This is a genomic window from Pararoseomonas sp. SCSIO 73927, assembly GCF_037040815.1.
Taxonomy (GTDB): Bacteria; Pseudomonadota; Alphaproteobacteria; order Acetobacterales; family Acetobacteraceae; genus Roseomonas.
Genome location: NZ_CP146232.1, coordinates 4,675,728 through 4,899,522, shown reverse-complemented (window position 1 = coordinate 4,899,522; position 223,795 = coordinate 4,675,728). Strand labels below are relative to the sequence as shown.

At 73.1% G+C, this 223,795-nt stretch carries 203 protein-coding genes, 2 tRNA genes and 1 pseudogene (1 of these 206 running past the window's edge); 123 read left to right on the top strand and 83 right to left on the bottom strand.

All coding sequences use genetic code 11. The features are described from left to right. Window positions 1–442, top strand: the 3' portion of a protein-coding gene (gene smpB, locus VQH23_RS23145; protein WP_338663023.1) for an SsrA-binding protein SmpB. The gene continues 44 nt to the left of window position 1, outside the view; 442 of the gene's 486 nt are visible here — the last part of the coding sequence; the start codon falls outside the window, past its left edge; it ends in the stop codon at window positions 440–442. Between the two features lie 33 nt (window positions 443–475). Here smpB and VQH23_RS23140 read toward each other — a convergent pair whose 3' ends face one another. Further along, window positions 476–2,056: an FAD-dependent monooxygenase gene (locus VQH23_RS23140; RefSeq protein ID WP_338663022.1), complete on the bottom strand. Its 1,581-nt coding sequence runs from the start codon at window positions 2,054–2,056 to the stop codon at window positions 476–478. A 175-nt stretch (window positions 2,057–2,231) separates the two neighbouring features. Here VQH23_RS23140 and VQH23_RS23135 point away from each other — a divergent pair, with 175 nt between their 5' ends. Both VQH23_RS23135 and VQH23_RS23130 read left to right on the top strand, forming a co-directional pair. Further along, window positions 2,232–3,233: a tripartite tricarboxylate transporter substrate binding protein gene (locus VQH23_RS23135; protein ID WP_338663021.1), complete on the top strand. Its 1,002-nt coding sequence runs from the start codon at window positions 2,232–2,234 to the stop codon at window positions 3,231–3,233. Between the two features lie 128 nt (window positions 3,234–3,361). After that, window positions 3,362–3,979 carry a MarR family winged helix-turn-helix transcriptional regulator gene (locus tag VQH23_RS23130; protein ID WP_338663020.1) on the top strand — a complete coding sequence of 206 codons (618 nt, stop codon included), beginning with the start codon at window positions 3,362–3,364 and terminating at the stop codon, window positions 3,977–3,979. Here VQH23_RS23130 and VQH23_RS23125 read toward each other — a convergent pair. The 5 genes and pseudogenes from VQH23_RS23125 to VQH23_RS23105 all read right to left on the bottom strand — a co-directional run bounded on the left by VQH23_RS23125 (window position 3,919) and on the right by VQH23_RS23105 (window position 13,762). Next, window positions 3,919–4,683, bottom strand: coding sequence for a hypothetical protein (locus VQH23_RS23125; protein ID WP_338663019.1), 765 nt, complete (start codon window positions 4,681–4,683; stop codon window positions 3,919–3,921). The two genes, VQH23_RS23130 and VQH23_RS23125, sit on opposite strands and share 61 nt — an antisense overlap. Window positions 4,684–4,757: 74 nt before the next feature. Further along, window positions 4,758–7,850, bottom strand: a pseudogene (locus tag VQH23_RS23120) (efflux RND transporter permease subunit); the annotation flags it as partial. A gap of 10 nt (window positions 7,851–7,860) precedes the next feature. Further along, on the bottom strand, window positions 7,861–10,989 hold the full coding sequence (locus tag VQH23_RS23115; protein WP_338663017.1) for an efflux RND transporter permease subunit: 3,129 nt from the start codon (window positions 10,987–10,989) through the stop codon (window positions 7,861–7,863). Beyond that, on the bottom strand, window positions 10,986–12,308 hold the full coding sequence (locus VQH23_RS23110) for an efflux RND transporter periplasmic adaptor subunit (RefSeq protein WP_338663016.1): 1,323 nt from the start codon (window positions 12,306–12,308) through the stop codon (window positions 10,986–10,988). Before VQH23_RS23110 ends, VQH23_RS23115 begins: the two co-directional genes overlap by 4 nt. Next, the gene (locus VQH23_RS23105; protein ID WP_338663015.1) at window positions 12,305–13,762 is read right to left on the bottom strand and encodes an efflux transporter outer membrane subunit; all 1,458 of its coding nucleotides are present in this window, start codon (window positions 13,760–13,762) and stop codon (window positions 12,305–12,307) included. The genes VQH23_RS23110 and VQH23_RS23105 overlap by 4 nt, the downstream gene beginning before the upstream one ends. Before the next feature lie 190 nt (window positions 13,763–13,952). On the opposite strand from VQH23_RS23105, the gene VQH23_RS23100 reads away from it, so the two are divergent. The 6 genes from VQH23_RS23100 (at window position 13,953) to acpS (ending at window position 19,284) form a co-directional block, all read left to right on the top strand. Next, window positions 13,953–14,762 carry a hypothetical protein gene (locus VQH23_RS23100; RefSeq protein ID WP_338663014.1) on the top strand — a complete coding sequence of 270 codons (810 nt, stop codon included), beginning with the start codon at window positions 13,953–13,955 and terminating at the stop codon, window positions 14,760–14,762. A 44-nt stretch (window positions 14,763–14,806) separates the two neighbouring features. Then, window positions 14,807–15,481 (top strand): sulfite oxidase-like oxidoreductase, encoded by a 675-nt coding sequence (locus tag VQH23_RS23095; protein ID WP_338663013.1) that lies wholly within the window; start codon window positions 14,807–14,809, stop codon window positions 15,479–15,481. Window position 15,482: 1 nt separating this feature from the next. Further along, window positions 15,483–16,004, top strand: a complete 522-nt coding sequence (folK, locus tag VQH23_RS23090) for a 2-amino-4-hydroxy-6-hydroxymethyldihydropteridine diphosphokinase (RefSeq protein WP_338663012.1) — start codon at window positions 15,483–15,485, stop codon at window positions 16,002–16,004. 77 nt (window positions 16,005–16,081) lie between these two features. After that, on the top strand, window positions 16,082–16,480 hold the full coding sequence (gene rpoZ / locus VQH23_RS23085; RefSeq protein WP_257714155.1) for a DNA-directed RNA polymerase subunit omega: 399 nt from the start codon (window positions 16,082–16,084) through the stop codon (window positions 16,478–16,480). Between the two features lie 25 nt (window positions 16,481–16,505). Beyond that, window positions 16,506–18,863, top strand: coding sequence for a bifunctional (p)ppGpp synthetase/guanosine-3',5'-bis(diphosphate) 3'-pyrophosphohydrolase (locus VQH23_RS23080; protein WP_338663011.1), 2,358 nt, complete (start codon window positions 16,506–16,508; stop codon window positions 18,861–18,863). 10 nt (window positions 18,864–18,873) lie between these two features. Further along, entirely contained in the window at window positions 18,874–19,284 is a 411-nt protein-coding gene (gene acpS, locus VQH23_RS23075) for a holo-ACP synthase (RefSeq protein WP_338663010.1), read from the top strand. Here acpS and VQH23_RS23070 read toward each other — a convergent pair. Beyond that, entirely contained in the window at window positions 19,270–20,190 is a 921-nt protein-coding gene (locus VQH23_RS23070) for a hypothetical protein (protein ID WP_338663009.1), read from the bottom strand. The genes acpS and VQH23_RS23070 overlap by 15 nt on opposite strands. A gap of 74 nt (window positions 20,191–20,264) precedes the next feature. Beyond that, window positions 20,265–20,882 (bottom strand): hypothetical protein, encoded by a 618-nt coding sequence (locus VQH23_RS23065; protein ID WP_338663008.1) that lies wholly within the window; start codon window positions 20,880–20,882, stop codon window positions 20,265–20,267. A 192-nt stretch (window positions 20,883–21,074) separates the two neighbouring features. On the opposite strand from VQH23_RS23065, the gene lepB reads away from it, so the two are divergent. The 4 genes from lepB to recO all read left to right on the top strand — a co-directional run bounded on the left by lepB (window position 21,075) and on the right by recO (window position 24,350). After that, complete coding sequence (gene lepB / locus VQH23_RS23060; RefSeq protein WP_338663007.1) at window positions 21,075–21,827, top strand: signal peptidase I; 753 nt, start codon at window positions 21,075–21,077, stop codon at window positions 21,825–21,827. 19 nt (window positions 21,828–21,846) lie between these two features. Then, window positions 21,847–22,530 carry a ribonuclease III gene (rnc, locus tag VQH23_RS23055; RefSeq protein ID WP_338663006.1) on the top strand — a complete coding sequence of 228 codons (684 nt, stop codon included), beginning with the start codon at window positions 21,847–21,849 and terminating at the stop codon, window positions 22,528–22,530. A gap of 64 nt (window positions 22,531–22,594) precedes the next feature. Next, window positions 22,595–23,497, top strand: coding sequence for a GTPase Era (era, locus tag VQH23_RS23050; RefSeq protein ID WP_338666149.1), 903 nt, complete (start codon window positions 22,595–22,597; stop codon window positions 23,495–23,497). A 91-nt stretch (window positions 23,498–23,588) separates the two neighbouring features. Further along, complete coding sequence (gene recO, locus VQH23_RS23045; RefSeq protein ID WP_338663005.1) at window positions 23,589–24,350, top strand: DNA repair protein RecO; 762 nt, start codon at window positions 23,589–23,591, stop codon at window positions 24,348–24,350. 27 nt (window positions 24,351–24,377) lie between these two features. Here the strand turns inward: recO and VQH23_RS23040 are convergent, their stop codons facing one another. Next, the gene (locus VQH23_RS23040) at window positions 24,378–25,994 is read right to left on the bottom strand and encodes a hypothetical protein (RefSeq protein ID WP_338663004.1); all 1,617 of its coding nucleotides are present in this window, start codon (window positions 25,992–25,994) and stop codon (window positions 24,378–24,380) included. A gap of 164 nt (window positions 25,995–26,158) precedes the next feature. Between VQH23_RS23040 and parC the strand changes: the two genes are divergently transcribed. Further along, window positions 26,159–28,393 (top strand): DNA topoisomerase IV subunit A, encoded by a 2,235-nt coding sequence (parC, locus tag VQH23_RS23035; protein WP_338663003.1) that lies wholly within the window; start codon window positions 26,159–26,161, stop codon window positions 28,391–28,393. Window positions 28,394–28,403: 10 nt separating this feature from the next. Further along, window positions 28,404–29,231, top strand: a complete 828-nt coding sequence (locus VQH23_RS23030) for a hypothetical protein (RefSeq protein ID WP_338663002.1) — start codon at window positions 28,404–28,406, stop codon at window positions 29,229–29,231. Between the two features lie 35 nt (window positions 29,232–29,266). Here VQH23_RS23030 and VQH23_RS23025 read toward each other — a convergent pair whose 3' ends face one another. From VQH23_RS23025 to VQH23_RS23005, 5 genes are all read right to left on the bottom strand, one after another. Then, on the bottom strand, window positions 29,267–30,859 hold the full coding sequence (locus VQH23_RS23025; protein WP_338663001.1) for an ABC transporter substrate-binding protein: 1,593 nt from the start codon (window positions 30,857–30,859) through the stop codon (window positions 29,267–29,269). Window positions 30,860–30,956: 97 nt separating this feature from the next. Then, window positions 30,957–31,721, bottom strand: coding sequence for an arginyltransferase (locus tag VQH23_RS23020; protein WP_338666148.1), 765 nt, complete (start codon window positions 31,719–31,721; stop codon window positions 30,957–30,959). 117 nt (window positions 31,722–31,838) lie between these two features. Further along, complete coding sequence (locus tag VQH23_RS23015) at window positions 31,839–34,190, bottom strand: penicillin acylase family protein (RefSeq protein WP_338663000.1); 2,352 nt, start codon at window positions 34,188–34,190, stop codon at window positions 31,839–31,841. 102 nt (window positions 34,191–34,292) lie between these two features. Further along, window positions 34,293–36,215: an ATP-binding protein gene (locus tag VQH23_RS23010; protein WP_338662999.1), complete on the bottom strand. Its 1,923-nt coding sequence runs from the start codon at window positions 36,213–36,215 to the stop codon at window positions 34,293–34,295. A 70-nt stretch (window positions 36,216–36,285) separates the two neighbouring features. Continuing rightward, entirely contained in the window at window positions 36,286–37,086 is an 801-nt protein-coding gene (locus tag VQH23_RS23005; protein ID WP_338662998.1) for an IclR family transcriptional regulator C-terminal domain-containing protein, read from the bottom strand. Window positions 37,087–37,184: 98 nt separating this feature from the next. Here VQH23_RS23005 and VQH23_RS23000 point away from each other — a divergent pair, with 98 nt between their 5' ends. The 6 genes from VQH23_RS23000 to VQH23_RS22975 are packed head-to-tail and all read left to right on the top strand — an operon-like array spanning window position 37,185 to window position 43,327. Then, complete coding sequence (locus VQH23_RS23000) at window positions 37,185–38,501, top strand: aromatic ring-hydroxylating dioxygenase subunit alpha (protein ID WP_338662997.1); 1,317 nt, start codon at window positions 37,185–37,187, stop codon at window positions 38,499–38,501. A gap of 4 nt (window positions 38,502–38,505) precedes the next feature. After that, window positions 38,506–39,930 carry a glutamine synthetase family protein gene (locus VQH23_RS22995; protein ID WP_338662996.1) on the top strand — a complete coding sequence of 475 codons (1,425 nt, stop codon included), beginning with the start codon at window positions 38,506–38,508 and terminating at the stop codon, window positions 39,928–39,930. Between the two features lie 43 nt (window positions 39,931–39,973). After that, on the top strand, window positions 39,974–40,768 hold the full coding sequence (locus VQH23_RS22990; protein WP_338662995.1) for an ABC transporter ATP-binding protein: 795 nt from the start codon (window positions 39,974–39,976) through the stop codon (window positions 40,766–40,768). Then, window positions 40,761–41,522 carry an ABC transporter permease gene (locus tag VQH23_RS22985; RefSeq protein WP_338662994.1) on the top strand — a complete coding sequence of 254 codons (762 nt, stop codon included), beginning with the start codon at window positions 40,761–40,763 and terminating at the stop codon, window positions 41,520–41,522. Before VQH23_RS22990 ends, VQH23_RS22985 begins: the two co-directional genes overlap by 8 nt. A gap of 13 nt (window positions 41,523–41,535) precedes the next feature. Next, the gene (locus VQH23_RS22980) at window positions 41,536–42,504 is read left to right on the top strand and encodes an ABC transporter substrate-binding protein (protein WP_338662993.1); all 969 of its coding nucleotides are present in this window, start codon (window positions 41,536–41,538) and stop codon (window positions 42,502–42,504) included. A 1-nt stretch (window position 42,505) separates the two neighbouring features. Further along, a complete protein-coding gene (locus tag VQH23_RS22975; RefSeq protein ID WP_338662992.1) occupies window positions 42,506–43,327 on the top strand; it encodes an ABC transporter permease in 822 nt (273 codons plus the stop codon). Between the two features lie 49 nt (window positions 43,328–43,376). Here the strand turns inward: VQH23_RS22975 and VQH23_RS22970 are convergent, their stop codons facing one another. After that, window positions 43,377–44,888, bottom strand: coding sequence for an aldehyde dehydrogenase family protein (locus VQH23_RS22970; protein WP_338662991.1), 1,512 nt, complete (start codon window positions 44,886–44,888; stop codon window positions 43,377–43,379). A 175-nt stretch (window positions 44,889–45,063) separates the two neighbouring features. Here VQH23_RS22970 and VQH23_RS22965 point away from each other — a divergent pair, with 175 nt between their 5' ends. From VQH23_RS22965 to VQH23_RS22950, 4 genes are all read left to right on the top strand, one after another. Further along, a complete protein-coding gene (locus tag VQH23_RS22965; RefSeq protein ID WP_338662989.1) occupies window positions 45,064–46,467 on the top strand; it encodes a malonyl-CoA decarboxylase in 1,404 nt (467 codons plus the stop codon). 2 nt (window positions 46,468–46,469) lie between these two features. Beyond that, the gene (locus VQH23_RS22960; protein ID WP_338662988.1) at window positions 46,470–47,675 is read left to right on the top strand and encodes a CaiB/BaiF CoA-transferase family protein; all 1,206 of its coding nucleotides are present in this window, start codon (window positions 46,470–46,472) and stop codon (window positions 47,673–47,675) included. After that, on the top strand, window positions 47,662–48,528 hold the full coding sequence (locus VQH23_RS22955) for an alpha/beta hydrolase (RefSeq protein ID WP_338662987.1): 867 nt from the start codon (window positions 47,662–47,664) through the stop codon (window positions 48,526–48,528). Before VQH23_RS22960 ends, VQH23_RS22955 begins: the two co-directional genes overlap by 14 nt. Window positions 48,529–48,600: 72 nt before the next feature. Continuing rightward, window positions 48,601–49,737 carry an alpha/beta hydrolase gene (locus VQH23_RS22950; RefSeq protein ID WP_338662986.1) on the top strand — a complete coding sequence of 379 codons (1,137 nt, stop codon included), beginning with the start codon at window positions 48,601–48,603 and terminating at the stop codon, window positions 49,735–49,737. A gap of 36 nt (window positions 49,738–49,773) precedes the next feature. Here VQH23_RS22950 and hemB read toward each other — a convergent pair whose 3' ends face one another. After that, window positions 49,774–50,769: a porphobilinogen synthase gene (hemB, locus tag VQH23_RS22945; protein WP_338662985.1), complete on the bottom strand. Its 996-nt coding sequence runs from the start codon at window positions 50,767–50,769 to the stop codon at window positions 49,774–49,776. Window positions 50,770–50,924: 155 nt separating this feature from the next. Here hemB and VQH23_RS22940 point away from each other — a divergent pair, with 155 nt between their 5' ends. From VQH23_RS22940 to VQH23_RS22890, 11 genes are all read left to right on the top strand, one after another. Next, window positions 50,925–51,722: a dienelactone hydrolase family protein gene (locus tag VQH23_RS22940; RefSeq protein WP_338662984.1), complete on the top strand. Its 798-nt coding sequence runs from the start codon at window positions 50,925–50,927 to the stop codon at window positions 51,720–51,722. 44 nt (window positions 51,723–51,766) lie between these two features. Continuing rightward, window positions 51,767–52,225, top strand: coding sequence for a ribose 5-phosphate isomerase B (rpiB, locus tag VQH23_RS22935; protein WP_338662983.1), 459 nt, complete (start codon window positions 51,767–51,769; stop codon window positions 52,223–52,225). Next, window positions 52,222–53,526: a serine hydroxymethyltransferase gene (gene glyA / locus VQH23_RS22930; RefSeq protein WP_338662982.1), complete on the top strand. Its 1,305-nt coding sequence runs from the start codon at window positions 52,222–52,224 to the stop codon at window positions 53,524–53,526. The genes rpiB and glyA overlap by 4 nt, the downstream gene beginning before the upstream one ends. Window positions 53,527–53,540: 14 nt before the next feature. Beyond that, a complete protein-coding gene (gene nrdR, locus VQH23_RS22925) occupies window positions 53,541–53,996 on the top strand; it encodes a transcriptional regulator NrdR (RefSeq protein WP_338662981.1) in 456 nt (151 codons plus the stop codon). Window positions 53,997–54,014: 18 nt separating this feature from the next. Next, window positions 54,015–55,124, top strand: a complete 1,110-nt coding sequence (gene ribD / locus VQH23_RS22920) for a bifunctional diaminohydroxyphosphoribosylaminopyrimidine deaminase/5-amino-6-(5-phosphoribosylamino)uracil reductase RibD (RefSeq protein WP_338662980.1) — start codon at window positions 54,015–54,017, stop codon at window positions 55,122–55,124. 82 nt (window positions 55,125–55,206) lie between these two features. Next, window positions 55,207–55,824 (top strand): riboflavin synthase, encoded by a 618-nt coding sequence (locus tag VQH23_RS22915; protein ID WP_338662979.1) that lies wholly within the window; start codon window positions 55,207–55,209, stop codon window positions 55,822–55,824. Then, a complete protein-coding gene (gene ribB, locus VQH23_RS22910) occupies window positions 55,821–56,939 on the top strand; it encodes a 3,4-dihydroxy-2-butanone-4-phosphate synthase (protein WP_338662978.1) in 1,119 nt (372 codons plus the stop codon). The genes VQH23_RS22915 and ribB overlap by 4 nt, the downstream gene beginning before the upstream one ends. Further along, complete coding sequence (gene ribH / locus VQH23_RS22905) at window positions 56,936–57,421, top strand: 6,7-dimethyl-8-ribityllumazine synthase (RefSeq protein ID WP_338662977.1); 486 nt, start codon at window positions 56,936–56,938, stop codon at window positions 57,419–57,421. Before ribB ends, ribH begins: the two co-directional genes overlap by 4 nt. After that, complete coding sequence (gene nusB / locus VQH23_RS22900; RefSeq protein WP_338662976.1) at window positions 57,418–57,966, top strand: transcription antitermination factor NusB; 549 nt, start codon at window positions 57,418–57,420, stop codon at window positions 57,964–57,966. The genes ribH and nusB overlap by 4 nt, the downstream gene beginning before the upstream one ends. 5 nt (window positions 57,967–57,971) lie before the next feature. Beyond that, window positions 57,972–58,940 (top strand): thiamine-phosphate kinase, encoded by a 969-nt coding sequence (gene thiL, locus VQH23_RS22895; RefSeq protein ID WP_338662975.1) that lies wholly within the window; start codon window positions 57,972–57,974, stop codon window positions 58,938–58,940. Next, on the top strand, window positions 58,940–60,130 hold the full coding sequence (locus VQH23_RS22890; RefSeq protein ID WP_338662974.1) for an MFS transporter: 1,191 nt from the start codon (window positions 58,940–58,942) through the stop codon (window positions 60,128–60,130). Before thiL ends, VQH23_RS22890 begins: the two co-directional genes overlap by 1 nt. Before the next feature lie 148 nt (window positions 60,131–60,278). Here the strand turns inward: VQH23_RS22890 and VQH23_RS22885 are convergent, their stop codons facing one another. Continuing rightward, entirely contained in the window at window positions 60,279–60,800 is a 522-nt protein-coding gene (locus tag VQH23_RS22885; RefSeq protein ID WP_338662973.1) for an outer membrane protein assembly factor BamE, read from the bottom strand. A gap of 137 nt (window positions 60,801–60,937) precedes the next feature. Between VQH23_RS22885 and VQH23_RS22880 the strand changes: the two genes are divergently transcribed. The 16 genes from VQH23_RS22880 to VQH23_RS22805 all read left to right on the top strand — a co-directional run bounded on the left by VQH23_RS22880 (window position 60,938) and on the right by VQH23_RS22805 (window position 72,375). Then, window positions 60,938–61,477: a ubiquinol-cytochrome C chaperone family protein gene (locus VQH23_RS22880; protein WP_338662972.1), complete on the top strand. Its 540-nt coding sequence runs from the start codon at window positions 60,938–60,940 to the stop codon at window positions 61,475–61,477. After that, entirely contained in the window at window positions 61,474–61,968 is a 495-nt protein-coding gene (locus VQH23_RS22875) for a YceD family protein (RefSeq protein WP_338662971.1), read from the top strand. Before VQH23_RS22880 ends, VQH23_RS22875 begins: the two co-directional genes overlap by 4 nt. Before the next feature lie 116 nt (window positions 61,969–62,084). After that, a complete protein-coding gene (rpmF, locus tag VQH23_RS22870; protein WP_209371709.1) occupies window positions 62,085–62,288 on the top strand; it encodes a 50S ribosomal protein L32 in 204 nt (67 codons plus the stop codon). Between the two features lie 103 nt (window positions 62,289–62,391). Next, entirely contained in the window at window positions 62,392–63,414 is a 1,023-nt protein-coding gene (plsX, locus tag VQH23_RS22865; protein WP_408904353.1) for a phosphate acyltransferase PlsX, read from the top strand. Further along, window positions 63,414–64,358 carry a beta-ketoacyl-ACP synthase III gene (locus tag VQH23_RS22860; protein ID WP_338662969.1) on the top strand — a complete coding sequence of 315 codons (945 nt, stop codon included), beginning with the start codon at window positions 63,414–63,416 and terminating at the stop codon, window positions 64,356–64,358. The genes plsX and VQH23_RS22860 overlap by 1 nt, the downstream gene beginning before the upstream one ends. A 165-nt stretch (window positions 64,359–64,523) precedes the next feature. Further along, window positions 64,524–64,832 carry an integration host factor subunit alpha gene (locus VQH23_RS22855; RefSeq protein WP_338662968.1) on the top strand — a complete coding sequence of 103 codons (309 nt, stop codon included), beginning with the start codon at window positions 64,524–64,526 and terminating at the stop codon, window positions 64,830–64,832. 47 nt (window positions 64,833–64,879) lie between these two features. Continuing rightward, window positions 64,880–65,344, top strand: a complete 465-nt coding sequence (locus VQH23_RS22850) for a MerR family transcriptional regulator (RefSeq protein WP_408904246.1) — start codon at window positions 64,880–64,882, stop codon at window positions 65,342–65,344. 99 nt (window positions 65,345–65,443) lie between these two features. Next, window positions 65,444–65,520: transfer RNA gene (locus VQH23_RS22845), tRNA-Pro, on the top strand. 112 nt (window positions 65,521–65,632) lie between these two features. Further along, complete coding sequence (locus tag VQH23_RS22840; RefSeq protein WP_338662967.1) at window positions 65,633–66,418, top strand: ABC transporter ATP-binding protein; 786 nt, start codon at window positions 65,633–65,635, stop codon at window positions 66,416–66,418. Further along, window positions 66,411–67,133, top strand: a complete 723-nt coding sequence (locus VQH23_RS22835; protein ID WP_338662966.1) for an ABC transporter ATP-binding protein — start codon at window positions 66,411–66,413, stop codon at window positions 67,131–67,133. Before VQH23_RS22840 ends, VQH23_RS22835 begins: the two co-directional genes overlap by 8 nt. 52 nt (window positions 67,134–67,185) lie before the next feature. Continuing rightward, window positions 67,186–68,424 (top strand): ABC transporter substrate-binding protein, encoded by a 1,239-nt coding sequence (locus VQH23_RS22830; RefSeq protein ID WP_338662965.1) that lies wholly within the window; start codon window positions 67,186–67,188, stop codon window positions 68,422–68,424. Window positions 68,425–68,511: 87 nt separating this feature from the next. After that, window positions 68,512–69,369, top strand: coding sequence for a branched-chain amino acid ABC transporter permease (locus tag VQH23_RS22825; RefSeq protein WP_338662964.1), 858 nt, complete (start codon window positions 68,512–68,514; stop codon window positions 69,367–69,369). A 120-nt stretch (window positions 69,370–69,489) separates the two neighbouring features. Beyond that, on the top strand, window positions 69,490–70,380 hold the full coding sequence (locus tag VQH23_RS22820; protein ID WP_338666147.1) for a branched-chain amino acid ABC transporter permease: 891 nt from the start codon (window positions 69,490–69,492) through the stop codon (window positions 70,378–70,380). A gap of 50 nt (window positions 70,381–70,430) precedes the next feature. Beyond that, window positions 70,431–70,553 carry a hypothetical protein gene (locus tag VQH23_RS22815; RefSeq protein ID WP_280854983.1) on the top strand — a complete coding sequence of 41 codons (123 nt, stop codon included), beginning with the start codon at window positions 70,431–70,433 and terminating at the stop codon, window positions 70,551–70,553. Further along, window positions 70,550–71,305: a hypothetical protein gene (locus VQH23_RS22810; protein WP_338662963.1), complete on the top strand. Its 756-nt coding sequence runs from the start codon at window positions 70,550–70,552 to the stop codon at window positions 71,303–71,305. The genes VQH23_RS22815 and VQH23_RS22810 overlap by 4 nt, the downstream gene beginning before the upstream one ends. Beyond that, the gene (locus VQH23_RS22805) at window positions 71,302–72,375 is read left to right on the top strand and encodes a toxic anion resistance protein (protein WP_338662962.1); all 1,074 of its coding nucleotides are present in this window, start codon (window positions 71,302–71,304) and stop codon (window positions 72,373–72,375) included. Before VQH23_RS22810 ends, VQH23_RS22805 begins: the two co-directional genes overlap by 4 nt. Window positions 72,376–72,396: 21 nt before the next feature. Here the strand turns inward: VQH23_RS22805 and VQH23_RS22800 are convergent, their stop codons facing one another. After that, window positions 72,397–73,500, bottom strand: a complete 1,104-nt coding sequence (locus VQH23_RS22800; RefSeq protein WP_338662961.1) for an ABC transporter substrate-binding protein — start codon at window positions 73,498–73,500, stop codon at window positions 72,397–72,399. Window positions 73,501–73,625: 125 nt separating this feature from the next. Between VQH23_RS22800 and VQH23_RS22795 the strand changes: the two genes are divergently transcribed. Beyond that, a complete protein-coding gene (locus VQH23_RS22795; RefSeq protein ID WP_338662960.1) occupies window positions 73,626–74,384 on the top strand; it encodes a M15 family metallopeptidase in 759 nt (252 codons plus the stop codon). Between the two features lie 61 nt (window positions 74,385–74,445). After that, complete coding sequence (locus tag VQH23_RS22790; protein WP_338662959.1) at window positions 74,446–75,516, top strand: alcohol dehydrogenase; 1,071 nt, start codon at window positions 74,446–74,448, stop codon at window positions 75,514–75,516. Window positions 75,517–75,604: 88 nt separating this feature from the next. Here the strand turns inward: VQH23_RS22790 and rpmG are convergent, their stop codons facing one another. From rpmG to VQH23_RS22750, 8 genes are all read right to left on the bottom strand, one after another. Continuing rightward, complete coding sequence (gene rpmG, locus VQH23_RS22785; RefSeq protein WP_338662958.1) at window positions 75,605–75,772, bottom strand: 50S ribosomal protein L33; 168 nt, start codon at window positions 75,770–75,772, stop codon at window positions 75,605–75,607. A 98-nt stretch (window positions 75,773–75,870) separates the two neighbouring features. After that, entirely contained in the window at window positions 75,871–77,037 is a 1,167-nt protein-coding gene (locus VQH23_RS22780; protein ID WP_338662957.1) for a S41 family peptidase, read from the bottom strand. Between the two features lie 305 nt (window positions 77,038–77,342). Beyond that, window positions 77,343–79,691, bottom strand: coding sequence for a ribonuclease R (gene rnr, locus VQH23_RS22775; protein WP_338662956.1), 2,349 nt, complete (start codon window positions 79,689–79,691; stop codon window positions 77,343–77,345). 85 nt (window positions 79,692–79,776) lie between these two features. Beyond that, complete coding sequence (topA, locus tag VQH23_RS22770) at window positions 79,777–82,503, bottom strand: type I DNA topoisomerase (protein ID WP_338662955.1); 2,727 nt, start codon at window positions 82,501–82,503, stop codon at window positions 79,777–79,779. After that, the gene (dprA, locus tag VQH23_RS22765) at window positions 82,500–83,618 is read right to left on the bottom strand and encodes a DNA-processing protein DprA (protein ID WP_338666146.1); all 1,119 of its coding nucleotides are present in this window, start codon (window positions 83,616–83,618) and stop codon (window positions 82,500–82,502) included. The genes topA and dprA overlap by 4 nt, the downstream gene beginning before the upstream one ends. Window positions 83,619–83,631: 13 nt before the next feature. After that, window positions 83,632–84,216: a glycerol-3-phosphate 1-O-acyltransferase PlsY gene (gene plsY / locus VQH23_RS22760; protein ID WP_338662954.1), complete on the bottom strand. Its 585-nt coding sequence runs from the start codon at window positions 84,214–84,216 to the stop codon at window positions 83,632–83,634. After that, window positions 84,213–85,484 carry a dihydroorotase gene (locus tag VQH23_RS22755; protein WP_338662953.1) on the bottom strand — a complete coding sequence of 424 codons (1,272 nt, stop codon included), beginning with the start codon at window positions 85,482–85,484 and terminating at the stop codon, window positions 84,213–84,215. Before VQH23_RS22755 ends, plsY begins: the two co-directional genes overlap by 4 nt. Then, window positions 85,481–86,422 carry an aspartate carbamoyltransferase catalytic subunit gene (locus VQH23_RS22750; protein ID WP_338662952.1) on the bottom strand — a complete coding sequence of 314 codons (942 nt, stop codon included), beginning with the start codon at window positions 86,420–86,422 and terminating at the stop codon, window positions 85,481–85,483. The genes VQH23_RS22755 and VQH23_RS22750 overlap by 4 nt, the downstream gene beginning before the upstream one ends. Window positions 86,423–86,524: 102 nt before the next feature. Between VQH23_RS22750 and VQH23_RS22745 the strand changes: the two genes are divergently transcribed. After that, window positions 86,525–87,010, top strand: coding sequence for a GNAT family N-acetyltransferase (locus tag VQH23_RS22745; RefSeq protein WP_338662951.1), 486 nt, complete (start codon window positions 86,525–86,527; stop codon window positions 87,008–87,010). Between the two features lie 27 nt (window positions 87,011–87,037). Here the strand turns inward: VQH23_RS22745 and VQH23_RS22740 are convergent, their stop codons facing one another. The 4 genes from VQH23_RS22740 to VQH23_RS22725 form a co-directional block, all read right to left on the bottom strand. Then, window positions 87,038–87,556 carry a chromate transporter gene (locus tag VQH23_RS22740; RefSeq protein WP_338662950.1) on the bottom strand — a complete coding sequence of 173 codons (519 nt, stop codon included), beginning with the start codon at window positions 87,554–87,556 and terminating at the stop codon, window positions 87,038–87,040. After that, complete coding sequence (locus VQH23_RS22735) at window positions 87,553–88,143, bottom strand: chromate transporter (protein ID WP_338662949.1); 591 nt, start codon at window positions 88,141–88,143, stop codon at window positions 87,553–87,555. The genes VQH23_RS22740 and VQH23_RS22735 overlap by 4 nt, the downstream gene beginning before the upstream one ends. A 72-nt stretch (window positions 88,144–88,215) precedes the next feature. Continuing rightward, window positions 88,216–88,677, bottom strand: coding sequence for a Holliday junction resolvase RuvX (gene ruvX / locus VQH23_RS22730; RefSeq protein WP_338662948.1), 462 nt, complete (start codon window positions 88,675–88,677; stop codon window positions 88,216–88,218). Between the two features lies 1 nt (window position 88,678). After that, window positions 88,679–89,617, bottom strand: coding sequence for a retropepsin-like aspartic protease (locus tag VQH23_RS22725; RefSeq protein WP_338662947.1), 939 nt, complete (start codon window positions 89,615–89,617; stop codon window positions 88,679–88,681). 108 nt (window positions 89,618–89,725) lie between these two features. Between VQH23_RS22725 and gatC the strand changes: the two genes are divergently transcribed. From gatC to VQH23_RS22705, 4 genes are read left to right on the top strand one after another with little or no spacing between them, the layout of a single operon-like run. Continuing rightward, entirely contained in the window at window positions 89,726–90,013 is a 288-nt protein-coding gene (gene gatC / locus VQH23_RS22720; RefSeq protein WP_338662946.1) for an Asp-tRNA(Asn)/Glu-tRNA(Gln) amidotransferase subunit GatC, read from the top strand. Then, complete coding sequence (gatA, locus tag VQH23_RS22715; protein WP_338662945.1) at window positions 90,013–91,494, top strand: Asp-tRNA(Asn)/Glu-tRNA(Gln) amidotransferase subunit GatA; 1,482 nt, start codon at window positions 90,013–90,015, stop codon at window positions 91,492–91,494. Before gatC ends, gatA begins: the two co-directional genes overlap by 1 nt. Beyond that, window positions 91,491–92,942: an Asp-tRNA(Asn)/Glu-tRNA(Gln) amidotransferase subunit GatB gene (gene gatB / locus VQH23_RS22710; protein ID WP_338662944.1), complete on the top strand. Its 1,452-nt coding sequence runs from the start codon at window positions 91,491–91,493 to the stop codon at window positions 92,940–92,942. Before gatA ends, gatB begins: the two co-directional genes overlap by 4 nt. Before the next feature lie 53 nt (window positions 92,943–92,995). Then, the gene (locus VQH23_RS22705) at window positions 92,996–94,534 is read left to right on the top strand and encodes a cryptochrome/photolyase family protein (RefSeq protein WP_338662943.1); all 1,539 of its coding nucleotides are present in this window, start codon (window positions 92,996–92,998) and stop codon (window positions 94,532–94,534) included. On the opposite strand, the gene VQH23_RS22700 is transcribed toward VQH23_RS22705, so the two are convergent. From VQH23_RS22700 to VQH23_RS22690, 3 genes are read right to left on the bottom strand one after another with little or no spacing between them, the layout of a single operon-like run. Beyond that, window positions 94,531–95,535: an NAD(P)/FAD-dependent oxidoreductase gene (locus tag VQH23_RS22700; RefSeq protein ID WP_338662942.1), complete on the bottom strand. Its 1,005-nt coding sequence runs from the start codon at window positions 95,533–95,535 to the stop codon at window positions 94,531–94,533. The two genes, VQH23_RS22705 and VQH23_RS22700, sit on opposite strands and share 4 nt — an antisense overlap. Window positions 95,536–95,580: 45 nt before the next feature. Beyond that, the gene (locus tag VQH23_RS22695; RefSeq protein WP_338662941.1) at window positions 95,581–95,910 is read right to left on the bottom strand and encodes an NINE protein; all 330 of its coding nucleotides are present in this window, start codon (window positions 95,908–95,910) and stop codon (window positions 95,581–95,583) included. Between the two features lie 44 nt (window positions 95,911–95,954). Continuing rightward, entirely contained in the window at window positions 95,955–97,322 is a 1,368-nt protein-coding gene (locus VQH23_RS22690; RefSeq protein WP_338662940.1) for a cytochrome P450, read from the bottom strand. A 154-nt stretch (window positions 97,323–97,476) separates the two neighbouring features. Here VQH23_RS22690 and VQH23_RS22685 point away from each other — a divergent pair, with 154 nt between their 5' ends. Further along, entirely contained in the window at window positions 97,477–98,106 is a 630-nt protein-coding gene (locus tag VQH23_RS22685) for a glutathione S-transferase N-terminal domain-containing protein (RefSeq protein WP_338662939.1), read from the top strand. Between the two features lie 75 nt (window positions 98,107–98,181). Next, window positions 98,182–98,274, top strand: a tRNA-Ser gene (locus VQH23_RS22680). 194 nt (window positions 98,275–98,468) lie between these two features. Here the strand turns inward: VQH23_RS22680 and VQH23_RS22675 are convergent. Further along, window positions 98,469–99,377 (bottom strand): LysR family transcriptional regulator, encoded by a 909-nt coding sequence (locus VQH23_RS22675; RefSeq protein WP_338662938.1) that lies wholly within the window; start codon window positions 99,375–99,377, stop codon window positions 98,469–98,471. A gap of 90 nt (window positions 99,378–99,467) precedes the next feature. Between VQH23_RS22675 and VQH23_RS22670 the strand changes: the two genes are divergently transcribed. After that, window positions 99,468–99,908 (top strand): PACE efflux transporter, encoded by a 441-nt coding sequence (locus VQH23_RS22670; protein ID WP_338662937.1) that lies wholly within the window; start codon window positions 99,468–99,470, stop codon window positions 99,906–99,908. Here the strand turns inward: VQH23_RS22670 and VQH23_RS22665 are convergent. Continuing rightward, window positions 99,851–100,699, bottom strand: a complete 849-nt coding sequence (locus tag VQH23_RS22665) for an IclR family transcriptional regulator (RefSeq protein ID WP_338662936.1) — start codon at window positions 100,697–100,699, stop codon at window positions 99,851–99,853. The genes VQH23_RS22670 and VQH23_RS22665 overlap by 58 nt on opposite strands. A 156-nt stretch (window positions 100,700–100,855) precedes the next feature. Between VQH23_RS22665 and VQH23_RS22660 the strand changes: the two genes are divergently transcribed. Together VQH23_RS22660 and VQH23_RS22655 are read left to right on the top strand one after the other, a co-directional pair. Next, window positions 100,856–101,623, top strand: a complete 768-nt coding sequence (locus tag VQH23_RS22660; protein ID WP_338662935.1) for an SDR family oxidoreductase — start codon at window positions 100,856–100,858, stop codon at window positions 101,621–101,623. 121 nt (window positions 101,624–101,744) lie between these two features. Beyond that, the gene (locus tag VQH23_RS22655) at window positions 101,745–103,013 is read left to right on the top strand and encodes an ABC transporter substrate-binding protein (RefSeq protein ID WP_338662934.1); all 1,269 of its coding nucleotides are present in this window, start codon (window positions 101,745–101,747) and stop codon (window positions 103,011–103,013) included. Between the two features lie 109 nt (window positions 103,014–103,122). Here VQH23_RS22655 and VQH23_RS22650 read toward each other — a convergent pair whose 3' ends face one another. Genes VQH23_RS22650 through VQH23_RS22640 form a run of 3 tightly spaced genes read right to left on the bottom strand, consistent with a single transcriptional unit; the run spans window position 103,123 to window position 105,761 of the window. Then, complete coding sequence (locus VQH23_RS22650) at window positions 103,123–104,403, bottom strand: hypothetical protein (RefSeq protein WP_338662933.1); 1,281 nt, start codon at window positions 104,401–104,403, stop codon at window positions 103,123–103,125. Further along, entirely contained in the window at window positions 104,400–105,434 is a 1,035-nt protein-coding gene (locus tag VQH23_RS22645) for an SPFH domain-containing protein (protein ID WP_338662932.1), read from the bottom strand. Before VQH23_RS22645 ends, VQH23_RS22650 begins: the two co-directional genes overlap by 4 nt. A 51-nt stretch (window positions 105,435–105,485) precedes the next feature. Continuing rightward, window positions 105,486–105,761 (bottom strand): hypothetical protein, encoded by a 276-nt coding sequence (locus tag VQH23_RS22640; protein ID WP_338662931.1) that lies wholly within the window; start codon window positions 105,759–105,761, stop codon window positions 105,486–105,488. A 101-nt stretch (window positions 105,762–105,862) separates the two neighbouring features. On the opposite strand from VQH23_RS22640, the gene VQH23_RS22635 reads away from it, so the two are divergent. After that, on the top strand, window positions 105,863–106,585 hold the full coding sequence (locus VQH23_RS22635; RefSeq protein WP_338662930.1) for a hypothetical protein: 723 nt from the start codon (window positions 105,863–105,865) through the stop codon (window positions 106,583–106,585). After that, window positions 106,585–107,001 (top strand): hypothetical protein, encoded by a 417-nt coding sequence (locus VQH23_RS22630; protein WP_338662929.1) that lies wholly within the window; start codon window positions 106,585–106,587, stop codon window positions 106,999–107,001. Before VQH23_RS22635 ends, VQH23_RS22630 begins: the two co-directional genes overlap by 1 nt. Here the strand turns inward: VQH23_RS22630 and VQH23_RS22625 are convergent. Together VQH23_RS22625 and VQH23_RS22620 are read right to left on the bottom strand one after the other, a co-directional pair. Next, window positions 106,985–107,245 (bottom strand): hypothetical protein, encoded by a 261-nt coding sequence (locus VQH23_RS22625; RefSeq protein WP_338662928.1) that lies wholly within the window; start codon window positions 107,243–107,245, stop codon window positions 106,985–106,987. The two genes, VQH23_RS22630 and VQH23_RS22625, sit on opposite strands and share 17 nt — an antisense overlap. Then, window positions 107,242–107,649 carry a hypothetical protein gene (locus VQH23_RS22620; RefSeq protein ID WP_338662927.1) on the bottom strand — a complete coding sequence of 136 codons (408 nt, stop codon included), beginning with the start codon at window positions 107,647–107,649 and terminating at the stop codon, window positions 107,242–107,244. The genes VQH23_RS22625 and VQH23_RS22620 overlap by 4 nt, the downstream gene beginning before the upstream one ends. Before the next feature lie 360 nt (window positions 107,650–108,009). Here VQH23_RS22620 and VQH23_RS22615 point away from each other — a divergent pair, with 360 nt between their 5' ends. From VQH23_RS22615 to VQH23_RS22600, 4 genes are read left to right on the top strand one after another with little or no spacing between them, the layout of a single operon-like run. After that, a complete protein-coding gene (locus VQH23_RS22615; protein WP_338662926.1) occupies window positions 108,010–108,681 on the top strand; it encodes a hypothetical protein in 672 nt (223 codons plus the stop codon). Further along, window positions 108,678–109,286: a hypothetical protein gene (locus VQH23_RS22610; protein ID WP_338662925.1), complete on the top strand. Its 609-nt coding sequence runs from the start codon at window positions 108,678–108,680 to the stop codon at window positions 109,284–109,286. Before VQH23_RS22615 ends, VQH23_RS22610 begins: the two co-directional genes overlap by 4 nt. Next, window positions 109,283–110,908 (top strand): MFS transporter, encoded by a 1,626-nt coding sequence (locus VQH23_RS22605; RefSeq protein WP_338662924.1) that lies wholly within the window; start codon window positions 109,283–109,285, stop codon window positions 110,906–110,908. The genes VQH23_RS22610 and VQH23_RS22605 overlap by 4 nt, the downstream gene beginning before the upstream one ends. A 35-nt stretch (window positions 110,909–110,943) precedes the next feature. Then, window positions 110,944–111,543, top strand: coding sequence for a hypothetical protein (locus tag VQH23_RS22600; protein ID WP_338662923.1), 600 nt, complete (start codon window positions 110,944–110,946; stop codon window positions 111,541–111,543). 61 nt (window positions 111,544–111,604) lie between these two features. Here VQH23_RS22600 and VQH23_RS22595 read toward each other — a convergent pair whose 3' ends face one another. Then, entirely contained in the window at window positions 111,605–113,266 is a 1,662-nt protein-coding gene (locus VQH23_RS22595) for an ABC transporter substrate-binding protein (protein ID WP_338662922.1), read from the bottom strand. Between the two features lie 217 nt (window positions 113,267–113,483). Between VQH23_RS22595 and VQH23_RS22590 the strand changes: the two genes are divergently transcribed. The 6 genes from VQH23_RS22590 (at window position 113,484) to VQH23_RS22565 (ending at window position 120,138) form a co-directional block, all read left to right on the top strand. Continuing rightward, window positions 113,484–114,536 carry an ABC transporter ATP-binding protein gene (locus tag VQH23_RS22590; protein WP_338662921.1) on the top strand — a complete coding sequence of 351 codons (1,053 nt, stop codon included), beginning with the start codon at window positions 113,484–113,486 and terminating at the stop codon, window positions 114,534–114,536. Beyond that, window positions 114,533–115,519 carry an ABC transporter ATP-binding protein gene (locus tag VQH23_RS22585; RefSeq protein WP_338662920.1) on the top strand — a complete coding sequence of 329 codons (987 nt, stop codon included), beginning with the start codon at window positions 114,533–114,535 and terminating at the stop codon, window positions 115,517–115,519. Before VQH23_RS22590 ends, VQH23_RS22585 begins: the two co-directional genes overlap by 4 nt. 4 nt (window positions 115,520–115,523) lie before the next feature. After that, window positions 115,524–116,477 (top strand): ABC transporter permease, encoded by a 954-nt coding sequence (locus tag VQH23_RS22580; protein ID WP_338662919.1) that lies wholly within the window; start codon window positions 115,524–115,526, stop codon window positions 116,475–116,477. Next, a complete protein-coding gene (locus tag VQH23_RS22575) occupies window positions 116,474–117,376 on the top strand; it encodes an ABC transporter permease (RefSeq protein WP_338662918.1) in 903 nt (300 codons plus the stop codon). The genes VQH23_RS22580 and VQH23_RS22575 overlap by 4 nt, the downstream gene beginning before the upstream one ends. Before the next feature lie 51 nt (window positions 117,377–117,427). Further along, window positions 117,428–119,038 (top strand): ABC transporter substrate-binding protein, encoded by a 1,611-nt coding sequence (locus VQH23_RS22570; protein ID WP_338662917.1) that lies wholly within the window; start codon window positions 117,428–117,430, stop codon window positions 119,036–119,038. 272 nt (window positions 119,039–119,310) lie between these two features. Continuing rightward, on the top strand, window positions 119,311–120,138 hold the full coding sequence (locus VQH23_RS22565) for an alpha/beta hydrolase (protein ID WP_338662916.1): 828 nt from the start codon (window positions 119,311–119,313) through the stop codon (window positions 120,136–120,138). 54 nt (window positions 120,139–120,192) lie between these two features. On the opposite strand, the gene VQH23_RS22560 is transcribed toward VQH23_RS22565, so the two are convergent. Further along, window positions 120,193–121,158 (bottom strand): LysR family transcriptional regulator, encoded by a 966-nt coding sequence (locus VQH23_RS22560; RefSeq protein WP_338662915.1) that lies wholly within the window; start codon window positions 121,156–121,158, stop codon window positions 120,193–120,195. 316 nt (window positions 121,159–121,474) lie between these two features. Here VQH23_RS22560 and VQH23_RS22555 point away from each other — a divergent pair, with 316 nt between their 5' ends. Together VQH23_RS22555 and VQH23_RS22550 are read left to right on the top strand one after the other, a co-directional pair. Further along, on the top strand, window positions 121,475–121,723 hold the full coding sequence (locus tag VQH23_RS22555; RefSeq protein ID WP_338662914.1) for an Atu4866 domain-containing protein: 249 nt from the start codon (window positions 121,475–121,477) through the stop codon (window positions 121,721–121,723). 23 nt (window positions 121,724–121,746) lie between these two features. Further along, complete coding sequence (locus VQH23_RS22550; RefSeq protein WP_338662913.1) at window positions 121,747–122,304, top strand: nuclear transport factor 2 family protein; 558 nt, start codon at window positions 121,747–121,749, stop codon at window positions 122,302–122,304. A gap of 166 nt (window positions 122,305–122,470) precedes the next feature. Here VQH23_RS22550 and VQH23_RS22545 read toward each other — a convergent pair whose 3' ends face one another. Further along, window positions 122,471–123,397, bottom strand: coding sequence for a LysR family transcriptional regulator (locus tag VQH23_RS22545; RefSeq protein WP_338662912.1), 927 nt, complete (start codon window positions 123,395–123,397; stop codon window positions 122,471–122,473). A 143-nt stretch (window positions 123,398–123,540) separates the two neighbouring features. Here VQH23_RS22545 and VQH23_RS22540 point away from each other — a divergent pair, with 143 nt between their 5' ends. The 5 genes from VQH23_RS22540 to VQH23_RS22520 are packed head-to-tail and all read left to right on the top strand — an operon-like array spanning window position 123,541 to window position 128,514. After that, a complete protein-coding gene (locus VQH23_RS22540) occupies window positions 123,541–124,377 on the top strand; it encodes an amidohydrolase family protein (RefSeq protein WP_338662911.1) in 837 nt (278 codons plus the stop codon). A 14-nt stretch (window positions 124,378–124,391) separates the two neighbouring features. Then, a complete protein-coding gene (locus VQH23_RS22535) occupies window positions 124,392–125,282 on the top strand; it encodes a CoA ester lyase (protein ID WP_338662910.1) in 891 nt (296 codons plus the stop codon). 24 nt (window positions 125,283–125,306) lie between these two features. Next, window positions 125,307–126,287 (top strand): tripartite tricarboxylate transporter substrate binding protein, encoded by a 981-nt coding sequence (locus VQH23_RS22530; protein ID WP_338662909.1) that lies wholly within the window; start codon window positions 125,307–125,309, stop codon window positions 126,285–126,287. Between the two features lie 2 nt (window positions 126,288–126,289). Beyond that, window positions 126,290–127,528, top strand: a complete 1,239-nt coding sequence (locus tag VQH23_RS22525; RefSeq protein ID WP_338662908.1) for a CoA transferase — start codon at window positions 126,290–126,292, stop codon at window positions 127,526–127,528. Between the two features lie 17 nt (window positions 127,529–127,545). Further along, window positions 127,546–128,514, top strand: a complete 969-nt coding sequence (locus VQH23_RS22520) for a tripartite tricarboxylate transporter substrate binding protein (protein WP_338662907.1) — start codon at window positions 127,546–127,548, stop codon at window positions 128,512–128,514. A gap of 12 nt (window positions 128,515–128,526) precedes the next feature. Here the strand turns inward: VQH23_RS22520 and VQH23_RS22515 are convergent, their stop codons facing one another. From VQH23_RS22515 to VQH23_RS22505, 3 genes are read right to left on the bottom strand one after another with little or no spacing between them, the layout of a single operon-like run. Continuing rightward, on the bottom strand, window positions 128,527–129,492 hold the full coding sequence (locus tag VQH23_RS22515) for a tripartite tricarboxylate transporter substrate binding protein (RefSeq protein WP_338662906.1): 966 nt from the start codon (window positions 129,490–129,492) through the stop codon (window positions 128,527–128,529). Between the two features lie 23 nt (window positions 129,493–129,515). Then, complete coding sequence (locus tag VQH23_RS22510; protein ID WP_338662905.1) at window positions 129,516–130,289, bottom strand: enoyl-CoA hydratase/isomerase family protein; 774 nt, start codon at window positions 130,287–130,289, stop codon at window positions 129,516–129,518. Then, the gene (locus tag VQH23_RS22505) at window positions 130,286–131,050 is read right to left on the bottom strand and encodes a glutathione S-transferase family protein (protein WP_338662904.1); all 765 of its coding nucleotides are present in this window, start codon (window positions 131,048–131,050) and stop codon (window positions 130,286–130,288) included. Before VQH23_RS22505 ends, VQH23_RS22510 begins: the two co-directional genes overlap by 4 nt. Before the next feature lie 148 nt (window positions 131,051–131,198). Here VQH23_RS22505 and VQH23_RS22500 point away from each other — a divergent pair, with 148 nt between their 5' ends. Continuing rightward, a complete protein-coding gene (locus VQH23_RS22500; protein WP_338662903.1) occupies window positions 131,199–131,855 on the top strand; it encodes a GntR family transcriptional regulator in 657 nt (218 codons plus the stop codon). A 35-nt stretch (window positions 131,856–131,890) separates the two neighbouring features. Here the strand turns inward: VQH23_RS22500 and VQH23_RS22495 are convergent, their stop codons facing one another. Beyond that, a complete protein-coding gene (locus tag VQH23_RS22495; RefSeq protein ID WP_338662902.1) occupies window positions 131,891–133,135 on the bottom strand; it encodes an FAD-dependent oxidoreductase in 1,245 nt (414 codons plus the stop codon). 322 nt (window positions 133,136–133,457) lie between these two features. Here VQH23_RS22495 and cysK point away from each other — a divergent pair, with 322 nt between their 5' ends. From cysK to VQH23_RS22455, 8 genes are all read left to right on the top strand, one after another. Next, a complete protein-coding gene (cysK, locus tag VQH23_RS22490; protein WP_338662901.1) occupies window positions 133,458–134,372 on the top strand; it encodes a cysteine synthase A in 915 nt (304 codons plus the stop codon). Window positions 134,373–134,497: 125 nt separating this feature from the next. Further along, window positions 134,498–135,733, top strand: a complete 1,236-nt coding sequence (locus tag VQH23_RS22485) for an MFS transporter (RefSeq protein ID WP_338662900.1) — start codon at window positions 134,498–134,500, stop codon at window positions 135,731–135,733. Window positions 135,734–135,764: 31 nt separating this feature from the next. Continuing rightward, window positions 135,765–136,973 (top strand): M20 aminoacylase family protein, encoded by a 1,209-nt coding sequence (locus tag VQH23_RS22480; protein ID WP_338662899.1) that lies wholly within the window; start codon window positions 135,765–135,767, stop codon window positions 136,971–136,973. Between the two features lie 2 nt (window positions 136,974–136,975). Then, complete coding sequence (locus VQH23_RS22475; protein WP_338662898.1) at window positions 136,976–137,941, top strand: tripartite tricarboxylate transporter substrate-binding protein; 966 nt, start codon at window positions 136,976–136,978, stop codon at window positions 137,939–137,941. Continuing rightward, window positions 137,938–138,819, top strand: coding sequence for an alpha/beta hydrolase-fold protein (locus VQH23_RS22470; RefSeq protein ID WP_338662897.1), 882 nt, complete (start codon window positions 137,938–137,940; stop codon window positions 138,817–138,819). The genes VQH23_RS22475 and VQH23_RS22470 overlap by 4 nt, the downstream gene beginning before the upstream one ends. A 127-nt stretch (window positions 138,820–138,946) precedes the next feature. After that, window positions 138,947–140,575, top strand: coding sequence for an AMP-binding protein (locus VQH23_RS22465; protein WP_338662896.1), 1,629 nt, complete (start codon window positions 138,947–138,949; stop codon window positions 140,573–140,575). An 11-nt stretch (window positions 140,576–140,586) separates the two neighbouring features. Next, on the top strand, window positions 140,587–140,850 hold the full coding sequence (locus VQH23_RS22460; protein WP_338662895.1) for a phosphopantetheine-binding protein: 264 nt from the start codon (window positions 140,587–140,589) through the stop codon (window positions 140,848–140,850). Then, a complete protein-coding gene (locus VQH23_RS22455) occupies window positions 140,843–144,712 on the top strand; it encodes an amino acid adenylation domain-containing protein (RefSeq protein ID WP_338662894.1) in 3,870 nt (1,289 codons plus the stop codon). Before VQH23_RS22460 ends, VQH23_RS22455 begins: the two co-directional genes overlap by 8 nt. Here VQH23_RS22455 and VQH23_RS22450 read toward each other — a convergent pair. Both VQH23_RS22450 and VQH23_RS22445 read right to left on the bottom strand, forming a co-directional pair. Beyond that, window positions 144,640–145,464 (bottom strand): SdrD B-like domain-containing protein, encoded by an 825-nt coding sequence (locus tag VQH23_RS22450; protein WP_338662893.1) that lies wholly within the window; start codon window positions 145,462–145,464, stop codon window positions 144,640–144,642. The two genes, VQH23_RS22455 and VQH23_RS22450, sit on opposite strands and share 73 nt — an antisense overlap. Before the next feature lie 233 nt (window positions 145,465–145,697). Next, window positions 145,698–146,780 (bottom strand): YncE family protein, encoded by a 1,083-nt coding sequence (locus VQH23_RS22445; protein ID WP_338662892.1) that lies wholly within the window; start codon window positions 146,778–146,780, stop codon window positions 145,698–145,700. 193 nt (window positions 146,781–146,973) lie between these two features. Here VQH23_RS22445 and VQH23_RS22440 point away from each other — a divergent pair, with 193 nt between their 5' ends. From VQH23_RS22440 to VQH23_RS22410, 7 genes are all read left to right on the top strand, one after another. Beyond that, window positions 146,974–148,284, top strand: coding sequence for an FAD-dependent oxidoreductase (locus tag VQH23_RS22440; protein ID WP_338662891.1), 1,311 nt, complete (start codon window positions 146,974–146,976; stop codon window positions 148,282–148,284). Window positions 148,285–148,480: 196 nt separating this feature from the next. Next, complete coding sequence (locus VQH23_RS22435; protein ID WP_338662890.1) at window positions 148,481–148,792, top strand: hypothetical protein; 312 nt, start codon at window positions 148,481–148,483, stop codon at window positions 148,790–148,792. A 139-nt stretch (window positions 148,793–148,931) separates the two neighbouring features. Then, complete coding sequence (locus tag VQH23_RS22430; RefSeq protein ID WP_338662889.1) at window positions 148,932–150,128, top strand: DUF1501 domain-containing protein; 1,197 nt, start codon at window positions 148,932–148,934, stop codon at window positions 150,126–150,128. A 185-nt stretch (window positions 150,129–150,313) separates the two neighbouring features. Continuing rightward, a complete protein-coding gene (gene kdsA / locus VQH23_RS22425; RefSeq protein ID WP_338662888.1) occupies window positions 150,314–151,177 on the top strand; it encodes a 3-deoxy-8-phosphooctulonate synthase in 864 nt (287 codons plus the stop codon). Next, entirely contained in the window at window positions 151,174–151,920 is a 747-nt protein-coding gene (locus tag VQH23_RS22420) for a 3-deoxy-manno-octulosonate cytidylyltransferase (RefSeq protein WP_338662887.1), read from the top strand. The genes kdsA and VQH23_RS22420 overlap by 4 nt, the downstream gene beginning before the upstream one ends. A 36-nt stretch (window positions 151,921–151,956) precedes the next feature. Next, on the top strand, window positions 151,957–152,952 hold the full coding sequence (locus tag VQH23_RS22415) for a KpsF/GutQ family sugar-phosphate isomerase (protein WP_338662886.1): 996 nt from the start codon (window positions 151,957–151,959) through the stop codon (window positions 152,950–152,952). 98 nt (window positions 152,953–153,050) lie between these two features. After that, window positions 153,051–155,030: an AsmA family protein gene (locus tag VQH23_RS22410; RefSeq protein WP_338662885.1), complete on the top strand. Its 1,980-nt coding sequence runs from the start codon at window positions 153,051–153,053 to the stop codon at window positions 155,028–155,030. 18 nt (window positions 155,031–155,048) lie between these two features. On the opposite strand, the gene VQH23_RS22405 is transcribed toward VQH23_RS22410, so the two are convergent. The 7 genes from VQH23_RS22405 to VQH23_RS22375 all read right to left on the bottom strand — a co-directional run bounded on the left by VQH23_RS22405 (window position 155,049) and on the right by VQH23_RS22375 (window position 164,450). Further along, window positions 155,049–156,218, bottom strand: a complete 1,170-nt coding sequence (locus tag VQH23_RS22405; protein ID WP_338662884.1) for an isovaleryl-CoA dehydrogenase — start codon at window positions 156,216–156,218, stop codon at window positions 155,049–155,051. 80 nt (window positions 156,219–156,298) lie between these two features. Next, window positions 156,299–158,581, bottom strand: coding sequence for a xanthine dehydrogenase molybdopterin binding subunit (gene xdhB / locus VQH23_RS22400; protein ID WP_338662883.1), 2,283 nt, complete (start codon window positions 158,579–158,581; stop codon window positions 156,299–156,301). Further along, complete coding sequence (locus tag VQH23_RS22395; protein WP_338662882.1) at window positions 158,581–159,954, bottom strand: FAD binding domain-containing protein; 1,374 nt, start codon at window positions 159,952–159,954, stop codon at window positions 158,581–158,583. Before VQH23_RS22395 ends, xdhB begins: the two co-directional genes overlap by 1 nt. A gap of 68 nt (window positions 159,955–160,022) precedes the next feature. Beyond that, complete coding sequence (locus VQH23_RS22390) at window positions 160,023–160,385, bottom strand: response regulator (RefSeq protein WP_338662881.1); 363 nt, start codon at window positions 160,383–160,385, stop codon at window positions 160,023–160,025. Window positions 160,386–160,614: 229 nt separating this feature from the next. Next, window positions 160,615–161,610: a tripartite tricarboxylate transporter substrate binding protein BugD gene (locus VQH23_RS22385; RefSeq protein ID WP_338662880.1), complete on the bottom strand. Its 996-nt coding sequence runs from the start codon at window positions 161,608–161,610 to the stop codon at window positions 160,615–160,617. Window positions 161,611–161,722: 112 nt separating this feature from the next. After that, window positions 161,723–163,528 (bottom strand): translation elongation factor 4, encoded by a 1,806-nt coding sequence (gene lepA, locus VQH23_RS22380; protein ID WP_338662879.1) that lies wholly within the window; start codon window positions 163,526–163,528, stop codon window positions 161,723–161,725. A gap of 118 nt (window positions 163,529–163,646) precedes the next feature. Beyond that, window positions 163,647–164,450 (bottom strand): potassium channel family protein, encoded by an 804-nt coding sequence (locus VQH23_RS22375; RefSeq protein WP_338662878.1) that lies wholly within the window; start codon window positions 164,448–164,450, stop codon window positions 163,647–163,649. A gap of 190 nt (window positions 164,451–164,640) precedes the next feature. Here VQH23_RS22375 and VQH23_RS22370 point away from each other — a divergent pair, with 190 nt between their 5' ends. Beyond that, window positions 164,641–165,204, top strand: a complete 564-nt coding sequence (locus tag VQH23_RS22370) for a PadR family transcriptional regulator (RefSeq protein WP_338662877.1) — start codon at window positions 164,641–164,643, stop codon at window positions 165,202–165,204. After that, a complete protein-coding gene (locus VQH23_RS22365; RefSeq protein WP_338662876.1) occupies window positions 165,204–166,022 on the top strand; it encodes a siderophore-interacting protein in 819 nt (272 codons plus the stop codon). Before VQH23_RS22370 ends, VQH23_RS22365 begins: the two co-directional genes overlap by 1 nt. A 4-nt stretch (window positions 166,023–166,026) precedes the next feature. Here VQH23_RS22365 and VQH23_RS22360 read toward each other — a convergent pair whose 3' ends face one another. The 5 genes from VQH23_RS22360 to rpmI all read right to left on the bottom strand — a co-directional run bounded on the left by VQH23_RS22360 (window position 166,027) and on the right by rpmI (window position 170,988). After that, a complete protein-coding gene (locus VQH23_RS22360; RefSeq protein ID WP_338662875.1) occupies window positions 166,027–166,602 on the bottom strand; it encodes a peroxidase-related enzyme in 576 nt (191 codons plus the stop codon). A gap of 58 nt (window positions 166,603–166,660) precedes the next feature. After that, window positions 166,661–169,156, bottom strand: coding sequence for a phenylalanine--tRNA ligase subunit beta (pheT, locus tag VQH23_RS22355; protein WP_338662874.1), 2,496 nt, complete (start codon window positions 169,154–169,156; stop codon window positions 166,661–166,663). A gap of 6 nt (window positions 169,157–169,162) precedes the next feature. Next, on the bottom strand, window positions 169,163–170,248 hold the full coding sequence (gene pheS, locus VQH23_RS22350) for a phenylalanine--tRNA ligase subunit alpha (RefSeq protein WP_338662873.1): 1,086 nt from the start codon (window positions 170,246–170,248) through the stop codon (window positions 169,163–169,165). A 146-nt stretch (window positions 170,249–170,394) separates the two neighbouring features. After that, window positions 170,395–170,769: a 50S ribosomal protein L20 gene (rplT, locus tag VQH23_RS22345; RefSeq protein WP_338662872.1), complete on the bottom strand. Its 375-nt coding sequence runs from the start codon at window positions 170,767–170,769 to the stop codon at window positions 170,395–170,397. Window positions 170,770–170,787: 18 nt separating this feature from the next. Next, on the bottom strand, window positions 170,788–170,988 hold the full coding sequence (rpmI, locus tag VQH23_RS22340) for a 50S ribosomal protein L35 (protein ID WP_209375608.1): 201 nt from the start codon (window positions 170,986–170,988) through the stop codon (window positions 170,788–170,790). A 207-nt stretch (window positions 170,989–171,195) separates the two neighbouring features. Between rpmI and VQH23_RS22335 the strand changes: the two genes are divergently transcribed. Genes VQH23_RS22335 through VQH23_RS22325 form a run of 3 tightly spaced genes read left to right on the top strand, consistent with a single transcriptional unit; the run spans window position 171,196 to window position 173,887 of the window. Next, window positions 171,196–171,933, top strand: coding sequence for a metallophosphoesterase family protein (locus VQH23_RS22335; protein ID WP_338662870.1), 738 nt, complete (start codon window positions 171,196–171,198; stop codon window positions 171,931–171,933). Between the two features lie 2 nt (window positions 171,934–171,935). Next, window positions 171,936–173,351 carry a bifunctional serine/threonine-protein kinase/universal stress protein gene (locus VQH23_RS22330; RefSeq protein WP_338662869.1) on the top strand — a complete coding sequence of 472 codons (1,416 nt, stop codon included), beginning with the start codon at window positions 171,936–171,938 and terminating at the stop codon, window positions 173,349–173,351. Then, window positions 173,348–173,887 carry a deaminase gene (locus tag VQH23_RS22325; RefSeq protein WP_338662868.1) on the top strand — a complete coding sequence of 180 codons (540 nt, stop codon included), beginning with the start codon at window positions 173,348–173,350 and terminating at the stop codon, window positions 173,885–173,887. The genes VQH23_RS22330 and VQH23_RS22325 overlap by 4 nt, the downstream gene beginning before the upstream one ends. Window positions 173,888–173,936: 49 nt before the next feature. Here VQH23_RS22325 and VQH23_RS22320 read toward each other — a convergent pair whose 3' ends face one another. Beyond that, window positions 173,937–174,449 carry a gluconokinase gene (locus tag VQH23_RS22320; RefSeq protein ID WP_338662867.1) on the bottom strand — a complete coding sequence of 171 codons (513 nt, stop codon included), beginning with the start codon at window positions 174,447–174,449 and terminating at the stop codon, window positions 173,937–173,939. Window positions 174,450–174,621: 172 nt separating this feature from the next. Here VQH23_RS22320 and dapF point away from each other — a divergent pair, with 172 nt between their 5' ends. Genes dapF through VQH23_RS22305 form a run of 3 tightly spaced genes read left to right on the top strand, consistent with a single transcriptional unit; the run spans window position 174,622 to window position 177,752 of the window. Then, window positions 174,622–175,452 carry a diaminopimelate epimerase gene (dapF, locus tag VQH23_RS22315; protein WP_338662866.1) on the top strand — a complete coding sequence of 277 codons (831 nt, stop codon included), beginning with the start codon at window positions 174,622–174,624 and terminating at the stop codon, window positions 175,450–175,452. A gap of 51 nt (window positions 175,453–175,503) precedes the next feature. Further along, complete coding sequence (ftsY, locus tag VQH23_RS26645; protein WP_408904243.1) at window positions 175,504–176,949, top strand: signal recognition particle-docking protein FtsY; 1,446 nt, start codon at window positions 175,504–175,506, stop codon at window positions 176,947–176,949. 23 nt (window positions 176,950–176,972) lie between these two features. After that, on the top strand, window positions 176,973–177,752 hold the full coding sequence (locus VQH23_RS22305) for a creatininase family protein (RefSeq protein ID WP_338662865.1): 780 nt from the start codon (window positions 176,973–176,975) through the stop codon (window positions 177,750–177,752). Here VQH23_RS22305 and VQH23_RS22300 read toward each other — a convergent pair. The 8 genes from VQH23_RS22300 to ugpB all read right to left on the bottom strand — a co-directional run bounded on the left by VQH23_RS22300 (window position 177,746) and on the right by ugpB (window position 185,766). Next, window positions 177,746–178,186, bottom strand: a complete 441-nt coding sequence (locus VQH23_RS22300) for a hypothetical protein (RefSeq protein ID WP_338662863.1) — start codon at window positions 178,184–178,186, stop codon at window positions 177,746–177,748. The two genes, VQH23_RS22305 and VQH23_RS22300, sit on opposite strands and share 7 nt — an antisense overlap. Next, the gene (locus tag VQH23_RS22295; protein ID WP_338662862.1) at window positions 178,183–178,758 is read right to left on the bottom strand and encodes an NUDIX domain-containing protein; all 576 of its coding nucleotides are present in this window, start codon (window positions 178,756–178,758) and stop codon (window positions 178,183–178,185) included. Before VQH23_RS22295 ends, VQH23_RS22300 begins: the two co-directional genes overlap by 4 nt. 55 nt (window positions 178,759–178,813) lie before the next feature. Beyond that, window positions 178,814–179,011: a hypothetical protein gene (locus VQH23_RS22290; protein ID WP_338662861.1), complete on the bottom strand. Its 198-nt coding sequence runs from the start codon at window positions 179,009–179,011 to the stop codon at window positions 178,814–178,816. Window positions 179,012–179,127: 116 nt separating this feature from the next. Next, complete coding sequence (locus tag VQH23_RS22285) at window positions 179,128–181,449, bottom strand: glycosyltransferase (RefSeq protein ID WP_338662859.1); 2,322 nt, start codon at window positions 181,447–181,449, stop codon at window positions 179,128–179,130. Window positions 181,450–181,492: 43 nt separating this feature from the next. Beyond that, the gene (gene ugpC, locus VQH23_RS22280) at window positions 181,493–182,560 is read right to left on the bottom strand and encodes a sn-glycerol-3-phosphate ABC transporter ATP-binding protein UgpC (protein ID WP_338662858.1); all 1,068 of its coding nucleotides are present in this window, start codon (window positions 182,558–182,560) and stop codon (window positions 181,493–181,495) included. A 3-nt stretch (window positions 182,561–182,563) separates the two neighbouring features. Then, window positions 182,564–183,382, bottom strand: a complete 819-nt coding sequence (gene ugpE / locus VQH23_RS22275) for a sn-glycerol-3-phosphate ABC transporter permease UgpE (RefSeq protein ID WP_338666144.1) — start codon at window positions 183,380–183,382, stop codon at window positions 182,564–182,566. Window positions 183,383–183,477: 95 nt separating this feature from the next. Continuing rightward, window positions 183,478–184,359, bottom strand: a complete 882-nt coding sequence (gene ugpA, locus VQH23_RS22270) for a sn-glycerol-3-phosphate ABC transporter permease UgpA (RefSeq protein WP_338662857.1) — start codon at window positions 184,357–184,359, stop codon at window positions 183,478–183,480. Between the two features lie 48 nt (window positions 184,360–184,407). Continuing rightward, window positions 184,408–185,766 (bottom strand): sn-glycerol-3-phosphate ABC transporter substrate-binding protein UgpB, encoded by a 1,359-nt coding sequence (gene ugpB, locus VQH23_RS22265; protein ID WP_338662856.1) that lies wholly within the window; start codon window positions 185,764–185,766, stop codon window positions 184,408–184,410. 178 nt (window positions 185,767–185,944) lie between these two features. On the opposite strand from ugpB, the gene VQH23_RS22260 reads away from it, so the two are divergent. Continuing rightward, complete coding sequence (locus VQH23_RS22260) at window positions 185,945–186,163, top strand: hypothetical protein (protein ID WP_338662855.1); 219 nt, start codon at window positions 185,945–185,947, stop codon at window positions 186,161–186,163. An 87-nt stretch (window positions 186,164–186,250) separates the two neighbouring features. Then, window positions 186,251–187,459: a 3-oxoadipyl-CoA thiolase gene (gene pcaF, locus VQH23_RS22255; protein ID WP_338662854.1), complete on the top strand. Its 1,209-nt coding sequence runs from the start codon at window positions 186,251–186,253 to the stop codon at window positions 187,457–187,459. Window positions 187,460–187,519: 60 nt separating this feature from the next. Here pcaF and VQH23_RS22250 read toward each other — a convergent pair whose 3' ends face one another. Genes VQH23_RS22250 through VQH23_RS22240 form a run of 3 tightly spaced genes read right to left on the bottom strand, consistent with a single transcriptional unit; the run spans window position 187,520 to window position 193,675 of the window. Next, the gene (locus VQH23_RS22250; protein WP_338662853.1) at window positions 187,520–189,943 is read right to left on the bottom strand and encodes a DUF6212 domain-containing protein; all 2,424 of its coding nucleotides are present in this window, start codon (window positions 189,941–189,943) and stop codon (window positions 187,520–187,522) included. Window positions 189,944–189,965: 22 nt separating this feature from the next. Then, on the bottom strand, window positions 189,966–192,530 hold the full coding sequence (locus tag VQH23_RS22245) for a glycosyltransferase (RefSeq protein ID WP_338662852.1): 2,565 nt from the start codon (window positions 192,528–192,530) through the stop codon (window positions 189,966–189,968). Beyond that, on the bottom strand, window positions 192,527–193,675 hold the full coding sequence (locus VQH23_RS22240; RefSeq protein WP_338662851.1) for a glycosyltransferase: 1,149 nt from the start codon (window positions 193,673–193,675) through the stop codon (window positions 192,527–192,529). Before VQH23_RS22240 ends, VQH23_RS22245 begins: the two co-directional genes overlap by 4 nt. A gap of 192 nt (window positions 193,676–193,867) precedes the next feature. Between VQH23_RS22240 and galE the strand changes: the two genes are divergently transcribed. From galE to VQH23_RS22225, 3 genes are read left to right on the top strand one after another with little or no spacing between them, the layout of a single operon-like run. Next, window positions 193,868–194,887 (top strand): UDP-glucose 4-epimerase GalE, encoded by a 1,020-nt coding sequence (gene galE / locus VQH23_RS22235; protein WP_338662850.1) that lies wholly within the window; start codon window positions 193,868–193,870, stop codon window positions 194,885–194,887. Between the two features lie 2 nt (window positions 194,888–194,889). Beyond that, window positions 194,890–195,954: a glycosyltransferase family 4 protein gene (locus VQH23_RS22230; protein WP_338662849.1), complete on the top strand. Its 1,065-nt coding sequence runs from the start codon at window positions 194,890–194,892 to the stop codon at window positions 195,952–195,954. Between the two features lie 6 nt (window positions 195,955–195,960). Further along, window positions 195,961–197,061 (top strand): hypothetical protein, encoded by a 1,101-nt coding sequence (locus tag VQH23_RS22225; RefSeq protein WP_338662848.1) that lies wholly within the window; start codon window positions 195,961–195,963, stop codon window positions 197,059–197,061. Window positions 197,062–197,073: 12 nt separating this feature from the next. Here the strand turns inward: VQH23_RS22225 and VQH23_RS22220 are convergent, their stop codons facing one another. Next, the gene (locus tag VQH23_RS22220; RefSeq protein ID WP_338662847.1) at window positions 197,074–197,838 is read right to left on the bottom strand and encodes a hypothetical protein; all 765 of its coding nucleotides are present in this window, start codon (window positions 197,836–197,838) and stop codon (window positions 197,074–197,076) included. A 13-nt stretch (window positions 197,839–197,851) separates the two neighbouring features. Beyond that, complete coding sequence (locus tag VQH23_RS22215; RefSeq protein WP_338662846.1) at window positions 197,852–200,152, bottom strand: glycosyltransferase; 2,301 nt, start codon at window positions 200,150–200,152, stop codon at window positions 197,852–197,854. Window positions 200,153–200,279: 127 nt separating this feature from the next. On the opposite strand from VQH23_RS22215, the gene VQH23_RS22210 reads away from it, so the two are divergent. The 5 genes from VQH23_RS22210 (at window position 200,280) to VQH23_RS22190 (ending at window position 205,928) form a co-directional block, all read left to right on the top strand. Next, complete coding sequence (locus VQH23_RS22210) at window positions 200,280–201,872, top strand: hypothetical protein (RefSeq protein WP_338662845.1); 1,593 nt, start codon at window positions 200,280–200,282, stop codon at window positions 201,870–201,872. Then, window positions 201,869–203,179, top strand: a complete 1,311-nt coding sequence (locus VQH23_RS22205; protein ID WP_338662844.1) for a glycosyltransferase — start codon at window positions 201,869–201,871, stop codon at window positions 203,177–203,179. Before VQH23_RS22210 ends, VQH23_RS22205 begins: the two co-directional genes overlap by 4 nt. Beyond that, complete coding sequence (locus tag VQH23_RS22200) at window positions 203,163–204,005, top strand: GDSL-type esterase/lipase family protein (protein ID WP_338662843.1); 843 nt, start codon at window positions 203,163–203,165, stop codon at window positions 204,003–204,005. Before VQH23_RS22205 ends, VQH23_RS22200 begins: the two co-directional genes overlap by 17 nt. 217 nt (window positions 204,006–204,222) lie before the next feature. Then, a complete protein-coding gene (locus tag VQH23_RS22195; RefSeq protein WP_338662842.1) occupies window positions 204,223–205,212 on the top strand; it encodes an alginate O-acetyltransferase AlgX-related protein in 990 nt (329 codons plus the stop codon). Further along, window positions 205,212–205,928, top strand: a complete 717-nt coding sequence (locus VQH23_RS22190) for an ABC transporter permease (protein ID WP_338662841.1) — start codon at window positions 205,212–205,214, stop codon at window positions 205,926–205,928. Before VQH23_RS22195 ends, VQH23_RS22190 begins: the two co-directional genes overlap by 1 nt. Before the next feature lie 339 nt (window positions 205,929–206,267). On the opposite strand, the gene VQH23_RS22185 is transcribed toward VQH23_RS22190, so the two are convergent. From VQH23_RS22185 to VQH23_RS22175, 3 genes are all read right to left on the bottom strand, one after another. Further along, complete coding sequence (locus VQH23_RS22185) at window positions 206,268–208,991, bottom strand: tetratricopeptide repeat protein (protein WP_338662840.1); 2,724 nt, start codon at window positions 208,989–208,991, stop codon at window positions 206,268–206,270. A 147-nt stretch (window positions 208,992–209,138) separates the two neighbouring features. Continuing rightward, window positions 209,139–210,266, bottom strand: coding sequence for an alginate O-acetyltransferase AlgX-related protein (locus tag VQH23_RS22180; RefSeq protein WP_338662839.1), 1,128 nt, complete (start codon window positions 210,264–210,266; stop codon window positions 209,139–209,141). A gap of 10 nt (window positions 210,267–210,276) precedes the next feature. Further along, window positions 210,277–211,698: an MBOAT family O-acyltransferase gene (locus VQH23_RS22175; protein ID WP_338662838.1), complete on the bottom strand. Its 1,422-nt coding sequence runs from the start codon at window positions 211,696–211,698 to the stop codon at window positions 210,277–210,279. 351 nt (window positions 211,699–212,049) lie between these two features. On the opposite strand from VQH23_RS22175, the gene VQH23_RS22170 reads away from it, so the two are divergent. Further along, the gene (locus tag VQH23_RS22170; RefSeq protein WP_338662837.1) at window positions 212,050–213,021 is read left to right on the top strand and encodes a nucleoside hydrolase; all 972 of its coding nucleotides are present in this window, start codon (window positions 212,050–212,052) and stop codon (window positions 213,019–213,021) included. A 9-nt stretch (window positions 213,022–213,030) separates the two neighbouring features. Here VQH23_RS22170 and VQH23_RS22165 read toward each other — a convergent pair whose 3' ends face one another. Then, on the bottom strand, window positions 213,031–213,318 hold the full coding sequence (locus VQH23_RS22165; RefSeq protein WP_338662836.1) for a hypothetical protein: 288 nt from the start codon (window positions 213,316–213,318) through the stop codon (window positions 213,031–213,033). A 181-nt stretch (window positions 213,319–213,499) separates the two neighbouring features. Between VQH23_RS22165 and VQH23_RS22160 the strand changes: the two genes are divergently transcribed. The 5 genes from VQH23_RS22160 to VQH23_RS22140 all read left to right on the top strand — a co-directional run bounded on the left by VQH23_RS22160 (window position 213,500) and on the right by VQH23_RS22140 (window position 218,777). Further along, window positions 213,500–214,240, top strand: a complete 741-nt coding sequence (locus VQH23_RS22160) for a glycerophosphodiester phosphodiesterase family protein (protein WP_338662835.1) — start codon at window positions 213,500–213,502, stop codon at window positions 214,238–214,240. Between the two features lie 69 nt (window positions 214,241–214,309). Beyond that, on the top strand, window positions 214,310–215,494 hold the full coding sequence (locus tag VQH23_RS22155) for a class I SAM-dependent rRNA methyltransferase (protein WP_338662834.1): 1,185 nt from the start codon (window positions 214,310–214,312) through the stop codon (window positions 215,492–215,494). 93 nt (window positions 215,495–215,587) lie between these two features. After that, a complete protein-coding gene (locus tag VQH23_RS22150) occupies window positions 215,588–216,055 on the top strand; it encodes a MarR family transcriptional regulator (protein ID WP_338662833.1) in 468 nt (155 codons plus the stop codon). Next, on the top strand, window positions 216,052–217,692 hold the full coding sequence (locus tag VQH23_RS22145) for an MFS transporter (protein WP_338662832.1): 1,641 nt from the start codon (window positions 216,052–216,054) through the stop codon (window positions 217,690–217,692). Before VQH23_RS22150 ends, VQH23_RS22145 begins: the two co-directional genes overlap by 4 nt. A 29-nt stretch (window positions 217,693–217,721) precedes the next feature. Beyond that, window positions 217,722–218,777, top strand: coding sequence for an HlyD family secretion protein (locus tag VQH23_RS22140; RefSeq protein WP_338662831.1), 1,056 nt, complete (start codon window positions 217,722–217,724; stop codon window positions 218,775–218,777). A gap of 304 nt (window positions 218,778–219,081) precedes the next feature. Here the strand turns inward: VQH23_RS22140 and VQH23_RS22135 are convergent, their stop codons facing one another. The 4 genes from VQH23_RS22135 to VQH23_RS22120 are packed head-to-tail and all read right to left on the bottom strand — an operon-like array spanning window position 219,082 to window position 223,487. Next, window positions 219,082–220,158: a HAMP domain-containing sensor histidine kinase gene (locus VQH23_RS22135; RefSeq protein WP_338662830.1), complete on the bottom strand. Its 1,077-nt coding sequence runs from the start codon at window positions 220,156–220,158 to the stop codon at window positions 219,082–219,084. A 34-nt stretch (window positions 220,159–220,192) separates the two neighbouring features. Then, on the bottom strand, window positions 220,193–221,305 hold the full coding sequence (locus VQH23_RS22130) for a patatin-like phospholipase family protein (protein WP_338662829.1): 1,113 nt from the start codon (window positions 221,303–221,305) through the stop codon (window positions 220,193–220,195). Further along, window positions 221,302–222,093, bottom strand: a complete 792-nt coding sequence (locus VQH23_RS22125; RefSeq protein WP_338662828.1) for a 3-hydroxybutyrate dehydrogenase — start codon at window positions 222,091–222,093, stop codon at window positions 221,302–221,304. Before VQH23_RS22125 ends, VQH23_RS22130 begins: the two co-directional genes overlap by 4 nt. 35 nt (window positions 222,094–222,128) lie before the next feature. Continuing rightward, entirely contained in the window at window positions 222,129–223,487 is a 1,359-nt protein-coding gene (locus tag VQH23_RS22120; RefSeq protein ID WP_338662827.1) for an FAD-dependent oxidoreductase, read from the bottom strand. Window positions 223,488–223,795: the final 308 nt, after the last annotated feature.

Here is a 223,795-nt window from a genome sequence, read left to right as displayed (position 1 = left end):
GGCGCAGAACCGCAAGGCGCGCTTCGACTTCAAGATCCTCGACACCTACGAGGCCGGGATGGTGCTCGTCGGGCCGGAGGTGAAGAGCCTGCGCGCCGGCCGCGCCACGCTGACCGAGGCCTGGGCCGGCGAGCGCGACGGCGAGATGTGGATCTTCAACCTCTACATCCCGGAATGGCAGGCCGGGTCCGTGGTGGCGAAGTTCGAGCCGCGCCGGCCGCGCAAGCTGCTGCTACACAAGAAGCAGGCCGAGGCCCTGGCCGGCGCCGTGACGCGCGAGGGCGCGACCCTCGTCCCGTTGGACATCCACTTCAACGATCGTGGCGTGGCGAAGCTCACGCTCGGGCTCGCGGAAGGCAAGACGAAGGCCGACAAGCGCCAGGCCATCGCCGACCGGGAGTGGAAGCGCGACAAGGCCCGCGTGATGCGGGACAAGGGCTGACGGCCCGGAGTTTAACGGCCAGGGGCTAGGCGCTCAGTCGGAGCCGGTGGCCCGCCCCAGCGCGTCGCCCGCCTCCGCCGCAGGTCCGGCCCAGGCAACGAACTGGTCGGGGCGGACGAGGATGGCCTCTGCGCCATAGGCCTCCTGCACCGCCGGCCCGATCGCGGCGACTTCCAGCGGGATACCCCGGCGCGACGCCTCCTCGCGGATCGCGTCCATCCCGCCGGGATCGGCCGCGAGGAGGGTGAAGCCTGCCCCCAGCGCCTCGAACACGTTGCGCCCATCCGCCAGCATCTGCGGCGCGAGGTGATGGCCGGGGCGCGCGGCGAGGCTGTGGGAGCCGAGCGCGCTCGGCCCGCGGCCGGCCGGGCCGGGGATGATCGGCGATCCCTCATAGTTCGGCTCGAAGGAGGCGACCTCCGACTTCGCGCCGCCCTGACGCGCCGCCCACTCCGCCTCAAACGCCGCCCTGTCGCGCGCGGGATCGAAGGCGGCGAGGAAGTCGCGATCCACCTCGATCGACCTGCCGATGAAGTCCCCGGCGGTCGAGGCGAAGACGGGGCGGCGCTCCGCGTCGTAGCTGTCCAGCAGCCCCGGCCCGGCCCAGCCCTGCAGATCGGCCGCCAGCTTCCAGGCGAGGTTGGCCGCGTCCTCCAGCCCCGTGTTGATGCCGTAGCCGCCATAGGGCGGGTGGCTGTGCGCGGCATCGCCCGCCACGAAGGCCCGGCCGGCCCGGTAGCGGTCCGCAATCGCGAAGCGCAGGTCCCAAAAGCCGATGTGCTGGAACTCCACGTCGAACCTTGCGCCCGCCGCGCGGTGGAGAAGGGCGGCGAAATCCATGCTGTCCTTCGTGGTGCCGGCCGGGACGGGGGCGTGGAAGAAGAAGCCGCCCTCCAGGTCCACGCGGCCGAAGAACTGCCAGTAGCCCTGCAGGTCGGGGTGCAGCACGTTGTAGTAGGACTTGCCGGGGTAGCGCCGCAGCCTCTCGTTCAGCCCCTCGGAGCGGAACACCAGCAGCACCATCAGCCGGTCGTGGTCGGAGCGGGTCTGGGTGATCCCGGCCGCCTCGCGCACGGTGGAGCGGCTGCCGTCGCAGCCCACCACGTAGTCGGCGGAGATCACGCGCCGCGCGCCGCCGTCCCGCTCGGCCACGGTCACGCGCACGCCGTCTCCGTCCTGCTTCACCGCCTCGGCCGACCATCCGTAGAGGGCGCGGGCGGCCGGCAGCTCCGCCAAGCGGGCGCGCAGCACCGCTTCCGTCGCGTACTGGGGCAGGCGCTCGTTGTCGGTGAAGTAGTAGGGGCGGACCAGCTCCCGCTGGAGCCAGTCGTAGTGGTACTCGCCCAGCAGGGTGCCGTAGGCGGTCATGCCGCCGATGCCGTAGTCACGCGGGATGGTGCGGGCTTCGCGCAGCGCCTTCTCCGCGCCCCAGAAGTGGAAGTGCTCCATCGTCCGCTGGGTCAGGTTCTGGCCCTTGGGGATGGGCTGCGGGGTTCGGTAGCGCTCCACCAGGACCGATTCGACGCCGCGCTGCGCGAGGGCAATGGCGAGCCCCGTCCCGACCGGGCCGCCGCCCACGATGACGACCTGCGCCCGATCCCCGTCCCCTGCCATGGCCCGTCCTTCCGCCGCCACGGGGCGCCGGGCCCCGCCTTCGCCGAGGCTTCCCACGCCGGGGCAGGACTGTCCAGATCGTCAGACGTCTCATTTGTTTTTCCGGCGATGCATTGACACCTCTCGCGCCGGAACCCCAGGCTGCCGCCGGTCACCCCCTGTCAGGAAACCTTCCGTGTCCCAAGCCATCGCCCGGCGCCGGCTGGCCGCGCTCGCCGCCCTGCCGTTCCTGCCCCGCGCCGCGCACGCCCAAGCGGGCGGGCAGACAGGCGGGCAGGGAGCGCAGCCGGACGGGCCGGTCACGATCATCGTTCCCTACACGGCGGGAACCGGGCCGGACATCCTGGCGCGGCTCGCCTCGCCCTGGCTGCAGCCGCGAATCGGCCAGCCCGTGGTGGTGGACAACCGCGCCGGCGCGAGCGGCCTCATCGGCACCCAGGCCGTGGCGCGCGCCGCGCCGGACGGGCGCACGTTGATGATGCAGCCCAACACCTTCGTCATGAACGCCAGCCTGTTCCAGACCGTGCCCTACGACCCGGTGAAGGGCTTCACGCCAATCGCCCTGCTGACGCGGGGCGAGCTGGCGCTCGTGGTGAACCCGGATGTGCCGGCGCGGGACGCGCGCGCCTTCGCGGATCTGGCGAAGAGCCGGCCAGGGGCGATCGACTACGCCTCTCCCGGCAACGGCACGCCGCAGCACCTGGGCATGGCCCTCTTCGCGCTGAAGGCGGGGGTGGAGCTGACCCACATCCCCTATCGCGGCTCCGCGCCCGCCATCCAGGACCTGCTGGGCAAGCGCGTGGCCGCCATGGTGCTGCCCGTGCACACGGCGCTGCCGCTGGTGGGGGCCGGGCAGATCCGGATGCTGGCCGTGGCCGGCGAGGAGCGAAGCGCGCTCGCGCCCGACGTGCCGACCTTGGCCGAGGCCGGGTTCGGCGGGGCGCAGGCCGATCTCTGGTACGGGCTGCTGGGGCCGGCGGGGCTGCCGGCGCCGATGGTGCGCGCGCTGAACGCCGCGCTGAACGCCTGGGTGGCCGAGCCCGCCACGGCGGAGGCGCTGAAGGCCCAGGGCATGATTCCCAGCCCCGCCACGCCGGAGGCCTTCGGCGCCCTGGTGGAGCGGGACTACCGCCGCTGGGCCGAGGTGATCCGCGAGGCGAAGATCACCGCGGGCTGAGCGGGACGGCCGGGCGGGGCGATCGGGTTATGCCGGCAAGTGGGGCCGCCGGGCGGGGCCGGGGTGGCGCCGGCCGGGACTTTCCGGCAAAGCTCGCCCCGGCCGCGGAGACGGAGCCTTTGACCGCCTTGGACAGTGCCGAACCGACCATCACGCCGGAGGAGATCCCGGACGGAACGCGGGAGGGGCCGCTCGCGGCCCTCTATACCCGGCCGGGCTTCCGGCTGCGCCGCGCGCACCAGATCGCGCTCTCCGTCTTCGCGGCGGAGTGCCGGGCGATGGAGGTGACGACGACGCAGTACGGCATCCTCTTTGCCCTGCGGACACGGCCCGGGGTGGACCAGATCGGCCTGGCGGGGCTGCTGGGGCTGGACCGGTCCACCACCGGGATGGTCGTGCGGCTGCTGGAAGGGCGCGGTCTGCTGGTCCGCCGCGGGGACCGGCAGGACCGGCGGCGCCGGATCCTCACCCTCACGCCCGAGGGGAGCGCGCTGCTGGACGAGATCGAGCCGGCGGCCCAGCGCTCCGTGGGCACGCTCCTCGCGCCGCTGACGGAGCGGGAGGCGGCCTCGCTCGGCCGCCTGCTGGACAAGCTGCTGACGCATCACGACCGGCAGGCGCGCGTGCCCCTGCTGCGCGGCGAGGGAAGGCCCGAGGGCGATCCTGTCTCCGGTCAGGCGCCGGGTCAGGACACGGCGGCGACGGTGCAGCGCAGGGCTTCCAGCCCCTCGATCTCCCCGAAGTAGCCCGCGCCCGCGCCGGGGATGGGCGGCATGCCGGAGAGGCTGCCGAGGGTGACGACCTCGCCCATGCCGATGCCCCGGCCCTCGCGCCGGAGCCTGGCGATCCAGGCTTCCAGCAGCGGGCCGAGGGGCGCCGCGACATGGGCCCCTGCCTCGCGCCGCGAGAGCACGGCGCCGTCCTGCAGGAGGGTGACCGCGGGCGGCATGTCGAGGGTGGTGAGCGTCCACGGCACCAGCGTGGCGCGGACGAGGGCGCCGTCATTCGCCATCGCGTCGGCGATCCGGTCCAGCGGCGTCACGTCGCCGGACATGGGGATGCGCGGCCGGACGAACTCGAAGAGCGTGGCGAGGGTGGCGAGGCCGGTGAGGTCGCCGGGGATCAGCGTCGCCACGTCGGCCGGGGAGACGGCCACGCGGAAGCGGATGGCCAGCTCCATCTCGATATAGCGCTCCGCCGGCAGGGTGATGGGGCCGGGCAGGGGATCGGTGAGGAGGCGGGAGGCGGGGATGGGGGCGGAGAAGGGCATCCCCTCCAGCCGCCCGATCTTCCAGCCGCCGATCCGCTCCCGCATCGCGAGGAGGGTCTCGTGCTGGATCGCCTCCGCCGCCGCCATCGTGGCCGGGCGCAGCGCCGGGGGCAGGCCGGGCAGGGCGGCGCCGGCGCGGGCGCGCGCGAGGAGGTCGGCCGCGGCCTGGATGGCGTTCATCGGAGGGCTCCCGTGTTGAGGCGCGCAGGAGGCCCGCTCCCGCGTCGCGCCGCAAGTCCCCGCGGCCGGGCGCCCTACTCGGCGGGAGCGGGGATGGCGCGCGGGTGCTCCCGCCGGCGCAGCCGGTCCAGCGCCAGGTAGATGACGGGGGTGGTGTAGAGGGTCAGCACCTGGGAGACGACGAGCCCGCCGATGATGGCGATGCCGAGCGGCGCCCGGATCTCGGACCCCGTGCCGGTGCCGAGCGCCAGCGGCACGGCGCCGAGCAGGGCGGCGAGCGTGGTCATCAGGATGGGGCGGAACCGTTCCCGGCAGGCGGCCAGGATGGACTCCTCGCTGCTCGCGCCGTGGCTGCGCTCGTGCTCCAGCGCGAAGTCCACCATCATGATCGCGTTCTTCTTCACGATGCCCAGAAGCAGGATTACGCCGATCAGCGCGATCACCGTCAGCGGCGTGTTCGTGACGAGCAGTGCGAGCAACGCGCCGAGCCCCGCGGTGGGCAGGGTGGAGATGATGGTGATGGGGTGGACGAAGCTCTCGTAGAGCACGCCCAGCACCACGTAGATCGCGAGGAAGGCGCCGAGGATCAGCAGCGGCATGTCCGAGGCGAAGGACTGCGCCGCCTGCGCGTTGCCGCCGAACTGCGCGCGGATGGTGGTGGGCAGGCCGACCCGGAGCTGCACCTCCTCGATCCTCGCCTGGATTTCCGCCACCTGCAGGCTCTCATCGGGGTTGAAGGAGATGGCGGCGGAGGGGAAGCCGCCCTGGTGCGCGACGGCGAGCGGTGCCGCGGCCGCGGTCACGCGCGCCACGGAGGAGAGCGGCACCTGCGTGTCCCCCGTGCCCGGCACGTAGATGCGGGTGATGTCCGGCGGCCCCTGCTGCAGGCCGGGATCGATCTCCAGCACCACCCGGTACTGGTTGCGGGCGCGGTAGATGGTGGAGACCTGCCGCTGGGCGAAGGCGTTGTTTAGCGCGGCGTTGATCTCGGTCTGCGTCACGCCGAGCCGGGAGGCGGCGGCGCGGTCCACCTCCACGCGGGTGACGAGTCCGGCGCGGTCCTGGTCGCTCGTCACGTCGTTGATGCCGGGCACCTGACGCAGGGCCTGCACCATGGTCTGCGTCCACTCCCGCAGCTCCTCGATGTCGTTGCCGAGCAGCACGTAGGAGAAGCGGCCGCTGTCCTGCCGCCCGCCGATGCGGATGTCCTCGTTCGGGCGCAGGAAGACGGCCGCGCCGGGAATGCGGCTCAGCGGGGCGCGCAGGCGGGCGACCACCTCCTCCGCCGTCACGTCCCGCTCCTCGCGCGGCTTCAGCGTGACGTACATGTTGCCGCGGTTGGAGGAGCCCTGGCCGCCGTTGCTACCGACATTGCCGCCCACGCTCTCCACCGCCGGGTCCGCCGCCACGATCTCGATCGCGCGGCGCTGCAGCTCCTCCATTCGGGCAAAGGAGGTGTCCGGCGCGGCCTGGGTGCTGCCCTGGAGGAGCCCGGTGTCCTGGGTGGGGATGAAGCCCTTCGGCACCAGGACGTAGAGCCACACCGTCAGCCCCATCAGCCCGAAGGTGGCCAGCAGCATGAGCCAGCGGAAGCGCAGCAGGACGGTGAGGCTGGCGATGTAGCCGCGGGCGGTGGCGTCCAGCGATCCCTCGAAGGCGCGGGCGAGAAGCCCGGGCGGCCTCTCCGGCCGGTCGCGCTCCATCCAGGCCGCCATCATGGGGGTGAGGGTGAGGGAGACGACGCCGGAGATGGCGACGGCCACGGCGAGCGTGACCGAGAACTCCCGGAACAAGCGCCCGATAATGCCGCCCATGGCGAGCAGCGGGATGAAGACGGCGATGAGGGAGAGGGTGATGGAGAGAACGGTGAAGCCGATCTCCCGCGCCCCCGCGAGCGCCGCCTGGATCGGGGCCAGCCCGCGCTCCCGGTGGCGGGCCATGTTCTCGATCATGACGATGGCGTCGTCCACCACGAAGCCGACGCAGATGGTGAGCGCCATGAGGGAGAGGTTGTTCAGCGAGTAGCCGATCCACCACATGACCCCGACCGTGCCGAGGAGGGAGAGCGGCACGGCGGCGCTGGCTGCCAGCACCGGCGCCCAGCGCCGCAGGAACACGGCCACCACGGCGACGACGAGGGCGATGGTGATTGCCAGTGTCAGCTCCACCTCCTCGACCGAGGCGCGGATGGTGACGGAGCGGTCGCTCACCACCTCAATGTTCACCCCGGCGGGAACCCAGTTCTGCACCTGGGGCAGCATGGCGCGCACGCCGTCCAGCACGTCGATGATGTTGGCGTCGGCCTGCTTTCTGACCATCAGCAGGATGGCCGGGCGGCCGTTGAACCAGCCCGCCTGGCGGCGGCTGCGAACGCTGTCCTCCACCCGCGCCACGTCCGAGAGGCGCACGATGGCGCCGCCCGCCGATTTCAGCACGATCTCGCGGAAGGCGTCGGCGCGGTCGATCCGGTCGTTGGTGCGGATGGCGGCGGACTGCTCCGGGCCCTCGATGAAGCCCGTGGCTGCGGTGACGTTGGCGCGGGTGATCGCGAGGCGGATCTCCTCCAGCGAGACCTGGGCCGCGGCCGCGGCCGCCGGGTCCACCGCCACGCGGACCGCGGGCTGGTCGCCGCCGCTCACCTCCACCTGCGCCACGCCCGGCACCTGCGCCAGGCGCTGCGCGACGAGGCTGTCCGCCGCGTCGTACACCGCGGGGCCGGCGAGGGTCTCGGAGCTCATCGCCAGGATCATGATCGGCGCGTCGGCCGGGTTGATCTTGCGGATGGTGGGCGGGTTGGGCAGGCCGGAAGGCAGGTCCTGCCGCGCCGCGTTCACGGCGGCCTGGACGTCCTGCGCCGCCTCCCGCTGCGTGCGGGCGAGGTCGAACTGAATGATGATGATGGCGCTGCCGAGGGAGGAGAAGGAGGTCATCTCCGTCACCCCGGGGATGGTGCCGATGCGCCGTTCCAGCGGAGCGGCAACGGTGCTCGCCATCGTCTCCGGCGCCGCGCCGGGCTGGCTGACGGTAACGACGATGGTGGGGATGTCCACCCGCGGCATGGAGGCGACGGGCAGGCGGAACAGCGCCACGAGCCCGAAGAGCGCGATCCCGACCGCCAGCAGGGCGGTCGCGATCGGCCGCGCGATGAAGGGGGCCGAGATGTTCATCCGGCCGGCCCTACTCCGCCGCGGCCGGGGCCGCGCCCGGCCCCCTCTCCGGTCCGCCCTCCGGCTTGCCGCCGAGCCTCAGCCGCACCCGCTCCAGCGCGAGGTAGACGGAGGGCGTGGTGAAGAGGGTGACGAACTGCGAGAGCACGAGCCCGCCCACGATGGAGACGCCGAGCGGCAGCCGCAGCTCCGACCCCGCGCCCTGGCCGAGCACCAGGGGCAGGGCGCCCAGCAGTGCGGCGAGCGTCGTCATGGTGATCGGGCGGAAGCGCAGCAGGGCTGCCTGCAGGATGGCCTCGCGCGGCGCCATCCCGCGCTCCCGCTGCGCCTCCAGCGCGAAGTCGATCATCATGATGGCGTTCTTCTTCACGATGCCCATCAGCAGCAGGATGCCGATGATCCCGACCACCGAAAGGTCCAGCCCGAAGAGCTCTAGCGCCAGCAGCGCGCCGATGCCGGCGGAGGGCAGGGTGGAGAGGATGGTCAGCGGGTGGACGAGGCTCTCGTAGAGCACGCCGAGGGTGATGTAGATCACCACCACCGCCGCGAGGATCAGCCAGGGCTGGCTCTGGAGCGAGGCGTTGAACTCCGCCGCGTCCCCCGCGAAACGGCCGGTGATGGTGGGGGGCACGCCGAGGTCGCGCAGCACACCCTGCACTGCCTCCACCGCGTCGCCGAGCGAGACGTCGTCGGCCAGGTTGAAGGAGTAGGTCACGGCGGGGAACTGGTTCTCCCGCGTGACCTGCAGCGGCCCGTTCGTCCGCCCCACCCGCGCCACCTCCGCCAGCGGCACCACGCTCGCGGTGCCGTCCGTGCTGCCGGCCACCCGGATCAGGCCGAGCTTCGTGGGATCGGACAGGAAGTCGTCCGAGGCCTCCAGGATCACGCGGTACTGGTTGTTCTGGGCGTAGATGGTGGAGATCTGGCGCTGGCCGAAGGCGTCGTAGAGCGCGTCGTCGATCGCCTGCATTGTCACGCCCAGCCGGCCGGCGCGGGCGCGGTCCACCTCCACGCTGATCTGGAGCCCCTGCTGCTGCTGGTCGCTGGAGAGGTCCAGCAGCTGCGGCAGGTTCCGCAGGGCGGCCAGGATGCGGGGCGACCATGTGGCGAGCTCCGCCGCGTCCGCGTCCACGATCGTGAACTGGTACTGGGTGGTGCTGGCCCGCGCGCCGATCTGGATGTCCTGCACGGCGAGCGGATAGGATACGATGCCCGCCACCCCGGCCAGGCGCGGGGCCATGCGGGCGATGATCTCCTGCGCCGTCTCGTCCCGCTCCTCCCGCGGGCGCAGCACGGCGGTGATGCGGCCGCCGTTCAGCGTGGCGTTCACCGTGCCCGCGCCGACGACGGAGGTCACGGCCTCTACTGCCGGGTCGGCGCGCACGATCTCCGCCACCTGGGCCTGCAGGGCGGACATGCGCGCGAAGGAGACGTCGCCCGGCGCCTCGGTGGCGACCTGGATCAGGCCGGTGTCCTGGGCGGGCAGGAAGCCTTTGGGGATGACCACGTAGAGCCAGCCGGTGAGCGCGACGGTGCCGAGCGCGACGAGGAGCGTCAGCGCCTCGAAGCGCAGGGTGACTCGGAGCGCGCGCTCGTAAAGGTGGAGCAGCCCGTCGAAGACCCGGTCCGCGCCGCGGGACAGGGCGTTCTTCTTCCCGTGCGCCGGGCGCAGCAGCAGGGCGCACATCATCGGCGTGAGGGTGAGGGAGATCACCATGGAGACGAGGACGGTGGCCGTCAGCGTCTGCGCGAATTCCCGGAACAGCCGCCCGACCACGCCCTCCATGAACAGGAGGGGGATGAAGACCGCGATGAGGGAGACAGTGAGGGAGACGATGGTGAAGGCGATGGTCCGCGCGCCCTCATACGCGGCGGCCAGCGGCTCCATCCCCTCCTCGATGTGGCGCACGATGTTCTCGATCATCACGATGGCGTCGTCCACGACGAAGCCGGTGGCGATGACGAGCGCCATGAGGGAGAGGTTGTCGAGGGAGAAGCCCAGCCAGTCCATCACTGCGAAGGTGCCGATGATGGAGAGCGGCAGGGAGACGGCCGGGACGATCATGGCGCGGCCGGAGTGCAGGAAGAAGTAGATCACGGCCACGACGAGGAAGGTGGAGAGCACGAGGGTGAGCTCCACCTCGTGCACCGAGGCCTTGATCGTCTCCGTCCGGTCCGACACCACGGCCATGCGGATGCCGGCGGGCAGGCCGCGCTCCAGCACGGGAAGCTGGGAGCGGATGCGGGCCACCGTGTCCACGATGTTGGCGCCGGGCTGGCGCTGCACGTCCAGGATCACGGCGGGGCGGCCATTGTACCAGGCGGCGTTGCGGTCGTTCTCCAGCCCCTCCTGCGCGGTGCCGAGGTCGCGCAGGAAGATCGGCGCCCCCTCGCGATAGGCCACGATGATGTCGGCGAACTGCGACGGCGCCGTGATCTGGTCGTTCGCCATGATGGTGGAGGCCTGGCGCGCCCCGTCCAGCGATCCCTTCGGGGTATTGGCGTTGGCCGCCGTCACGGCCGTGCGGATATCGGCCATGGAGAGGCCGTAGGCCGCGAGCCGCGCCGGGTCGATCCGCAGCCGCACGGCGGGGCGCATGTTGCCCTGCACGGTCACGCGGCCCACGCCGGCGGACTGCGAGAGCTTTTGCGCCAGCAGCGTGTCCGCCGTGTCGGACAGGCGGGCGATGGGCAGGGTGTCGCTCGTCAGGGCCAGGGTGATGATGGGCGGGTCCGCCGGGTTCACCTTCGCGTAGGTCGGCGGGTAGGGGAGGGTGGAGGGCAGGGTGCCCCTCGCGGCGTCCAGCGCGGATTGCGTGTCCTGCGCCGCCTCGTCGATGTCCTTGTCCAGCGCGAACTGCAGCGCGATGCGGCTGGTGCCCGGCCCAGAGGAGGAGGTCATCACGGAGACTCCCGCGATCTGACCGAGCTGCCGTTCCAGCGGCGCCGTGACCAGCAGCGCCACCGTGTCCGGCGATGCGCCGGGAAGCTGGGTGGAGACCTCGATGGTCGGGAACTCCACCTCTGGCAAGGAGGAGACGGGCAGCTTCAGGTAGCCCCACAGCCCCACCAGCAGCACGGCGATGGAGAGCAGCGTCGTCGCCACCGGCCGCGCGATGAAGGGGGCGGAGATGTTCAATTCGCGCTCTCCCGCGCCTCGGCAGTGCGCCGCGGGCGGCCTCCGGGCTGCCGGGCCGGCGCGTTCTCCTCCTGCAGCGCCACCGTGGTGCCGTTGGAGAGGCGCAGCCCGCCGGAGGTCACCACCCGCTCCCCGGGCTGGATGCCGGACTGCACCACGGCGTCGGCCATCGTGGTCTGTCCGATCGTCACGGGGCGCTGCTCCACCGTGCGGTCCTCCTTCACCACGAAGGCGTAGCTGCCCTCCGGCCCGCGCTGCACGGAGACGAGGGGCACGACCACGGCCTGGGGCACCACCTCGATCCGCAGCCGCAGGTTCACGAAGGCGCCGGGCCACAGGGCGCGGTCCTCGTTCGGGAAGGTCGCCTTCGCCTTGATGGTGCCCGTGGCGGAATCCACGGTGTTGTCGATGGTCAGCAGCGTGCCGCGCGCGACCGGCTGGTTACCGCCGGAGGAGGAACTCGGACCCGGCAGCGTCTCCACGGGAACGGCGCCCGCGGCCAGCGCGCGGGTCAGCCGCGGCAGCTCCTGCTGGGGCAGGGTGAAGGTGACGCTGATCGGCGCCATCTGCGTCACCGTGACGATGCCGTTGGTGTCGGAGGAGCGGACGAGGTTGCCCGGGTCCACCTGCCGGATGCCCACCCGCCCGGCGAAGGGCGCGCGGATGGTGGCGAAGCCGAGCTGGGTGCGCGCCTGGGCGATGGCGGCGTCGTCCTGCTGCACCTGGGCCTCCAGCATGGCCACCTGGGCGCGCTGCGTGTCCAGCTGCTGCTGCGTGGCGCCGGAGGCGCGGACCAGCCCCTGGTAGCGGGTGAGGTCCACGCGGGCATTCGCCAGCTGCGCCTGGTCGTAGGCCTTCTTGCCCTCGGCCTGCTGCAAGGCCGCCCGCGCGGTGCGATCGTCCACCCGGGCCAGCAGCTCGCCCTCAGCCACCTCCTGGCCCTCGCGGAAGTTCACTTCCATCAGCTGGCCGTCCAGCTGGGTGCGGACCACCACGCTCTGCAGCGGCACCACGGTGCCCAGCGCGTCCACCGTCAGGGCCACGTCGCGCCGCGCGGCCTCGACCGCCGTGACGGGAATGGCGGTGCCACCGCCCGGGCCGCCAGGGCGGCGCGGGCGGTTGCCACCTGCGCCGCCACCCTCGCGCCGCGCGCCCGGGCCCTGCGGATTGGTCCCCCCCTGCGGGCCCTGGGCCTGCATCTGGTCGCGTGCCGCGGAGGGGTCCTGCGGCCCGTTCCGGTCCTGCCACCAGCGCCACCCGTACCAGCCGCCCCCGGCGAGGAGGACGAGGACGAGGAGCCAAACGAAAGCGCGCCTCATCGGGCAACCTCCAAAACGGCGGGGGACGGAGCCCTGGCGGCATCGGCGCCCCAGCCGCCGCCCAGGGCGCGGAACAGGCCCACCGCGGCCTGGAGCCGGTTGCGCCGGCCCGTCGAGAGATTACGCCGGGCGGAGAAGAGCGTTGTCTGCGTGCTCAGAAGGGTGATCAGGTTGATGACCCCGCCGCGCAGCTGCTCCTCGGCGATGTTGTAGGCGCGGGCGGCGCGGCGCTCGGCCTCCGCCAGCAGCGTCTCCTGCTCCGTCGTCTCCCGCAGGGCGGCCAGGGCGCTCTCCACGTCCGCCAGGGCGTTCAGGATCGTCTGGCGGTAGATGATGACCAGCTCCTCCTGCTGCGCGCGGGCCAGCTCCACCCGGCCGCGCAGCCCGCCATTGTCGAAGATCGTCTGCGCGAGGTTGGCGGCAAGGGTGTAGAACTGGGCTTCCGGCCGCAGCAGCGTCCCGATCAGGGCGGAGGTGAAGCCGCCCTGGGCCGAGAGGACGATGGAGGGCAGCAGCGCCGCGCGCGCCGCCGCCGTGTTGGCGCCGGCGGAGGCGAGGCTCGCCTCGGCCTGCAACACGTCCGGCCGCCGCGCGAGCAGGGCGGAAGGAAGGCCAGGGGAGGGGGAGGGCACGTCCAGCCCCTCGAAGCCCTCGCCCAGAACCTCCAGCTGCACCGGCGCCAGCCCCACCAGCACGGCGAGGGTGGCGACGTTCTGGGACACGGCCTGCCGCAGGGGCGGCACGGCGGCCTCCTGCTGGGCCACCACCGTCTCCTGCTGCGCGAGGTCCAGGCCGGTCGCGGTGCCGGCCGCCACCTGTTGGCGGATGACGTTCAGCACCCGCCGGGCGGCGCCCAGGTTCGCCTCCTGGATGCGCAAGGCGTTCCGCGCCTCCAGGATGGTGAAATAGGTGTTGGCGACCGAGGCCTCGGCCGTGATCAGCGCCGTGCCGAGCGCGTAGCGGGCGGCCACGGCCGAGAGGCGGGCGGATTCGTAGGTGTTCCGGTTCAGCCCCCAGACATCCAGCTCGTAGGAGGCGGCGAGGCCGATGTCGTAGGCGGTGGCGGAGGGATTGCCGGACCCGGTCTGGCTGCGCCGCGCGTTCCCGCTGGTGGTGACGGTGGGCAGCAGGGTGGAGCCGGCGATGCGGGCCGATGCTTCGGCCTGCCGCACCCGCGCGGTGGCCGCGGCCAGGTCCAGGTTCTCGGAGGCGATGCGGCGCATCAGCCGGTCCAGCTCCACGGAGCCGAAGCCGCGCCACCAGTTCGGGTCCGGCCAGGCGGCGGACGCCTCGGCCTCCCGGAAGCGGTCCGGCCCGCGCTCGATCGCGGGGATGGCGTCCGGGCGCAGGGCGCAGCCCGCCGGGGCCAGGCCGAGCAGGGCGCCCAGCACAAGCCGGCCGGCCTCCCGTCGCGTCGGCGCGAGGGGGGTGACAAGGGGAATCGTATCTCGCACGGCATCCTTCTACGGGCGATACTTTCGGCGTCCCATGCCCTGTTACACATCGGCACCACCCGCCCGGAAGCGACATAGCCCCCGCTCGCGGCGGGAAGATGGCCGCGCGCGACACGTTGCTACGGTCCTCGCCGCGCTGCTCGGGCTGGCCGGATGCGCCCTCGGCCGATCCGGGGAGGAGGTTCTTTCGGTGCCCGTCCTCGCGGCAGATGGTAGCGCGCGCACCATCCCCGCCCGGCTCTGCCGCCCGGAGGGGACCGGGCCCGTGCGCCTCGTCGTCGTCAACCACGGCTCGCCGGGGGAGGGGGCGGCGGCGCGGACGCGCTACGGGCTGCTGCCCTGCAGTTCCGCCATGGCCCGGCACTTCCTGGCGCAGGGCGAGGCGGTGCTGGCGCCGCTGCGCCGGGGCTACGGCCCGGCCGGTGGCGCCTGGGCGGAAGGGTATGGCGGCTGCGAGGACCCCGATTATGCGCGCGCCGCCGCGGAGACCGGGCGGGACATCCGCGCCGCGGTCGCCCATGCGCGCGGGCTGCCGGGCATCCGGCCGGACGGGATCGCGGTGATCGGCCAGTCCGCCGGGGGGTGGGGCGTGCTGGGGCTGGCCGCCGATCCGCCGCCGGGTGTTGCTTCCCTCATCGCCGTCGCGCCCGGCCGGGGCGGGCGCCGGGATGACCGGCCGAACGAGAACTGCGCTCCCGACCGGCTGGTGGCGGATGCCGGGCGGCTGGCCACCGGATCGGCCGGTGGGAAGCCTGCCGGCCGGGCCATTCATGGGTCGGGCGGAGGGCTGCCGGTGCTCTGGCTGCACACGCCGAACGACAGCTTTTTCGCGGTCGACCTCGTACGGGCCATGCACCGCGCCTTCTCGGCCGCCGGGGGACGGGCAACGCTAACGGAGCTGCCGGCCTGGGGGGCGGACGGCCATGGCATGTTCTATGGGGCGGGCGGCGCGGCCGCCTGGGGGCCGGCGATCGACGCCTGGCTTGACGCGCATCGCTGAGAAGGGCGTTGCATCCGGCGCGCGCCGCGCGCACCTGTTGCGCCATGACCGATGAATCGCTGCCGGAAGGCACCCCCCCGGGAGTCAAAGAGAAGCTCGTTCGCACGAAGGAGCGGTGGGCGGAGGAGGGGCGCCTCCTCACCGGCACCACGGCGGACCCGGCCCGGGACCGGCTGCCGCCCGGCCAGCGGCTGGTGACGGACTGGCCGGTGCTGGATCTCGGCATCCAGCCGACGGTGTCGGAGGCGCAGGCGCGGCTGGACATCGACGGGCTGGTGGAGAACCCGCTCTCCCTCTCCTGGGCGGACCTGATGGCGTTGCCGCAGCGGGAGTGGCGGAACGACATCCACTGCGTCACCCAGTGGTCCCGCTACGACAATGACTGGCGGGGCATCTCCATCTCGGACCTGCTGGCCCTGGCGCGCCCGAAGGCCGAGGCGGGCTTCGTGACGATGGAATCGCATGACGGCTACACCACGAACCTGCCGCTGCCCGACCTCGACCGGCCGGAGAACCTTCTGGCGACCCATTGGGACGGCCAGCCGCTGACCCGCCAGCACGGTGGCCCGCTGCGGCTGGTGGTGCCGCACCTCTACTTCTGGAAGAGCCCGAAGTGGATCCGGCGGATCAGCCTGATCCCCCATGACAAGCTCGGCTTCTGGGAGGTGCGCGGCTACCACGAGCGCGGCGACCCCTGGATGGAGGAGCGGTACGCCTGAGTTGCCCGATGGCACGGTGGGCGAGGCGGATACCCTCGTCGCCATCGGCGCCAACCTGCCGGGAGCGGACGGCGCCGCACCGCTCGCCACCTGCCGGGCGGCCGCGGCGGCGCTGGACGGTCTGCTCGGCCTCTCCCTCGTCGGCATCTCCGGCTGGTGGGAGACGGCGCCGGAGCCGCCGGCCCCGGGAAGCCCCTGGTACGTGAACGGGGTGGCGCGGCTACGGGGGGGTGCCGACCCGGCCGCCCTCCTGGCCGCGCTGCAGGGCATCGAGGCGGCGCATGGCCGGGTGCGGCCCTATCCCAACGCGCCCCGCACGCTGGACCTGGACATCATCGCCATGGGCCGTCTGGTCCGGGCCGTGCCGGACCCGGTGCTGCCCCATCCCCGGGCGCATCTGCGCCGCTTCGTGCTGGAACCTTTGGCGCAGGTCTGGTCGGGCTGGACGCATCCGGCCAGCGGCCTTAGCGTCCCCGCGATGCTGTCGGAACTGCCTCCCGCCCCCATGCGACCCTTGGGGTAGGGCGGGCGAAGGCTTGCCTTCGCGCGGCCGGGGCCCTATCTGGACCATTCGCCCGCCCACAGATTCCGAGGTTCGCCATGGCCCGCGTCACGGTCGAGGACTGCATCCTCCAGGTTCCCAACCGGTTCGACCTGGTCCTTCTCGCCGCCCAGCGCGCCCGCGCCATCTCCCGCGGGGACGAGCTGACGGTGGACCGCGACAACGACAAGAACCCCGTCATCGCCCTGCGCGAGATCGCCGAGCAGACGGTGGAGCTGGACGGGCTGGAGCAGGACATCGTGAAGTCCCTGCTGCGGGCGCCGGAGCCGGAGCCGGTGGAGGAGGAGGTCATCGACCTCATCGCCACCGACGAGAACATCTTCGGCGTGATGGACGTGAACGAGGAGACCGCGGCCGAGGCCGGCATGCAGGTCGAGGATATGTCCGGCGACGACCTCGAGGCCGCGATCGCGGCCGAGCTGGGCGGCCGCCGCTGACCCCCGGACAGGACCGAACCACCGCATGACAGACGGCGCCGGGATCTCCAGACCTCCCGGTGCCGCCACGGCCCCCCTCCGCGCGCCGGAGGGGGTGGCCTCCTCCGCCCCTGCGTCCGTCGCGATCGGGCGGCCGCCGGATGGGGACCTGCTGGGCGACGCTGGCCTGGGGCCCGATCCCGGCCACGCCCTGGCCGAGCTGGTCACGGGCTACGATCCCCGCGCGGACGGCGCGATGATCGAGCGGGCCTACCGCGTGGCGGAGCGGGCCCACAGCGCGCAGAAGCGCGACAACGGCGACCCCTATATCGGCCACCCCGTCGCCGTCGCCGGCATCCTGGCCGGCTACCGGCTGGACGCGGCCACGATCGCCACCGCCCTGCTGCACGACACGGTGGAGGATACCGGCCTCACCCTGGCCGATCTCTCCCGCGACTTCGGGCCGGAGATCGCCAAGCTTGTGGACGGCGTGACGAAGCTGACCCGGCTGGAGCTGCAGTCCGAGCGGACGAAGCAGGCCGAAAACTTCCGCAAGCTGGTCCTGGCGATGAGCGAGGACATCCGCGTGCTGCTGGTGAAGCTGGCGGACCGCACGCACAACATGCGCACCCTCCACTTCGTGCCGCAGCAGCACCGCCGCCAGAAGACCGCGCGCGAGACGATGGAGATCTACGCGCCGCTGGCCGAGCGCATCGGCATGCAGGCCGTGAAGGACGAGCTGGAGGACCGCTCGTTCCGCGAGCTCCAGCCGGACGCCGCCCAGACCATCCACGCCCGCCTGGCCTTCCTGCGCGGGCAGGGCGCCGACCTGATCGAGGAGATCAAGGAGGACATCCGCCGCCGCCTGCGCGACGCGGAGGTGCCGGTGATCGACATCCAGGGGCGGGAGAAGTCGGCCTACGGCATCTGGCTGAAGATGCACTCCAAGAAGGTGGAGTTCGAGCAGCTCTCGGACATCATGGCCTTCCGCATCGTGACCGACGACAAGGCGAACTGCTACGCGGCGCTCGGCGCCGTCCACTCCGCCTATCGCGTGGTGCCCGGCCGGTTCAAGGACTACATCTCCACCCCCAAGCCCAACGGCTACCAGTCCCTGCACACGGGCGTGACGGTGCCGGAGCGCCGGAACGCCAAGATCGAGGTGCAGATCCGCACGCCGGAGATGCACGAGGTGGCGGAGTTCGGCGTCGCCGCCCACTGGATCTACAAGCAGGGCCCGGACGGCGTGGTGAACGCGGCGCGGGACCGCAAGCGCTTCCCCTGGGTGAAGGACCTGCTGGAGATCCTGGAGACCGCCGGCGAGGCGCAGGACTTCCTGGAGAACACGAAGCTCGCCCTGCACCAGGACCAGGTCTTCTGCTTCACGCCGAAGGGCGACCTGATCGCCCTACCGCGCGGGGCGACGCCGGTGGACTTCGCCTATCAGGTCCATTCCCAGGTGGGCGATTCCACGGTGGGCGCGAAGATCAACGGCCGCATCGTGCCGCTGCGCTACCAGCTGGAGAACGGCGACCAGGTCGAGATCATCACCGCCCGCGGCGGCACGCCCAACCCGGCCTGGGAGCGCTTCGTCGTCACCGGCAAGGCGCGCGCCCGGATCCGCCGCACCGTGCTGGCCCGCCAGAGGGAGGAGAGCCGGGAGAACGGCCGCCAGGCCATCGCCCGCGCCTTCCGACAGGAGGGGCTCGACTTCTCCGAGCGGACCGCCGAGCCCGCCGTGCGCGCGCTGAAGCAGCCGGGCTTCGAGGAGCTCTGCATCGCCGTCGGCAACGGCAACGTCACGGCGCGGGACGTGCTGCACGCCGCCGTGCCAGAATTGCGCGGCGCGGCCCGCCCGGCCGTTTCCGGCATCGAGGCCCTGGCGCTCACCCGCGCCCGCGGCAAGCCGGGCGCCACCGTGCCCTACTCCCGCGGCGCGGGCGGACGGGAGGTGGCGCACGGCATCACCGGCCTCGTCTCCGGCATGGAGGTCCACTTCGCGAATTGCTGCCACCCCGTGCCGGGGGACCGGATCGTCGGCATCATCTCCACCGGCCGCGGGGTGACGGTGCACAAGCAGGGCTGCCACACGCTGGAGGCCTTCTCCGCCACGCCGGAGCGCTTCATCGACGTGGACTGGGACGGCGGGCCCGGGGCTGCGGGGGAGCACGTGGCGCGGCTCTCCGTCGTCACCTCCAACGAGGGGCCGGCGATCGCGGGCATGACGACGGCAATTGCCAAGCAGGAGGCGCGGATCCAGTCCCTGCGCTTCCTCCACCGGGCGGCAGACTTCGCGGAGCTGAACGTGGACCTGGAGGTGAAGGACCTGCGCCACCTCTCCAGCGTCATCGCGGCGCTGCGGGCGCTGCCGGGGATCGAGCAGGTGGAGCGGGCAAAGGCGTGATACTCGGCAGATGATCCTGGGCCTGGGCAACGACATGGTGGACATCCGCCGGATCGAGCGGACCATTGAGCGGCACGGGGAGCGCTTCCTCTCCCGCATCTTCACGGATCTGGAGCGCGCCAAGGCGGAGCGGCGCGGCCTGACCCGCGTGTCCACCTACGCCAAGCGCTTCGCGGCGAAGGAGGCGGCCTCCAAGGCGCTCGGCACCGGGTTCCGGGCCGGGGTGTTCTGGCGCGACCTCGGGGTGGTGAACCTGCCCTCCGGCCAGCCGACGCTGCGGATGACGGGCGGGGCGGCGGAAAGGCTGGCGGCGATGACGCCGCCGGGGCACGCGGCCCAGGTCTCGCTGACGATGACGGACGAGTACCCCTATGCGGAGGCGGTCGTCATCATCTCCGCCGTGCCGTCAGTTCCCGGCTGACATCATATCGGCCCCGGCACTTACCACCTCGGCATAGTCCAGGGCTGGCGCCTCCCCCACCCCAGCCTCGCGGGCACGCCGGACGCGGCCCACGTACCGGGCGGCCGCAGCCGCGCCGGGCCTTTCATCCCCGGCCACCTCCGGGTCTCCGAGGAAGTGGTAGAAGATCAGCGCTGCGGCACGGATCGCGAAGCAGGTGTTCGACAGGGCCTCGATCACCGACCCGCCTTCGGGCAGCGGGAACGGGTTGATGCCCTCCATCCCGGACGGCAGCCTCCGCAGCGTCGAGGGGCGTATCTGGCCGGGACCGAGGCTGATGTCAGGCACTCGGCCCGTGAGGCGCAAGGCGAGAGCGGCGTAGCGCAGTTCTACCCATCGCTGCGCGAAGTTCCTGTTCGCCCGCTCCGTCGCGACCGCCGCCAGGGCGAGCCGGGCCGCCTGGGCGGCGCGCTCCCTCAGCTCCTCTGGGGAAGGACGAGAGCTCTCGGTGCTGTCCTGGGCCGGCTCCTCCTGCGGCGGCGTCTGGACCGCCTCGGAAAGGGGCAGGCTGGCGCAGGCGAGGGGCGCCGGAGCCGGCTCCATGCTGTACTCCACCTGCAGGGGCAGGCCGGGCAATGGGAACCGCCTCGCGGTCGCGCTCGCCATGAACCCGGACCGGAGAAGGATATTCGCCGCCACCCGGTCCTGGACGGAGGCGACCCGCAGATCGTACGATACCTCGTTCTCGAGGGTCTCTTCCTCTGACGAGCCGATCAGCGACAGGTCGGCGGGCCGGATCGGGTTGCTCTCCCGGCGGACCAGCACCCGCCGGGCCTCTCCGCTTCGGCCTTCGGTCTGTACCCATCCCCGATCCGCGATCTCGACGTCCCGGAACTCCAGGTTGGGGACGAGCAGCGTCAGGAGCACGGCGCCCGCCGCGCCGGTCCATGCCGTGAGAAGCCGCGGCGGAACCGTGGCCCACGGGAATTCTCCGGGCGCGCTCACTTGGAGAGCAGCTCCAGGGCGCTGGAGGCAGCCCCTGAGCTGAGGAGCCACAGCGCGCCCACCCGTGACAACTCCCCGGACGAGACCGTCCTGCTGCCCTTCTCCGATCCCTCGAAATGCTCGCAGAGGAAGATGGAGCCGAGCAGGCCGCAGAGGGCGACGTAGCCGAAAGCGACCATGTAGATCAGGTACAGGAGGAAGAAGGCGGGCTTGAGGTGGGCGATGGTCGGGTTGGCCAGGAGATCCCAGTAGACCACCATGGGCCAGGCGGAGAGGAAGGCCGTCGCGAAGCCGGCGAGGAACAGGGTCGGCACCCACTGCGCCTTGAGCCTTCGGGCAAACCTGCGGAAGGGCAACCTCGCGTTCGCCGCACGGACCGAGCGTCCGTAAAGGAGGACGCCACAGGCCGCGCCCGCCAGGAGGGGCGCTGCCATCTTGGTGATGAGCGAGACCATGATCAGTCTGGGGCTACGGTCCGAGAAGAGGGACTCGAAGGTGAAGTAGTAGTCGACTGGGAGAAGGAGGCTTATCAGCCGCGAGAGGACCATGGTGGCCGCGACGACCACCGCGAAATCGATGGCGCGTACGCACAGGCCCGGTCGGTTGGTGTTCACGGCCCATCTCCCGGAAGCACGGGCGGCCGAGCATGGGACGATTTCGTAACGAAGTCGATCTCCAAATGCGGCCTTCCTTGACAGCCTGCGCCATCTGGCGCACCCACCCGCATGCGGCGGCCCGACCCGTGTCCCCTTCCCGGGCTTATGGGGGCGTTCGGCCGGCCGGTTGAGGCCGCGAGCATTCAGACGATGAGCAAGAAATCCTCCGGCGGCTGGCTGGAGAGCCTGAAGACGATCCTCTACGCGGGCCTGATCGCTATTGGCATCCGCACCATCGCCTTCGAGCCGTTCAACATCCCCTCTGGCAGCATGATCCCGACCCTGCTGGTCGGGGACTACCTTTTTGTCTCCAAGTACTCCTACGGCTACTCCCGCGCCTCGCTGCCCTTCAGCCCGAACCTGTTCAGCGGCCGCATCATGGGCAGCCTGCCCGCGCGCGGCGACGTGGCCGTGTTCAAGCTGCCGCGGGACGGAACCACCGACTACATCAAGCGCATCGTCGGCCTTCCGGGAGACCGCATCCAGGTGCGCGCTGGCGTGCTGCGGATCAACGGCCAGCCCGTCACCCGCAACCGCCTCGGCCCCTATACGGTGGAGGGCGACGGGCCGCGCCTGACGGTGAACCTCTACCGCGAGACCCTGCCGCCGAGCGCCGACGCGCCCGGCCGCACCCACGACATCCTCGAGCAGACGGATGACGGGCCCTACGACAACACCCAGGAATTCGTGGTGCCGGCGAACCATGTCTTCGCGATGGGCGACAACCGCGACAACTCGCTGGACAGCCGCGCCACGGGCTATGTCGGCTTCGTGCCGGTGGAGAACCTGGTCGGCCGCGCCGAGTTCATCTTCTTCTCCTGGGATGGCTCGGCAAACTGGTGGGAGGTCTGGGCCTGGCCCTTCGCCGTCCGCTGGTCCCGCATCTTCTCGGGCGTCCGCTGACCATGAAGGTCCTGTTCCCTTGAAAGCCCCCGTCGCCGCCCTCGCGGGCCGTCTGGGCCACGAGTTCCGCGACGCCGCGCTGCTGGAACAGGCTCTCACGCACCGCTCCGCCGCTGATCCCAAGCGCCGCCAGCTCGATTCCAATGAGCGGCTGGAGTTCCTGGGCGACCGTGTCCTGGCCCTCTGCATGGCCGAATGGCTGAGCGAGCGCTTCCCGCAGGAGCGGGAGGGGGAGCTGGGCAAGCGCCTCGCCGTGCTGGTGGCCGCCGACACGCTGGCGAAGGTGGGCGACGCGATCGGCCTGCCCGCCGCGCTGCGCATTCCCCCCGCCGAGGGCCGCACCGGGCTGCGCCAGCGCGCCAACGTGGTGGCGGACGCGACGGAGGCGCTGATCGGCGCCCTCTACCTCGATGCCGGGCTCGAGGCGGCGCGCGGCTTCATCCGCCGGGAATGGACGGCGGCGATGGAGGCCGATCCCACCCCGCCGATGTCGGCGAAGAGCCGGCTGCAGGAATTCTCCCTCGGCCGCGGCCAGGGGCTGCCGGAATACGCGCTGATCGGCACGGAAGGTCCCTCCCACGCGCCGCTCTTCACCGTCTCCGTCACCGCCTGCGGCAAGGTCGCGGAGGCCACGGGCGACAACAAGCGCGCCGCCGAGCAATCGGCCGCCGAGGCGCTTCTGACGGAGCTGGGCCTTGGCTGACGAGCCCTCCGACATCCCGCCCGAGGAGACCTCGCGGACCGAGGGAGCCCCCGCACCGGAGAGCGTGCCGGAAGGGCCGCCCCGCGCGGGCATCGCCGCCGTGCTGGGCGCGCCGAATGCCGGCAAGTCCACGCTGGTGAACCGGCTCGCGGGGGCGAAGGTCTCCATCGTCTCCAACAAGCCGCAGACCACGCGCTTCCGCATCCGCGCCATCATCACCGAGGGCCGGTCCCAGGTGGTGCTGACGGACACGCCCGGTATCTTCTCCCCCAAGCGCCGGCTGGACCGCGCCATGGTCGCAGCCGCCTGGGGCGGGGCGCAGGACGCGGACCTGGCGATGCTGGTGGTGGATGCGCGCGCGGGCGTGACGGAGCCGCTGCGGGCGATCGTGAAGAAGCTGGCGAAGGGCGCGCCGCCGCTCTGGCTCGTGCTGAACAAGACCGACCTGTTCGACACGAAGCGCCTGCTGCCGCTGACCGCCGAGCTGAACGAGATGCTCCTCTTCCAGGAGACCTTCATGATCTCCGCCGAGACCGGGGACGGGGTGGACAGCCTCCGCACGCGCCTCGCCGGGGCGATGCCGCCGGGGCCATGGCTCTTTCCCGAGGACGAGCTGTCCGACGTGCCGGACCGCCTGCTGGCCGCCGAGATCGTGCGGGAGCAGATCCTGCGCCAGACCCACGAGGAGGTGCCCCACCACGCCACGGTTGAGACCGAATCCTGGCAGGAGCGGAAGGACGGCTCCGTGCGGATCGACTGCACCATTTATGTCGGCCGTGCGTCCCAGAAGGCGATCCTGATCGGCGACAAGGGGAGCCGGATCCGCGAGATCGGCCAGCGCGCGCGCACGGAGCTGACGAAGCTGCTGGAGCGGCCCGTCCACCTCTTCCTCAACGTGAAGGACCGGCCGGGCTGGGACGAGGAGCGCGGCCGCCTGCGCGCCCTCGGCCTCGAGGACCTGGAGTAGAACCCCGCGAATAGCGCCTCCCGGAACGGCCCCCGCGCCGATCCGCTCTCCCGGAGTGGCGCGGCCGGCGGGAAAGGCCCATTTTCCCGCCATGGAATGGACCGCCCCCGCGATCGTGCTGGATTCGCGCCCCCTCGGCGAGGGCGGCGCCGTCGTTACCCTGCTCACGGAGGCGCAGGGCCGGCACGCCGGGCTGGTGAAGGGCGGCGCGTCGCGGACGCAGGTGGCCACTTGGCTGCCGGGCAATCTGGTGGAGGCGCGCTGGGTCGCGCGGCTCTCCGACCAGCTCGGCCACCTCTCCGGGGAGCTGGTGCATCCCACCGCCGCGCTGGCGATGGAGGACCCGCTGGCCCTGGCGCTCCTCTCCTCCGCCTGCGCCGTCGCGCTGGAGGCGCTGCCGGAGCGCGAGGCCCATCCGGCCGCCTTCCGCGCCCTGCTGCCGATCGTCGCCCATCTCCAGTCCGGCGCGGCCGAGATCATCCCGGACTACGCCCGCTGGGAGCTGCTGCTCCTGGCGGAGCTGGGCTACGGGCTGGACCTCTCCCGCTGCGCGATGACGGGGGATGCGCAGGACCTCACCCATGTCTCGCCGAAATCCGGCCGGGCCGTGCGCTCCGACATCGCGGCGCCCTACGGCGACCGGATGCTGCCCCTGCCGCCCTTCCTGCGGAAACCCGCCCTACCCAGCGGGCCGAAGGACTGGTCCGACGCGCTGCGCCTGACCGGCCACTTCCTGGAACGGGATGCCTTCGGCGCGCACCATCGCCCGATGCCGGCCGCGCGGCACGCCCTGGCCGACCGGGTGGCCGCCCTGGCCGAGGCCGCACAGGCCGAGGCGCCGCCGGCCGCCTGATCCGGCGGGCGCCCCCGTCCGCGACCTTCAGGGCGCCGGGCGCACCAGGACGAGGCTGAAGGCACCGGCCCCGCTACCCAGCAGCTTCACGCGCAGGAAGGCCGGGCGCGGGCCGGGCGGCACGTCGATACGGGAGGCGAGCCCGTCCGCGTCGTCGTTCTCCGCCAGCACCGCGCCGCCCTCGTCCACCAGCGCGAGCTCCGTGTCCGCCTCGCCCTCGAGGTCAAAGGTCATGGCCTGGGCCGGGCGGCCGTCATTCGGCAGGGCCACGAAGGCCTCGCCGCCCGCCTCCACCCGCACCCGCACGGCCTCGCCCAGGATGAGGGTGGGGCGGCGCGCGGCCTCGGCGAGGCTGGTGGAGGGACCGCCCGGAGCGGCCTCCGCGGGGCCCTGGACCACCAGTTCGAAGCTGCCGCGGGCGCCGTTCAGCAGCGTGGCCCGCACGAAGGCGGCGGGGCGGGAGCCGGCGGAGGTGACGATGCGGGAGGCGACGCCGCCGCCGCTGTCGTCATCCTCGCCCACCTGCTGCCCCTCCGCGTCCAGCAGCGTCAGCACCGTGTCGGCGTTCTCGCTGAGGTCGCGGGTGAGGAGGGTGAGGGCCTGGCCCTCCGGCAGGGCGAACACCGCCTGTCCCTCGCGGGCCAGCATGATCCGCAGGTTCTGCCCCGCCGCGATCGGGCCGCGGGCGCGCGCCGCCTCCAGCGTTGTGGGGTAGTCGGGCGCGGGCAGGGGCGCCTCCCGCTCCAGCATCACCTCGAAGGTGCCCGTGCCGGGGTTGACGAGGCTGGCCCGCAGGAAGAGCGACCCCTCCGCCGCGCGGGAGACGGCGAGGATGGAAGCGAGGCCCCGCTCGGAATCGTCGTTCTCCGACAGGACCCGGCCGGAGGAGTCGACCAGGGCGAGGGCCGTGTCCGTGTTCCCGGCGAGCTCGCGGGTGATCGCGATGAGGTCGGTGCGGTCGTCGGGCAGGCGGAACCAGGCCTCCTGGTTGCGCCGCAGCCGCACGCGCACGGCCTGGCCGGGCGCGAGCGGCGGGCGGTTGGCCGCATCCTCCCGGCCGGTGGCGAAGTCCGGCGGCGGCAGGACGGCCTCCCGCGTCAGCACCAGCTCGAAGCGGCCGCCCGAATCGTCCAGCACGCCGGCGCGGACCAGCCGGACGCCGTCGCCGGGCTGGACCTCCAGGCGGGAGGAGAGGCTCTCCTGCCCGCCGTCATCGTCCTCCGCCACCACCGCACCGGCCTCGTTCAGCACGGCCAGAACCGTGTCCGTGTTGCGGCCTAGGCGCCGCGTCGTCACGGCCCAGGCCTCGCCGGCCTCTGGCGCCGCACGGAAGAACGCCTGCTGGCCGCGGCGCAGGTTGAGCTGCACCGGCCGGTCCGGCTGCAGCGGCGGCGTGCGGGCAGCGTCGGCGGCGCTGAACGCGATGGTCGGGGCGGGCGTCGGCGCGGCGGCCTGGCCGGGGCGCGATGGCGCCGTGGTGGCCGGGCTCTTGTTCGGGCCATCCGGAGCCGGCCGGGCGGGCGCGGGGGGTGGCGTGGGGGCCGGGGATTGCGCCCTGGCTCCTGATGCCGCCACGACTGCCGCCACGCCCATCAGGGCCCCTGCCAACGGGCCGATGGCCCGGGCCGATCCGCGCTGCGCCATGCGGAATCCTCCTTCACGCTGTGCCACGTGCTAGCCCTCGTTCCGCGGGCGCGTCCATCAACATAGCCGTGCCTTGGCAACATAGCCCTGCCCTGGCGCCGGCGCGCCCGGCCTGCTAGAACGGAACTACCTGAACGAACTGAGAACATAGGTCCCGGCCCGCCATGCCAGACGACGTCAAGGCGATCCCCGAGGGCGGTCGCATCCACGAGACCCCGCTCGCCGGCGCCCTCTCCGAGCGCTACCTCGCCTACGCCATGTCCACCATCATGGCCCGCTCCCTGCCCGACGTGCGGGACGGGCTGAAGCCCGTGCACCGCCGCCTGCTCTGGGCCATGCAGCAGCTGCGGCTGGATCCGGCGGGCGGGTTCAAGAAGTGCGCGCGCGTGGTGGGCGACGTGATCGGCAAGTATCACCCGCACGGCGATTCCAGCGTCTACGAGGCGCTGGTGCGGCTGGCCCAGGACTTCGCCGCCCGCTATCCGCTGGTGGAGGGCCAGGGGAACTTCGGCAACATCGACGGCGATAACGCCGCGGCCATGCGCTACACCGAGGCCAAGCTGACCGAGGTGGCGAAGGCCCTGCTGGAGGGGATCGACGAGGACGCTGTCGATTTCCGCCCGACCTATGACGGGGAGGAGCAGGAGCCGGTGGTGCTGCCAGCGGCCTTCCCGAATCTGCTGGCGAACGGCGCGAACGGCATCGCGGTGGGCATGGCGACGAGCATCCCGCCGCACAATGCCGGGGAGTGCTGCGCGGCCGCGCTGGAGCTGATCCGCAACCCCGAGGCGACCACCGCCGAGCTCCTCGTGCACATGCCCGGCCCGGATTTCCCCACGGGCGGCATCATGGTGGAGCCCGCCGACAGCATCCTGAACGCCTACGAGACCGGCCGCGGCGGCTTCCGCCTGCGCGCACGCTGGGAGAAGGAGGCGCTGAAGAACGGCACCTGGCAGGTCGTGATCACGGAGATCCCCTATCAGGTCCAGAAGTCCCGGCTCATCGAACAGATCGCGGAACTGCTGGAGGCGAAAAAGCTGCCCCTGCTGGCGGATGTGCGGGACGAGAGCACGGACAAGGTGCGCGTGGTGCTGGAGCCGAAGTCCCGCACCATCGACCCCGCCGTGCTGATGGAGAGCCTGTTCCGCGCCACGCCGCTGGAGAGCCGCATCTCCCTCAACATGAACGTGCTGGATGCCGAGCGCACGCCGCGCGTCATGGGGCTGAAGGAGGTCCTGCGCTCCTGGCTGGACCACCGGCAGGTGGTGCTGGTGCGCCGCTCCAGGCACCGCCTGGCCGCGATCGAGCGCCGGCTGGAGATCCTGGACGGCTACCTCATCGTCTACCTCAACCTCGACGAGGTGATCCGCATCGTCCGCGAGGAGGATCACCCGAGGGAGGCGCTGATGCGCACCTTCGGCCTGACCGAGGTGCAGGCCGAGGCCATCCTCAACATGCGGCTGCGCGCCCTGCGCAAGCTGGAGGAGATGGAGATCCGGCGCGAGCACACGCGCCTCACGAAGGAGCTGAAGGGGCTGCAGAAGCTCCTCTCCAGCGAGAAGGCGCAGTGGGACCGGATCGGCGAGGAGATCGAGGCGGCGCGGCAGAAGTTCGGCTCGGGCGCGCTGGGCGACCGCCGCACGGTGCAGACGGCGGCCGTGGCCGTCGTCTACGACGAGAGCCACTTCGTGGAGAAGGAGCCGATCACCGTCATCCTCTCCGAAAAGGGCTGGCTGCGCGCGCAGAAGGGGCATCTGGAGGACCCGTCCGGCCTGCGCTTCAAGGAGGGCGATGGCCTCGCCCTGATGCTGCACGCGGAGACGACGGACCGGATCGGCCTGCTGGCCTCCAACGGCCGCTCCTACACGATCAAGGCCGATTCCGTGCCGCGCGGCCGCGGCGACGGGCAGCCCGTGCGGCTGATGGTGGAGCTGGGGAACGAGGACGACATCGTCACCGCCTTCGTCTGGAGGGAGGGGATGAAGTTCCTCCTCGCCTCTGCCTCCGGCCGGGGCTTCGTGGTGAGGAGCGAGGACCTGCTGGCGGAGAAGCGCACCGGCAAGACGGTGCTGATGGTGGACGCGCCGGACACGCTCGCTGCCGCCGTACCGGCGGAGGGCGACACGGTCGCGGTGGTCGGCGAGAACCGGAAGCTGCTCGTCTTCCCGCTGGAGCAGGTGCCGGAGCTGGGGCGCGGACGGGGCGTGGCGCTGCAGGGCTACCGCGACGGCGGCCTGTCCGACGTGAAGGTCTTCGACGCGCGCCGCGAGGGCCTGACCTGGCAGCTCGGCGACCGGACCCGCACGGAGACGGCGCTGGCCCCCTGGCGCGGCAACCGTGGCGGTGCGGGCAAGATGCCGCCCAACGGTTTCCCCAAGTCCAACCGCTTCGACGGCTAGGGGCGCGGGATTGACGCCGGAGGCGCTGGAGGAGGCCATCGCCGGGCATCCGGCCTGGGGCGGCCACTTCCGGCAGCAACGGGAAGGCTACACACTCCCTGGCCTCGGCGCCGCCCGCATCCACGGCACCGGCGCGGCGGACGCGGCGGTGCTGGCCGCCCAGGGCATCGGGATCGAGGGCGGCGGGGGCGAGGGCAACCTCGTCGTGCTCGCCGGCGGGCAGGGCGGGCACCACCTCCGCATCCTCTTCGGCGGGCGCAGGAACTGCATCGCCGTGATCGGCACCGAGGGCGTGCTGGCCGGACAGGTCGGGTTTGAGGGCGACGGCCACCTGCTCGTCTTCAACGGCCGCGGCACCTGCCACGTGAACATGACCTTCCGCTCCCGCGAGGGCGCGCTGTTCTTCGGGCGGGGTGCCACCTGCAACGGCGCCGACTTCCTGGTGGAGGGACCGCGCCGCTGCATCATCCTCGGGGATGACGGGATGGTGGCCTACCGGGTGGGCCTCCGCACCAGCGACAGCCACGGCATCGTCTCGCTGGACGATCCGCGCGCCGCGCTGAACCCGCCGGCGAGCGTGGTGGTGGAACCCCATGTCTGGATCGCGAAGGATGCGGTGATCGGCCGCGGCGTGCGCTTGGGGCGCGGCGCCATCGTCGCCATGAACACGATCGCCACGGCGGATGTGGCGCCCTGCACCCTGGTGGGCGGCGTGCCCATGCGCGTGCTGAAGGAACGAGTGACCTGGACCCGCGCCTCCCAGCCGGGCCAAGCGGAGATCCAGGCGGCCATCGCCGCGGCCGCGCCGGCCGAGAGGGGGCCGGGCAGGGCGGGGTGACTTGCGCGCCCCGGCGGTGTTCTCCGCAGGCGGGCTCAGCGCGCGGGCGCGATGTCCTGCGGGCGGCTGACCTCGTCGATCCGCGCGACGTGCCTCAGGCCGCGGCGCATCGCCCAGGCGTTCTTCTGGATGTGCAGCGGAACGATCCCGACATCCTCCATGGCCACGCGCGTCGCCCCTTGGAACAGCGCCTCGCGCTGCGGGTCGTCCAGGGTCCGCAGGCCTTCTGCCAGCAGGCGGTCGTGCTCGGCGTTGGAGTAGCGGCCGCGGTTGCTGGCGCCCCAGCCGCGGGCGGGATCGAAGGTGGCTGTCAGGGCGCGGAGCGGGTTGGAGGCTTCGCCGCTGTTGCTGCCCCAACCCCAGAGGAAGGCGGAGAAGTCCTGCCGGCTGGCGCGGGGGATGTAGGCGGCCCAGGGCAGGGCCTCCACCGTCGTGCGGATGCCCGCTCGGGTCCACATCTGCCCGATCGCCTGGATGATGCGGGCGTCGTTCACGTAGCGGTCGTTCGGCCCGTGCAGGGTGATGCGGAAGCCTTGGGGGAAGCCGGCCTCGGCCAGCAGCGCGCGGGCGCGGGCGAGGTCGGTGGGCGGGGCGCCGAGGCCGGGCACGTGGCCGAAGGCGCCCTCGGGCAGGAACTGCCCGCTGGGCACGGCGGCCTCCTCCATCACCCGCTCCGCGATGGAGCCGCGGTCGATGGTGAGGCTCAGCGCCTCACGCACGCGACGGTCGCTCAGCGGGTTGGGGGTGATCGGCCTGCCGTCATTGTCGGTGATGAAGGGCGTCGCGCCCGGGCGGCTACGGTCCAAGCCGAGGAAGATGACCCGCAGCCCCACCACCTCGCTCAGCTGCACGCGAGAGTCCCGGCGCAGGCGGGCGAGGTCGCCGGTGGGCACCTGGTCGATGAAGTCCACATCCCCCGCGAGCAGCGCCGCGGTGCGGGCGGGGTCGGAGGCGATGTAGCGGATCGTCACGGCCTGCCAGGGCTGCTTTGGCCCGTACCAGGCGTCGTTGCGCTCCACCTCCGCGCGGTCGCCGTTGCGGTAGGAGCGCAGGCGGTAGGGGCCGGTGCCGATGGCGGCGCGGCCGGCGTTGAACTCCTCCGTCGTCGCGCTCTCATGCGTGGCGCGGTTGAGGATGCGGATGTTGGCGAGATCGGTCGGCAGGAGCGGGTAGGGGCCGCCCATGTGGAGCCGCACCGTCAGCGGGTCCACCACCTCCACCCGCTGGATCGGGCGGGTGTAGCCGGAGAAGGAGCCTGGGCTGTTCAGCACCTGCGGCACGCGGGCGAGGGTGAAAGCCACGTCGTCGGCCGTGAAGGGCCGGCCGTTGTGGAAGGTGACGTTGGGGCGGAGCCTAAACTCCCAGACCCCGCCCTCCAGCGGCCGCCAGGACTCCGCCAGGCCGGGGATCAGCCGCACCCGCTCGTCCGTGCGGACGAGGGAGTCGAAGATCACGTCCGCCATGGCGTTGTTCGGCGCCTGGTTGTGGAAATGGGGATCGAGGCTGGTGATCGGCGTGCCGACCGCCATGGTGAGGCTGCTGCCGGCGCCCTGGGCTCCTGCGACCTGGGCCCCCGCGTGCGCCGACGCCATGGCGATGATCGCCGCCCCGAGAGCGGCCTTCAGCATCGGTCCCACGCTCGTTCCCCCATCGTTGCGATCGTCATAGCCACAGGCGGACGGGGTGGGAAGGCAGCCGGTCTCGGGGCCGGAGCGTGGCGCCGGGCTAGCCCACGCTCTCCGGCACGAAGGAGGCGACCGGCGGGGCCGCGTCGCGCAGCGGCACCCAGGCGCCGTTCACCAGGATCTCGCTGGGCCGGAAGGCGGCCTTGTAGGCCATCTTGGCGCTCTGCGGCACCCAATAGCCGAGATAGACGTAGGGCAGGCCGAGCTGCCGGGCGCGCTCCACCAGCTGAAGGATCGCCAGGGTGCCGAGGGAGCGGTTCGCGTAGTCCGGCTCGAAGAAGGAGTAGACGGCCGAGAGCCCGTCCTTCAGCCAGTCCGTCAGGCAGGCGCCGATGAGGCGGTCCGGGGCCTCGCGGAACTCCACCAGCATCGTGGTGATCGGCGTGTCCTCCACCATGGCGCGGTAGTCGTAGAAACCCATGGCGGCCATGTCGCCGTCCCGGTGGCGGGCGCGCTGGTAGCGCTGGAAGAGCGCGAACTGCTCCGCCGTCGCGCGCGCCGGCACCTCCTGCGCCATCACCTCCGCATTCGCCTTCAGCAGCTTGCGGTGCGTGCGGCCGGGCCCGAAATCCGCCACCACGATGCGGATGGGAATGCAGGACTGGCAGCCCGGGCAGACCGGCGCGTAGGCGATGTTGTGGCTGCGGCGGAACCCGGCGCGGGAGAGGCGGTCATGCAGCGCCTCGCCCTCCGGGCCGGAGAGCTCGGTGACGACCTTCCGCTCCGTCCGCCCGGCCAGGTAGGGGCAGGGCAGGGGCGCGGTGGTGTAGAAGAACTGCGGTCGGCGTCCGGCGCGGTGCAGCATGAGGCGTTCAGTGTCCGCGGAAAGCCCGTCGCCGTAAATGGCTTCGTGAGGGGTGAAGCGCATGGCTGTGCCGCGGGGTTTCAGTCCCATGACGGGTTGAAACCCCGGGCTCCTCTCTCACGGGTCCAGCCGCAACCGCGCCGAGGTCTCCGCCAGGGCGGGGATCGATTCCAGCCGGCCGGCGGCCCAGGCCGCGTTCATGTCCCGCCAGTGGCGGGAGAAGGGGTTGCCCGACTGCCCCGTGGCCACCGCCGCCGCCACCCCGTCGCGGGAGGCGAGGTCCATCACGATCCGCAGGCCGGGGCCGTGGACGTGGGAGAAGTCTCGCGCCATGCCGCCGCGGTTCACCGTCTGCCCGTCGCCCGGCGTCGGCGCCTCGATCCGCAGCATGTCGCCCAGCCCCGGCACGAAGCGCAGCAGCGGGTGGTCCAGCCGCACCCGGTGCGCCGCGCCCCAGCGCCAGGTGGCCGGGTCCGGGCCGAAGCGCGAGACCAGGGAGGCCGTCGCGGCCTCCAGCGCCCGCATGGAGAGCGCGGCGCAGCCGCCCGGCCCGCACCACTCCGCGCCCTGCGGCGTCGCGAGAGAGCGCAGGAACTCCGCGCCCGGTGAGAAGGCCTCCTCCGAGACCCCGGCAGTGGCGAGGGCCATGCGGCCGAACTCGCGCGCCCAGGCGTTGAAGATCAGGGGCTGCGGCATGTCCGGGCCCGCCGTGCCGTCCCAGCCCAGCAGGAGGTCGCGCGCGGTCCCCGCGATCCCGGCCGGGCGCGCGGGGGAGAGGAGCAGGGGCAGCATCTCCCGCGCCAGCAGGTCCACCGCGTCGGCCTGGATGGCGCCGAGATCGCCGGGCGCGTGGCGCTCGCGCTGGCGCAGCAGCTCGCCGATCCGGCGGAAGCGCCAGTCCCCGTACCAGTCGCGGCCGAGGAAGGGCTCCGCGCCCGGCGGCTGCACGCGGTTGTTCGCGTTCGCCAGCACGCCGCTGGCCGGCCGCTCCTGGTGCGGCATCGCGTCGAAGGGCACCCAGCCCGTCCAGTCGCGCGCCCCGTCCCAGCCCGGCGCGGGCAGGGCACCGTCGCCGGAGGCGCGGACCGGCGTGCGGCCGGTGAGGTACATGGCGATTCCGCCGGCGGCGTCCGCCACCATCAGGTTCTGCGCGGGCGAGCCGATCAGGGCGGCCGCCGCCCGCGCTTCCTCCAGGGATCGGGCGCGGTTGAGCGCCAGCAGCCCCGCCGCCTGGCTGTCGCCAGGGGCGAGGTTGGCCATGGCGACGGCCAGCACCTCGCTTCCCGGCGGCTGGTCGTCCAGGTCGGAGATCACCGGGCCGTGCCGCGTCTCCCGCACCCGCAGCACCTCCTCCGCCCGGCCGCGCACGGCGATGCGCTCCTCACGCGTCGCGAAGGGGCGGGGGCCGTCCGGCGTCTCGTAGGCGTCCGCGCCCGAGAGGCGCTCGACGAAGACGTCCTGCGTGTCGGAATGCGTGGTGGTGAAGCCCCAGGCCAGCCGCTCGTTCCGGCCGATCACCACCAGCGGCACGCCCGGCGCCGTGGCCCCGGCAAGGAAGCGCCCGCCCGGCAGCTCGATCCGCGCGAGATACCAGAGCACGGGCGCCTGCAAGGCCAAATGCGGGTCGGAGGCGAGCAGGGCGCCGCCCGTGGCGGAGCGCGCCGGCGCGAGCGCCCAGGCGTTGGAGGCGGATCCCGGCTGCGGCGCGCCGCGTCCCCAGCTCGGCGTGGCCTCCAGCAGCGCGGCCAGCCGCTCCGGCGGCGGAAGGGCGGCAAGGTCCGGCCGTCCCGGGCTGTCGTCCGAGGGCCAGAGCTGCCAGAGCTTCTCTGCCGGCAGGGTGGCGGAGAGGCGGGCCCGCTCCGTCTCCAGCCGCCAGTTCCCGGAGAGCCAGAGCCCCATCACCTTGCCCCAGAGAAGGCTGTCGGATGGCTTCCACGGTTCCGGTGCGCCGAGGGCAATGAACTCCGGCGCGGCGAAGCGCCCGCGCGCGGCGATCCAGGCGTTCACCCCCGCCGCATAGGCCTCCAGCATTCCGCGCGCCTCGGCGGGCAGGGCGGCGAGGTCGGCCTCGGCGCGCTGGCGCAGGCCGAGGGTGCGGACGAAGCGGTCCAGGCGCAGGGTCGAGGGGCCGGCGATCTCGCTCAGCCGCCCCGCGCCGCCGCGGCGCGTCATCTCCATCTGGAACAGCCGGTCCCGCGCGTGCAGCACGCCCATGGCGGTCGCGGCATCGCGCTCGGATGAGGCGCGGATGCGGGGGATTCCCTTCGGGTCGAAGCCGATCTCCACGGAGGCGGAAAGGCCGGCGACCCGCAGCGCCTCATCCTCGCCCGGCAGGGTCCACAGGATCAGCCCGGCGACGATGCCACCGGCCACGAGCGGCAGGGCCACGAGCAGCACCAGGATCCGGCGCAGCCAGCGCCAGCCGGAGCGGGCAGGGAGGGGACGGGCGCGCCGGGGTGCGAGGGGCATAGCGCCAATCAACCAGCCCGCTGGGCGGCGGCCAAGGTCGGGGCCCGTGAAACTTGGTTTCGAACGCCTCGTCCTATGTGCCGGGCCGAAGCCTGCCGCCGGTCAGCCGGCCTTGCGGCCCGCCGCCGCGGCGCGCACCGCCTCCCGCAGCGCGCCCATCGTGTAGGGCTTGCGGAGGAGCGGCAGCCCCGCCTCCGCCACCCGCGCGGGGGCGCCGCCGTAGCCGCTGGTCAGCAGCACCGGCAGTTCCGGCCGTGCCTCCCGCAGCCTTGCGGCAAGGTCCAGCCCGTCCATGCCGCCGGGCATCAGCACGTCGGTGAAGACGAGATCCGGCTCCAGGCCGCGCTCCAGCATTTCCAGGGCCAGCGCGGGGCCCGCCGCGCGGACGGGGGCGTGGCCGAGGTGGCGCAGCATGTCCAGCACGAGGGCCGCCACCGCCTCCTCGTCCTCCACCACCAGCACGCGCAAGGGCCGCTCCTCGGCGGCCGGATCGGGCGCCGACGCGCCCGTGGCGGGCACCTCCCCGGCCTCACCGGCGGCGCGGGGCAGGTGGAGCGTGACGCAGGTGCCGTGGCCCGTCCGGCTCCGCACGCGGGCCGCCCCGCCGCTCTGCCGGGCGAAACCATAGGCGTGCGCCAGGCCCAGGCCGCTGCCGCTCCCGGGCTTGGTGGTGAAGAAGGGCTCGAAGGCGCGGGCCAGCACCTCCGGCTCCATGCCCGTGCCCGTGTCGGAGACGTCGAGGCGCAGGAACTCGCCCCGCAGCCCGTCCGGCTCCTCCGTGCCGTCCAGCACGGCGTTGCGCGCGGCAACTCGAAGCGTTCCGCCCTTCGGCATGGCGTCCCGCGCATTGAGGGCGAGGTTCGTCAGCGCCAGCTCCAGCTCCGAAGGGTCGGCGTGGACGGGCCAGGCATCGCCGGCCACCTCGATCTCCACCGCGATATCGGCCTGCAGGGAGCGGGAGAGCATGGTGCCGAGCTCGGCCATCCATGGGCCGAGGGCGATCGGCTCCGGCCGCAGCGCCTGCCGCCGGGCGAAGGTGAGCAGGCGGCGGGTGAGGTCGGCGCCGCGCTGGGCGGCGGTGGCGATGTTCGCGGTCAGCTTCTCCCGCCGCGCCGGGTCCTCCGTGCGGGACAGGAGGGAGATGCCCGCGGAGACGACGGCGAGGAGGTTGTTGAAGTCGTGCGCGATCCCGCCGGTCAGCCGGCCCAGCGCCTCCAGCTTCAGGGTCTGGGTCACGCCGGCCTGGACGGCTTCCCGCGCCGCCACCTCGCGCTCCACCTCGCGCCGCAGGTTCTCGTTCGCGTCGCGCAGCGCGATCTCCGCGCGCTTGCGGGCGGTGATGTCGATGCTCAGCCCTGTCAGGCGCCAGGGGCGGCCCGCCGCGTCGCGCCGCAGCCGGCCGCGGCCGGAGAGCCAGAGGATGCCCTTGCCCGGGTGGCGGGCGCGGTACTCCATCTCGATCTCGGAGGCCCCGGGATCCTCCAGCATCCGGCGTACGCTGCGCTCCGCGGCCTCCCGGTCCTCCGGCAGGATGCCGCCCATCCAGGTCTCCATCGTCGGCTGGGCGACGGGATCGAGGCCGAGCATGTCCCGGTACTCGGCGGACCAGCTGATCGTGTTCGCCGGGATGTCCCACTCCCAGGCACCGGCGCCGGCGTAGCGGTGGGCAAGGCCCAGGCGCTCCTCGCTCTCGCGCAGGGCCATGTCCACGGAGGCCAGCTCCGCCCGGCGGGCCGCCGTCTCGCGCGCGAGTTGCGCGTTCGCCTCCTCCAGCTCGGCGGTGAGGGACCAGAGGTCCTCGAAGGCCTCGCCGATGACGGCATCTTCGTCCCCGGCCTCGCGCCGGGCCGAGACGAGTGCGCGGCCGGCCATCAGCCGCCGCTCGGCCGCCTGCAGCCGCTCGGCGAGCCGCGCCGATTCGGCGCGCGCCTCCGCCAGCGCGGTGCGAAGCGCCCGAACCTCGGCATCTCCCCGTCCCGGACGTGCTCCGGGCGGGGTGCCCTGAGTGGGGGCCCGCTGCTGCACCAATCCTCCGACCGCCGTTCCTGTCTCCTGTGTTAAGAACGATCCGGAGGGCGGGCGGTTGAACGGCGCCTCAGACGAGTTGTGTTTCGAGGTCCGCCGCCTCCTCCCGCAGCAAGGGCAGGAAGGTTTCCGCCAGTGCGCCGTGCGGGTGCAAGGCCGCTGGCGCCCCGATGTTGAGCGCGGCCACCACGCGGCCGTCGTAGCGGCGCAGCGGCACGGCGAGGGAGACGAAGCCGAGCTCCATCTCCTCCACCACCAGCGCGTGACCTTCCGCGCGCGCGGCGGCGATGGCGGCGCGCAGCCGGGCCGGGTCCGTGCTCGTGCGCGGCGTCACGGGCGCGGGGGGATGGGCGGTGAGCAGTGCCTCGGCGGCGGCCTCGGGCATCGCGCCGAGAAGGACGCGGCCGAGCGCCGTGCAGTGGGCGGGCAGGCGCGTGCCGATCATCGTGTTCACCGGCACCAGCCGCGCGGGCTGGCCATAGGCGACGAAGACCACCTCCGCCCCGTCCAGCATGGCGACGGAGCAGGCCACGCCGTGCGCCGCCGCGATCCGTTCGCAGCGCGGCTGGAGCAGTGCGGAGACGCCGTTGGCGCCGAGATAGCCGGAGGCGAGGCGCAGAACCCGTGGCGTGAGGCGGAACAACCGCCCCTCCGCCTCGACGAAGCCGAGATGGACAAGGGTAAACAGCGCCCGGCGGGCCGTGGCACGGGGCAGGCCTGTGGCACGGGCGGCCTCGGCGAGGGTCACGGGCCGCCGCTCCGCCCCGAAAGCACCGAGGATCGCCAGGCCGCGGGCCAGCGCCTCCGAGTAGTCCGGTCCCAGCGCCGCCTCCTCGCGGTTGCGGCTGGCCTCGGCGCCGAGCCTGGGCATGCGGTTCTCCCATCAGAACGGCGTTGCGTGCGCCGGAAGCAGCGTTCTACAATCGCACAGACGTTCGGTCATCGGACATTTTTGAGGGGTGTTCGGCCATGATGAGTGCGGAGCAGAACAGGCGCCTGACGCAGGTGGGCCCGGGCACGCCGGGCGGGGCGCTGCTGCGCCGCTACTGGCAGCCCGTGGCGCTGACGGACGAGCTGGAAGGGCCGCGCCCCGTGCGGCCGGTGCGCGCGCTCGGCCAGGACTTCGTGCTGTTCCGCGACGAGCAAGGGACGATCGGGATGATCGACCGGGGCTGCCCGCACCGCGGCGTGGACCTCGCCTATGGCCGGCTGGAGGATGGCGGCCTTCGCTGCCCCTTCCACGGATGGCTCTTCGGCGCCGATGGCCGCTGCCTGGACACGCCGGGCGAGCCAGAGGGCAGCACGCTGCACCAGCGCGTCCGCACGCGGTCCTACCCCGTGCAGGTCCGCTCCGGCATCGTTTTCGCCTATCTCGGCGAGGGTGAGGCGCCGGCGCTGCCCGCCTTCGACTGTTTCGTGGCGCCGGACACCCACACCTTTGCCTTCAAGGGCCTGATCGAGTGCAACTGGCTCCAGGCGCTGGAGGTGGGGATCGACCCCGCTCACGCCTCCTTCCTGCATCGCTTCTTCGAGGACGGGGACGAGAAGGAGGCCTACGGCAAGCAGTTCCGCGGCGCCTCGGACGGTTCCGACCTACCGATGACCTACGTGCTGCGCGAGTTCCCGCGCCCGCAGATCGAGGTGGACAACACGGATTACGGGCTGCGCGTGACGGCGCTGCGGAAGATCAGCGAGCAGACCACGCATGTCCGCGTGACGAACCTCTACTTCCCGCAGGCCTTCGTCATCCCGATGAGCGCGGAGATGACCATCACCCAGTGGCACATGCCCGTGGACGACACGCGCTGCTACTGGGTCGCCATCTTCACCAGCTTCGCCGCCCCGGTGGACCGCGCGCGGATGCGGGCGCAGCGGCTGGAGACCTACTCCCTGCCGGACTACCTGCCCGCCCGGAACGTGCGGAACGAGTACGGCTACGACCCCCAGGAGCAGGCGGCCGAGACCTATACGGGCATGGGCCACGACATCAACACGCACGACCAGTGGGCGGTGGAGAGCCAGGGCGCGATCCAGGACCGCACGAAGGAGCACCTGGCCTCCACGGACAAGGCGATCGCCGCCAACCGCCGCCTGCTGCTGCGCGCCATGGCCGCGGTGGAGGAGGGGCGGGCGCCGATGCTGACGGAGGGGGCGGAGAACCTGACCGGCCCGGCCACCATCGACGGCATGGCGCCGACCGAGACTTGGCAGGCGCACTGGAAGGCGGCGGTGGCGCGGCGCCGCTCGGCCGCGCCCTGGTCCGCCCCGGCCCTGGCGGCCGAGTGAGGGCATGAGCTTCGTCGAGGCGCACGGGCTGCACGACGCGGCGGCCCGGGAGGCGGCGGCGCATGTGCTGCGCCGGATCGAGGAGGAGGGGGTGGGGGTGATCCGCCTCTCCTGGGCGGACCAGCACGGGATCCTGCGCGGCAAGAGCGTGGTGGCGGCCGATGCGGCGCGCGCGCTGCGCGACGGCATCGCCATGACCTCCACCATGCTGCTGAAGGACACCAGCCACCGCACGAGCTGGCCGGTTTTCGGCGCGGGCGGGCCGATGCAGGAGATGCAGGGGGCGGCCGACTTCCTCGTCATCCCCGACCCGACGACCTTCCGCGTGCTGCCCTGGGCGCCGCACACGGGCTGGCTGCTCTGCGACGCCTACTTCAAGCACGGCGGCCCGGTGCCGCTCTGCTCCCGCCAACAACTGCGGCGGGCGCTGGCGAAGGCGGAGGGGCAGGGCTTCTCCCTCGTCACGGGCATCGAGATGGAGTTCCACCTCTTCCGTCTGCTCGACCCGAAGATGGCGCCGGAGGATGCGGGCCAGCCTGGCACGCCGCCGGAGGTCGCGCTGCTGACCCAGGGCTACAACTACCTGACCGAGAGCCGCTACGACGCGCTCGACCCGATCCTGGAGACGCTGCGCCACGCGGTGGAAGGCCTGGATCTGCCGCTGCGGTCCATGGAGATCGAGTACGGGCCGAGCCAGGTGGAGTTCACCTTCGACGCCCGCCCCGCGCTGGAATCGGCGGACAATGCGATCCTGTTCCGCAGCGCCGTGAAGCAGGTGGCGCGGCGGCACGGCTACCACGCCAGCTTCATGTGCCGGCCGCGCATCCCGAACGTCATGTCCTCCGGCTGGCACCTGCACCAGTCCCTCTGCAACGGGGAGGGACGGAACCTCTTCGTCGGGGAAGCGGGCGAACTGCTCTCCGGCACCGCCCTGCACTACCTTGGCGGGCTGCTCCACCACGCCCGGGCGGCGGCGGCCTTCTCCACGCCGACGATCAACGGCTACCGCCGCTTCCGGCCCCTTTCCCTGGCGCCGGACCGTGCCGTGTGGGGCGTGGACAACCGCGGCGTGATGGTGCGCGCCCTCGGCCAGCCCGGGGACCGCGCGACACGGCTGGAGAACCGCGTGGGGGAGCCGGCGGCGAATCCTTATCTCTACGCCGCCTCCCAGCTGCATTTCGGGCTGGACGGGCTGGCGCGGCGGTTGGAGCCGGGCCCCGCTGCCGACACCCCCTACGAGACCGCGGCCGATCCGCTGCCCCGCAGCCTGGCCGAGGCATTGGATGCCCTGGACAGAAACGAAACGGCGCGCGACGCTTTCGGGCAAGGTTTCATCGACTGGTTCCTGCGGCTGAAGCGCGCCGAGATCGCCCGGTTCGAGGCAGAGGTCTCGGAGTGGGAGCAGCGGGAGTACTTCGAGATCTTCTGATTCCGGCGGGCAAACCCGCCGGCGTGGTCCAAGGGGTGGGTGGATGGCGATCCTGGAGCTGGAATCGGTCGAGAAAGTCTTTCCCGGCCGGGGCGGGCCGCCCACGCTCGCCATGGACCGGCTGTCGCTTTCCGTGCGGGAAGGGGAGTTCCTCTCCATCCTCGGCCCTTCCGGCTGCGGCAAGTCCACGCTGCTGCAGATCGCGGCGGGGCTGATGGCGCCCTCCGCCGGGGCAGTTCGGGTGGCCGGACGCCCCGTCTCCGGCCCGCCGCCCGAGGCGGTGTACGTGTTCCAGCAGTACGGCCGCTCGCTGCTGCCCTGGCGCAGCGTGCGGGACAACGTGGCCTTCGCCGTGGAGCACCGCTCCGGCGTCTCGCGCGGGAAGGCGCGCGAGCTGGCGAACGTGCAGCTCGAGGCGGTGGGGCTGACGGGATTCGGCGACCATTTCCCCTGGCAGCTCTCCGGCGGCATGCAGCAGCGCGTGGCCCTGGCGCGCGCCCTGGCGGCGGAGCCGAAGATCCTGCTGATGGACGAGCCCTTCAGCGCCGTGGACGCGCTGACGCGGCTGGACCTGCACCGGCTTATGCTGGAGCTGTGGGAGAAGCGCGGGCTGACGATCGTGCTGGTGACGCACGACGTGGAGGAGGCTGTCGCGCTCTCCGACCGCGTGGCGCTGCTGACGAAGCGGCCCTCCACCATCTCGCGCGTCGTGGAGACGGGGCTGCCCCGCCCGCGCGACGCCGTGGAGGTGCGGGAGACGCCGCGCTTCCTCGAACTGCGGCACGAATTGTTGGATGCCCTACTGACGCGCGGCTCGAAGGCGGGCGGGCATGGCTAGGCGCCTTCTCCACCTCCTACCCGGGCTGGGCTTCATCGCGCTGCTGCTCGCCGGGCTGGAATGGGCCGTCAACGCCGGGCTGATCCGCCGCGCGCTGATGCCGCCGCCCTCCGCCACCTGGGAGGTGCTGCAGGACCTCGTCACGTCCGGCGAGGTGCTGGGGCCGCTCCTCGCCACGCTGCGCCTTGTCTTCATCGGCTTCGCCATCGGCTCGGCGGCGGGAATCGCGCTCGGCACGGCGATGGGCTGGTGGAGCGCCGCCTACCGGCTGCTGGAACCGCTAGTGGAGATGATGCGGCCGGTTCCGAAGGCCGCGCTGGTGCCGCCGCTGATGCTGTTCCTCGGCCTCGGTGACACGATGAAGATCACCTCCGTCGCGCTCGCCGTCACCTTCCCCGTGCTGGTCAACACGCTGCAGGGCGTGCGCGGCGTGGACCGCGTTCTGCTGGACTCAGCGCGCACTCATGGATGGGGCACGGCGCGCACGCTGCGATACCTGGTGCTGCCGGCGGCGCTGCCCTTCATCCTGGCGGGGATGCGGACCAGCCTGGGGTTGGCGCTGATCCTGGCCGTGCTGTCGGAGATGCTGACGGGGCAGGGGGGGCTGGGCTTCCTCATCCTGGACATGCAGCGCAGCTTCCTGATCCGGCAGATGTACGCCTGGCTCGTCATTCTCGCGCTCGTGGGCCTGGCTCTGAACGCGCTGTTTGCCTGGGCGGAGGCCCGGGCCCTGCACTGGCAACAACGACATTGAGGAGACTGAAGGAATGACCGGGATCACCCGCCGCGCGGCGCTCGGGGCCGCGCTCGCCCTTCCGATCGCCGCGCCCGCGCTGCTGGCCCAGGCGCCGACGAAGCTGCGCGTCAGCGTCATTCCCGTGCTGGACGTGGCGCCGCTGCACGCCGCCATCGCGCAGGGCTACTTCGCAAAGGAGGGGTTGGAGATCGACACCTCCACCACCGCCGGCGGCGCCACGGGCCTGCCGGGGCTGGTGGCCGGGCAGTTCCGCCTCGCCTTCTCCAACACCGTCTCCATCCTGCTGGGCGTCCGAGAGGGGCTGGACTTCCGCTTCGCCGCCGCCTCCGTGCGTGCCCAGCCGCAGGGGCCGGACATGATGGCGGTGCTGGTCCGCAAGGGCTCCGGCATCACGAACGGGAAGGGGCTGGAGGGCAAGCGCATTGCCTCCAACACCCGCAACAACACGGTCTGGCTCCGCGGCATGGCCTGGGTAGAGAAGACCGGCGGCGACTGGCGGAAGGTGAACACGGTGGAGGTTCCCTTCCCGCAGATGGCCGATGCGCTGGCCGGCGGGCAGATCGACGCTGCCCTGTTCAGCGAGCCCTTTGTCACCGCCGCGCTGCAATCCCATGGCGACAAGCTGGAGCGCATCGGCTGGTTTATCCAGGAGACCGCGCCCGGCTCCGCCGTGGCCCAGTACGCCGCGATGAAGGACGACCTGGACAAGAATGGCGAGGTGTTCGAGCGCTTCTCCCGCGGGCTGAACCAGGGTGTGGACTGGGTGAACAACGAGATCGGCAAGCAGCCGCTCTTCAACCTCGTTTCCGGCTTCAGCCGCGTGCCGGTTGAGCGGCTGAAGGAGGTTGTCTTCCCGGCCTATGCGAAGGATCTGACGGAGGCCGAAGTGGGCGAGGTGATCGCCACCATGTCGAAGTTCGGCCTCGGCGGGCGCTATCCCCAGCCGCGGGACCTGATCTTCCGCACGGCGAGGGGCTGAGGTGGCGGGCGGAACCAGCATCGCCGCCCCCGGCGCCGTCATGGGAGCGGCCCCGGCCTTCCGGTTCCGCCCCTCCTCCGGCGCGCTACTGGTGCTCGGGCTCTTCCTGCTCTGGGAGATCTCGGCTCGCACTGGGATGGTGGACAGCCCGAACTGGCCGCCGCTGACCCGCGTGCTGGCGGTGCTGGCGCGCGACATCGCCTCCGGCGAGCTGCCGGCGCTGGTGGGCTCGACGCTCGCCCGCATGTTCACTGGGCTGGCGGCGGGCACGGTGGCGGGGGTGGCGCTGGGCCTCCTCTTCGGCGCCAGCCGCATCGCGCGGCTGGTGCTGGGGCCGACGGTGGAGCTGCTGCGCCCCATTCCCATCCCCGCCATCATCCCGCCGCTGGTGCTGTTCCTCGGCCTGGATAACGGGATGAAGATCGCGGTGGGCGCGATCACCGCCTTCTTCCCCGTGTTGACCAACACCGCCCAGGGATTGCGGGCGGTGGAAGCGGACCAGATCGCCATGGCCCGCACCTTCGGCGTGCCGGCTTGGCGCCGCCTGTTCCGCGTCACGCTTCCGGCGATCCTGCCCTATGTGCTGGCGGGGCTCCGCGTGGCCCTGGCGCTGACACTGGTGACGACGGTGGTGGCGGAGATGATCGCGGGGGAGCAAGGGATCGGCCACTATCTGGTGCTGATGCAGTTCGCCGGCCGGGCGGAGGAGATGTACGCCGCGGTGCTGGTGCTGGCCTTCCTGGGCTACGCGCTGAACCGCGGCTTCCTGGCGCTGGAGCGGCGGCTGATCGGGTGGTTCTTCGCCACGGGGCGGGAAGGGTAAAGGCGCGGCGCCAGAACGGCGCCGCGCACCCGCTGAGGCTGTTGGGCCGTCAGGCCATGTTGATCATGATGGTCTTCTTGTGGGTGAAGTGCTCGAGCATCGCCTCCAGCGAGGCTTCCTTGCCGAGCCCGGAGGACTTCACGCCGCCATAGGACAGGTTGGCCTGCACCACGAGGTTCTGGTTGATCTGCACAAGCCCCGCTTCCAGCTTGTGCGCCAGGTTCAGCCCGACCTTCAGGTTGTTGGTCCACAGGCTGGCGGCCAGCCCGTACTCGCTGTCATTCGCCTCGGCCAGAACCTCCTCCGGGTCGTCGAAGGGGAAAATGCAGGTCACCGGGCCGAAGATCTCCTCCCGCACCAGCCGGCTCTCCTTCGTCAGCCCGGTGAAGATGTGCGGCTGGATGAACAGGCCCTTCTTCAGCGCGGGATCATCCGGCATGGCGGAGCAGGCGCGGCCCTCGGCCCCGGCGGTGGCCTTTCCCTCGTCGATGAAGGTCTTCACCTTGCTGAACTGGTCGTCGGAGATGATGGTCCCGATGTCCGTCTTCTCGTCCAGCGGGTCGCCCATCACCATCTTGTCCACCTTCTCCGCCATGGCATCGACGAAGCGCTGGAAGATCGGCCGCTCCACGTAGATGCGGCTGGCGGCGGTGCAGCTCTGCCCCTGGCGGGTGAAGCGCATGGAGGTGAGGGCGCCGGCGAGCGTCTTGTCGAAGTCGCAGTCCTCGAAGATGATCATGGGCGACTTGCCGCCCAGTTCCAGCGTCACCGGGATCAGCTTCTCGGCCGCGGTCCGGTACACGATCTTCCCGGTCTCGACGGAGCCGGTGAAGGTCACCTTCCGCACCTTCGGGTGCGACACCAGCGGGGCGCCGCACTCCGGCCCGAAGCCGGAGACCATGTTGAACACGCCGGCCGGCAGCACGCGGTTCATCAGCTCGCAAATGCGCAGCACCGCCAGCGGCGCCTCCTCCGCGCTCTTCACCACCACGGAATTGCCGGCCACCAGCGCGGGCGCGATCTTCAGGGCCATCAGCAGCATCGGCACGTTCCAGGGGATGATGGCGCCCACCACGCCCAGCGGCTCCCGCACCGTCATGGAGAGGACTTCCGGCGCGAAAGGCACCGTCTCGCCCTTCAGCTCGCCGCCAAGGCCGCCGAAGAACTCCAGGATGTCGGCGACCGTGTTCGCCTCCACCCGGCTCTCAGTCCGCAGCGCCTTGCCCGTCTCCAGCGCGATCAGCCGGCCAAGCTCCTCCACGTGCAACCGGATCACGCCGGCGCACTGGGCCACCAGGGCGCCGCGCTTGCGGGCGGCGGTCTTGGCCCACTCCTTCTGGGCGCGCGCGGCGTCCTCCACGGCCGCGTCCACGTCCGCGGCGTCACCCTCCGCGGCCGTGGCAACCTCCTCGCCCGTCGCGGGGTTCACCACGGGGAAGGTCTTGCCCGACCGCGCCGGAACGTAGCGGCCGCCGATGAAGTGCTGCCCGGACAGCGCCTTGGCGAGCACGAAAGGGTCCAGCGTCGGGGCCTCGGGCGTCCGGTGAGGGGTGTCGAGCACGGGCGTTTCCTCTTTGTCGCCGGGATAGGGCGGGGGAGGGTGCCCCCGCCCGCGCGGCGCCGCAAGCATGGCGGCCCTGGCGCAACCGTGCCTTGCCCGCAGGGCTCCGGACCGCCAATCTGGGCCGCCTATCTGGCCCCGCCCCGACCGGGGGCGACGAGGGGAGGGGAGACCCATGTCCGACGCGCCCAGCATCGACCAGGACGCGCCGTCCGAAACGGTTCCCGCCAGCACCCGCTCCTGGATCGAGCGGCTCTGGTCGTCCATCGCCGATCGCGGCCGCCTCTTCGCCTCGGTCCCCAATGACTCCGCGCCCCCGCTGGAGCGGGCCAAGGAACTCGCCCAGGCCCTGCTGACGGAGCGGGGCGAGGCCTCCGGCGCGGCGGTCGCGCGGGAGGTGATGCACGCCCTGCGCGACCTCTCCCCGGAGGACCGTCGGGCCTTCCGCCTTTTCATGGCGACGAACTTCACGCCGAAGCCGGAACCGCTGCGCGCGGCGGCCGAAGCCTACATCGCCGATCCCAGCCCGGAGAACGCCGCCCGCCTCACCCTCTGCGCGGAACCGCCCCGGCAGGAACTGCTGCGCCGGATGAACATGTCCCCCGGCGCCACCGCCGCGCTGGTGGAGTGGCGCCGCCAGCTGCTGCAGGAGGCGCGGGACGAGCCGGCGCTGAAGCCGCTGGACGCGGACCTGCACCACCTCTTCACCTCCTGGTTCAACCGCGGCTTCCTGCAGCTGCGCCGGATCGACTGGCAGACCCCCGCCGCGATCCTGGAGAAGATCATCCACTACGAGGCGGTGCACGAGATCGCCGGCTGGCACGATCTGCGCCGGCGCCTGGCCGCCGACCGGCGCTGCTACGGCTTCTTCCACCCCTCGCTCCCGAACGAGCCGCTGATCTTCGTGGAGGTGGCGCTGGTCCAGGGCCTTGCCGACTCCGTCCAGCCCCTGCTGGACACGGAGCATGAGGCGGGCGCCGAGGCGCGGGCGGAGTCGGCGGACACCGCCATCTTCTACTCCATCTCTAACTGCCAGGACGGGCTGCGCGGCATCTCCTTCGGCAACTTCCTCATCAAGCAGGTGGTGGAGGACCTGAAGGCGGAGCTGCCGCAGCTCACCCGCTTCTCCACCCTCTCCCCCGTGCCGGGCTTCCGGCGCTGGCTGGAGAAGCGGCTGGCCGAGGGGCAAGCGGACGCCGAACTGGCCCTTCCGCTGGATGACCCGGACTGGTGGCAGGACCCGGCGCGGGCCGAGGCGCTGCGCGGGCCGCTGCTGCGCCTCTGCGCCGAGTACCTCACCGAACCCGGCGGCAAGATGGACCCGGTGGCGCGCTTCCACCTCGGCAACGGCGCGCGGCTGGAGCGGATCAACTGGCTGGGCAACACCGCGCCGCGCGGCATGAAGGAATCCTACGGGCTCATGGTGAACTACCTCTACGAGCGCGACGAGATCGAGCGGAACCACGAGGCCTTCGCGCGCGGCGCCACGGTGGTGCGCTCCGGCGCGGTGGACGCGCTGCTCGCGCCCGCGAAGCCCGCGACCACGAGGAAGTCCCGCTCCTCGGCCAAGGCGTCCTAAGCATGTCCGCACTGCCCCCAGGCGCGCTCAACGGGCTGAAGGTGCTCGACCTCACCCGCGTTCTCGCCGGGCCCACCTGCACGCAGATGCTCGGCGACCTCGGTGCGGAGGTGATCAAGATCGAGCGGCCCGGCGCCGGCGACGACACGCGCGGCTTCGCCCCACCCTACGTGCCGAATACCGGGGAGAGCGCCTACTTCGTCGGCGTGAATCGCAACAAGAAATCCGTCACGCTGGACATTGCGAAGCCCGAGGGGCAGGCGGTGATCCACCGGCTGCTCGGCGAGTGCGACATCCTCGTGGAGAACTTCAAGGTCGGCGCGCTGGCGAAGTACGGGCTGGGCTGGGAGGACCTGAAGGACCGCTACCCCCGGCTGATCTACTGCTCCATCACCGGCTTCGGGCAGACCGGCCCCTATGCCCCGCGCCCGGGCTATGACGCGCTGATCCAGGCCATGGGCGGCGTGATGTCCATCACCGGCGAGATCGAGGGCGAGCCGCAGAAGGTGGGCGTGCCCGTGGCGGACCTCTTCTCCGGCCTCTACGGCTGCATCGGCATCCTCGCCGCGGTGAACCACCGCCACGCGACGGGGCAGGGGCAGAGGATCGACATCGGCATGCTCGACACGGGCGTCGCCTGGCTGGCGAACCAAGCCTCCAACTTCCTCGCCACCGGCGAGAACCCGAAGCGCCTGGGCAACCAGCACCCGAACATCGTGCCGTATCAGGTCTTCCCGACGCAGGATGGCTACATCGTCCTCTCCGTCGGCAACGACCCGACCTTCGAGCGCTTCTGCAAGCTGACGGGGCAGGAGGCTCTGCTGGCGGATGAGCGCTTCGCCACCAACGCCGCCCGCGTGGGCAACCGCCAGCTGGTCACGGACACGCTGACGCCCGTGATGCAGACCCGCACCACGAAGGATTGGGTGGCAGCGCTGGAGGCGGCGAAGATCGGCTGTGGCCCGATCAACACGCTGAAGGACGTGTTCGAGGACCCGCAGGTGCAGGCGCGCGGCGTGGTGGTGGAGATGGATCACGCGAGCGGCGAACGGGTGAAGGTCATCGCCAACCCCGTGCGCCTCTCCGCCACCCCGCCGGGCTACCGCAGCGCCGCCCCGGTGCTGGGCCAGCACACGGAGGAGGTGCTCAAGGGCCTTGGCATGGGCGCGGAGGAGATCGCGAAGCTCCGGGCCGATGGCATCGCCTGAGGGGCTCCGCCCCCTCTCACCAGCAACGGGCCAGTTCCGCTGCGGCATCGGCCCCTTCAAGGCGATGCTGCGCTGGGTGGAGTGGGGACCGCCGGACGGAATGCCCGTGGTCTGCGTCCACGGGCTGACGCGCAACGGCCGGGACTTCGACGCCCTGGCGATGCGCCTCGCCGCCCGAGGCCGCCGGGTCATCTGCCCGGACGTCTTCGGGCGCGGCAACAGCGACTGGCTGCCGGACGGCAAGCTCTACAACGTGCCGACCTATGCGCTCGCATTCCAGGCGTTCCTGGCCCATCTGCCCAAGCCCTATGACTGGGTTGGCACCTCCATGGGCGGGCTGATCGGCATGGCGGTCGGCGCCGTCCCCGGTATCTCGCCGCGCCGCATCGTGCTGAACGATGTCGGCCCCTTCCTGCCCGCCCGTGCGCTGGGGCGGATCGCGGCCTACCTCGCCCTTCGGCACGACTTCGCCACTTTGGAGGAGGTGGAGACCCATCTCCGCCTTGTCCACGCCGCCTTCGGCGAGCTGCCCGACGCTGCCTGGCGCCACATGGCCGAGACGAGCAGCCGCCGCACGCCGGAGGGGCGGCTGGTGATGCACTACGATCCCGCCATCGCCGCGCCGGTGCTCGGCGCGCCCGTCGTGGACGTGGATCTCTGGCCGGTCTGGCGGGCGCTGGGCCAGCCGGTCCTCGTCATCCGCGGCGCGGAGAGCGACCTGCTGGACGAGGCCACTGCCGCCGCCATGGCCGCCCGCGAGGCCACGCGCCTGACCGTCTTCCCCCGCTGCGGCCACGCCCCGGCGCTGATCGACGCCGACCAGACGGGCGCGGTGGCCGACTTCCTTTCGTAACCTGCGATAGCAACCGGCACGGCGGGGTGACGTTCCAGCCGGCATGCCGTCCCGGCATCGCTGGAGAATCGTATGAACAACCTGTCCCGCCGCGGAGCGCTGATGCTGCCGCTGGGCCTTACCGCCCTGACCGCGGCCTGCGCACAGCCCCCTGCCGGGACCACGATGCCTGCCGATCCTTCCGGCCGCGCCGACCCGGAGATGCGCGCCCTGCTGGAGACCTTCGGCCGCCTCGACCCCCGCCCGATCGAGACGCTGAGCGCCGCCGATGCGCGCCGCCAGCCCTCCATGGCGGATGCCGTTCGGGCCCGCGCGCTGGAGCTGGCGAACACGAACCCGCAGCGCGTGATCGGCAGCCAGCAGGACATGACGCTGAACACCGTGCCGAACCCGCTGATCGCGCGGCTCTACCGCCCGATCGTGAACTACGCCGGCCCCGTGCCACTGATCGTCTACTTCCACGGCGGCGGCTGGGTGATCGCGGACATCGACACCTACGATGCCGGAGCCCGCGCCCTCTGCGTGGAGTCAGCCGCGATGGTGCTCTCCATCAACTACCGCCAGGGCCCCGAGGTCCGCTTCCCCGGCGCGCATGACGACGCCAACGTCGCCTATGCCTGGGCCGTGCGGAACGCCGCCTCCATCAACGCCGACCCCAACAAGATCGCCATCGCCGGCGAGAGCGCGGGCGGCAACCTCGCCCTCAATGCCGCCATCTACGCCCGCGACGCCGGGCTGCCCGCGCCGAAGGCCGTGGCCGCCATCTACCCCGTGGGCGGCGTGGACCTGAACACCGCGTCCTACCAGCAGTTCGCGAACGCCAAGCCACTGAACAAGCCGATGATCGAGTGGTTCGTGCGGAACTACACCCGCGGCCCGCAGGACCTGCAGGACCCGCGGCTGGACCTGATCGGCAAGGCCGATCTCTCCCGCCTGCCGCCGGTGGTGATCGTCAACGCCGAGATCGACCCGCTGGCCGATGACGGCGTGCGGCTGGAGAGGAAACTGCGCGACGCCGGCACGCCGGTGATCCAGCGCACCTACCCCGGCGTCACGCACGAGTTCTTCGGCGCCGACGCCGTGCTGACGAAGGCGAAGGAGGCGCAGACCTTCGTTGGCGCCCAGATGCGCCAGGCCTTCGATGCCCCGGCCCGGCCGGCCGCCGCCCCGGCGCGCGGCCGCCGCCCGGCACCCCGCCCGGCGATGTAGCGCCCGGCGATGTAGCGAACGGGGCTGCGCGCCGGTTCAGCCGGCGCGCAGCCGCCTCGCGGCCTCCACCGCGAAATAGGTCAGCACGCCGTCCGCGCCCGCGCGGCGGAACGCCATCAGGCTCTCCATCATCGCGCGCTCGCCGTCCAGCCAGCCGTTGCGCGCGGCGGCTTGGATCATCGCGTACTCGCCGCTCACCTGATAGGCGAAGACCGGCACGCGGAACTCGTCCTTCACGCGGCGGATGATGTCGAGATACGGCATGCCCGGCTTCACCATCACCATGTCCGCCCCTTCCGCCAGGTCGCCCGCCACCTCGCGCAGCGCCTCGTCGGAATTGGCGGGGTTCATCTGGTAGGTCTTCTTGTCCCCCTTCAGCGCGCCGCCCGATCCCACCGCGTCCCGGAACGGGCCGTAGAAGGCGGAGGCGTACTTGGCGGAGTAGGACATGATCCGCGTGTGGATCAGCGCCCGCTCGTCCAGCGCGGCGCGGATGCGGCCCACGCGGCCATCCATCATGTCCGAGGGGGCGATGATGCCGATCCCGGCCTCGGCCTGCACCACGGCCTGGGCGACGAGGACCTCGAGGCTCTCGTCGTTGTGGACGTAGCCGTCGCGGATCACGCCGTCATGGCCGTGGTCCGTGTAGGGATCCAGCGCCACGTCCCCCACCAGCGCCAGGCCTGGGAAGTCCCGCGTCAGCATCCGCGCGGCGCGGCACATCAGGTTCTCCGGGTTCTTCGCCTCCGTCCCCTCGGCATCCTTCTTCTCCGGCGGCGTCACGGGGAAGAGGGCGATGGCGGGGATGCCCAGCTCCGCCGCCGGGCCGACATGGTCGGCCAGCAGGTCCAGCGAGACCCGCTCCACCCCCGGCATGGAGGCCACGGACTGCCGCTGGTTCTGCCCTTCCGTGATGAAGATCGGCCAGATCAGGTCGTCCACCGAGAGCCGGTTCTCCGCCACCAGGCGGCGGGTGGAATCGTCCAGGCGGTTGCGGCGGGGGCGGCCGGTGGGGAAGGGGGCGTGCTGCATGGCATCTTGTCGCGCCAACAACCCCCTCTCGCCAAGTCCGGGACCGCGCCGAAACCGGGGCGGGGGATGGGCGCTGGACCGGCATGCGATGGCTCCTCCCCACTGCCCATCTTGCTGGCCTTCTCGCTGGCCTTCTCGCTGCCCCTCTCGCCGCCATGCCCGCCGCTGCCGCCGAGAGCGTCTCCATCCCCGGCCCGGGCGGGGTGGCGCTGCGCGGGCTGCTGGTGCGCCCGGCCGGCGGCGCGCCGGGTATCCCGGTCGTCGCCCTGCACGGCTGCGGCGGGCTGGGCGGGCCGGGCACCCCGCCCTCCCTCCCGGCGCGGGAGGCGGACTGGGCGGCGCGGCTGTCGGCGCTGGGCCACCCCGTCCTCTTCCCCGACAGCTTCGGCAGCCGCGGCGTCACCCAGGTCTGCTCCGGCGGGGAGAAGGGCATCCTGCCCGAGACCACCCGGCGGGCCGACGCCCATGCCGCCGCCGCCTGGGCGGGCGCCCAGCCCTGGGCCGCGCCCGGCGGGGCCTTCCTGATGGGCTGGTCCCACGGCGGCAGCACGGCCCTGACCGCGATCGCCGCGCCGGTGCCGCCCGGCCTGCTGCGCGGCGCGGTGGCCCTCTATCCCGGCTGCGCGCGGCCGGGGCAGCCGCCGCCGCCCTGGCGCCCCGCCGCCCCCGTGCTGATGCTGCTGGGCGGCGCCGACGACTGGACCCCGTCCGGCCCTTGCCGACTGGCCGCGGAGCGCGCCCGGCCGGCCCCGGTGGAGCTGGTGGAGTACCCCGGCGCCGCCCACGGCTTCGATCAACCGGCCATGCCCCCGCGCACCTTGTCCGGACTGGACATGACAGCCCGCGGGGACGGCACGGCCCGGATGGGCACGGACGAGGCGGCCCGGGCCGACGCGCTGCGCCGCGTCCCCGCCTTCCTGGCCGCGCATGGCGGACCCGACCGCAGGGATTAGCCCTGCCGTTCCGCCGGCGCGCTCACCCGTGCTAAGGCGCCGGGATGACTGCCCCCCTGACCATCGCCGTCGGCGCCGACCACGCCGGCCTGGCGCTCAAGGCCACCCTCCGCCAGGCGCTGGAGGAAGCGGGCCATTCCGTGCTCGACATGGGAACCCACGGCACAGAGAGCGTGGATTACCCGGATTTCGGCCAGGCCGTTGCCGAGGCCGTGGGCGCCGGTCGCGCCCGCTACGGCGTGCTCGTCTGCGGCACGGGGATTGGCATCTCCATCGCCGCCAACCGCACCCCGGGCATCCGCTGCGCCCTGGTGCACGACGTGACGGGCGCCCGCCTGTCCCGCGAGCACAACGACGCCAACGTCATCGCCTTCGGCGCCCGCATGACCGGCCCGGAGCCGGCGCTGGAAGCTCTGCGCGCCTTCCTCGCCACCCCCTATGCCGGCGGCCGCCATGACCGCCGGGTCCTGAAGCTCTCCCCGGACTGGACCCGCACGCCATGAACGATCTCTCCCCCACCGCCAGCACGGACCGCTTCTTCAACGCCCCCCTGGCCGAGATTGACCCGGAGATCGCGGACATCATCTCCCGCGAGCTGGTGCGCCAGCAGGACGGGATCGAGCTGATCGCCTCCGAGAACATCGTCTCCCGCGCCGTGCTGGAGGCGCAGGGCTCGGTCCTGACGAACAAGTACGCGGAAGGCCTGCCGGGCAAGCGCTACTACGGCGGCTGCGAGGTGGTGGACCTCGCCGAGACGCTGGCGATCGAGCGGGCCAAGAAGCTCTTCGGCTGCGGCTACGCGAATGTGCAGCCCCATTCCGGCGCCTCCGCCAACGCGGCGGTGTTCTTCGCCCTGCTGCAGCCCGGCGACACCTTCATGGGCCTGGACCTCGCCGCCGGCGGGCACCTCTCCCACGGCTCCCCGGTCAACCTCTCCGGCAAGTGGTTCAAGGTCGCGCCCTACACGGTGCGGCGCGAGGACCAGCGGATCGACATGGAGGAGGTGGCCCGCATCGCGCGGGAGAGCCGCCCGAAGCTCATCATCGCCGGCGGCTCCGCCTATGCCCGGGAGTGGGACTTCCCGCGCTTCCGCGAGATCGCGGACGAGGTGGGCGCCCTGTTCCTGGTGGACATGGCCCATTTTGCCGGGCTGGTGGCGGGCGGCGTCCACTCCTCGCCCTTCCCGCACGCGCACGTGGTGACCACCACCACCCACAAGACCCTGCGCGGCCCCCGCGGTGGCCTCATCCTGACGAATGACGAGGCGATCGCCAAGAAGCTGAACTCGGCCGTCTTCCCGGGGACCCAGGGCGGGCCGCTGATGCACGTCATTGCCGGCAAGGCCGTGGCGCTGGGCGAGGCGCTGCGCCCGGAGTTCCGCACCTATGCCCGCGCGGTGGCGGACAACGCCCGCGCCCTGGCAGCGGAGCTGCTGGAGCAGGGCTTCGGCCTCGTGACCGGCGGCACGGACAACCACCTCGTGCTGGTGGACCTGCGCCCGAAGAACCTGACGGGCAAGGCGGCCGAGGCCGCGCTGGGCCGCGCCCACCTGACGGTGAACAAGAACGCCATCCCCTTCGACCCGGAGAAGCCCTTCGTCACCTCCGGCGTGCGCCTGGGCTCCCCCGCCGCCACCTCCCGCGGCTTCGGGGAGGCGGAGTTCCGCGAGGTCGGGCGCCTGATCGGCCAGGTGCTGGACGGCCTCTCCCGCTCCAACTCGCCGGAGGGGAACGAGGCCGCGGAGCGGGCGGCCGGGGAGGCGGTGCAGGCCCTCTGCGCCCGCTTCCCGATCTACCGCGGCTGATTTAGCCAAACCGGATGCGCTGCCCCTTCTGCCAGTCCGAGGACACGCAGGTGAAGGACAGCCGTCCGGCGGAGGACGGCTCGGCCATCCGCCGCCGCCGCTCCTGCAATGCCTGCGGCGCCCGCTTCACCACCTTCGAGCGGGTGCAGCTGCGCGAGCTGACGGTTCTGAAGTCCGACGGGCGGCGCGTGCCCTTCGACCGGGAGAAGCTGGCCCGCTCCATCCGCGTCGCGCTCCGCAAGCGCCCGGTGGACGCGGAGAAGGTCGAGCGCATCGTCTCCTCCATCCAGCGCCGGCTGGAATCGGACGGGGCGGAGGAGATCACCTCCAAGGCCATCGGCCAGCGGGTGATGGAGGTGCTGCGGGAACTGGACCCCGTGGCCTATGTGCGCTTCGCCAGCGTGTACCAGAACTTCCGGGACGCAGAGGACTTCCACGCCTTCCTCGGCTCCCTGGACAACGCCGGGTAACCAGCGCAAAGGGCCGGCGTGTCTGACCGCGCCCACATGTTCGCGGCCCTGGCCTTGGCGGCGCGGGGCCTGGGGAACACCTGGCCCAACCCCTCCGTCGGCTGCGTCATCGTGCGGGAGGGGAGGGTGGTCGGGCGCGGCCACACGCGCCCGGGCGGGCGGCCGCACGCCGAGACCGAGGCCCTGCGCGCCGCCGGGGAGGCCGCGCGCGGCGCCACCGCCTACGTCACCCTGGAACCCTGCTGCCACTGGGGCCGAACGCCCCCCTGCACCGATGCCCTGATCGCCGCCGGCGTCTCCCGCGTGGTCGTCGCGCTGCGCGACCCGGACCCGCGGGTGGACGGGGTAGGGCTGCAGCGGCTGCGGGACGCCGGGATCGAGGTGGAAGTCGGGCTGCTCGAGGAGGAGGCGCGGCGCGTGAACGCCGGCTTCCTCAAGCGCTTCGAGCGGGGCCTGCCGATGGTGACGGTGAAGCTGGCCACCACGATGGACGGCCGCATCGCCACCCGCACCGGGGAGAGCCAGTGGATCACGGGCCCCGAGGCCCGGCGCCTCGCCCACGCCCTGCGAGGGAGCCACGACGCGGTGATGGCGGGCAGCGGCACCCTCCTGGCGGACGACCCGGAGCTCACCTGCCGCCTGCCCGGCTACGCCCCCGTGCCGACGGTGCGGGTGATCGCCGATGCGCGGCTCCGCACCCCGCTCGGCGCCCGGCTGTTCAACACCGAGGCGCCGGCCTGGATCGCCACCGCCCCTGGCCACGACCCGGCCTCCCTGGCGGCGCTGGAGCAGCGCGGGGCGGAGCTCATCGACGTGCCCAGCGCGCCGGAGGGCGGGCTGGAGCCGGAGGCGCTGCTGCGCGCCCTGGCCCGGAAGGGAGTCACGAGACTGCTCGTGGAGGGCGGGGCGGCGCTGGCCGCCTCCCTGCTCCGGGCGGGGCTGGTGGACCGGATCGCCTGGTTCACCGCGCCCTCCCTCATCGGCGGAGATGGCCGGGCGGGGCTGGACTCCCTCGGCGTGGACCATCTGGCCACCATGCCCAGGCTCCGCATCACCGGGCGGCGTCCGGCCGGGGATTGCGTGCTGGTCGAGGCCGATCTGCTGCCAGGGGCCGCCGCGCCGGGCTGATCCGCGCCGTCTCCCTCTTGTCATGGGGCGCCCCGCGCGCCATCCCCTGCCTCGCGTTCACCACGTTTCCGGAACCGCACCCTTGTTCACCGGCATCGTCACCGCGATCGGCAGGATCAGCCGCCTCTCCCCTATCGGGGCGGGGCAGGACATGCGCGTCGGCATCGCCACCCCCGCCGGGTGGCTGGACGGGGTGGCGATCGGTGCCTCCATCTGCTGCTCCGGCTGCTGCCTGACCGTCGTGGCGCTGGAGACCGACCTGTTCGAGGTGGAGATCTCCGCCGAGAGCCTGTCCCGCACCACCCTGTCCGGCTGGCGCGAGGGGGCGTCCATCAACCTCGAGCGCTCCCTCAAAATGGGCGACGAGATGGGCGGCCACGTCGTCTCCGGCCATGTGGACGGGGTGGCGGAGGTGCTCTCCGTGGTGCCGGAGAACGGGTCCCACCGCTGGACCTTCCGCCTGCCGCCGCAGCTGGCCCGCTTCGTGGCGGAGAAGGGCAGTATCGCCATCGACGGCGTCTCCCTCACCGTGAACGCGGTGGAGGGAACGGATTTCGGGGTCAACCTCATCCCCCACACGACGGAGGTCACCGCCCTCGGCGCCCTCGCGCCGGGCGCGCGGGTGAACATCGAGATCGACATGCTGGCCCGCTACGTCGCGCGGCTTCGCGAGTTCGAGGGGCGGGAGACCGGGGCATGAACGTGCAGGCCGTGAAGACGAACTTCTCCGACTTCATCTCCCCCACGGAGGAGCTGCTGGAGGAGGCGCGGCGCGGCCGCATGTTCATCCTGGTCGATGACGAGGACCGGGAGAACGAGGGCGACCTGGTGATCCCCGCCCAGTTCGCCACGCCGGACGCGGTGAACTTCATGGCCCGCCACGCGCGCGGCCTGATCTGCCTGGCGATGACGCGGCACCGGGTGGAGCAGCTCGGCCTGCCGCTGATGGCGCAGAGCAACGGCACGCGGCACCAGACGGCCTTCACCGTCTCCATCGAGGCGCGGGACGGCGTGACGACCGGCATCTCGGCGGCCGACCGGGCGCGGACGGTCACGGTGGCCATCAACCCGGAGATGGGGCGCGAGCACATCGTCACACCCGGCCACGTCTTCCCGCTGGTGGCGCGCGAGGGCGGCACGCTGGTGCGGGCCGGCCACACGGAGGCGGCGGTGGACTTCTCGCGCCTCGCCGGCCTGAACCCCGCGGGCGTGATCTGCGAGATCATGAACGAGGACGGCTCCATGGCCCGGATGCCGGACCTGGTGGCCTTCGCCCAGCACCACGGCCTGAAGCTCGGCACCATCGCCGACCTCATCGCCCATCGCCGCCGGACGGAGCGGCTGGTGCGGCGCGTGGAGGAGGGCACCCTGGAGGACGCGCCGGGCGGCCCCTGGCGGGTGGCGATCTTCGCCAACACCCTGGAGTACGGGGAGCATGTGGCGCTGGTGAAGGGCGACCTGACCCGGCCCGGGCCGGTGCCGGTCCGCGTCCACGCGGTGAATCTCCTCTCCGACATCACCGGGCGGAACGGGCCCAAGGACCTGCACGACGCGATGGAGGAGATCGCGCGCGCCGGGCGCGGCGTGGTGGTGCTGATCCGGGACGTGAAGGCGGACGCGCTCTCCGCCCGCGTGCGGGCCGGGCGCGAGAAGGCGCCGCCGGAATTGCGGGATTACGGCATCGGCGCCCAGATCCTGGCCGACCTCGGGGTGCGGGAGATGATCCTCCTCTCCAACCACCCCCGCCCCGTGGTGGGCCTCGAGGGCTATGGCCTAACCATCACCGAGATCCGCCCGATCGGAGACGCCTCTTGAGCACTGCCGATGCCGCCCTCCGCGCCGCCCCCGAGCTCTCCGGCCCGCCCCCGCGCGTGCTGGTGATCCAGGCCCCCTACTACGCCGAGGTGGTAGGCGGCATGGTGGACGGCGCGATGGCGGTCCTCGCCGGCATCGGCGCCGAGGCCGAGGTGGTGGACGTGGCCGGCGCGTTCGAACTGCCGGCCGCGCTGGCCATGGCGATCCGCGCTGGCCGCTGGGACGGGTTCCTGGTCTTCGGCTGCGTGGTGAAGGGCGAGACCGACCACTACGACCACATCTGCCGCGAGGCCTGCCGCGGCGTGATGGACATCTCGGTGGAGACCATGGCCCCGATCGGCTTCGGTCTCCTCACCGTGCACACGATAGAGCAGGCGATCGCGCGTTCCTCCCCCGACCGCCACAACAAGGGCGTGGAGGCGGCGAACGCCATGATCGGCCAGGTCGCCCTCGTCCGGCGGCTGGCGGAGAGCACCGAATGAACGAGACCACGGGCCAGGCCCAGAAGCGCAACGCCAAGCCCGGCGGCAAGCCCGCCAAGGCCGGGCGCCCCCGCACGGGCGCCCGCGTCGCCGCCGTGCAGGCCCTGTTCCAGTCCGAGGCGGGCGGGGAGAGCGCGGAGACGGTGATCGACCAGTTCGTGCGCCACCGGATCGGCACGCTGGGGTCCGACGCCGGTTTCGAGGACGGGCGCGTGCCCCAGGCGGACGTGCCGCTGTTCAGCAGGATCGTTCGCGCCGCCGCAAAGGACGCGGAGACGATCGACGCCGCCATCGCCTCCCACCTCTCCGGCAACTGGACGCTGGACCGGCTGGACCCGGTCCTGCGCGCGCTGCTGCGCGCGGCCGCCACCGAGTTCTGGGGCGCGGCCGACACCCCCGCCCGGGTGGTGATCAACGAGTACATGGACATCGCCCACGGCTTCTTTGACGGCGAAGAGCCGCGTTTCGCCAACGGCGTGCTGGACGCGCTCGCCCGGCAGATGCGCGGGGACGAGTTCCAGGCGAAGCCCGCCCCGGGGGCCTGAAGCCCGTGTCGCTGCCCCCCGAGTTCGCCCTCATCGCCCGCCATTTCCGCGGGCTGGCGGGGGAGGGGGCGCTGGACCTCCAGGACGACGCCGCCCTCCTCGCCCCGCCGCCGGGGCGGGAGCTTGTGCTGGCGGCCGATGCCATGGTGGAGGGGGTCCACTACCTGCCGGACGACCCGCCTGAGACGGTGGGGCGCAAGCTGCTGCGGGTGAACCTGTCGGACCTCGCCGCCATGGGGGCGGAGCCGCTCGCCTACCTCATGACCACGGCCCTGCCGCACGGCACCGCGCCGGAATGGCTGGCGGGCTTCGCCGCCGGGCTGGCGGAGGACCAGCGCGAGTTCGGGGTCCATGTGCTGGGGGGCGATACCGTCTCCATCCCTGGCCCGGCCTGCCTCTCCCTCACCATCCTCGGCACCGTGCCGCCCGGCCAGGCGCTGCGGCGGGCCGGGGCACGGGCGGGGGACGACCTCTGGGTCTCCGGCACGATCGGGGACGGGGCGCTGGGGCTGGCGGTGCTGCAGGGGCGGGCCGCCGGCGACCCGGAGGGCCACCTGGCCCGCCGCTACCGCCTGCCGGAGCCTCGCCTCGCGCTCGGGAAGGCCCTCCGGGGCGTCGCGCGGGCGGCGATGGACGTCTCGGACGGGTTGGCGCAGGACCTCGGCCATCTCTGCCGCGCCGGCGGGGTGCGGGCGGTGCTGGAGTTGGCCGCCCTGCCGCTCTCCCCACCTGCCGCCGCCCTCGCGGCCGGGGATCCGGGCCTGCGCGCCCGCCTCGCCGCGGGCGGCGACGATTACGAGCTGCTCTTCGCCGCCGATCCGGCGGATGCGGGGCGTGTGGAGGCCGCCGCCCGCGCCTCGGGCACACCCGTCACGCGCATAGGGCGCTTCACGGATGGTCACGCAAGCGTCACGGTGCTCGGGCCGGAAGGGTGGGCCGTGAGTCTCCCGCGGGAGGGATGGAGCCACTTCTGATGTCAGTGACCATGGCGGGCCAGGCGAGTGACGCGGCGATGCGCCGCAACGTACGGCTTCTCTTCTTCTGCCAGGCGCTGATGAACTCCGCCGTCGTCGGGCAGGCCGCCATGGGCGCGCTGATCGGCTACAGCCTGGTGGAGGACAAGTCCCTCGCCACCCTGCCCATGGCGATCCAGATGGCGGCCACCATGGCGGCCTCCATCCCCGCCGGGCTTGTCTTCGCCCGGCTCGGGCGCAAGCCCGGCTTCGTGCTCGGGGCCATGGGCAGCCTGCTGGGGAGCCTCACCTTCGCCCTCGGGGTCTGGCAGGGCAGCTTCTTGATCTACTGCCTCGGCGCGCTGCCGGCGGGGCTGGGCTTCGGCATCGCCCAGCACTACCGCTTCGCCGCGGCCGAGGTGGCCACCCCCGCCTACCGGCCCCGCGCAATCGCCCTGGTGATGGCGGGCGGCGTGCTGGCCGCGGCGCTGGGGCCGGAGCTGGTGAAGAACAGCAAGGACCTGCTTGCGCCGGCCCTCTTCCTCGGCACCTATCTCATCCTGGCGCTGGCGCCGCTCACCTGCATGGCCCTGCTGCGGATCGTGGAGCTGCCGCCGGCCCCGCCGCGCAGCGCCGGGGCGGCCACGCCGATCCTGGAGATCGTCTCCCGCCCCGCCTTCCTCACCGCGGCCCTGACGGGGGCGGTGGCCTACGGGGTGATGAACCTGCTGATGACCTCCACCCCGCTGGAGATGATGCATTGCGGCTTCGGGGTGACGGAGAGCTCCACCGTCATCCAGTTCCACGCCATCTGCATGTTCGCCCCGGGCTTCTTCACCGGGCGGCTCATCGGGCGGTTCGGGACGCGGCCGGTGATCCTGGCGGGGGTGGTGCTGAACGCGGCCTGCGTGGGGCTGGCGCTGATGGGGAAGGAGTTCTCCCATTTCATCCTGGCGCTGATGGCGCTCGGGCTGGGCTGGAACCTCATGTTCACCGGCGCCACCACCCTGCTGGCGGAGGCGCACAGCCCGGCGGAGCGGGTGCGGGCCCAGATGGCGAACGATTTTATCGTGTTCGGCACGGTGGCCTGCACCGCCTTCGGTTCCGGCCTGCTGCACGCGGCCGGGGGCTGGGGGGTGCTGAACCTGCTGGTGCTGCCGGCGCTGCTCTTCGCCTTGTGGCGAATCGCCCGCCCGGCGCGCCCGGCCTGAGGCCTGGCCGGGGCACCGCTGCGGGATCTGACGCGCTGGCGGACCAGGGCCGGTCCCGCCCGTGCAGCATTAGGGGAGCGATCCGATCGACCCTGCGACCGAGACGCTGGGGCGATCGAGGTAGGCCAGCGCGGGCGGAAGCGTCGCCCTACCGGGCGCCCGACCCCACCCCCGGACCCTCCGGCTGGGTGGGCGCCGGACCGAAGCGGCCAATGTTGCCGAACAGCGCCTGCAGGAGAGAGCGCTCATTGCCGGGGACGGGCGTGGTGCGCTCGGACATGGCGATGTCGCGCATGTCGCGCTCGCCCTTCTGCTCCACGGCCTGGACGATGTCGCGCTCGTTGAAGCGGACGACGACCACGCGCTGGTTGTCGAGGCCGGGGGTGCGGGCGGGGCGGAGGCGGGTGGTGGCGCTGATGTAGTACCACTCGCTCCCGTCGAAGGTGGAGGTGGCGCTCGGCGAGCCGAGGAGCGCCGTGATGTCCGCCTTGCTGGAGACGCCGGGGGTGATGTCCCGCAGCAGTTCGGGATCCGCGCGATTGCCCCGCAGCTCGTCGGGCGAGCCGAAGACGGAGCAGCCGCCGAGCGGCGCCGCGAGGAGCACCGCGAGGGCGAGGGCGGCGCGGCCGGGGCGGCGCCGGGTTGCCTGCGGATTGACGGGAGGGGTCATGGGGGCCATCTCGGGGGTTCGATTGCCACCGCCCCGCGGCCCGGTCAACAGAGTGTCGCGCCGGCCCGGGAATCGGGCCCGGCGCTGCCGGCCCGTTGCCGTCGGTGCGGTGCCGCTGAGACGGAAACGCCAGAGCCATGGCCCCCTTCGGCCTCTTTCGCCGCCGCCCGCATGAGCGGGCCGGCTTCGCCCTCTACACGGCGGCCGTGACGGCGGCCCGCGGACCCGCCCTGTTCGGGGAAGAGGGGGTGCCGGACACGCTGGAGGGGCGCTTCGACCTCGTCGCGCTGCACGCCGCCCTGCTGGTGCGCCGCCTACGCCGGGACCCGGACCCGCGCGGGGCCGCCCTGGCCCAGGCCGTGTTCGACGCGATGTTCGCCGACATGGACCTGAACCTGCGGGAGATGGGGGTGGGCGACATGTCCATCGGCAAGCGCGTGCGAACCATGTGGGAGGCCTTCCACGGCCGCGCCCTGGCCTACGAGGCCGCGCTGGAGACCGGGGACGCCGCGGCGCTGGAGGGTGCCCTGGCCCGCAACGTCTGGGGCGGCGCGGCGCCGGAAGGGGCGGCCGCCCGGCTCGCGGCCCATGCCGCGGCGCTGGATGCCGGGCTGGCCGGGCAGCCCTTCGCCCGCTTCCTGGCGGGCGAGGCGGCTTTCGCGGGGGCCGCGGCATGAAGGTCGAGTTCAGCCGGATGTTCCGCCCCGGCGCCCTCGGGGGGGAGGGGCGGCGGCAGCGCCTGGAGGCGACGCCGGAGGAGAGGGCGGCGCTGGCCGGGCGGATGGGCCTGCTAGAGCTTGATTCTCTCTCGGGCGAGCTGGAGCTGGTGCCGGCCGCCGGCGGCACGGTGCGGGCGCGCGGCACGCTGCGCGCGGCCGTGGTGCAGTCCTGCGTGGTGACGCTGGAGCCGGTGCCCCAGACGATCGAGGAGTCGCTGGACTGGCGGATCCTGCCCCCGGGAAAGGAGCCCTCCGAGGATCTGGACGAGGGGCCGGACGAGATCGAATCCGAGCCGGACGGCACGGTGGACCTAGGCGAGGCGCTGGCGCAGAGCCTGGCCCTCGCCTTGGACCCCTATCCCCGCGCGCCGGACGCCGAGCTGCCCGGTGATGCAAGGGATGCGGCGTCCTCTCCCTTCTCCGCCCTGCGCGGGCTGAAGCCCGGCTAGGTCCCGCGGGGCAACGCAAGCCTTGCTCTGCGGGGTGGCCGGTGCTATGGCGCGCGCCTCCCGATAAACCCGTCCGTTCGCGTGACGTGTCATAACTATAGAAAGGCCCGGCACCGATGGCCGTTCCGAAGCGAAAGACCTCGCCCTCCCGTCGTGGCATGCGTCGCAGCCACGAGGCCCTGGGCCGCGAGGCGCACGCCGAGTGCCCGAACTGCGGCGAGCTGCGCCGCCCGCACAACATCTGCGTCTCCTGCGGCTTCTATGACGGCCGCGAGGTCGTGGCCGCCGGCAAGCCGCTGAAGGCCGCCGTCCGCGCCTGATCAGGCGCGACGTCCTTCCCGTCCTGGCAAGCTGAGGAGCGCGGAATTGGCCGCATCCCGGGCCACCGGACCCGCGGAGCGTTTCGCGCTCGCGGTCGATGCCATGGGGGGCGACCACGCCCCCGATGCCGTGCTCGACGGGCTGGAGCAGGCCGCGGAGCGCCACAAGGGCGCCCGCTTCCTGCTGGTGGGAGATGAGGCGCGGCTGCGCGCCGGCCTCGCCACCCGCCCGCGCGCGGCGGCCATCTGCACGATCCGCCACGCCCCCGATGCCATTCCCGGCGACATGAAGCCCACCGCGGCCCTGCGGCTGCGCGGCGCCTCCATGCGGCTGGCGATCGACGCCGTCTCGGCGGGCGAGGCGGAGGGCGTGGTCTCCGCCGGGAACACCGGCGCGCTGATGGCGCTGGCCAAGATCGTGCTGCGGACCATGCCGGAGATCGACCGGCCGGCGCTCGCCGCGATCGGTCCCTCCGCCCGCGGCGACGTGGTGCTGCTCGACCTCGGCGCCAACATCACCTACGAGGCGCGTAATCTCGTCGAGTTCGCGGTGATGGGCGACGCCTTCGCCCGCGCCGTTCTCGGCCTGACCGACCCCACCATCGGCCTGCTCAACGTCGGCTCCGAGGAGCTGAAGGGCGACGAGCGCATCCGCCAGGCGGCGGAGACGCTGCGCGAGAGCCATATCGGCGCGAACTTCCGCGGCTTCGTGGAGGGGCACGACATCACCGCCGGAACCGTGGACGTGGTGGTGACGGACGGCTTCACGGGCAACGTGGCGCTGAAGACCGGGGAGGGGGCGCTGAAGCTCGTCGGCAGCCTCCTGCGGCAGGTCTTCAACTCCTCCATCCCCGCCCGGCTGGGCTATCTGCTGGCCCGCCCGGCGCTGGACCGGCTGCGGCAGTGGATGGACCCCCGCCGCTACAACGGCGCGGTGCTGATCGGGCTGAACGGCGTGGTGGTGAAGAGCCACGGGGGCACGGACGCGCTCGGCTTCGCCCACGCGGTGGACGTGGCCATGGACATGGTGACGCACGGCTTCAACGAGCGCATCCGGACCGGCGTGGCCCGGCTTGCCGGTGGTGCCCCAGTGGCGGGGCAGAAGCAGGGGGCCGTGGCCGGCTGATGACCCGTTCCGTGATCGCCGGCACGGGCGGTTATCTTCCCGCGCGCGCCGTGACGAATGACGAGCTGGCCGAGGCCTATCGCCTCGACACCTCCGACGAGTGGATCAGCGAGCGGACGGGCATCCGCCGCCGCCACATGGCCGCGCCGGGCGAGACCACGGCCGACATGGCCACGGCCGCCGCGCGCGAGGCCCTGGCCCAGGCCGGCACGGACGCCTCCGAGGTGGACGCGATCATCCTGGCCACCGCGACGCCCGACTCCGCCTTTCCCTCCACCGCCACGCGGGTGCAGGAGAAGCTGGGGATCCACCAAGGCTTCTCCTTCGACATCTCGGCCGCCTGCACCGGCTTCATCTACGCGCTCGGCGTGGCCGATTCGATGATCCGCGCGGGGCAGTGCCGCAGCGCGCTGGTGATCGGGGCCGAGGCTTTCACCCGCATCCTGGACTGGACGGATCGCGGCACCTGCGTGCTGTTTGGCGACGGCGCCGGCGCCGTGCTGCTGCGCGCGGAGGAAGGGGAGGGGGATCGCGGCATCCTTTCCACCCACCTGCACTCCGACGGGCGCCACGGCGACATCCTGCAGGTGGAGGGCGGGCTCGTCCGCATGGCAGGGCGGGAGGTGTTCCGCCACGCCGTGTCAAAGCTCGCCTCCGCCGTGGACGAGGCGCTGCAGGCCAACGGCCTGGCCCAGGCCGACGTGCAGTGGCTGGTGCCGCACCAGGCCAATCGGCGCATCATCGACGCGATGGGCCGCAAGCTCGGCCTGCCGCCGGAGCGCGTGGTGGTCACGGTGGACCGCCATGCCAACACCTCCGCGGCCTCCATTCCCCTCGCGCTCGCCGAGGCGACGCGGGACGGGCGGGTCGCGCGGGGCGACCTCGTGTTGATGGAGGCCATCGGCGGCGGTCTCACCTGGGGCGCCGCGCTCGCGCGCTTCTGACGCGCCCAGCCCCTTCATGCGCTCCGACTCGCTTCGGCAAATCGGCAACACTGCGTGCCGGAAACCACAACTTCTCCCGTGAGTCGATTGACGTAGGGGGGTGGCGGCGGTCCAATCGCTCCAGGCGGGACATTCCCGCAAGGGGGCGAGAGGGGGCATGGCCGCGTGAACACCATCACCCGCGCTCAGCTGGCCGAGGCGATCTACATGCAGGTCGGCCTCTCCAGGAACGAGAGCGCGGCCCTCCTCGAGGACGTGTTGAACCGCATCTCCGCCACGCTGCAGGCGGGAGAGGCGGTGAAGCTCTCGGCCTTCGGAACCTTTGCGGTGCGGCAGAAGGCGCAGCGAATCGGGCGTAACCCCAAGACCGGCGTCGAGGTGCCCATCACCCCGCGCCGCGTCCTCTCCTTCCGCGCCAGTCAGGTGCTGAAGGCCCGGATCAACGGCGAGACGCCGCCCCGGACCGACGACTGAGTGGGCGACCGAGTGGGCGAGGACTGAGCAGGAGCGCGATGAGCGGCATGAGCGTGCTTGGCGACATCACACCGACCCCGCCCGCCGGGATCAGCGAGGGCGGCGAATCCGCCGCGCGCGCGCGCAAGTCCCCCAACGCCTTCCGCACCATCAGCGAGGTGGCGGAGGACCTTCACATCCCGCAGCACGTGCTGCGCTTCTGGGAGACGAAGTTCCCCCAGCTGAAGCCGCTGAAGCGCGGCGGCGGCCGCCGCTACTACCGGCCGGAGGACATCAACCTCCTCCGCCGCATCGGCGACCTGCTCTACACCCAGGGCTACACCATCAAGGGCGTGCAGCGCCTGCTGCGCGAGGGCGGGCTGGAGGCGGTGGAGGCCGCGGGCGAGGCCGGGGAGGGCGCCCTGGCCGATCCGTCCGAGGGCGCGGAGGGGGCCGAGGGGATCGAGTTGCGGGCCTGCCTCGAGGAGTTGGAGGCGATCGCCTCGGCGCTCAAGGCCCTGACGGCTCGCTGAATTCTGCGGCCTGCTGGAAGCGACGGTCCGCGGAAAGCGACGGAAAGCCGCGCCGCCGGGGTTGAGAGCGGTGCGGGCGGGTGCTAGACCCCGCCGCATCGGAGCGTAGCGCAGTCTGGTAGCGCACCAGTCTGGGGGACTGGGGGTCGTGGGTTCGAATCCCGCCGCTCCGACCATTTTTCCCCCGCAAAACCTTCTTTCCTCTTGGCGCTTGCGCGGCCCCTGCCGCCCGTCCATGCTTCCCCCGCAGCCGCGAAGACGGCGCTTTCGGGGAATGGGACGGTCTGGGTGCAGGAATACATCCTGGAAACTGATGGCCTGACGAAGGAGTTCCGCGGTTTCGTCGCGGTCTCGGACGTTTCGCTGCGCATCCGGCGGGGCACGATCCACGGGCTGATCGGCCCGAACGGGGCGGGCAAGACCACCTGCTTCAATCTGTTGACGAAGTTCATGCAGCCCTCCCGTGGGACCATCCGCTACGACGGGCAGGACATCACCCGCACGGCGCCGGCCGAGGTGGCGCGGATGGGACTGGTGCGGTCCTTCCAGATCTCCGCGGTGTTCCCGCATCTGACGGTGCTGGAGAACGTGCGCGTCGCGCTACAGCGCGAGCGGGGCGGCAGCTTCGACTTCTGGCGCAGCGACGCGGTGCTGCGCCGCTACGACGATCGCGCGATGGCGCTGCTCGCCGATGTCGGGCTCACCGCCTATGCCGGCGCGCCCGCGGGCACGCTGCCCTATGGCCGCAAGCGCGCGCTGGAGATCGCGACGACGCTGGCCCTGGAGCCGCGGCTGATGCTGCTGGACGAGCCCACGGCGGGGATGACTCACGAGGACGTGGACCGGATCGTGGCGCTGGTGCGCCGCGTGGCGCAGGGCCGCACCGTGCTGATGGTGGAGCACAACCTGAAGGTCGTAGAGGGCCTCTGCGACGCCATCACCGTGCTGACGCGCGGCAAGGTGCTGGCGGAGGGGCCCTACGCCGAGGTCTCGCGGAACCCCGCCGTCATCGCGGCCTATCTCGGCAGCGATCCCGGTGTGTCAGGCGCGAGCCAGGAGGCGGCCCATGCTTGATGCCGCCATCAAGACCGACACGATGCTGGCGGTGCGCGACCTGCACGCCTGGTACGGCGAGAGCCACGCGCTGCACGGAGTGAGCATTGACATCCGCCCGGGCGAGGTGGTGACGCTGCTCGGCCGCAACGGCGCGGGCAAGACGAGCACGCTGCGCGCGATCATGGGGCTGACCGGGCGCCGAACGGGCTCGATCACCTTTGAGGGGCGCGAGACGATCCGGATGAGTCCGGACGCGATCGGCCGAGCGGGCATCGGCTACTGCCCGGAGGAGCGCGGGATCTTCGCGAGCCTCGACGTGACGGAGAACCTGATGCTCCCGCCGAAGGTGCGGGACGGCGGGCTGGACCTGCCCACCATCTACGCCCTGTTCCCGAACCTGAAGGAGCGGGCGCGCAGCCCCGGCACGAAGCTCTCGGGCGGGGAGCAGCAGATGCTGGCCATCGCGCGCATCCTCCGCACCGGCGCGCCGCTGCTGCTGCTGGACGAGCCGACCGAGGGGCTGGCGCCGGTGATCGTGCAGCAGATCGGCGCCATGATCCGCGAGATCAAGGCGCGCGGCTTCACCGTGCTGCTGGTGGAGCAGAACTTCCGCTTCGCCCAGACGGTGGCGGACCGCCACTACGTCATGGAGCACGGGCGCGTGGTGGACAGCGTCGCCAATCACGAGATGGCCGGGAGCATGGAGCGGCTGCACGCCTATCTCGGCGTCTAGCCACGCCGGCCCCGGCGCAACCACAAGAAAACTGATCAGGAGAGGACCGAGGATGACCATCGACCGCCGCAGCCTTCTGGGTGGCGCCGCCGCCCTGCCGATGCTGGGCGCGCTGCCTTTCAACAGCGCCCGCGCGCAGGCGAACAACACGCTGAAGATCGGCGTGCTGACCGACATGTCCGGCACCTATCGCGACGGCTCCGGCCCCGGTTCCGTGGCCTGCGTGCGCCAGGCCGTGCAGGACAGCGGCGTGACGGGACGCGGCATCAACGTGGAGGTGCTTCAGGGCGACCACCAGAACAAGCCGGACGTCGCCTCCACCATCGCGCGCCAGTGGATCGACCGCGATGGCGTGAACGTCATCATCGACGTCGCCACCTCCTCCTGCGCGCTCGCCGTGAACAGCGTGGTGAAGGAGAAGAACTCCATCATGCTGAATTCCACGGGCGCGACGGCGGACCTGACGGGATCGGCCTGCAACCCGAACACCATCCACTGGACCTACGACACCTGGATGCTCGCCAACTCCACCGGCGGCGCCATGGTGAAGGCGGGCGGGGATAGCTGGTACTTCATCACCGCCGACTACGCCTTCGGCCACGCGCTGGAGCGCGACACGGGCGAGGTGATCAGGAAGAACGGCGGCCGCGTGGTCGGCAACATCCGCCATCCCTTCCCGGGCACCACCGACTTCTCCTCCTTCCTGCTGCAGGCGCAGCAGTCCCGCGCGAAGGTGGTGGGGCTGGCGAATGCGGGCGTGGACACGATCAACTGCGTGAAGCAGGCGGCCGAGTTCGGCCTGACGCGGCGGCAGAAGCTTGCCGTGCTGCTGATGATCGTCAGCGACGTGCACAGCCTCGGCCTGAATACCGCCCAGGGGCTGGTGCTGAGCGAGACCTACTACTGGGACCTGAACGACCGCACCCGCAACCTCGCCAACAAGGTGAAGGGCAGCATGGGCGGCGCGATGCCGAGCATGTGGCAGGCGGGCTGCTACAGCGCGGCGCTGCACTACCTGAAGGCGGCCGCCGACATGGGCGTGGCCGCGGCGCGGGCGAGCGGCGCGGAGACGGTGGTGCGGATGAAGGCCATGCCGACGGATGACGACGCCTTCGGCGCCGGCTCCATCCGGCAGGACGGGCGCAAGATCCACCCCTCCTACCTCTTCGAGGTGAAGACCCCGGGCGAGAGCAAGGGGGCGTGGGACTACTACAAGCTCGTGCGCACCACCCCGACCGAGGAGGCCTGGCGGCCGCTGCGCGACGGCGGCTGCTCCCTCGTCAACACCTGAATCGTAACCTGGGGGTGCCCTGCGCCGGGCACCCCCGCCTCTCACGGGTGACGCGCCTTGCTCGAGGAACTCTTTTTCCAGCTTGAGATGTCGGCGCCGCAGATCGTGCTGGGGCTGGTGAACGGCGCCTTCTACGCGCTGCTCTCGCTGGGTCTGGCCGTGATCTTCGGCATGCTGAACGTCATCAACTTCGCCCATGGCGCGCAGTTCATGATGGGCGCCTTCGTCGCCTGGATGCTGCTGAACTGGGCCGGCATCCCCTACTGGGGGGCGCTGGTCCTCTCGCCGCTGATCGTGGGCGCCTTCGGCGTGGTGCTGGAGCGGGCGATGATCTCGCGCCTCTACAAGCTCGACCACCTCTACGGGCTCCTGCTGACCTTCGGGCTGGCGCTCATCATCGAGGGGCTGTTCCGCAACGGCTTCGGCTCCTCCGGCCTGCCCTACGCGCCGCCGGAGGCGCTCTCGGGCATGCCCGTGGACCTCGGCTTCATGATGCTGCCGAAGTACCGGCTCTGGGTGGTGGTGGCGGCCTTCGTCGTCTGCATCGCGACCTGGCTGGTGATCGAGAAGACCCGCCTCGGCGCCTACCTGCGCGCGGCCACGGAGAACGCGCCCCTGGTGCAGGCCTTCGGGGTGAACGTGCCGCGCATGGTCACCCTCACCTACGCCGCGGGGGTGGCGCTGGCCGCGCTGGCGGGCGTGCTGGCGGCGCCGATCTACTCGGTGAACCCGGGAATGGGGTCCAACTTCATCATCACCGTGTTTGCCGTGGTGGTGATCGGCGGCATGGGGTCCATCCTGGGCTCCGTCATCACCGGCTTCGGCCTCGGCCTCGTCGAGGGGGTGACCAAGGTGGTCTACCCGGAGGCCTCGGCGACCGTGATCTTCGTCATCATGGCGATCGTGCTGCTCGCACGCCCCGCCGGCCTGTTCGGAAGGGCCTGACCCATGGCGTCCGCCACCACCCTCCCGGACGAGGTCTCCCCGGGGGCCGCACAGGGGCTGCCGCCGGCCGCGCCGGGGCTCTTCGGCCTCACCCGCGCGCAGGGGATCGCGCTGCTGGTGATGATCGGGGCGCTGATCGCCTGCCCCTTCTTCCTCTACCCGCAGTTCCTGATGAAGCTGCTGTGCTTCGCCCTCTTCGCTTGCGCCTTCAACCTGCTGATCGGCTATGTCGGGCTGCTCTCCTTCGGCCACGCCGCCTATTTCGGGATGGGCAGCTACATCGCGGCCCATGCGGTGAAGGTCTGGGGCCTGACGCCGGAGCTTTCCATCCTCCTCGGCGGCGCCGTAGGCGCGGTGCTCGGCCTCGTCTTCGGCTGGATCGCCATCCGGCGGGCGGGGATCTACTTCGCCATGATTACCCTGGCGCTGGCCCAGATGGTCTACTTTTTCTGCCTGCAGGCGCCCTTCACCCATGGCGAGGACGGGATCCAGTCCGTCCCGCGCGGGATGCTCTTCGGCGTCATCGACCTGCGGGCGGACATGACCCTCTACTGGTTCGTAGCCGCCCTGTTCCTCGCGGGGTTCCTGCTGGTCCAGCGCGTCATTCGCTCCCCCTTCGGCCAGTTGCTGACCGCCATCCGGGAGAACGAGGCGCGCGCCACCTCGCTGGGCTACCGGGTGGACGACTACAAGCTGGTGGCCTTCGTCCTCTCGGCCGGGATCGCAGGCGTCGCGGGGGGCGCGAAGGCGATCACGGTCGGCATCGCGACGCTCACGGACGTGCACTGGTCCATGTCGGGCGAGGTCGTGCTGATGACCCTGCTCGGCGGCCTCGGCACCCTGTTCGGGCCGGTGGTCGGGGCGGGGATCGTGGTGTCCATGCAGACCTACCTCGCCCCCTTCGGCGCCTGGGTGACGATCATCCAGGGCGTGATCTTCGTCCTCTGCGTCCTCGCCTTCCGGGCTGGCATCGTGGGCGAGCTGGGGCGGCTGCTGCGGGTGAAACTGTAGCCTTCAGGCGGCTTGAAGAGGGGGCATCGCGGGGCGATCTTTCCCCCGCGATGAATCCCTCCCTTCTTCCCGCCCCCGCACGGCGCCTCGCCGGGCTCGCGCTGATCGCGGCGAGCGTCGGCTTCACCGGGGTGCTCTCCTTCGTCCACATCCTGATCGAGCTCTTCGATTGAGCCCGAAGCGCGGGCCCTATCGGGGCCAGGACAGGCTGCCGGGCTGGTGGACGGGCCTGCGCGGCGTGCCGCTCGCCCTCTTCGCCGTGCCCTTCGTGCCGAGCTTCTTCCTGGCGCTTGCGAGCGGAGAGGGGGAGCTGATCGGCGGCACGGTCGCCGGGCTGGCCGGGGTAGGCATGGCCATGTCCAGGCTGGCCCGCGCCCGGCGGGGCGACGCGCGCCGCGCAGGCGCACTGCTCGGCGCCGGCACCGGCCTGGCGGCGGGCTTCGCCGCGGGCACGGGGCCGGTCGGCGCGGTGGCGCTCGGCCTCATGGCCTGGGGCGGCGCCCGGCTGCTCTACGAGGGCGTGACGGAGACGGCCCCGCCCCCCGCACCGCCACCCCCGCCGGTGCCGCAGCCCCCGGACACGCTGGAGCCGCTGCGCGCCCGCCTTTCAAGCCTCCTCTTCGGCGACCACCGGCTGCGCCCGGCCGCGACCGCGCTGCGCGGGCTGCTGGACGAGCTGGCGCAGCGCCCGGACGCGGCCGGCCAGGCCCGGCGGGTACTGGTGGTCGGGGTGGACGGGCTGGAGCGGATCGGCTCCCGCCTCTCCCAGGGTGCGGAGCCGCCGCCGGCCCTGCCGACCCTGCTGGACGACCTGGAGCGGGTGGCGAACCAGTCCTCGGCCGACCTGCGCGCCGCCGAGACGGAGGCGCTGGCCATCCAGGTGAAGGTCCTGCAGGACCGCCTGCATCAGGAGGGGATCGCGTGAGCGACAACACGCTGCAGCCCGCGCCGGAGCGCGTGGCCGAGCTCTCAACCCGGATCGACCTGCACGATCCCGCCAGCATCACCCGCTTCGGGCAGGAGGCGCAGGGGCGCGCCGCCGCGGCCGCCGACGCCATGCTCGGCTCCGCCCGCAGCGACGCGGTGGGTGAGGCGGGGGATTCGCTCTCCAAGCTCCTCTCCACCCTGCGCGGCTTCGACGTGACGAAGCTGGACGAGCGCCCCGGCCTGATCGCCCGCCTGTTCAGCCGCGCCGGCACCGAGACCGCCGCCATCCTGCAGCGCTACGAGAGCGTGCGCGGGCAGGTGGAGGCGATCGGCGACCGGCTGGACACGCATCGCAGCCGGCTCATGGAGGATGTGGAGCGGCTGGAGCGGCTCTACGGCGCGACGCTGGACTGGTTCCACTCCCTGGCCGACCACGTGGCGGCGGGGGAGGCGGTTCTGACGCGCACGGACGCCGAGGCGATCCCGGCCGCCGAGCGCGCGGCGGAGAACCCGGCGGACCACCTGGCCCCGCAGCGCCTGCGCGACCTGCGCGCGGCGCGGGAGGATCTGGACCGGCGCGTGCACGACCTGCGGCTCACGCGGCAGGTGGCGATGCAGGCGCTTCCCTCCATCCGGCTGATCCAGGAGAACGATAAGGCGCTGGCCGGCCGGATCTACTCCGTGCTGGCGAACACCGTGCCGCTCTGGCGCACGCAGCTCGCCCAGGCGCTGGCGCTGCAGCGGATGCGGGAGGCGGGGGCGGCGGTGAAGGCCGCGACGGACCTGACGAACGAGCTGCTGACCGCCAATGCGGAGGGGCTGCGCCGCGCCAACGTGGAGGTGCGGACGGAGATCGAGCGCGGGGTGGTGGACCTGGAGGCCGTGCAGAAGGCCAACACCGCCCTTGTCGCCACCATCGAGGATTCGCTCCGCATCGCGCAGGAGGGGCGGACGCGCCGGCAGGAGGCGACGAAGGCCCTGGCCCAGGCGGAGGGCGAGATCCGCCGCGCACTCATCGCGGCGAAGGCGCCGGCGGCGCCCACGAAGTCAGGGCCAGGGGCGCGGTGATCCCGCGCCCCCGGTAGGCGCTCAGCGCCGGGCGCTGGCCTGGGAGACGTAGTTGTCGAAGGACAGCTCGGCCACGCGGAACCAGGTCCGCATGTCGTCGCGGTGCTTCGACCAGCTCTCATGCACCTTCGCGAAGTCGGGGTTCCTGGCCACGAGGTCGCGCTCGATCTCCAGCCAGGCCCGGTAGCAGGTGTCCAGCATGTCGCGGGAGAAGGGCGTGAGCTTCGCGCCCTGCGCGATCAGGCGGCGCATGCTGTCGGGGTTGCGGATGTCGTAGCGCGCGACCATCCAGTGCGTCGCCTCCGCGCAGGCCGTGCGGATGGCGGCCTGGTAGGACTTGGGCAGGGCGTTCCACTGGTCCAGGTTGACGTAGAAGTAGGTGGAGGCACCGCCCTCCCACCAAGCCGGGTAGTGGTAGAAGGGCGCGACCTTCACGAAGCCCAGCTTCTCGTCGTCGTAGGGGCCGAGCCACTCGGCGGCGTCGATCGTGCCGCGCTCCAGGCCGGGATAGAGGTCACCGGCGCCGAGCTGCTGCGGCACGCCGCCGAGCTTGGACAGCACCTGCCCGGCCAGCCCGCCGATCCGCATCTTCAGCCCCTGCAGGTCGGAGGCGGGGCCGAGCGCCTTGCGGAACCAGCCACCCATCTGCGCGCCCGTGGCGCCCAGCGGCATGCCGTAGACGTTGAACTTGCGGTGCACCTCGTTCAGCAGCTCGATCCCGCCGCCCTCGTACATCCAGGCGTTCTGCTGGCGGGTGTTCAGGCCGAAGGGTAGGCCGGTGGCGAAGCCGAAGGCCTCGTTCTTGCCGGTGTAGAGGAAGCTGGTGGTGTGGCAGCACTCCACGCTGCCGGCCTGCACCGCGTCCAGCGCCTGGAGCGGCGGGGTGATCTCGCCGGCGGAGTGGACGGTGATGCGGAAGCGGTCGTCCGTCAGCTCTCCTACTGCCCGCGCGAAGACCTCGCCCGCGCCGTAGATGCAGTCCAGCGACCGCGGGTAGGTGGAGGTGAGGCGCCAGCGCAGGCTTGGCTGGGCCGTCTGCGCGATGGCGGGCGCCGCCAGCGGCGCGGCGACGGCGGCTGTACCGGCGGCGAGGGTGGCGCGGCCGAGAAGGGCGCGACGATCCATGGCGTTTCTCTCCCGTGACGTGGGGCTTGCGTAGCGTCCCCGCGCCGCCCGCGAAAGAGGGAAGCCGTTGACAGGCCCCGCGGCGCTGCCCGGGATGATCCGGTCGCGACCCACGGATTCGCTCCATGCCCCATCCCCGCCGCGCCCTCCTGGCCGGCCTCCTGGCCGCCGCGGGCACAGCGCGGGCGAATGGGACGGAGGCGGAGCGGATCGCGCGCCTGGTGCGCGCCTATCCCGACCATCTGGCGGGGGTGGAGGGCGACCTTCTGGTCTGGCGGGACGGGGCGCGGATGCTGATCGGCGCCGGGCTGCCGGAGCGGTCCTTCGAGGCTATGCTCCACGACGCGACGATCGCCGACCAGATGCGGCAGCCCTACCGCCCGGGCCCGCCGGACGGACCCCCGCCGCGGGACTTCAGCCCGGGGCGCATCCGCAGCACCGCCTTCTTCACCCGCATGTATGGGGAGTGCCGCGCGGGCGGAGTCCCCACGCGCGGCGCGGCGTGGCTGGGCCGCCAGACGCTGGCGATGACAACCGTGAACGGGGTGGCGGACCGGCTGGAACGGGTGGCGGCCTCGCTGGAGGGCATGCCCGACCGGTTCCGGGCCTATCTCGTGCCCTCGGCCGGGACGCTGAGCTGCCGGGGGGTGGCCGATACGGGGCTGGTGAGCATGCACGCCTTCGGCGCCGCCATCGACATCAACACCCGCCACTCGGATTACTGGCATTGGGCCCGCGCGCGGGGGGACGGCGAGATCCCCTACCGGAACCGCATTCCCTTCGAGATCGTGGAGGCCTTCGAGGTGGAGCGCTTCATCTGGGGCGGCAAATGGTACCACTACGACACCATGCACTTCGAGTACCGGCCGGAGCTGTTCGGCTAGCCCCGGCTTGACCCCTTCGCGGCCGGGGTGTGCCATTCCCCCCGGAGCAGGAGGGAACGGCATGCGCGCCTGGGCGGTGGTGGAGACGGGACAGCCCCTGCAGGAGAAGGACTGGCCGACGCCGGAGCCGAAGGGCGCCGAGGTGCTGGTGGAGGTGACGCATTGCGGCGTCTGCCACTCCGACCTGCACATCTGGGAGGGCGGCTACGACCTGGGCAGCCGCGGCCGCCTCTCCATGCAGGACCGGGGCATGACCCTGCCGCTGGTGATGGGCCACGAGATCGCCGGCCGCGTGGCCGCGGTGGGGCCGGAGGCGACCGGCGTCGCCGTGGGCGAGGCGAAGGTGGTGTTCCCCTGGATCGGCTGCGGCCGGTGCGAGGCCTGCGCGCGGGAGGAGGACAACACGTGCCCCAACCCGCCCCGCACCATCGGCATCTACCGGCAGGGCGGCTATGCCACCCATGTCCTGGTGCCGGACGCCAAGTACCTCGTGCCGGTGGACGGGGTGGATCCCGCCGTCGCCGCCACCTACGCCTGTTCCGGCATCACCGTGCACGCGGCCATCCGGAAGCTGGGCGAGCTGCCGCCGGACCGGCCGGTGGTGCTGGTGGGCGCGGGCGGGCTGGGGCTGAGCGCGATCCACATGCTGCGGGCGCTGGGGCACCGGCGGATCGTCTCCGTCGATGTCTCCGCGGAGAAGCTGGAGGCGGCGCGGGCGGCCGGCGCGACGGAGACGGTGCTGGGCGGCCAGGACGGCGCGGAGACGACAAGGGCCATCGTCGCGGCCTGCGGCGGGCCGGCCCCGGCGGTGATCGACCTGGTGAACGGCAGCGCGACGGCTCGCTTCGCCTTCGACGCGCTGGGCAAGGGGGGCAAGCTGATCCAGGTCGGGCTGTTCGGGGGCGAGGTGACGCTGCCCCTGCCGATTATGGCCATCCGTGCCCTGACGCTGCAGGGGTCCTATGTCGGCTCGCTCGCGGACCTGCGGGCGGTGATGGGGCTGGCGAAGGCCGGGAAGCTGGCGCCGCTTCCCGTCGCGACGGCGCCCATGCCGGAGGCGAACGCCGTGCTGGAGCGGCTGCGCGACGGCAAGGTGACGGGCCGCGTGGTGCTGCGGGCCGAGGCCGCCTGAGGGCCGCCCACGGCAAAGCGCCCGCGGAACCGAGGGTTCCCGGGCGCCTCCCGAACCGTCTCGTGGCGGGCGCGGGGCCCGCCGCGGGTTACTTGATCTTGGCCTCGCGGAAGACGACGTGCTTGCGCGCCACCGGGTCGTACTTCTTCTTCTCCATCTTGCCGGTCGCGTTCCGCGTGTTCTTCTTCGTCACGTAGAAGTAGCCGGTGTCCTCGGAGGAGACGAGGCGGATCTGAATGGTATTGGACTTGGCCATGACTCGATTCCAGGAGTTCGGGTGCCGGCCAGGGCCGGGTCGCAGAGGTCGCGCAAACTAGCGTCCGACGCCCGTTCGTCAAGCGTTATGCGCTGCCCTCAGCGGGCGAGGGCGGCCTCGTAGAGCTCCGGCCGCTCCAGCACGGCCCGCGCGGCCGCGAGGTCGGCGTCGCGCCCTTCTGCGGGCGGGCAGGCGCCGCGCAGGGCGGCAACCTCGCTGCCCGGCACCGGCGCGCGGGCGGCGCGGGCGCGGGCGAGCGGGACCGTCATGGGGCTGTCGGCCGTGCCGAGGGTGGCGAGGTTGCGCGCCAGGGCATCCGCCCCGTTGCTGGTGCAGAGGGCGGGCAGGACGCCGAGCATCTGCAGGGGCCAGCCGCGCGGCGCGAGGATGCGGGACCAGGAGAGCGCCAGCTGCGCGCCGCCGGGCAGGGGCACGAGAACCTGGATCAGCCCCTTGCCCATGGTGGCGCTCCCCACCACCACCCCCCGGCCGAGATCGCCGACGGCCGCGGCCACCACCTCCGCGGCGGAGGCGGTGCGGCCGTCCACGAGCACGACGAGGCGGCGGCCGCCGGCAAGGTCGGGCCCCGCCGTGTCGAACTGGCGGCGGGAGTCGATGTGCCGCCCATCGGTGAAGGCGATGGTTCCGGCGGGGATGAAGGCGTCCGCGACCCGGATGGCCTGCTGCAGGAGGCCGCCGCGGTTGCCGCGCAGGTCCAGCACCACGCCGAGCGGGGCGGCCGAGGCGGGGATATCGGCGAGGGCGCGGTCCAGCTGTTCCGGCGTCGCGGAGGAGAAGAGGGGCAGGGTGAGCCAGAGGATCCCATCCCTCAGCTGGGCCACCACGGAGAGCTGCGGGGCCGCGGCGCGGGTGAGGAGGACATCCAACCGACGGCGGCCGCGTCGGACGGAGAGGAGGACGCTGCTGCCGGGCGCGCCCTCCATCGCAGCGTGGGCCTCGTCCATCGCCTCGGCGTCCAGGGCGATGCCGTCGGCCGCCGCCACGCGGTCTCCGGGGCGGAGGCCGGCGCGCTCGGCGGCGCTGCCCGGCACCACCGCGGAGATCGTCACCTCGCGGCGGCGGCCGGGCGCGAGGGTGAGGCCGAGGTCGGTCGCGCCGAGGTGGCGTTCCCGGCCCCTCTGCGCCTCTGGCGGGGTCAGGTAGCGGCTGTAGGGGTCGAGGTGGTTGAACACCTCCTCGAACCCTGCCTGGAGCATGGCCTGCCGGCCGGCGCGGCGCAGCGCCGGCGATTCGCGCTCCGCCACGGCGAAGAGGGAGGCGACGGTATCGGCCGCGGCCTCCGGCGTCGCCCCGGCCGGGCGACGGGCGAGGGGCGCGTCCGAGAGGCCGAGGGCGAGGTCCGGGCCGCGGCGGACGGCAGAGAGGTAGGGGTCGATCGCCTCCAGCCCGCGCAGCGTCCAGAGGGCCAGGTCGCCCGGATCCGTGGGCTCCAGGTGGCGCTGCGCGATGGCGGCGTAGGCCGCCCGCAGCGTGGCCGTGAAGTCCTGCGCCCGGGCCGCGCCGGGCAGCAGGAGAAGGGCGGCCAGGAGAGGGGCGGCGAGGCGGGCGATCAGCGCGGGCGCTTGCCCTTGCCGGGCCGGGCGGGCGCCCCGTCCTTCGGCTTGCGGTCCTTCGGCTCGCGGTCCTTCTGCTTGCGGTCCGTGATCCTCTGGCGGCCGCGCGGCGGGGCGGGGTGGCGCACACCCGGCCCACCCCCGCCGGCGCGGGGATCGCCCTGGAGGAGCTGGAAGGAAAGGCTGCCCGTGCGGGGCACCGCCTCGGCCAGCCGGACTTCCACCTCCTGGCCCAGGCTGAAGCTCAGCCCCGTGCGGCGGCCGACCAGGCGCATCGCCGCTTCCTCGTGGAACCATTGGTCGTCCGGCAGGGCGCTCATCGGGACGATCCCGCTGGCGCCGTTCTCCTCCAGTGTCACGAAGAGGCCGAAGCGTGTCACCCCCGAAACGCGCGCGGGGAAGTGCGCGCCGACCCGGTCCGCCATGTAGGCGGCGAGATAGCGGTCCACCGCGTCCCGCTCGGCCAATGCGGCGCGGCGCTCGGTCTTCGTGATGTGCTCGCCCGTGTCGGGCATGGAGGCCGCCTCCTCCTCCGTCAGCCCGTCGTCCCCGAGCTTCAGGCCGCGGATGAGGGCGCGGTGGACCAGCAGGTCCGCGTAGCGGCGGATGGGGCTGGTGAAATGGGCGTAGCGCGGCAGGGCGAGGCCGAAATGGCCGATGTTCTCCGGGTTGTACTCCGCCTGGGACTGGCCGCGCAGGATCGTCTCGCTGATCAGGCGGGATTCCGGGGTCTCCCGCGTCTTCTCCAGAATGCCGGCGAAGTCGCGCGGGCGGACCTTGTCGGAGGGCGGAAGGGAGAAGCCGAAGCCGGAGAGGAAGCCCCGCAGCGTCTCCATCTTCTCGTCCGAGGGACGGTCGTGGATGCGGTACATGCAGGGCTGGTGAAGGCGTTCCAGCTCCTCGGCGGCGCAGACATTGGCGGCCACCATGAACTCCTCGATCAGCCGGTGGCTGTCGAGACGCGCGCGGGGGGCGATGGAGACCACCTTGCCGTCCGGGCCGAGGATGACGCGGCGCTCCGCGATGTCGAGGTCCAGCGTGCCGCGCCGGGTGCGAGCCGCCAGCAGCGCCGCGAAGGCGCCGTAGAGGCGGGCGACGTGGCCGGGTTCCAGCCCGAGGTCCTCGCCGGCGTCGCGCGCGGCCTGAACCCGCTCATAGGTCAGGCGGGCGGCGCTGCGCATCAGGCCGCGGCCGAAGCGGTGGCCGGTCTTGTTCCCCTCGCTGTCGAAATGCATCTCGACGTAGAGGCAGCCGCGATCCTCACCCCGCTTCAGGCTGCACCAGCCGTTGGAGAGCGCCTCGGGCAGCATCGGCACGACGCGGTCGGGGAAGTACACGGAGTTGCCGCGGTGCCAGGCCTCGCGGTCCAGCGGGGCCCCCTCTGCAGACCTTTGGGGGCGGACGTAGTGCGCCACGTCGGCGATGGCGACGAGGACGCGCCAGCCATCCTCCTGCGGCTCCGCGAAGACGGCGTCGTCGAAGTCGCGGGCGTCCTCGCCGTCGATGGTCACGAGGGGGGTGTCGCGCAGGTCGTCGCGATTGCCGAGCGGCACCGCCCTCGCGCGCTCGGCGGCCTGCACCACCTCCTCCGGGAACTCGTCGGGGATGCGATGGGCCGCGATGACGAGGCGGGAGACGGATTTCGGGTCGTCCATCGAGCCCAGGATCTCGACGATCCGGGCGGGCTTGGGGCCGAAGAGGCGTTCCCGCGTGCCGCCGGCGATCGGCTCGGCCTGCACCAGGTCGCCGTCCCTGGCCCCGTTCTCCTCGCCCGGCGGCACGACCCAGTTGGCGCGGGAGCGGCGGTCCACGGGCTCCACCATGCCCGCGCTGAAAACGCCGAGCACGCGGGAGGGCGAACCGGTGCCGATGCGCTTGAAGGTGCGGCCCTCGTACTTGTTGGGGCCGAGGCGGGTGATGCGGGCCAGCACCCGGTCGCCCGGGGCCAGGGCGGGCTGCCCCGCGCGCTCCGGCCGCATGTAGACGACGGGTTTCTCCGACCCCTCCCAGGTGATGGGGCGGGCCATGGGGTCGCCATCCGCGTCCGTGCCGAAGACCTCCAGCGCGGCCATGTCCGGCAGGTTGGCGGAGTGGCGGATGGTGCGCCGGCCGATCGGGGCGATGCTGCCCTCCTCCTTCAGCGCGGCCATCAGCTCGCGCAGGGCGGGGCGCTGGTCCGTGGAGAGGCCGAAGTGGCGGGCGATCTCCGTCTTGCCCACCCGGCCGGTGGCGGTGCGGATGAAGGCGCGCAGCTCCTCCCGGCTGGGCATCGGGTTCGGCTCCCCCTCCGCCGCGCGGGGCCGGGGCGCCCCGCCGATGCGGGGCAGGCGCTTGCTGCGGAACATGACCCGGGCGCCCGCCGGCGCATCCGGCGCCGAGGGGCCGGGGCCGCCGCGGCGGGGTGTGCGGGGCGGGCGCTTGAAGGCCAAGTCAGCCGGACCGCTTGGCGCGGGCCGCGGGCTTCGCCGCCTTGGCGGTGGCGGCCGGCTTCTTCGCCGCAGCCTTCGGCTTCGCGGCTGCCTTGGCGGGGGCGGCCTTCGGCGCGGCCTCGTCCCCAGCCGCGGCGGGCTTCTTCGCCCCCTTCGCCGGGGCCGCCTTGCGGCCACCGGCGCCCTTCTTCGGCGCGAGGACCTTGCCCTTCTCGGCCAGCAGCGCGACGGCCTGATCGAGCGTGAAGCTCTCCATCTCCGTCCCGCGGGGCAGGGAGGCGACGGTCTGGCCGTGCTGGGCGAAGGGGCCGAAGCGGCCGCGCTTCACCTCGACCGGGGCACCATCCTTGGGGTGCGAGCCGAGCGCGATGCCGCGCGGCTTGGCGTTGGCCAGCAGCTCCATCGCCCGGTTCATACCGATGGAGAGCACGTCGTCGCCGGGCTGCAGGCTTTGCGAGAGGGCACCCATCTTCAGGTAGGGGCCGAAGCGGCCGAGATTGGCGCTGATCTCCTCCCCCGTCTCCGGGTGCATGCCAACGATGCGCGGCATGTTGAGGAGCGCGATCGCCCGCTCCAGCGTCAGCGTGTCCGGGTCCATGCCGCGGGGCAGGGAGGCGCGCCGGGGCTTGGTCGGCTTGCCCTTCGCGTCCACCCCCGGCTCGCCGAGCTGGACGTAGAGGCCATAGGGGCCGCGCCGGAGAGAGATCTCCTGCCCGGTCGTCGGATCCGTGCCCAGGCCGCGGTCGCCGCCCTCGCCCTCGGCCGCCTCGCCGTCCGCGCCGGGCACGGCCAGCGGGCGGGTGTAGCGGCACTCCGGGTAGTTGGAGCAGCCGATGAAGGCGCCCGTCCGGCCCAGTCGCAGGCCCAGCCGGCCGGCCCCGCGGCCCTCCTGCTGGCACCGCGGGCAGCCGCGCGGGTCCGCGCCGTCCGCGCGCTGCGGGAAGAAGTGCGGGCCGAGGTCCTCGTCCAGCTCGTCGATGACGTCGCTGATTTTCAGGTCCTTGGTGGCGTCCACGGCGCCACGGAACTGGTCCCAGAACTCGTGCATCACCTGGCGCCACTCGGCGCGGCCGCCGGAGATGTCGTCCAGCTTCTCCTCCAGCGCGGCGGTGAAGCCCGTGTCCACGTAGCGCTCGAAGAAGGAGACGAGGAAGGCGGTGACGAGGCGGCCGCGATCCTCGGGGATGAAGCGCCGGCTCTCCAGCCGCACGTAGTCGCGGTCCTGGAGGGTCTGGAGGATCGAGGCGTAGGTGGAGGGGCGGCCGATGCCGAGCTCCTCCATCTTCTTCACCAGGCTCGCTTCCGTGTAGCGGGGCGGGGGCTGGGTGAAGTGCTGGCTCGCCGTCACGTCGCCGCGCTTGGGCTGCTCGCCCTCGTTCAGCGGGGGCAGGGTGCGGTTCTCGTCGTCCGCCGCCAGCTTCGCGTCGTCGATATCCTCGCGGTACAGCTTGAGGTAGCCGTCGAAGGCGATGACCTGCCCGGTGGCGCGCAGCCGGGCCTTGCCCGCCGCGTCGTCGATGTCCACCGCCGTCTGGTCCATCTCGGCGGACTGCATCTGGGACGCGACCGCGCGCTTCCAGACGAGGTCGTAGAGGCGGCGCTGCTCGGGGTTGAGGTAGCGCGCCACCTCCTGCGGCGTGCGGCCCACATCCGTCGGGCGCACGGCCTCGTGCGCCTCCTGGGCGTTCTTCGCCTTGGAGGAGTACTCGCGCGGCGCGGCAGGCAGGTAGTTGTCCCCGAACTCGTCCTTCACGTGGTCGCGGATGGCGGAGATCGCCTCCCGCGACATCTGCACGCCGTCGGTCCGCATGTAGGTGATGAGGCCGACAGTCTCCCCGCCGATGTCCACCCCCTCATAGAGCTGCTGGGCCAGGCGCATCGTGGCCTGGGCGCCGAAGCCGAGCTTGCGGGAGGATTCCTGCTGCAGGGTGGAGGTGGTGAAGGGCGGCGGCGGGTTGCGGCGGACGCGCTTCTTCTCCACCGCGGAGACGGTGTAGCTGCCGCCCTCGACCAAAGCCTTGGCGCGGTGGGCCTCGGCCTCGTTCGGCAGGTCGAACTGATCGAGCCTCTTGCCCTCGAGGTGGGTCAGGCGCGCCGTGAAGGGGGCGCCGGCCGGCGTGCGGAAGGCGGCCTCCACCGTCCAGTATTCCCGCGCCTTGAAGACCTCGATCTCCGACTCCCGGTCGGTGATCAGGCGCAGCGCGACGGACTGGACCCGGCCCGCGGAGCGGGAGCCCGGAAGCTTCCGCCACAGCACGGGGGAGAGGGTGAACCCCACCAGGTAGTCCAGCGCGCGCCGGGCCAGATAGGCGTCGATCAGGGGAACATCGAGCTCGCGCGGGTTCTCGATGGCGTGCTGGACCGCGCGCTTGGTGATCTCGTTGAAGGTGATGCGGTGGACTTCCACCCCCTTCAGGGCGCGCCGGTCCTCCAGCATCTGGCGGACGTGCCAGGAGATGGCCTCGCCTTCGCGATCCGGGTCGGTGGCGAGGTAGAGGCGCTTGGAGTGCCCGGCCTTCAGGGCCTGGGCGATCTCGCGCACCTGCTTCTCGCCCCGGTCCTCGGAGGACCAGTCCATGGCGAAATCCTCCTCCGGCCGGACGGAGCCGTCCTTGGCCGGCAGGTCGCGCACGTGCCCGAAGCTGGCCAGGACGTGGTAGTCGCTGCCCAGGTACTTGTTGATGGTCTTCGCCTTTGCGGGCGATTCGACGACGACGACATCCGTCATGTGGGGGTCCGGAACCCTCCGAAATCCTCTTCGCGCTGGGTGCCGGACCGCACGACGCGGTTTCCGGGCAGCGCCTCGATCAGCCCCTCCAGCTCCAGTTCGAGGAGCGCGGCACGGGCCTCAGGCGGGGAGAGGTGGCAGCGGCGAAGCACCTCGTCAACCGCGACGGCTGTCGGGCCGATGAGGGAGAGAAGGTCCGAACCCCTTGATTCCTCGCGCGCATCGCGGGCGGGTGCGGGCGCGTGCGCGGGCGCGCGCGGGGCCGGGCGATGGAACACGGGCGCGGCCTCCGCGCTGGCCGGCAGGGTTTCCAGCACATCCGCCGCCCCCTCGCAGAAATGGGCGCCGTTGCGGATCAGGTCGTTGGAGCCCCGGCAGCGGGGGTCGAGCGGGGAGCCGGGGACGGCGTAGATCTCCCGCCCCGCTTCCGCGCCCAGCCGGGCAGTGATGAGGGTGCCTGAGCGCGGGGCGGCCTCCACCACCACAATTCCGAGGGCGAGGCCGGCCACGATCCGATTCCGGCGCGGGAAGTGCTGGGCGATGGGCGCGGTGCCCAGGGGGGATTCGGCCAGCAGGAGGCCTTCGGCGCCAATGCGGCGCTGGAGGGCGGCGTTCTCCGGCGGGTAGGCCACGTCCAGGCCTCCGGGGACCACGCCGATCGTGCGGCCGTGGCGCAGGGCGCCGGCATGGGCGGCCGCGTCGATGCCGCGGGCCAGGCCGGAGGTGACGGCGACGCCGGCGGCGGCCAGGGCCTCGCCCATCTCCTCCGCGATGCGCCGGCCGCCGGCGGAGGCGTTGCGGGCGCCGACGACGGCCACCTGGCGGGACGGGAGGAGGGAGAGGTCGCCCAGGGCCGCGAGCACGGGCGGCGGGTCCGCGATGGCGGCCAGCAGGGGCGGGTAGGCGGGGGTGCCGAGGTGGAGCCAGTGGCCGCCCATGGCGAGGACGGCCTCGTGCTCGCGCTCGACGAGGTCCGGATCGGCGGCGCGGGTGCCCAGGGTGCGGAGGGCGCGGGCCGTGCTGCCATGCTCCGCCAGCAGGCGGCGGAAGGTCTGCGGGCCGACGCCCTCGCTGCGGGCCAGCCGGAGGCGAGCGAGGGATTCGGCCGGCGGGATCACTTCCGACCTTTCACTTGCCCTGGCCGATCCGCGGCTCCGTCCCAGCGATCAGGCGGGCGATGTTCTCGTGGTGGCGCAGCGCGACGTAGACGACGATCAGCGCCACCGGCCAGAAGAGCGGCCAGCCGCCCCAGAGGAGGGCCACCAGCGCCGCCACGGCCATTCCCGTGAGGGCCGAGGCGGAGGAGATCTTCACCAGCTTCGCCATGGCGAGCCAGGTCAGGGCGGCCGCGACGAAGACGGGCCAGGCCAGGGCCAGGAAGACGCCCAGCGCGGTCGCCACGCCCTTGCCGCCCCGGAAGGCGAGCCAGGGCGGGTGGCAGTGGCCGAGGACGGCGGCGATGGCGGCCACCCCCGCCGTCTCCGGCCCGAAGAGGGCGGCGGCAAGCCAGACCGACGCCGCGCCCTTGAGGAAGTCCAGCGCCAGGGTGGCGGCGGCGAGCTTCTTGTTGCCTGTCCGCAGCACGTTGGTGGCGCCGATGTTGCCGGAACCGATGCTGCGGATGTCCCCCAGCCCGGCGGCGCGCGTGAGGAGGAGGCCGAAGGGAATGGATCCCAGGAGGAGGCCGAGGATCGCGGCGTAGACCCCGTTCATCCGAACACGCGCCTTCCGGCCTTCCAGGTGCCGAGGACCTTGCCCTCCAGGGCGCGGCCGTCGAAGGGGGAGTTCTGCGCCTTGCCCGGCAGCTTCCCGGCCTCGACCTTCCAGCCCCGGTCCGGGGCGAAGAGGACGAGGTCGGCGGGCGCGCCGGGGGCGAGGCGGCCGGCTTCCAGCCCCAGCAGCCTCGCGGGGGCTGAGGTGAGAAGTTCCAGCGCCCGCATCAGCGTCAGGTCGCCGCCGTGGTAGCGGGCGACGGTCACGCCGAGCAAGGTGGCGAGGCCGGCGCCGCCCGCCTCCGCCTGCGCGAAGGGGACGCGCTTGTCGTCCGCGTCGCGCGGCTGATGGTCCGAGGCAATGGCGTCGATGGTGCCGTCGCGCAGGGCCGCGATCACGGACAGCCGGTCCTCCTCCCGCCGCAGCGGGGGGGAGAGCTTGGCGTAGGTGCGGAAATCGCCGATCGCCGTCTCGTTCAGATCGAAGTAGGGGGGCGCGGTGTCGCAGGTCACGCGCAGCCCCTCGGCCTTGGCTGCGCGGATCAGGTCCAGCGCGGCTGACGTGGAGACATGGGCGAAGTGGACATGGCCCTTCGTCAGCCGGGCCAGGGCGATGTCGCGCGCCACCATCATCGCCTCCGCGGCCGCCGGGACGGAGGGGAGGCCCATGCGGGTCGCCATCTCGCCCTCGGTCGCGCTCGCGTTGCGCGCCAGGCTCGGCTCCTCCGGATGCTGCACGATGAAGGTGCCGAAGGCGCGGGCGTAGGAGAGGGCGAGGCGCATGGTGCGGGCATCGGCGATGGCGCGGGTGCCGTCGGTGAACGCGACCGCGCCGGCCTCACGCAGCAGGCCAAATTCCGTCATCTCCTTCCCCGCGCAGCCGCGGGTGGCGGCGCCGTAAGGAAGGATGGTGAGGGTCCCCGTCATCTCGCCTCGGCGCAGGATGAACTGCAGCGGCGCGGGGTCGTCCAGCGCCGGCTCGCTGTCCGGCAGCGCGCAGAGGGTGGTGATGCCGCCCGCCGCCGCCGCTTCCGCCGCGCTCTCGATCGTCTCGCGGTGCTCGTGGCCGGGCTCGCCGAGGGTGGCGCGCAGGTCGATCAGGCCGGGGGCGAGGACGTGGCCGCCGCAATCCAACACCGTGGCACCCTCCGGCGCGCCTGAGCCGTCCAGCCCGGCGATTCGGCCATCCTGCACCAGCAAGCGGCCCGGCGCGTCGCGGCCGGTTGCGGGGCAGACCAGGCGGGCGTTGTCGAGGAGGAGAGTGCTCATCGCGCGTTCCGCCGGCTGTTCTGGGAGAGGATGTCGAGCACGGCCATGCGGACGGCGACCCCCATCTCCACCTGCTCGCCGATCACGCTGCGGGCGGGATCGTCCGCCACGGCGCTGTCGATCTCTACGCCGCGGTTCATCGGGCCGGGGTGCATAACAATGGCGTCTGGCTTCGCCAGCTTCAGCTTCGCGCCGTCCAGCCCGTAGAAGCGGAAGAACTCGCGGGCGGAAGGGACGAGGCCGCCCGCCATCCGCTCCTTCTGCAGCCGCAGCATCATCACCACGTCGGCGTCCTTGATACCCGCGCGCATGTCGTGGAACACCTCCACGCCCAGGGCCTCCACCTCCGATGGAAGCAGGGTCGGCGGGCCGACGACGCGGACGCGGCAGTTCATCGCCAGCAGCAGGTGGATGTTGCTGCGGGCCACCCGGCTGTGCAGCACGTCGCCGCAGATGGCGACCGTCAGGTTCTCCAGCGTGCCCTTGCGGCGGCGGATGGTCAGCGCGTCCAGCAGCGCCTGGGTGGGGTGCTCGTGCGTGCCGTCGCCGGCGTTGATCACGGCGGCGTCCACCTTCTGGGAGAGGAGGGCGGGGGCGCCGGACTGGGCGTGGCGGATGACCAGAAGGTCGGTCTTCATGGCGTTCAGCGTGGACGCGGTGTCGAGCAGCGTCTCGCCCTTGTTCACGCTGCTGGTGGAGACAGACATGTTGATCACGTCCGCGCCCAGCCGCTTGCCCGCCAGCTCGAAGCTGGTGCGGGTGCGCGTGCTGTCCTCGAAGAAGAGGTTGATGAGGGTCAGGCCGCGCAGCACGTCCCGCTGGGTCTTCCCGCCCCGGTTCAGCAGGGCGTAGCTCTCGGCGAGGTCCAGGAGTTCCGCGATATAGGGCGGCTCCAGCCCTTGGAGCGCGAGGAGGTGCCGGTGCGGGTAGAGGGGCATGGGGCCTCGCGGGCGGTGGACGGGGCGAGGGCCGGCTCGCCGCCGGCCCCCGGCTGTTTAGGGGAGGCGGGGCTGGGCGAAAAGGGCGGGATCTGGCGGGCGATGGGGGCAGGGGACCTGCCGGCCGTAGGCGCCATCGCGGCCGCGGTGCATCCAGGGCACCCGGAATCGGACGCGGTCTTTGCGGAGCGGCTGGCGCTGCACCCCGCGGGGTGCATGATGCTTCAGGCCGGCCGCGCGGCGCTGGGCTACGCCATCGCCCACCCATGGCACCGGCGCCGCCCTCCGCCGCTGAACACGCTCCTGGGCGCCCTGCCGGCGCGGCCAGAGGTGTTCTACCTGCACGATCTGGCGATCCTGCCGGCGGCGCGGGCCGGCGGGGCCGGAGGGGCGGCGGTGCTTGCCCTGGCCGAGATCGCGGGCGGGCTGCCCATGGCACTGGTCGCCATCGGCGGCACGGAGGGCTTCTGGCGCCGTCAGGGCTTCGTGACGGTGCCGGACCCGGCGCTGGCGGCCGTGTTGCGGCACTACGATGCCGGGGCCCACTACATGGAGCGCCCGGTCAGCCCGTCCGGATGCCGCAGGTGAGGCCGCCGTCAGCGGCCCCTCCCGGCTTCACAGCAGGACGAGCGCGGCGATCGCCCCGCCGGAGAGCAGCCAGAGCGGGTGCAGTTTCGTCGCTGCTGAAAGGCCCGCTACGGCGGCCGTGATGGCGCCGAGAAGCCACTCGGTCGTCGTCGCCTCCGTGATCAGCCACGCGCTGGCCACCACCAGCCCCACCGTCATCGGCACCAGCCCGGCCTGCACCACCTTGCGCCAGGGCCGGTCCTTGAAGCGCCGCCACAGCCCCAGGACGACCCCGGTGAGAATCGAGGAGGGGCCGAACTTCGCGATCGAGGAGACGAGCAGGCCGGGCCAGCCCGCCACATGCCACCCCACCAGCGGCACCACCATCATGTTCGGCCCCGGCGCCGCCTGGGCGAGGGCGAAGAGGGCGGAAAAGTCCTGCGCGCTCATCCAGCGGTGCACCTCCACCACTTGGCGCTGCATCTCCGGCAGGATGGTGTTCCCGCCGCCGAAGGCGAGGAGCGAGAGCTGGGTAAAGATGACGGCGAGGGCGACGAGGGTGCTCACCGGCTGAACCGCCAGGTCGCGAGGATGCTGAGGGGCGCCAGCACGGCCATGCTGGGGAGAAGCGGCAGGCGCAGCACGGCGATGGCGAGCATGGTGAGGAGGACGATCGCCAGCGCCACCGGCCTGGACCGCAGCGGCCAGAGCATCTTCCACGCCGTCGAGACGAGAAGGCCCGCGGCGGCGGCGGCGAGGCCCATGAAGATGTGCTGGAGGGTCGGATCGTCCTTGTACCCGTCATAGAGGACGCCGAGGCCGACCACCACCGCGGTCGGGCCGAGGATGAGGCCGAGCAGGGCCGAGACGGCGCCCGCGACGCCCCGGAACTCCAGCCCCACCGCGACGGAGAGGTTGATGATGTTGCCGCCCGGCAGGAAGTGGCAGAGGCCGAGCAGTTCGGTGAAGTGATCCGGCGTCAGCCAGCGCCGGTTCTCCACCAGCATGCGGCGGGCGAGGGGGAGCACGCCGCCGAAGCCCATCAGGCCGAGGCCGAGGAAGCCGAGGAAGAGGTCGGCGCAGCCTGGCGGCGGCTTGCCGGTGCCGGTTCCGTCCGGCGGCAGGGTGGCCGCGCTGCTGCTCGGGCTTCGCATCCGTTCCGGCTCCCCTGGTTTCGGTATCCCGCGGGATGCGCCCGGCGGCGCGGGATGTCCAATGCGCGGAGGTCAGCCCCGCGTGGCGTCCAGCGCGGCCTGGAGCATGTAGGCCGCCGCCGCCGCGTCCACGGCCTTCGCGCGCTTCGCGCGGGAGAGGTCGGCCTCGATCATCATCCGGTTCACGGCGGAGGAGGAGAGGCGCTCGTCCCAGAGCGCCACGGGCAGGCCGCTGGCGTCCGAGACGGCCATGGCCCAGTCCTTCGCGGCCTGGGCGGCTGGGCCGAAGGAACCGTCCATCCCCAGCGGCAGCCCGCAGACGAGGCCGCCCGCGCCCTCCTTCTCCGCGATGCGCCGGATCTCGGCGGCGGTCGGCGCCAGCTTGCCGCGGGGCAGGGCGGCGTAGGGGGAGGCGAGCATCAGCAGCACGTCCGAGAGAGCGATGCCGATGATCTTGCTGCCGGGATCCAGCCCGATCAGCCGGGCGTGGCGGGGCAGGGCGGCGCGGAGCTGGGGGAGGGGGGTGACGGGCATGTCAGCGCGCCGAGGGACCGACCCAGAGGCGGCCGGCGGCGTAGGAGAGCCACAGGCGGCGTGCGCCGAGGATGTCCTGGCCGAGCACCAGGTCCACGGAAAGGGAGGGCGGCAGGGGGGCGAGGACGATCGGCATGGCCGCGGTGACGTACCTCCCGAGGTTCAGCGTCGCGCCCTCATGGATGCGGAACTCCGCCGCCTCCCCGCCCGTGCCGAAGACGGTGCCCGCCGAGGGGGCGCGCAGCGCGCTGGCGGGGATACCGAAATTTGCGATCCGGTCCTGCCGCAGCACGGTGCGGACCGCGCCCGTGTCCAGCAGGGCGCGGGCGGGGCGGCCGTTCAGGCGCAGGGGGAGGATCACCAGCCCCTCGCTCGTCACCTCGGCCGGGATTGCCTCGGCCGGCCAGGGGGGCGCGGCGTCGATGCAGGCGGGGCTGTCGTGCAGCACGGCGCGGCCGGCGGGCAGGTCCAGCTCCAGCGCGCCGTGGCGGAGCAGGTCGGCGCCGACGATCCCGGCGATCCCGCCCTCTTCCTCGCTGCCCGGGGCGACGGGAATGGAGAGGTTCGGGAAAACCCGGCGGCCGATAGCAAAGTGGCGCAGCACGGCGTTGGGCAGGCGGGAGGTGCCGCCAACACCGGTGATGGGGGTGGAGCGGTCCGGGTCCATCGTGAGGCCGAGCGCCACGGCGGCCTCGGGGCGCAGCATGGTGAGGCTGGAGCCGGTGTCCAGCACGAAGGGCAGCGCCGCGCCGTTCGCCTGGGCGAGGACGATCGGCAGTGGCCCGGCCGCCGCGGGGCCGAGCAGGGCGCGGACGGCGGGGGAGGCCGGGGCGGCGAGGATCAGGCGCTCCCCCTCGCCCGCCGGGCAGGCGGCCGAGGCGGCGCCGGTCCCCAGGAGCAGGGCGGCCAGGAGGGCGGGAAGGGTGGTAAGACGCGTCATGCCGGTGCGATATGCGCCCGCGCCGCCGGGCCGGGAAGGCGCTGCCCCTTGACTTGAGGGGGGGCGGCGGCTTCCTGAGGGCTCTTCGCCTTCAGACCAGGACGTTCCATGTCACTCGACTTGCAGACCGTGAGGCGCGTCGCGTCGCTCGCCCGGCTCCATCTGGAGGAGGGCGAGGACCACCGCCTGCAGGCGGAGCTGAACGGCATCCTCGGCTGGATCGAGCAGCTGCAGGAGGTGGATACCGCCGATGTGGAGCCCCTGGCCGGCGCCGGGGCTGCCGCGATGCCGATGCGCGACGACGTGGTGACCGATGGCGGTCAGGCCGCGGCCGTTCTGGCCAACGCGCCGGACCGCGCCGGCGAGTTCTTCGCCGTTCCGAAGGTTGTCGAGTGATGCACCCCACCGATTTCACCATCCGCGGCGCGCTCGAGGCGCTGAACGAGGGCATCGTCACCTCGGAGGCGCTGACGCAGGCGCATCTGGAGGCGATCCAGGTGCTGAACCCGCGGCTGAACGCCTTCATCACCGTGACGGCGGAGAAGGCGCTGGAGGCGGCGCGCGCCTCCGACAAGCGGCGGGCAGACGGGCTGGCCGGGAAGCTGGAAGGCATCCCGCTGGCCATCAAGGACCTGTTCTGCACGGCGGGCACCCGCACCACGGCGGCCAGCCGCATCCTGGGCGAGTTCACCCCGCCTTACGAGAGCACGGTGACATCCAACCTGCTGCGGGACGGGGCGGTGTTCCTCGGCAAGGTGAACCTGGACGAGTTCGCCATGGGCTCGTCCAACGCCACCTCGGCCTTCGGCGAGGTGGAGAACCCTTGGCAGCGCTCCAACGACGACGGCGTTCGGCTGGTGCCGGGCGGCTCCTCCGGCGGGTCCGCGGCGGCGGTGGCCGCGCGGCTGGCGCTGGGCGCGACGGCGACGGACACGGGCGGTTCCATCCGCCAGCCCGCGGCCCTCTGCGGCATCGCCGGGATCAAGCCGACCTACGGGCGCTGCTCCCGCTGGGGCGTGGTGGCCTTCGCCTCCTCGCTTGATACGCCCGGGCCTGTGGCCCGCACCGTGGAGGATTGCGCCCTCCTGCTGGAGAGCATGTCCGGCCATGACCCGAAGGACAGCACCAGCGCCAACCTGCCCGTGCCGGACTTCGCGGCGGCCTGCGCGCGCGGCGTGAAGGGGCTGAGGATCGGCGTGCCGAAGGAGTACCGGCTGGAGGGGATGCCGGACGAGATCGAGGCGCTGTGGCAGCAGGGCCTGGACTGGCTGCGGGCGGAGGGCGCGGAGATCGTGGACATCTCCCTACCGCACACGAAGTACGCGCTGCCGACCTACTACATCGTGGCGCCGGCGGAGGCCTCCTCCAACCTCGCGCGCTACGACGGCGTGCGCTACGGGGCGCGGGTGGACGGCGAGGACCTGAAGGACCTGTACGAGCGCACGCGCGCGGCCGGGTTCGGGGCCGAGGTGAAGCGGCGCATCATGATCGGCACCTACGTGCTGAGCGCCGGCTACTACGACGCCTACTACCTGAAGGCGCAGAAGGTGCGCGCGCTGATCAAGCGCGACTTCGACTTCGCCTTCCGGGACGTGGACGCCATCCTGACGCCGGCCACGCCCTCCGCCGCCTTCCCGGCGGGGGAGAAGCAGGACGATCCGGTGGCGATGTACCTGAACGACGTGTTCACCGTGACGGCCAACCTGGCGGGCATCCCCGGCATGACGGTGCCGGCAGGATATGACCGGCACGGGCTGCCGCTGGGGCTGCAGGTGCTGGCGCGCGACTTCGACGAGGAGACGGTGTTCGCGGTGGGCACCACGATCGAGAAGGCGGCGGCGCTGAAGGCACTGCCGCAGGTGAGGGCTTTCGCATGAGCTACACCATCGACGGCGAGACCGGCCCCTGGGAACTGGTGATCGGGCTTGAGGTCCATGCCCAGGTTACCAGCAACGCCAAGCTGTTCAGCGGCGCGGCCACGGAATTCGGCGCGGAGCCGAACTCCCAGGTCAGCTTCGTGGACGCGGGCTTCCCGGGCATGCTGCCGGTGATCAACCGGGAATGCGTGGCGCAGGCCGTGCGGACCGGGCTGGGGCTGAATGCGCAGGTAAACCCCTGGTCGCGCTTCGATCGGAAGAACTACTTCTACGCGGACCTGCCGCAGGGCTACCAGATCAGCCAGTTCGCCCACCCGATTGTGGGCACGGGCGTGATCACCGTGGAGTTGTCGGACGGCGGCACCAAGGAAATCGGGATCACCCGCCTGCACCTGGAGCAGGATGCGGGCAAGTCGATCCATGACCAGCACGCCACGAAGAGCTTCATCGACCTGAACCGCTCCGGCGTGGCGCTGATGGAGATCGTGTCGGAGCCGGACATGCGCTCGCCGGAGGAGGCGGGCGCGTATCTGACGAAGCTCCGGCAGATCCTGCGCTACCTCGGCACCTGCGACGGGAACATGGAGCAGGGCTCGCTGCGGGCGGACGTGAACGTCTCCGTCCGCAAGGCCGGCGAGGGCTTCCGCACGCGTTGCGAGGTGAAGAACGTCAACTCCATCCGCTTCGTCATGCAGGCGGTGGAGGCGGAGGCGCGGCGGCAGATCGAGGTGTGGGAATCCGGGGGCACCGTCGATCAGGAGACGCGGCTCTTCGACACCTCGCGCGGCACCACGCGCTCCATGCGGTCCAAGGAGGACGCGCACGACTACCGCTACTTCCCGGACCCGGACCTGCCCCCGCTGGTGGTGGACCCGGCCTGGATCGAGGAGCTGCGCGCGGGCCTGCCGGAACTGCCGGATGCCCGCCGCACCCGCTACGTGAACGATTTCGGGCTCTCGGCCTACGATGCCAGCGTGCTGACCGCGGAGAAGGAGACGGCCTCCTTTTACGAGGAGGTGGCCGCGGGACGCGACCCCAAGGTGGCGGCGAACTGGGTGACGGGCGACTTCTTCGCCATGCTGAACCGCCTGGGGAAGGGGATCGAGGACAGCCCGGTCTCGGCGAAACACCTCGGCGCCCTCCTGGACCTCATCGCGGACAAGACCCTGTCCGGGAAGATGGCGAAGGAGGTGCTGGAGGCGATGGGCGAGACGGGCGAGGCGCCCGGGACCATCGTGGAGAGGCGCGGGCTGCGGCAGGTAACGGATACGGGGGCCATCGAGGCCGCCGTGGACGCCATCATCGCCGCCAACCCCGACAAGGTGGCCCAGTACAAGGCCAAGCCGACCCTGTTCGGTTGGTTCGTGGGCCAGGTCATGAAGGCCATGAAGGGGCAGGGGAACCCGGCCCTGGTGAACGAGGTGCTGAAGGCGAAGCTGGACGCCTGATCCGGGGCGGCGCCGGGACTTGCGATCCGGCGCCGCAACGGCATATGCCGCGCATGGCGCGTATTCGTTTTGTTCTGGGCGATCAGCTGACGCGGGACCTGTCCTGCCTGCGCGACCTCGCGCCCGGTGACGTGGTGCTGATGGCGGAGGCGCACGAGGAAGCCACCTACGTCCGCCACCACCAGCGCAAGATCGCCTTTCTCTTCTCGGCCATGCGGCACTTCGCGGCGGGGCTGGCGGCCGAGGGGGTGACGGTCGACTACGTCAGGCTGGACGATCCGGGGAACACGGGGGGCTTCGGCGGGGAGTTGGAGCGGGCGCTGGGGCGGCACGACGTCTCCGGCGTCGTGGTGACCGAGGCGGCGGAATGGCGCGTGCGCGCGGCGCAGGACGGGTGGGCGGCGGCGCTGGGCCTGCCGGTGGAGGTGCGGGAGGACGACCGGTTCCTCTGCCGGCACGAGGAATTCGCGCGGCTGGGGCGGCCGGGCACGCCGCTGGTCATGGAGGGCTTCTACCGCCGGATGCGGCGCCGGACCGGCTATCTGATGACCGAGGAGGGCGAGCCGGAGGGCGGGCGCTGGAACCTGGACGAGGAGAACCGTGCGCCGATGCCCCGCGGGGTGCGGCCGCCGGACCGCCCGGGCTTCGAGCCCGACGCGACCACGCGGGACGTCCTGGCCCTCGTCGCCCGCCGCTTCGGCAACCATTTCGGGCGGCTGGACGGGTTCGACTATCCCGTCACCCGCGCCCAGGCCCAGGCCTATCTCGGCTGGTTCGTGGCGGAGGCGCTGCCGGGCTTCGGCACCTACCAGGACGCGATGCGGCAGGGCGAGCCGATGCTGTTCCACTCCCACCTCTCCGCCCTCATCAACTGCGGGCTGCTGACAGCGGCGGAGTGCTGCGAGGCGGCGGTGGCGGCCTACCACGACGGCGCGGCGCCGCTGAGCGCGGCGGAGGGCTTCGTGCGGCAGCTCATCGGCTGGCGCGAGTTCATCCGAGGCGTCTACTGGCGGGAGATGCCGGGCTACGGCGAGCGCAACGCGCTGGGCGCGGACCGCCCGCTGCCGGACTTCTTCTGGACCGGTGAGACGGAGCTGAACTGCCTTCGCCAGGCGATCGAGGGCACGCGGGACAACGCCTACGCCCACCACATCCAGCGGCTGATGGTGCTCGGCAACTTCCTGCTGCTGGCGGGCATCGACCCGAAGGCGGTGCAGGAATGGTACCTGATCGTCTACCACGACGCCTACGAGTGGGTGGAGATGCCGAACGTGGTCGGCATGATCCTCTACGCCGATGGCGGGCTCTTCGCGACAAAGCCCTACGCGGCCTCCGGCAACTACATCCATCGCATGTCGGACTACTGCGCGCACTGCCGCTACGACGTGCGCAAGCGCCTGGGCCGGGGCGCCTGCCCGCTCAACCTTCTGTACTGGGACTTCGTGGCGCGGCACCGCGACCGGCTCTCCCGGAACTCGCGCGCGCGCCACGCCGTTCAGACCCTGGACCGCATGGACCCCGCGCGGCTGGAGGCGGTGCGCCGCGAGGCGCAGGCCTTCCTGGACCGGCTTTCCTCCTCGGGAACCTACTAGGCGGCCGCCCGCGGCGCGGCGGCGCGGTTGCCGCCCGGCTCGTCCTCGGTCGGCAGCTCGCAGCGGTTGTGGATGTCGGTGGCGGCCACCGCGGCGTGGCCCATCGCCACCACGATCTGGTTCAGCCCGCGCACCACGTCGCCGGCGGCGTAGAGGCCGGGCACCGTGGTGCGGCAGTGGTCGTCCACGATCAGCGCGCCCGTCTCGTCGCGCTCGGCCCCGAGATCGGTGGCGAGGCCGGAGCGGACCTGGAGGCCGAGCGCGGAGTAGAGCGTCTCGAAACGGTGCTCCTGCCCGCCGAGGCGGATGGCGGAGATCCGGTCCTCCTCCGTCTCCAGCGCCTCGATCGGGGCGGTGAGGAGGCGGATCCCGTGCTCCTCCGCCCGCGCCCGGTCCTCGGGGGACAGCGTCTCGCCGAGGGTGAGGAGGGTGACGTCCCGCGTGTAGGTGCGGGCGATGAAGACCGCCTCCCCCAGCCCGCGCGCGCCGTGGCCGAGGATGGCCACCTTGCGGCCGCGCGCCTCGTAGCCGTCGCAGATCGGGCAGTAGCGCAGCAGGCCGCGGTTCAGGGCCTCGTGCAGGTCGGGAAGGTCGGGCGGGGTGTCGCGGCAGCCGGTGGCGAGCAGCACGCGGCGGGCGCGGAGGGGGGCGCCCCCGGCAATGGAGGCCACGAAATGGTCCTCCTCGCGGGACAGGGCCGTCACCTCAGCGCGGCGCGGGGTGATGCCGTAGCGGGCGAGGCTCTCCCTCTGCCTGGCCAGCATGTCCCGGCCGCCGATCCCCTCCGCGAAGAAAGGGAGGTTATGGCTGCTGGGGATCCAGGCCGCGCGGCTGTCGCCGGCATCAACGAGGGCGAGGCGGCGCCGGAACCGGGCGAGGTAGAGGGCGGCGGTCAGCCCCGCCGGGCCGCCGCCGATGATGAGGGCATCGAGGATGCCGTCTTCCGCCCCGCGTTCCGCCATCAGCCACCTCCGCGCGCCGGTCAGACGCGCGGGGGGCATGGTCGGTTTCTTCGGGAAGCGCCGGCTTGACGGCGCGCTGGGTCGCTACCGCCCAAGCGAGGCAATGACACCGCGGTTGTAGGAGCGGATCATGCCCGGGATCAGCAGGGCGTCCACCAGCAGCCACAGGCCGATCAGGAACAGGCCGAGATAGCCGATGAAGATCGCCGTCAGCGCCCAGGAGACCATGCTGACCACGAGCATGACGAGGCCGCTGCCGACCCGCCCGGCGTAGAAGCGGTGCACGGCGAACCAGCCGAGCACGAACCAGAGAATGTAGGCGACGAGCACGGATCGCTTCTCGGCATCGTAGCGCATCATCGCCGCGGCGTCGTTCAGGCCGGGGCTGCCGGTGGTGGGGATACGGCCGGACATGCGGTTGTGTTCTCCTGTGGTGCTGAGGGCTTCGCGGGCGGGTTCTAGCGCCGTTCCACCCGCATCGGCATGCCCCGCGCGGGGCGCAGCGTGATCCGCATCTGCAGCCCGGGATCGAAGCCAGGGGCCGGCCGCAGCCGCAGCGCGGGCAGGAGCGTGCCGAGGATGGCCGTCGCCTCCTCCAGCGCGAAGCCGAGGCCGATGCAGATGCGCGGGCCGCCGCCGAAGGGCAGCCAGGCGTAGCGGTGGCGGGCCTTCGCCGCCGCGGGATCGAAGCGCGAGGGGTCGAAGCGGTCCGGTTCGGGCCAGACATCCGGCAGGCGGTGCGTGGCGAGGACGGGCAGGAGGACGTTGGCGCCGGCTTCCACCCGTTCCCCGCCCAGCGTCACGGCGCGGGTGGTCGTGCGGGCGACGATCGGGGCGGGCGGGTAGAGGCGCAGCACCTCCTGCACCGCCTGCCGGGTGCGGGCGAGGGCGGCGACGTGCCGGGGCAGCAGCGGCCCGCCCCCGGTGGCGGCGCCGATCTCGGCCAGCAGCCGCGCCTCCTCCTCCGGGTGGTGGGCGAGGAGGTAGAAGGCCCAGGTGAGGGCGAGGGCGGTGGTCTCGTGCCCGGCCGTGATGAAGGTGAGAAGGTTGTCGGCAATGTCGCGGTCGTCCATCGCCTGCCCGGTCTCCGGGTCGCGCGCGGCGAGGAGGGAGGCGATGAGATCGTCCCGTTCCGACCCCAGCCGCCGGCGCTCCTCCACCAGCCGCAGCAGCTCCCCGCGCAGGTAGTCCCGCGCGCGGGCGGCGCGGCGCTGGCCGGGGAAGGGGGTCCATCCCGGCGCGCGGGCGAGGGCGAGGGCGTTCGACCAACCCGTGCTCGCCAGGTAGTCGGTGATGCCGCGCTCTACCTGCGCCACGTCGATGGCGCCGTGGCCGGAGAGCATCGTCTCCACGATGATGTCGAAGGTGGTCCGCATCATCTCGTGGCCGAGCTCCACCGTGCTGCCGGGCGGCAGGGCGAGCCAGCGGTCCCGCGTAGCGGCCGCGGCGTCCAGCATGGGCTGCAGGAAGCCGCTCACCCGGTCCGGGCGAAAGATCGGGGCCACGGCCCGGCGCTGCCAGCGCCAGCGCTCGCCATCCGCGGTGAGGATGGCGTCGCCGAGCGCGGGGGCCAGGGCACGGCGCATGGCGTCCGACTTCACGAAGGCGTCCGCCTCGGTCAGCAGGACGGTCTCGATCAGCTCCGGCGCGGTGACGAAGACGCGGTGCCGCCCCATCAGGGTGCGGCGGGTGAGGGGGGCCTCGAAGGCCTCCCTCGGCAGCGCCTCCAGCGGGTTGCGGATAATGGCCCGGAGCAGGGCGATGCTGCCGAGCGGCTCGTCCGGCAGGGCGAGGCGGGCGAGGTCGGGCTGATGGGTGTCCGGCATGGCCGGGCGCATATCGGCCCGCGCGCCGGCCGGTTCCAGGGCGGCCCGGCGGTGCGCCTTCTCATCCCCGTCCGGCGGGGCGATGCTGCCGCAAGGCCGGGGCGGATGGCGGGGACAGTCCCGTTGCGCGCCCGAGGCGGCATGAGGAGCGCGGATGATCACGCTGCACACGTGGAACACGCCGAACGGGCGCAAGATCAGCGTCGCGCTGGAGGAGATGGGGCTGCCCTACACGGTGAAGACCGTGAACATCGGCCAGGACGAGCAGTTCCGGCCGGAATTCCTGGCGATCAGCCCGAACAACCGCATCCCCGCTATTGTGGACGACGAAGGGCCGGGCGGGCAGCCGATCAGCCTCTTCGAGTCGGGCGCCATCCTGCTCTACCTCGGCGAGAAGACCGGCCGGTTCCTGCCGGCGGATCTCCGGGCGCGGGTGCCGGTGCTGGAGTGGCTGATGTGGCAGATGGGCGGCTTCGGGCCGATGCCCGGCCAGGTGCACCACTTCCTCATGCAGCCGGACGGGCCGGCCAAGGATTACGGGCTGGCCCGCTACGGCAAGGAGACGCGGCGGCTCTACGGCGTGCTGGACAAGCGGCTGCAGGGCCGCGACTTCGTGGCGACCGAGGGTGAGCCGAGCGTGGCGGATTTCGCCATCATCGGCTGGGCCTGGCGGCACGAGCGGCACCAGGTGCCCTTCGACAGCCTCCCCAACGTGGCGGCCTGGTACGAGCGGATGATGGCGCGCCCCGGGGTGAGCCGCGGCTTCGAGGTGGCGCTTTCCTGACGGGGGAGGTTTGACGGCGCCCCCCGGTGCGGCTAGAAGCGGGGCCTGCAACGCCGTGTTGACTTCCACTCCTGCGGAGGGGTGGCCGAGTGGCCGAAGGCGGCGGTTTGCTAAACCGTTATAGGATGTCAAGTCCTATCGTGGGTTCGAATCCCATCCCCTCCGCCATTTTCCCACCCTGATTGACGCGCCGCCGGGACACCCGGACGTGGGATCCCCGTGCCGGGTGCCTGTTCCCGTCACGTCGGCCGTGAGAAGTCTGAATCGCGGCGCTGGCCGCCAGCACGCTTCCGCGGCTTCGGCCGGGAAGCGCTGGCACTGCTTCTCACCCCTGGTCACTCCGCACCTCGCGCGCGCCCGCCTCAAACTTTCCGGCCCGGGTCCGACAGGCCGCCGATACGCTCCGCCGCGATGCGCTCCCGCAGCCACGCCGCTGCGGGGCCGCAGGGCCGCTGCTTGTGCCAGACCAGCTCCAGGGCGACGGGCCAGTCCCCCCGGTCGAACTGCAGGTCGGGCGTGACGAGGTCCGGCGCTGCCGGAGAGGCGGCGATGACGTGGTCCGACACAAAGGCCCAGCCGACCCCGTGCTTCACCATCTCCAGGATGACCCAGTGGCTCTCCACCCACCAAACCTCGGCAGCGACCCGGAGCCGGCGCTTCTCCGGCCCGTCGCTGCGGGCGGCGACGAGGATCTGGCGGTGGCGCTTCAGCTCCTCCCACTCCACCCGCTCCTTCGCCAGCGGATGGTCGCGCCCGCAGACGAGTTTCAGGGGCACCCAGCCGATGGTCTGGAAGCCCAGCTCCGTCGGCAACGCCTCCTGCCGCCACATCACGCCAAGATCGGCCGTGCCGGACCGCACCATGCGGCTGACATCCTCCATCAGCGGGAAGAGCAGCTCCAGCTCCACGAAGGGGAAGCGCCGGGCGAAGTCGGCGAACAGGGCGCCGAGCGCGTGCTCGGGGTAGAGCTCGTCGATCGCCACGACGAGGCGGTTCTCCACCCGCTGCTCCAGGCTCCTCGCTAGGCCGATCAGGTGCTCTCGCCGGTCGAGGACCACGCGCGCCTCTAGCAGCAGGCGCTCCCCCGCCGGGGTGAGCACCGGGTTCCGCCCCGCCCGGCTGAACAGCTCCAGCCCCAGATCGGTCTCGAGGTTCGCCACCTGCGCGCTGACGGCCGATTGCGCCTTCCGCAGCGCCCGGCCGGCCGCGGAGAAGGATCCGGCCTCGGCGGCCGCGACGAAGGCCTGAAGCTGCTCGAGCGACACGGCCATCTATCGGATTCCCGGATAGGTTCTAACTTGCTGGCGGGAGTATCGCAGATAGAAAGGGCCGTCTCACCGGGATTTTTCGGGATTAAGACCATGCGCAGCACACGCGACCGGATCCGCCACGCCCTTCTCTTCGAGGTATTCGGCCTCGCCCTCATCATCCCGCTCGGCACGCTGCTCTTCGGGCTGCACGCCTCCGACATGGGCGTGATCGGTGTCGGCAGCGCGATGGTCGCGACGGCGTGGAACTACGTCTACAACCTCGGCTTCGACCGCGCGATGCTGCGGCTGGCCGGGCACACGCGGAAGAGCCTTCCCCTGCGCGCGGCCCACGCCGTGCTGTTCGAGGCGGGGCTGCTCGTGATCCTGCTGCCGCCGATTGCCTGGTACCTCGGCATCGGCCTCGTCCAGGCGTTCGTCATGGATCTCGCGATCGCGGCCTTCTACGTGGCCTACGCCTTCGTCTTCAACCTGGCCTATGACCGCGCCTTCCCCCTCCCGGCCTGGCGTGCCGAGGCGGGGGCGGCGGGGTGATGAGGGTCCCCGGCGCCCCCGATCCGGTCCCGGCCCGCCGCTAAGCCAGGGCCGGTTCCCATGGGCTCTGGCAGCGCCGCCAGGTGCCGCCGCAGCAGCGCTGCCGTCTCCGGGCGGCGGTCCAGGCAGCGCGAGACCGGCCCCACGACCAGGATCGACAGCCGCCGGGGCTGGCCCGCGATGGGCAGCGCGACGCCCGCCAAGTCCGGCGTGTACTCGGCGTGGCTCTGGTGGAAGCCGCGCCGGTCCGCCTCCGCCAGCGCGGCCTCGACCGCATCGGGCGACATCGGCGTCGTCGCCGAGTAGGCCTCGAACCCGATCCGGCGGTAGAGCTTCTGCCGCTCGGCGAGGGGCGCTTGCGCGAGCAGGGCGCGTCCTGCCGAACTTGCATGGACCGGAACCCTGTCCCCCACCTGCGCGAAGTAGCGAACGGGCTGCTCGGACTGCTCCACGCAGAGGAAGATCGCGTCGGTGCCGGCCATCGTCGCGATCAGCGTCGTCTCGCCCGTCTCGCGCCGGACGGCGCGCACCAGCCGTTGCAGCTCGGGGGGAAGGGGATCCGCGCCGGCGACGGCCTCCGCGAGGGCGAGCCAGCGCGGGCTGGGATAGTAGCCGCTGCGCCCGGGCTGCTCGTAGAGGTACCCCTTCGCCGCGAGCGTCCCGACGAGGTTGAAGGTGCTGGAGCGAGGCCAGCCCAGTTCGTCCGCGATCTCCGCCGGCGTCGCGGGGCGGAGGCGGCGCGCGAAGTACTCGAGGATCTCCAGCGCGTTCGCGGCTTGTCTGACGAACATGGTCCTCTGCGCCCGAAAGATACCGCCGACCATGCCGCCGCGCCCCCCGAAATCAAGCCGCGCGAGGTCCCGTTTCACCTTCCTCGGTTCCGGATTGCCGTTGACCGAGATTCCTGTCCAGATATCCTGAATTCAAAATACTGAATAGGGAACGTTATGCGGCTCAAGGGCAAGCTGGCCGTCATCACCGCCGCCGCCTCCGGCATGGGGCGCGCCGGGGTGGAGTTGTTCGTGCGGGAAGGGGCGCGGGTCGCCGCGGTCGACATCGACGAGAGTGCCCTGGCGGCGCTGGTCCGCGACTTCGGGGCGGAGGGGCAGGTGCTGCCGATCCCGGCCGACCTCTCCACCGAGGAGGGGGCGCGGGGCAGCATCAACCGGGCGGCCGAGGCGCTGGGCGGGATCGACATCCTCTGGGCCCATGCCGGCATCCCCGGCCCGGCCTCGGTCGAGAACATCGACCTCAAGGGCTACGAGAGGTCGATCAACCTCAATGTTACCTCCGCCGTGCTCGCGGCGGGCGAGGTGGCGCGGCACATGCGCGCGCGGGGCGGCGGGTCGCTGCTCTTCACCTCCTCCATCTCCGGCCTCGTGGGATCGATGCTCAGCCCGCTCTACTCGACGGCGAAGTTCGCCGTGGTCGGGCTCGGCAAGTCCCTCGCGCTCAGCCTCGCGCCGGACCGGATCCGGGTGAACGTGCTCTGCCCCGGCCTGACGGAAACGCCGATGATGAAGGGGTTCATCGGCCGCAGCGGCGACCCGGCCGAGATGGCCGCGAACGGGCAGAAGTACCTCGCGGCCATTCCGCTTGGGCGGTTCGGGCGGGCGGAGGACGTGGCGCAGGCCGCGCTCTGGCTGGCCTCCGACGAATCCCTCTACGTCACCGGCGTCGCCCTGCCCGTGGACGGGGGCTACACCGCCCGCTGAGCATCCGACACGCTGCCCGGGCCGGGCCGCCCGGGGCGGCGGGCGGGGAGGGGCCGTCCTCCCCCACGCCCTCCGCGACGCGGCCCCGACAACGCAGAACGCAAGAGCGGAGGAGTTCAGGATGACGCAAGGGAACCAGGGGCCCGGCCGCCGCGCCGTGCTGGGAGCGGGGCTGGGCGCAGGGGCGCTGCTCGCGGGCGCGGGCACGGCAGGGCGCGCGCGCGCCCAGGCGGGCCAGCCGACGATCCGCATCGGCTTCCTCACGGACCTGTCCGGCCCCTACAAGGACATCACCGGCGAGACGGGCGCCATCTGCGCGCGCCAGGCGATCGCCGATTTCGGCGCGGCCGAGAAGGGCATGCGGGTCGAGGTGCTGCTGGCCGACCACCAGCACCGCCCGGATGTCGGCGTTGGCATCATCCGGGAATGGTTCGACCGCGGCGACGTGGACGTGATCCTCGACGTCGGCAACTCCGCTATCGGGCTGGCGGCCGGAAGCCTGGTGACGGAGCGGAACAAGATCCAGCTGAACACCGGCGCCGCCTCCTCGGACCTTACGGGGCGGTCCTGCAACGCCAACACGATCCACTGGCCCTACGACACCTGGTCCAACGCCAACTCCGCCGCGCGCTCGCTGCTGGCCTCCGGCGGCAACCGCTGGTTCTTCGTCACCGCCGACTACGCCTTCGGCAAGGCCATGCAGGCAGACGCCACCCGCATCGTGGAGGCCGGCGGCGGGCAGGTGGTGGGCTCGGCGGTTCATCCCTTCCCCGGCACCACGGACTTCTCCTCCTACCTCGTCCAGGCGCGGGCGCGCCGCGCGAACGTCGTCGCCTTCGCCAATGCGGGCGCGGACACGCTGAACTGCGTGAAGCAGGCGGCGGAGTTCGGCCTCACCCGCGCCGGCATCCGCCCCGCGGCGCTGGTGGCCTTCATCCAGGACATCAAAGCGCTCGGCCTCGACGTCGCGCAGGGCCTGACGATCAGCGAGAGCTTCTACTGGGACCTGAACGACCGCACCCGCGCCTTCACGGAGCGGCTGCGGCCGCGGCTCACGAATGGCGGCATGCCGAACATGGACCACGCCGCCGCCTACTCCTCCACCCTGCATTACCTGAAGGCCGTGTCGGAGCTCGGCGTGGCGCGCGCCAAGGCGGACGGGCGCGCGGTGGTGGCCGCCATGAAGGCGATGCCGACGGACGACGACTGCTTCGGCCGCGGGAGCGTGCGCGCGGACGGGCGCAAGATCCACCCGATGTACCTCTTCGAGGCGAAGAGGCCGTCCGAGAGCACGGGCCCGTGGGATCTCCTGAAGCTCGTCGGCACCACGCCCGCCGAGCAGGCCTTCCGGCCCCTGTCCGAGGGCGGGTGCTCGCTGGTCACGAACTAGGCCGAGGACGGGCGCGGTGGCCCAGGTCACCGCGCGCTCCGGCGGCCCGGCGGCGGGGCAACGGGCCTGTATAACCACGGCCAATCGGCCACCGACCCCGCCCGCAGAACTACTCCCCGACCTTTGCCGGGGCCGCTGCCCTTCCCGGATAGGGCGCGCCGGTTCCATCCAGCGCTGGCGGCTTGTCCGAGGGAAGCGGGACGAGCAGCGCGCAGCCATAGGCCATCAGGGCGAGGATCACGCCCGCGACCAGGAGCCGACGCCACGGCAGCCGGCCGGTGCCGGGCAGGACCTGTTTCGCGGGGCGCGCCTTCGCCGGCCCGGCGGCGGGCTGCGGGCCGCGGCGCACCTGCGCCGGAACCGGGCCGGCGGCCTTGCCCCGGGAAGCGGATGGACTGGGTGCGGCCGGCCCGGTGTCGGATCGCTCCATCGCCGTCCGCTGGGCACCGGAGCGTCGGGGGGCGGCCCTCGGCGGATCGCCCGGCACGAAGCGGAGCTGCTGGCCGGCGACAGTGACGCGGAGCGTGCGGCCCCAGGCAAAGTCGAGCCGGTCGCCCTCGATACCGTCGGCGAAGACCACCCCGCCCTCGTTCATGCGGGAGACGACGAGGAGCGCATCCTCCCCCTCGAGCCGCCCGCGCACGAGGCTGGCCCCAGTTGCCGGGCTCGGCCAGGGCTCGCGCACCAGGAACATCGCCGCCGGCTCCTCGGGGCGGAGATCGACGGTGACGCCCGTCGCGCGGCCGATGGAGAGGGCCCATCCCGTTGCGCCCGTGCCGCTGGCCACGATGAGGCCCGAGGAGGACTGCGCCTCCTCCCGCCCGGCATGGCGCAGGCTGTAGCGGGCGGACTGGTGGCTGGAGTGGCCCACGAAGACCTCGTTCAGCGCCAGCAGGAACTGGCCGTCGTCCAGCTCGGCCCGGATCATGGTGCGCGGCTCCGTCCGCAGCGTGCCGGCCGCCGCCGCGGGCAGCATCGCGGCCGCCGCGGCGGCGGTGTGCGGGACGAGGACCCCGGCGTTGCGCGCGGGATCGGCGTTCACGCCGATCACCGGCTGGCCCGAGAGGTACTTGGCGACGTTCGCCACCAGCCCGTCCTGCCCGACGGCCACCACCACGTCCTCCGGCCCGAAGAGGAAGCGGTCCAGCTCGGCGCGGCGGACGGAGGCGGTGCGCCAGCCCTTCGGCACGGCCGCGCGGATCTCCGCCAGCAGGGCGGCAACGTGCTCCCGCTGCGCGTCCAGCCCCTCCAGGGTCTGGTCCCCGAGACCTCCGGACCGGCGGCGCATGAAGGCGGCGGCCTGGCCCCGCGTGGCGTGGCGGGCCAGCAGGCCCTCGTACTCGGTCTCGCGCGTGACGAGGACGAGCCTGGGGGCGAGGGCGCCGCTCACCGGTCCGGCGGGGCGCCCCTGGGCGCGTTGCCGCCGGGCCCGCCGCCGCCCGGTGCGGACGGCACCGCGTCGCGCCCGCGCAGCACGCCGCTCAGCGCGGCGGTGAGGTCCGGCGTGACGTTGAGCGTCTCGATCTTCGTCAGCTTCTCCGCAAAGGCGCGGAGCACCAGGGACTGCAGCACGGCCGGATCGGTGTCGCGCAGCAGGGCCAGGCGCTCGCCCTCGGCCGCGTTGCGGGCCGCTTCCACCACGCGGATCCGCGCCGCCTCGGCCTCGGAGCCGATCCGCCCGGCCTCGGCCCTGCCCTCCGCCTGCCGGCGCGCGTTCTCGTCCTCCTGCGCGATGAGGGCGGCCTGTCGCCGCGCGAGTTCCACCTTCGTGGAGAGCTCGTTCTCGGCGATGGCGCGCTCCTTCTCCACGGCCTGGGCGCGGCGGGTGAAGGCGGCCTCGTCCGCCATGCCCTGCGCGCGCTCGAAGGTCGGCGTCTCCAGCGCGCGGGCCAGCTCCGCGCTCGGGATGAGGCCGGCGATGCGAACGGTGACGACGGAGAGGCCCATTTCCCGCAGCCGGGGATCGGCCGCGAGCGACGCCGCGATCCCGTCCTGCAGCGGCGCCGCGCCTTCGGCAAGGAGGTCGTGCACGGGCCGGTGCTCCAGGTAGCGCGCGGCCTGGTACTGGGCGAGGCCGATGAGAAGGCTGGCGATCCGGTCCAGCGGGTCGGTCCGCAGCCGCCCGGTGCGGAGGTCGATGGTAAAGTCCACGCGGGAGGCCAGCGCTTCCGGCTCCGCCGCGCGCCAGGTGATGGTGCCCTGCACGGTGATGACCTGGTAGTCGCGGGACCGGGCCTGGAAGACGAAGTCGGTGTCCCGGTCGTCGGCCGGCACCTCGGCGATGCTGGTGCGGTCCGGGCGGAACCAGAAGGCGAGGCCGCGGCCGGAGCGGACGCGCTGGCCGCGACGGAAGGTGATGACGTGGCTCGAGGCCTCGCTGCGGAGGTGGCGGTACGCGAAGAACCAGGTGATCTCGGCCATGCCCGGGCATGGTGGACCGGCGGGAGGGGAGCGGCAATCCCGGGGGGGCGCTCAGCGGATCACGGTCGAGGCGTAGGTGCCGAGCACCGACCAGACGATAAGGTGGACGAAGGCCAGGCGCCGCAGCGAATCCCGCCTCTCGCGAAGGCCGAACACGATCCAGGCCGGGAGGAGGACGAGGCCGAGCCACGTCAGCATGAGCGCGGGCCGGTCGAGGCGGACGTTGTGGAAGGCGTGCAGGAGGGCGACGAGGAAGGCGCAGAGCGCCAGGAGGGCCGCGAAGGGCAGGAGCAGCAAGAGCAGGGCGCGGAGGAGGCGGATCAGCATGGGCCCGGCCCTGGCGGCGGACCTGTCTAGGCCGGCCCCCGGCACTCTCCTATGGTTCCGGCAGGGCGGGGCAGCCGCCCGCAGCAGGATCGGGCAGGGGCTTGAGCATCGAAGAACGGCCGCCGGTCGACAGCCGCCGCTGGACCGGGCCGGAAGACGGGCCGGTGCCGGTGGACCGGCGCGCGGCGGGGGCCGCCTTCCGCGCCGCCGGCGGGCCGGGCGCCGCCGCTCCGCAGCGCGCCGCTTCCGCCGTGTCCTGGGCGGGGCTGGCGCTGGTCCTCCCCGTCGTGATGGCCGGGGCGGGTCAGGGCACGTGGCTGCTCGGGCTGGAACCGGTCGCGGCGCGGCTGCGCAGCGGGCTGGAAGCGGCTCTCCATCCCACCCTCGGCCTGAAGGGTGCGGAGGGGATGATGGCGTTGCTCGGCGATCCGCGGCTCCTCGCGGCGCTGCTCGCCCTCGCGGGCACCCTGGCCGGCATCGTCTCGGCCTGGCGGCACCGGGCGGCGCTGGCGCGCGGCTTCACGGCGGCGGAAGCGGGGGTGCCGGGCGCCGTCTTCTCCAGCTATGGCCACTGGGGGATGGCGCCCTTCATCGTCCTCCTCGTGGGGTGGCGCCCGCTCGAAAGCCCGCTGCTGCTCCCCAACGCCCTCGTGCTCTGGCTTCTGGCGCGGCTTGCGGCCGGCTCCCTCACGGCGATGGCGGAGCGGTGGGCGGCCGGTCTGGGCGCGGGCTCGCCCCGCCCATCCGGCTGGGACCTCGCCAACATGGCGCTCTCCCTCGGCGCGCTGCTCCTGCTGCTCGGCCGGGCTCTCTGGATCCTCTGATGAGGCGGCGCGGCATCCTTCTCGCCCTCCTCGCCGCCGCGCCCGCCGGGGCCGAGGGCGACCCGTTCTGGATCAGGGAATGGCATTTCGGTGCCGTCTCCGGGCCGCCTGGCGCGCGGGCGCGGCTCGCCCGGACCGGTGCGAGCCGCCTCGTGCTGCGTCGGGATGGGGTGTCCGACCCGCTCGGCGAGAGTTGCGGCGCCGAGGTGGACTACGCCGACATTCGCCCCCGCGACCGGGCCGCCATGGCGCGGCACTTCGGCCCCCACTGGCGCTTTCCCGTCGTTCTCGACACGCCGGGGACCGTGGCCGGCTGGGTGCGCTGCGGCGGCACCAACCTGGTGGCCGTCGCCTTCGTGCGGCCGGGGCTCGGCTACCAGTTCTTCGAGGACGGGCTCGTCATCGCGCTGCGCTGAGCCGCCGCAGCGCGCGGGGGCCCAGCGCGACGAGGGCGATGGAGACCGCGAGGGACAGGGCGAGCGACACGGCCATGTAGAAGTCCTCGACATCCTCCACGCCGTCGATGTCGAGCCAGGCGGTGACCTGGATCAGCGCGTCCGTCATACCCGGCGTGAACTGCACGCGGCCGAGGAAGCGGGCCAGCCCGAGCCAGATCGCGAGGACCGCCACTCCCCTGAGGACGAGTCGCGCGGCCCTCACGGGCAGGCTCCCGGCGCGCCGCGCACGTAGCGGTCGCCAGGAAAGCGCCGGCCGAGAGGGCTGGGGCAGCGCTCGTAGCCGCGCTCCGTCATGATCGAGTGGACGACCGGCATGAGGATCGGGGGCAGCAGCACGATCAGCGGCACGCAGAGAAGGGACAGGGTCATGAGACGCCGCTCCGTCCGAGGCGTCATGCGCAGGCCGAGCAGGATCGACGACCAGCAGCCGAGGACGAAGGCCCCGGGCAAGCCGCCGGCCGCGCCGGTGTTCACGTCGATCCACTCGGCGCCGGAGGCCAGCCCGTCCAGCAGGGACCAGGCTGCGTGGACGGCGATGCCCGCCGCGAGGGCGCAGAGGGCAAGGAGGAGAGGGCCGAGCAGCGCCGTGCGGCCGAGCCGGCTCACAGCGCCGGGACGGCGGGGCAGAGGGCGTGCCCGCCGGCGCGGTTCCCGGTGAAACGGGCACCGGCGATTCGGTAGACGGTGGGCGCCGCGGGTTCGGGCATCCCGCCCCGCCACCGGGGCAGGGGGGCGCGACATGGCGCGGTCGGCACCGGTTCCAGGCTCGTCCTCCTCACCTTCCGGGACGGGCCGATCTGACGCAGGCTGCCAGTGCCTGTCGAGCCCTGCGGCGAACCCGTCCGGGAGTGCCCCGGACCCCGGCGTGGGATGAGACCGGGCGGTCCCTTGCGCCGTCCGGAACGCCAGGGGCGGCAGGGGACGCCGCCCTTCCGCCCCATCCGGCGTTCGAGGCGCGGAGGACTCATGAACGAGGTCACATCGGAACCCACACCGCGGCGACCGTGGGAGCGCCCGGCCGCGGGCCCCGCCGCCCCCTGGAGCCCGCCCCCGCCCGATCCGGGGCCGGTGCTGACGGTGCGCGTGGGGACGGAGGACGAGGTGGCCGCCAGCCGGCTGGTGGTGGAGGCGATGTCCCCCCGCGGCGGGCTGGGCAGCGCCATCATAGCCGGGTTGTTGATGCTGACCGCGGTGACCGTCACCCTCGCCACCGTCGACAGCCGGCTGAAGTCCCCCGTGCCGGAAGGGGTGTCGCTGCTGGCGATCGCGGCCCTGATCGCCGCCTGTGGCGGGCTGGGCTGGCTCGTCGGGGCGCATCTCCTTCCGCTGGTCCGGCGCCGGGCCTCCGTGACCCATGCCCGGCGCGTGCTGCGGCCCGGCCCCGGCGGCGCGCCGCCCGATGGCGGCGGGCCGGCGCGGGTGGTGCTGGGGGAACGCGCGCTGCACTGGACGGGGGCGAGGATCGCCCGGCGCTTCGACACCGTCCTGCTGCGCGGGCTGGTGGAGGACCGGGACCACATGGTGCTGCGCTTCGGCCTCGTCTCCGTCGCCGTGCTGCCCCGGCGCGACCTGACGCCGGACCAGCAGGCGGCGGTGCGGGACTGGGTGGCGCGCCACGCGCGGGAGGGACGGGCGTGATCGCGTTCACCGTGAACTGGCACCCCGAGGACCAGGCCTGGCTGCTCGCCTCGCAGAACCGGCGGGGCTTCCCGCTCGGCGTCGCGGGCTCGCAGCTCCTGGCGGCGGGCATCCTGCTGGCCCTCGCGGCGCCCCTGGCCGGGCGGCTGGCCGACTGGGCCACGGTGAACCCCGCCGATGCCGCGCCGCTGCTGCGGCCGCTCGCCTGGGACGACGCCGTGGTGGCCGGGGTCATCCTGGGCGTGGCGCTCCTCGTCATTCTGATCTCGCTGCGGACGGAGCGTTTCGGGCTGCGGACGATGCTGGAGATGCGCGAGGCGGAGGGGCGGGAGCCCCTGCTCGGCCCCGTGGCCGTGACCCTCGGCCCGGATCGCGCCACCTTCCGCGGCGCCGCGTGGGAATCCACGTTCGACGCCGGGCTGCTGACGGGGATCGAGGAGCCGCCGGGCTACCTCCTCCTCCGCTTCGGCCCCGCGCGCCCGGTGATGCTGCCGCGGCGTGACATGACCGCGCCGGAGGCGGACGCGGTGCGGAGCTGGGCCGCGGGAATGCTGGAACGCGGACACCCGGCCAGCGGCCGGGCCGGGGCAGGGGAGGGCGCATGACGGGACCGGAAGGCGGGGCCTGGCGGGCGCCCCTGGCGCTTCTGCTGGGGCTGGCGGTGGCGGCGCTGCCGGGCACGGTCTTCGCGCTGCTGCAGCCCCAGCACATGCAGCGCCTGGCGCTTCCGTTGGCGGCCCTCGCGCTGCTCCAGCCCCTGTACGGTCTCGGCCTCCTCCTCGGGGCACTGCCGGCCGCTTCCCTGGCGGGGCGCGCCGGGCCGCGCCGCGCCTTCCTCGGTGCGGTCGTCCTCGTCGTCGCGCTCTCGCTTGCCACGGCGCTGCCCCTGGAGCTCCCGGTGCTGATGGGGCTGCGGCTGCTGCAGGGCGCGGCCTCCGCCGGGCTGCTCGTGGCCGGCCTCGCCCTGATCCGGCCGGTCTTTGGGCCGGTTTTGGACTCGATCCTGGGGCCGGTCCTCGGCGCGGCACGGCTTGCTCCGGGCTTCGCGCTGGCCGTCGTGGCCGGCCTTCTCGGCATGGTGGCCCTCCAGATGCTCTCGGGCCTCGGCATGTCCCTGCTCGGCACGCCCGGGCTCGCCCTGCCCGGGCTGGCGCTGGCCGCGGCCGCCCTGCTGCTGGGCCTCGGGGCCCTGCCGGACGACCCGGCCCGGCAGCGCTTCGACCCGCTCGGGGCCCTGCTGAACCTCCTCTGCCTCGGCCCTTTCCTCGCGGCCCTCTACACGCTGCCCTTCCGGCCTCTGCGGGGCCTCGTCCTGCTCGCCCTTGGCCTAATCGCCCTCGTGCTCTGGATCCTTCAGGCGGGGCGGCGCTCCGCGCCCCTGCTGCCGCTGGACCTGCTGGCGCGGCCGGGGCTGGCGCGCGCGGCGGGGGCGGCGCTGCTCGGCGGCCTCGCGATCACGGCCGTCACCACCTCGGCCGTGTCCAGACTGATGGCGGGATGGGAGCTGTCGTCGGAGTGGCTGCAGTACCCTCTCCTCGCCGCCGCACTGGGGGCGGTGGGCGGCGCGCTGGCCGCCGGTTGGCGCCTGGAGAGGCCCGCGCCGGCCGGGGCGCTTCTCCTGGCCGCGTGCGCGGCGCTGCTGGTCGTCGCCCGGGGCGGCGCGGCGGTCGCCCTGCTGGTGATGCTCGCCTTCGGGCTCGGGCGCGGGCTGTTCGAGACGGGCAACGCCCTGCAGCTTGTCGGGGGCGCGCCGGCCAACCGGGGACCCGCCGCGGCCGGGCTCCTCGTCGCGGCCGGCGCGCTCGGCGGCGTGCTCGCGCCCTTCGTCACCCTCCTGCTGCCCCTCCTCTGGCTCGCGGCGACCGAACTGGGCCCGTTGGACCCGACGGCCCCCGGGCTGGTCCTGGCGGCCCTGGCCGCGTTGCTGGCGGCCTGGCTGAGCGCGGGCTCGCCGGGCGGGGAGGGGTACGGCGAGCCGGGGGCGGTGGGCGCTGCGGAGGAGATGACCGAGAGGGTGCTGGACGCGCCCGATGGCCGGCGCCGGGTCCGCATCGTCCGGCGCGGCGGGCTCCGCGCCCTCGTCGTCGAGGAGAGGTTCGAGCCGCCGCTGGAAGGCGGGCCCGCGATGGGCGGATGGCGCGCCGTGCCGGAGGAGGCGTCCTTCTTCGCCGATGCCGCCACCGCCGAGCGGGAGGCCCGCGCCCGATATCCCTGGCTCGGACGCTGAGCCCCCATGCCGCCCGGGTGGAACGGAGATCCGAGATGACCAGAACCCGGCGTTCCGCCGCCCTTCTCGCCGCCGCGATCCTCGCGGCCCCGGCCGCCCGCGCCGCGGCGACCGAGAGCAACGAGCCCCTCGTCATGCGGATCATCTTCGAGGAGTGCCTCGGCTACGTCCGCGCGGGGCGGACCCCGTTCCAGGGCCTTCCCACCGCCCCGGCCTCGGCGGAGGCGATCGCGCGGCTTCCCTCCCGCATGCCCGACCGCGAGAGGGCGGTCCAGCTCCTGTCGCCGCGCTACGTCGCGAGCTGGGGCGAGGACGCGAATGGCCGGCACTGCTACGTCGGCTCGGAGTTCGCGGCCGTCCAGGCCGGGCTGCCCGGGCGGCTGGGCGTTCCGGTGAAGGGCTTCCTGGACCGCGTGACCGCCCGCGCGGCGAAGGAGGGCCTGCGGGACGCGGCGCTGGGCGAGGAGTTCTCCCCCCTCTCCATCAGCAGCTGGTCCGAGCCTGAGACGGGGCACGACAGAGGGCCGATGCGCCCGGTCAGCTTCTCGCTCCTCGCCACCACCCCGGCCGACGCGGGCGGCATCGCAGATGCCGGGCTGATCATGATGGGAGGCCCGACGGGAGGCCGGCGCTGACGCAGCGCCGACCCGCCGGCCCATCTCCGTCCCGGCGTGCTCGCCGGGACGGGGGAGGGCTCTAGTTCATCCCCATCGTCGCGATGTCGATGAACCAGCTGCGCGGCTGGACCACGCCGGTGACGCGCGGAGAGATGGCGCGGGGGCCGACGTCATGCGCCACCCACAGGAAGGGCGCCTCCTCCACGATGCGCTTGTGCAGCTCCGCGAGCGCCGTGTCGCGCCCGGCCGCGTCGAAGGTGGTGCGGGCGCGGGTGATAATCGCGTCGAACTCGGGGTTGGAGAAGTAGCCCCAGTTGTTCGAGACTGGCGGCTGCGCCGAGGTTGCGACGAAGCGGACCATCGCGAAGAACGGGTCCATCGCGGCGAAGCTGATGTTGGTGGCGTTCGCCCCGCGGGCACCGGGGCTGCGCGCCCCCTCGCGCCAGTTGTTGAAGATCGCGTTCCACTCGCCGACCTCCAGCTGCACGTCGAAGAAGCACTCGCGCAGCGCCTGCTGCACGTACTCGTTCATCGTCAGCGGCTGCATCTGGCCGGAGCCCGAGGCGGAGGTGAGCACGCGCACCGAGAGCCGGCGCTGCGGGCCGAAGCCGGCCTCCCGCATCAGGCGCTGCGCCTCGCGCAGGTCGTACCGGATATCGAAGGACGGGTTGCCCCACCAGGGATGGCCCGGCGCCACCGTGCCCTTCGGGATTTCCATCTGGCCGGAGAGAAGGGTCTTCAGCTCCTCGCGGTTCACGCAGAGGTTGGCGGCGTGGCGCACGCGCCGGTCCAGCCAGGGCGAGCCCTCGGCGAAGGAGAACTGCCAGGGCCAGACATGCGGCTGGGCGTTCTGGTAGATGCGGAAGCCGCGGCCGGTGATCTGGGGCAGGGCGTCCGGCGCCGGCGCCTCGATCCAGTCCACCTGGTTGCCGAGCAGCGCGGCGGTGCGGGTGTTCGCCTCGGGGATGGGCAGCAGCACCACGCGGTCCACCTTCGGGCGGCGCGCCGGGTCCCAGTACTCCCGGTTCGCCACCATCTCGAAGCGCTCCCGCGGGACAAGCCGCACGCCGCGGAAGGGGCCGGTGCCGGAGGGCTCCGCCGCGAAGGCCGCCCAGGCCTGGTTGGAGCGCTGCCGCGCGTCCGTCACGCCTGCCGACACCGCCGCCAGCTTCGCCGCCCAGTGCGCGGGAGAGGCCATGTAGAGGTTGGTGAGGTTGATGGGCAGGAAGCTGTCGGGCTCGCTCGTCGTCAGCTCCACCTCGAACTCCGAGATGGCGCGGGCGGAGCGGAGCGTCGGCATGCGGCTGGCAGTCAGGCCCACCTGTGCCGGATCGTAGTGCGGCGCGGACTGATCCAGCACCTTCTGAACGTTCCACACCACGGCGGCGGCGTTGAAGGCGCTGCCGTCATGGAACTTGACGCCCTGGCGCAGGGTGAAGCGCCACTTTGTCCTGTCCGTCTCGTCCACGCGCCACTCGGTCGCCAGGCCGGGGATGATGACGGAAGGGCGCTCGGCGGAGGATAGGTCCCAGTTCACCAGGCCGTCGTACATGGGGATGCCGGTGAAGCGGTTGCCCTCGAAGCCCTGGTCCGGCTGGCCGGAGGTGCGGGGGATGTCGGCGGCCGTCATGCCGATCCGCAGCACCCTCTCCTGCGCCATCGCCGCGCCGCCGCCCATGCCCCCGCCCATGCCGAGAAGCAGGGCACCGGCCATCAGCCACGCCCGCCGCGTCGTCGTCATCTCGCATTCCCTCTCTGAGTGCTGCCTCGATGCGATGAGGCAAGTTCGATGCCAGGGGTGCCCGGGCGTTTGATGGCACGGTGCTTGCTGCGCCTGTCCCGATCTTGGCCCAGACCATGGGCGGGGCGCGAGTTGAGAGACCGGGAATGAGAACGAGCCAGGCTTCCCTTCGGGACGGCGGAATGGCCGGAGCAACCGGCGCCGGCCGGCGCGCGGCATGACCGACCCCGTGATCGGACTGGATCCCCTGCCGGATGTCGGCGGCCCCGCGCAGCCGCTGCTGACGGTGCGCGGTCTGACGAAGCACTTCCCGCTGAAATCTGGCTTCTTCGGCCGGAAGGCCGGGGTGGTGCAGGCGGTGGACTCCCTCGACTTCGAGGTTCGCAAGGGCGAGACGCTCGGGATCGTCGGGGAGTCCGGCTGCGGCAAGTCCACCACCTCCCGCCTCGTCATGGCGCTGATGGCGCCGACGGCGGGGGAGGTGATCTTCGACGGTCGGGCGGTGGGCGGGCGCGAGCTGCCGCTGAAAGAGTACCGCCGCCAGGTGCAGATGGTGTTCCAGGACAGCTACGCCTCACTCAACCCGAGGCTGACCATCGAGGAATCCATTGCCTTCTCGCCGGAGGTGCACGGGCTGGCGCGGCGCGACGCCCGGGGCCGTGCGCGGGATCTGCTGGCCGCGGTCGGGCTGAACCCCGACGGCTTGGCGCGGCGCTACCCGCACGAGCTCTCCGGCGGCCAGCGCCAGCGCGTGAACATCGCACGCGCCCTCGCGCTGCGCCCGCGGCTGGTGATCCTGGACGAGCCGGTCTCGGCCCTGGACAAGTCGGTGGAGGCGCAGGTGCTGAACCTGCTGCAGAACCTGAAGGCGGAGTTCGGCCTTACCTACATCTTCATCAGCCACGACCTGAACGTGGTGCAGTACATGTCGGACCGCGTGCTGGTCATGTATCTCGGCAAGGTGGCGGAGGTCGGGCCGGTGGGGGCCATCTACGCCGCAGCCGCCCACCCCTATACCGCCGCGCTGCTGGCCAGCCGCCCTTCCATGGACCCGGATCAGCGCCGCACGGAGCCGCCGCTGACAGGCGACCCGCCCAACCCGATCAACCCGCCCTCCGGCTGCCGCTTCCACACCCGCTGCGGCTCCGCCGAGCCGGTCTGCTCCACGGTCGTGCCGCCGCTGCACCCCGCCCCGGCCGGCCAGAGCGCCGCCTGCCTGATGGTGGTGCCGGGTAGCGGCCACAGCCGCGCCCCGAAGGTGGCGGCATGAGCGAGCCCCTCGTCCATGTGCGGGACCTGAACGTCCGCTTCGTCTCGCGCGACGCCACCGTGCACGCCGTCAATGGCGTGTCCTTCGACCTCGCCGAACGGGAGTCCCTCTGCATCCTCGGGGAGAGCGGGTCGGGCAAATCCGTCACGCTCCGCGCCCTCATGGCGCTGAACCCGCCGCGCCGCACGAAGCTCTCCGGCACGGTGCGCGTCGGCGGGCACGACATCATCGCCGCCTCCGAGCGGAGGATGGCGGATATCCGCGGCAGCACCGTCTCCATGATCTTCCAGGAGCCGATGACGGCGCTGGACCCAGTCTTCACCATCGGCCGCCAGGTCGCGGAAACGGTAGTGCGGCATGAGGGCATCTCCCGCTCCGCTGCCGATGCGCGGGCGCTGGAACTGTTGGAGCTGGTGCAGATTCCCAGCGCCAAGCGGCGGCTCGCCGCCTACCCGCACGAGCTCTCCGGCGGGCTGCGCCAGCGCGCCATGATCGCCATCGCGCTCTCCTGCCGGCCGAAGCTGCTGCTGGCGGATGAGCCAACGACGGCGCTGGACGCCACCGTGCAGATCCAGATCCTGCTGCTGCTGCGCCGCCTGCAGCAGGAGATGGGCATGGGCGTGATCTTCGTGACCCACGACCTCGGCGTCGCCGGCGAGATCGCGGACCGCGTGGCCGTGATGTACGCCGGCAAGTTCATCGAGGAGGGCCCGGTGCGCGGCCTGATGCGGAACCCGCTGCACCCCTATGCACAGGGCCTGCTCGGCGCCACCGTCCACGCGGGAATGCGCGGCGAGCGGCTGACCACCATCCCCGGCGCCCCGCCCAACCTGGAGCGCGTGCCCCAGGGCTGCGCCTTCGCCCCCCGCTGCGCCCATGTGCGGGAGGAGTGCCTTCCGAAGGTGCCGGATTTCCGCAGCCCCGTTCCCGGCCACGCCGCGCGCTGCGTGCTGGTGCCGGACGCCATGTCGCAGGCGGCCTGAACCCATGTTCCTCTACCTGATCCGACGCATCCTCTACGCCGTCCCCATCGCGCTCGCGGTCGGGCTGGTGTGCTTCATGCTCGTGCAGATCGCCCCGGGCGACCCGATCAACGCCATCGTGCCCGCCGACGCCCCGGCGGAGGTGGTGGAGCAGGTCCGGCGCGACTACGGGCTGGACAAGCCGCTGCCCGTGCAGTTCGCTCTCTGGCTCGGCCGCGTGGTGCAGGGCGATCTCGGCCGATCGCTCGCCACCGGGCGCCCTGTCACGGCGGACCTGCGCTCCGCGGTCGGCAACACGCTGATGCTGGCGCTCGTCGCCGCCTTCATCGGCTTCTTCATGGGTTCCATCCTCGGCACCGTGGCCGCGGTGTTCCGGGGCACCGTGCTGGACAAGCTGGCGGTGGGGCTGGCCGCCGCCGGCGTCTCCATCCCGCACTACTGGCTGGGCATGGTGCTTGTGGTGCTCTTCAGCGTGACGCTGAACTGGCTGCCCGCCATGGGCGCGGGGCCGGGCGGCTCAGGCGACTGGCGCTGGGATTGGGCGCATGTGCAGTTCCTCGTCCTGCCCGCCCTGACCCTCTCCGTCATCCCCATGGGCATCGTCACCCGCACCGTACGCGGCGTGGTGATGGAGCTGCTGGCGCAGGACTTCGTCACCACCCTGCGCGGCAAGGGGCTGCGCCGGGGCGGGATCGCGCTGCACGTGGTGAAGAACGCGGCGCCCTCCGTGCTGGCGGTGATGGGGCTGCAGCTCGGCTACCTCATGGGCGGCTCCATCCTGGTGGAGACGGTCTTCTCCTGGCCCGGCACGGGCTTCCTGCTGAACAGCGCCATCTTCCAGCGGGACCTGCCGGTGCTGCAGGGCACGATCCTGGTGCTGGCCATCTTCTTCGTGGTGCTCAACCTCGCGGTGGACCTGGTCCAGACCGCTCTCGACCCCCGGATCCGCCGCGCATGAGCATCGCCACGACCCCCGCCACCCTCGCGGTGCCGCAGCCCGCGCCCGCCCGCAGCCGCGGGTACTGGGCCGGGGTGGCGCGCCGCCTCTCGCGCGATCCCGTCACGCTGTTCTTCGGGGCGGTGCTGCTGCTGATGGCGCTCGCCATCCTCTTCGCGCCCCTGATCGCGCCGCACGACCCCTACCAGACCAGCATGATCCGCCGCCTGCGGCCGATCTGGTTCCAGGATGGCCGCTACCCGCTGGGCACGGACGAGCTGGGGCGGGACATGCTGACGCGGCTCCTCTACGGCGGCCGGCTCTCCTGGTTCCTCGGCATCGCGCCGGTGCTGATCGCCTTCGCCATCGGCGGCACGCTCGGCGTCATCGCGGGCTTCGCGGGCGGCTGGGTCAACATGCTGATCATGCGCACCACGGACGTGTTCTACGCCTTCCCCTCTGTGCTGCTGGCGGTCGCCATCTCCGGCGCGCTGGGGCCGGGAATCTCGAACGCGATGCTCTCGCTCACCCTCGTTTTCATCCCGCAGATCATCCGCGTGGCGGAGAGCACCACCACCTCCGTCCGCAACCTGGACTACGTGGAATCCGCGCGCGCCAGCGGCGCCGGGCCGATGACGATCGTGCGGGTCCACATCCTGCCGAACGTGCTCGGGCCGATCTTCGTCTATTCCACCAGCCTCATCAGCGTCGCCATGATCCTGGCCTCCGGCCTCTCTTTCCTCGGCCTCGGCACCAAGCCGCCGGAGCCGGAATGGGGGCTGATGCTGAACACGCTACGGACGGCGATCTACACCCAGCCGCTGATCGCCATGCTGCCGGGACTCTGCATCTTCCTGACGAGCATGTGCTTCAACATGGTCAGCGACGGGCTGCGCACGGCGATGGACGTGCGGGGGTAGGTTCCGGCACGGCCGTTGCTTGAGGGTTCCGAACCCATACCGGAGCCCTCAATGACCTTGTCGCGCCGCGCCCTTCTGGGCGCCACCGGCCTCGCCACGCTGCCCTCCGGGCTGATCGTCCCGCCGGCCATGGCGCAGGCGGAGCGCGTGCTGCGCTACGGCATCTCCATGACCGATATCCCGCTCACCGCCGGCCAGCCGGACCGCGGCGCGGGCGCCTACCAGTTCACGGGCTACACGATCTACGATCCCCTGGTGGCCTGGGAGATGGACGTGGCGGACCGGCCGGGCAAGCTGGTGCCGGGCCTTGCCACCTCCTGGGAGGCCGATCCCGCGGACCGCCGCCGCTGGACCCTGAAGCTGCGCGATGGGGTGAAGTTCCACGACGGCTCGGCGCTCGATGCCGATGCGGTGGTCTGGAACTTCGAGAAGGTGATGAACCCGCAGGCGCCGCACTTCGACAACCGGCAGGCCGCCCAGGTCCGCCCGCGCCTGCCCTCGCTCGCCGCCTGGAAGAAGCTGGACGCGATGACGGTGGAGCTGACCACCAAGGCGGTGGACAGCCTCTTCCCCTATCAGCTCCTCTGGTTCCTCGTCTCCTCCCCGGCGCAGTACGAGAAGCTCGGCCGGTCCTGGGACCGCTTCGCCGCCGAGCCCTCGGGCACCGGCCCCTTCCGCCTCGCGCGTCTGGTTCCGCGTGAGCGGGCGGAGCTGGTGCGAAATGCGGCCTACTGGGACCCGAAGCGGATAGCGAAGGTGGACCGGCTGGTGCTGGTCTGCGCGCCGGATGCCGTGACGCGCAGCAACGCGCTGCTCTCGGGCCAGGTGGACCTGATCGAGACGCCGGCGCTGGACATGGTGGAGCAGCTCAAGGGCGCGGGAAACCGATTGACGGAGAACGTCACCCCCCATGTCTGGAATTACCACCTCTCCCTGCTGGAGGGCTCGCCCTGGCGCGACCTGCGGCTGCGCCAGGCCGCGAACCTCGCCATCAACCGGGACGAGATCGTCCAGCTCCTCGGCGGCCTCGCCAAGCCCGCGGCGGGCGTGGTGGACCCGGCCTCGCCCTGGTTCGGCAATCCCTCCTTCAAGGTCCGCCACGCGCCGGACGAGGCGCGCAGGCTGGTCCAGGCCGCCGGGTTCTCCCCGCGCAACCCGGTGAAGGCACGGTTCCTCATCGCGACGGGCGGCTCCGGCCAGATGCTGTCCATGCCGATGAACGAGTACGTGCAGCAGGCCTGGAAGGAGGTCGGGATCGAGGTGGAGTTCCAGCCGGTGGAGCTGGAGGTGCTCTACACCGCCTGGCGCAACGGCGCGGCGCACGAGTCCATGCGCGGCATCAGCGCGAACAACGTGGCCTACGTCACCTCGGACCCGCTCTACGCGCTGGTCCGCTTCTTCCACTCCAACCAGGTCGCGCCCACCGGGGTGAACTGGTCCCACTACCGGGACGCGGAGACGGACGCCCTCATCGACGGCGCCACGCGCTCCTTCGAGCCGGCTGAGCAGGACCGGCTGATGGCACGGGTGCACGAGCGGGTGGTGGACCAGGCGCTGCTCGTCTTCGTGGTGCACGACACCAACCCGCACGTGCTCGGGCGCAACGTGCGCGGCTACGTCCAGGCGCAGCACTGGTTCCAGGACCTCACGACCCTGTCCTGACCTGCCGGGGGCCGGCGAGTGAACCCGGCCGTCCGCACCGGCTGGCCGATCCATCCGGGCCTTGCGCCTCGTGGCGGGCAGGGATGCCGCATCCGGGCACGGCACCGCCTTCCGGGGATGCAACATGGGTTATAAGGGCGCGGCGCCCTCGGGGATTCGCGCGGTGCGCCGCAATCCCCGCCGGGGCCGGCCTTCGCGGCCCGTGGCCCTCCCGTCCCGGCATCCGCCGGGCCGGCCGGCACCGGGTCGCCCACAGCGAGAGGAGCAGAGCCATGAGCTTCGTCACGGCGCAGGACGGGACGCGGATCTTCTACAAGGACTGGGGGTCCGGCACGCCGGTCGTCTTCCATCACGGCTGGCCGCTGAGCGCCGACGACTGGGACGCGCAAATGCTGTTCTTCCTGCAGCATGGCTACCGCGTGATCGCGCATGACCGGCGCGGCCACGGCCGGTCCGACCAGACGGACAAGGGCCACGAGATGGACACCTACGCCGCCGACGTCGCGGCGCTGGCGGCGCATCTCGACCTGAAGGGTGCCATCCATGTCGGCCACTCCACGGGCGGCGGGGAAGTGGCGCGCTACGTCGCGCGGCACGGCGGCAACGGGCGCGTGGCGAAGGCTGTGCTGATCGGCGCCGTGCCGCCGATCATGCTCCGGACGCCCGCGAATCCCGGCGGCCTGCCGCTCGAGGTGTTCGACGGCTTCCGCAAGGCGCTCGTCGCCAACCGCGCCCAGTTCTTCCGGGACGTGCCCGCCGGCCCCTTCTTCGGCTTCAACCGGCCGGGCACGGAGACGGTTCCCGGGCTGGTGGACAACTGGTGGCGCCAGGGCATGACCGGCAGCGCCCAGGCCCATTACGAGTGCATCAAGGCCTTCTCCGAAACCGACTTCACCGAGGACCTGAAGGCGATCGAGGTGCCGGTGCTGCTGATGCACGGCGAGGACGACCAGATCGTGCCGATCGACGACTCCGCCCGGATCGGGATCGGGCTGCTGCGGCACGGCACGCTGAAGACCTACCCCGGCCTGCCGCACGGCATGGCCACCACCCATCCCGATGTGATCAACGCCGACCTGCTCGCCTTCATCAAGGGCTGAGCGCCGCCCGGGGCGGCTTCCACGCGGGAGCCGCCCTCGACCTTCGGCCGGGCATCACCGGCGCGGCCGGCGATCCCCGCCGGATGCGCCACGCGCCGGCGCGCCCGGCGGGGCAGGGGTCTCCGGCCGCCGCCCGCGCGCCCGTACGTGATCGATCAATGCCCTCAGCTCCGGGCTCATCCCGCGCCGGCTCGGGTAGTAGAGGAAGAAGCCCGCGAACGGCCCGCTGAACTCCTCCAGCACCGCGACCAGTTCGCCCCGCTCCAGATAGGCCTCGAAGCTCTCCGCCATTCCGAAGGTGATCCCGCCGCCGCTCAGCGCCAGGCGGATCATCAGGCCCATGTCGTTCGTCGTCACCTCCGGTGCCACGTCCACCGCGAACTCGCGGCCGTCCTCCACGAATTCCCAGCGATAGGGCGGCGTGCCCGGGGCCGGGCGCCAGCCGATGCAGCGGTGCTCCGCCAGCTCCCGCGGGTGCGCCGGCGCGCCGCGCTCGGCCAGGTAGGCCGGGGAGCAGACCGCGAGCTGGTGCTGATCCGCCGAGACCGCGACGGCGACCATGTCCCGCTCGATCACCTCGCCCAGCCGCACCCCCGCGTCGAAGCCGGCCGCGACGATGTCCATCTCCTCGTCCGTGACGAAAACGTCGAGCTGCACCTCCGGGAAGGCCCGGCCGTAGCCTGCCAGGAGCGGGCCGGAGAGGAAGCCCTCGGCGATGGAGGAGACGGCGAGCCGGAGCGGCCCGCGCGGCGTCCCGTCCGCCGAGCGCGCCCCGTCCATCGCCCGCTGCAGCGCCGCGATCGCGGGCGCGGCCTCGGCGAGCAGGCGCTGCCCCGCCTCCGTCAGCGCCACGCTGCGCGTGGAGCGCCGGAGCAGCGCCGCGCCGACCGCCGTCTCGAGCCGCCGGATCGACTGGCTCACCGCGGAAGGCGTGACGCCCAGCCGCTCGGCCGCCGCCCGGAAGCCCCGCGCCTCCGCGACCGCCACGAAGACGGAGAGCGCGTTGATGTCCGGCGCCATTGTTTAGTTCTCCTTCACGGCCCGTTCCCAGTCCGGGCGATTATGCCCGCGCCGCGCGCCTTCCATCTTTCCGCCGCCGGCCCGGACCTGTCCGGCCGGACGAGACGGAATGGAGCAGGCAAGCATGAGCACCGACAAGGCCGCCTCCCGGGCCGCCCCGGCAACCGCATCTGCGGTCACTCCCCTGGCCACTCCCCGGGCCACCCATCCGGCCCCTCGGCACCGCGCCGCCGGGCCCCGCCGCAGGACGGCCCTCCTCCCCACCATCATCGCGACGACGGGACTCCTCGTCGCCCCAGCCCTTGCGGAGACGCCCATGGCTGAAGCGACGCACCCCTATGTCGGCATGTGGGTGACGGAGGACGGCCGGATCCGTCACGAGCTCCTGCCGAACGGCCGCTACGACGAGGCCCGCGGCACGCGCGAGAGCGCCTATCGCGGCCGCTACGAGGTGAGGGGCACCCACATCGACTACTGGGACGACACCGGCTTCACCGCGGATGGCGACTTCGTCGACCTCGACACCCTCCACCACGGCGGGATGGTCTTCCGCCGCCGCCGCTGATCCAGACCGGGAGATCCGAGACCATGAGCAGCTTTGCCCCTTCTCTGCGGCGGGCGCCCGCCCTCCGCGGTGCCCTCCTCGCGCTGGCTCTCGTCGCCGCCGCGCCGCCCGCGTCCGCCATGGCGCCCGCGGCCCCGGCGCCTGCCGCCCCGCCAAGTGCGGCACAGAACGGAACGCAGGAAGCGCGCAACGAGGCGATCGTCCGTCAGGCCTTCGACGGGTGGGTGGCCGGGCGCGACGTCTTCGCCGCTCTCCTCGCCCGGGACGTGGTCTGGACAATCCACGGCTCCGGGTCGGTCGCGGGCACCTATCGCGGCCTCGACGACTTCGTCGAGCGCGCCTCCCGGCCTCTCCTCAGCCGTCTCGCCACGCCGATCGTGCCGCGGGTCCACCATGTCTGGGCCGTGGGCGACAGGGTGATTATCCGCTTCGAGGGGAGCGCCACGACGACCTCCGGCCGCCCGTACCACAACCAGTTCGTGTGGATCTTCCGGATGCGGGACGGGGTTGTGGCCGAGGCCGAGGCTTTCCTCGACCTCAACGCCTATCAGCGGGTGGTGGACGGCAACCAGCCGCGCTGAACCAGCGCTGCGCGTCGACGCTGTCGCGCTGGGCAGGCTTCCCGGGCGCTGCCTGCCATGCGGCGGCGCCCGGAGCTCCCGCAAGGCGGCGACGGCGCCCCCGGCACCGAGGCCGCACCGGCCGCCCCGGGCATCGGGCGCGGGCAGCGTCGCCCGGCAGCAGGCCCTACTTCGGCAGCAGCATCCGGTACAGCGCGGCCGATGCGGGGGTGAGCGCCTCCCGCCGCCGCCGCACCAGGCCGAGGCGGCGGTGCAGCACCGGCTCCACCAGCGGCACCTCCACCAGCGCTCCCCCTTCCAGCGCCCCCCTTTCCATCACCCCCCTTTCCATCGCGCCTGGCAGGAGGCCGCGCCCGGCGGAGGAGGGCAGGATGGCAACCGCGACCCCCGTCGCGGCCAGGGCCATGGCGCTCGGCGTGTTCTCCACCACGAAGCGCCCACGCCCGGGCAGGCCGACGCGGGCGAGCTGCGATTCCACCAGCGCGCGGTTGCCGCTGCTGCCGCCGAGGGTGATGAGGTCGTCCTCCCGCAGCTCCGCCCAGACGACGGAGGCGCGGGAGGCGAGGGCGTGGCCGGGGTGGCAGACCAGCACCAGCGGATCGGCCGAGAGCAGGTCCTCCGCCAGGTCCTCCTGCGGTTCCCCTGCGATGTGGATGCCGAACTCCGCGTCGCCCCGCCGCACCGCCTCCGTCACCAGCGCGCCGGAGCGCTCCAGCAGCATCACGCGATTCCCGGGATGGCGGCGGGCATAGGCCTCCAGCACGCCGGGAAGCCGCTGATAGGCCACGGCCGGCATGGTCGCGAGGGTGACATCCCCCGCGCTCAGCCGCGCCGTGGTCCGCAGCCGCTCCAGCCCGTGCGTCAGGTCCTCCACCACGCGCTTGGCCAGCGGCAGGAACTCCCGCCCGGCGGCGGTCAGGCTCGTCCGTCGGGTGGTGCGGTCCAGCAGGGGCAGCCCGACATAGCCCTCCAGCCGCTGGATGCGCCGGGTCAGCCCGGTCTGCGTCAGCGCGAGGCGCTCCGCCGCCCGGGTGAAGCTGCCCAGCTCGGCCACCATGACGAAGGCCTGCACGTCGTCCATCGGCAGGTGCATGACGGCGCCTCATCAATCGATGCCACCATTGCATTATACGCCGGCCGGGAAACCCGCCATTCTGTCGGGGTGAGAAGCGGCGCGGCACAGCGCCGGAACGGAGGGAATCAATCCATGCGCGCCGGCCGCACCGGTCTCTCGGCATGACCGCCGTGCCGCACTCCTCCGGCACCGCGCCGCCCCGCCGTGCCGCGCCCCCCGGCGCCTGCGATGCCCACCTCCATGTGCTGGACAGCCGCTTCCCCGGCGCGGCGCCCACCTCCGGTATGACCCTGGCCGACTACCGCCTGCTGCAGCGCCGGCTCGGCACCACCCGCGCCGTGCTGGTGCAGGCCAAGCACCACGGCACCGATCCCTCCGCGCTGCTGGACGCGCTGGCGCGGCTCGGCCCGGATGGCCGCGGCATCGCCGTGCTGCCGCCCGACGCGCCCGAAGCCGAGTTCCGCCGCCTGGACGGGGCGGGCGTGCGCGGGCTGCGGCTCAGTCTGTGGAACCCGGCCGACGCGCCGCTGGCGATGGCCGACATCCCCGCCCTGGCCGCCCGCGTGGCGCCGCTGGGCTGGCACCTGCAACTGCACCTGACCGCGGCGCAGATCGCCGAGGCCGCCGGCACCCTGGCCGACCTGCCCTGCCCGCTGGTCTTCGACCACATGGCCCGCCTGCCGCCGGAGGAGGGGCCGGACCATCCGGCCTTCGCCGCGGTGGCGCGGCTGCTGGCGGCCGGGCGCGCCTGGGTGAAGCTCTCCGGCGCCTACCTGAACACCCGCACCGGCCCGCCCTACCCGGACGCCGCGCGAATCGCCCGCGCCTTCATCGCGGAGGCGCCGGAACGCCTGGTCTGGGGCAGCGACTGGCCGCACGTGACGGAGGCGCAGAAGCCGGACGACGCGGAACTGCTGGACCTGCTCTCCGACTGGGCCGGCCCACGACAGGCCGACCGCATCCTGGTGGACAACCCCGCCGCTCTCTACGGCTTCTGACAGGCAGGAACGCCATGCCCCCCGCATCCCTCGACGCCATGCGCAGCAAGCTGTTCCTGCCGGGCACGCGGCCGGAGCTCTTCGCCAAGGGTGCCGCCTCCGCCGCAGACGCGCTGAGCTTCGACCTGGAGGATTCCGTCGCGCCGGAGCGCAAGGCGGAGGCCCGCACCCACGTCGCCGCCGCGCTGCGCGACCCGGCCCTGCGCGCGGCGGGCAAGCTGCACGTCGTGCGCGTCAACGCGCCGGGCACGCCGCACTTCGCGGAGGACGTGGCGGCCCTGGTCGGCCCGGGCCTGGACGCCATCAACCTCCCCATGGTGGAGGACGCGGCCATGGTGAGGGAGGCCGTGGCCGTGATCGCGCGGGCAGAGGCCGCCGCCGGCGCCCCGCCCTGCGGCATCCTGGCGAACATCGAGACGCCGCGCGGCCTTCGCCTGGCCGCCGAGATCGCGGGCGCCGACCCGCGCGTGACCGGGTTGCAGATCGGCTTCGGCGACCTGTTCGAGCCCTTCGGCATCGCGCGCGACGACGAGGCGGCGCTGAACCACGTGCGCCTGCAGGTGCGCCTGGCGGCGGCGGAGGCCCGTATTCCCGCCTTCGACGGCGCGCTCGCCGCCATCGCATCGCCCAAGCGCTGCCGCGCGGAGGCGGAGGCGTCCCGCCGGCTCGGCCTAGCGGGCAAGTCCTGCATCCACCCCAGCCAGGTCGCGATCGTGAATGCCGCCTTCCAGCCGGGCGAGGCCGAGATCGCCCGCGCCGCCCGCGTGGTGGCCGCGGCGGAGGAGGCCGAGGCGAAGGGCATCGGCGCCTACACCGTGGACGGCCAGATGGTGGACGCCCCCTTCGCCGCCAGCGCCCGCGCCGTGCTGGCCCTGGCGCGCCGCCTCGGCCTCCCGACCGCCTGAACGAGAACAAGGAAGGAAACGACGATGAGGTTCACGATCCGGCGCCGCGGCGTCCTCGCCGGCGCCCTGGCCGCCCCGCTGGTGCTGCCGCGCATCGGCCTCGCGCAGGGCGCCTGGCCCGCCCGCAGCGTGCGCGTGGTGGTGCCCTTCACCCCCGGCGGTTCCAACGATGCCGTGGCGCGCCCGCTGGCCGAGCACCTGCAGCGCCGCCTGGGCCAGCCCTTCGTGGTGGAGAACAAGCCCGGCGCCGGCAGCACCCTGGGCTCGGCCGAGGTCGCGCGCGCGCCGGCGGACGGCTACACCTTGCTCGTCACATCCTCCACCTTCTCCACGAGCGCGGCGACCCAGAACACGCCCTACGACGCCGTGAACGACATCGAGGGCGTCGCGCTGGCCGCCACCGCGCCGCTGCTGGTGCTCGCCACCAAGTCCTTTCCGGCGAACAACCTGAAGGAGCTGGCGGACTACGTCCGCGCCAACCCCGGCAAGGTGGATTACGGCTCGGCCGGACCCGGCAGCATCAACCAGCTCTCGGCGGAACTCTTCGCGCAGCGCGCGGGCGGGCTGAGGCTCGTCCACATCCCCTATCGTGGCATGGGCCCGGCCACGACGGACCTCGTCTCCGGCACCATCCAGCTGCTCTTCACCACTGTTCCCTCCGCCGCGGGCCTGGTGAAGGACGGCAGCGTGAAGGTCCTCGGCTGGACCTCCGAGGCGCGGCCAGCCAGCGGCCCGCAGGCGCCCACCCCGAAGGAGAGCGGCCTCGACTACAGCGCCGAGATCTGGTGGGGCCTGCTCGCCCGGCGCGGCACCCCGCGCGAGATCGTGGAGAGGCTGAACGCGGTCGCCAACGAGGCGCTCGGCGAGGGCCGCCTGGCCACCTACCTGCGCGGCGAGGGGGCCGAGCCGTCCCCGCGCCCGTCTGCCGAGTTTGACGCCTTCCTGAAGGCGGACATCGCCCGCTGGAAGCAGGTCGCCACCGCCGCCAACATCCGGATCGACTGACGATGGACGAGCACGCGCCCTCCCGCCTGCACCGCAAGGCCTTCGACCCCGCGGCGCGCGGCCCGCTGGACGGGGTGCGCGTGCTGGACCTCGCGCGGCTGGTGGCCGGCAACACGCTCAGCATGGTGCTGGCCGATCACGGCGCTGAGGTGGTGAAGGTGGAACCGCCGGAGGGCGACACGCTGCGCGCCTGGAAGGTGCAGGGCGTCGAGACCTCCTGGAAGAGCTGGAGCCGCAACAAGAAGAGCATCTGCCTGGACCTGCGCAGCCCGGAGGCCCAGGCCGTGGTGCGGGCGCTCGCGCGCGACGCCCACCTGCTGATGGAGAGCTTCCGCCCCGGCGTGCTGGAAGCGATGGGCCTCTCCCCGGAGACGCTGCTGGAGATCAACCCGGCCCTGGTGATCGTCCGGATCAGCGGCTGGGGCCAGGACGGGCCGTACCGCCACAAGCCAGGTTTCGGCACGCTGGTGGAGGGCTACTCCGGCTTCGCCGCCGTCAATGGCTTCGCCGACCGGGAACCCGTGCTGCCGCCGATGTTCATGGGCGACTGCTACGCCGGCATCTACGGCGCGGCCTCCGCGGCCATCGCGCTGCGCCATGCTGAACGGACAGGGCAGGGGCAGGTGATCGACCTCTCGCTCATCGACCCCATGCTGGCGGTGATGGACCCGCAGACCGCCAACTACCGCCTGAGCGGCCGCACGAAGCAGCGCACGGGCAGCCGCAGCACCAACACCGCCCCGCGCAACGCCTATCGCACGCGGGATGGCGGCTGGGTCTGCCTCTCCTCCTCCACCCAGGGGATGACGGAGAAGCTGCTGCGCTCCATCGGCCGCGCGGAGCTGATCGAGGACCCGCGCTTCCGCACCAACCCGGACCGGCTGCGGAACTGGCAGGAGCTGGACGGCATTATCGGTTCCTTCATCGGGGCGCGCGACAAGGCCGAGGTGCTCGACCACTTCGACCGGGCCGGCGTCACCATCGGCCCGATCATGGACGCCGCCGATCTGCTGGAGGATCCCTTCGTGGCGGAGCGCGAGGCGCTGATCGAGGTGCCGGACGAGGACATGCCCGGCGGCTTCGTGCCGATGCACGGCATGGTGCCGCGCCTCTCCGCCACACCCGGCATCCTCGCCCGCCCCGCGCCGAAGCTGGGCGAGCACAACGACGAGATCCTGCGCCCCGCCCTCGGCGAGGACGAACTGGCGCGGCTTCGCGCAGCCGGCGTCGTGCGCGGCTGAGACGGGAGAGACTGGTCATGACGATCTCGCGCAGAAACGCGCTCGCCGCGCTGGCCGTCGGATTGCTTCCGCTGCCCGTGCGGGCGCAGGAGGCCTACCCGGCGCGGCCGGTGCGGCTCGTCGTCTCCTACGGCGCCGGCGGCGCGGTGGACACCGTGGCGCGGCTGGTTTTCCCGCGCGTGGCGGAGGCACTGGGCCAGCCCGTCGTGATCGAGAACCGCGCCGGCGCCGGCGGCACCATCGCGGCCAACGCCGTGGCGCAGTCTAGGCCCGATGGCTACACCCTGCTGGACGACGCCAGCGGCTTCTCCATCAATCCCGCGCTGATGCCGCGCCTGCCCTACGACGCGAGGCGGGACTTCCTGCCCGTGGCGCGCATGGTCACCGTGCCCAACGTGCTGCTGCTCGGCCCCGGCCTCGCGGCGCGGACGGTGCCGGAGCTGATCGCGGCGGCAAAGGCGAAGCCCGGCGAGATCACCTGCGCGAGCACCGGCACCGGCTCCTCGCAGCACCTGGCGTTGGAGCTGTTCAACCGCACCGCCGGCACCGAGATGGTGCATGTTCCCTACCGCGACACCCCGGCCGCGCAGAACGACCTGCGCGCCGGGCGGATCGGCATGATCGTCTCCACCGCCACCTCCGCCATCCCGCTGCACGGGCAGGAGTCGCTCCGCGTCATCGCCCATACCGGGCGGGAGCCGGTGGCGCGGCTGCCCGGCGTGCCCGCCGTGGCCGAGACGCTGCCGGGATACGAGAGCCTGGAGTGGCACGGCCTTTTTGCCCCAACCGGCACGCCACCCGAGGTGGCCGCGCGGGTGGCGGCGGCGATGGAGGGCGCGCTCAAGGACCCGGCCCTGGGCGAGAGGCTGGCGACACTCGGTGCCAGCCCCGGCCTGCTCCGTTCCCAGGAGTTCCGCGCCTTCCTGGACGGGGAGATCGACAAGTGGGGCCACCTCATCCGTGAGGCGGGCATCCAGGCCGGCTGAAAAGGCCCGCGCCTATTCCGGCTGCAGCCCGCTGGCCGCGACGACCGGCCGCCAGCGGGTCACCTCGGCGCGCAGGTAGCGCGACACCTCCTCCGGCGTGCTGGCCTGTCCCTCAAGCCCCTGCCGCCGCAGCCCGGCCGCGACCTCCGGGTCGGCCAGTGCTTTCCGGACCGCGGCGTTGCAGGCGTTGACGGCTTCGGCCGGGGTGCCGCGCGGCGCCAGCAGCATGAAGAAATTCTCGGCGTTGAAATCCGCGACACCGCTCTCCGCGATGGTCGGCACCTCCGGCAGGCCCGGGGATCGCCGCAGCGTCGGCACCGCCAGGGCGCGGATCCGGCCCGCCTCCACCTGCGGCAGCGCGGGCGGCGTGGTGGAGAAGGTGAAGTCCAGCCGCCCGGAGATCAGGTCCGTCATCAGCGGCGCGCCGCCACGATAGGGCACGCCCACCGTCTCGATCCCGGCGAGCTGGTTCAGCAGCGTCGCCGCCAGCTGCCCCGTCGTGCCGACGCCGCTGTAGCCCCAGTTCAGCTTCCCCGGCGCGGCCTTCGCCGCCGCGATCAGGTCCGCCACGCTCCGCCACGGGCGAGATGCCGGCACGACGAGGATCGTGGAGGACTGCACGAGGGTGGTGACGGGCGCGAGGTCCGTCATCGGATCGAAGGGCAGGCTCGGGTAGATCACGGGGTTGATGATCATCGGCCCGATGGTGCCCAGCAGCAGCGTGTAGCCATCCGGCGGGGACCGCACCACGATCTCCGTCGCGATGTTGCCGCCCGCGCCGGGCCGGTTGTCCACCACCACCGGCTGGCCGAGCGCGTCCGACATGCGGGGCGCCACAGTCCGCACGGCAAGGTCCGTCGCCCCGCCGGCGGTGAAGCCGACGACGACCCGCAGCGGCCGGTTCGGGAAGCCCTGCCCGCGGGCGGCGCGCGCCGCCAGCAGGGCGGGGGCGACGAGAGCGATGCGGCGCGTGATCATCGTGTCCTGCCCCTTCTACCGTCTCAGCTGCCGGTGAAGACCGGCGCGCGCTTCTCCGCCCAGGCGGCCTTGCCCTCCCGCAGGTCGTCGGAAGCGCGGACCTGCCTGATCGCCGCCGCCACCGCCTCGTCGTCGGTCTCTCCGCGGGCGATGCCGTTCAGCGCGGCCTTCATGCCCTGCACGGCCAGCGGCGCGTTGGCGGCGAGGGTTGCGGCCAGCGCCGCGACGCGCCCTTCCAGCGCCTCGGGCGGAACCAGCTCCGTGAGGAACCCGATGCGCAGCAGCTCCTCCGCCTCTAGCTTCTCGGCCGTGAGGAAGAGCCGCTTGGCCGCGTTCAGGCCGAGGCGGCTGACGTATCGCCCCATGCCGCTCGGGTAGTAGTGCAGGCCGAGCCGCGCGGCGGGCATGAACATCGCCATGCCCGTCACCCCGATCCGGAAGTCGCAGGCCAGGGCGAGGTCGGTCGAGCCGCCGTAGACCCCGCCGTTCATCGCGCAGATCGTGGGCTGGCGCAGCGCCTCCAGCCGGTCCGCCACGCGCCCGAAGGCGGATTCGTCGGTGCCCTCGCCGGGCCGGAGCTCCCCGATATGGAAGCCGGAGCTGAAGGAGCGGCCGCCGGCGGTGAGGATCACCGCGCGCACGGCGCCGTCCGCGCCGATCCTGTCGATGATCTCACCCAGCGCCACCAGGTCCGCCGGCTCGATGCGGTTGTGCACCGCCGGCCGGTTCAGGCGGATGGTCGCGACCGCGCCCTCGATGCTCAGGCTCGGCGCCCGGGCGTCCTGTCCGTCACTCAATGCAGCGTCTCCATCTCGGCCACGTCGCCACCCGCGGGCCTGTCCTCGAACGGTCCGATCCCCGCGCGCGCGAAAGCCGGGCGCGCCTGGATCCGCGCCCACCACGCGGCCACCCCCGGATGCGCCGCCCGCGTCACCTGGTCCGGCGCGATCTCTTCCTCGATCCGCTTCACGAAAGGCACGGCCGCGATGTCCGCGATGGAGAGCCGGTCCCCGACCAGCCAGCCGGAAGGCCCCAGCGCCTCCTCCATCCGGCCCAGCAGCGCGATCAGCTTCGCCCGGGCCTCCGCCCGTTCCTCCTCCGTGAAGGGGCGGCGGGCGACGCGGCGCCAGGCCTCCTGCCGCTCGGCGCTCGGGATGCGCGAGACCTTCTCCGCCAGCTCGGCATCGGACCAGGCGGCAGCCGCGGCCTGCAGGCGGTGGCGCCAGTTGAACACGATGAGGTGGCCGATCCGCTCGTCGATGTGCCGGATCCAGTTGCGCATCAGCGCGCGCCTGTAGGCATCCCCCGGCCGCAGCGGCGGGTCCGGGAAAGTCTCGTCCAGGTACTCGCAGATCGTCCCGCTCTCGTGCAGCGGCCGGCCGTCATGCAGCAGGGTCGGAACCACGCCGTTGGGGTTGATGCGGAGATACCCGGGGGCGTGGTGCTCCATCGCCGCCATGTCCACGACCCGCCCCTCGTAGGGGAGCCCTTTCTCCTCCAGCATGAGCCGGACCCGGCGGGAGGCGCTGGAGCGCCAGGCATGGTGCAGGACGATCATCGTGCCGTGCCGCGGGGCCGCGGCCGGGGCTCGTGCAGCATCGGCGTTCCCTTCCGTCTTTCGGCGCTCTGCGGCCCGGTGTGGACGGGACTACAGCATCCCCGTTATGTATACGCAAGCGGGCCTTACGGATGCGAACGGCGGGGCGATGACAGGTCGGACGAGCAGCGCGCTCCTCCAGGCGATCGAGGAGGATCTCGACGCCGGCCGGCTGCTGCCCGGCGACACGCTGGACGAGAGGGGCCTCGCCATCCGCTTCGACGTGTCGCGCACCCCGGCGAGGGAGGCGCTCCTGCACCTCGCGGCCATGGGGCTGGTCCGGATGGTGCCCCGGCGCGGCGCGGTGGTGCAGGGCCTGCCGCCCGGCATCGCCCTCGGGATGGTGGAGCTGCTGACGGCGCTGGAGGCCGAGGCGGCGGGGCTGGCGGCCCGGCGCATGTCCGGGGAAGAGCGGCAAGGGCTCCGCGCGCTGCACGCGGCGGCCCAACCGGCGATGCTGCGGCTGGACAGCGCGGCCTACATGGCCGCCAACGCCGCCTTCCACGGCGCCGTCTATGCGGGGGCGCGGAACGCGGTGCTGTCGGAGCAGCTTCGGCTCACGCGGAGGCGGATGCTCTCCTATCACCGCGGCAGCCTCAGCCAGCCCGCGCGGGTGAAGGCGTCCTGGCAGGAGCACGGGGCGCTGCTCGAGGCCATCCTGTCCGGGGACGAGGCGGGGGCGCGGGACGCGATGCGGGACCACATCGGGTCGGGCGGGCGCGTCTTCGCCGATCTTGTCGCGGAGCAGGAGCGGGAGAGGTCCTGACCGCAGCGGCGGTCACCGCCGCGGCCGGCCGGGCGTCAGCCGAAGCGCTCCGCCCGGTACGGCGCCGGGTCGATGAAGGGGGTCTCGCCCCCCATCATCTCCGCCAGCATCCGCCCCGTCGTCGGGCCGAGCGTCAGCCCCTGATGCGCGTGGCCGAAGGCGCCCCACAGCCCGTCCTGCCCGGGAATGCGGCCGATCACCGGCAGCATGTCCGGCGTGCAGGGGCGCGTGCCCATCCAGGGCTTGTCCTCCACCCGCTCCTCCAGCGGCAGCAGGGTGCGGGCGATGGGCTCGGCGCGCTCGATCTGGATCGGCGTCTCCGGCGCGTCGGGGCGCGCGAACTCCGCGCCCGTGGTCAGGCGGATGCCGGCGCGCATGGGAACGAGGCAGAAGCCGCTGGCCTCGTCGATGAAGGGGTGGTTCAGCACCGCATTGCCCTTCATCCCGTAATGGTAGTGGTAGCCGCGCTTCCCGAAGAGGGGAGGAGCGTAGCCGAAGCGGCGGGTCACCTCCCCGGCCGTGGCGCCGAGGGCGACCACGGCCTGCGCGGCCTCCACCGGCCCCTCCGCCGTCGTCACGCGCCAGCCGGCGCCCGCGCGGGCGAGCGTCGTCGCCTCGCCCGTGGCCAGCCGGCCGCCAAGCGCCTCGAACAGCCGGGCGTAGGAGGTGGTCAGCGCGTTCGGGTCGCTGACGGAGTAGGGGTCGGTCCAGTGGATCGCGCCGGCGCGGCGGACGAGAAGGTGCGGCTCCGCCTCGGCAAGCGCCGCGCCGTCCAGCATGCGGTATCCCACGCCGTGGTCGCGATGCGCCGCCTCCGCCTCGCGCCGCACGGCGTCCAGCCCCGCCTCCGTGCTGAACAGGCGCATCCACCCGATGGGCCGCAGCAGATCCGTCGATCCGGCCTCCCGCGCCACGGCCATGTGCTCGTCCAGGCAGGTGACGATGAGCTTGGCGTAGGCGCGCGCCATCGCCTCGTAGCGCTCCGGCGCGGAGTTCCACCAGTAGCGCAGCAGCGGATAGGCAAGGCCCGGCAGGGCGTTCGCGTGGTACACCGCGTCCACGGAGCGGTTGCGGGCGATCCGCGCGATCTCCGACACGCCCCGCGGGAAGGGGTGGGGGAAGACCGCCTCGCGCTGGATCAGCCCGGCATTCCCGAAGGAGGCGCCCTCGCCCGGGGCGCGGCGGTCCACCAGCACCACCTCCCAGCCGCGCTGCCGCAGGTGGAGCGCGACGGAGACGCCCACCATTCCCGCGCCCAGCACGATCGCCGACTGCCCCATGCCCAATCCCCCAGCCGCATCCCCTCGCCGCCCTGGCGCGGGGCCGTTCTCGCGTCATGCCGGTGTGCCGCGCCATCGGCGGCCCGCCGCGCCCGGTCCCGGGCTCGCGGCGTGCGTTCCTCTTGCGCCCGGGATTAAGGCCGCGCCGTGTGGCTGTCGAGGCCACGGCCGGACGATGCGGCGCGGCTCTCAGCCCGGGGCGGCGGGATGCCACGGTCCGTCCAGCCAGGCCGAGGGGCGGGGAGGGGGGAACGCCCGTGCTCGTTGCGCCCGCCCCGCGCCCGTGCTGCAAACGCGCAGGCGGAACCGGCCGGAGGGTGTCATGCGCGCGGACAGCGTTCTCGAGACGATCGGCGGCACGCCGCACATCCGGCTGCGCCGGCTCTTCCCCGATGCCGAGGTCTGGGTGAAGTCGGAGCGCGCCAATCCCGGCGGCTCCATCAAGGACCGCATCGGCCTCGCCATGATCGAGGCGGCGGAGCGCGACGGCCTGCTGAAGCCCGGCGGCACGATCATCGAGCCGACCTCCGGCAACACCGGCATCGGCCTCGCCATGGCCGCGGCGGTGAAGGGCTACAGGCTCGTCCTCGTCATGCCGGAGAGCATGTCGGTGGAGCGCCGTCGCCTCATGCTCGCCTACGGCGCCACCTTCGACCTGACCCCGCGCGAGAAGGGCATGAAGGGCGCCATCGCCCGCGCCCTGGAACTGAGGGAGGCCACCCCCGGCGCCTGGATCCCCGGCCAGTTCGATAACCCCGCCAACATCGAGGTGCATGTCCGCACCACCGCGCAGGAGATCCTCGCGGACTTCCCGGAAGGGGTCGACGCGCTGATCACCGGCGTGGGCACGGGCGGCCACATCACCGGCTGCGCGCGGGTTCTGAAGAAGGCGTGGCCGGGCCTGAAGGTCTTCGCCGTGGAGCCCTCCGCCTCGCCCGTGATCTCCGGCGGCCAGCCCTCTCCCCACCCCATCCAGGGCATCGGCGCCGGCTTCGTGCCGGACAATCTGGACACGTCGGTGCTGGACGGCGTGGTCCAGGTCTCCGCGGACGACGCCAAGGCCTATGCCCGCCGCTCCGCGACGGAGGAAGGTCTGCTCGTCGGCATCTCCTCCGGCGCAACGCTGGCCGCGATCGCGGCGAAGCTGAAGGAACTGCCCGCCGGCGCCCGCGTGCTCGGCTTCAACTACGACACGGGCGAGCGCTACCTCTCCGTACCCGACTTCCTGCCAGAGTGACCGGTGGCCGGCGGCGCTTCAGGGTGCGCCGCCGCCCAACCCGGCTTATTGCGATTTAAACGCATCCGCGCCAATACGGCGCGGGGCGACCCAGGGCTGACGACCGGGGCTGAAGGGGTGTGCGGATGGCGCGCGGCAATGAAGAGACGGGCAGCGCGCCCCTGCTGAGGACCGAGAAGGTCCTCCTCCCCCTCATGGTCACCACCTTCTCCGGCAGCCTCGCCATGATGGCCTTCGTCGCCCTCATCGGTCCCATCGCCCGCGTCGCCGGGCTGCAGCCCTGGCAGGCCGGGCTGGCCGTCACCGCCTCCGGCATCATGTGGATGCTGGGCGCGCGGCCCTGGGGCCTCGCCAGCGACAGGCACGGGCGCCGCGCCGTCCTCCTCACCGGGGCGATCGGCTTTGCCGTAACCTACGCCGCGCTCTGCCTCTTCATCCACGCCGTCCTCCAGGGCGCAGTGCCGCCTCTCGCCGCCTTCCTCGGGCTGGTGGTCGGGCGCGCGCTGGTCGGGGGCGCCTATGCCGCCATTCCCGCCGCTGGTGGCGCCCTGGTCGCCGACCGGGTGCCGCCGGAGCGCCGCGCGAGCGCCATGGCCCTGCTGGGCACGGGCAGCGGGGCAGGGCTGGTGCTCGGCCCGGCCATCGCCGCGCTGCTGGTGCCCTTCGGGCTGAGCGCGCCGCTGATCGCCACCGCCCTTCTCCCGATCCTCGCCCTCCTCTTTCTCTGGTGGCGCCTGCCCGCCGAGCCGCCGCAGATCCGGCCCGCGCGCAAGGCCATCTCCCTGCTGGATCCCCGGCTGCGGCACGCGCTGGCGGTGGGCTTCACGGCCATGTTCAGCGTGGCCATCGCCCAGGTCAGCATTGGCTTCTACGCGCTGGACCGCCTGGCCCTGCCGCCGGAGGAGGCCGCCCGCGCCGCGAGCGCCGCGCTGATGCTGGTCGGCGTCGCACTCGTCATCTCCCAGTCCATCGCCTCCCGCCTTCGGATTGCGCCTGAGCGGATGATCGGCGTCGGCACGCTCGTCGCCGCGATCGGCTTCGGCGCCGTGGCCCTGGCCGACCAGGCCTGGATGCTGGGCGCCTGCTACTTCGTCGCCGCGGCCGGGATGGGCTGGGTCTTCCCCGGCTTCACCGCCATGGCCGCCAACGCCGTCGGGCCCGCCGAGCAGGGCGGGGCTGCCGGCGCGGCCGGCGCGGCGCAGGGGCTCGGCATGGTCGTCGGGCCGGTGGCGGGCAGCCTTCTTTACATGCTCGGCCCGGCGCTGCCCTACGTGCTGGTCGGCCTCATGCTGCTGGGCATCTCGCTCTCCGTCTGGATGCGGGCACCCCGCGCCGAGGTGGCGCCCGGCCTGCCGGAATGAAATCCGATCCCCGCCGGAAGGAGGCCTCCTCTTGCAGGACCTGATCCAACGCCTCGCGGAGTGGCAGGAGGAACTGGCGGCCATCCGTCACGACCTGCACCGGCACCCGGAGATGGGGTTCGAGGAAAGGCGCACCGCCGCCCTCGTCGCGGGCAAGCTGCGGGAATGGGGCATCGAGGTCGCCGAGGGCCTCGCCGGGACCGGCGTGGTCGGCACGCTGAAGGGCCGCCGCCCCGGCCAGCGCGCCATCGCCCTGCGCGCCGACATGGACGCCCTGCCGATCCAGGAGGAGACGGGCCTCCCCTACGCCTCTGCCAGCCCCGGCGTGATGCACGCCTGCGGGCATGACGGCCACACCACCATGCTGCTCGGCGCCGCCCGCCACCTGGCGGAGAACCCGGACTTCGCGGGCACCGTCCACTTCATCTTCCAGCCCGCCGAGGAAGGGCTGGGCGGCGGCCGGCGCATGGTGGAGGAGGGCCTGTTCCGGCGCTTCCCCGTAGAGGCGGTGTTCGGCCTTCACAACGAGCCCGGCCTCGCCCTCGGCCGCTTCGGGATCCGCCCCGGCCCGATGCTGGCGAACGTGGACACCTGGTCCGTGACCTTCCGCGGCACGGGCGGCCACGGCGCGGTGCCGCACCGCGCGACGGACCCCACCCAGCCCATGGCCTCCTTCATCACCGCGCTGCAGGGCGTGATCGGCCGGAACATCCCCGCGCGGGAGACCGCCGTGCTCAGCGTCGGCCACGTCGCGGCCGGCGATGCCCGCGCGCCGAACGTCATCCCGTCCGAAGTCCGCGTCTCCGGCACCGGCCGTTCCTTCAGCCCAGGGGTGCGGGAGATCATGGGCCGCCGCCTGCGCGAGCTGGCGGAGCTCCTCGCCGCCGCCCATGGCTGCACGGCCGAGGTGGCGTATCGCCACGACTACCCCGCCCTTGTGAACACGGCGGAGGGGGTGGCCCTTGCGGCGGCGGCCGCTGGCGCGCTGGCCAGCGCCGATGCGGTGGACACGGACTTCCCGCCGATCACCGCCGGCGAGGACTTCGCCTACATGCTGCAGGAACGCCCGGGCGCCTTCATGCTTGTGGGCAACGGGGTGGCGGAGGACGGCACCTTTCACCACGTCCACACGCCGAGATATGACTTCAACGACGCACTGATCCCGATCGGCGCCGCCTACTGGGTGAGCCTCGTGCAGCACGCGCTGGGCACCGCGGAGACAGCGGGGCAGGGGGCATGATGGTGCGGCGCAGGACCCTCCTCGGCGCGGCCGGCACGCTGGCCCTGCCGGCCGCCGCGAGGGCACAGGGCGCCTTCCCGAACCGCCCCATCCGCCTGCTGGTCGGCTTCGCGCCCGGCGGCGCGGTGGACATTGTCGCGCGTCTGATCGCGCCCGCTCTCTCCGCCCGCCTCGGCGGGCCCGTGATCGTGGAGAACCGGGCCGGGGCCGGCGCCAACATCGCCGCCGAGGCCGTGGCGAACGCCGCGCCGGACGGGCACACCCTGTTGCTCGCCACCCCCGGCCCGCTGACGGTGAACCCCGCCATCTACGAGAGGCTGCCCTTCGACCCGGAGAAGGGCTTCGCCCCCGTGGCGCGGCTGGGCAGCATCCTCGACATCCTCGCCGTGCCCGGGGACCGCCCCTGGCGGGGCTTGGCTGACCTGCTGGCCGCGGCGCGCGCGAGGCCGGGCGAGGTGGTCTTCTCCTCCTCCGGCATCGGCTCCGGCAGCCATCTCGGGATCATCCTGCTGGAGCACCTGGCGAAGGTGCAGGTGCTGCATGTGCCCTATCGCGGCGGCGGGCCGATGATGGGGGATTTTCTCTCGGGCAAGCTGGACGCCTCCATCGGCACGGGGCCGGTCTTCATGCCGCTCGGCCGCGCCGGGCGCATCCAGCTTCTGGGGGTTGCCACGAAGGAGCGCTCCCGCCTCCTGCCGGAGCTGCCGGCGATCGCGGAAACGGTGCCGGGCTACGGGATGGACAGCTGGTTCGGCCTCGCCGCCCCCGCCGGCACGCCGCCGGAGACCGTCGCCCGCCTCCACGCCGCCGCGGCCGAGGCCATGGCCGACCCCGCCCTGGCCGCCCGCTTCACCGAGCAGGCCGCGGAACCCGCGCCTCTCGGCCCCGCGGAGTTCGCGGCCTTCCTGGCGGAGGAACGCGTGCGCTGGGCGCCCCTGCTCAAGGCGGCCGGAGTGCGGGTCGATTGAGCCCGCGCCTGACTCGCCGGGCGCTCCTGGCCGCGCCGCCCGCCCTGTTCATCCCGGGCCGGGCTTCGGCGGCGTCCGGCGTTGAGACGTTCGACATCGGGAACGGTCGCGGAGCGGAGTGGCGCATCAGCCTGGCGCGGCCGGAGGGGCTGGCACCGCCCGGCGGCCATCCCTGCCTCTGGCTGCTGGACGGGAACGCCATGTTCCCCGTCGCCCTGCGCGCCCGGCAGGCGGCCGGAGCGGAAGGCGTGGCGCTCATCGGAATCGGCCATCCCGGAGAGGACCGCCCGGACCTCGCCCGCCGCTTCCTGGAACTGACCCCGCCGACCTTGCCCGAGAGCTTTGGCGGCCGGCGCGGGGAGAGCCCGCCGGAGACGGGCGGCCGCGCCGACTTCCTCGCCTTCCTGGATACTGTCCTGCGGCCGGAGCTGGACCGCCGCCTGCCCCTGGACCCCGGCCGGAGGACGCTGTTCGGCCACTCCCTCGGCGCACTCCTCGGCCTGCACGTCCTCTTCTCCCGGCCGGAGATGTTCGAGGCCTATGCCCTGGCCGATCCCTCGATCTGGTGGAACCGGCGCTCCATCCTGGACGAGCAGGCGGCGTTCCTGGCGGGGATGCGCCTCGCGGGCGGGCGGGCCGCCCGGCCCCTTCGCATCCTCATCTCGATCTCCGGCAGGGCCGGGCAGGCCGCGGCCGTGGCGCGGATGGGCCCGCCGAACGGGCGGGAGACGGCGGCAGCCCTGGCTGCCGTGCCGGGGATGAGGGTCGGATTCCGCGACATGGTGGAGGAAACCCACGGCACCATGATTCCCCCCGTCGTGGCGGATGCGCTGCGGCTGGCCGCCGGCCGGTCGCCCGAGGAGATCGCGGCGGGGTGAAGGGGTGCGAACCGGCCTTGCCCCGGGACCGCACCCCCCTTATTGAGAATGCTTATCAAGAAGTGCTGGGCATCGCGGCCCCCATGCCCGGGGCCGCCCGGCCCAGAGATGCCAGGACCTCGACGACGTGATCCCCCTGCGACAGGATTGGCCCCCCGAATTCGCGGCGCGCTATCGCGCGGCCGGCTACTGGCGCGGTGAGACCTTCCCGGCGTTCCTGCGCGCGCGCGCGGCGGAGCGGCCGGACGCCGTTGCCATCGTCGGCGGCGACCGCCGCTGGACCTATGCGGAGCTGCACGCGCGCGCCGAGCGGGCCGCGGCAGGCTTCCTCGCCCTCGGGCTGCGCCCCGGTGAGCGGGTGGTGGTGCAGCTCGGGAACGTCCCGGAGTTCTTCGCCGCCGTCTTCGGCCTGTTCCGCGCGGGGCTGGTGCCGGTCTACGCCCTTCCGGCGCATCGCCTGACCGAGATCGCCCACTTCGTCGCGAAGTCCGAGGCGGCGGCCTACATCGCCGCCGAGCGGGGCACGGACGGCTACGACTACCGCAGCCTGGCGCGCGACCTGCGCGCGGCCCTGCCGGGGCTGCGCCACGTGGTCATCGTCGGCGACGCCGCCGAGTTCACCGCCTTCGACGCGCTGGACGGCGACCGTGCCGCGCTGCCGGGCGACCCCGATCCGGCGAGCGTCGCCTTCCTGCAGATCTCCGGCGGCACGACCGGGCTCTCGAAGCTCATCCCCCGCACGCATGACGACTACATCTACAGCTTCCGCGCTAGCAATGAGATCTGCGGAGTCACGGCCGACAGCGTCTTCCTCTGCGCGCTGCCGGCCGCGCACAACTTCCCGATGAGCTCGCCCGGCCACATGGGCGCGCTCTACGCCGGCGCGCGCGTCGTCCTCAGCCCCGTGCCGAGCCCCGACACGGCCTTCCCGCTGATCGAGCGCGAGCGCGTGACGATCAGCGGCCTCGTGCCGCCACTCGCCCTTCTCTGGGCGCAGGCCGCCGCCACGACGAAGCACGACCTCTCGAGCCTGGAAGTCCTGTTGGTCGGCGGCGCGAAGCTGACGCCGGAGGCCGCGCGCCGCGTCTCCGCCGCGCTGCCCTGCACGCTGCAGCAGGTCTTCGGCATGGCGGAGGGCCTGGTGAACTACACGCGCCTGGACGACGGGGAAGACGTCATCCTCGAGACCCAGGGCCGCCCCATCAGCCCGCACGACGAGGTGCTGATCGTGGACGACATGGGCGAGCCCGTGCCGGAGGGCGAGCCGGGCTACCTGCTCGCGCGCGGCCCCTACACCATCCGCGGCTACCACAACGACGAGGCGGCGAACGCGCGCTCCTTCACGGCGGACGGGTACTACCGCACCGGCGACATCGTGCGCCGCACGCGGGAGGGCAACCTCGTCGTGCAGGGCCGCGCCGGCGACCACATCAACCGCGCGGGCGAGAAGATCTCGGCGGAGGAGGTGGAGGACCACCTCCTCGCGCACCCCAGCGTCTTCGACGCGGCGGTGGTCTCGATCCCCGACGAGTTCCTGGGCGAGCGCATCTGCGCCTTCGTCATCCCGCATGGCGACCGCCCGCGCGCGGCGGCGCTGAAGGCCTGGATGCGCACGCGCGGCATCGCGGACTTCAAGGTGCCGGACCAGGTGGTGCTGGTGGAGGCCTTCGAGACGACGGCGGCCGGCAAGATCAGCCGCAAGGAGCTGCGCGCCCGCCTGCGCGCGCGCCTCCTGGCCGAGGAAGCCGCGGGCTAGAGGAGGCGAGAATGGCTGACGAGACGAACCCGCCGATGACGCGGGAGCGGATGCGCGCGGACATCGCGCGCGCCCTTCGCATGGACCCCGAGGAGGTCGGCGGCGACGACGACCTGAACGACCTCGGCCTGGACTCCATGCGCGCCATGAATATGGTGCTGCGCTGGACCGAGGGCGGACTGCAGCTCGACTTCGGGGAACTAGCGGAGAAGCTGACCCTGGACGCCTGGTGGGCTGTGGCGGAGCGGGCCATGGAGAAGCGCGCGCGTGGCTGACGGTGCCGGTGCTTCCACCCCCGACCTGCCGCTGACCGAGGCCCAGGAGGGCCTGTGGTTCGCGCAGCGGCTGGATCCCGGCAATCCCGTCTTCAACACCGGCCAGTACCTGGACCTGCGCGGCCCGCTGGACCTGCCCGCCTTCCGCGCGGCGGTGGACGGCACGGTCGCCGAGGCGGACTCCCTCGCTCTCCGCATCCATGAGGCGCCGGGCGGGGCGGTGCAGCGCCTGGACGTGTCGCAGCGCCCCTGGCTGGAAGTGGTGGACCTCTCCGCCGAGGCGGACCCGCTCGCGGCCGCGCGCGACGCGATGGCGCGCGACATGGGCCGTGCCGTGAACCCGGCGCGCGGCGGGATGGCGGCGGAGCGTCTCTACCGCCTCTCGCCCGATCGCCACCTCTGGTACCAGCGCGCGCACCACCTCGTGCTGGACGGCTTCGGGACGGAGCTGCTGGTGCGCCGCGTCGCCGCCCTCTACGCCGCGCGGCTGACGGGTGCCGACCCCGGCCAGCCCCTCGCGCCCTTCGCGGCCACGGTGCAGGAGGACGCGGCCTACCGCGCCGCGCCGAAGCGGGGGACCGACGCGGCCTACTGGCGGAAGGCGATGGAGGGCGCGCCGGAGGTCACCGGAATTGCCGAGGGCGCGGCCATGACCGCGCGCTTCGCCCACCGGGCGGAAGCGACGATCGGCGCCGAGGCGGGCGAGGCGCTGCGCCGCGTCGCCGCCGCGCACGACATCGCCTGGCCGGACCTGCTGACCGCCCTCCTCGGCGCCTATTGCCGCCGCATGACCGGCGAGGCGGAGGCGGTGATCGGCGCCACCTTCATGAACCGCTTCGGCAGCGCCGCCGCGCGCACGCCCTCCACCCAGATGAACGTCCTGCCGCTCCGCATCCGCCCCGACGAGGCGGCGCCGCTGCACGAGGCGGTGGAGGATGCGGTGACGCAGCTCGCCCGCCTGCGCCGCCACGGGCGCTACCGGGGCGAGCAGCTGCGGCGCGACCTCGGCCGCCTCGGCGCGGGCCGGCGGCTGCATGGCGCCATCGTCAACATCCAGCCCTTCCACGAGATCCCGCCCTTCCCCGGCCTGACGGCGGAGCTGCACCTGCTCGGCACCGGCCCGGTGGACGACATCACCTTCGACCTGCGCACCGATCCCGGCGCCGCGACGCTGCGGCTGGACGTGGAGGCGAACCCGAACCTCTACTCGGCGGAGGAGGCACGGGCGCACGCGGCCAGGGCCGCGCGCTTCGTCACGGCCGCCCTTGCCGCCGGGCGCCTCGCCGACGTGCCGACCGCCACGCCCGACGAGGCGCGGCGCTTCGTCGTCGAGGTGAACGAGACGGCCCATGCCGTTCCCGAAACCACTCTCGTCGCCCTCATCGATGCTTCCATGCGGGCGCGGCCCGAAGCGACGGCGCTGCGCTTCGAGGGTCGGTCCATCAGCTACCGCGAGCTGGACCGCCGCAGCGCCGCGCTGGCCGCCGCGCTGGCCGCGCGCGGCATCGGGCCGGGCGACCTCGTCGCCGTCTCGCTCGACCGCTCACCGGAGCTGGTCGTCGCCCTCCTCGGCACGATGCGCGCCGGCGCCGCCTACCTGCCGCTGGACCCCGCGCACCCGGCGGAGCGGCTGGCCCGCATCCTGGCTTCCGCGGGGCCCCGCATCGCGCTCGCGCCCGCCGCCTTGTCGGCCGAGGTGGCCGTGCTCGCACCCTCCGAATGGCCGCAGGACGGCGCCGCCCCCGCCGGTCCCTCGCCGGAGGACGCGGCCTACGCCATCTACACCTCCGGCTCCACCGGCGAGCCGAAGGGCGCGGTCATCGGCCACCGCGCCATCGTGAACCGCCTGGAATGGATGCGGCAGCACTACGGCTTCACCGCCGGGGACCGCATCCTGCAGAAGACCCCCGCTACCTTCGACGTCTCGGTCTGGGAGTTCTTCCTGCCGCTGATCGCGGGCGCCACCCTCGTCCTCGCCCCGCCCGGCGCGCACCGCGATCCCGCCGCCATCGCCCGACTGATCCGGGAGGAGGCGATCACCACCGCGCACTTCGTCCCCTCCATGCTCGCCGCCTTCCTCGCGCACCCGGACTCGCGCGGGCTGGGGATGGCGCGCGTCTTCTGCTCCGGCGAGGAGCTGACGGCAGACATCCGCGACCGCTTCCACGCGACGATGCGCGCGGAGCTGCACAACCTCTACGGCCCGACCGAGGCGGCGGTGGATGTCAGCTTCTGGGACGCCTCGCCGGAGGACCGGACCCGCCCCATCCCCATCGGCCGCCCGGTCTGGAACACCCGCCTCTACGTGCTGGACGACGCGCTGCGCCCCGTGCCCCCCGGCGTCACCGGCCACCTCTTCATCGCCGGCGTGCAACTCGCCGAAAGGTATCTCGGCCGCCCCGACCTGACCGAGCGCGCCTTCATCCCCGACCCGTTCCATCCCGGGGAGAGGATGTATCGCACCGGCGACCTCGCGCGCTTCCGCCCGGACGGCGCCATCCTCTACCTCGGCCGCGTGGACGGGCAGGTAAAGCTGCGCGGCTTCCGGATCGAACTCGGCGAGATCGAGGCCGCCATCGCCTCCTGGCCGGCGGTGCGGCAGGTCCGCGTGATCGCGCGGGAGGACCGGCCCGGCGACAAGCGCCTCGTCGCCTACCTCGTCCCCGGGCCGGGCCACGACGCGGCGGCGCTGCGCGCCCAAGTCGCGGCGCGCGTGCCGGACTACATGGTCCCCTCCGCCTTCGTCGCGCTGGATTCCCTGCCCGTGAACACCAGCGGCAAGCTGGACCGCGCGGCGCTGCCCCCGCCCGAGATGGGGGAGGGGGAAAGCCGCCCGCCGGAGACGGAAACGGAGCGCCGCCTCGCCGCCCTCTTCGCCGAGGTGCTGGACCTGCCGGCGGTGGGCGCGGAGGAGGACTTCTTCGCCCTCGGCGGCCACTCCCTCCTCGCCGTGGACCTCATGCTGCGCGTGCAGGGGGAGTTCGGCCGCGATCCCGGCCTTGGCGCGCTGTTCGAGCACCCGAGCGTCGCCCGGCTCGCCGCCGTGCTGGACGCCGCCTCCCTGCCGCCGGGGGATGACGGGCTGCGCCCGCTCATCCGGCTCGGGCGCGGCGACGAGGCGCGCGCCCCGCTCTTCGTCGTGCACCCCGCCGGCGGGATCGCCTGGTGCTACGGCAACCTCGCCCGGGCCCTCGCCCCGTCGCGCGGCGTGCTCGGCCTGCAGGCGCCTTCGCTGGATGCCGGGTCCCTGCCGCCCACCAGCCTGGATGGCCTCGCCGCCGATTACGCGGCGCGGGTCGTCGCGGCCGGGCATCCCGGCCCCATCCACCTCGCCGGCTGGTCGGTGGGCGGGATCATCGCCCAGGCGATGGCGGTGCGCCTGCGCGAGATGGGGCGGGAAGTCGGCGCGCTCGCGCTGCTGGACGCCTATCCCGCCGATGCCTGGCGCGCGGAGCCGGAGCCGGATGCGGGTGCCATGCTCCGCGCCCTCGTCGCCATCGCCGGCCACGACCCGGCGCAGCACCCGGACCTGCCGATGGAGCGCGGCGCCGTGATCGCGTTCCTGCGCCGCGGCGGAACGCCGCTGGGCCGGCTGCCGGAGGCCGTGCTGGACGGCGTGGTGCGCGTGGTGGAGGGCAATAACCGCCTCGTGCGCGGTCACCGGCACCGCCGCTACGACGGCGTCATCACCCATTTCCGCGCGGCGCGCGACCACGCCGGCCGCGCGCTGTCACCGGCGATGTGGGCGCCCTACGCGGCGGCGATGGAGGTGGTGGACCTGCCCTGCCTTCACGGAGAGATGGTGGGCGCGGCCGCGACGGAGCTCATCGCCCCGGTGCTACGCCGGATCCTGGGCGGCTGAGCCCTCTCGGCCGGCAGCCCCGTCTCGCCGCGGCGCGCGTCAGCCCCGGCCTGCCACCGCTGATGGCCCGCGGCGGCGAGGAGGAACTCCTCCTCCGACGCGCCGATCCGTCGCACCGGCGCGGGCGCGGCCGGCCTCGCGGGCGGCGCGGCCTCGACCACGTCGAAGTGGGCGGTGGGCGCCGCCACGGCCTCCAGGTCCCGCTCCGGGGCGGCAAACTCGACGCGGTACCGGCCGGGCGGGATGCCGGCGAAGGCGTAGGCCCCGCCCGGACCCGCGGCGGTGGCGGCAACCTTCGTCCCGGCCGCGCTCAGCAACTGCACGGTGGCTCCCTCCGGAGCCGCTTCTCCGGCGCCCGCCAGGACGACGGAGCCGATGACGGTGCCGGGGGTGTCGATCGTCGAGGCCCGGCTGGTCACCGTGCCGCCGGAAGCGAGGGTGAACGGGGCGCTGCGACCGCCAGCGGCCGGCCGGCCGTCGAGGCGGGCGGTCTCGATCTGGTAGGCGCCGGGCTGCAGGCCCGTGAAGCTGTAGGGCGCCCCCTCGCGGACGACGAGGCTGGCCATCGGGCGGCCTGAGCCGTCCAGGAGTCGTACCGCGACCTCGGCGCTGCCGTTATTTCCCGCCGCCCGCCGCTCCGCCGGGCTCCGGACGACGTCATCGGAAATCAGCGAGAGGGGAACCACATCATGGATGGCAGGATCGAAGCTCAGCGTATCGCGGACGTCGGAACAGGCTTCCTGCCAAGGCATAACGGGTTTTCTCCGCGTCCTGCGTCATTTTGGCTGCCGTCGAGGCAGCAAGGACTTGTATAGAAATTACATCCAGAGGTTGCAATCTCTCCCGGATCACACCTTCGATAAAACACGGAACGAAAAACGGCCCGCGCTGATTGCGCGGACCGTTTTCCCAGGAAACGCACTACCGATCGACGGAGAGGGGGCGCCGTGGCGCCCGGTGTCGGAGGCAGATCAGAGGCAGATGCTCAGAGGCGGATCAGGCTTACCGTGTCGCCGTTCGGGTCCTCCGGCGCCGGCTGCGCCGAGCCGCGCGGCGCGGTTCGGGCCTTGTTGGTCACGTAGGCGAGGCCGGAGCGCCGGTCGACGGCGACCGTGTTCGGATGCGTCCCCGTCTCCAGGTTCGCCGTCACCGTCAGGCTGCGCGCATCCACCACGCTCACTGTGCCAGCGCCGCGGTTGGCCACGTAGGCCAGGGCGCCGTCGGGCGTGAGGGTAACGCTCAGCGCGCCCGCACCCGTCTCGATCATCTTGATGGGCTGGCCCGAGGCGGCGTTCAGCACCGCGAGGCGGCCGGACTTCTGGTTCGTGACGAAGAGCCGCCCGCCGGCCGCGTCGAAGGCCAGGTTGATCGCGCCCTCACCGCCGGAAGCGAAGCGGCGCACCGCGGCGCGGCGGGAAAGGCTGACCTCCACCACCTCGTTCGGCTCCAGCGCCGTCGCGAAGAGGCGGTCGCCGGCCGGGTCATAGGCAAGGCCGCTGATCCCGCCCTCCAGCCCCTCCGTGATCACGGCGGAGACGGCGTTGGCGGCCGTGTCCACCACCCAGATCGCGCTCGGCTTCTCCCGGTAGCCGAAGACGGAGACGAAGGCGCGGTTCCCCGCCTCGTCCACCACCACCTGCCGGACATGCGCGCCCTCGCCCTGGGCGATCCGCGCCTTCACAGCGCCGCTGCGCAGGTCGAACACCGCCAGCCGGCCGCCGCGCGTCTCCGTGCCGAAGAGGGTGCCGGTCGTGTCGTTCACCGCCAGGCCGAACACGGAGTCGGCGCCCAGCTCGATGGTGGAGCGCACCTCGAGCGTGCGGGGATCGAGGCCGAGCACCTTGGCGTTGTTGCCGCCGCGCGTCCCGGCGCTGGCCACGTGGACGAGGTTCGTCGTGGTGCTGACCGCGATCTCGTAGAGGCCCGGCGCCACCTTCACGGATCTCTCCACGGCCGGCGCGGCCGCCGCTGGCCCGATCCGGGCGGCCGCGCCGGCGGCGCCGAGCAGCACGAGGAGGTGGCGGCGGGAGAGCGCCGGGCGGGGGCGGCTCGCTTCGATGGTCGGCATTGCTGGCCTTGCCTTCTGAGGATCGCAGGTTTGCGATTGGCTCTCAGTAGCAGCACTGGCCCTGGCCGGGCAATCGACGCGCCTCCTTCGCCGCCCGGCGCAGGGATGCACCATCACGGCCCCGCCGAGGGCAGGCGATGGACGCGGCCTCGGCGGCGGGCTAGCCCGGTGGAAAGGGAAGGGGAGGCGCGCCGTGACAGGGCCGGAGCGGTACGACGTGCTGGTGGCGGGCGGCGGCTCGGCCGGGGTGGGTGCAGCCCTGGGCGCGGCGCGCCAGGGCGCGCGCGTCGGCCTCGTCGAGGCGGCGGGCTGCCTCGGTGGCGCGGCCACGATGCGCAACGTGCTCACCTATTGCGGCCTCTACACCCTCGGGGAGCGCCCGCAGCAGGCTGTGGCCGGGGTGGCGGAGGAGGTGATGGCGCGTCTGCGCCGCTGGGGCGCGGTGACGCCCCCGCAGCGCCACCGCGGCGTCTTCGTCGTCTTCGACCCGGAAGGGGTCAAGCGGGCGCTCGACGAGCTGTGCCGCGAGGCGGGGGTGGAGGTGCTGCTGCACTCCTTCGTCGCCGCCGCCCGGCGAGAGGGCGGGCTGGTCCGCTCAGTGGAGGTGGCCGACCATTCCGGCCTCCGCTCGCTGGAGGCCGCCGCCTTCGTGGACGCCAGCGGTGATTGCGACCTGGCCCATTTCGCCGGCGCTTCCACCCGCTACGGCAACAACGGCGCGGTGAACCTCGGCACGCTCGGCACCCGCTTCGGTGGAGTGGCACCCGGCGCGGAGGTCTCCGCCGAGGCCGTGACGCGGGCGGTGGAGGCGGCGATGGCCCGCGGCGTCGGCCCGCTGACGAAGAAGCGCAGCGTCGTCACCCGCTTGCCGATCTCCGGCGACGTGGTCTGCTACCTCGCGAGCGAGCGCTACGACCCGCGCGACGCCCTGGGCATGAGCCGGGCCGAGATGGACGGCCGCGCCCAGGCCTGGGCCTATCTGGAGGCGCTGCGCGCCCTGCCGGGGTGGGAGCGCGCCTACCTCGCCTCCACCGGCCCGGATTTCGGCACGCGGGAGAGCCGGCACATCGACGGCCGGCTCCAGCTGTCATGGCAGGACATCACCGCCGGCCGCCGCTTCGAGGACGCGGTGGCCCTCGGCGCCTGGGGCGTTGAGTGGCACGACCGCGAGACGCTGGAGAGCAGCTTCATCTACCCGCCGGGGCGGGAGCGGGAAGGGGGCGGCACCTACGACATCCCCCTGCGCTGCCTCATCAGCGCGGACACGCCGAACCTCTTCGCCGCCGGGCGGACGGCCGACGGGGACCGCGAGGCCGGCGCCTCCCTTCGCGTCATGGGCACCGCCTTCGCCACCGGCCAGGCGGCCGGGGTGGCCGCGGCGCTCCTCGCGGATGGGGGTGGCGGGCCGGGCGGGGCGGACCCGGCGGAGGTCCGGCGGGTGCTCGCGGCGCAGGGCGCGATCCTCGATCCGGCCTCGATGCCGCCGCCCCTGATGGCGGGCTGAGGCCAAAGGGCGTTCCCGGACCGGCTTCGCGGGGACATCGTTGCGGTTGGCCGCTGGACCGGGCCGCCCCGCGGCCCTTGCACGCAGCCCTTGCACGTGGCTCGACGCAGCCACAGATTCCCGGGATGCACGCGAGAACCGGGCGCAGCGGGGCCGGCGCTTCATCAACCGGCGCTTCATCAAAGGGGCCGGGGGCATGAGCGGGACGGCCGAGGGGGCGCCCCCCGCACCCGTGCTCAGCCTCAGCCGGGCGCGCGAGGACCGGCTCTGGGCCGTGGTCGCGGCCATCGGCCGCAAGACCCGGATCGCCGAGATCCACGCCAGCCGCGCCGCCGCGGACGCGGACCGGAGCTGGCGGGAGCAGCAGGTTCGGGCCTATGCCTCCTTCCTGCGGGGCTCGGGGATGCCGTTGCCGAACTACAGCGTCTCCTCTATCCGCCGGGCGGACCTGCCCCGGAGCTGGCGGCCGCTTCCCGCGCTCGGCTTTCTACGCGGCCAGTTCATCTGAGCGAAACCCGCTGCCATCGTCTGTCCCGCGTTACCGTTTGCATCGCGCGGCGGGCGGCGCTTGCAATGGACCCGGCGGCGGACGCATGTCGGGGGCTGGCGGCCCGCCCGCCGCGCTTCCGCCCGGAGGTCCCGAAGGCATGACCCATCCCGTGATGCGCCGCGCCGTCCTCGGCGGCCTCGGCTCGCTCTTCGCCTGGCCCTACCTGCCCCGGCTGGCCCGCGCCGCGGGGCGGGATCCCCGGCTGCTGGTGGTGATCCTGCGCGGCGGGCTGGACGGCATCTCCATGCTGCAGCCCGTGGGAGACCCCGCCTTTGCGGCCCTGCGGGGGGCGGATGCCGGGGACTCCGTGCCGCTGGACGGCATGTTCGCCCTGCACGCCAACATGCCGAAGCTCCTCGGGATGATCCGGGAGGGGGAGGCCCTGGCGCTGCACGCCGCCCATACCCCCTACCGCGGCCGCTCCCACTTCGACGGCCAGGACGTGCTTGAGAGCGGGCTTCCGCGCGTGACCACGGGGGAGCGCACGGGCTGGCTGAACCGCGCCCTCGTCGCCCTGCCGCGCGCCGGCCGCGTCGCGCCGCCAAAGGGCCTGGCGGTGGCGCCGGTGGTGCCGGTGATCATGCAGGGCCCGGCCCCGGTGGAGACCTGGCAGCTGCAGCAGTTCCGCTACGCCGACGAGGACCTCGTGGCGCGGCTGCTGGACCTCTACGAGGCGCGTGATCCCCGCCTGGCGGAGGCGCTGCGCTCCGGCGCGATGCTGGATCACATGATGCAGGAGGTACCGCCCGGCCAGCCCGGCGCCGAGCGCGTGCGCGGCCGCCCGAACTTCGTGACGGAGGCCGCGGCCGCGGCCCGGATCATGGCCCGGCCGGACGGCCCGCGCGTCGCCGCGCTGGGGCTGAACGGCTGGGACACCCACGCCTCCCAGGGGACGGCGCGCGGCAACCTTGCGAACCGGCTGGGCGCGCTGGACGACGCCCTGGGCGCGCTGCGGGAGGGCATGGGCCCGGTCTGGCCGGACACGGTGGTGGCGGTGGTGACGGAGTTCGGGCGTACCGCCCGGCTGAACGGGACCGGCGGCACGGATCACGGCATGGCCACCGCGGCGCTGCTGCTCGGCGGGCGTTTGAAGGGCGGGCGGGTGATCGCCGACTGGCCAGGGCTGGCGCCGGAGCAGCTGCACGAGGGGCGGGACCTTCGCCCCACCACGGACCTGCGCGCCGTGCTGGCGGGCGTGATGGTGGAACACCTGCAGCTCGACCCCGCTGCCATCGCGCAGGTCTTCCCGGACAGCCAGGCCGTGCGCCCCCATCCCGGCCTGATCCGGACTTGACGCCCGCCTGGCCCGGAGTTCAGGGCCCGGGACCCGGCCAGTACCCGACCGGCGCCTGACCGGCATCTGGGACGCCCGCCTTGCGGGGGAGGCCCTCCCGCCGCGCGGGGCGGTTCGGCTGTGCGCAGGTTCCGGGCTGCGCTACAACCCGCGCCCCGCCGAAGGACCGCCGAGAGGGCCACCGCATGACCGAAGCCGCCCCCGCAGAGGCCAGCGCCGTTGTCGAGACCCGCTCGGCCCGCTTCGGGAACCGTCTACCGGTCGCTGTCATTGCCGGCCCCTGCCAGCTGGAGAGCCGCGCCCACGCGCTGGAGACGGCAGGGGCGCTGAAGGAGATCGCGGCGCGGGTGGGCTTCGGCCTCGTCTACAAGACCTCCTTCGACAAGGCGAACCGCACCAGCGCCGATGCCCCGCGCGGGCTGGGGATGGAAAGGTCCCTGCCGATCCTGGCGGAGATCCGGGACAGCCTCGGCCTCGCCGTCATCACCGACGTGCACGACGCCGCCCAATGCGCCCCGGTGGCGGAGGCGGTGGACATCCTGCAGATCCCCGCCTTCCTCTGCCGGCAGACGGACCTGCTGCTGGCCGCCGCCGCGACGGGCCGGGCGGTGAACGTGAAGAAGGGCCAGTTCCTGGCGCCCTGGGACATGAGGAACGTGCTGGCCAAGATCACCAAGGCCGGCAACCCCAACGTGCTGCTGACGGATCGCGGCACGAGCTTCGGCTACAACACCCTCGTCTCCGACTTCCGCGGCCTGCCCATCATGGCGGGAATGGGCGCGCCGGTGGTGTTCGACGCCACCCACTCCGTGCAGCAGCCCGGCGGGCTCGGCGGCAGCTCCGGCGGGCAGCGGGAGTTCGTGCCGGTGCTGGCGCGGGCGGCGGTGGCGGTGGGGGTCGCCGGCCTCTTCATCGAGACGCATGAGGATCCGGACCGGGCGCCCTCCGACGGGCCGAACATGGTCCCGCTCTCGAGGTTCGAGGGGCTGATGCGCGACCTTGTCGCGATGGACCGGCTGGCGAAGACGCAGCTGGGCGCGGCCGCGTGAGGCCTCTGGTCCTCGTCCCCTCGCGCCTCGCCTCCACGCGCCTGCCGCGCAAGCCGCTGGCCGATCTCTGCGGGGAGCCGATGATCGTCGCCGTATGGCGGCGGGCGGTGGAGGCGGATGTGGGGCCGGTTTGGGTCGCCACCGACACGCCCGCGATCGCGGAGGCCGTTCGCGCCGCCGGTGGCCAGGCGGTGATGACGCGGGAGGACCACCCCTCCGGCTCCGACCGCATCCACGAGGCGCTGGGGCGGATCGACCCGGACCGCCGCAGCGACGTGGTGATCAACCTCCAGGGGGACCTGCCGACGGTCCGGCCGGAGACGGTCCGCGCCACCGCGCTGCCGCTGGCCGACGCCGAGGTGGCGATCGGCACGGCCGTGGCGCCGATCCGGCGGGAGGAGGAGCGGCTCGCGCCGAGCGTGGTGAAGATGGTCGGCTCGCCGCTGGGGGAGGGGCGGTTTCGTGCCCTCTACTTCACCCGCGCGACCGCGCCCTGGGGTGAGGGGCCGCTGTACCACCATATCGGCCTCTACGCCTGGCGCCGGGCGGCGCTGGAGCGCTTCGTGTCCCTGCCGCCCTCCTACCTCGAGGGGCGGGAGAAGCTGGAGCAGCTGCGCGCGATGGAGGCCGGCATGCGGATCGACGCGATGGAAGTGGGGGAGGTGCCGCTCGGCGTGGACACCCCCGAGGATCTGGAACAGGCCCGGCGCATTCTGGCCGGGCCATCGCCCGTCCGCGCCTGAGGCGCCGCGCAGGACGGGCCGGCGAGGGGGCTGAGAATGGACTATCCGGTCGAGGTCCGCGGCGACGCGCTGACGACGGCGCGCTGCACGGTGGAACTGGAGGCGAACGGCCTCTCCGCCCTGCGCGCGGCGCTGGACGGCCCGCTGGGCGCGCAGTTCGAGCGGGCGGCGGAGGGCATCCGGCGCGTGCAGGAGCTGGGCGGGCGGCTGATGGTGACGGGGATGGGCAAGTCCGGCCATGTCGGGCGGAAGATTGCCGCCACCCTCGCCTCCACCGGCACCTCCGCCTACTTCGTCCACCCCGGCGAGGCGAGCCACGGCGACCTCGGCATGATCCGGCCCGAGGACGCGGTGCTCGCCATCTCCTGGTCCGGGGAGGCGCCGGAGCTCTCGGACATCATCGCCTACACGCGCCGCTTCGGCGTGCTCCTGCTCGCCATCACCTCCCGGGCCGGGAGCGCGCTGGGGGCCGCGGCGGACCTACCGCTGGTGCTGCCGGTGATGCCGGAGGCCTGCCCCAACGGGCTCGCCCCCACCACCTCCACCACCATGCAGATGGCGATCGGGGACGCGCTCGCGGTGGCGCTCCTCTCGATGCGCGGCTTCACCGCCAGCGACTTCCGGCAGTTCCACCCCGGCGGGAAGCTCGGCTCCCGGCTGCGAAAGGTCGGCGACCTCATGCACTCCGGCGCGGACGTGCCGCTGGTGCGGGAGGGAGCCACCCTCTCCGACGCGATCGTGGAGATGACGCGCAAGCACTTCGGCGTGACGGCGGTGGTGAACCCGGCCGGCGCCCTCGTCGGCGTGGTGACCGATGGCGACCTGCGCCGCGCCTTCGCCCGGGGCTTCGCGAACGAGCGGGTGACCGACGTGATGGGCCGGGCCCCCCGCGTGATCGGGCGCGACGCCATGGCGGAGGAGGCGCTCGCCAGGCTGCAGGACGCCAAGATCACCAGCCTCTTCGTCGTGGAGGACAACCGGCCTGTCGGGATCATCCACCTGCACGACCTGCTGCGGGCGGGGGTGATCTAACCCCCCCGCGCCACCTCCGGCCCCTTTCCGGGTGAACCCTGGGCCGCCTCGCGCGCTATAGGCGGAGGCCGTGCGGCCGGATGGAGCGGAGGGACCGCATGGCGACGCGACGGGTACCGCGCTGGATGATCTGGACCGGGGTTCCCGCCGTCCTGGTCGCGCTGCTGGTGATCTTCTGGTCCTGGGACTGGTTCATTCCCCTGGCGGAGTCCCGCGCCTCGGCGGCGCTGGGCCGCAAGGTGACGATCGAGCACCTGCATGTCCGCCTGGGCCGCGTGACTGAGGTCTCGGCGGACGGCGTGCGCGTGGCCAACCCCGACGGCTTCCCCGAGGACCCGCCATTCGCCCGGGCCGAGCGCCTCATGGCCCGGCTGGACGTGATGGCCTACTGGAATGACCGCGCCATCGTCATCCCTGCCATCGAGGTGACCCGCCCGGTGGTGGAGGCCCGCGCGCTGGAGGACGGCCGCACCAACTACGCGTTCAGCACGGGCAAGCCGGCGGGCGAGAGCCAGCCCGCGCCGCCGCCGGACAGCCCCTCCGCCGCGCCCCGGATCGGGCTGCTGCGGATCGTGGAGGGCCAGGCCCGCGTGGCCATCCCGAGCCTGAGGGCCGACTTCCAGATGGCGATCGCCACGCGGGACGAGGAGACCGAGCAGCCCCGCATCGCGGTGGAGGCGCGCGGCACCTATGCCGGCCAGCCCATCGCAGGCACCGCGCTCGGCGGCGCCGTGCTGGCGCTGCAGGAGACGGGAAAGCCCTGGCCGATCGAAATGCAGATCGCCAACGGCCCGACGCGGGTGAGCCTCAACGGCACGCTGCAGAACCCGCTGGAGCTGCAGGGCGCCAACATCCGCCTGGAGCTGCGCGGGCCCGACATGGGGCTGCTGCAGCCGCTGACCGGGGTGCCGATCCCGAAGACGCCGAACTACCAGATCGCCGGGCAGCTGGACTACGTGGACGGCCGGGTACGCTTCCGCGACTTCAACGGCCGCATGGGCAACAGCGACCTCTCCGGCACGATCACGGTCACGACCGGCGAGGAGAAGCCCTTTGTCGAGGCCGACCTGCGGTCCCGCCGCGTGGACTTCGCCGATCTCGGCGGCTTCATCGGCGAGGAGCCTGGCCGTGCCTCGACGCGCGGCCAGAGCCCGCAGCAGCGGCGCGAGGTGGCGCGGAACGAGTCCCGCGGCCGCGTGCTGCCGGACGACCCGATCAACTTCCCCAAGATCGACGCGGCCAACGTGCGCCTGAACTACCGGGCGGACGACATCGTCGGGCGCAACATCCCCTTCGACAACATGCGCGCGGCGATGGAGGTGAAGGACGGCGCCATCACCCTGCAGCCTCTGGCGGTCGGTGTCGGCACCGGGCAGATCTCCGGCAACATCGCGCTCACCCCGCAGGAAGGGAACCGGCTGCACGCCCGCGCCGACGTGCAGTTCCAGCGCCTGGACGTGTCCCGCCTCATGCAGGCCACCAACACCTTCGAGGGCGCGGGCCGGATCAACGGGCGGGCGCGCATCGACGGCACGGGGCGGTCCTTCGCCGACATCCTCGGCAGCGGCAACGGCGAGGTGACGCTCGGCATGTCCGGCGGCAACCTCTCCGCCCTTCTGGTGGACCTCTCGGGCCTACGGATCGGCAACGCGGTCCTCTCCGCCCTCGGCGTGCCCGGGCGCACCACGGTGCAGTGCTTCGTCGGTAACGTCGTGCTGCAGCGGGGGAACGCGAACCTGCGGACGGTCATCGTCGATACGGAGGACGTGATCGTGAACGCCACGGGGAACGTGAACATCGCGCGGGAGGCGCTGAACGTGCGCCTGCGGAGCGATTCCAAATCCTTCACGATCGGCGCGATCCCCACCTCCATCCTCATCGACGGCAGCTTCCGCAACCCCGATGTCGGGCCGGACATGACGGAGTTGGCGGCGCGCGGCGGGATCATCGGCGGGCTGGCGGCGCTGGTGGCGCCCGTCGCCGGGCTTCTGCCCACCATCCAGTTCGGGACCGGCGAGGACAATCGCTGCGAGTCCCTGGTGCGCGGCGGGCGGCCCGCCGCGCGTTCAGCGCGCTAGGCTGTCTCCCGCCGCGCGCTAGGCCGTTTCGTTGAAGAGCTCCCGCCCGATCAGCATCCGGCGGATCTCGCTGGTGCCGGCGCCAATCTCGTAGAGCTTGGCGTCGCGCAGCAGGCGGCCGGTCGGGTAGTCGTTGATGTAGCCGTTGCCGCCGAGGCACTGGATGGCCTCCAGCGCCATCCAGGTCGCCTTCTCGGCGGAGTAGAGGATGGCGCCCGCCGCGTCCTTGCGCGTGGTCTGACCGCGGTCGCAGGCGCGCGCCACGGCGTAGACGTAGGATTTCGCGGCGTTCATCACCGTGTACATGTCGGCCAGCTTGCCCTGCATGAGCTGGAAGGTGCCGATGGGCTGGCCGAACTGCTGGCGATCGTGGACGTAGGGGATCACCACGTCCATGCAGGCCTGCATGATGCCGGTGGGACCGCCGGCGAGCACCGCGCGCTCGTAGTCCAGGCCGGACATCAGCACGTTCACGCCGCGCCCTTCCGCGCCGAGCACGTTCTCCTCGGGCACCTCGCAGTCCTCGAAGACGAGCTCGCCGGTGTTGGAGCCGCGCATGCCCAGCTTGTCCAGCTTCTGCGCGGTGGAGAAGCCCTTGAAGCCCTTCTCGACGAGGAAGGCCGTCATGCCGCGCGGGCCGGCCGCCGGATCGGTCTTGGCGTAGACCACCAGCACGTCCGCGTCCGGGCCGTTGGTGATCCACATCTTGCTGCCGTTCAGCACGTAGCGGTCGCCCTTGCGCTCCGCCCGCGTGCGCATGGAGACCACGTCCGACCCCGCCCCCGGCTCGCTCATGGCCAGCGCCCCGACATACTCGCCGGAGATGAGCTTCGGCAGGTAGCGCCGCCGCTGCTCCTCGTTCCCGTTGCGGGTGATCTGGTTCACGCAGAGGTTGGAGTGCGCGCCGTAGGAGAGGGCTACGCTCGCGCTCGCGCGGCTCAGCTCCTCCATCGCGACCACGTGCTCCAGGTAGCCCATGGCGGCGCCGCCATACTCCTCCGGCGCTGTGATCCCGAGAAGGCCGAGGTCGCCGAACTTGCGCCAGAGGTCCATCGGGAAGTCGTTGCTGCGGTCGATCTCCGCCGCCCGCGGGGCGATCTCGTCGCCGGCGAAGGCGGCTACCTGCTCGCGCAGCGCTTCGGCCGTCTCGCCAAGGCCGAAGTCAAGGCCGCGGAAGCTGTTGCTCATGGGCATTCCCCCTGTCCGCTCGGCGTGGCGGGTTCAGGGCGACGGTATGGGGGCGGGGGCCGGCCCGCAAGCCGGCCCGGTCAGCCCTGGGCGGCGCGCGCCGCCATCAGCAGGCGCTCCGGCGTAGCGGGCAGGTCCAGCCGGTCCGCCCCGGCCGCGTCCCGCAGCGCGTTCCACACGGCTGTCGCGAGCATCAGCGGCGGCTCGCCCACCGCCTTGGAGCGGAAGATCGTGTCCGCCCGGGCCGGCGCGCCCTCCAGCAGCCGCACGTTGAACACGGGCGGCACGTCGCGGGAACCGGGGATCTTGTAGGTGGAGGGCCCGAGGGTCCGCAGCCGCCCCTCCGCGTCCCACCACAGCTCCTCGCAGGTCAGCCAGCCCAGCCCCTGGACGAAGGCGCCCTCGATCTGCCCGCGATCGACGGAGGGGTTCAGGGAACGGCCGCAATCCTGGACGAGGTCCGCGCGCAGCAGCCGGTGTTCCCCCGTCAGCAGGTCCAGCTGCACCTCCGCGATCGCGGCGCCGTAGGAGAAGTAGAAGAACGGCTCCCCCTTCATCGCCGCTGGGTCCCAGTGGATGCCCGGGGTCTTGTAGAAGCCCGTCTGCGAGAGGGAGACGCGGTTCGCCACGCAGCGATGCGCCAGCTCCCCGAAGCCGATGCGGTGGTTGCCCGCGAAGACCTCGTCCTCCTCGAAGCGTACCTCCTCGGGCACCACGCCCCAGTCGGCGGCGGCCTGCTCGGCCATGCGGGTGCGGATGGTGGTGGCCGCGATCTGCGCGGCCCAGCCGTTCAGGTCCGTGCCCGTGCTGGCGGCGGTGGGGGCGGTGTTCGGAACCTCCGCCGTGGAGGTCGCGGTGATCCGCACCCGCTCCACCGGCACGCCGAAGACGCCGGCCACGACCTGCGCGACCTTGATGAACAGGCCCTGGCCCATCTCCGTCCCGCCGTGGTTCAGGCGGATGGAGCCGTCCTCGTACACGTGGACCAGGGCGCCGGCCTGGTTCATGGACATGATTCCGAAGGAGATGCCGAAGGCCAGCAGGAAGCTGCCGAGGCCGCGGCGCACCACCTCGTTTCGCGCGTTGAAGGCGTCCACCTCCGCGCGGCGGCGGTCCCACTCCGCGCCGTCCCGGCACTCCGCCCAGACCCGCCGGAGGAGATCGCCCTCCAGCGCCTGGCCGTAGGGCGTGACGGCGTCGTTCCCGCCGCCCGCCAGGTTGCGCTCCCGCACCGCCTCCTGCGTGGTGCCGAGGGCGCGGGCGACATGGTGGGTCACGTCTTCCATCAGCAGCACGCCCTGCGGCCCGCCGAAGCCGCGGAAGGCGGTGTTGGAGACGGTGTTGGTCTTGCAGGCCACGCCGGTGATCGTCACGTCAGGCACGTCGATCACGTTCAGCCCGTGGGTGACGCTGCGGAACACCACGCCGCCCGAGAGGTCGACGCTGTGCCCGCCATCGGCGGCCATGGTGGCCTCCAGCGCCAGGATGCGGCCGGTGTCGTCGAATCCGGCGCTCCAGCGGTAAAGGAAGGGGTGGCGCTTGCCCGTGGCCGCGATGTCCTGCTTGCGCCCCAGCCGCAGCTTCACCGGCCGCCCGGTCCGCTGCGCCGCGACCGCCGCGCAGGCCGCCACCCAGGACGCGTTGCTCTCCTTCCCGCCGAAGCCGCCGCCCAGGCGTCGTACCTGCACGGCGACGCGGTTCTGGTCGCAGCCCAGCACGCGGGCGGCCATCACCTGCACCTCCGTGGGGTTCTGGGTCGAGGAATGGATCGTCAGGTCCCCGTCCTCGCCGGGGATGGCGAGGGCGACCTGGCCCTCGAGGTAGAAGTGTTCCTGCCCGCCCGCGCGGAACGTGCCGGAGATGCGGCGCGGGGCGGCGGCAAGGGCGGAGGCCGCGTCGCCGCGCGCCATGACCATGGGCGGGAAGAGGAAGGCGCCGGCGTCCAGCGCCTCCTCCACGGACAGCACGGGGCGCAGCGGCTCGATCACCGGCCGCACGGCGGCGGCGGCGGCGAGGGCGGCGTCGCGCGTCTCGGCGACCACCACGGCCAGGGGCTGGCCCCAGTACTCCACCAGCCCCTCCGCCAGCATGTGCTCCGGCGCGCGCCGGGGCTGGGCGATGTCGTTGCGGCCGGGAATGTCGCCCGGGCCGATCGCCGCCACCACGCCCGGCAGGGCGAGGGCAGGGGAGAGGTCGATCGGCGCCAGCCGCCCGTGCGCGACGGGGGAGAGGACGAGGGCCGCGTGCAGCAGGGCGGGGGGCATCGGCAGGTCGTCGGCGAAGCGCGCCTCGCCGGTCGCGTGCTTCAGGGCGCTGTCCTGGCGCAGGGAGGCGCCCGGACCGGTGTGGCGGGTGGCGTCCATCAGGCCGCCTCCTCGCGCCGGTGCCAGAGCCTTCGCAGCAGGTTCCCCGCCGCGAGGCGCCGGTACTCCGCACTGCCCCGCAGATCCGAGAGCGGAGCGATGGCGCCTTCCAGGGCGGCCGCGGCGGCCTCCACCGTCTCCCGGGTCCAGGGCCGGCCGTCCAGGGCCGCCTCGGCCGGGACGCAGCGGGCGGCGCGCGGGCCGATGCCGCCGAGGGCGATCCGGACGCGGGCCACGCGCGCCCCCTCCAACGCGATCACGGCGGAGAGGCCGACCGTGCTGATGTCCTGGTCCGGCCGCTTGGACAGCTTCTCCGCGGCGAAGAGCGCGCCCTCGGGCGGGCGGGGGATGAACACGTCCCGGATCACCTCGCCGGGCACCAGCGCGTTCGTCCGATAGCCGGTGAGGAAGTCCTCCACCGCCATCTCGCGCCACCCGTCCGGCCCGGCGATTCGAAGCGTGGCGCCGAGGGCGATGAGGGGCGGCAGCGCGTCGCCGATGGGGGATGCCGTGCCGAGATTGCCGCCGAGCGTGCCCATCCCCCGGATCTGGCGCGATCCCAGGCGGCGCAGCAGGCCCGCCAGGGGCAGGAAGGCGCGATCGGCCGAGCAGGCATCCAGCAGCCGGCGGTATGTTTCCGCGGCGCCGATCCGGATCCCCTGCGGCGACACCTCGATTCCCCGCAGCTCCGGCACGTCGGAGAGGAGGATCACCTCCGGCGGTACTTCCCGGCGCTCCGAAACCCGCAGTCCGAGATCGGTGCCCCCGGCCAGCAACCAGGCCTCCGGTCGGGCCGCGCGCAGGGCGACGAGCTCCTCCAGCGTCGCGGGACGGTGGAAGAGCTGGCCCGGCGCCTGCAGAACCGTGGCGGGGGCAGCGGGCGGGGCGGCTGGCGGGGCGGCGTCGTCCCGCAGCGCCTCGAACGCCTCCAGTATCGGGCGGTAGCCCGTGCAGCGGCAGAGATTCCCGGCCAACGCCTCGTGCGGGTCTCCGCCCTCCCGGGCATGGGCCCAGGCCGTCATCACGATGCCCGGGGTGCAAAAGCCGCACTGGGTCGCGTCGGCCTCCGCCAGCGCGCTCTGCACGGGGTGCGGGCCGCCGGCGGCGCCGCGCAGGCCTTCCACGGTGCGGATGCTGCGGCCATGCACCTGCCCGAGCAGCGCAAGGCAGGCGTTGATCGGCACGCGGGCGCCGTCCGCCTCCTCGATCACCACGGTGCAGGCGCCGCAATCGCCCTCGGCGCAACCCTCTTTCGTGCCGGTGAGCCCGGCGGGGCCGCGCAGCCAGTCGAGCAAGGTGAGGGTGGGGGAGGTGCCCGGGGGCAGGGCGCGGGGCGCGCCGTTCAGCGTGAAGGCAATCGGGCCAGCGGTCATGCGCAGGAGGTTAGCAAGACCTGCGCCGCGGCAGAACGGCGATGCGCCGCCTGGCGCCCGCCCCTGGATCAGGCCGTCGGCAGCTTCGCCAGGGCGGCCGTCAGGTCCTCCGGCGCGTAGGGCTTGGCGAGCACCGGCACGCCCGTGAGGCGCTGCGGCAACCCCGCCGCGCCGTAGCCGGAGGCGACGACGAAGGGCACGGACATGGCGGCCAGCCGGTCCGCCACGGGCTCCGATGTCTCGCCGGCAAGGTTCAGGTCCAGCACGGCAACGTCGGGCCGCTCCGAGCCGAGGAGGTTCAGGGCCTCGGCCACCGTGGCCACGGGGCCCAGCACCACGGCGCCGGCATCGGCCAGCGTGTCCTCCACGAGCATGGCGACGAGGGTCTCGTCCTCGACCACCAGAACGCGCCGCCCCGCGAGGCTTGCCATGCAGACTCTCCCACTCGCCGGCGCAGCGCGCGGCCTGTTCCCCGTTGCTCCCGGGGTGGCGCCGGCCCGCCACCCTGTCAAGGGAGGCGGGGGGTCATTACGGCACGTGACACGCAACGGTTGCACCTTGGTCCAAGGATCGGCGCCGACCGTCCCGCCCAGCCTAACCAATGTGAATCGGCGTGCGGGGCGGAAGCGAGAAGCCCGGCCCCGCGCGCGCTGCCCGGCCTCAGTCCGCGTACTGGCCGGCGGCCTGGATGATCGGGCGCCACTTCGCGATATCCGCCTGCCAGTAGCGGCGGTGGGCCTCCGGCGTCGCCTGCTCCGCCGAGACCGGGGTGGTGCCAAGCTCCGCGAAGCGGGTCTTCAGCCGCTCATCCGCGAGCGCGACCTGCAGGGCCTTGGAGAGGCGGGCGGTGATCGCCGCGTCCGTGCCCTTCGGCGCGTAGAGCCCGTGCCAGACGGAGACCTCGAACCCGGGAAGCCCGGCCTCGGCCGCGGTCGGCACGTTCGGCAGGGCGGCGTTGCGGGTGGAGGTGGTGACGGCGAAGGCGCGCACCGAGCCGGCCTGGATGGCCTGGGTCGTGTTGGTGGTCTGGTCGCACATCACGTCCACCGTGCCGCCCATCAGGTCCGTCATGGCGGGTGCCGTGCCGCGGTAGGGGACGGTGGTGAGCTGCGTCTGGATGGCGGACTGGAAGAGCAGGCCGCAGATGTGGGAGGCGGCGCCGACGCCGGCATTGGCGAGGTTCACGCCTTGCCCGCGCTGCTTCAGCACCTGCACCAGCTCCGCCAGGCTGTTCGCCGGGAAGTCCTTCTTCGCGATGATCGTCATCGGCACCTCGGTGATGAGGCCGATGGTCTCGAAGCCGTTCACCGCGTCGTAGGCGAGGCGGCGGTAGAGGGAGGGCGTGGTGCCCATGCCGATGTGGTGGCAGAGGATGGTGTAGCCGTCCGGCCGGGCCTGGGCGACGCGCTGGGCGCCGAGCGTGCCGCCGGCCCCGCCCACATTCTCCACCACGATCGTCTGGCCGAGGTCGCGCCCCATCACCTCGGCGCAGAGGCGGGCGACGACATCCGTCGGGCCGCCGGCCGCGAAGGGGATGATCATGGAGATGGGCTTGTTCGGATAGGCGCCCTGCGCGCCGGCCATGCGGGGCGCCAGGGCAGGGGCGGCCAGGGCGGCGCCGGCAAGGAGGGCGCGGCGGCGCGTCGTCTCGGTCATGAACGTGAACTCCCGTTTATGAGACGGGCGGTCGCAGGATTCAGGCCCGGATGTCAAGCGGATTACGGGAAGCGCAATCGCGCGCCCCGGACCCGCTCCCCGGGCCGGCGGCTCAGGAATCCATCTTCAGGGCGGCGATAAAGGCGCTCTGGGGGATCTCCACCTTGCCGAACTGCCGCATGCGCTTCTTGCCCTCCTTCTGCTTGTCGAGGAGCTTGCGCTTGCGGCTGATGTCGCCGCCGTAGCACTTGGCGGTCACGTCCTTCGAGATCGCCCCGATCGTCTCGCGCGCGATCACCCGCCCGCCGATCGCGGCCTGGATGGGAATCTTGAAGAGCTGGCGGGGGATCAGGTCCTTCAGCTTCTCGCAGATCGAGCGCCCCCGCCGCTCCGCCTGGGAGCGGTGGGCCATGAAGGAGAGGGCGTCCACCGGCTCGTTGTTCACGAGGATACCGATCTTCACGAGGTCGCCCTCCTCGTACCCGTCCATCGCATAGTCGAAGCTGGCATAGCCGCGGGAGATGGACTTGAGCCGGTCGTAGAAGTCGAAGACCACCTCGTTCAGCGGCAGGCGGTACACGGCCATGGCGCGGCTGCCGACATAGGTCAGCTCCACCTGCTGCCCGCGCCGCTCGCTGCACAGGGTGAGGATGTTGCCGAGGTACTCGTCCGGCACGAAGATCGTGGCCTTGATCCAGGGCTCCTGGATCGTATCGATCGAGACCACGTCCGGCATGTCGGCCGGGTTGTGGAGGTCGCGCTCCTCCCCGTTCGTCATCTTCAGCTTGTACACCACGCTCGGCGCCGTCGCGATCAGGTCGAGGTCGAACTCGCGGGACAGGCGCTCCTGGATGATCTCCAGGTGCAGCAGCCCGAGGAAGCCGCAGCGATAGCCGAAGCCGAGCGCCGCGCTGCTCTCCGCCTCGAAGTGGAAGGATGCGTCGTTCAGGCGCAGCTTCGCCAGGCTGTCGCGCAGCTTCTCGAAATCGTCCGCGTCCACGGGGTAGAGGCCGCACCACACCACGGGGATGGAGGGCTTGAAGCCGGCCAGCGCCTCGGTGGCGGGGCTGCGGTCGTCGGTGATGGTGTCGCCGACATTGGTGTCCGCCACGGTCTTGATGGCCGCGGTGATGTAGCCCATCTCGCCCGGCCCGAGGCTCTCCACGACCTGCATCTTCGGTCGGAAGACGCCGACCTGCTCCACCACGTGCGTGGAGCCCTCCGCCATCATGCGGATCTTCTGGCCCTTTCGGAGATGCCCGTCCTTGACGCGGACGAGGATGACCACGCCGAGGTAGGGGTCGTACCAGCTGTCCACCAGCAGCGCCTTCGTCGGCGCGGCAGCATCGCCCTTGGGCGGGGGCAGGCGGGTGACGATCGCCTCGAGCACGCCCTCGATGTTCAGCCCGGTCTTCGCGGAGATCATCACGGCGTCGTCGGCGGGCAGGCCCACCACGTCCTCGATCTGCCCCTTCACCCGGTCCGGCTCGGCGGCCGGCAGGTCCACCTTGTTCAGGATGGGGACGATCTCGTGCCCGGCATCGAGCGCCTGGTACACGTTCGCCAGGGTCTGGGCCTCTACGCCCTGGGAGGCGTCGACCACCAGCAGCGACCCCTCGCAGGCGGCCAGCGACCGGGAGACCTCGTAGGCGAAATCCACGTGGCCCGGCGTGTCCATGAGGTTCAGGACATAGTCCTGCCCGTCCTGGGCGCGGTAGTTCAGGCGCACGGTCTGCGCCTTGATGGTGATCCCCCGCTCCTTCTCGATGTCCATGTTGTCCAGCACCTGCTCCGTCATCTCGCGGGAGGAGAGGGCGCCGGTGTTCTGGATCAGGCGGTCCGCCAGGGTGGACTTGCCGTGGTCGATATGGGCGATGATCGAGAAGTTGCGGATGCGGTCGAGGGGCGTGTCGGTCATCTGGTTCCGGGCCGGGGGGCGGAAAGGGCCGCCCCGGCCACTCCGGGTGCGATTTCAGCCCCTCAGATAAGGCAGGCGGGGCCCCAGGCCAAGCTTGGCGCGCCCGGTCCGCCCGCGATCACGTGCCCTCGTCCGGGATGCCAAGGATATGGCCGCAGGCCTTGCAGTGCACCGCGTCCGGCTCGTGCCGCTGCAGCCCGCATTCCGGGCAGGGATAGCGCACCTTGGAGGGGCGGAAGAGGGACTGGGCCAGGCGCAGGAACAGGGTGACGCCGCAGAACATGATCAGCACGGTCAGCAGCCGCCCGCCGCGCCCGGGCAGGGTGATGTCCCCGAACCCCGTGGTGGTGAGGGCGGTGACGGTGAAGTAGAGCGAGTCCGCGTAGTCCCGGATGTCCGGGTTGGACCGGTGCTGGGTCTCGTAGACCAGCCCCGTCATGATGAAGATGAAGACGGCGAGGTCGGTCGCGGCGATCACCGCGTCCTCGTTCCGGCGAAAGGCCGGGACGTCCCGGCGGAGCCGCACCAGGATGCGGCGGGAGCGGAGAAGCCGGAGCACCCGCAGCGCCCGGAGGAACCCCGCCGCCGCCCCGAGCCCGGGGATGAGGAAGCAGAGCACCGCGACCGCATCGGCGATGGTGACGGGCTGGGCCAGCTCCCGCCAGGGCCGCGGGCTGGCGCGTAGCCGGGCCAGGAACTCCGCCACAAGGACCGTGCCGAAAAGGGTGTCCGCCACCTCCAGCGCCGTGCTGCGCGGGATGAAGGAGGTGGAAACGATGAAGACCAGGGTCACCGCGTCCAGCACCAGCAGCCCGTAGCGGAAGCGCACCGCCCGGTCCGTGTCCCGGTAGTAGAGCTCCCGAAAGAGGCGGCGGTCGGCGGTGAGGGCGGAGGTACCGGCGCCTTCGGCAGGGATCTTCATCGGCCTTCATCGCCCTGGGCGGCGCGGCGCCAGGATACGGGAGAGTCGGGTGAAGGCTGCCGCATCCGCCTTGATAGGGTCGAGGTGGCTTCGGGGCCAAGAGACGTGAGAGGGCTTGCAGAGGGAATATTCCAGATATATCTAAACACAGCGATCCGATATATCTAAGTCGTCTGCAAGGACTTCCGCCATGAACCTGTTCCACCATCGCTGCGGCCACTCGGCCGGGCGCCGCTACCACCGCGACACCCCCCATTCTCTGGAGGATCGCCGTCACGGCCGTGGCGGGCGCAGCGGGCGTTTCTTCGAGACCGGCGATCTGCGCCTTGTCATCCTGCGCCTGATCGCGGAGCGGCCGCGGCACGGCTACGAGATCATCAAGGACATCGAGGAGCGCCTGGCCGGGGCCTATTCCCCGAGCCCCGGCGTGGTCTACCCGACGCTCACGCTGCTGGAGGAGTTGGGCCAGATCGCGGTGCGGTCCACCGAGGGCGGCCGAAAGCTCTACGCGGTCACGCCCGAGGGCGAGGCGGCCCTGGCCGGCAGCCGGGCGGAGGCGGAAGCCCTCTTTGCCCGCATGGACGCCCTGGCTGGGGACGGGCCGGACGGCTCCGTCCTGCAGCTCAAGCGGGCCGTGCACAACCTGCGCAACGCGCTGCGGATGCGCCTTTCGCGCGGCCCCCTGACGCAGGAGCAGCTGCACGGGATGGTGGCGATGATCGACGAGGTGGCCTTGAAGGTGGAGCGGACCTGATGAGCGCAACCGCAGGAAAGCTGGGCCACCGCGTCCGCCACGAGTTGCGGCGGCGCCTGCTGACGGTGCGGCGGGTGGAGCGCATCACCCCGCGCATGATCCGCGTGACGCTCGGCGGCGAGGACCTCGCGGGCTTCGCCAGCCCCGGCTTCGACGACCACGTGAAGCTGTTCTTCCCCGCCCCGGGCGAGGCGGAGCCCTCCATGCCGGATTTCGGGCCGAACGGCCCGGTGCTGCCGGAGGGCAGGCCGCGTCCGATCGCCCGGGACTACACGCCACGGCGCCATGACCAAGCGGCGGGCGAGCTCTCCATCGACTTCGCCCTGCACGAATCCGGCCCGGCCACGGAGTGGGCGGCCGCCGCTGCGCCGGGCGACAGGCTGGGCGTGGGTGGCCCGAAGGGCTCCTTCATCCTGCCGGACGATCTGGACTGGTACCTGCTGGCCGGGGACGAGACGGCGATCCCCGCCATTTCCCGCCGGATCGAGGAACTGCCGGCGACCGCACGGGTGATCGCCTTGATCGAGGTGGCGGACGGGGCGGAGCGCCAGCCCCTGCCGGAGCGCGCGGGGCTGGACGTGACCTGGCTCAGCCGCGAGGGCGCGCCCGCCGGCGATCCTGGGCGGCTGACGGCGGCCCTGGAGGCCGTCACGCTTCCGCCCGGCAGCGGCTACGCCTGGGTCGCCGCCGAGATCGGGGTGGCCCGCGGGCTGCGCCGCGTACTGACAGAGCGCCACGGGCTTCCGAAAGAGCGGTTAAAGGCCGCCGGCTACTGGCGCCTGGGGGCTGCCGGGGCGCACGAGACGGTGGAGGACTGAGGCCCTACCGCCCGAGCGCGTGGAACTCCCGGTTCGGCCGCAGGTCCGTGGCGTTGGCCAGGCGGTTGGACATGGAGAAAAAGGCGGCAATGGCCCCAATGTCCCAGGCCTCGTCCTCGGTGAAGCCGGCCTCCGCCAGCGCGGCGTGGTCGGCGTCGCCCACCAGGTGGGACTGCGTGCCGACCTTCAGCGCGTAGTCCAGCATTGCGCGATGGCGCGGCGGGAGCCCGGCCTTGCGGTAGTTGGTGGCGACGAGGTCCGCGATCAGCGGGTCCTTCGCCCGCACGCGCAGGATCGCCCCGTGCGCCACCACGCAGTACTGGCAGGAATGGGCGGCGGAGACGGCGACGACGATCATCTCGCGCTCGGCGATCGTCAGCCCCTCGCGCTTCTCCATCAGCGCGTCGTGGTAGGCGACGAAGGCGCGGAACTCTGCCGGGCGGCGTGCGAGCAGCAGGAAGACGTTGGGCACGAAGCCCGCCTTCTCCTGCACCGCCAGGATCTTCTCCCGGATGTCGTCCGGCAGCTCCGCCAGCTCGGGCACGGGGTAGCGGAAGGGGCGGGCGGCATCGTTCGGCATCGGCGTTTCCGTTTCCTGGGCGCCTCGCACGGCGCCCAGGAAGCGTATCACGCCGGGATCAACCCCGCAGCGCGGCGCCTGTGGCCTTGGTCACGGCCGCGACGACCTTGGCGATCACCGCCTCGATCTCCGCATCCGTCATCGTCCGCTCGCGCGGCTGCAGCACCACCTCCAGCGCCAGCGAGACCTTGCCCTCGGGCAGCCGGTCCCCGGCGTAGCGGTCGAAGAGCGAGACATCGGCCACAAGCGCCTTCTCCGCGTTGCGGGCCGCGCGCAGAAGGGCGTCCGCCCCCACCGCCTCGTCCACGAGGAAGGCCAGGTCGCGCCGCACGGGCTGGAAGGCGGCCAAGTCCGGCGCAGCCTTCTTCCGCCGCTTCGGCTCGGGGATGGAATCCAGCAGCACCTCGAAGGCGACCGCCGGCCCGTCGATGCCGAGGGTGGAGAGAACGCGCGGGTGCAGCTCCCCGAAGCGCGCGAGCGGCAGCTTCGGGCCGCTCCGCAGCACGCCGGAGCGGCCGGGGTGGTAGTAGCCCGGCGCGTCCGTGGTGACCGTCAGCGCGGCCGGAGACAGGCCGAGCGCCAGGAGCACCGCCAGAGCATCGCCCTTGGCGTCCAGCGCGTCGAAGTGGCGCGGCTTGGCCTCCCAGTGGCGCGGCGTGCCGCCCAGCCGCACCCCGGCCGCGGTGGCGAGCTGCCCTTCCGGCGTGGGCGCGGCGTAGGAGGCACCGATCTCAAAGAGCGAGACGTCCGCGTAGCCGCGCGCCGCGTTGCGCCCGGCGGCCTGCAGCAGGGTGGCGACCGGCGTCGGCCGCATCTGGTCCAGGTCCGCCGCGATCGGGTTCTCCACCCGCAGCATCTCCGGCGTCTCGCCGAACAGGGCGGCGGCGCCGCGCGCGGTGAAGCCGAAGGTCACCGCCTCGGCGAGGCCGCGGGCGGCCAGCACGCGGCGGGCCAGCCCCGCCCGGCTCTGGCGCGGGGTGAGGGAGGGGAGGGGCAGGCGGCCCTCGGCGGGCAAGGACACGGCGGGGATGGCGTCCAGCCCCTCCAGCCGCAGCACCTCCTCCAGCAGGTCGCACTCGGCCTCAACCGCCTCCGCGCCCTCGGCGGCGGCGCGGGCGCGGGCGGGGTCGATCCCCGGCTCCTGCGTCAGCTCCGTGCCGCCCGCGCGGTAGGCGGAGCGGGAGGAGGCGATGTCGTTTCGCCAGGAGGGGACGGCGACCGTCACCTCGGCGGCGTCCCTTGCGACGACCGAGAACCCCAGCCGCTCCAGCGAGTTCACCGCCGCCTCGGCCGGGATGCCGGAACCGCCCAGGCCCGCGATGCGGTCGTAGCGCAGCGTCGCCTCGCGCTGCCAAGCGGGCTCCGCGCCCGCCTCCGAGACTGTGCTCGCCTCGCCGCCGCAGAGGTCGATGATCATCCGCGTGGCGGCGTCCAGCATGGCGCCTTGCGCCGCCGGGTCCAGCCCGCGCTCGTTCCGCGCGCGCGCGTCGCTGTGCACGCCGTGCCGGCGGCCGGTGAGGGCGATCCGCACGGGGTCGAACAGCGCGCACTCCACGAAGACCTCGCGCGTGGTCTCGTCGCAGCCCGTGGACTCACCGCCGACGATGGCGGCGAGGCTCTCCACCCCGGCCTCGTCGGTGATGACGATGTCCTCCGGCGTCGGGCGGTAGGTCTTGCCGTTCAGCGCCAGGTACTCGTCGCCCTCGCGGCCCAGGCGCATGGTCAGGGTGGTGCCGCGCACCTTGGCCATGTCGAAGACGTGCAGCGGGCGGCCGAGGTCGAAGGTGAAGTAGTTCGTCACGTCCACCAGCGCGTTGATCGGCCGCAGCCCGATCGCCGTCAGCCGGTCTTGCAGCCATTTCGGCGAGGGGCCGTTCGTGACGCCCCGCACGGCCCGGCCGAGCACCTGGATGCAGGCGCGGGGGTCGTCGATGGTCCAGTGCAGCGGCGTGTCGTAGGCGGGCTCCACCGCCTCGAATTCCAACGCCTTCAGCTGGCCCAGGCCTGCCGCGGCGAGGTCGCGCGCCACGCCGCGCACGGCCAGCGCGTCGCCGCGGTTCGGGGTGACGCTGATCTCGATCACCGGATCGCCCAGCCCCGCCCATTCCGCGTAGGAGGCGCCCACGGGCGCGTCCGCCGGCAGTTCCACGATGCCGTCATGGTCCTCGCCCAGGCCCATCTCCCGCGTCGAGAGCATCATGGCCTCGCTCTTCACGCCACGGATCTCGCCCTGCTTCAGCGTGATGCCCGTGCCCGGCACGAAGGCGCCCGGCAGCGCCGCCACGCCCTTCATCCCAGCGCGCGCGTTCGGCGCGCCGCAGACGACGGAGCGGAGGGTGCCGTCGCCGACATCCACCTTCAGCGCGCGCAGGCGATCGGCGTTCGGGTGCTGCTCGGCTTCCACCACATGGGCGATGCGGAAGGGGGCGAGGGCGGCGGCGCGGTCCTCCACGCCCTCCACCTCGAGCCCGATGGTGTTGAGGGTGGCGAGGATCTGCTCGAGCGTCGCCTCGGTCTCGAGATGGTCGCGCAGCCAGGAGAGGGTGAACTTCATCGTCTCTTACGCCGCGTCGTGCAGGGTGAAGGGGGAGAGCGGGCTTGTGGCGTAGTGCCGCAGCCAGCGCAGGTCGGCCTCGTAGAAGGGCCGCAGGTCGGGGATGCCGTGCTTCAGCATGGTGATGCGCTCGATCCCCATGCCGAAGGCGAAGCCCTGCCACACGCGCGGGTCCAGCCCGACATTGGCCAGCACCTTCGGGTGGACCATGCCGCTGCCCAGGATCTCCAGCCAGTCGCCCCCGCTGCCGAGCTCGCCCGTCTTCCGGCTCCAGCCGATATCCACTTCCATGGAGGGCTCGGTGAAGGGGAAGTAGCTGCTGCGGAAGCGCACGGGCAGGTCGGCGATGCCGAAGAAGGCGCGCAGGAAGTCGATCAGCGTGCCCTTCAGGTGCCCCATATGGATGTCGCGGCCGATCACCAGCCCCTCCACCTGATGGAACATGGGGGAATGGGTGGCGTCGTGGTCCGCGCGCCAGGTGCGGCCGGGCACGATCACGCGGATCGGGGGCTCCTGGGCCAGCATGGTGCGGATCTGCACGGGGCTGGTGTGGGTGCGCAGCACCGGGCGGCGGCCACCGGGTTCTGGGGGCGTTAGGTAGAAGGTGTCGTGGTCCTGCCGGGCCGGGTGGTGCTCGGGGATGTTGAGGGCGGAGAAGTTGTGCCAGTCGCCCTCGATGTCCGGGCCTTCCGCCACCGCAAAGCCCATGGCGCCGAAGAGGGCGATCAGCTCCTCCATGGTGCGGGAGATCGGGTGGATGGAGCCAGCCTCCGGCCCCGTGGGCGCGAAGGGGTGCGGGGGGAGGGAGACGTCCATCCGCTCCGCCGCCAGCCGCGCGTCGAGCGCGAAGGCCTCCAGTGTCACGCGCCGCTGCTCCAGCGCCCGCTCGATCCCGGCCTTGAGGACGTTCACCTCGGCGCCGCGCGCTTTGCGCTCCTCCGGCGGCAGGGCGCCCAGGCCCTTGAGCAGGCCGGTGACCTCGCCGCTCTTGCCCAGGGCGGAGACGCGCACGGCGTCCAGCGCGCGGGGGTCCGCCGCCTCCGCGATCGCCGCCTCGATGGAGGCGCGCAGCATGTCGAGATCGTCAGCCATTCCCGGCCCTGTCCTCTGTCGGGGTCCAGATAGACCAAGGGCCGCTTCACCGGGAGTGGTCCCGGCGGAAGCGGCCCTTGGCGTATTCAGTCCGGCTGCCCTGGGGCATCCGGGAGGTGACCTCGCCTAGCGGCGAGGCACCGTGCTCAGGCGGCGGGGGCCTGGGCGGGGAGGGACGCCTTGGCCTTCTCGACGAGGCCCGCGAAGGACGTGGCGTCGTCATAGGCGATGGCGGCCAGGACCTTGCGGTCCAGCTCGATCCCGGCGGCCTTCAGGCCGGCGATGAAGCGGGAGTAGACGATCCCGTTCTCGCGGCAGGCGGCGTTGATGCGCTGGATCCACAGGCCGCGGAAATCGCGCTTCTTGTTGCGGCGGTCGCGGTAGGCGTACTGCAGCGCCTTCTCGACCCGCTCGAGAGCGGGGCGGTAGGCGGTGGAGGAACGGCCCACATAGCCCTTGGCGAGCTTGAGGACCTTCTTGTGACGGGCGTGGGCGGTTACGCCGCGCTTAACACGAGCCATTCTTCTCTCTCCTCTCGCTTACAGGCCGTAGGGCAGCCACTGCATGACGGTCTTCGCGTCCTGGTCGCGCAGCACCTGGTTGCCGCGGTTCTGGCGCTTCACCTTCTGCGAGCGGGCGGAGAGGTTGTGGCGCTTCTTGCCCGGGCCGGCGAGAACCTTGCCGGTGGCCGTGATCTTGAAGCGCTTCTTGGCCGAAGACGTCGTCTTCATCTTGGGCATTTGGTCCTCCTCATGGTCGGGGGATGGACGGCCCCACCTTGCGCCGCTTCCTTGCGGAAGCGGGCCGCACCATGCGGCGGGGGCCGGGACCACGGCCGGGCAGCCCAGAGAAGCCCGGGGCGCGTGGGAGGGCGGGGTATAAGGTCTGGACCCCTGAAAGGCAACGCCCTTTCAGGACGGTTCAGGGAGGGCCAAACTACCCCCGCGATGATCGCCCTCCTCTCCGACATCCACGCCAACCGCGAGGCCCTCTCCGCCTGCCTCGAGCACGCGGACCGCGCCGGCGCGACCCGGTACATCTTCCTCGGCGACTATGTCGGCTACGGCGCCGACCCTGCCTGGTGCCTTCGCACGGTCATGGACCGCATCGCCCACGGTGCCGTCGCCATCCTCGGCAACCACGACCAGGCGGTCTTCGCCGGCGCACGGGGCATGACCGGGCGCGCGGCCGCCGCCATCGCCTGGACACGCGACCAGCTCTCCCCGGACGCTGCCACTTTCCTGAAGACCCTTCCGATGGAGCACGCGGAGGGCGATACCCTCTACGTCCACGCCGACGCTTCTGCCCCCGAGGAGTGGCGCTACGTCACCAACGCCGAAGAGGCCCGCCGCAGCTTTGAGGGCACCCCCGCCCGGGTCACCATCTGCGGCCACGTCCATGTCCCCCGCCTCTTCGGCCTGACGGCGGCGGACAAGTGCACGGCCTTCACGCCCACGCACGACTCCCCCATCCCGCTCTCCCGCGCCCGCCGCTGGCTCGCCGTGATGGGCTCCGTCGGCCAGCCCAGGGACGGCGATCCGGCCGCCTGCTACGCTTTGCTGGACGAGGACACCGCCGAGGTCCGCTGGATGCGCGTGCCCTACGACGTGGAGACGGCCGCCGCGAAGATCCGCCGCGCCGGCCTGCCGGAATCCCTCGCCACCCGGCTCTCCACCGGCAGCTGAGTATGGCCCCCCGCCGCCCGCGCCAGGGCGAGACGATCGCTGGCTTCACCCTTGGCACCCCGATGCGCGCGAGCGGCATGGCCTCCGTCTTCGAGGCCACCCACCCCGACCATCTCTTCCCACTGGTCATCAAGTTCCCCCACCTGGAGGGAACGGACGCCGCCCACATCGTCTCCTTCGAGATGGAGCAGATGATCCTGCCCCGCCTCACCGGCCCGCACGTCCCGCGCTTCGTCGGCGCGGCCGGGTTTGAGGCGCCGCAGCCCTACCTGGCGATGGAGCGCATCACCGGCCCCAACCTTGAATCCTGCCTCCGCCACCTGCCGCTCGCGGTGGAGGAGGTGGCGGCCGTCGGCGCCAAGGTGGCCCTGGCCCTCGCCGCCCTGCACCGCCAGCGCGTCTCCCACCTCGACGTGAAGCCCGCCAACGTCATCTTCCGCGAGACGCCCGACGGGCTGCGCGGCGACGCCGTGCTGATCGACTACGGCCTGGCCCATCACGGCCGCCTGCCGGACCTGATCGCGGAGGAGTTCCGCCTTCCCTACGGCTCCGCCCCCTACATGTCGCCCGGCCAGGCCATGGGGCGGCGGGACGACCCGCGCAGCGACCTCTTCTCCCTCGGCGTGGTCCTCTACCAGCTCGCCACCGGCCAGCTCCCCTTCGGCGAGCCGCTGCACCTCTCGGCCGTGCGCCGCCGCCTGTGGCGGGACCCGCACCCGCCCCGCCGGCTGCGGAAGGACATCCCGCCCTGGCTGCAGGAACTCATCCTGCGTTGCCTGGAGGTGGAGCCGGCCCGCCGCCACCCCAGCGCCGCCCAGCTCGCCTTCGAACTGCGGAACCCCGAGGCCGTGCGCCTGACCCCCCGCGCCACGAAGCCGCGGCGCGACGGCTGGCTGACGGTGCTGGAGCGCCGGGTGAACCAGGACCGCACCCCCGGGGCGCGGCGCGCGCCCGCGCCCACCGCCCACTCCGCCCCGATCATCGCGGTGGCCCTGGACCTGCGGGAGGGCAGCCCGGCCCTGTCGGAGGCGATCCGCGCCAGCCTCCGCAACCTTCTCCTCTCCCTGCCCGGAGCCCGCGTGACGCTTCTCAACGTGCTGCTGGACGGCTTCATCAACGGCGACACCCCGCACGACGACAGGGGCCGCTCCGCCCGCGTGCAGCGACTGGCGGAGCTGCACCACTGGGCAGCGCCGCTGGGGCTCGAGGAGGGCCGCATCACCTTCCACGTGCTGGAGGGTTCCTCCGCCGCCGAGGCCCTGCTGGAGTACGCGGAGGCGAACGGGGTGGACCACGTGGTGATGGGTGCGCGGGCGAACTCCGTGCTGCGGAGCGTTCTCGGCTCCGTCTCCGGGGAGGTCGCGGCGCGCGCCCCGTGCAGCGTCACCGTCGTCCGCACCCGGGAAGGCGTGGCATGACCCAGGAGCAGGAGACAGGGCTCTCCCGCTGGGACCGGCGCTACCTCGGCCTCGCCGCCCACATCCGGGGATGGTCCAAGGATCCGCGCGGCCGGGTGGGCGCGGTGATCGTCGCGCCGGAGCTGAACCGGATCGTCGCGACCGGCTTCAACGGCTTCCCCAACCGCATCGAGGACGATGTCGACCGCCTCTCCGACAAGCCCACGAAGCTCGACATGATGGTGCATGCCGAGCAATCCGCGCTTCTCTTCGCCGGGCGGGAGGCACGGGGCTGCACGCTCTACGTTGTGGGCAAGCCCGTCTGCAACCACTGCGCCGTGCTCTCCATCCAGTCCGGCATCCGGCGGGTGGTCGCCGCCGCGCCGCGCAACGGCACGAAGTCCGAATGGGACCGGCGGGGCCACATCTCCGCCCGCCTTTTCGTCGAGGCCGGGCTGCGCTTCGACGCGGTGCCGGCCGAGGTTCTCGGGGCGCTCATGCCCGGGGAGGCGGGCGCGGCCACGACTCTGGATCCTACCCCCACCCCGACCGGCTAGGGCTGGCCCTCTGCTGCCCCGGCCGCTCTCCCGCGGCAGCCAAGGGGGATCAGCGACCCAGCGCCTCGACCACCGACCCTACCAGCGCCTCCGGCGGCCGGTCGGGCACGATGACGATGGGGTGCTCGTCCTCGGTCGGCGGCTCCAGCGCGGCGAACTGGCTCTCCAGCAGGGTCGCCGGCATGAAGTGGCCCGCCCGCGCGGCGATCCGGGGCGAGAGGAGGTCGGTCGCGCCCCTAAGGTAGACGAGCCGCACCCCGGCCCGCCCGCCGATCAGCACGTCGCGGTAGCGGCGCTTCAGGGCGGAGCAGGTGACGACGCCGCAGCGCCCCTCCGCCAGCCAGCCATCGATCTGGGCGGCGATGTCGCGGAGCCAGGGCCAGCGGTCCTCGTCCGTCAGCGGCGTGCCGCTCGCCATTTTCGCCACGTTGGCGGCGGGATGAAGGTCATCGCCCTCCAGGTAGGCCCAGCCCAGCCGCTCCGCGAGGAGACGGGCGATCGTGGTCTTCCCCGCCCCGGACACGCCCATGACGAGCACCACCCGAGCCGACCCGTCCCCCACGGTCCCTTTCCCTTGGGTCCCGTTGCCTTGGGTCCCGTTCCCCATGGCGTCCTCTCCCCCGCTGCCGAACCGGCGCTTGCCCTGCATTGACCCCGTCCCTCCGGCATATCGGCCCCGCGGGCAAGGGGCGCCGCTTCCGGCGCGCCCCGGCGGCGCCTATATCGGCGGCGCGATGATCATCCCCTTCCGCAAGATGCACGGCCTCGGCAACGACTTCGTCGTGCTGGACGCGCGGGCCGCGCCGCTGCCCATCACCCCGGCCCGCGCCGCCGCCGTCGCGGACCGCCGCACGGGGATCGGCTGCGACCAGTTCATCGTCATGGAACCGGGCGGGGAGGGGGCGGAGGTGTTCATGCGCATCCGCAACCCCGACGGCTCCGAGGCCGGGGCCTGCGGCAACGCCACCCGCTGCGTGGCGGAGCTGGTGATGACGGAATCGGGGCGCGACGCGCTCTCGGTCCGCACGATCTCCGGCGAGCTGCCCTCCGAGCGGCTGGCCGACGGCACCATCCGCGTGGACATGGGCCCGGCGCGGACCGGCTGGGACGAGGTGCCGCTGGCGCGAGCGATGGACACGCTGCACCTGCCGCTGTCGGCCGACGGCGTCTCCGACCCCGCCGGCTGCTCCATGGGCAACCCGCACGCCACCTTCTTCGTGCCGGACCTCGCCGCCCTCGACATCCCGCGCATCGGCCCGGCCCTGGAGCACGACCCGCTCTTCCCGGAGCGCGCCAATATCGGTTTCGTCCAGGTCCTGGCGCCGGACCACCTGAAGCTCGTGGTGTGGGAGCGCGGGGCGGGGCTGACGCTGGCCTGCGGCACCGGCGCCTGCGCCGCGCTGGTGAACGCGGCGCGCCGCGGCCTCTCCGCCCGCGCCGCCACCGTGTCCCTGCCCGGCGGCGACCTGCGGATCGAGTGGCGGAAGGACGGCTACGTGCTGATGTCCGGCCCCACCGCCACCGCGTTCACGGGCATGATCGACCTCGACGCCTACCCGTCATGACCGGCCCTCGCGCCCCGGCGGCGTGAGAGGCCCCAACGCGAAGGAGCGCGCATGGCCCTGAAGGACCTGTGGGGGCGGCTGACCGGCCGCCTGACCACCCCGGAGCCCGTCTCCCCGCCGCCGGCGACGGAGCCCGACGCGCCGGCGATCCCGCCCAGCCCCTCGGAGCCGCCCGCTCCGGTGCGGGAGCCCGATCCGGAGCCGCAGGTCCCGGAGCCGGATCCCACCACCGGCGACCCGCCCGCCTCGCCCCCACCGATCCAGGCGCGGCAGCCCGACCACCTGCTGCCCTCCGTCTCGGGCGTGCCGGGCTTCGTGCCGCCGCAGCCCCCGCCGCTGCCGACAGGGGAGGCGGGCTTCCCGCCGCCGCCGCGGCCCATGATGCCCGGCATTCCGGAGGAACCCGATTCCGGCGAGCCGGAGGCGGTGGAGGCGGCGCCGAAGGTCGTGCACCTGCACGCCCCGCCGCCCGCCTCCTCCGTTCTGCCCCCCTCCGTGCTGCGAGAGGAGCCGGCCCCGGCGCCGGCGGCGCCCGCGCCGCCCGCCCCCGGACCGGAGCCCGAGGCGCCCGGCCCCACGGGCGGCTTCTTCTCCCGCCTGAAGGCGGGCCTCTCCCGCTCCACCGCGCGGCTGACGGAGAACCTCACCGGCCTTTTCCGCAAGCGCCGCCTGGACGACGCGGCGCTGGAGGAGTTGGAGGAGACGCTGATCACCGCCGACCTCGGCCTGCCCGCCGCCCAGCGCATCGTCGCCGGCTTCCGCCGCACCCGCTTCGGCAAGGAGGTGGGGGAGGACGAGGTGAAGGCGGCGCTGGCCGAGGAGATCGCGGAGATCCTGGCCCCCGTGGCCCGGCCGCTGGCGCCGGACTGGGGGAGGAAGCCCTACGTCGTGCTCGTGGTCGGCGTGAACGGCACGGGCAAGACCACCACCATCGCCAAGCTGGCCCAGAACTACCGGGCGGAGGGGCGGCGCGTGATGATGGCCGCCGGCGACACCTTCCGCGCGGCCGCCGTCGAGCAGCTGCAGATCTGGGGGGAGCGCACGGGCAGCACCGTGGTGGCCCCCGCGAAGGAGGGTGCCGACGCCGCCGGCCTGGCGCACGAGGCGCTGCAGCGCGCGAAGGCCGAGGGCGCCGACATCCTGCTGATCGACACTGCCGGCCGCCTGCACAACAAGGCCGGGCTGATGGAGGAGCTGCGCAAGGTCGTGCGCGTCCTCCGCAAGCTGGACGGGGAAGTGCCGCACGCGGTGCTGCTGGTGCTGGACGCCACCACCGGCCAGAATGCCGTGCAGCAGTGCAAGGTGTTCCGCGAGATGGTGGACGTGACCGGCCTGATCGTGACGAAGCTCGATGGCTCCGCCAAGGGCGGCGTCGTCGTGGCCCTGGCGGAGGAGTTCGGCCTGCCCGTCCACGCCGTGGGCGTGGGCGAGACGGCCGCCGACCTCCGGCCCTTCGAGGCGCGGGACTACGCGCGCTCCCTGGTAGGGCTCTCCTAGTGGTCGAGGTCCGCTGGGAGCGGATGACCGCCGCCGAGATCGGCGAGTGGGCCGCGCGCGACGCCACCGTTGTCCTGCCCGTCGCCGCGCTGGAGCAGCACGGGCCGCACCTGCCGGTCTGGACGGACAGCCTCATCGGCCATGCCACCGCCGTGCGCGCCGCGGAGCTGGTGGCCGGGGACGCGCCCGCGATCGTGCTGCCCCCGATGTGGCAGGGCATCAGCGAGCACCACCTGCCCTTCGGCGGCACGATCAGCCTGGACTTCCGGGCGATGCAGGCGGTGATCGCCTGCGTGGTGCGGTCCATCCAGGCCTGCGGGTTCCGCAAGCTGCTCCTCTCCAACTCCCATGGCGGGAACGTGGAGCCGCTGATGGTGATCGCGCGGGAGCTGGGCGCGGAGACGGGGATCCCCGTGGTGACGGTGACGATCCACAACGCCGCCGCGGCGGCGATCGCCGGAATCCTGGAGACCCAGTCCGGCACGCTGCACGCCTGCGAGGCGGAGACGAGCCTCTACCTCGCGCTGGACCCGGAGGGCGTGCGGAAGGACCGCATCGCCGGCGCCGTGTCCGAGAACGCCCGCTCGGTCGGCGGCAGCGCCTTCCAGCGCTTCTGGTCGTTCGAGGAGCGCGCGCCCGTCACCGGGGTGCGCGGCGACCCGCGGGCCGCCAGGGCAGAGAAGGGGGAGCGCATCCTGGCCGCGATGGCGGAGGCGCTGGCGAGCGGGCTGCGCGACCCGTCCCTTTGGATCGCCCCGGACGATGTGTGGACGCCCGGGCGGGCCGCGCGCGCCCGTCAGTAGGAGAAGGGAATGTTCAGCCGCGCGCCCGCCGCCGGGTCGCGGAACAGCCGGTCCTGACGTTCCGTGTAGTTGTTCGCGCCCGATTGGGTGCGGGCGTCCGGCAGGGCGCGCGGCTCGATCAGGTCCGGGCGGATCGTCGCCGTCTCCGGCGGGGGCGCGATGCGCGGCGCCTCGATGGAGCGGTTCGGCATCGGCGCGATGTCGGCCTGCGGGGCCGGGGTGGGGGCAGGGGCCGGGATGTTCAGCACCTCCTCCTGCGGTGGCGGCGCCGGGCGGCGGCGCGCCGGTCGGCGCCGGGGCGGGCGGCGCCGGGCCGGGGCCGGGGCCGCCTCCGGGGCGGCATCCTGCACCAGCTGCACGGCGGCACCTGGCGGCCCGCTGCCGCCCGGCGCGGCGCCCATGAGGAGCGCGGTCAGGGCAAGGGTTGCAATCATCCGGCACCTCCGGCCAGGACGGGCCCGGGCAGGGGGCGGGTGCCCCGCAGGTCCTCGGGCGGGTTGAGAACGGCGGGACCGGGATGGCCGGCCCCCTCGCGCCAGGCCTTCAGGGCCCAGCGCACGGTGGGGAAGGCGAGCTCGTCCCAGGGGATCGCCTCCCAGGCGAAGGCGCGCACCTCCAGGCTCTCAGGCCCGGCCTCGAAGCCGGGCTCCTCCAGCCGGGCGCGGAACATGACCTGCACCTGGCCGATGCGGGAAACGGAGTAGACGGCCAGGACCCCTTCGGTCCGGATCCGGGCGCGGGCCTCCTCCCACGCCTCGCGGCGGGCGCCCTCCTCCACGGTCTCGCCCATCTCCATGTAGCCGGCGGGCAGGGTCCAGAAACCCCGGCGAGGCTCGATGGCGCGGCGGCAGAGCAGCACGCCCTCGCCGCCCGCGCCGTCCGGCACCGCAACGATCGAGCCGACCACGATCTTCGGGTTCTCATAGGCCACGAAGCCGCAATCCCGGCAGACCAGCCGGTCGCGGTCCTCATCCGCCTGCCGTACCCTCTCGAAATGCCCGGCCATAGGCGGAAGAATGGCGTTCCCCCCGTCCGGTCACAACCCCTTACCGAGGGGGCGCCTAGACCCGCAGGTCGAGCAGGGAGCCGCGGGGCAGGGGTGTAGCGGGGGCGGCCGGCACCGCCTCCAGCGCGCGCTGGGGCGGCGCGGCAGAGCGTTCCGCCCCGCCCGCCGCGGCGCGGACCGGGCGGACCTCCCCGATGCCGGCGGCGCGGGAGACGTCCTGCGTGAAGGCGGCCAGGGAGTTGCTGCTGATCATGCGGAGGATCGTGCCGGAGAGGCGTGAATCCCTGGTTAACCGGGAGGGGCGAATGGCGTGCATGCCACAGCCTCACCGGCCCGGCCGTTAACACTCCAGCAACCGGTGGCTGTATTTCAGCCGATCCGGGGCGAGGGCAGGCCCTGCGCCTCCAGGAAGGAGAGCCGCGCCAGCAGGTCGTCGTCCCGGCAGAGCATCATCCCGCGCAGGCTCGCCCCCTCCGGCGCTTCCATCTCCAGTTCCAGCGCCGCCGTTCCCGCCGCCACCGTCACCGGCAGCGCGGTGGCGAAGTCGCCGGCGGGCAGGTCGGGGATCCTGGCGCCGCCGGCCGGGGCGGAATCGGCGAAGAGCGCGACGGCCAGCGCCCCGCCCCCCTCCGCCCGGAGCTCCAGGTGCAGGCGCAGCAGCCCCTCCGTCCCCGGCGGCAGGGGAAGGCGCAGCCGGGCCGGGCCGCCGGCCAGGGGCGTGCCCCACTCCGCCGGGGGGCGCCAGCCCACCCCGTCCCGCACCAGCTCGGCCAGGGCGATCGCAGGGTCCGGCGCCGCCGCATCCGCGCGCCCCAGCGGCAGGTGCAGCCCGAGCGGGAGGGAGAGGCGTTCCGCCAGCGGCGTCACCGGCGCCGTGCCGAAGGCGTCCAGCGCGGCCACCACCTGCGCCAGCACCGTGTCCCATCGGCGCCGGGGCGGCAGGGCGGCCACCGCCGCCTCCGCCGCTTCCAGCGCACCGGGCTCGAAGAGCAGCCGCTCCACCGCCGCCGCCATGGCCGTCTCGCTCTGCGGATCGACGAGGACGGCCGCGCCCTCCCCGGATTCCAGCAGGGCGGAATGGGCGGGCACCACCGGCACCTTGCCCCAGGCCAGGCTCTCCGTAACGGGAAGCCCCCACCCCTCGTAGTGCGAGTTGTAGAGGGTGAAGAGGCAGTCCCGGTACAGCGCCGCCAGCCCGCCGTCCGAGACGTCGTGCAGCAGCACCACGTGGCGGGAGAGCTCCGCGCTGCCCTCCAGCAGGTTCATCGCCGCCTCCGCGTGCCAGCCCTTGCCGCCGACGCAGACCAGCCGCGGCACGCGCGCCGGGCCGTGGCGGCGCAGCAGGGCCAGCCAAGCGCGGAAGGCGGTCAGGTGGTCCTTCCGGCTCTCCACCGTGGCGACGAAGAGGACGTAGGGCTCCGGCGGCCGCGGCGCCCGCGTGCCGTCCAGCGCGGAGGGGTCCGGCGCCGCGTTGCCGCGCGGGTCGGCATCCAGCCGCACCACCTCCATCGGCAGCTCAAGCCCGGGCAGCAGCGCCTCCAGGAAGCGGCGGCCATCGGCGCGCGTGCACTCGGAGTTGCAGAGCACCCCGTGGGCGTGGACGCCCATGGAGGAGAACCAGCGGACATAGTCCTGCACCAGCACCCGCACGCAGTGCTCCGGCATCACCAGCGGCACGCAGTCGTGCAGGAAGGGCACGAAGCGCAGCCCGGCGGCGCGCTGCGCGGCGCGCAGCCCGCGGAAGTAGTCCGGGATGCCCCAGGAATTGCCGAGGTTCACCAGGGTGGTGCCGGGCACGAAGCCGTGCGCCCGGCCCCGCGAGACGGCCTCCAGCACGGCGTCCCGCGCCGCGACCCAGCCCGGCTCCTCGGTGTCGCTGCCCGACGCCGCCGCCGCGAGAAGGCGGGACAGCGCCTCTGCGGGGACGGCGCGCCAGGCCGCCCGCTCCCGGTCGAAGGCGAGATAGGCGGCGTCCAGCCCGGCGCCGAGCGCCGCGCCGACGAGGCTGGCCTGCACGCGCTGGATCCCCGTGAGCGTCCGCCGCCCTCCGAAGTGGAGGAGGAGGTCGCTCACGTCGAAGGCGATCCCGCCCCCGGCGGGCACCGCGGCGCGCGGACCGGCGGCGCCGCCGGCGCGCAGCATCGCCATGCGCGGGCGCGGCGGCGGGGCGAGCATCGTCGGCATCCGCGGCGCGGGGCGCGGTGGGGCAGGGGGCGGGGTAAGGGGCGGCGTCGGCGTGGGGTGGGGCACCGACGCCTCGGCGGCAGGCGGGACGATGCGGGCCGGCGGGTGCGGCGGCTCGGGCGGGGCGGGATCCCCGGCCATCAGCGCGGCGACGGCCGCCTGCACGCCGGGGCCCGATGTCGCGCCCGTCTCCAGCGCCACGGCCATGGCGTAGCGCTCCCAGGCCTCCTCCGGCCGCCCGGCGGCGCGGAGCGCGTGCCCCGCGTGCCGGTGCGGCGCGGGATCGGCGGGGGCCTCGGCGGCGGCGCGGGCATAGGCGGCGAGGGCGGCGTCGGGATCGCCCGCCCGCCGCAGGGCGTGGCCCTGCCAGAGCAGCGCCCCGGCCGGCTCCGGCAGGACGCCCGCCTCGGCCGCGTAGCGCAGCGCGGCCTCCGCGAAGCGGCCCTCGTGCCACAGGCGGGCGGGCTCCTCCGGGGCGGCGGGGGTCTCGTTCGGCCAGGCGTCCATGCAGGGATGGGTAGCGGTCGGCGGCGCCGGCCGGAAGGGGTGATCAGGGGTCCAGCCGCTGCCCGCTGCCGGCATCGAACACGTGGAGATGCGCGGGCGGCAGGCGGACGGGCAGGGTGGCGCCGGAGAAGGCGCCGGGGAGCCGCGCCGTGACCGCCAGCCCGCCGGGCGCGCGGCCGTGCACCACCGTCTCCGACCCCAGCGGCTCGATCAGCTCCACTGCCAGAGGCAGCGAGCCGGGTCCGTCGCCGTGCACCACGTGCTCGGGCCTGAGGCCGAGCGTGAGGGGCATTCCGGCCGGGCCGGGGCGCGGACCGTCGGCGAAGGGAATGGCCTGGCCCTCTGCGGTGCGCGCGGCCAGCCCGCCCTCCTCCAGGGTCGCGGGGATAAAGTTCATGGAGGGGCTGCCGATGAAGCCGGCCACGTAGGTGTCGGCGGGGCGGGAGAAGATCTCCATCGGCGGCGCCACCTGGGCGGGGCGGCCGGCGTTCATCACCACCAGCCGGTCGCCGAGCGTCATCGCCTCCACCTGGTCGTGGGTGACGAAGAGGGAGGTGACGCCGAGCCGCCTCTGCAGCCGCCGGATCTCCGCCCGCATCTGGACGCGAAGCTTGGCGTCGAGGTTGGACAGCGGCTCGTCGAAGAGGAACAGCGCGGGCTCCCGCACGATGGCGCGGCCCATCGCCACGCGCTGCCGCTGCCCGCCGGAGAGCTGCTTCGGCTTGCGGTCCAGCAGGGCGCCGATGCCGAGGATGTCGGCCGCGTCCTTCACCCGCCTGTCGATCTCGGCGCGGGGCAGGCCGCGGATCTTCAGCCCGTAGGCCATGTTCCCCTGCACAGTCATGTGCGGGTAGAGCGCGTAGTTCTGGAACACCATGGCGATGTCGCGGTCGGCCGGCTCCAGCCCCGTCACGTCCCGGTTGTTGATGACGACCTGGCCGGAGGTGGGCGTCTCCAGCCCCGCCACGATCCGCAGCAGGGTGGACTTGCCGCAGCCGGAGGCGCCGACGATCACCACCAGCTCGCCGTCCGCGACCTCGAGGTCGATGCCGTGCAGCACGGCGGTGGCGTTGAAGGACTTGCGCACGTCGCGCAGGGAAAGCGTGGCCATGGGTTACTTCTCGGTCTCGGTCAGGCCGCGCACGAACCAGCGCTGCATCAGCGCCACCACCAGCACGGGGGGCAGCAGGGCCAGCACGGCGGTCGCCATGATGGTGTTCCAGTCGTTCTGGCTGTCGCCGCGCCCGATCATCTTGGACAGCCCCACCACGATCGTCTCCATGGAGCGGTCGTTGATGATCAGCAGCGGCCAGAGGTACTGATTCCAGCCGTAGATGAAGAGGATGACGAAGAGGGCGGCGATGTTCGTCAGGGAGAGCGGGAGCACCACGTCCTTCAGGAAGCGGAGCGGGCCCGCGCCGTCGATTTTCGCCGCCTCCACGAACTCGTCGGGGATGGTGAGGAAGAACTGGCGGAACAGCAGCGTGGCGGTGGCGGAGGCGATCAGCGGCACCACCAGCCCCGGCCAGGTATTGACGAGGCCGAGGTCCACGATGACCTGGAAGGTCGGGATGATCCGCACTTCCACGGGCAGCATCAGCGTGATGAAGATGGCCCAGAAGGCCGCCATCCGCAGAGGGAAGCGGAAGAACACCACGGCATAGGCCGAGAGAATGGAGATCGCGATCTTCCCGACGGCGATCAGCACCGCCATGATCAGGCTGTTGAGCAGCATGGTGCCCGCCGGCGTGGTGCGGGTGCGCCCGCCGCCCTCGTTCCAGGCGATGCCGAAATTCTCGGCCCCGTGGCTGCCTGGCAGCAGCGGCACGTCGCCGCGCCCGATCGTGCCGGCATCGTGGGTGGAGCCGACGAGCGTCATCCAGATCGGGAAGGCGACGATGAGCACGCCGAGGATCAGCGCCCCGTGCGCCATCACGTGCGAGAGGATTCGGCGGCGGCGCGTGGCGCGCAGCAGGGCGTCGTCGCGCACGGGCACGGGAGCCGCCATGGAAGCCGCGACCGGCGCCATCAGTAGTGCACCTTCTTCTCGACGGCCCGGAACTGGATGGCGGTCAGCGCGATGACGATGATCATCAGGATCACGCTCTGCGCCGCGGACTGCCCGAGGTTCAGGTTCTCCACCCCGTCGACATAGACCTTGTAGATCAGCGTCTCCGTCGCCTTGGCGGGCCCGCCATTGGTCAGGGCGTGGATGATGCCGAAGGTCTCGAAGAAGGCGTAGGTCAGGTTCACCACCAGCAGGAAGAAGGTGGTGGGGGAGAGCAGGGGGAAGATCACCGTCCAGAAGCGCCGCGCCGGCCGGGCGCCGTCGATCGCGGCCGCCTCCAGCACGGAGGCCGGGATGGATTGCAGCCCCGCGAGGAAGAAGATGAAGTTGTAGGCGATCTGCTTCCAGACCGCGGCGATGACCACGAGGATCATCGCGTGATTGCCGTTCAGCCGGTAGTCCCAGGGCACGCCGATGGCGCGCAGCCCGCGGCCGATCATCCCGACCTCCGGCTGGAACAGGAACAGCCAGAGCACCGCAGCGACGGCGGGGGCCACCGCGTAGGGCCAGATAAGGAGGCTGCGGTAGACGGTGGCGCCGCGGAGCGACTTGTCCGCCTGCACCGCGAGGAAGAGGGCGAGACCCAGCGCGAGGCCCGCGACGCAACCGGAGAAGACGACGGTGTTCATCGCGGCGTTCAGCCAGGTCGGGTCCGACAGGACCTCCTGGAAGTTCTCCAGCCCCACGAACTCGCGCGAGAAGCCGAAGGCGTCCTCTCGCAGGAGGGACTGGTAGATCGCCTGGCCCGCGGGCCAGAAGAAGAAGACGAAGGTGACCGCGAGCTGCGGCGCGAGAAGCGCGATCGGCAGCAGGCGGCCCCGGAAAATGACTTTTTTCTGCATCGCGCCCCTGGTGGCGCCGGGCGGAGGGATCCGCCCGGCGCCGTGCGGTCAGTTGTTGCGGTTGGTGCGCTCGAAGTTACGCAGCACCTGGTTGCCGCGGGTATTGGCGTTCTGAAGGGCCTGCTCGGGCGTCTGCTGGCCCTGGAAGGTCTTCTCCATCTCCTCCTGGATGATGTTCCGGATCTCGATGAAGCCGCCCAGGCGGATGCCGCGGCTGTTCGGGGTGGGCTCGCCGCCGCGCAGCATCTGCTCGATCGGCACGTCCGCGCCCGGGTTCTGCGTGTAGTAGCCCGTGGCCTTCGTCGCCTCGAAGGCGGAGCGGGTCACAGGGACGTAGCCCGTGTCGCGGTGCCACTTGGCCATCACCTCGGGGGTGGAGATGTAGCGGTAGAACTCCGCCACGCCCCGCAGCTCCTCGCGCGTGCGCTGGCCGCTCGGGCCGCGGTTCATGGTCCAGAGCGCCGCGCCGCCGATGATGGAGTTGCGCGGCGCGCCGGCCACGCCCTCGTAGTAGGGCAGCATCGCCACGCCCCAGTTGAAGCGCGCCTCGCGCCGCACCCGCGCCTGGGAGCCGGAGGACATGAAGGAGATGGCGCACTCGCCGGTGGGGAACAGCGCCTCGGCCGCGGTGTCGCGCCCGCCGTAGCGGAACAGGCCTTCCTTCTGCCAGTTCGCCAGGTTCGTCAGATGGCGCGTCAGGACGGGGTTGGCGAGGTTCAGCTCGGTGTTCAGCCCCTCGAACCCGTTGCTGCGGGAGGCGAGCGGGACGTTGTGGATGGCGAGAAGCTGCTCCACCATGATCCAGGACGGCCAGGAGGTCGTCATCGGGCAGGCGATCCCGGCGGCCTTCAGCTTGCGGGCCGCTTCCTCGACGCCCTGCCAAGTGGCGGGGAAGGCGTTCGGGTCCAGCCCGGCGCGCTGGAACATGTCCTTATTGTAGTAGGCGATGGAGGTGCTGCTGTTGAACGGCATCGCCATCATCCGGCCGTCCGCGGCGGCGTAGTAGCCGGCGACGGGGCCGATGAAGTCGCGCGTGTCGATCGCCACCCCCGTCTCGGCGATGATCTCGTGCAGCGGCTTGATGGCCCGGCCCGCGTTGATCATCGTGCCCGTGCCCACCTCGAACATCTGGACGATGTGCGGGGCGCTGTTGGAGCGGAAGGCGGCGATGGCGGAGACGACCGTCTCGGCGTAGCTGCCGCGGAAGCTCGGCACCACGCGGTACTGATTCTGCGTTCCGTTAAAGTCGGTGGCCAGCTGCTCCAGCATGCCGCCGAGCGGCTGGTTCAGCCCGTGCCAGAACTGAATCTCGACGGGCTGCTGCGCCCGGGCCGTGGAGGCAACAGTGAAGGGGGCCGCGAGGCTCGCCAGCGCGAGCGCGCCGGCGGCAAGACTGCGTCGCCGCATGGTGGTTCGTTCCTTGGTCGGGACCCGGTTGCGGGTCCTGGTGAATCGCCGCCCGGGGTTAGCTCCCCGATGTTGCACATAGACTACAGTTCGATGACGGGTTGGTGGAAGGGTGCTCGTTCCCGTGGAGGGCGGGTCATCAACCCTCCCTTCAGCCTTCTCGCGGAGAGTTGCCGCCATGGAACGTGAATCCACCCCTCTCCATCCGGGCTTGTCGCCCGGCGCCCGCTCCGCGCCGAACCCCGCGGCCGCCGCGCTGCCCACCGCCCGGCCGCCCGACGGGACAGGGCTGCCGGCGATGGCCGTGGGGCGGCTCCGCCACGCGCTGGAGGGGGAGGCGCACTGCTTGGCGGCTGGCTTGGCGGCCGCATCACCCGCCGGGCCGCCAACGGGCTGACCTGCTTCACGGCTTCTCCGCGCCACCCCTTGCCGCGGCGGGCGCGATGCGCTTCCTCTGGCGCGAGAGGACCAAAGGGGAAACGCCATGGCCGAAGCCTTCATCTGCGACGCCGCCCGGACCGCCATTGGGCGCTACGCCGGCGGTCTCTCCGCCGTCCGGGCCGACGATCTCGGCGCGGTGCCCCTGAAGGCGCTGATGGAGCGGAATCCCGGCGTGGACTGGGCCGCGGCGGAGGACGTGATCTTCGGCTGCGCCAATCAGGCCGGCGAGGACAACCGCAACGTGGCCCGCATGGCGCTGCTCCTCGCCGGCCTGCCGGAGACGATTGGCGGCAGCACGGTGAACCGCCTCTGCGGTTCCGGGATGGACGCGGTGGGCACCGCCGCCCGCGCCATCAAGGCGGGCGAGGCCTCCTTCATGATCGCGGGCGGGGTGGAGAGCATGACGCGCGCCCCCTTCGTCCAGGGCAAGAGCGCGGAGGCCTTCGGCCGCGCCGCCGAGATCTACGACACCACCATCGGCTGGCGCTTCGTGAATCCGCTGATGAGGAAGGCGCACGGCGTGGATTCCATGCCGGAGACGGCCGAGAACGTGGCGCAGGACTTTCAGGTGAGCCGCGCGGACCAGGACGCCTTCGCGCTGCGCAGCCAGGGGCGCGCGGCGGCCGCCCAGGCCGCCGGCCGCTTCGCCGAGGAGATCGTCCCGGTCAGCATCCCCCGCCGCAAGGGCGACCCGGTGGTGTTCCAGCAGGACGAGCACCTCCGCCCGGACACCACGGCCGAGGGGCTGGCGAAGCTCGGCACGCCCTTCCGCAAGGAGGGCGGATCGGTGACGGCCGGCAACGCCTCCGGCGTGAACGACGGCGCCTGCGCGATCCTGGTGGCGGACGAGGCCGCCGCCCGCCGCCACGGGCTCACGCCCCGCGCGCGGGTGGTGGCCACGGCCACCGCCGGCGTGCCGCCCCGCATCATGGGCTTCGGCCCGGCGCCCGCCACGCGGAAGGTGCTGGAGAAGGCGGGGCTGGCGCTCTCCGACATGGACGTGATCGAGCTGAACGAGGCCTTCGCCGCCCAGGCGCTCGCGGTCACGCGCGACCTCGGCCTGCCGGACGACGCGGAGCACGTGAACCCCAACGGCGGCGCCATCGCGCTCGGCCATCCGCTGGGGATGAGCGGGGCGCGGCTGGTGCAGACGGCGGTCCACGAGCTGCACCGCCGCGGCGGCCGCTACGCCCTCTGCACCATGTGCATCGGCGTGGGCCAGGGCATCGCCATGGTGATCGAGCGGGTCTGAACGCCCGCTCGGGTCCGCCCCGGGGAGGGATCCCCGGGGTGGACCTGTCCCTCAGCAATCTTACGCGGCGGGGCGGCCCGCCTCCTGCAGCCCCTTCGCCGTCTCCGCCCACTCCCCGGTCTCCGTCACCGAGAGGCCGGCCTGCCGGCAGGCATCCTCCAGCGCGCGCGGCAGCACGGCCACCAGCGCCTGCAGCATGGCGGCGTCGCGCTCGTCCGTAACGCCGTCGAGGAAGGCGCGCAGTTCCGGCGCCGCGACGCGGAGGAAAGGGCCGTACTTGTCGCTCGTGCGGCCCAGCCAGTCCCGGAACACCTGCGGCCAGCCCGTCGCCTGCCGGAACTCCAGCCGCGGCTCCCCGTCCTTGCTCTGCACCTTGACGCGGACCGCGGGCCAGCGCGTCGGGCCGGAGGCGAGGCTCGCGATGGTCACGTCCAGGTGCCGGTAGGAAGCGCCGGGCAGGTGCTGGTGCAGCCGCACCGCCTCGTAGCGCGCCGGCGCGCGGGCCGGCTGGACGTTCGTCGGGGCCGTGCGGGGCGCGGCCCGGCTCTGAGCTGAGTCCCCCCCCGGAGCGGGGCCTGCGTCCGCTGTCCTGAACAGGGCGGCCGGCGGGGCGGCCACGGGCTGGCCCGGCGCCGCGGCACCGGCCGCCGGGGCCGGTGTTGCCAGGAGGGGTGGGGCCAGTAGCGGCGGAGCCTCAGGCGCGGTTGCCGGTGTCACCGGGGCGGCCGGAGGAGGCGGCGCGAAGGGCGGGGGCTGCGGTCCGCCCGTCGCCCCGGGCATCAGCAGCGCAGGCGCGGCAGCCAGGCTGGGCAGCGGAACAAGGAGCGGCGTCGGGGAACGGAGCGGCTCCGGCTGGCGAGGCAGAGGCGGCGGGGCCGCGACCGGATCAGCGGGCGGAGCCTGCGAATCCGCTGGGACGGGCGCGGTCCTGGCAGCCGGGACGGCCTCGCGGGACGGGATCACGGCGGCCGGATCCTGCTCGGGAAGCGCGCTGGTGCTGGCCTGGGCCGTGGGCGCCGGCGCGACGGGCGCCGGTTCCGTTTCCGTCGTAATGGCGGCGAACGCCGCGTCCTCCGCGGGGCTGGGCGCGCCCGGGCGCGAGGCGGAGGCCACCACGCCCGCGATCTCGGCCGAGGCCGGGCCCGGCCCGGCCCGCAGCGCGATGGCGAGACCCGCCCGGCCGCCGAGCCGGGCGGAGAGCGGCAGGGTCAGTTCAAGCCCCTCGTCCGGAACGCTGCGCCAGCCCGTGCCCGCCGCCCCGGGAGGCAGGCGTTCCAGCCCTGCCACGTCCTCGGGCAGCGCCTCCAGCGGATAGACCCAGGCCGCCGCATCGGCACCGCCGCCCGCACTCCCGAGCGAGATCCGCAGCCGGTCCAGCCCCGGCAGGTGCAGGTTCGGGAGCAGCAGCACCGCCCGGCCGCCCGCCGCCGCGCGCAGCATGGGGCGTGGCGACTCCTCCCCCAGCGCGACCGCCTCCGCCTCGCCCTCCAGCGCCCGCGCCTCGGCCCAGGCCGAGTCGGGCAGGCCCAGCGGCGTCCCATCCGCCGGGAGGACGAGCCCTGCCTCCTCCGGCATCCAGTGGGCCGGGGCGAGGTAGCGGCTGCCCGGCGTGCCGGCCCAGGCGCTGGCGGCCACCCCGTGCTCGCCCTCCACCCCGGACCAGCGCGCGTCGCGGGAGAGGCCGGGCACCCCGTCGCCCTCCGGCGTCACCTCGATCACCGCCGTCTCCTTCACCGGCCCGAGCGGGGCCGGCAGGTCCAGCGTCAGCCAGCCCGGCGCCAGCGCGCGCGCGGGCACGGCCCAGCAGCCCGCCACGCGGCCGCTCTCGCCCCCGATCAGCCGGACGCGCAGCGCGCCATCGCCGCTCCCCGCTCCGGCGAGGTGGAGGGCGATGGCGGCCAGCCCGGCCAGCCCCGTGCCCAGCGGCTGGCGGAAGGCGCCGAGGATCGGCGGCCCGTCCCCCGGTTCCCCGGAGAGGGTGAGCCGCGGCTCCGCCGGGGGCCGGTGCGCGAGGTAGAGCGTCGCCTCCGACATCGCCTCCCGCAGGGCCTCCATCTCCTGCCTTGCGGCCAGGATGGCGCCCGCCGCGTCCGCCTCCCGCGTGCGGGCGGCGGTGAGCGCCTCGGTGACGAGGGCGAGGAGGCCCGGCAGCGCCGCCTGGCCGGTGGAGGCCAGCACGAAGGGCGGGGCCGGCAGGCCCGCCGCCTCCTGCCACCAGCGGCCCAGCGCGCCGATCCGCAGCCGCTCGCTGGCGACGAGGGCGAGGGTAGCGGCGGGCGGCATCTCCACCGGCACGGCGGATGCCGGATCGGGCGCGCGGGTGCCCGCGGGGTGGAGGAGGGTCAGCCCCTGGCGCTGCGACGCCATCCAGACGTCGAGCGAGGGGGTGGCGAGGGGGGAGGGGTCCATGACCCCCTCCGCGACGATGACCATGGGGCGCCCGCCGGCCAGGCGCGGCAGGTGCAGGGGGTCGGCGTGCAGCATCACGGGGCGGGAACCTCTGGTGTCACGTCGTGGGGTCGGCCGGGCCATCTTGGCCGGCCTCGAGCCAGTCGAGGAGGGGGCGGGTGCGCGCCGCCAGGTCCGGCAGGGCGGCGGCGCGGGCGGCGGCGGCGCGCGCCAGGGCTCGCAGGCGGCCCCGGTCGGCCGAGAGGTCGGCGAGGCGGTCGGCGAAGGCGGCGGCCACGGCCGGGTCGGCGTGCGCCTCCACCAGCAACCCGTCCGTCCCATTCGCCACCATCTCGGCCACTGCGCCGGTGCGGGTGGCGATCGGCACGCAGCCCATGCGCTGCGCCTCGAGGATGATGAGGGGCGAGCCCTCGAAGCGGGAGGGCAGGACGAGCACGTCGGCCCAGGCCAGCAGCGCGTCCACCCCCGCGCCGTCGGCGGGGGGCTCGATCTCGAGGCCGGGGATGGGCTCGGGGTCCCGCGCCAGCACCGCGCGGCCGGCGGCCCGCCACTCCGCCCAGGGCGTGAGGGCGACGATGTCGCGCAGGCGGCCGAGGCCCTTCTGCGGGTCCAGGCGGCCGACGAAGAGGGCGCGCAGCCGCCCCTCCCGCCCCTCCCGCGCGGCCAGGGCCGCTGCGGCCGCGCCAGGGGCGGCCTCGTGCCCCGGGCCGTTGGGAAGAACGAGGATTTTCGAGGCGGGGATGCCCTGCGCCAGCCCCCAGTCCCGCAGCCCCTCGGAGACGACGGCGACGGCGTCGTAATCGCCCTCATGCGCCAGAAGCGCGTGGGGGTTGCCCATGGGCGCCCCGGCTGCCTCGCGCTCCACCACGTGCAGCCCGGCGGCGGTGCGGATGCCGAGGGTCCGCAGCGCCCCGGCGATGGCGTGGACGCCGCGCGCATGGGTGGCCAGCACCGCGGCCATCGGCGCCAGCTGGCCCACCGCGTCGCGCAGCGCGCCCTCGCCCAGCCCGGGCGCGCCGGGCAGGGGAGCGCCGAGATAGGAGGCGTTCGGGTCCACGCCTTCGATCCCGCTGGCGATCCCGCCGCGCGCGGGGAACTGCACCGTCTCAAAGGCGGCCAGGGCATCGGGCGGCAGCTGCGCCCTGCCCGCCCCGGTCAGCACGAGGTGGGGGCGCCAGCCCGCCGCCCGCAGCGCGCGGGCGTAGCCGACCAGCACGCGCTCCACCCCGCCCATCTCGAAGACCGGTGCCGCGAGCCCAACGTCCCGCGCGTCCGGCGCGACCCAGGGCAGCACGGCGCCCGCCCCGATCAGCTCGCCGTAGCCAAGATGGGCGCGGGCGCGCGGGCGGCGCCAGTCGCCGCGCCACTCGCCCCGGTCGGGGTGGCGCGTCGCGAAGGCCTCCACCAGGGCGGCGTACTCGGCCTCCGCCTCCGGCCGCGGATCGGGCAGGGAAGGGGCATCCGGCACGGTGACGCGCAGCCCGGCCCGGCGCCGCGCCGCGGAGTCCAGCGAGGCCCCGAGGGGAGCGGAGTCCTGCCACGCTTCCGTGCGGTAGAGCAGGAGTGCCGCGTCCTCCGGCATCCCCTCCTCGCGCTCCACCCCCAGTCGCGCGGGCGGGCCGGCGGAGAGGGCGATGCCCACCGCATCCGCCCCGCGCAGCAGGATCTCCGCCTGCCACAGCGCGTTGTGCAGCAGCCGCCCGGCCGCGAGCGCCTCCAGCGCACCCGCGGCGGCGAAGAGGAGGAAGGGCGGCGCGTGCACGGCCTGCGGATGGCGGGCCGCTTCCACGATCAGACGGCGCGCGGCCGGGCGGTCTAGCGGCGAGCGGCCGGGGCGCAACGGGTCCACGACCGGCTCCGCGCCGGGCGACCCCGCCCGGAACAGAAGGAAGCGCGGCACCTCCACCGATTCGAGCGCGAGCAGGCGGCGCGGCCGGGCGAGCTCGCGCAGCCTGCCGCGCATCCCCGCCAGGATCGCCGCGCGGCGCCGCTCCGCCTCCACCCGCATCCCGCCCGCGCGGCGGCGGTAGGCGAACCCGGACATGGGAAGGTGGCGGCCGCGGAACCCCGCCGCGCCGGCGCGGAGCCAGAAGTCCCAGTCCTCAAAGCCCTGCCGCATGCCCTCGTCGAAGCGGAGCCCCGCCTCCAGCACGCGGCGGGAGACGAGGCTGCCCGCGTCGCTCGTGTTCTCCAGCAGGTGCAGGAGGAGGGAGTGTTCCCCCGCCGCCGAGGCATGGCCGGGGACGCCGAAGAAGTCGAAATCCGGGTAGACCCAACCCGTCCCCGGCCCGGAAGCCTCCAGCAGCGCCGCGGCGCGGTGGATCAGCCAGGGCCCCAGGCGGTTGTCGGCGTCGAGGAAGAAGACCGCGCGGCAGCCCGGCCAGGCGCGCAGGACGAAGTCGATGCCCGTGTTGCGCGCGGCGGAGAGCCCGCCATTGGCCCGGCGCAGCAGGAAGACGCGGCCGGGATGGGCGGCGGCGAAGCGCAGCCCTGCCGCGCGTGTCTCCGGCATCGGGCAGCCGTCATCCACCACCACGGCGGCCACGCGGCGCGGGCCGCGCTGGGACAGCACGGAGAGGATCGCCTCCTCGAGCAGCGCCGGCTGGCGGAAGGCGGGGATGACGACCGCGATCTCCGGGGCGGCGGGGGCCTCCCCGCTCATGCCGCGACCCCTGGCCGGCCGAGCAGGAGCCCGCGCAGCCGGGCGAGGTAGCGGCCGGCCATGGCCGGCCCGTCCCACGAGGCCGCGAGGCGCCAGGCCGCTTCGGTCCTAGGCCCGGCCTCCTCGGGGTTCAGGCAGGCGGCCAGCGCGTCCGCCATGGCGGCCAGGTCCTCCGGATCGGCGAGGACGGCCACGCCCGGCGCGGCCTCGCCCAGCGCCTCCAGCGCGGCCGGGCTGGCGGCCACGGGCAGCCTGTGGCCGGCGGCCTCCAGGAAGGCGAGCGGCGCGCCCTCCAGCCGGGAGGGCAGGGCGAGGAGGTCCGCCCCGGCCAGGAGCGGCGCCGGGTCCGGCCGCGGCCCGAGAAGCCGCAGCGGGTGCCCGGCCGGCGCCGCCCGCCGCAGTTCCTCCTCCAGCGCGCCGGTCCCGGCGCAGGCGATCACCCCGCCGGTGCGCCGCGCGAAGGCCTCCGCCAGCTCCGGGAGATGGTCCGCGCCCTTCGCCGCGTCGAGCCGGCCGAGGAAGAGGGCGACGGGCGTGTCCGGGGGCAGGCCGAGCCCCTCGCGCAGCGCCGCGCGGGCCGCGGCGCGGTCGACCGGCGCCGGGAGATCCACGCCGTTCGGGATCGTCGTCACCCGGCCTGGCGGCAGGTCCAGGAAGCGCTCCAGCCGCGCGGCCGTGGGGGCGGAGACGGCCACCCAGTCCGCGCGCAGCGCGGCGGCGGCGGCCAGCGCCCCCGAATCCAGGCCCGCCGGCACCTCATCACCGCCCGGGGCGAGGTGGGAGACGACGAGGGTGGGGAGGCCCGCCTCCGCGAGTGCCTCCATGGCGCCGCCGCCCTGGTCCGGCCAGGGCAGGGGCAGGAGGGCGATGTCCGGCGACGCGGCAGCGATCGCTTCGCGCGCGGCCTCTGCCTGGGCGGCCCGGGCCGTCTCCGGCAGGCCGCGGCGCCAGGCGAGGGCGGCTTCCAGCAGCGCGTGCCCGCGCCGCTCCAGCGCCGGCCGCAGCGCCGGGCCGGCGGCGAGGGTGACGGACATGCCCGCCGCGGCGGCGGCGTCGGCGACCCGCAGCGTGTGCGCCTCGGCCCCGCCGAAGCGCCCGTTAGGGAGGAGCACGAGCAGCCGGCGCGCGCGGGAGGTCGTCAGCATGCCCCATCCTACCCCCGGCCGGAGGCCTCGCCCATGCCCGGCCGGCCGCAAAAGGGCGGCCGATGCCGCGGTGCAACATACGTTCTTTGAACGTTAAAGGCTTTGGGATAGGTTCCCCCGGCGTCCAGAACGGGGTGCTCCGGGACACGGGTCCGAAGCGGGCCGCCCCCGGCCCGGACGCGAGGAGGTTGTATGGCGCGATACCTTGTGACGGGCGGCGCGGGCTACGTGGGCAGCCACGTCGTGCTGGCCCTTCTCGAGCGCGGCGACGACGTCGTGGTGCTGGACAACCTGCGACAGGGGCACCGCGGCGCGGTCTCGCCCGGGGCCGAGCTGGTGGTGGGCGAGCTGTCGGACCACGCGCTGGTGCGGGACACCCTGGCCGGCTGGCGCTTCGACGGCGTGCTGCACTTCGCCGCCCTCTCCCTGGTGGGGGAGAGCATGCGCGAGCCGCTGCGCTACATCGCGGAGAACCTGGGCAACACCATGTGGCTGGCGGAGGCGGCGGTGCGCGCCGGGGTCCGCCGCTTCGTCCTCTCCTCTACCGCCGCCCTCTTCGGCATGCCCACGCGCATCCCGATCGACGAGGCGGAGAACGTCGCGCCCGTCTCAGCCTACGGCGAATCGAAGCTGATGGCGGAGCGCGGGCTGGAATGGGCGGACCGCGTCCACGGGTTGCGCTCAGCCTCGCTGCGCTACTTCAATGCGGCGGGCGCCGATCCCGGCGGGCGCCTCGGCGAGGACCACGACCCCGAGACGCACCTGATCCCGAACGCAGTAAACGCCGTGCTCGGCCTCGGCCCGCCGCTCACCGTCTTCGGCACGGATTACGACACGCCAGACGGCACCGCGATCCGCGACTACGTGCATGTGGCGGACCTGGCGGACGCGCATCTGCGCGTGCTGGACCGGCTCGTGGACGGGCCCTCCCTCCGGTACAATGTCGGCAGCGGGACCGGCGCCTCGGTGATGGAGGTGATCGCGGCGGTGGAGCGGGCCGCCGGCCGCCCCGTGCCCCATACCCTCGGCCCGCGGCGGGAGGGTGATCCGCCGGTGCTGGTCGCCTCCAACGAGAAGCTGCGGCAGGAGACGGGCTGGGCTCCGCGGCTGGGCGCGCTGGACGACATCGTCGGCACGGCCTACGCATGGCGCGCCCGCAACCCGCGCGGATACCGGGGTCTCGCGGCGGAGAAGGAGGCCGTGAGCGCCTGACGATGCGGATCGCCCTGCTGATGAGCCACGCCGACCGGTCCATGGCGGGCGCGCTCCGCGACATGCACTTCATGCGCTTCCTGGCGGCGGGCGGGGCCGAGATCGCGGTGTTCCGCCTGCATCCCGGCGGCGCGGTGGAGCAGGAGGACTTCCTGGACGGCACGGTGCCCGTGACCTTCACGCCCTCCGACAACCCTGCGGAGATCCCGCACCGCCAGGTCTCCGCGGCGCTGCTGGACGCGGTGCGGGAGTTCGCGCCGGACGCGGTCCTGCTCAAGGGGCTGAGCTACCGCATCAACGCCGCCCTGCACGAGGCGCTCCGGGCCGCGGGGCCGGCGCCTCTCACCGGCTTCGTCGTGGGCGGCAGCGTGACGGACCCGCTGCTGGACCGCGCGGACTTTGTCTTCGGCGAGTACAGCGAGCAGCTGAACCGCCACTTTCCGCGCTTCGCCCGGGCGGGGCGGGCCTTCATCATGCCGAAATACGTGGATCTCGACGCCACGCGGCCGGACGCCCAGCCGGAGCCGCCGCTGCACGACATCGTCAATGTCGGCGGGCTGCACGAGAAGCGGAAGAACCAGGAGGACGTGGTTCCCTTCACGGATTCCTGGCGCGTCGCCCTCGTCGGCTCGGGCTCGCCGCGGCCGGAGGTGAAGGCGGCCGTGGCCGATCCCGCGAAGCTCACCCTCACCGGGCGCCTCAACTCACCGGAGGTGATGGCGCTGCTGAAGCGCTGCCGCATCATGGTCCACACCTCCCGCATGGACGGGCTGCCGCGCGCGGTGGTGGAGGGGATGGCCTGCGGGCTTCCCGTGGTGGTCTACTCCGCCACGGTGAACGGCGGCTTCGTCCAGGGGCAGCACGGCTTCATGGTGGGGCCGGAGGGGCTCCGGCCCGCGGTCGAGCTGCTGCTGCGCGAGGAGGGGTTGCGCCGCATGATGGGCCGGCGCGCGCGCCGCCACGTCGAGCACAATCACGGCCTGCCGGCGCTGGAGCGCGCGGCGCACGGATTCCTGGACTTCCTGGCCGGGGCGCCGGCGCCCCTGGCCGGCGCCGCGGTGGGCTAGCCCCGCTTGGCCGGCCGGATCCGCCGGATCGTCTTCACCGGCGACGTGCTGCGCCCCGGCGAGAACGGGTTCCGGCCGGGGCAGACCGAGAACATCCTCTGGTTCCACCGGCTCGTGCGCGCGCAGGCCGCCGCCGCCTCGCGCCTCGAGGTTCCCGTCGTCACCTGGGGGCGCGGCATCGACACGCCGGGCCTTTACGGGATGTGGGGCGCGGAGAAGAGCTGGCGGGGCTGGGCCCGGCTGTTCGACGCAGGCTTCGCGCCCGAGGGCGTAGTGGCGGCGATGGAGCGCGCCTTCGGCGACTCCGTCGTGATCGGCTTCGAGCTGGCTGAGTCGATGAAGCGCGTGCTGAGCCTGCTCGGCATCCCCTTCATCGACTTCGGCGTGCATCCCCTGCGGTTCCTGGACGACGTCTTCTTCGCCGTGCAGACGAACGACGCGGCGGTGTTCGAGGCGATGCTGCCCGACCACGCGGAGGACGGCGCCTTCTACGGCGCCGCCGGCCTCCTCGCCGCCACGGCACTGAAGGCCCGGCCGGAATTGCGCCTGGGCGCGGAGACGCTGATCATCGGGCAGACCCGGGTCGATCGCTCCCTCGTCCGCGGCGGACGGGTTGTGGACCTCTCGGACTTCGCCCCGGCCCTGCGCGCCGCGGTTGGGAACGGGGGCGCGGCGTTCAAGCCGCACCCCTACGCCCACACGGATTTTGGGGCGCTCGCGGCCGGCTTCTCCCTTCGCGCCCTGCGCGTGACGCACGAGAACGTCTACGCCCTGCTGGCGGCGGCGGAACTGCGGCGGGTGGTCGGCGTCAGCTCCTCCGTGCTGCTGGAGGCGCGCTACTTCGGGGTGGAGTCCGTGCTGTTGCATGAATCCCCCTTCGACATCCCGGACCGCCGGGCGGAGGCGGTACCGGGCCAGCACCTCAGCGTCATGGAGGCCTGGGGAGCGGCGGATTTCTGGCGGCGGATCCTGGCGCCCCTGCTGCCCGTGACGCGGATGGACGGGCAGGGCTTCCGCCGCGCGCCGAACGCGCTGCGGACCTCGCTGCGAAACTTCTGGGGCTACAACGAGCTGACGACCGACTTCCAGGCGCGCCTGGCCCGCTGACCGGCCGTCCGGTCAGCCGGGCACCTCCTCCCCCAGGGCTGCCGGCCCGGCGACCAGCCGGCGGAAGCCGACGCCGAGCCGGCGCGTCTCCCGCCCTCTCGGGTCCGCATGGACCGGGCCGAGGAGCACCAGGCCGAGATTGGCGCCCGCCGCCTCGAACCCCTCCCACCGGGCGATGAGGACGGCGCGGTTCGCGTCCGCCTCCGCCAGGGTCATGTCCAGCGGCTCGCCATTGGCGAGGATCGCGACGGAATCCTCCAGGAACGGCAGGCCGAAGGGCAGCTCCAGGTGGATCTCCAGCCGGATGGCGCCGGGGCCGAGGCCGGGGACGACGACCGAGGCGGCCGCGGCCTGCCCGCTCCAGCGCCGGCTCTCCCGCCCTCGTCCCTCCGGGCCGTACCAGCCGTAGCCGACGAAGTCGGGGTCCGCGGCGTTCAGCTCGAAGCGCGCGGGCGGCGGGGGAGGGATGGCGGCGCGCTCCTCGGGGATGTGGCGCAGCGGGTCGATCTGCAGCCAGTCCCCGCGCTCCCGACGGAACTCGGTCGCTGCCTGACGCGCGGCCCCGGCCTCGGCGGAGACCGCGCCGATCGCGTCGATCAGCCGCTCCACCACGTCGCGGACCGGCGGCGCCAGGGCCTCCAGCTCCGCCCCCATCCGCGCGCGCAGCGCCTCCGCCCGGGCGCGGGCGGCGGCTTCGGAGAGCGCCTCGTCCGCCTCCCGCAGCGCGTGCAGGTTGAGGGCGTCATTAGAAAGGTTAGGTGAGAGGTCCGGTGGCATGGGGTCTCCGGGATCAGGCGGGGCGCGGCGCGGCATCCGGCCGCACGCTGCCGGCCAGCGCGGCCAGGGTGCGGCAGGCCGCGCGCGCCGCGGCAGGGCCGAAGCGCGTCCGGCCGAATTGCAGGGCGCCCTCGCCGAGGCGCCGCCGAAGCTGCGGGTCCCGGATCAGGGCGCGGAGATGGGCGACGTAGGCGGCGCGGGAGCGCCCGACGAGGTAGGCGCTTCCCTCCCCGCCATGCAGGCCGAAGGCGCCCTCCTCCGTCAGCACGGCTGGCAGGCCGCGGCAGAGGTACTCCACCGTCTTGATCTTCAGCCCGCCGCCGTAGAACACGGGGTTGATGCCGATATCGGCGGCGTCGAGGAAGGCTTCGGTGCTCTCCAGCTCGCCGTGCAGCACGAGCCCGGGGACGCGCGCGCGGGCGAAGGCGGTGCAGACCTGTCCGGCCACGTGCAGCTCCGCCCCGAGATCCGCGACGGCGGGCCAGGCCTGTTCGATGAACCAGCGCAGCCCGTCGCGGTTCATCGGGCTGTCCCCGCCGAGGAAGACGATCCGCCGCACCGCCGGCGCGGTGTTCTGGCAGGGCAGGTCCGGCAGGGCGTGGGGCAGCAGGATGGAGCGCCCGGGCAGGGCGCCGCCGAGCAGCGCGTGCTCCGTCTCCTGGATGGCGAGGACCTGCTCGAAGCCGTCCATGATGCCGAGCTCCTCCAGCAGGCCGATCCGGAGGAAGTGCTCGCGGCCGAAATGCTCGAAATTGGCCACGCGCAGCGCCATCACGTCGTGCGTGTCCAGCACCCGCAGCGGCGCCGCCGGGCGGGCGTGGCGCAGGTAGGAGAGGCGGATGTACTCCAGGATGACGGCGGCGTGGCGCCCCGTCTCCAGCGCCGCTTCCAGCGCGGCGAAGTGCGTGGCGTCGAAGTGGCCGCGCTCGAAGGGCGTGAGCCGCGCATGGGATGGCACGGGCGAGGCCTGGCGGCCCGCCGGATCGCCGGGCGAGGCGATGAGCGCGCCGCGCCGCCCGAGCACCGCCGCAGCCCGCGCCTCGTCCTCCGGCTCCAGCGGGCCGAGGAAGAGGGTCTCCACGTCCATCTCGGCCCGCAGGAAGCGGAGCATGGCGGAGATGCGGGCCTGGTTGCCCAGGGCTTCGCGCCAGAAGGGGATATCCGTCACCAGCAGGGCCACGGGCCGGTCGATCAGCGCCTGGAGCGCCTCGCGGGACCGGAAGGGGGCGAGCTGCCGCCGGACCTCCCGCGCGTAGCGGGCGGCCAGCGCCGCGCTCTCCACCGCTACGTCGCGGCGGAAGCGCGGGTCCCGCGCCCAGCGCCGGGCGTGTTCCGCCGTGGCGGCGGCGTCGGGCGCGGCGTGGAAGGCGGCGCGGGCGCCGAGGCCCCGGAAGGCCTCCGCCGTGCCGATCACCGGGCGGCCATGGGCCAGCGCCTCCACGGTCTTGATCTTCAGCCCCGTGCCGCCCTCGTGCGGGTTCACCACGACGTCCATGCCCGCGTAGAAGTCGGCCGGTTCGCCCACGCCGCCCATGGGCACCACCCCGGGCCGGGCGGGGCCGGCGTAACGGGTGGCGCCGCCTGCGACGTGGAGCGCCGCCCCGGCCGCGCGCAGCCCGGCTATGTCCAGCCGCTCCATGAAGCGCGCCAGGGCGTGCCCGTTCAGCGGGTTGCCGCTGCCGAAGTAGCCGATCCGCAGCCCCTCATGCGCGCCCGGGGGCAGGGGCGCGGCCTCCGGTACGAAGCCGAGGGTGGCCACGGGGGCGCGCGTCATCGCCTCGAGGACCTGGCGCTCGTCGTCCTGGATAGCGAGCACGAGGTCGGCCCGGTCCAGGCCCCGCGCCTCCTCCTCCGCCGTGGTGTGAAAGAAGCCGATGGGCAGGCCGAGCGCCTCCAGGCGCAGGTGCCGGTCGGTGAAGACGTCGTGCGTGTCCAGCACGCGCAGCGTGCCGGCGGGGAAGAGCTCCAGGGCCCGGCTGAGGAAGACGTACTCGACGAGGACGAGGTCGTAGGACGCCGCCCCGGCCAGGGCGGCGATCGCCTCCTCCAGCGCCGGCGGGAACCAGTCGTCCAGCGCATGGGTCTCGCCGAGGCTCCGCCGCTCCGCCGACCGGTCGTAGGGGATGAGGTGGAGTGCGTCCCAGGCCCGGTCCATCGCCTCCAGGGCCGCCTCGTCCACCGCCTCGCGCCGGACGAAGGCGAACTCCACCCGGTGCCCGAAGCCCTGCAGTGCCCGGAGGAGGGCGTGGATGCGCTGGCGGTTGCCGGCATCCTGCGGGTGGGTCGGCGTCGGCGAGATGACGAGGCAGCGCATCAGGGGCGGGGCATCACGCGGGGTGGGTGGCGGGGGGAATGGGGCGGGTCTCCGGGCCGGGCCGTGCCAGGATAGGGGGGGCGAGGGGGCCGCGGAAGCCGCCCGCGCTCCGCTCTTGCACCGCAGCATGCCCTCGCGCCATCTTGGCCCGGGCAGCCAGCCCGAGGGGCCGATCCGGGCAGCCAGCCCGAGCGGCGTCTCGGGCCATCAGAGGGGTCTCGGCCGCGTGTACTTCGAGTTCGGGCGGACCCTCCAGGCAGGACTGGACTGCGCCGGCGATCTCGGCCCCGACCAGGGCGCCGTGTTCGGCTGGGTGCGCCACCCTGCCGGGCAGCCACCGGAGCTGCGCGTGGAGGCCGGCCCGGGCGCGCCGGTCGGCACTCTGCTGCTCGACCTGCACCCGCGCAACGACGTGGAGGAGGTCGAGGGCACGGCCGTGACCGGCTTCAGCCTCGTGCACGAGATTCCCCGCCGCATGGCCGGCCGGATCCTCGTGATCGGCGTGGCCGGCGGCCCGGCGGGCCGGCAGGAGGTGGCGATCGACCTCCTCGCCTACGACCTACCCTCGGAGCTGCGCGAGGTGACGCTGAGCCGGGACTGGGGCGCGAGCTACCAGCTGCTTCGCGCCTCCGCCCTCGACCCCGGGCGGGTCGCCACCCTGCACACGGAGGACGGGCCGGCCGGGATCTTCGGCCGCTGGCTGGACCGGCTGCCGCGCCTCGCCGGGGCGGCGGACTGGTTCATGGAGTTCAAGGACGCCCGCGCCGCCATCCTGCCCGACGGGGAGCTGGTGGTCTCCGGCGGGCTGCACGCGGCGGACGCACCGGCGGGCCGGATCGAGGCGATGGGCTGCGCGGTGGTGCGCGCCCCCGGCGGGGCCGCGGCGGTGGTGCCGCTGGCCGGGGAGGCCTCCGCGCCGCTGGAGAACGGCTTCGTCCTCTGTGGGGCCGTGGCGCCGCCGCCGGGCGCCACCGTCGAGGTGGTGGTCCAGCTCCGGCGCGGCATCCGCGCCTGGTGGTTCCTGGCGGAGGCCGCGCCGGTGACGCTGCCGGACTTCCTCGCCGCCCTCTCCCTGGGGCGCACCGAGCTCCTGCCCGTGGATGCGGCCTCGCTGCACGGCTGGCTGCGCGGCGCGCTGGCGGAGCGTTCCCGCGCCCTGCACGGCTACCTCTCCGGCATGGCCCTCTCGGGCGGCCCCGCCGCGCCGGGCGGCACGGCGCTCCTCTTCGACGTGAACGACGATTACGCGGCCCGGGTGCTCGCGCTGCTCGCGCCCGACATGGAGGCGCGCTTCGCCCGGATCGTGCTCAGCGGCCCCGCCGCCGGGCGCGCGGCGGCCGCCCTGCTGCGCCGCGGCGGCCTGGAGGTGATGGTGGGCGGGGACGCGGAAGGGGCCCTGGCCCTGGCTGCGGGGGGCGGCGGCACGGTGGCGCCGATCGACACGGCCGCCCTGGTGGACGCCGCGATCGAGGGGAACCCCGCGCGGCTGACCGCCAACGCGCTGCCGGCGGAGAGCCTGCCCTGGATCGCCGGCCTGCACGCCGTGGCCGGCACAGGAACGATGGAGGCGACGATGCGCCGCGTGGTGGCGATGATGGCGGGGGTGGACGCCTCCGCGCTGCCCGTGCCGGCGCAGCGGCCGGACCCCGTCGGGGGGCTGCTGTCGGAGCACCTTCGGGGCCTGTGGGAGATGGTGCCCATGGCGGGATCGCCGCGATGAGCCGCCCCACGATCATGGCCACCCCGGGCCGGGCGGCCGGCGGACCCGCGCCCTCCGTCTGCGTCGTGTCCCACGCGCATCCCGACTTCTCGAAGGGCGGGGGGGAGACGGCCGCCTACCGCCAGTACCAGACCCTGGCGGGGGAGGGTTGGCAGGCAAGCTTCGTCGCGGCGATCGAGCTGCCGAACGGCCAGCCGCCCTCGGATCGCGGGGAGTCCTTCGCCCGCTACGGCGAGAGCGAGTACCTCTACGCCGTGGGGGGCATGGAGGACGACCGGCTGTGGTGGCGCAGCGCCGAGGAGCGCCGCGCGCTGGTGCGGCTGCTCGCCGGGCTGAAGGCCGACGTCTACCATTTCCACCACTACTGGCGCGTGGGGCTGGACCTTGTGGCGGAGCTGGCCGAGGCGCGGCCGGACGCGCGCATGGTGGTGACCCTGCACGAGATGCTGGCCATCTGCAGCCACCACGGCCAGATGATCCGCACCCGCTCCCGCGAGCTGTGCCGGAAGGAGACGGCGCAGCGCTGCCTTCAGTGCTTCCCCGACCAGACGCTGGAGCGGCTGCGGCTGCGCAAGGCGCTGATGCTCTCCGGGCTGCGGCGCTTCCACCACTTCGTCTATCCCAGCTACTTCATCGCCGAGCGCTACCGCGCCTGGGGCCTCTCGCCGGACCGTGCGACGGTGCTGGAGAACTACCTCGGCGACGACCTGCTGGCGCAGCCCCGCCCGCGGCCGGACAGCGCCCGGCTCTCCGCCCGCTTCGCCTTCTTCGGGCAGCCCACGGAGTTCAAGGGCCTGGACGTGCTGGTCCCCGCCTTCGCCACGGCGATGCAGGAGGACCCCTCGCTCGGCCTCATCGTCTACGGCGCGACCGAGGCGGAGACGCTGCGCTTCTTCCCGCACCTGGAGAAGGCGATCGAGGCCGCCGGGGACCGGCTGACCTTCGCCGGTCGCTACGACGCCGCCGACGTGGTGGGGCTGATGTCCTCCGTCGGCTGGGTGATCATGCCCTCCATCTGGTGGGAGAACTCGCCCGTGGTGATCCAGGAGGCCCGGCGGGCCGGCACGCCGCTCATCGTCTCCGGCATCGGCGGCATGGCGGAGAAGGTGCAGGAAGGGGTGGACGGGCTGCATTTCCGCGCCGGCTCCGCCCCGGACCTCACCCGCGCCCTGCTGCAGGCGGCGGAGCCGGACACGCATGAGAGGCTGGCGGGAAGCCTGCGCGACGTGATCGGCCGGGACGAGTTCGTGGGCGCGCTGCGCGCCATCTACGGCGAGGAGGAGCTTCGCGATGCGAGGGCGGCCTGAGCGGAGGGGTGGACGGGCGGCAGGGCGGCCGCGTGGCCGGACGCGGCTGCTGAAGGCGGTGGGTGCCGGGGGCATCGCGCTCGCCTCCCTGCTGGCGGGCCTCTTCCTCGCCGGCGCGCCCAGCCCGGCCCTGGCGCAGCGGGAGCCCGCCTGCCCCAACCTTCCCGTCCGCAACCCCATGCCCCGGGAGGCGACGCCGGAGAACCTCCCCGAGCCCTACTGGCGGGCCCGCACGGCGGAGCTGAGCCGTGTCGCCGGCCGCGGCATGGGCTGGGCGCAGATGATCTTCATCGGCGACTCCATCACCCAGTTCTGGGACCCGCCGGTCTGGGAGGCGAGGTTCGGCTCCCGCGGGGCGGCGAATTTCGGGGTCGGCGGGGATTTCACCCAGGGCGTGCTCTGGCGCCTGCAGGAGGGCGGGCAGTGGCCCGCCACCCTCCGCCCGCGGGTGGCCGTGCTGCTCATCGGCACCAACAACGCCACCTACAACAACCCGCCCGAGGACACGGCGCTCGGCATCGCGGAGATCGTCCGGCTGATCCGCGGCCGCGCCCCCGCCACGCGGATCCTGCTGCTCGGCATCCTGCCGCGCGGCGCGGACGCCTCGGACCCCGCGCGCGCGCTGAACCAGCGGGTGAACGCGCTCATCGCGCCCTGCGCGGACAACAGCTCCGTCTTCTACGCCGATCTCGGCGGCGCGCTGGTCGATTCGGCCGGGCGGCCCCTGCCGGGAGTCCTCACGGACGGGCTGCACCTGTCGCCGGACGGCTACGCCAGGCTCGGCGCGGTGCTGGAGCCGCGGGTGAACGCCCTTCTCGGCCGCTGATCTTGGGCGCTGATCTTGGGCGCTGGGGGCGCAACGTTGCCGCCCCGCCATTGCTGGCGCGGCGGGCGGCGAATAACGTCCGGCCATGCGTGGCACGCGGCGAAGGGGGCAGGATGCGACCCGTGACCTGTTCCGGAACCGTCCGGCGCGGCCCGATCCTCTCCACGATCCCGCCCCGCGGGATCCCTTATCCCTTCCATCCGGGCAGCCCTCACCCATGACGACCCCTGAGCCCCAGCCCTCTTCCGGCACGGCGCGACGCTCCCTCCTCCTCGGGGCGGGCGCGGCCGCGCTCTCCGCCTCCGTCGCGCGTGCCCAGGCCCCCGGCCTCGTCATCGCCGGCACCGACGGGTGGCTGTTCGGGGCGTGGGACCGGGCGAACGACGCGCCGCTGGACAACATGCGCGCGGCGACCTCGGTGATCAGCCAGGCGATCGGCATCCTGCGCGGCGCCGGGATCCAGGTCGCGATGCTGCTGATCCCGTCCAAGACGGTGCTCTACCGGCAGTTCCTGCCCTCGAACGTGCGGTTCCAGGCCGATCTGGAGCGCCGCTACGGCATTGCGGCGGGCGAGTTCCGCCGCGCCGGCGCCATCGTGCCGGACGTGCAGGCCGCTTTCCGCGCCCGGCAGCCCTCCGTCCAGCTCTGGTTCAAGACCGATTCGCACTGGACGCCGATGGGGGCGGAGATCGCGGCCGTGGAAATGGCGAAGGCCGTCGGCCCGACCCTGCCGCCGAGCAGCCGGCCCGGCACCCAGGTGACCGCGCTGGTGAACCGCCAGTACCCGCGCGGGGACCTGGTGCGGCTGCTGCCCGCGGCGCAGCGCGACGGGTACGGGGTGGAGCCCTACCAGATCCGGGAGATCGCCTCCTCCGGCTCCCAGAACGACCTCATCGCGGACGACACGGCCGACGTGGCGCTGATCGGCAACAGCTACGTCGAGCCGCGCTACCTGTTTCAGCCCATCCTCTCCAACCAGCTGATGCGGCCGGTCTCGCTCTTCTGGAAGCCGAACAATGTCGGCCCCTGGGCGACGATCCTGCAGTATCTCTCGAGCGATCTCTTCAAGCAGCAGAGGCCCAAGGTGATCATCTGGACTCATCTCGAACTCGACCTCAGCACGGGCCCGAGCAGCGGCGGCTGGTCCCAGAACGCCATGTCGGCCGACAAATTCATCGCCGACCTGCGCCGCGGGGTGGGCGCGTGATGCCCGCCCGCTCCATGCGCCGTCGCCTCGGCGCCGCCGCGGCCGCCACCGCCCTTCTCGCCGCCTCGGCCGGGCCCGGCCTGGCCCAGGGGCAGGCCGCGGTCTACGACCCGCAGCCGCCGCCCGACTCCGCCTATGTCCGCTTCGTCAACACGCTCGGCGAGGAGGTGGCGCTGCGCCCGGCCTTCCTGCCGGCCGCGCGCCTGGGCACGAAGCCGGAGGAGCGCGTGACCCCCTTCGCCGTCGCGCAGCGCGTGACCGGCGGGCGTGAGATGGTGGTGGAGGCCAGCGCCGGCAGCCGCACCGGCCGCGCCGCGCTGAAGTTCGAGTCCGGCTCCTTCAACACCGTGCTCGTGCAGGTGCAGGGCAACAGCTTGGTGATGAAGCCCGTGGTGGACCAGGCGGACTTCAACCGCGCCCGTTCCCGGCTGAGCTTCTACAACGCCACCACGGACTGCGCCTCCGCCTCCGCGGTGCTGGCGCCGAACGGGCCGGCCGTGCTGGAGCAGGTGGCGCCCGGCACCGCCAAGGCGCGCAGCGTGAACCCCGTCACCGCCGAGATCCGCGCGGATTGCAGCCCCGGCCAGTCCGCGCCGGCCTTCCAGCTCTCCGGGCTCGAGGCGGGCGGCATGTACAGCATCTGGCTGATGCGCCCGGACGGCCGCAACCTCGTCTCGTTCATCAGCCGCGACACGACCGCGCGCTGGCGGGGCTGACCGGGCGTCGCGCTCCGCGCGAACCGCCTGTACCGGGAGGAGGAGAGAGCTCTTCCTCCTCCCGGACCTAATGGGGGCAACGCTTCGAGCGGGTCCCGCTGCGTTAGTTGCCGAAATCGCCCAACCGAAGCCACGCCCCGCAGTCATGTCCTGGGGCGGGCGCGAGGCAGCACGCGCCGCCCATGCCGGAGCGCCGCGTCAGGCCGGTGCGGCAGGTGCCCGAGGCCGGCCCGGACGCACCATCGCTTCTGATCGCCAGGGTGCCATCCCGGAGAGCTGGGGCGGCCGAGTCATGCCGCCCCGGGGACGACCGACCCGACTTTCCCGCTGCCTCGCGCCTCAGCGCGTGCTGGCGCGAAGCTGGGCGCCACGCAGCCGGGCAGCCTCCTCCAGCGCCTCGCGGGCGCGGACGGGATCGCGCCGCGCGCGGGCGATCTGCGCCTCGAGCAGGGCCATCTGCAGCCCGTCCGCGCGCCGGGCACGGCCTTCCGACAGGATCTGCTCGGCCCGGCCGAGGGCGTTGTTGAGGACCGCCGCCTCCCCCGCCACGGCGCGGGCCGCGACGTTGTCCGGGTCGCGGCCAAGGATGCCCTCGGCGACGCGCTGCGCCTCGTCGGCCCGGCCGGACCGGGCCATGACGCGGGCGGCGGCGAGCTGGACGTCGGGGTTGTCAGGTGCGTCGTCCAGCGCGCGGGAGAGACGTTCCATGGCGCCGCGCTGGTCGCCGCGGGCCGTGAGGCGTTCCGCCGCGGCCGCGGCGGCATTGCCGCGGATGGTCGCCACCTGCTGGCGCTGCTCGCGGGTCAGGCCGCTGTTCCCGGCCAGCCCGCCGATGAGGGACTCCGCCTCGGCGGTGCGGCCGGCCTCCACCATGGCAAAGCTCGCGGCCACGCGCCCGGCGGGGGTGGCGGGGGGAGAGGCGAGCACCGCGCGGGAGGCGGCCTCGAGGTTGCCGGTCTGCCGCAGGCGGTTGAAGGCCCGGATCACGCCGGCCTGGGTCTGGCCGGTCGGGTCCGGCTGGCCGGCCAGGCCGAGCAGCCGCCGGGCGGCATCGGATTGCGGGTTGCCGCGCGCCTGGCGCTCCAGGTCGCGCAGCTGCAGGGTCTGGCGGGTCTGGTCGAGCAGGCGGTCGCCGTCCGCCGGGCGGGCGCGGTCGGGGATGGCCTCCAGCCGGTCCGCCGCCTCGGCGATGCGGCCATCCGCATTGGCGAGGAGGGCGGAGGCGAAGAGGGCGTCGGCGGCGCCGCGGCGGGAGGCGAGCTGCGCCTCGAGGCGCCGGGCCTCTTCCGTCTGGCCATTGGCCTTGAGGGCGTTGGCGAGGTCGAAGGCGAGCCAGACGCTGTTCGGGTCGGAGGCGATAGCGCCGCGCAGGATCGCGATCTTGGCCGCGGGGTCGCGGGTGGCGGCGGCCTCCTGGCGCAGGGCGTTGGAGCGGGTGCCGAGGCCGCCCTCGGGCGGGCGGTAGCCGCTCTCGGCCAGGAAGCGGTCGGCCTCGGGCAGGCGGTTCTGGCGGGACAGCGCCTCGTAGAGGCCTGCCTGGGCGGCGGGCTGGTTGCGGCGCGCGGCGAGGACGCGGCGGAAGCGGCGCTCCGCCTCCGCGTTGTTGTTACGGCGGAGCGCGACCATCCCGAGGACGATCTCGCCCTGCAGCCGCTCGTTCGCGTTGCCGCGGAGGGCGCGCTGGGCGCTGCTGGCCGCGCGATCCAGCTGGCCCCGGTTCAGGCTCTGCCAGGCGACGTAGGAGTCGCTCGTGTAGTTGCCGCCCCCACGGCCGCCCCCGGTGGCGCCGCGCCCGCCGCCACTCCCCCCGGCCGTGGCGCCGCTGAGGTCGCCGACGCTGTTGCGGAACTCCTCCTCGCGGAAGGGCGTGATCTGCACGGCGCGGGCGAAGAACTCGCGCGCCTCCGCGAAGCGGCCCTGCAGCTTGCGGACGATGGCCATGCCGATGTGGGACTCGGCGTCCTGCGGGTCCTCGGCGATGGAGGCGGAGAAGAGCCGCTCGGCCTCCGCGTTCTTCTGCTCGGTGATGGCGGTCCAGCCGGCGAGGCGGTTGGTGATGGAGGCCGGGATCACCGTGGCCTTCGCCTCGTTGTACTTGGCCTGGATCTCCGCATCGGCGTTGCCGCCCACGGCCGCGATATAGGCCCCGATCTCCTCGGCCGCGTCCGGATCGCTGGGCAGCCAGAGCAGCGCCTGGCGCCAGGCCTGCCGCGCGGCCTCGCCCACTGTCGGTTCAGCCGCGAGGGCGCGGAGGCGCCGCAGCCCCTCGAACCGATAGGCCTCGCTGTAGGTAAGGAGCTGGGAGTAGGCGAGCTGCAGCGGCCGGTTCTCCGGCACGCGCGAGACGGCGCGCTCCAGCCCGGCGCGCGCCTCCTCGAAGTGGTCGGGGGAGCTGCCGGCCAGGGTCTGGTAGTACTCGGCGGCGAAGATCGCCGGCACCTCGCCATTGGGGAAGAGCTGGCGGTAGCGCTGCATCGCCGCCTCGCGCTGGCCGGCCTGGGCCAGGTTGCGGGCCTCGGCGAGCACGGCCTGGTCCACGGAGGCGGCGCGGAGCGCCAGCTCGGCCTGGGCGCGCTGCGGGCTGTCCGGGGCGATCTGCCGGAGCCGCGCGACATAGACCTCCGCCGTCGCGCGGTCGCCGTTCTGCGCCGCCACCTCGGCCGCCGCCAGCAGCACGTCCGGGCTGTTCGGGTCCACCGTCAGCAGCCGGTCCAGCGCCTGCTGCGCCAGCTCGGGCCGCCCCTGGGCGCTCCAGAAATTCGCCTGGTCGATCAGCACGGCGACACCGCGCGGGCCGGCGCGCCCCGCATCGGCCGAAGGCGCGGGAGCCGGGGTGGGGGAGGCGGCGCCCGGTGCCGGGTTGGGCGCCGGAACGGGCCTCGGCGGGGCTGTCGCGGTCGCGGGCGCGGGCCCGCCCGGCAGCGGGGGCGGCGACTGGGCCAGTCCGGGCGCCCCGCCGAGCGCGGCGAGCAGGAGAACGGTCCCGCCGGGCAGGATCCGCCGCCCGCCGGACCGGTTGGCCACCGGCGCGGCCAGGGCCGAATGGGGTTGGCGAGTGGACATCAGGCAAGGATTCCCGGGACGAGGCAGCGGCAGGCTTGTCTCATAATTTAACTGAGCGGTTCAGGATGCAAAGCGTTTCGTCGCCGTCTCGGACCCGCACGCGCGCCATGGCGGGCGCGGCGGGGGGCTCCTGGCGCCAGCGGGACCTCACCAGCGGGCCGCCAGGTCGCGCTCGCCCTGGCCCAGGGGCTGCCCCACCACGCGCTCCGGGATCTCCCAGATCACGAGGCGGGGCGGCGTCTCGCGGAAGGTCTGCCCGCCGAAATAGTCGTTCGCGCTGCCGGCGAAGCCGCCGCCGGCCTTCGCCGCGCTCACGACCGGGCTGCGGAGCAGCTCCTGCAGCGCGCCGTGGAAGTTCGCGTTTACGGAGTAGGAGGAGCCGACGAGCGCGACCTCCGGGGCCGGGGTCTCGTCCAGCAGCCCGCCGCCGCCGGAGGCCGCCTCGACGGCCGCGGTCGTCTCCAGCCTCTGGCGGTCGGGCGCCGGGCGCAGCGCGTCCGGCACGCGGTCGAGGCTCATGAGGCGGAGCAGGTCGCCGGGCCCGTCCGTCTCCTCGGCGGCGGCCGTGGTCCGGAAGGCGGTGCCGCGGGAGAGGGGATAGACGCGGAGTGCGGCCGCGATGGCGGCCGCGGCGGCGCGGGCACCTTCCTGGCTCCAGTGCGTGTCGGTGCGCCACCAGGCGCCGCCCTGCGCCTCTCGCGCCATGAGGGGCCGCAGCAGGAGGAGGGGCTGGATCCCCTGGCCCCGCAGCAGTTCCGCGAAGGCGTCGTAGCGCGCCTCCGCCTGGGCGGAGTGGGGCGCCCCGCAGAGCTTGTCCCGCTTCACCCGCGCCTTGTCCGGCACCAGGGCGACGGTGAGGAGGATGCCGCGCTGCGCCAGGCCGTCCCGCACCCGGCGCACGATCGCCGCGCGCTCCGCCATCGCGGCCTCCGCGCCCGGCCAGGGGCGCAGCTCCTCTGTCAGGAACAGGGTGTCGTCGCAGCCCACCCGGACCTGTGGCCCGCCGGAGCGGAACAGGTCGTAGCGGAACACGCCGCCGCTGGCGCGCAGCAGCGGGTCCGCCGGCAGTTCGTGCGCCAGCACATGGTTCACCGCGCCGGTGAAGCGGCCGGAGAGGAGGGATTCGGCGTTCAGCGCCGGCCGCAGCCGCTCCTGCCCCCGCTCGCTGGCAACCGCCGCGATCCCCTGCCAGGCGCCGATCGCCAGCAGCAGGGCCGCGGCGGCGCCCTGGAACACCGCGGCGGCGTTGGCGCCTTTCCAGGAGGTCTCGCTCATCGGCGCTCTCTCAGAACTGGAAGTAGAGGAAGGGCACGGCCGCGCGGCTGTAGAGCAGCACGACGCCGAGGAGGAAGCCCGCCATCGGCCCGATCACCCAGAGGGCGCGCCAGAAGCCGCCCATCGCCTCCGGCGGCCGCTGGAAGGGCAGGCGCGGACCGAGCAGGGGCAGGTAGACGACGATCACGGCGATCAGGATGGTCCACCACTGGTCCGGGGTGACCTGCCAGGCCAGGGCGTCGCTCAGCGGCGCGCCGTTCAGGCCGACCATGCCGCCGTACATCGTCATCGCGCTGCCCATGTCGTGCGCGCGGAACACCACCCAGCCGATGATCGCCGCCAGCATCGTCAGCAGGTTGCCGAGGATGAAGGGCATGGGCGGGAAGCCCGCCTGCTGCATCAGCCGGTGGATCGCCAGCAGCCCGCCGTGCCAGGCGCCCCAGACGATGAAGGTCCAGTTGGCGCCGTGCCAGAGGCCGCCGATCACCATCGTCAGGAACAGGTTGAGGTAGGTGCGGAAGGCGCCCTTCCGGTTCCCGCCGAGCGAGATGTACAGGTAGTCCCGCAGGAAGCGCGACAGCGTCATGTGCCAGCGCTGCCAGAAGGCCTGAATGTTGCCGGACAGGTAGGGGTGGTTGAAGTTCTCGGGAAAGTGGAACCCGATCATCAGCGCCAGCCCGATCGCCATGGCGGAGTAGCCGGCGAAGTCGAAGTAGAGCTGCAGCGTGTAGGCAATGGCGCCCGTCCAGGCGTCGACCAGGGTCGGGTTCGGCAGGGCGAAGGCGGCGTCCGCCACCAGGGCCACCGTGTCCGCCAGGACCACCTTCATCGTGAAGCCGGTCATAAAGCGCCGCGCGCCGAGGCCGAACTGCGCCAGCGTGTGGGGGCGGTAGACCAGCTCGTCCTTGATCTCGGCGTAGCGGACGATGGGCCCGGCGATGAGCTGGCTGAAGATCGCCTTGTAGGTGGCGTAGTCCAGCAGCTTCTGCGTGATGGGCACCGTGCCGCGCCAGATGTCCACGAGGTAGGACACGGATTGCAGCACGTAGAAGGAGAGGCCGATCGGCAGGATGATCTCGACCCAGGGGATGGGCTGGTAGCCGAGCGCCCCGCGGACGTCGTTGACCATCCCCACGCCGAAATTCGCGTACTTGAAGTAGGCGAGCACCCCGAGGTTGCCGACGAGGCCGATGATGAAGAGCGTGGTGCCCTTGCGGGTCTTCGGCCCCGCCCTGTCCATGGCCTTCACCGTGTAGAAGGTGAAGATCGTGCAGAACATCAGCAGCAGCAGGAAATCGACCCGCCACCAGGCGTAGAAGGCCCAGGACAGGATGAGGATGGGCCAGTTCCGGAACCGGAACGGCGTGAGGAAGTAGACCGCGAAGAAGAGCGGCAGGAAAAGGCAGAGGAACTCGAAGGAGGCGAAGATCATGGGGTGCCGCACGCTCCGCCCTGCCCGTGCCCGGGCCGCCTCAACCCTGTCATGCCATCCCCCATCCGCCCGGCGCCGTTGTGGCGCGACGAACCCCGGTATCCGCGCCCCGGAAGCCGGGCGTCGTCTCCGCCGGGGACCGGCCGCTCCCGGACGGGTGGGAATCGACAGGTTGCGGTTTAGGTGAATATCTAAACCTACCGCAACTGGGCCGGTAAATGAGACGCGGCCCGGTGCGACATGCGGCGCGGGCCGTCACCTCGCCGCCACACCTGCCGGCGGCGGCGATCTGGTGGGGGCGGGGGCGAACTGGCATTCTGCTGCGTCACCCCGCAACGGAGCGCGCCCTGCATGCCAGGCACCACGGCCTTGCAGCCGCTCCCCGATTCCATGCGCGCGCGTCGCGCGGTGATCCTGGACTGCGACCCCGGCACGGACGACGCTATCGCCCTCTGGCTCGCCATGGCCTCGCCGGAGGTCGACCTTCGCCTGATCACCGTGTCCGGCGGCAATGCCGGGCTGGGGCGGACGGTGGACAATGCCTGCGCGGTGGTCGGCCTCGCCGGCGCCGTGGTTCCGTTGGTGCCGGGCGCGGAACGGCCGCTGCTCGGCGGGTTCCGGGGCGACGGCGCGGTGCACGGGGCGGACGGGCTGGCGGGGATCGGCCTTCCGCCCGGCCCCCCGCCGGTGCGGGCCGTGGCCGCGGACGCGATCCGCGCCGTGCTTCGGGAGGCGCGGCCGGGCTCCGTCACCCTGGTCGGAATCGCGCCCGTCACCAACCTGGCCCTGGCGCTGGCGACCGAGCCCGCGCTGGCGGACCGGGTGGCGGCGGCGGTGTTGATGGCCGGCGCCTGGGGGGAGGGGAACTGGACCCCTTCAGCCGAGTTCAACGCCGCCAGCGATCCGGAGGCGCTGGCCATCCTCCTCGCCGCCGGCATCCCCGTGACGCTGGTGACGCTGGAGCTGACGGCGCAGGCGCTGGTCACGCCCGCGCGGATCGCCGCCCTTCGTGCCGCGGGCGGTGGCGCCTGCCTGCGGGCGGCCTGCGACATCATGGCGGCCGTCCCGCCCTCGCGCCGGATGGGCGGAGAGGGGCATCCGCTGCACGACCCCTGCGCCGTCGCCTGGCTCGTGCGGCCGGAGCTGTTCCATGCCGCGCCCGCCCACGCCTCGGTGGACACCGGCCCCGGCCCGGCGCGCGGGCGCACCCATATCGACCGCTGGGGCCGCGGCGGCGGCGCGCCGAACGTCACCCTGGCCGAGGCGCTGGACGCCGACGGGTTCTTCGCCCTGCTGGGGGAGCGGCTGGCGCGCCTGCCGTGAGGGCCGGCCTCAGCCGGCGGCCCCCTCCAGCACTCCGCGCACCCAGGCCTCCGCGTCGGGCCCTAGCCCGGTGGAGTGCACCCCGTCCACGACCTCCGAGACGAGGAGGCGCCCCTCCAGCCCGGCCCGGAGCAGCGCCCCGTCCAGGTGGGTGAGCAGGTAGCGGGCGGAGACGCTCGTCTCCACCAGCATCCCGCCGCCGAGCATCATGTGGCTCTCGCTCAGCTCCCACACCGCGGCCTCGAGGGCCTCGGGGCCTCCTTCGGGCAGCTCGTGCAGCACCAGGCACAGCGTCATCGGTTCCTGCCCGCCCGGGGTTGCTGGCGGGCGGGCCGACCCGGGGCCGCCGCCCCGGGTCGTCCGGCCGATCCGTCCGCCCTTCCCGGCGGGGGAACGGGGGTCTAGAACATTTTCATCCGCCGCGGGGCAGCATCCCAGCGCGGCGCGCGCGAATCAAGCGCTGCGACGGGGAAGCGGAATGACCGAGATCATCGCCCACCGGGGCGGCGCCATCCTCTGGCCGGAGAACAGCCTCCAGGCGTTCCGCCAGGCCATCGCCGCCGGGGCGGACGCGGTGGAGTGCGACGTCCACCTCTCCTCCGACGGCGTCCCGATGGTGATGCACGACGCCACGCTGGAGCGGACGAGCAACGGCACCGGCCCGATCGCCGGCTGGACGGCGGCCGAACTGGCCGAGATGAAGCTCGTCTCCGCCGACGGGGAGCCGCCGCCCCGGCTGTCCGACCTTCTCTCCATCGTCGCCGGGGGCCGCGCGGGGCTGCAGGTGGAGGTGAAGGCGGATGGCGGCGGCCGCCCGGACCTCGCCCTGCTGGAACGGGTGCTGATCGAGCTGGACCGGCACGACCTGCGCGGCCGGACGGAGATCATCACCTTTGAGGCGGAGGTGGCGTCCGCCGCCGTGGCCGCCGGCGGGCTGCAGAACGTCGCCTGGCTCTTCGCGCCGGTCATGCTGCGCTATCTCGGCGCGGAGGGCGTGGTGACAATCGCCCGCCGGACCGGTTCGACCATGGTGGAGACGCACGAGGCCGTGCTCGATCCCGCGCTGCTGGGGGTGCTGCGCGGCGCCGGGCTGCGCGTGGGTGCCTGGGGGGCCAACCGCGCCCCGGCCATCCGGCGCATGCTGGAGATTGGGCCGGATGCCTTCGCGACCGACGATCCCGTCCTCGCCCTCGCCATGCGCAAGGCGGCCAGCATTTAGCGGGGGGCGTCGCGGCAACCGTGGCTGACGGGGTGCGCCGGGACGCGATCCCCCCTATCTCCCGCCCCCATGTCAGACCTGCCGCTCCTCCGCCTCCTCCCCGGCCGCGACCGGCGTGCCAAGGCGGGCCATCCCTGGATCTTCTCCAACGAGGTGGCGATGACGCCGGAGGCGCGCGCCATCCCGCCCGGCAGCCCCGTGCGCGTGGAGGGGGATGACGGTGTCCGGCACGGGATCCACCACTTCAACCCGCACTCCCTCATCGCCGGGCGGCGGCTGGCGCGCGACCCCGCCACCCCGATCGACGACGCCTTCTGGCAGGCCCGGATAGCGGAGGCGCTGGCGCTGCGCACCCGCCTCTTTCCCACCCCGCACTACCGCCTGGCCCATGCCGAGGCGGACGGGCTGCCCGGCCTCATCCTGGACCGCTACGGCGACCTCGTGGCGTTGCAGGCGAACACGGCGGGGATGGAGGCCGCCACGCCGGCCATCCTGCGCGCGCTGGACGCGCTGATCGCCCCGCGCGCCGTGGTGGCGCGGAACGAGGCCGCCGTTCGCGCCCTCGAGGGCCTGCCGGAGGCGACGCTGCTGCTCCGCGGCACGGAGGCCACGGGCACGGTGGAGGAGGGCGGGGTGAGCTTCGCCGTCGATCCCCTGGGCGGGCAGAAGACCGGCTGGTTCTTCGACCAGCGGGAGAACCGCGCCCGGGTGGCGAAGCTGGCGCGGGGCGAGACGGTGCTGGACGCCTTCTGCCACACGGGCGGCTTCGGCCTCCAGGCCGCGGCGGCCGGGGCATCGCGGGTCACCCTCCTCGACCGGTCCGAGCACGCCCTGGCCACGGCCATGGAGACGGCCCGGCGCAACGGTCTGGAGGACCGGGTGGAGGCGGTGCGGGGCGAGGCTATGGAGACGCTGGAGCGCATGGCCGCCTCCGGCACCCGCTACGGCGTGGTGGTTGCGGACCCGCCCGCCTTCGCGAAGTCCCGCAAGGACATCCCGCAGGCCGTGCGCGCCTATTCCCGCCTGGCGCGGATCGCGGCGGGGCTGGTGGCGCCGGGCGGCATCCTCTTCATCGCCTCCTGCTCCCACCACGTCCCCTCGGGCGAGTTCACGGAGACGGTGCTGGCCGGGCTGCAGCGGGCCCGGCGCGACGCCCGGATCCTTGCCATCACCGGGGCGGGTCCGGACCACCCCATCCATCCCATGCTGCCCGAGAGTGTGTACCTCAAGGCACTGACCTTGCAGCTCTCCTGATGCGGGTGCGCGGGCGGTCCAGGGTCTTTCGGCAGGGCTGCCCCGCTCTCACGTAGCTAGCTAACGTTAGCTTGCTACCACACATTTCCGCCCATGACCCTCAACGCCGAATTCGTCACGGCCCTGCGCCGGGTGACGCAGCGCTGGCGCGCCCTCTGGGACGCCGAGCTGCGGGGCAGCGGCCAGACGCTCGGCCGGTCCCGCGCGCTGCTCACCCTCTCCCAGTCCGGCGGCAGCGCCATGCAGCGCGACGTGGCGGAGGCGCTCTCGGTGGAGGGCCCCACCCTTGTCCGCCTGCTCGACGGGCTGGAGCGCCAGGGCCTGATCCGGCGGGAGCCCGTGCCCGGAAACGGGCGCGCCAACCGGATCGTCCTTACCGAGGCCGCCGGCCCGGTGGTGCGGGAGGTGGACGGCATCTCCGAGGCGCTGCGCGAGCGGGTGCTGCACGGCATTCCCCGCGCGGAACTCGAAACGGCGCTGCGGGTTCTCACCACGGTCGCGGCCCGGCTGGAGGGGCTGGGCACGGCATCCGAGAAGGCACCCGGGGAGGGGCAGGGATGAGCGACACCGGCGCGGCCGCGGCCGCCCCTTCCACTCCGGCGCCGCCCGCCGCGCCGGAGAACATCTCCTTCCCGAACCTCGCGCTCTACATGCTGGCCTCGCTCACCTTCGGGTTGGCCCAGGGGCTCGGGAACTACCTCGTGGCCGGCAACCTGCAGGCCGTGCAGGCCACCTTCGGCGCCACGACGAACGAGGCCGTGTGGCTGATGGCGGCGTACAGCTCCACCAGCATCACCGCCTCCATCCTGCTCTGGAAGCTGCGCACGCAGTTCGGGCTCCGGCGGGTGGCGAAGATCGCTATCCTCTTCCTCGTCGCCGTCTCGATCGCCCATGTCGCGGTCCATGACCTGGGCTCCGCCGTGCTGCTGCGCGCCGTGGCCGGCTTTGCTGGGGCGATGCTGAACACCCTGGCCTTCCTCTACGTGCTGGAGGCGCTGCCGCTGCGGCACAAGCTGACGGTCGGCATCGCGCTCGGCCTCACGGGCTCGCAGGTGGCGGTGCCCCTGGCCCGGCTGATCTCGCCGCACCTGCTGGAGATCGGCCTCTGGCCGCAGCTCAACATGGTGGAGCTGGCGCTCTCCCTCCTGTGCCTCTTCTGGATCCTCGTCCTGCCGATCACCCCGCCGGTCTCGGCCAAGGTCTTCGACCGGGTGGACGCGGTCAGCCTGCCGTTGCTGATCCTCGGGATGGGCCTGATCGCGGTGGTGCTCACCCTCGGCCGCTACTACTGGTGGACGGAGGCCTCCTGGCTCGGCCTCTGCCTGGCGGCCGGCCTCGCCTGCCTCACGGCTCTCGTCGTGATCGAGCTGAACCGGGAGCGGCCGCTGGTGAACCTGCACTGGCTTTCCTCCCGCGACATGATCCTCTTCGGCGGCTCCATGTTCTTCTCCCGCTTCATCCTCTCGGAGCAGACCACGGGCGCGATCGGCTTCTTCCAGAACCTCGGCCTACTGAACGAGCACATGGCCGGGATGCTCTGGGTCATCCTCCTCGCCACCCTTGCCGGCTTCCTAGGCGTCTCCCTGATCAACAGGCCGGAGAACCGTGCCGCGATCCAGGCGGTGGCGCTGGCCCTCATCACCCTCGGCGCCTGGCTGGAGAGTCACGGCACGAGCCTGACCCGGCCGCAGGACGTGCTGCTCTCCCAGGGGTTGGTCGCCTTCGGCGGCGCGATCTTCCTGCCGCCGGCCGTGGGGTGGAGCTTCGCCCACACGCTGAAATGGGGGATCGAGCGCCTGACGAGCTTCTTCGCGGTCTTCCTTGCCTCGCAGAACCTCGGCGGCCTGCTCGGCGCGGCGGGGCTCGGCAGCTTCCTCGTGGTGCGGGAGAAGTTCCACTCCAGCCAAATCGTCGAGAACCTGACCGGGGCCGATCCCCTCGTCGTGCAGCGCATCCAGGCGTACGGCGCGTCCTACGCCCGTGTGCTGAACGACCCGGCCCTCCGGAGCGCGGAGGGCTCCGCCCTGCTCGGCGGGGTAGCCACCCGCGAGGCCTATGTCCTCGCCTACAACGACCTCTTCCTCGTCGTTGCCGTCGTCTCGGCGCTCTGTCTGCTCGGCCTCCTCCTCCACCAGCTCATCATCCGGCTCGGCCGCGGCGGCGCGCAGGCGCCCGCGGGCCCGGCCCGGCCTGCCTGAACCCCCTCCCGGAACCTCCCGCGAAAGCCATGTCCTTCAAGTCCACCCTGTCCCGCGCCACGCTTCCCGCCCTGGTCGTCGGAATCGCGGCCGTCCTCCTCGTCCTCTACACCTGGCGCCTGCCGCCCTTCACCTCCACGGTGCAGGTCACGGACGATGCCTATGTGCGCGGCCAGGTCACCGTCATCAGCCCGCAGGTCGCGGGCTACGTCATCGATATCCCCGTGCACGACTACGCGGCGGTGAAGCAGGGCGATCTCCTCGCCCGCATCGACGACCGCATCTACCAGGCGCGCCTCGCCCAGGCGCGCGCCGGGCTCGCCTCCACCCAGGCGGCGCTGCGCAACCTCGATGTCCAGCGCGGCACGAAGGAGGCGCAGGTGCAGGTAGCCCGCGCCCAGGTGGAGAACGCCGAGGCGGTGCTGGCCAAGGCCCGCGCCGACCTGCGCCGCATCGGCCCACTCATCGAGCAGAACATCCAGTCCCGCGCCTCCGGCGACCAGCTCAACGCCGCACTACGCCAGGGCGAGGCCGGGCTCGACCAGGCCCACGCGAACGAGGCCGTGGCGCAACAATCCCTGGCCGAGACCCTGGCCAGCCGGGACAACCTCCAGGCTTCCGTGCAGGCCGCCGAGGCGGCGGTGCGCCTGGCCGAGATCGACCTGCAGAACACCCGGGTCACGGCCCCGCGCGATGGCATGCTCGGCGAGGTGGGCGCCCGCGTGGGCCAGTACGCCACCGCCGGGACGCAGCTCACCTCGCTCGTGCCCTCCCTCCGCTGGGTGGTGGCGAACTACAAGGAGACGCAGCTGCCGGGGATGCGGCCCGGCCACCCCGTGACCTTCCGCGTGGACGCCCTCCGCGGCGCGGCCCTGACCGGCCGGGTGGAGCGCTTCTCCCCCGCCACGGGCTCCGAGTTCAGCGTGATCCGCGCGGACAACGCCACGGGCAATTTCACCAAGGTGGCGCAGCGCCTGCCCGTTCGCATCGCCATCGATCCGGGCCAGCCGCTGGCCGACCAGCTCTCGCCCGGCATGTCCGTGGTGGTGAGCATCGACACGGCCGCAGCACCCGCGGCGGAGTGAGCGGGACGACGGGCCTGTCTTGCGCGTCCGGTCTGTGGCCAGGGAGAGGAAGAAGGAATTCTTCCTCTCCCCGGACCCCTCACCATCTTCTTCTTCTAGGCTTTGGTCTCACCCTGCTGACGGTGCGCCTCGGGTCGATGACCCGAGGCGACTGCAAGGGCAGGATAAAGTCCGTCACGGATTGATCCCGTATCAGGACGGTGCGGCGGCAGCCTGATGGGGTTCCAAGGGCCTCAGGCCCTTGGCGGGGGTTCCAGGGGGCAGCGCCCCCTGGCTCCGGACAGCGCCGGGAACAGTCCGGAGATCAGGCCGCCGGAAGGGTGAAGCGCGCCGTTGTCCCGCGGCCCGGGGCGCTGTCCAGCGCGAACTCGCCTTCCTGCAGCTCCACCAGGGTTCGCACCAGCGGTAGGCCGAGGCCGGTGCCGCGCTCGCCCGTGCCCTGGACGCGGCCGAAGGGTTCCAGCGCGATGGCCAGCTCCTCGGGGGAGAGGCCCGGGCCGGTGTCGGCGACGCGGACGGTGACGGTGCGGCCCGTCCGCTCCGCCGACAGGGTGATGCGGGAGCCCGGGCCGGCGTACTTCACCGCGTTGCCCAGCAGGTTGAGCAGGATCTGCAGGAGGGAGCGGGGATCCGCCATGGCGCGGAGGCCGGGCGGGATCTGGACCTGCAGGTCCATGTCGCGGCCCGCCGCCTCCGCCCGCAGCAGCCGCGCGGCGCGCTGGCCGAGGGCGGCGAGGTCGACGGGCTGCGTGTCCAGCGCGGTCCGCCCCTCCCGCAGCGCGGCGAAGCGCTGGACGTCCTCGATGAGGGTGAGCATGTGCTGGCCGCCATCGGCGATGTCGTTCACGAAATCGGCGTAGAGCTTGTGGCCGAGGGGTCCGTGGGGCTGCATCTGCAGCAGCTCGGCGAAGCCGAGGACGGCGTTCAGGGGCGTCCTCAGCTCGTGCGTCACCTCGGCCAGGGCGCGCTCTCGCCGCCGCACCGCCTCCAGCGCCTCGTGCCGGGCGCCGCGGGCGGCGGTCAGGGCGGTGTCGAGGCTGGCCAGGGTTTCCTGGGTGGTGGTCATCAGGCGGCCGGCAAGATCCGGCAGCCCGACAGGGAGGTCGGGCAGGGCTTCGTCAACCTCGTAGGCCCGCAGCGCCCCCGCGCTCAGCCGCACCGGGGCCAGCAGGGCGCGAAGGGCGAGCAGCGAGAGCGCGGTGCCGACGAGGGTGGCGGTGAGGAGCACCGAGAGGAGGGTCCAGTCCGCCGGCCGGTCCCTCAGCAACAGGAGCAGTGCGGCGGTCAGCGGCAGGTGGATGGCGACGAAGGCGACGATGAAGAACTTGCCGACGTAGCCGAAGGGAACCCGGAGCTGGTGGAGCAGGAGGTAGAGGCGCATGGCGCCCCACTCTACTACCGATTGTCCCAGCGGTTCAGAGGAAACGCGCCCGAAGGTCCACGCTGTCCCGCCGGCCCAGCGCCCCCCGGTGCTCGGCGAGCCAGGCCTCAGCGGCGGCGCGGCCGTCCTCACGCAGGGCGGAAAGGAAGTTCCAGTCGCCGTTGTATTTGCTGGTCATGCCGAAGCGGCGCATCTTCTCCTCATCCTCGATGACGTGGACGTACAGGCGCTGGTAGCGCGGCGGAACCAGCACGCCCTGGTCCACGAGGCGCTGGACGAACTCGATGGCCCGCATCTCGTACATGAGGGAGGCGTTGAAGCTGATCTCGTTCACCCGGGTCTCGATCTCCTGCACCGTGCGCGGGATGTCCGGGCGGGAAATGGGGTTGATGCCGATCAGCACGATGTCCTGCGGGCTGCCCGGGCGCTCGTAGAGGGGCCAGAGGGCGGGATTGCCCATGAAGCCGCCATCCCAGTAGGCCTCGCCCTCGATCTCCACGGCGCGGAACAGGTTGGGCAGGCAGGCGGAGGCCAGCAGCGCCTCCCGCGTCACCTCCTGGCGGGAGAAGACGCGGGGCTTGCCGCTGCGGACGTTCGTGGCCGTCACGTGCAGGCGCGGCGCCTCGGGGTGGTGGCACAGCACCTCCAGGTCCAGCACCTCCTCCAGCACCCGGCGCAGAGGGTTCATCTCGATGGGGAAGGGGTTGAGCTGGTAGGGGGAGAAGAAGCGCGTCAGCGTGTCGAAAGCCTGCCAAGCCAGCCCGTGGCTGAGGTCCGGGCCCCAGACCAGCTGTTCCAGCGGCGTGTTGCGCAGCGGGCTGAAGGCGTAGCGGGCGCCGATGGCGGTCCAGAGCCGGTCCAGCAGCGCCTTCGCGCCGTCCCGCCCGCCCTGGGCGTAGCCCTGGGTGAAGGCGGCGCCGTTCAGGGCGCCGGCCGAGCTGCCGGAGATGGCGGCGACCTCGACCGACTCCTCCTCCAGCAGCCGCAGCAGGACGCCCCAGGTGAAGGCGCCGTGCGAGCCGCCGCCCTGGAGGGCGAGGCTGATCCGGTGCGGTTCAGCCGGGCGGGAGAGCGCCGGGGCGGCCGGCGTTCCCTCGATCGGGGGCAGCCCCTCCTTGCCGTCCTTCCCGTCCGCCGTCCCGCTCACGAAGCGGTCCAGGCGCCGTCGATGGGGAGGGCCGCGCCGTTCACCGCGCCGCTGTTCGGGCCGCAGAGGTACAGCGCCATCTGGGCCACCTCCTCCACCTCGACCCAGCGCTTGCTTGGCTGCTTCTCCAGCAGGAAGTCGGTCAGCGCCGCCTCCTCCGAGACGCCGTGCTGCTGCGCCAGCGGCCCCACCTGCGCCTCGGCCAGCGGGGTGCGGACGAAGCCCGGGCAGATGGCGTTGCAGGTCACGGGCGTGCGGGCGATCTCGATCGCGACCGTCTTGGTAAGCCCGACGACCCCGTGCTTGGCGGCGACATAGGCCGCCTTGAAGGGTGAGGCGACGAGGCCGTGGGCGGAGGCGACGTTGACGATCCGCCCCCAGTTCCGGGCCCGCATCCCCGGCAGCAGCGCCCGGATGGCGTGGAAGTTGGAGGAGAGATTGATGGCGAGGATGGCGTCCCACTTCGCCTCCGGGAACTCCTCAACCGGGGAGACGAACTGGATCCCCGCGTTGTTGACGAGAATATCCACCTTGCCGAGCGCGGACTCCGCCTCCGCGCACATCGCGCGCACGCCCTCGGCCTTCGACAGGTCGGCACCGGAATAGGGCGTCTCGGCCCCCGTGATCGCGGCGACCTCGCCGCGGGCGGCGGAGATGGCGTCCGGCGTGCCGAATCCGTTCAGCATCACCCTGGCCCCCTCCCGCGCGAAGGCGAGGGCGATTCCGAGCCCGATGCCGCTGGTGGAGCCGGTGACGAGGGCCGTGCGGCCCTCCAGGGACTTGCTCAAGGCGAGAACTCCATCTGGTCGGGCGCAGAGAACGCCTAGGGCACCCGCTTCGCAATCCCTGCCAGGAAGCGCAGGGCGGGGTTGGACAGGGCGGGCGCCCGGTGTTCCAGCGCGGCCCGGGCGATGGCGGCCGAGAGGGTGGGGTGGGGCAGGGGCGCGCCGCCGAGATCGGAGATCGGCCGGCCCAGGCCCATGGCGAGCATCCCCGCCATCTCCATCCCGCCCGGCGCCAGGAGGGCCGCGCCGGCCAGCCGGCCGCCCGCATCGGCGAAGAGCGTCACCAGGCCCTCGCCGACCTCCTCCGCCGCGCCGCGGGTGGTGTCGGCCAGCGGCCAGCGGAAGCGCTGGCCTCCGCCGGAGACGGTCCCGAGCTGCACCAGGGCCGGCTCCGTGCGAATCGCCCGGGTCGGCTCCGGCGCGGCCGCCGGGGCCGGGAGGCGGAAGAGCATGGAGCGCGCGACGGTGCCGATATCGCCGGCGCCGGGGCGCCCGATCGCCCCGCCCGCGGCCCAGACCCGCCGGTTCCCCGCCACGCGCAGGCCGCCATCCACGGCCAGCGGCCCTTCCGCGATCCCGGCAGTGAAGAGGTCCAGCCCGGCCAGCCGCGGCGCGCGGCCGAGGGCGAGGAGGAGATGGGAGCCCTCCACCCGCCGTCCGTCGGCGAGGAGCAGGGCGAGGCCGGTCCCGGCGCGCTCCGCCCGCGCAGGCTCAGCGCCCTCGATCACCTCCACGCCGTCCCGCCGCAGGGCGCGCGCCACGCCCTCCGCCATGTCGCGGTCGAAGCCGGGGGCGAGGGGGCCGGGGGAGACGAGGGTCGCGCGCGCGCCGAGGCGGGCGAAGGCCTGGGCCATCTCCAGGCCGAAGGGCTCGCCGCCGAGCACGATCAGGTGGTCCGGTCGGTCGCCCAGCTCCGGCAGCGTGTCCTCAGTGAGGTAGGGCAGGACCTCCAGCCCCTCCAGCGCGGGAACCACGGGGAGGGACCCCGTCGCGATCACCGCGCGGCGGAAGCGCCATTCCCGCCCCGCCGCGCCCACCCGGTCCGGGCCGGCGAAGCGGGCCGTGCCGCGCACCAGCTCGATCCCCATGGCCTCGTACCGCGCCGCGGTCGAATCGGGCGCGGCATCGGCGTCGGCGGCGGCGAGGTGGGTGCGGAGAGCGAGCCAATCCACCGGCACCGCACCCTCGCCCAGCCCGAAGCGCCGGGAATCCCGCATCAGCGCGGCGCGCGCGGCCAAGCCGCGCAGGGCGGCGGCGGCGATCGCCGGGTCCGGCGCCTCCCCGCCCATGGCGCCTCGCTCGAACAGGGTGACCCCCAGCCCCAGGGCGCGGGCCAGGGCCGCGATGCCCCGGCCGGCCTCGCCCGCGCCGATCACGGCGATGTCGGTCTCCGGCATGGTCCCTCCTGCGATGCGGCGCCCCGGCCCCCGGCCGGGCGGCGACACGCATAACGCGGCGCGGCAGGAAGGGTAGGGGTCCGCCCGCGCAAAGCGGCCGTGGAAGCGGGCCGTGGAATTGGGTCGTGATATAGGATCGGGGCGAAGGCTTCGGTTGACGCGGAGGCCCACGCCTTCCTATACAGCGCCACCCGCGCCGGGGGTCCCGCCGCGGCTACCCGTGTCCGCCCTCTCCCACTTGCGGAGGGGCGGAGGGTGGCCGGGACCCATCGGGCACCAGACCACCTCTCGCCGCCCCAACGACCCGG

What these genes read in the sequence shown, in the direction of transcription:
- VQH23_RS23140 (WP_338663022.1), bottom strand. Translation starts at nt 2,056, where the DNA reads ATGGCAGGGGACGGGGATCGGGCGCAGGTCGTCATCGTGGGCGGCGGC.
- VQH23_RS23125 (WP_338663019.1), bottom strand. Translation starts at nt 4,683, where the DNA reads ATGAACGCCATCCAGGCCGCGGCCGACCTCCTCGCGCGCGCCCGCGCC.
- VQH23_RS23110 (WP_338663016.1), bottom strand. Translation starts at nt 12,308, where the DNA reads ATGAGGCGCGCTTTCGTTTGGCTCCTCGTCCTCGTCCTCCTCGCCGGG.
- VQH23_RS23095 (WP_338663013.1), top strand. Translation starts at nt 14,807, where the DNA reads ATGACCGATGAATCGCTGCCGGAAGGCACCCCCCCGGGAGTCAAAGAG.
- rpoZ (WP_257714155.1), top strand. Translation starts at nt 16,082, where the DNA reads ATGGCCCGCGTCACGGTCGAGGACTGCATCCTCCAGGTTCCCAACCGG.
- VQH23_RS23080 (WP_338663011.1), top strand. Translation starts at nt 16,506, where the DNA reads ATGACAGACGGCGCCGGGATCTCCAGACCTCCCGGTGCCGCCACGGCC.
- acpS (WP_338663010.1), top strand. Translation starts at nt 18,874, where the DNA reads ATGATCCTGGGCCTGGGCAACGACATGGTGGACATCCGCCGGATCGAG.
- lepB (WP_338663007.1), top strand. Translation starts at nt 21,075, where the DNA reads ATGAGCAAGAAATCCTCCGGCGGCTGGCTGGAGAGCCTGAAGACGATC.
- recO (WP_338663005.1), top strand. Translation starts at nt 23,589, where the DNA reads ATGGAATGGACCGCCCCCGCGATCGTGCTGGATTCGCGCCCCCTCGGC.
- VQH23_RS23040 (WP_338663004.1), bottom strand. Translation starts at nt 25,994, where the DNA reads ATGGCGCAGCGCGGATCGGCCCGGGCCATCGGCCCGTTGGCAGGGGCC.
- parC (WP_338663003.1), top strand. Translation starts at nt 26,159, where the DNA reads ATGCCAGACGACGTCAAGGCGATCCCCGAGGGCGGTCGCATCCACGAG.
- VQH23_RS23025 (WP_338663001.1), bottom strand. Translation starts at nt 30,859, where the DNA reads ATGCTGAAGGCCGCTCTCGGGGCGGCGATCATCGCCATGGCGTCGGCG.
- VQH23_RS23020 (WP_338666148.1), bottom strand. Translation starts at nt 31,721, where the DNA reads ATGCTGCACCGCGCCGGACGCCGACCGCAGTTCTTCTACACCACCGCG.
- VQH23_RS23015 (WP_338663000.1), bottom strand. Translation starts at nt 34,190, where the DNA reads ATGCCCCTCGCACCCCGGCGCGCCCGTCCCCTCCCTGCCCGCTCCGGC.
- VQH23_RS23005 (WP_338662998.1), bottom strand. Translation starts at nt 37,086, where the DNA reads ATGCCCAGGCTCGGCGCCGAGGCCAGCCGCAACCGCGAGGAGGCGGCG.
- VQH23_RS23000 (WP_338662997.1), top strand. Translation starts at nt 37,185, where the DNA reads ATGATGAGTGCGGAGCAGAACAGGCGCCTGACGCAGGTGGGCCCGGGC.
- VQH23_RS22995 (WP_338662996.1), top strand. Translation starts at nt 38,506, where the DNA reads ATGAGCTTCGTCGAGGCGCACGGGCTGCACGACGCGGCGGCCCGGGAG.
- VQH23_RS22990 (WP_338662995.1), top strand. Translation starts at nt 39,974, where the DNA reads ATGGCGATCCTGGAGCTGGAATCGGTCGAGAAAGTCTTTCCCGGCCGG.
- VQH23_RS22985 (WP_338662994.1), top strand. Translation starts at nt 40,761, where the DNA reads ATGGCTAGGCGCCTTCTCCACCTCCTACCCGGGCTGGGCTTCATCGCG.
- VQH23_RS22980 (WP_338662993.1), top strand. Translation starts at nt 41,536, where the DNA reads ATGACCGGGATCACCCGCCGCGCGGCGCTCGGGGCCGCGCTCGCCCTT.
- VQH23_RS22965 (WP_338662989.1), top strand. Translation starts at nt 45,064, where the DNA reads ATGTCCGACGCGCCCAGCATCGACCAGGACGCGCCGTCCGAAACGGTT.
- VQH23_RS22960 (WP_338662988.1), top strand. Translation starts at nt 46,470, where the DNA reads ATGTCCGCACTGCCCCCAGGCGCGCTCAACGGGCTGAAGGTGCTCGAC.
- VQH23_RS22955 (WP_338662987.1), top strand. Translation starts at nt 47,662, where the DNA reads ATGGCATCGCCTGAGGGGCTCCGCCCCCTCTCACCAGCAACGGGCCAG.
- VQH23_RS22950 (WP_338662986.1), top strand. Translation starts at nt 48,601, where the DNA reads ATGAACAACCTGTCCCGCCGCGGAGCGCTGATGCTGCCGCTGGGCCTT.
- hemB (WP_338662985.1), bottom strand. Translation starts at nt 50,769, where the DNA reads ATGCAGCACGCCCCCTTCCCCACCGGCCGCCCCCGCCGCAACCGCCTG.
- VQH23_RS22940 (WP_338662984.1), top strand. Translation starts at nt 50,925, where the DNA reads ATGCCCGCCGCTGCCGCCGAGAGCGTCTCCATCCCCGGCCCGGGCGGG.
- rpiB (WP_338662983.1), top strand. Translation starts at nt 51,767, where the DNA reads ATGACTGCCCCCCTGACCATCGCCGTCGGCGCCGACCACGCCGGCCTG.
- glyA (WP_338662982.1), top strand. Translation starts at nt 52,222, where the DNA reads ATGAACGATCTCTCCCCCACCGCCAGCACGGACCGCTTCTTCAACGCC.
- nrdR (WP_338662981.1), top strand. Translation starts at nt 53,541, where the DNA reads ATGCGCTGCCCCTTCTGCCAGTCCGAGGACACGCAGGTGAAGGACAGC.
- ribB (WP_338662978.1), top strand. Translation starts at nt 55,821, where the DNA reads ATGAACGTGCAGGCCGTGAAGACGAACTTCTCCGACTTCATCTCCCCC.
- nusB (WP_338662976.1), top strand. Translation starts at nt 57,418, where the DNA reads ATGAACGAGACCACGGGCCAGGCCCAGAAGCGCAACGCCAAGCCCGGC.
- VQH23_RS22890 (WP_338662974.1), top strand. Translation starts at nt 58,940, where the DNA reads ATGTCAGTGACCATGGCGGGCCAGGCGAGTGACGCGGCGATGCGCCGC.
- VQH23_RS22885 (WP_338662973.1), bottom strand. Translation starts at nt 60,800, where the DNA reads ATGACCCCTCCCGTCAATCCGCAGGCAACCCGGCGCCGCCCCGGCCGC.
- VQH23_RS22880 (WP_338662972.1), top strand. Translation starts at nt 60,938, where the DNA reads ATGGCCCCCTTCGGCCTCTTTCGCCGCCGCCCGCATGAGCGGGCCGGC.
- VQH23_RS22875 (WP_338662971.1), top strand. Translation starts at nt 61,474, where the DNA reads ATGAAGGTCGAGTTCAGCCGGATGTTCCGCCCCGGCGCCCTCGGGGGG.
- rpmF (WP_209371709.1), top strand. Translation starts at nt 62,085, where the DNA reads ATGGCCGTTCCGAAGCGAAAGACCTCGCCCTCCCGTCGTGGCATGCGT.
- plsX (WP_408904353.1), top strand. Translation starts at nt 62,392, where the DNA reads ATGGGGGGCGACCACGCCCCCGATGCCGTGCTCGACGGGCTGGAGCAG.
- VQH23_RS22860 (WP_338662969.1), top strand. Translation starts at nt 63,414, where the DNA reads ATGACCCGTTCCGTGATCGCCGGCACGGGCGGTTATCTTCCCGCGCGC.
- VQH23_RS22850 (WP_408904246.1), top strand. Translation starts at nt 64,880, where the DNA reads ATGAGCGTGCTTGGCGACATCACACCGACCCCGCCCGCCGGGATCAGC.
- VQH23_RS22835 (WP_338662966.1), top strand. Translation starts at nt 66,411, where the DNA reads ATGCTTGATGCCGCCATCAAGACCGACACGATGCTGGCGGTGCGCGAC.
- VQH23_RS22830 (WP_338662965.1), top strand. Translation starts at nt 67,186, where the DNA reads ATGACCATCGACCGCCGCAGCCTTCTGGGTGGCGCCGCCGCCCTGCCG.
- VQH23_RS22825 (WP_338662964.1), top strand. Translation starts at nt 68,512, where the DNA reads ATGTCGGCGCCGCAGATCGTGCTGGGGCTGGTGAACGGCGCCTTCTAC.
- VQH23_RS22820 (WP_338666147.1), top strand. Translation starts at nt 69,490, where the DNA reads ATGATCGGGGCGCTGATCGCCTGCCCCTTCTTCCTCTACCCGCAGTTC.
- VQH23_RS22815 (WP_280854983.1), top strand. Translation starts at nt 70,431, where the DNA reads ATGAATCCCTCCCTTCTTCCCGCCCCCGCACGGCGCCTCGCCGGGCTC.
- VQH23_RS22800 (WP_338662961.1), bottom strand. Translation starts at nt 73,500, where the DNA reads ATGGATCGTCGCGCCCTTCTCGGCCGCGCCACCCTCGCCGCCGGTACA.
- VQH23_RS22795 (WP_338662960.1), top strand. Translation starts at nt 73,626, where the DNA reads ATGCCCCATCCCCGCCGCGCCCTCCTGGCCGGCCTCCTGGCCGCCGCG.
- VQH23_RS22790 (WP_338662959.1), top strand. Translation starts at nt 74,446, where the DNA reads ATGCGCGCCTGGGCGGTGGTGGAGACGGGACAGCCCCTGCAGGAGAAG.
- rpmG (WP_338662958.1), bottom strand. Translation starts at nt 75,772, where the DNA reads ATGGCCAAGTCCAATACCATTCAGATCCGCCTCGTCTCCTCCGAGGAC.
- rnr (WP_338662956.1), bottom strand. Translation starts at nt 79,691, where the DNA reads ATGTTCCGCAGCAAGCGCCTGCCCCGCATCGGCGGGGCGCCCCGGCCC.
- topA (WP_338662955.1), bottom strand. Translation starts at nt 82,503, where the DNA reads ATGACGGATGTCGTCGTCGTCGAATCGCCCGCAAAGGCGAAGACCATC.
- plsY (WP_338662954.1), bottom strand. Translation starts at nt 84,216, where the DNA reads ATGAACGGGGTCTACGCCGCGATCCTCGGCCTCCTCCTGGGATCCATT.
- VQH23_RS22755 (WP_338662953.1), bottom strand. Translation starts at nt 85,484, where the DNA reads ATGAGCACTCTCCTCCTCGACAACGCCCGCCTGGTCTGCCCCGCAACC.
- VQH23_RS22750 (WP_338662952.1), bottom strand. Translation starts at nt 86,422, where the DNA reads ATGCCCCTCTACCCGCACCGGCACCTCCTCGCGCTCCAAGGGCTGGAG.
- VQH23_RS22745 (WP_338662951.1), top strand. Translation starts at nt 86,525, where the DNA reads ATGGGGGCAGGGGACCTGCCGGCCGTAGGCGCCATCGCGGCCGCGGTG.
- VQH23_RS22735 (WP_338662949.1), bottom strand. Translation starts at nt 88,143, where the DNA reads ATGCGAAGCCCGAGCAGCAGCGCGGCCACCCTGCCGCCGGACGGAACC.
- ruvX (WP_338662948.1), bottom strand. Translation starts at nt 88,677, where the DNA reads ATGCCCGTCACCCCCCTCCCCCAGCTCCGCGCCGCCCTGCCCCGCCAC.
- VQH23_RS22725 (WP_338662947.1), bottom strand. Translation starts at nt 89,617, where the DNA reads ATGACGCGTCTTACCACCCTTCCCGCCCTCCTGGCCGCCCTGCTCCTG.
- gatC (WP_338662946.1), top strand. Translation starts at nt 89,726, where the DNA reads ATGTCACTCGACTTGCAGACCGTGAGGCGCGTCGCGTCGCTCGCCCGG.
- gatA (WP_338662945.1), top strand. Translation starts at nt 90,013, where the DNA reads ATGCACCCCACCGATTTCACCATCCGCGGCGCGCTCGAGGCGCTGAAC.
- gatB (WP_338662944.1), top strand. Translation starts at nt 91,491, where the DNA reads ATGAGCTACACCATCGACGGCGAGACCGGCCCCTGGGAACTGGTGATC.
- VQH23_RS22705 (WP_338662943.1), top strand. Translation starts at nt 92,996, where the DNA reads ATGGCGCGTATTCGTTTTGTTCTGGGCGATCAGCTGACGCGGGACCTG.
- VQH23_RS22700 (WP_338662942.1), bottom strand. Translation starts at nt 95,535, where the DNA reads ATGCCCCCCGCGCGTCTGACCGGCGCGCGGAGGTGGCTGATGGCGGAA.
- VQH23_RS22695 (WP_338662941.1), bottom strand. Translation starts at nt 95,910, where the DNA reads ATGTCCGGCCGTATCCCCACCACCGGCAGCCCCGGCCTGAACGACGCC.
- VQH23_RS22690 (WP_338662940.1), bottom strand. Translation starts at nt 97,322, where the DNA reads ATGCCGGACACCCATCAGCCCGACCTCGCCCGCCTCGCCCTGCCGGAC.
- VQH23_RS22685 (WP_338662939.1), top strand. Translation starts at nt 97,477, where the DNA reads ATGATCACGCTGCACACGTGGAACACGCCGAACGGGCGCAAGATCAGC.
- VQH23_RS22675 (WP_338662938.1), bottom strand. Translation starts at nt 99,377, where the DNA reads ATGGCCGTGTCGCTCGAGCAGCTTCAGGCCTTCGTCGCGGCCGCCGAG.
- VQH23_RS22670 (WP_338662937.1), top strand. Translation starts at nt 99,468, where the DNA reads ATGCGCAGCACACGCGACCGGATCCGCCACGCCCTTCTCTTCGAGGTA.
- VQH23_RS22665 (WP_338662936.1), bottom strand. Translation starts at nt 100,699, where the DNA reads ATGTTCGTCAGACAAGCCGCGAACGCGCTGGAGATCCTCGAGTACTTC.
- VQH23_RS22660 (WP_338662935.1), top strand. Translation starts at nt 100,856, where the DNA reads ATGCGGCTCAAGGGCAAGCTGGCCGTCATCACCGCCGCCGCCTCCGGC.
- VQH23_RS22655 (WP_338662934.1), top strand. Translation starts at nt 101,745, where the DNA reads ATGACGCAAGGGAACCAGGGGCCCGGCCGCCGCGCCGTGCTGGGAGCG.
- VQH23_RS22645 (WP_338662932.1), bottom strand. Translation starts at nt 105,434, where the DNA reads ATGGCCGAGATCACCTGGTTCTTCGCGTACCGCCACCTCCGCAGCGAG.
- VQH23_RS22640 (WP_338662931.1), bottom strand. Translation starts at nt 105,761, where the DNA reads ATGCTGATCCGCCTCCTCCGCGCCCTGCTCTTGCTGCTCCTGCCCTTC.
- VQH23_RS22630 (WP_338662929.1), top strand. Translation starts at nt 106,585, where the DNA reads ATGAGGCGGCGCGGCATCCTTCTCGCCCTCCTCGCCGCCGCGCCCGCC.
- VQH23_RS22615 (WP_338662926.1), top strand. Translation starts at nt 108,010, where the DNA reads ATGAACGAGGTCACATCGGAACCCACACCGCGGCGACCGTGGGAGCGC.
- VQH23_RS22605 (WP_338662924.1), top strand. Translation starts at nt 109,283, where the DNA reads ATGACGGGACCGGAAGGCGGGGCCTGGCGGGCGCCCCTGGCGCTTCTG.
- VQH23_RS22600 (WP_338662923.1), top strand. Translation starts at nt 110,944, where the DNA reads ATGACCAGAACCCGGCGTTCCGCCGCCCTTCTCGCCGCCGCGATCCTC.
- VQH23_RS22595 (WP_338662922.1), bottom strand. Translation starts at nt 113,266, where the DNA reads ATGACGACGACGCGGCGGGCGTGGCTGATGGCCGGTGCCCTGCTTCTC.
- VQH23_RS22590 (WP_338662921.1), top strand. Translation starts at nt 113,484, where the DNA reads ATGACCGACCCCGTGATCGGACTGGATCCCCTGCCGGATGTCGGCGGC.
- VQH23_RS22585 (WP_338662920.1), top strand. Translation starts at nt 114,533, where the DNA reads ATGAGCGAGCCCCTCGTCCATGTGCGGGACCTGAACGTCCGCTTCGTC.
- VQH23_RS22580 (WP_338662919.1), top strand. Translation starts at nt 115,524, where the DNA reads ATGTTCCTCTACCTGATCCGACGCATCCTCTACGCCGTCCCCATCGCG.
- VQH23_RS22575 (WP_338662918.1), top strand. Translation starts at nt 116,474, where the DNA reads ATGAGCATCGCCACGACCCCCGCCACCCTCGCGGTGCCGCAGCCCGCG.
- VQH23_RS22570 (WP_338662917.1), top strand. Translation starts at nt 117,428, where the DNA reads ATGACCTTGTCGCGCCGCGCCCTTCTGGGCGCCACCGGCCTCGCCACG.
- VQH23_RS22565 (WP_338662916.1), top strand. Translation starts at nt 119,311, where the DNA reads ATGAGCTTCGTCACGGCGCAGGACGGGACGCGGATCTTCTACAAGGAC.
- VQH23_RS22560 (WP_338662915.1), bottom strand. Translation starts at nt 121,158, where the DNA reads ATGGCGCCGGACATCAACGCGCTCTCCGTCTTCGTGGCGGTCGCGGAG.
- VQH23_RS22555 (WP_338662914.1), top strand. Translation starts at nt 121,475, where the DNA reads ATGGCTGAAGCGACGCACCCCTATGTCGGCATGTGGGTGACGGAGGAC.
- VQH23_RS22550 (WP_338662913.1), top strand. Translation starts at nt 121,747, where the DNA reads ATGAGCAGCTTTGCCCCTTCTCTGCGGCGGGCGCCCGCCCTCCGCGGT.
- VQH23_RS22545 (WP_338662912.1), bottom strand. Translation starts at nt 123,397, where the DNA reads ATGCACCTGCCGATGGACGACGTGCAGGCCTTCGTCATGGTGGCCGAG.
- VQH23_RS22540 (WP_338662911.1), top strand. Translation starts at nt 123,541, where the DNA reads ATGACCGCCGTGCCGCACTCCTCCGGCACCGCGCCGCCCCGCCGTGCC.
- VQH23_RS22535 (WP_338662910.1), top strand. Translation starts at nt 124,392, where the DNA reads ATGCCCCCCGCATCCCTCGACGCCATGCGCAGCAAGCTGTTCCTGCCG.
- VQH23_RS22530 (WP_338662909.1), top strand. Translation starts at nt 125,307, where the DNA reads ATGAGGTTCACGATCCGGCGCCGCGGCGTCCTCGCCGGCGCCCTGGCC.
- VQH23_RS22525 (WP_338662908.1), top strand. Translation starts at nt 126,290, where the DNA reads ATGGACGAGCACGCGCCCTCCCGCCTGCACCGCAAGGCCTTCGACCCC.
- VQH23_RS22520 (WP_338662907.1), top strand. Translation starts at nt 127,546, where the DNA reads ATGACGATCTCGCGCAGAAACGCGCTCGCCGCGCTGGCCGTCGGATTG.
- VQH23_RS22515 (WP_338662906.1), bottom strand. Translation starts at nt 129,492, where the DNA reads ATGATCACGCGCCGCATCGCTCTCGTCGCCCCCGCCCTGCTGGCGGCG.
- VQH23_RS22505 (WP_338662904.1), bottom strand. Translation starts at nt 131,050, where the DNA reads ATGATCGTCCTGCACCATGCCTGGCGCTCCAGCGCCTCCCGCCGGGTC.
- VQH23_RS22500 (WP_338662903.1), top strand. Translation starts at nt 131,199, where the DNA reads ATGACAGGTCGGACGAGCAGCGCGCTCCTCCAGGCGATCGAGGAGGAT.
- VQH23_RS22495 (WP_338662902.1), bottom strand. Translation starts at nt 133,135, where the DNA reads ATGGGGCAGTCGGCGATCGTGCTGGGCGCGGGAATGGTGGGCGTCTCC.
- cysK (WP_338662901.1), top strand. Translation starts at nt 133,458, where the DNA reads ATGCGCGCGGACAGCGTTCTCGAGACGATCGGCGGCACGCCGCACATC.
- VQH23_RS22485 (WP_338662900.1), top strand. Translation starts at nt 134,498, where the DNA reads ATGGCGCGCGGCAATGAAGAGACGGGCAGCGCGCCCCTGCTGAGGACC.
- VQH23_RS22460 (WP_338662895.1), top strand. Translation starts at nt 140,587, where the DNA reads ATGGCTGACGAGACGAACCCGCCGATGACGCGGGAGCGGATGCGCGCG.
- VQH23_RS22450 (WP_338662893.1), bottom strand. Translation starts at nt 145,464, where the DNA reads ATGCCTTGGCAGGAAGCCTGTTCCGACGTCCGCGATACGCTGAGCTTC.
- VQH23_RS22445 (WP_338662892.1), bottom strand. Translation starts at nt 146,780, where the DNA reads ATGCCGACCATCGAAGCGAGCCGCCCCCGCCCGGCGCTCTCCCGCCGC.
- VQH23_RS22435 (WP_338662890.1), top strand. Translation starts at nt 148,481, where the DNA reads ATGAGCGGGACGGCCGAGGGGGCGCCCCCCGCACCCGTGCTCAGCCTC.
- VQH23_RS22430 (WP_338662889.1), top strand. Translation starts at nt 148,932, where the DNA reads ATGACCCATCCCGTGATGCGCCGCGCCGTCCTCGGCGGCCTCGGCTCG.
- kdsA (WP_338662888.1), top strand. Translation starts at nt 150,314, where the DNA reads ATGACCGAAGCCGCCCCCGCAGAGGCCAGCGCCGTTGTCGAGACCCGC.
- VQH23_RS22415 (WP_338662886.1), top strand. Translation starts at nt 151,957, where the DNA reads ATGGACTATCCGGTCGAGGTCCGCGGCGACGCGCTGACGACGGCGCGC.
- VQH23_RS22410 (WP_338662885.1), top strand. Translation starts at nt 153,051, where the DNA reads ATGGCGACGCGACGGGTACCGCGCTGGATGATCTGGACCGGGGTTCCC.
- VQH23_RS22405 (WP_338662884.1), bottom strand. Translation starts at nt 156,218, where the DNA reads ATGAGCAACAGCTTCCGCGGCCTTGACTTCGGCCTTGGCGAGACGGCC.
- xdhB (WP_338662883.1), bottom strand. Translation starts at nt 158,581, where the DNA reads ATGGACGCCACCCGCCACACCGGTCCGGGCGCCTCCCTGCGCCAGGAC.
- VQH23_RS22395 (WP_338662882.1), bottom strand. Translation starts at nt 159,954, where the DNA reads ATGACCGCTGGCCCGATTGCCTTCACGCTGAACGGCGCGCCCCGCGCC.
- VQH23_RS22390 (WP_338662881.1), bottom strand. Translation starts at nt 160,385, where the DNA reads ATGGCAAGCCTCGCGGGGCGGCGCGTTCTGGTGGTCGAGGACGAGACC.
- VQH23_RS22385 (WP_338662880.1), bottom strand. Translation starts at nt 161,610, where the DNA reads ATGACCGAGACGACGCGCCGCCGCGCCCTCCTTGCCGGCGCCGCCCTG.
- lepA (WP_338662879.1), bottom strand. Translation starts at nt 163,528, where the DNA reads ATGACCGACACGCCCCTCGACCGCATCCGCAACTTCTCGATCATCGCC.
- VQH23_RS22375 (WP_338662878.1), bottom strand. Translation starts at nt 164,450, where the DNA reads ATGAAGATCCCTGCCGAAGGCGCCGGTACCTCCGCCCTCACCGCCGAC.
- VQH23_RS22370 (WP_338662877.1), top strand. Translation starts at nt 164,641, where the DNA reads ATGAACCTGTTCCACCATCGCTGCGGCCACTCGGCCGGGCGCCGCTAC.
- VQH23_RS22365 (WP_338662876.1), top strand. Translation starts at nt 165,204, where the DNA reads ATGAGCGCAACCGCAGGAAAGCTGGGCCACCGCGTCCGCCACGAGTTG.
- VQH23_RS22360 (WP_338662875.1), bottom strand. Translation starts at nt 166,602, where the DNA reads ATGCCGAACGATGCCGCCCGCCCCTTCCGCTACCCCGTGCCCGAGCTG.
- pheT (WP_338662874.1), bottom strand. Translation starts at nt 169,156, where the DNA reads ATGAAGTTCACCCTCTCCTGGCTGCGCGACCATCTCGAGACCGAGGCG.
- pheS (WP_338662873.1), bottom strand. Translation starts at nt 170,248, where the DNA reads ATGGCTGACGATCTCGACATGCTGCGCGCCTCCATCGAGGCGGCGATC.
- rplT (WP_338662872.1), bottom strand. Translation starts at nt 170,769, where the DNA reads ATGGCTCGTGTTAAGCGCGGCGTAACCGCCCACGCCCGTCACAAGAAG.
- rpmI (WP_209375608.1), bottom strand. Translation starts at nt 170,988, where the DNA reads ATGCCCAAGATGAAGACGACGTCTTCGGCCAAGAAGCGCTTCAAGATC.
- VQH23_RS22335 (WP_338662870.1), top strand. Translation starts at nt 171,196, where the DNA reads ATGATCGCCCTCCTCTCCGACATCCACGCCAACCGCGAGGCCCTCTCC.
- VQH23_RS22330 (WP_338662869.1), top strand. Translation starts at nt 171,936, where the DNA reads ATGGCCCCCCGCCGCCCGCGCCAGGGCGAGACGATCGCTGGCTTCACC.
- VQH23_RS22325 (WP_338662868.1), top strand. Translation starts at nt 173,348, where the DNA reads ATGACCCAGGAGCAGGAGACAGGGCTCTCCCGCTGGGACCGGCGCTAC.
- dapF (WP_338662866.1), top strand. Translation starts at nt 174,622, where the DNA reads ATGATCATCCCCTTCCGCAAGATGCACGGCCTCGGCAACGACTTCGTC.
- ftsY (WP_408904243.1), top strand. Translation starts at nt 175,504, where the DNA reads ATGGCCCTGAAGGACCTGTGGGGGCGGCTGACCGGCCGCCTGACCACC.
- VQH23_RS22305 (WP_338662865.1), top strand. Translation starts at nt 176,973, where the DNA reads ATGACCGCCGCCGAGATCGGCGAGTGGGCCGCGCGCGACGCCACCGTT.
- VQH23_RS22300 (WP_338662863.1), bottom strand. Translation starts at nt 178,186, where the DNA reads ATGATTGCAACCCTTGCCCTGACCGCGCTCCTCATGGGCGCCGCGCCG.
- VQH23_RS22295 (WP_338662862.1), bottom strand. Translation starts at nt 178,758, where the DNA reads ATGGCCGGGCATTTCGAGAGGGTACGGCAGGCGGATGAGGACCGCGAC.
- VQH23_RS22290 (WP_338662861.1), bottom strand. Translation starts at nt 179,011, where the DNA reads ATGATCAGCAGCAACTCCCTGGCCGCCTTCACGCAGGACGTCTCCCGC.
- VQH23_RS22285 (WP_338662859.1), bottom strand. Translation starts at nt 181,449, where the DNA reads ATGGACGCCTGGCCGAACGAGACCCCCGCCGCCCCGGAGGAGCCCGCC.
- ugpC (WP_338662858.1), bottom strand. Translation starts at nt 182,560, where the DNA reads ATGGCCACGCTTTCCCTGCGCGACGTGCGCAAGTCCTTCAACGCCACC.
- ugpE (WP_338666144.1), bottom strand. Translation starts at nt 183,382, where the DNA reads ATGGCGCACGGGGCGCTGATCCTCGGCGTGCTCATCGTCGCCTTCCCG.
- ugpA (WP_338662857.1), bottom strand. Translation starts at nt 184,359, where the DNA reads ATGCAGAAAAAAGTCATTTTCCGGGGCCGCCTGCTGCCGATCGCGCTT.
- ugpB (WP_338662856.1), bottom strand. Translation starts at nt 185,766, where the DNA reads ATGCGGCGACGCAGTCTTGCCGCCGGCGCGCTCGCGCTGGCGAGCCTC.
- VQH23_RS22260 (WP_338662855.1), top strand. Translation starts at nt 185,945, where the DNA reads ATGGAACGTGAATCCACCCCTCTCCATCCGGGCTTGTCGCCCGGCGCC.
- pcaF (WP_338662854.1), top strand. Translation starts at nt 186,251, where the DNA reads ATGGCCGAAGCCTTCATCTGCGACGCCGCCCGGACCGCCATTGGGCGC.
- VQH23_RS22250 (WP_338662853.1), bottom strand. Translation starts at nt 189,943, where the DNA reads ATGCTGCACGCCGACCCCCTGCACCTGCCGCGCCTGGCCGGCGGGCGC.
- VQH23_RS22245 (WP_338662852.1), bottom strand. Translation starts at nt 192,530, where the DNA reads ATGAGCGGGGAGGCCCCCGCCGCCCCGGAGATCGCGGTCGTCATCCCC.
- VQH23_RS22240 (WP_338662851.1), bottom strand. Translation starts at nt 193,675, where the DNA reads ATGCTGACGACCTCCCGCGCGCGCCGGCTGCTCGTGCTCCTCCCTAAC.
- galE (WP_338662850.1), top strand. Translation starts at nt 193,868, where the DNA reads ATGGCGCGATACCTTGTGACGGGCGGCGCGGGCTACGTGGGCAGCCAC.
- VQH23_RS22230 (WP_338662849.1), top strand. Translation starts at nt 194,890, where the DNA reads ATGCGGATCGCCCTGCTGATGAGCCACGCCGACCGGTCCATGGCGGGC.
- VQH23_RS22220 (WP_338662847.1), bottom strand. Translation starts at nt 197,838, where the DNA reads ATGCCACCGGACCTCTCACCTAACCTTTCTAATGACGCCCTCAACCTG.
- VQH23_RS22215 (WP_338662846.1), bottom strand. Translation starts at nt 200,152, where the DNA reads ATGCGCTGCCTCGTCATCTCGCCGACGCCGACCCACCCGCAGGATGCC.
- VQH23_RS22210 (WP_338662845.1), top strand. Translation starts at nt 200,280, where the DNA reads ATGCCCTCGCGCCATCTTGGCCCGGGCAGCCAGCCCGAGGGGCCGATC.
- VQH23_RS22205 (WP_338662844.1), top strand. Translation starts at nt 201,869, where the DNA reads ATGAGCCGCCCCACGATCATGGCCACCCCGGGCCGGGCGGCCGGCGGA.
- VQH23_RS22200 (WP_338662843.1), top strand. Translation starts at nt 203,163, where the DNA reads ATGCGAGGGCGGCCTGAGCGGAGGGGTGGACGGGCGGCAGGGCGGCCG.
- VQH23_RS22195 (WP_338662842.1), top strand. Translation starts at nt 204,223, where the DNA reads ATGACGACCCCTGAGCCCCAGCCCTCTTCCGGCACGGCGCGACGCTCC.
- VQH23_RS22190 (WP_338662841.1), top strand. Translation starts at nt 205,212, where the DNA reads ATGCCCGCCCGCTCCATGCGCCGTCGCCTCGGCGCCGCCGCGGCCGCC.
- VQH23_RS22185 (WP_338662840.1), bottom strand. Translation starts at nt 208,991, where the DNA reads ATGTCCACTCGCCAACCCCATTCGGCCCTGGCCGCGCCGGTGGCCAAC.
- VQH23_RS22180 (WP_338662839.1), bottom strand. Translation starts at nt 210,266, where the DNA reads ATGAGCGAGACCTCCTGGAAAGGCGCCAACGCCGCCGCGGTGTTCCAG.
- VQH23_RS22175 (WP_338662838.1), bottom strand. Translation starts at nt 211,698, where the DNA reads ATGATCTTCGCCTCCTTCGAGTTCCTCTGCCTTTTCCTGCCGCTCTTC.
- VQH23_RS22170 (WP_338662837.1), top strand. Translation starts at nt 212,050, where the DNA reads ATGCCAGGCACCACGGCCTTGCAGCCGCTCCCCGATTCCATGCGCGCG.
- VQH23_RS22165 (WP_338662836.1), bottom strand. Translation starts at nt 213,318, where the DNA reads ATGACGCTGTGCCTGGTGCTGCACGAGCTGCCCGAAGGAGGCCCCGAG.
- VQH23_RS22160 (WP_338662835.1), top strand. Translation starts at nt 213,500, where the DNA reads ATGACCGAGATCATCGCCCACCGGGGCGGCGCCATCCTCTGGCCGGAG.
- VQH23_RS22155 (WP_338662834.1), top strand. Translation starts at nt 214,310, where the DNA reads ATGTCAGACCTGCCGCTCCTCCGCCTCCTCCCCGGCCGCGACCGGCGT.
- VQH23_RS22150 (WP_338662833.1), top strand. Translation starts at nt 215,588, where the DNA reads ATGACCCTCAACGCCGAATTCGTCACGGCCCTGCGCCGGGTGACGCAG.
- VQH23_RS22145 (WP_338662832.1), top strand. Translation starts at nt 216,052, where the DNA reads ATGAGCGACACCGGCGCGGCCGCGGCCGCCCCTTCCACTCCGGCGCCG.
- VQH23_RS22140 (WP_338662831.1), top strand. Translation starts at nt 217,722, where the DNA reads ATGTCCTTCAAGTCCACCCTGTCCCGCGCCACGCTTCCCGCCCTGGTC.
- VQH23_RS22135 (WP_338662830.1), bottom strand. Translation starts at nt 220,158, where the DNA reads ATGCGCCTCTACCTCCTGCTCCACCAGCTCCGGGTTCCCTTCGGCTAC.
- VQH23_RS22120 (WP_338662827.1), bottom strand. Translation starts at nt 223,487, where the DNA reads ATGCCGGAGACCGACATCGCCGTGATCGGCGCGGGCGAGGCCGGCCGG.